Source organism: Marinomonas sp. KMM3893, assembly GCF_004352855.1.
In the GTDB taxonomy this organism is placed as follows: Bacteria; Pseudomonadota; Gammaproteobacteria; order Pseudomonadales; family Marinomonadaceae; genus Marinomonas; species Marinomonas arenicola.
In genome coordinates, this window is the sequence record NZ_SJSC01000004.1 from 173,015 (window position 1) to 349,569 (window position 176,555).

168 protein-coding genes, 2 tRNA genes and 1 pseudogene (1 of these 171 cut by a window edge) are annotated in these 176,555 nt (G+C 46.4%); 115 read left to right on the plus strand and 56 right to left on the minus strand.

The features are described from left to right. The 6 genes and pseudogenes from E0D71_RS11660 to E0D71_RS11685 form a co-directional block, all read right to left on the minus strand. Window positions 1-219: the beginning of a TrkA C-terminal domain-containing protein gene (locus tag E0D71_RS11660; RefSeq protein ID WP_243712027.1), read on the minus strand. Its footprint begins 1,539 nt before the window's first position; only the first 219 of its 1,758 coding nucleotides appear in the window; its start codon is at window positions 217-219; its stop codon lies off the left edge, out of view. Further along, window positions 212-1,594, minus strand: coding sequence for a glutamate decarboxylase (locus E0D71_RS11665; RefSeq protein ID WP_133003483.1), 1,383 nt, complete (start codon window positions 1,592-1,594; stop codon window positions 212-214). Before E0D71_RS11665 ends, E0D71_RS11660 begins: the two co-directional genes overlap by 8 nt. Before the next feature lie 147 nt (window positions 1,595-1,741). Further along, window positions 1,742-2,697, minus strand: a pseudogene (locus E0D71_RS17485) (IS3 family transposase); the annotation flags it as partial. Continuing rightward, the gene (locus E0D71_RS11675; RefSeq protein ID WP_133003485.1) at window positions 2,697-3,725 is read right to left on the minus strand and encodes a LacI family DNA-binding transcriptional regulator; all 1,029 of its coding nucleotides are present in this window, start codon (window positions 3,723-3,725) and stop codon (window positions 2,697-2,699) included. The gene E0D71_RS11675 and the pseudogene E0D71_RS17485, both read right to left, overlap by 1 nt. A gap of 260 nt (window positions 3,726-3,985) precedes the next feature. Next, window positions 3,986-5,125, minus strand: a complete 1,140-nt coding sequence (locus tag E0D71_RS11680) for a hybrid-cluster NAD(P)-dependent oxidoreductase (RefSeq protein WP_243712028.1) — start codon at window positions 5,123-5,125, stop codon at window positions 3,986-3,988. Further along, window positions 5,109-6,416 (minus strand): aromatic ring-hydroxylating dioxygenase subunit alpha, encoded by a 1,308-nt coding sequence (locus E0D71_RS11685; RefSeq protein WP_133003486.1) that lies wholly within the window; start codon window positions 6,414-6,416, stop codon window positions 5,109-5,111. The genes E0D71_RS11680 and E0D71_RS11685 overlap by 17 nt, the downstream gene beginning before the upstream one ends. Window positions 6,417-7,272: 856 nt before the next feature. On the opposite strand from E0D71_RS11685, the gene E0D71_RS11690 reads away from it, so the two are divergent. The 10 genes from E0D71_RS11690 to folD all read left to right on the plus strand — a co-directional run bounded on the left by E0D71_RS11690 (window position 7,273) and on the right by folD (window position 19,892). After that, window positions 7,273-9,696 carry an FAD-dependent oxidoreductase gene (locus tag E0D71_RS11690; RefSeq protein ID WP_133003487.1) on the plus strand — a complete coding sequence of 808 codons (2,424 nt, stop codon included), beginning with the start codon at window positions 7,273-7,275 and terminating at the stop codon, window positions 9,694-9,696. 46 nt (window positions 9,697-9,742) lie between these two features. Continuing rightward, entirely contained in the window at window positions 9,743-10,696 is a 954-nt protein-coding gene (locus tag E0D71_RS11695; RefSeq protein WP_133003488.1) for a glycine betaine ABC transporter substrate-binding protein, read from the plus strand. A 183-nt stretch (window positions 10,697-10,879) separates the two neighbouring features. Then, window positions 10,880-11,833: a glycine betaine ABC transporter substrate-binding protein gene (locus E0D71_RS11700; RefSeq protein ID WP_133003489.1), complete on the plus strand. Its 954-nt coding sequence runs from the start codon at window positions 10,880-10,882 to the stop codon at window positions 11,831-11,833. A 105-nt stretch (window positions 11,834-11,938) separates the two neighbouring features. After that, a complete protein-coding gene (locus E0D71_RS11705; protein ID WP_133003490.1) occupies window positions 11,939-12,991 on the plus strand; it encodes a glycine betaine/L-proline ABC transporter ATP-binding protein in 1,053 nt (350 codons plus the stop codon). Continuing rightward, window positions 12,984-14,525, plus strand: coding sequence for an ABC transporter permease subunit (locus tag E0D71_RS11710; RefSeq protein WP_207923387.1), 1,542 nt, complete (start codon window positions 12,984-12,986; stop codon window positions 14,523-14,525). Before E0D71_RS11705 ends, E0D71_RS11710 begins: the two co-directional genes overlap by 8 nt. Before the next feature lie 56 nt (window positions 14,526-14,581). Continuing rightward, the gene (locus E0D71_RS11715; protein WP_133003491.1) at window positions 14,582-15,331 is read left to right on the plus strand and encodes an electron transfer flavoprotein subunit beta/FixA family protein; all 750 of its coding nucleotides are present in this window, start codon (window positions 14,582-14,584) and stop codon (window positions 15,329-15,331) included. Next, complete coding sequence (locus E0D71_RS11720; protein ID WP_133003492.1) at window positions 15,332-16,258, plus strand: FAD-binding protein; 927 nt, start codon at window positions 15,332-15,334, stop codon at window positions 16,256-16,258. An 80-nt stretch (window positions 16,259-16,338) separates the two neighbouring features. Next, window positions 16,339-17,991: an electron transfer flavoprotein-ubiquinone oxidoreductase gene (locus E0D71_RS11725; RefSeq protein WP_207923388.1), complete on the plus strand. Its 1,653-nt coding sequence runs from the start codon at window positions 16,339-16,341 to the stop codon at window positions 17,989-17,991. 153 nt (window positions 17,992-18,144) lie between these two features. Further along, window positions 18,145-19,017 carry a formyltetrahydrofolate deformylase gene (gene purU / locus E0D71_RS11730; protein ID WP_133003494.1) on the plus strand — a complete coding sequence of 291 codons (873 nt, stop codon included), beginning with the start codon at window positions 18,145-18,147 and terminating at the stop codon, window positions 19,015-19,017. An 11-nt stretch (window positions 19,018-19,028) separates the two neighbouring features. Then, window positions 19,029-19,892: a bifunctional methylenetetrahydrofolate dehydrogenase/methenyltetrahydrofolate cyclohydrolase FolD gene (gene folD, locus E0D71_RS11735; protein ID WP_133003495.1), complete on the plus strand. Its 864-nt coding sequence runs from the start codon at window positions 19,029-19,031 to the stop codon at window positions 19,890-19,892. 127 nt (window positions 19,893-20,019) lie between these two features. On the opposite strand, the gene E0D71_RS11740 is transcribed toward folD, so the two are convergent. The 3 genes from E0D71_RS11740 to E0D71_RS11750 are packed head-to-tail and all read right to left on the minus strand — an operon-like array spanning window position 20,020 to window position 22,730. Further along, window positions 20,020-20,877 (minus strand): ABC transporter permease subunit, encoded by an 858-nt coding sequence (locus E0D71_RS11740; RefSeq protein WP_207923389.1) that lies wholly within the window; start codon window positions 20,875-20,877, stop codon window positions 20,020-20,022. A gap of 2 nt (window positions 20,878-20,879) precedes the next feature. Then, on the minus strand, window positions 20,880-21,689 hold the full coding sequence (locus E0D71_RS11745) for an ABC transporter ATP-binding protein (RefSeq protein WP_133003497.1): 810 nt from the start codon (window positions 21,687-21,689) through the stop codon (window positions 20,880-20,882). 24 nt (window positions 21,690-21,713) lie between these two features. Further along, entirely contained in the window at window positions 21,714-22,730 is a 1,017-nt protein-coding gene (locus E0D71_RS11750; protein ID WP_207923390.1) for an ABC transporter substrate-binding protein, read from the minus strand. 550 nt (window positions 22,731-23,280) lie between these two features. On the opposite strand from E0D71_RS11750, the gene E0D71_RS11755 reads away from it, so the two are divergent. The 7 genes from E0D71_RS11755 to E0D71_RS11785 all read left to right on the plus strand — a co-directional run bounded on the left by E0D71_RS11755 (window position 23,281) and on the right by E0D71_RS11785 (window position 32,131). Then, window positions 23,281-24,933, plus strand: a complete 1,653-nt coding sequence (locus E0D71_RS11755; RefSeq protein ID WP_133003498.1) for an electron transfer flavoprotein-ubiquinone oxidoreductase — start codon at window positions 23,281-23,283, stop codon at window positions 24,931-24,933. A gap of 280 nt (window positions 24,934-25,213) precedes the next feature. Further along, a complete protein-coding gene (locus E0D71_RS11760; protein WP_133003499.1) occupies window positions 25,214-25,960 on the plus strand; it encodes an electron transfer flavoprotein subunit beta/FixA family protein in 747 nt (248 codons plus the stop codon). Further along, window positions 25,960-26,907 carry an FAD-binding protein gene (locus E0D71_RS11765; RefSeq protein WP_133003500.1) on the plus strand — a complete coding sequence of 316 codons (948 nt, stop codon included), beginning with the start codon at window positions 25,960-25,962 and terminating at the stop codon, window positions 26,905-26,907. Before E0D71_RS11760 ends, E0D71_RS11765 begins: the two co-directional genes overlap by 1 nt. Before the next feature lie 58 nt (window positions 26,908-26,965). Further along, complete coding sequence (gene purU, locus E0D71_RS11770; protein ID WP_133003501.1) at window positions 26,966-27,823, plus strand: formyltetrahydrofolate deformylase; 858 nt, start codon at window positions 26,966-26,968, stop codon at window positions 27,821-27,823. 55 nt (window positions 27,824-27,878) lie between these two features. After that, window positions 27,879-30,329, plus strand: a complete 2,451-nt coding sequence (locus E0D71_RS11775; RefSeq protein WP_133003652.1) for an FAD-dependent oxidoreductase — start codon at window positions 27,879-27,881, stop codon at window positions 30,327-30,329. An 83-nt stretch (window positions 30,330-30,412) separates the two neighbouring features. Next, on the plus strand, window positions 30,413-31,255 hold the full coding sequence (locus E0D71_RS11780) for a tetrahydrofolate dehydrogenase/cyclohydrolase catalytic domain-containing protein (protein ID WP_133003502.1): 843 nt from the start codon (window positions 30,413-30,415) through the stop codon (window positions 31,253-31,255). Window positions 31,256-31,540: 285 nt separating this feature from the next. After that, a complete protein-coding gene (locus E0D71_RS11785) occupies window positions 31,541-32,131 on the plus strand; it encodes a helix-turn-helix domain-containing protein (RefSeq protein ID WP_133003503.1) in 591 nt (196 codons plus the stop codon). Window positions 32,132-32,308: 177 nt separating this feature from the next. On the opposite strand, the gene E0D71_RS11790 is transcribed toward E0D71_RS11785, so the two are convergent. Further along, window positions 32,309-34,738, minus strand: coding sequence for an FAD-dependent oxidoreductase (locus E0D71_RS11790; protein WP_165942991.1), 2,430 nt, complete (start codon window positions 34,736-34,738; stop codon window positions 32,309-32,311). 138 nt (window positions 34,739-34,876) lie between these two features. Here E0D71_RS11790 and E0D71_RS11795 point away from each other — a divergent pair, with 138 nt between their 5' ends. The 7 genes from E0D71_RS11795 (at window position 34,877) to E0D71_RS11825 (ending at window position 41,818) form a co-directional block, all read left to right on the plus strand. Beyond that, the gene (locus tag E0D71_RS11795) at window positions 34,877-35,773 is read left to right on the plus strand and encodes a LysR family transcriptional regulator (protein ID WP_133003505.1); all 897 of its coding nucleotides are present in this window, start codon (window positions 34,877-34,879) and stop codon (window positions 35,771-35,773) included. 18 nt (window positions 35,774-35,791) lie between these two features. Then, entirely contained in the window at window positions 35,792-36,709 is a 918-nt protein-coding gene (locus tag E0D71_RS11800) for a LysR substrate-binding domain-containing protein (RefSeq protein WP_133003506.1), read from the plus strand. Window positions 36,710-37,288: 579 nt separating this feature from the next. Next, the gene (locus E0D71_RS11805) at window positions 37,289-38,065 is read left to right on the plus strand and encodes an ETEC_3214 domain-containing protein (protein ID WP_133003507.1); all 777 of its coding nucleotides are present in this window, start codon (window positions 37,289-37,291) and stop codon (window positions 38,063-38,065) included. Beyond that, a complete protein-coding gene (locus tag E0D71_RS11810) occupies window positions 38,062-38,997 on the plus strand; it encodes an LPP20 family lipoprotein (RefSeq protein WP_133003508.1) in 936 nt (311 codons plus the stop codon). Before E0D71_RS11805 ends, E0D71_RS11810 begins: the two co-directional genes overlap by 4 nt. Window positions 38,998-39,012: 15 nt before the next feature. Next, window positions 39,013-40,053, plus strand: coding sequence for a hypothetical protein (locus E0D71_RS11815; protein ID WP_133003509.1), 1,041 nt, complete (start codon window positions 39,013-39,015; stop codon window positions 40,051-40,053). A gap of 14 nt (window positions 40,054-40,067) precedes the next feature. Further along, on the plus strand, window positions 40,068-40,643 hold the full coding sequence (locus tag E0D71_RS11820; protein ID WP_133003510.1) for an LPP20 family lipoprotein: 576 nt from the start codon (window positions 40,068-40,070) through the stop codon (window positions 40,641-40,643). Window positions 40,644-40,720: 77 nt separating this feature from the next. Beyond that, window positions 40,721-41,818: a transglycosylase SLT domain-containing protein gene (locus E0D71_RS11825; RefSeq protein WP_133003511.1), complete on the plus strand. Its 1,098-nt coding sequence runs from the start codon at window positions 40,721-40,723 to the stop codon at window positions 41,816-41,818. Window positions 41,819-42,102: 284 nt separating this feature from the next. Here E0D71_RS11825 and E0D71_RS11830 read toward each other — a convergent pair whose 3' ends face one another. From E0D71_RS11830 to E0D71_RS11840, 3 genes are all read right to left on the minus strand, one after another. After that, window positions 42,103-42,735 carry an OmpA family protein gene (locus E0D71_RS11830; protein ID WP_133003512.1) on the minus strand — a complete coding sequence of 211 codons (633 nt, stop codon included), beginning with the start codon at window positions 42,733-42,735 and terminating at the stop codon, window positions 42,103-42,105. 103 nt (window positions 42,736-42,838) lie between these two features. Beyond that, window positions 42,839-43,261, minus strand: coding sequence for a VOC family protein (locus E0D71_RS11835; RefSeq protein WP_133003513.1), 423 nt, complete (start codon window positions 43,259-43,261; stop codon window positions 42,839-42,841). Between the two features lie 89 nt (window positions 43,262-43,350). Next, the gene (locus E0D71_RS11840; RefSeq protein ID WP_243712029.1) at window positions 43,351-43,719 is read right to left on the minus strand and encodes a hypothetical protein; all 369 of its coding nucleotides are present in this window, start codon (window positions 43,717-43,719) and stop codon (window positions 43,351-43,353) included. A 32-nt stretch (window positions 43,720-43,751) separates the two neighbouring features. Here E0D71_RS11840 and E0D71_RS11845 point away from each other — a divergent pair, with 32 nt between their 5' ends. Further along, window positions 43,752-44,774: a nucleoid-associated protein gene (locus tag E0D71_RS11845; protein ID WP_133003514.1), complete on the plus strand. Its 1,023-nt coding sequence runs from the start codon at window positions 43,752-43,754 to the stop codon at window positions 44,772-44,774. A gap of 58 nt (window positions 44,775-44,832) precedes the next feature. Here E0D71_RS11845 and E0D71_RS11850 read toward each other — a convergent pair whose 3' ends face one another. Both E0D71_RS11850 and E0D71_RS11855 read right to left on the minus strand, forming a co-directional pair. Next, window positions 44,833-45,483 carry an HAD family phosphatase gene (locus tag E0D71_RS11850; protein ID WP_133003515.1) on the minus strand — a complete coding sequence of 217 codons (651 nt, stop codon included), beginning with the start codon at window positions 45,481-45,483 and terminating at the stop codon, window positions 44,833-44,835. Window positions 45,484-45,648: 165 nt separating this feature from the next. Then, complete coding sequence (locus E0D71_RS11855; protein WP_133003516.1) at window positions 45,649-45,828, minus strand: hypothetical protein; 180 nt, start codon at window positions 45,826-45,828, stop codon at window positions 45,649-45,651. Between the two features lie 148 nt (window positions 45,829-45,976). Here E0D71_RS11855 and E0D71_RS11860 point away from each other — a divergent pair, with 148 nt between their 5' ends. After that, the gene (locus E0D71_RS11860) at window positions 45,977-46,447 is read left to right on the plus strand and encodes a DUF2947 family protein (RefSeq protein ID WP_133003517.1); all 471 of its coding nucleotides are present in this window, start codon (window positions 45,977-45,979) and stop codon (window positions 46,445-46,447) included. Between the two features lie 92 nt (window positions 46,448-46,539). Here the strand turns inward: E0D71_RS11860 and E0D71_RS11865 are convergent, their stop codons facing one another. Continuing rightward, entirely contained in the window at window positions 46,540-47,247 is a 708-nt protein-coding gene (locus tag E0D71_RS11865) for a DTW domain-containing protein (RefSeq protein ID WP_133003518.1), read from the minus strand. Window positions 47,248-47,519: 272 nt separating this feature from the next. On the opposite strand from E0D71_RS11865, the gene E0D71_RS11870 reads away from it, so the two are divergent. Both E0D71_RS11870 and E0D71_RS11875 read left to right on the plus strand, forming a co-directional pair. After that, the gene (locus E0D71_RS11870) at window positions 47,520-48,281 is read left to right on the plus strand and encodes a DUF1499 domain-containing protein (RefSeq protein ID WP_133003519.1); all 762 of its coding nucleotides are present in this window, start codon (window positions 47,520-47,522) and stop codon (window positions 48,279-48,281) included. A gap of 63 nt (window positions 48,282-48,344) precedes the next feature. Continuing rightward, window positions 48,345-48,932, plus strand: a complete 588-nt coding sequence (locus E0D71_RS11875; protein ID WP_133003520.1) for a TetR/AcrR family transcriptional regulator — start codon at window positions 48,345-48,347, stop codon at window positions 48,930-48,932. A gap of 35 nt (window positions 48,933-48,967) precedes the next feature. Here the strand turns inward: E0D71_RS11875 and E0D71_RS11880 are convergent, their stop codons facing one another. Continuing rightward, window positions 48,968-50,725, minus strand: a complete 1,758-nt coding sequence (locus tag E0D71_RS11880) for a DEAD/DEAH box helicase (protein ID WP_133003521.1) — start codon at window positions 50,723-50,725, stop codon at window positions 48,968-48,970. A 104-nt stretch (window positions 50,726-50,829) separates the two neighbouring features. Here E0D71_RS11880 and E0D71_RS11885 point away from each other — a divergent pair, with 104 nt between their 5' ends. The 10 genes from E0D71_RS11885 (at window position 50,830) to E0D71_RS11930 (ending at window position 60,657) form a co-directional block, all read left to right on the plus strand. Next, a complete protein-coding gene (locus E0D71_RS11885) occupies window positions 50,830-51,531 on the plus strand; it encodes a 2OG-Fe(II) oxygenase (protein ID WP_133003654.1) in 702 nt (233 codons plus the stop codon). Between the two features lie 115 nt (window positions 51,532-51,646). After that, window positions 51,647-52,645 (plus strand): rhodanese-related sulfurtransferase, encoded by a 999-nt coding sequence (locus E0D71_RS11890; protein WP_133003522.1) that lies wholly within the window; start codon window positions 51,647-51,649, stop codon window positions 52,643-52,645. 172 nt (window positions 52,646-52,817) lie between these two features. Continuing rightward, entirely contained in the window at window positions 52,818-55,049 is a 2,232-nt protein-coding gene (gene dnaX, locus E0D71_RS11895) for a DNA polymerase III subunit gamma/tau (protein ID WP_133003523.1), read from the plus strand. A 12-nt stretch (window positions 55,050-55,061) separates the two neighbouring features. Then, window positions 55,062-55,388, plus strand: coding sequence for a YbaB/EbfC family nucleoid-associated protein (locus E0D71_RS11900; RefSeq protein ID WP_133003524.1), 327 nt, complete (start codon window positions 55,062-55,064; stop codon window positions 55,386-55,388). A 9-nt stretch (window positions 55,389-55,397) separates the two neighbouring features. Continuing rightward, window positions 55,398-55,991 (plus strand): recombination mediator RecR, encoded by a 594-nt coding sequence (gene recR / locus E0D71_RS11905; RefSeq protein WP_133003525.1) that lies wholly within the window; start codon window positions 55,398-55,400, stop codon window positions 55,989-55,991. Between the two features lies 1 nt (window position 55,992). After that, window positions 55,993-57,147, plus strand: coding sequence for a ribonuclease D (rnd, locus tag E0D71_RS11910; protein WP_133003526.1), 1,155 nt, complete (start codon window positions 55,993-55,995; stop codon window positions 57,145-57,147). Window positions 57,148-57,170: 23 nt separating this feature from the next. Then, entirely contained in the window at window positions 57,171-57,464 is a 294-nt protein-coding gene (locus E0D71_RS11915) for a YcgL domain-containing protein (RefSeq protein ID WP_133003527.1), read from the plus strand. A gap of 2 nt (window positions 57,465-57,466) precedes the next feature. After that, a complete protein-coding gene (locus E0D71_RS11920; RefSeq protein WP_133003528.1) occupies window positions 57,467-57,946 on the plus strand; it encodes a YcgN family cysteine cluster protein in 480 nt (159 codons plus the stop codon). Between the two features lie 52 nt (window positions 57,947-57,998). Further along, window positions 57,999-59,879, plus strand: coding sequence for a vWA domain-containing protein (locus tag E0D71_RS11925; protein WP_133003529.1), 1,881 nt, complete (start codon window positions 57,999-58,001; stop codon window positions 59,877-59,879). Further along, window positions 59,872-60,657, plus strand: a complete 786-nt coding sequence (locus tag E0D71_RS11930; RefSeq protein ID WP_133003530.1) for a class II glutamine amidotransferase — start codon at window positions 59,872-59,874, stop codon at window positions 60,655-60,657. Before E0D71_RS11925 ends, E0D71_RS11930 begins: the two co-directional genes overlap by 8 nt. Window positions 60,658-60,765: 108 nt before the next feature. On the opposite strand, the gene cysK is transcribed toward E0D71_RS11930, so the two are convergent. Beyond that, window positions 60,766-61,731 (minus strand): cysteine synthase A, encoded by a 966-nt coding sequence (cysK, locus tag E0D71_RS11935; RefSeq protein ID WP_133003531.1) that lies wholly within the window; start codon window positions 61,729-61,731, stop codon window positions 60,766-60,768. Between the two features lie 195 nt (window positions 61,732-61,926). Between cysK and hrpA the strand changes: the two genes are divergently transcribed. The 3 genes from hrpA to E0D71_RS17560 all read left to right on the plus strand — a co-directional run bounded on the left by hrpA (window position 61,927) and on the right by E0D71_RS17560 (window position 67,258). Then, window positions 61,927-65,802 carry an ATP-dependent RNA helicase HrpA gene (gene hrpA, locus E0D71_RS11940; RefSeq protein ID WP_133003532.1) on the plus strand — a complete coding sequence of 1,292 codons (3,876 nt, stop codon included), beginning with the start codon at window positions 61,927-61,929 and terminating at the stop codon, window positions 65,800-65,802. Window positions 65,803-65,829: 27 nt separating this feature from the next. Then, a complete protein-coding gene (locus E0D71_RS11945; protein ID WP_133003533.1) occupies window positions 65,830-66,969 on the plus strand; it encodes a VacJ family lipoprotein in 1,140 nt (379 codons plus the stop codon). Between the two features lie 163 nt (window positions 66,970-67,132). Further along, complete coding sequence (locus tag E0D71_RS17560) at window positions 67,133-67,258, plus strand: hypothetical protein (RefSeq protein ID WP_279433444.1); 126 nt, start codon at window positions 67,133-67,135, stop codon at window positions 67,256-67,258. Window positions 67,259-67,271: 13 nt separating this feature from the next. Here E0D71_RS17560 and E0D71_RS11955 read toward each other — a convergent pair whose 3' ends face one another. The 7 genes from E0D71_RS11955 to E0D71_RS11985 all read right to left on the minus strand — a co-directional run bounded on the left by E0D71_RS11955 (window position 67,272) and on the right by E0D71_RS11985 (window position 72,763). Then, window positions 67,272-67,829: a sugar O-acetyltransferase gene (locus E0D71_RS11955; RefSeq protein WP_133003534.1), complete on the minus strand. Its 558-nt coding sequence runs from the start codon at window positions 67,827-67,829 to the stop codon at window positions 67,272-67,274. A gap of 62 nt (window positions 67,830-67,891) precedes the next feature. Next, on the minus strand, window positions 67,892-68,842 hold the full coding sequence (gene tal, locus E0D71_RS11960) for a transaldolase (RefSeq protein ID WP_133003535.1): 951 nt from the start codon (window positions 68,840-68,842) through the stop codon (window positions 67,892-67,894). Between the two features lie 5 nt (window positions 68,843-68,847). Then, a complete protein-coding gene (dusA, locus tag E0D71_RS11965; RefSeq protein ID WP_133003536.1) occupies window positions 68,848-69,885 on the minus strand; it encodes a tRNA dihydrouridine(20/20a) synthase DusA in 1,038 nt (345 codons plus the stop codon). A 635-nt stretch (window positions 69,886-70,520) separates the two neighbouring features. Then, a complete protein-coding gene (locus E0D71_RS17565; RefSeq protein WP_261599308.1) occupies window positions 70,521-70,649 on the minus strand; it encodes a hypothetical protein in 129 nt (42 codons plus the stop codon). Further along, window positions 70,630-71,574 carry a hypothetical protein gene (locus E0D71_RS11970; protein WP_133003537.1) on the minus strand — a complete coding sequence of 315 codons (945 nt, stop codon included), beginning with the start codon at window positions 71,572-71,574 and terminating at the stop codon, window positions 70,630-70,632. The genes E0D71_RS17565 and E0D71_RS11970 overlap by 20 nt, the downstream gene beginning before the upstream one ends. Window positions 71,575-72,062: 488 nt before the next feature. Further along, window positions 72,063-72,320 (minus strand): hypothetical protein, encoded by a 258-nt coding sequence (locus E0D71_RS11980; RefSeq protein ID WP_133003538.1) that lies wholly within the window; start codon window positions 72,318-72,320, stop codon window positions 72,063-72,065. Between the two features lie 68 nt (window positions 72,321-72,388). Then, window positions 72,389-72,763 (minus strand): hypothetical protein, encoded by a 375-nt coding sequence (locus E0D71_RS11985; protein WP_133003539.1) that lies wholly within the window; start codon window positions 72,761-72,763, stop codon window positions 72,389-72,391. A gap of 178 nt (window positions 72,764-72,941) precedes the next feature. On the opposite strand from E0D71_RS11985, the gene umuD (E0D71_RS11990) reads away from it, so the two are divergent. From umuD (E0D71_RS11990) to umuD (E0D71_RS12010), 5 genes are all read left to right on the plus strand, one after another. Further along, on the plus strand, window positions 72,942-73,388 hold the full coding sequence (umuD, locus tag E0D71_RS11990; protein ID WP_133003540.1) for a translesion error-prone DNA polymerase V autoproteolytic subunit: 447 nt from the start codon (window positions 72,942-72,944) through the stop codon (window positions 73,386-73,388). Then, window positions 73,388-74,659 carry a translesion error-prone DNA polymerase V subunit UmuC gene (gene umuC, locus E0D71_RS11995; RefSeq protein ID WP_133003541.1) on the plus strand — a complete coding sequence of 424 codons (1,272 nt, stop codon included), beginning with the start codon at window positions 73,388-73,390 and terminating at the stop codon, window positions 74,657-74,659. The genes umuD (E0D71_RS11990) and umuC overlap by 1 nt, the downstream gene beginning before the upstream one ends. 917 nt (window positions 74,660-75,576) lie before the next feature. Continuing rightward, a complete protein-coding gene (locus E0D71_RS17410; RefSeq protein ID WP_165942992.1) occupies window positions 75,577-75,735 on the plus strand; it encodes a hypothetical protein in 159 nt (52 codons plus the stop codon). A gap of 104 nt (window positions 75,736-75,839) precedes the next feature. Further along, the gene (locus tag E0D71_RS12005; RefSeq protein WP_133003542.1) at window positions 75,840-76,256 is read left to right on the plus strand and encodes a hypothetical protein; all 417 of its coding nucleotides are present in this window, start codon (window positions 75,840-75,842) and stop codon (window positions 76,254-76,256) included. A gap of 157 nt (window positions 76,257-76,413) precedes the next feature. After that, window positions 76,414-76,863, plus strand: a complete 450-nt coding sequence (gene umuD / locus E0D71_RS12010; protein ID WP_133003543.1) for a translesion error-prone DNA polymerase V autoproteolytic subunit — start codon at window positions 76,414-76,416, stop codon at window positions 76,861-76,863. Window positions 76,864-76,978: 115 nt separating this feature from the next. Here umuD (E0D71_RS12010) and E0D71_RS12015 read toward each other — a convergent pair whose 3' ends face one another. The 4 genes from E0D71_RS12015 to E0D71_RS12030 form a co-directional block, all read right to left on the minus strand. Next, entirely contained in the window at window positions 76,979-77,239 is a 261-nt protein-coding gene (locus E0D71_RS12015) for a hypothetical protein (protein WP_133003544.1), read from the minus strand. A gap of 180 nt (window positions 77,240-77,419) precedes the next feature. Next, a complete protein-coding gene (trmJ, locus tag E0D71_RS12020; RefSeq protein WP_133003545.1) occupies window positions 77,420-78,190 on the minus strand; it encodes a tRNA (cytosine(32)/uridine(32)-2'-O)-methyltransferase TrmJ in 771 nt (256 codons plus the stop codon). Between the two features lie 6 nt (window positions 78,191-78,196). Further along, window positions 78,197-79,507 carry a J domain-containing protein gene (locus E0D71_RS12025; protein ID WP_133003546.1) on the minus strand — a complete coding sequence of 437 codons (1,311 nt, stop codon included), beginning with the start codon at window positions 79,505-79,507 and terminating at the stop codon, window positions 78,197-78,199. An 86-nt stretch (window positions 79,508-79,593) separates the two neighbouring features. Further along, window positions 79,594-82,032 (minus strand): EAL domain-containing protein, encoded by a 2,439-nt coding sequence (locus tag E0D71_RS12030; RefSeq protein ID WP_133003547.1) that lies wholly within the window; start codon window positions 82,030-82,032, stop codon window positions 79,594-79,596. A 162-nt stretch (window positions 82,033-82,194) separates the two neighbouring features. Between E0D71_RS12030 and moaC the strand changes: the two genes are divergently transcribed. From moaC to E0D71_RS12045, 3 genes are read left to right on the plus strand one after another with little or no spacing between them, the layout of a single operon-like run. Then, a complete protein-coding gene (moaC, locus tag E0D71_RS12035) occupies window positions 82,195-82,677 on the plus strand; it encodes a cyclic pyranopterin monophosphate synthase MoaC (RefSeq protein WP_133003548.1) in 483 nt (160 codons plus the stop codon). Beyond that, window positions 82,670-82,924, plus strand: a complete 255-nt coding sequence (locus tag E0D71_RS12040) for a MoaD/ThiS family protein (RefSeq protein ID WP_133003549.1) — start codon at window positions 82,670-82,672, stop codon at window positions 82,922-82,924. The genes moaC and E0D71_RS12040 overlap by 8 nt, the downstream gene beginning before the upstream one ends. A 1-nt stretch (window position 82,925) precedes the next feature. Then, the gene (locus tag E0D71_RS12045; protein ID WP_133003550.1) at window positions 82,926-83,372 is read left to right on the plus strand and encodes a molybdenum cofactor biosynthesis protein MoaE; all 447 of its coding nucleotides are present in this window, start codon (window positions 82,926-82,928) and stop codon (window positions 83,370-83,372) included. A gap of 25 nt (window positions 83,373-83,397) precedes the next feature. Here E0D71_RS12045 and E0D71_RS12050 read toward each other — a convergent pair whose 3' ends face one another. Continuing rightward, complete coding sequence (locus E0D71_RS12050) at window positions 83,398-84,645, minus strand: site-specific integrase (RefSeq protein WP_133003551.1); 1,248 nt, start codon at window positions 84,643-84,645, stop codon at window positions 83,398-83,400. 694 nt (window positions 84,646-85,339) lie between these two features. Between E0D71_RS12050 and E0D71_RS12055 the strand changes: the two genes are divergently transcribed. The 3 genes from E0D71_RS12055 (at window position 85,340) to E0D71_RS12065 (ending at window position 86,704) form a co-directional block, all read left to right on the plus strand. Then, window positions 85,340-85,588, plus strand: coding sequence for a hypothetical protein (locus E0D71_RS12055; RefSeq protein WP_133003552.1), 249 nt, complete (start codon window positions 85,340-85,342; stop codon window positions 85,586-85,588). A 462-nt stretch (window positions 85,589-86,050) separates the two neighbouring features. Beyond that, a complete protein-coding gene (locus E0D71_RS12060) occupies window positions 86,051-86,332 on the plus strand; it encodes a hypothetical protein (protein WP_133003553.1) in 282 nt (93 codons plus the stop codon). 51 nt (window positions 86,333-86,383) lie between these two features. Further along, entirely contained in the window at window positions 86,384-86,704 is a 321-nt protein-coding gene (locus E0D71_RS12065) for a hypothetical protein (protein WP_133003554.1), read from the plus strand. Window positions 86,705-86,713: 9 nt separating this feature from the next. On the opposite strand, the gene E0D71_RS12070 is transcribed toward E0D71_RS12065, so the two are convergent. Continuing rightward, complete coding sequence (locus E0D71_RS12070; protein ID WP_133003555.1) at window positions 86,714-88,129, minus strand: M48 family metalloprotease; 1,416 nt, start codon at window positions 88,127-88,129, stop codon at window positions 86,714-86,716. A gap of 33 nt (window positions 88,130-88,162) precedes the next feature. Here E0D71_RS12070 and E0D71_RS12075 point away from each other — a divergent pair, with 33 nt between their 5' ends. Together E0D71_RS12075 and E0D71_RS12080 are read left to right on the plus strand one after the other, a co-directional pair. Further along, window positions 88,163-88,408, plus strand: coding sequence for a sulfurtransferase TusA family protein (locus E0D71_RS12075; protein ID WP_133003556.1), 246 nt, complete (start codon window positions 88,163-88,165; stop codon window positions 88,406-88,408). A gap of 10 nt (window positions 88,409-88,418) precedes the next feature. Next, window positions 88,419-89,486 (plus strand): AI-2E family transporter, encoded by a 1,068-nt coding sequence (locus E0D71_RS12080; RefSeq protein WP_133003557.1) that lies wholly within the window; start codon window positions 88,419-88,421, stop codon window positions 89,484-89,486. A 92-nt stretch (window positions 89,487-89,578) separates the two neighbouring features. Here E0D71_RS12080 and E0D71_RS12085 read toward each other — a convergent pair whose 3' ends face one another. Continuing rightward, the gene (locus E0D71_RS12085) at window positions 89,579-91,204 is read right to left on the minus strand and encodes an alpha-glucosidase (RefSeq protein WP_133003558.1); all 1,626 of its coding nucleotides are present in this window, start codon (window positions 91,202-91,204) and stop codon (window positions 89,579-89,581) included. Window positions 91,205-91,373: 169 nt separating this feature from the next. On the opposite strand from E0D71_RS12085, the gene E0D71_RS12090 reads away from it, so the two are divergent. Then, window positions 91,374-92,528 (plus strand): MFS transporter, encoded by a 1,155-nt coding sequence (locus E0D71_RS12090; protein WP_133003559.1) that lies wholly within the window; start codon window positions 91,374-91,376, stop codon window positions 92,526-92,528. On the opposite strand, the gene E0D71_RS12095 is transcribed toward E0D71_RS12090, so the two are convergent. Then, a complete protein-coding gene (locus E0D71_RS12095) occupies window positions 92,497-93,399 on the minus strand; it encodes a LysR family transcriptional regulator (RefSeq protein ID WP_133003560.1) in 903 nt (300 codons plus the stop codon). The genes E0D71_RS12090 and E0D71_RS12095 overlap by 32 nt on opposite strands. A 93-nt stretch (window positions 93,400-93,492) precedes the next feature. Between E0D71_RS12095 and leuC the strand changes: the two genes are divergently transcribed. The 5 genes from leuC to raiA all read left to right on the plus strand — a co-directional run bounded on the left by leuC (window position 93,493) and on the right by raiA (window position 99,080). Continuing rightward, complete coding sequence (leuC, locus tag E0D71_RS12100) at window positions 93,493-94,920, plus strand: 3-isopropylmalate dehydratase large subunit (protein ID WP_133003561.1); 1,428 nt, start codon at window positions 93,493-93,495, stop codon at window positions 94,918-94,920. Between the two features lie 31 nt (window positions 94,921-94,951). After that, window positions 94,952-95,602: a 3-isopropylmalate dehydratase small subunit gene (leuD, locus tag E0D71_RS12105; RefSeq protein ID WP_133003562.1), complete on the plus strand. Its 651-nt coding sequence runs from the start codon at window positions 94,952-94,954 to the stop codon at window positions 95,600-95,602. Window positions 95,603-95,713: 111 nt separating this feature from the next. Next, window positions 95,714-96,805, plus strand: coding sequence for a 3-isopropylmalate dehydrogenase (leuB, locus tag E0D71_RS12110; protein ID WP_133003563.1), 1,092 nt, complete (start codon window positions 95,714-95,716; stop codon window positions 96,803-96,805). A 75-nt stretch (window positions 96,806-96,880) separates the two neighbouring features. Next, window positions 96,881-97,999: an aspartate-semialdehyde dehydrogenase gene (gene asd / locus E0D71_RS12115; RefSeq protein WP_133003564.1), complete on the plus strand. Its 1,119-nt coding sequence runs from the start codon at window positions 96,881-96,883 to the stop codon at window positions 97,997-97,999. Between the two features lie 688 nt (window positions 98,000-98,687). Beyond that, entirely contained in the window at window positions 98,688-99,080 is a 393-nt protein-coding gene (raiA, locus tag E0D71_RS12120) for a ribosome-associated translation inhibitor RaiA (RefSeq protein WP_133003565.1), read from the plus strand. 351 nt (window positions 99,081-99,431) lie between these two features. Here raiA and acnB read toward each other — a convergent pair whose 3' ends face one another. Continuing rightward, complete coding sequence (gene acnB / locus E0D71_RS12125; RefSeq protein ID WP_133003566.1) at window positions 99,432-102,032, minus strand: bifunctional aconitate hydratase 2/2-methylisocitrate dehydratase; 2,601 nt, start codon at window positions 102,030-102,032, stop codon at window positions 99,432-99,434. Between the two features lie 262 nt (window positions 102,033-102,294). Then, complete coding sequence (locus E0D71_RS12130; protein WP_133003567.1) at window positions 102,295-104,037, minus strand: formylglycine-generating enzyme family protein; 1,743 nt, start codon at window positions 104,035-104,037, stop codon at window positions 102,295-102,297. Between the two features lie 88 nt (window positions 104,038-104,125). Here E0D71_RS12130 and E0D71_RS12135 point away from each other — a divergent pair, with 88 nt between their 5' ends. Together E0D71_RS12135 and E0D71_RS12140 are read left to right on the plus strand one after the other, a co-directional pair. Next, window positions 104,126-104,740, plus strand: coding sequence for a tRNA-(ms[2]io[6]A)-hydroxylase (locus tag E0D71_RS12135; RefSeq protein WP_133003568.1), 615 nt, complete (start codon window positions 104,126-104,128; stop codon window positions 104,738-104,740). A gap of 105 nt (window positions 104,741-104,845) precedes the next feature. After that, window positions 104,846-105,157, plus strand: a complete 312-nt coding sequence (locus tag E0D71_RS12140; protein WP_133003569.1) for a hypothetical protein — start codon at window positions 104,846-104,848, stop codon at window positions 105,155-105,157. 88 nt (window positions 105,158-105,245) lie between these two features. On the opposite strand, the gene E0D71_RS12145 is transcribed toward E0D71_RS12140, so the two are convergent. The 4 genes from E0D71_RS12145 to queC all read right to left on the minus strand — a co-directional run bounded on the left by E0D71_RS12145 (window position 105,246) and on the right by queC (window position 108,014). Beyond that, window positions 105,246-106,025 carry a UDP-2,3-diacylglucosamine diphosphatase gene (locus E0D71_RS12145; protein ID WP_133003570.1) on the minus strand — a complete coding sequence of 260 codons (780 nt, stop codon included), beginning with the start codon at window positions 106,023-106,025 and terminating at the stop codon, window positions 105,246-105,248. Beyond that, entirely contained in the window at window positions 106,025-106,528 is a 504-nt protein-coding gene (locus E0D71_RS12150) for a peptidylprolyl isomerase (protein ID WP_133003571.1), read from the minus strand. Before E0D71_RS12150 ends, E0D71_RS12145 begins: the two co-directional genes overlap by 1 nt. A gap of 49 nt (window positions 106,529-106,577) precedes the next feature. Beyond that, window positions 106,578-107,228 carry a 7-carboxy-7-deazaguanine synthase gene (gene queE / locus E0D71_RS12155; protein ID WP_133003572.1) on the minus strand — a complete coding sequence of 217 codons (651 nt, stop codon included), beginning with the start codon at window positions 107,226-107,228 and terminating at the stop codon, window positions 106,578-106,580. A gap of 126 nt (window positions 107,229-107,354) precedes the next feature. After that, on the minus strand, window positions 107,355-108,014 hold the full coding sequence (gene queC / locus E0D71_RS12160) for a 7-cyano-7-deazaguanine synthase QueC (RefSeq protein ID WP_133003573.1): 660 nt from the start codon (window positions 108,012-108,014) through the stop codon (window positions 107,355-107,357). Between the two features lie 244 nt (window positions 108,015-108,258). Here queC and E0D71_RS12165 point away from each other — a divergent pair, with 244 nt between their 5' ends. From E0D71_RS12165 to cysS, 4 genes are all read left to right on the plus strand, one after another. Further along, entirely contained in the window at window positions 108,259-108,993 is a 735-nt protein-coding gene (locus tag E0D71_RS12165; protein WP_133003574.1) for an AzlC family ABC transporter permease, read from the plus strand. Then, window positions 108,990-109,316 (plus strand): AzlD domain-containing protein, encoded by a 327-nt coding sequence (locus tag E0D71_RS12170; RefSeq protein WP_133003575.1) that lies wholly within the window; start codon window positions 108,990-108,992, stop codon window positions 109,314-109,316. The genes E0D71_RS12165 and E0D71_RS12170 overlap by 4 nt, the downstream gene beginning before the upstream one ends. 106 nt (window positions 109,317-109,422) lie before the next feature. Next, the gene (locus tag E0D71_RS12175) at window positions 109,423-111,096 is read left to right on the plus strand and encodes a glutamine--tRNA ligase/YqeY domain fusion protein (protein ID WP_133003576.1); all 1,674 of its coding nucleotides are present in this window, start codon (window positions 109,423-109,425) and stop codon (window positions 111,094-111,096) included. A gap of 5 nt (window positions 111,097-111,101) precedes the next feature. Beyond that, window positions 111,102-112,484, plus strand: a complete 1,383-nt coding sequence (gene cysS / locus E0D71_RS12180) for a cysteine--tRNA ligase (RefSeq protein ID WP_133003577.1) — start codon at window positions 111,102-111,104, stop codon at window positions 112,482-112,484. A 51-nt stretch (window positions 112,485-112,535) separates the two neighbouring features. Here cysS and E0D71_RS12185 read toward each other — a convergent pair whose 3' ends face one another. Further along, a complete protein-coding gene (locus E0D71_RS12185) occupies window positions 112,536-112,973 on the minus strand; it encodes a universal stress protein (protein WP_133003578.1) in 438 nt (145 codons plus the stop codon). Between the two features lie 60 nt (window positions 112,974-113,033). Between E0D71_RS12185 and E0D71_RS12190 the strand changes: the two genes are divergently transcribed. Further along, the gene (locus E0D71_RS12190) at window positions 113,034-113,516 is read left to right on the plus strand and encodes a hypothetical protein (protein WP_133003579.1); all 483 of its coding nucleotides are present in this window, start codon (window positions 113,034-113,036) and stop codon (window positions 113,514-113,516) included. 1 nt (window position 113,517) lies between these two features. Here E0D71_RS12190 and E0D71_RS12195 read toward each other — a convergent pair whose 3' ends face one another. Further along, the gene (locus tag E0D71_RS12195; RefSeq protein WP_133003580.1) at window positions 113,518-114,303 is read right to left on the minus strand and encodes a DNA topoisomerase I; all 786 of its coding nucleotides are present in this window, start codon (window positions 114,301-114,303) and stop codon (window positions 113,518-113,520) included. A 205-nt stretch (window positions 114,304-114,508) separates the two neighbouring features. Between E0D71_RS12195 and topA the strand changes: the two genes are divergently transcribed. The 3 genes from topA to E0D71_RS12210 are packed head-to-tail and all read left to right on the plus strand — an operon-like array spanning window position 114,509 to window position 117,875. After that, on the plus strand, window positions 114,509-117,139 hold the full coding sequence (gene topA / locus E0D71_RS12200; RefSeq protein ID WP_133003581.1) for a type I DNA topoisomerase: 2,631 nt from the start codon (window positions 114,509-114,511) through the stop codon (window positions 117,137-117,139). Beyond that, window positions 117,136-117,606 carry a DUF6586 family protein gene (locus E0D71_RS12205; protein WP_133003582.1) on the plus strand — a complete coding sequence of 157 codons (471 nt, stop codon included), beginning with the start codon at window positions 117,136-117,138 and terminating at the stop codon, window positions 117,604-117,606. The genes topA and E0D71_RS12205 overlap by 4 nt, the downstream gene beginning before the upstream one ends. Window positions 117,607-117,608: 2 nt before the next feature. Next, window positions 117,609-117,875 carry a hypothetical protein gene (locus tag E0D71_RS12210; protein WP_133003583.1) on the plus strand — a complete coding sequence of 89 codons (267 nt, stop codon included), beginning with the start codon at window positions 117,609-117,611 and terminating at the stop codon, window positions 117,873-117,875. A 47-nt stretch (window positions 117,876-117,922) separates the two neighbouring features. Here E0D71_RS12210 and lexA read toward each other — a convergent pair whose 3' ends face one another. Further along, window positions 117,923-118,543, minus strand: coding sequence for a transcriptional repressor LexA (gene lexA, locus E0D71_RS12215; RefSeq protein WP_133003584.1), 621 nt, complete (start codon window positions 118,541-118,543; stop codon window positions 117,923-117,925). Between the two features lie 70 nt (window positions 118,544-118,613). On the opposite strand from lexA, the gene dinG reads away from it, so the two are divergent. The 9 genes from dinG (at window position 118,614) to E0D71_RS12260 (ending at window position 128,139) form a co-directional block, all read left to right on the plus strand. After that, on the plus strand, window positions 118,614-120,737 hold the full coding sequence (gene dinG, locus E0D71_RS12220; RefSeq protein ID WP_133003585.1) for an ATP-dependent DNA helicase DinG: 2,124 nt from the start codon (window positions 118,614-118,616) through the stop codon (window positions 120,735-120,737). 98 nt (window positions 120,738-120,835) lie between these two features. Further along, the gene (locus E0D71_RS12225) at window positions 120,836-122,197 is read left to right on the plus strand and encodes a DEAD/DEAH box helicase (RefSeq protein ID WP_133003586.1); all 1,362 of its coding nucleotides are present in this window, start codon (window positions 120,836-120,838) and stop codon (window positions 122,195-122,197) included. A gap of 24 nt (window positions 122,198-122,221) precedes the next feature. After that, on the plus strand, window positions 122,222-123,643 hold the full coding sequence (locus tag E0D71_RS12230; protein WP_133003587.1) for a protein adenylyltransferase SelO: 1,422 nt from the start codon (window positions 122,222-122,224) through the stop codon (window positions 123,641-123,643). Window positions 123,644-123,679: 36 nt separating this feature from the next. After that, on the plus strand, window positions 123,680-124,711 hold the full coding sequence (locus tag E0D71_RS12235) for an NAD(P)H-dependent glycerol-3-phosphate dehydrogenase (RefSeq protein WP_133003588.1): 1,032 nt from the start codon (window positions 123,680-123,682) through the stop codon (window positions 124,709-124,711). Beyond that, complete coding sequence (locus E0D71_RS12240) at window positions 124,704-124,985, plus strand: DUF4389 domain-containing protein (RefSeq protein WP_133003589.1); 282 nt, start codon at window positions 124,704-124,706, stop codon at window positions 124,983-124,985. The genes E0D71_RS12235 and E0D71_RS12240 overlap by 8 nt, the downstream gene beginning before the upstream one ends. Next, window positions 124,975-125,454, plus strand: a complete 480-nt coding sequence (gene sixA, locus E0D71_RS12245; protein ID WP_133003590.1) for a phosphohistidine phosphatase SixA — start codon at window positions 124,975-124,977, stop codon at window positions 125,452-125,454. The genes E0D71_RS12240 and sixA overlap by 11 nt, the downstream gene beginning before the upstream one ends. Window positions 125,455-125,505: 51 nt before the next feature. After that, window positions 125,506-126,366, plus strand: coding sequence for an alpha/beta hydrolase (locus tag E0D71_RS12250; RefSeq protein WP_133003591.1), 861 nt, complete (start codon window positions 125,506-125,508; stop codon window positions 126,364-126,366). 34 nt (window positions 126,367-126,400) lie between these two features. Next, on the plus strand, window positions 126,401-127,207 hold the full coding sequence (locus E0D71_RS12255; RefSeq protein WP_133003592.1) for a DUF4892 domain-containing protein: 807 nt from the start codon (window positions 126,401-126,403) through the stop codon (window positions 127,205-127,207). A gap of 2 nt (window positions 127,208-127,209) precedes the next feature. Continuing rightward, window positions 127,210-128,139 (plus strand): patatin-like phospholipase family protein, encoded by a 930-nt coding sequence (locus E0D71_RS12260; protein WP_133003593.1) that lies wholly within the window; start codon window positions 127,210-127,212, stop codon window positions 128,137-128,139. A 60-nt stretch (window positions 128,140-128,199) separates the two neighbouring features. Here the strand turns inward: E0D71_RS12260 and E0D71_RS12265 are convergent, their stop codons facing one another. Next, window positions 128,200-128,796: a Maf family protein gene (locus E0D71_RS12265; RefSeq protein ID WP_133003594.1), complete on the minus strand. Its 597-nt coding sequence runs from the start codon at window positions 128,794-128,796 to the stop codon at window positions 128,200-128,202. Window positions 128,797-129,044: 248 nt separating this feature from the next. Between E0D71_RS12265 and E0D71_RS12270 the strand changes: the two genes are divergently transcribed. The 7 genes from E0D71_RS12270 (at window position 129,045) to fabF (ending at window position 134,036) form a co-directional block, all read left to right on the plus strand. After that, window positions 129,045-129,458: a YceD family protein gene (locus E0D71_RS12270; RefSeq protein WP_243712030.1), complete on the plus strand. Its 414-nt coding sequence runs from the start codon at window positions 129,045-129,047 to the stop codon at window positions 129,456-129,458. A 20-nt stretch (window positions 129,459-129,478) separates the two neighbouring features. After that, complete coding sequence (gene rpmF / locus E0D71_RS12275) at window positions 129,479-129,658, plus strand: 50S ribosomal protein L32 (protein ID WP_013661159.1); 180 nt, start codon at window positions 129,479-129,481, stop codon at window positions 129,656-129,658. Between the two features lie 11 nt (window positions 129,659-129,669). Further along, a complete protein-coding gene (locus tag E0D71_RS12280) occupies window positions 129,670-130,623 on the plus strand; it encodes a fatty acid synthesis protein (RefSeq protein WP_133003596.1) in 954 nt (317 codons plus the stop codon). Then, window positions 130,620-131,543: an ACP S-malonyltransferase gene (fabD, locus tag E0D71_RS12285; RefSeq protein ID WP_133003597.1), complete on the plus strand. Its 924-nt coding sequence runs from the start codon at window positions 130,620-130,622 to the stop codon at window positions 131,541-131,543. Before E0D71_RS12280 ends, fabD begins: the two co-directional genes overlap by 4 nt. A gap of 42 nt (window positions 131,544-131,585) precedes the next feature. Continuing rightward, a complete protein-coding gene (fabG, locus tag E0D71_RS12290; protein ID WP_133003655.1) occupies window positions 131,586-132,320 on the plus strand; it encodes a 3-oxoacyl-ACP reductase FabG in 735 nt (244 codons plus the stop codon). A 136-nt stretch (window positions 132,321-132,456) separates the two neighbouring features. Continuing rightward, window positions 132,457-132,690, plus strand: a complete 234-nt coding sequence (acpP, locus tag E0D71_RS12295; RefSeq protein ID WP_115896560.1) for an acyl carrier protein — start codon at window positions 132,457-132,459, stop codon at window positions 132,688-132,690. Window positions 132,691-132,794: 104 nt separating this feature from the next. Then, entirely contained in the window at window positions 132,795-134,036 is a 1,242-nt protein-coding gene (fabF, locus tag E0D71_RS12300) for a beta-ketoacyl-ACP synthase II (RefSeq protein WP_133003598.1), read from the plus strand. A gap of 37 nt (window positions 134,037-134,073) precedes the next feature. On the opposite strand, the gene E0D71_RS12305 is transcribed toward fabF, so the two are convergent. Continuing rightward, window positions 134,074-134,481, minus strand: a complete 408-nt coding sequence (locus tag E0D71_RS12305; RefSeq protein WP_133003599.1) for a PA2817 family protein — start codon at window positions 134,479-134,481, stop codon at window positions 134,074-134,076. A 61-nt stretch (window positions 134,482-134,542) separates the two neighbouring features. On the opposite strand from E0D71_RS12305, the gene E0D71_RS12310 reads away from it, so the two are divergent. From E0D71_RS12310 to queF, 3 genes are read left to right on the plus strand one after another with little or no spacing between them, the layout of a single operon-like run. Continuing rightward, entirely contained in the window at window positions 134,543-135,457 is a 915-nt protein-coding gene (locus E0D71_RS12310; protein WP_133003600.1) for an ABC transporter ATP-binding protein, read from the plus strand. A 5-nt stretch (window positions 135,458-135,462) separates the two neighbouring features. Beyond that, window positions 135,463-136,236, plus strand: a complete 774-nt coding sequence (locus E0D71_RS12315) for an ABC transporter permease (protein ID WP_133003601.1) — start codon at window positions 135,463-135,465, stop codon at window positions 136,234-136,236. Window positions 136,237-136,246: 10 nt separating this feature from the next. Continuing rightward, a complete protein-coding gene (queF, locus tag E0D71_RS12320) occupies window positions 136,247-137,062 on the plus strand; it encodes an NADPH-dependent 7-cyano-7-deazaguanine reductase QueF (protein ID WP_133003602.1) in 816 nt (271 codons plus the stop codon). Between the two features lie 92 nt (window positions 137,063-137,154). Here queF and E0D71_RS12325 read toward each other — a convergent pair whose 3' ends face one another. Then, window positions 137,155-138,045: a LysR family transcriptional regulator gene (locus E0D71_RS12325; RefSeq protein WP_133003603.1), complete on the minus strand. Its 891-nt coding sequence runs from the start codon at window positions 138,043-138,045 to the stop codon at window positions 137,155-137,157. A 105-nt stretch (window positions 138,046-138,150) separates the two neighbouring features. On the opposite strand from E0D71_RS12325, the gene E0D71_RS12330 reads away from it, so the two are divergent. Beyond that, window positions 138,151-139,131 carry an aldo/keto reductase gene (locus E0D71_RS12330; protein ID WP_133003604.1) on the plus strand — a complete coding sequence of 327 codons (981 nt, stop codon included), beginning with the start codon at window positions 138,151-138,153 and terminating at the stop codon, window positions 139,129-139,131. Between the two features lie 91 nt (window positions 139,132-139,222). Here the strand turns inward: E0D71_RS12330 and bcp are convergent, their stop codons facing one another. Continuing rightward, entirely contained in the window at window positions 139,223-139,669 is a 447-nt protein-coding gene (gene bcp / locus E0D71_RS12335) for a thioredoxin-dependent thiol peroxidase (protein ID WP_133003605.1), read from the minus strand. Between the two features lie 195 nt (window positions 139,670-139,864). Between bcp and dapA the strand changes: the two genes are divergently transcribed. The 5 genes from dapA (at window position 139,865) to E0D71_RS12360 (ending at window position 144,535) form a co-directional block, all read left to right on the plus strand. Beyond that, complete coding sequence (gene dapA, locus E0D71_RS12340; RefSeq protein WP_133003606.1) at window positions 139,865-140,746, plus strand: 4-hydroxy-tetrahydrodipicolinate synthase; 882 nt, start codon at window positions 139,865-139,867, stop codon at window positions 140,744-140,746. Further along, window positions 140,743-141,768, plus strand: coding sequence for a hypothetical protein (locus E0D71_RS12345; protein WP_133003607.1), 1,026 nt, complete (start codon window positions 140,743-140,745; stop codon window positions 141,766-141,768). Before dapA ends, E0D71_RS12345 begins: the two co-directional genes overlap by 4 nt. A 38-nt stretch (window positions 141,769-141,806) precedes the next feature. Then, window positions 141,807-142,523 carry a phosphoribosylaminoimidazolesuccinocarboxamide synthase gene (gene purC, locus E0D71_RS12350; protein WP_133003608.1) on the plus strand — a complete coding sequence of 239 codons (717 nt, stop codon included), beginning with the start codon at window positions 141,807-141,809 and terminating at the stop codon, window positions 142,521-142,523. A gap of 70 nt (window positions 142,524-142,593) precedes the next feature. Beyond that, a complete protein-coding gene (locus tag E0D71_RS12355) occupies window positions 142,594-143,838 on the plus strand; it encodes a lipoprotein-releasing ABC transporter permease subunit (protein WP_133003609.1) in 1,245 nt (414 codons plus the stop codon). Continuing rightward, window positions 143,831-144,535, plus strand: coding sequence for an ATP-binding cassette domain-containing protein (locus E0D71_RS12360; RefSeq protein WP_133003610.1), 705 nt, complete (start codon window positions 143,831-143,833; stop codon window positions 144,533-144,535). The genes E0D71_RS12355 and E0D71_RS12360 overlap by 8 nt, the downstream gene beginning before the upstream one ends. Window positions 144,536-144,617: 82 nt before the next feature. Here E0D71_RS12360 and E0D71_RS12365 read toward each other — a convergent pair whose 3' ends face one another. Then, a complete protein-coding gene (locus tag E0D71_RS12365) occupies window positions 144,618-145,130 on the minus strand; it encodes a DUF2062 domain-containing protein (protein WP_133003611.1) in 513 nt (170 codons plus the stop codon). 44 nt (window positions 145,131-145,174) lie between these two features. On the opposite strand from E0D71_RS12365, the gene E0D71_RS12370 reads away from it, so the two are divergent. Genes E0D71_RS12370 through murI form a run of 8 tightly spaced genes read left to right on the plus strand, consistent with a single transcriptional unit; the run spans window position 145,175 to window position 151,772 of the window. Then, the gene (locus tag E0D71_RS12370; RefSeq protein WP_165942993.1) at window positions 145,175-147,064 is read left to right on the plus strand and encodes a ComEC/Rec2 family competence protein; all 1,890 of its coding nucleotides are present in this window, start codon (window positions 145,175-145,177) and stop codon (window positions 147,062-147,064) included. Between the two features lie 25 nt (window positions 147,065-147,089). Further along, a complete protein-coding gene (locus tag E0D71_RS12375; protein WP_133003613.1) occupies window positions 147,090-147,719 on the plus strand; it encodes a MotA/TolQ/ExbB proton channel family protein in 630 nt (209 codons plus the stop codon). Next, complete coding sequence (locus E0D71_RS12380; RefSeq protein ID WP_133003614.1) at window positions 147,716-148,138, plus strand: biopolymer transporter ExbD; 423 nt, start codon at window positions 147,716-147,718, stop codon at window positions 148,136-148,138. The genes E0D71_RS12375 and E0D71_RS12380 overlap by 4 nt, the downstream gene beginning before the upstream one ends. Further along, window positions 148,135-149,181 (plus strand): tetraacyldisaccharide 4'-kinase, encoded by a 1,047-nt coding sequence (lpxK, locus tag E0D71_RS12385; protein ID WP_133003615.1) that lies wholly within the window; start codon window positions 148,135-148,137, stop codon window positions 149,179-149,181. Before E0D71_RS12380 ends, lpxK begins: the two co-directional genes overlap by 4 nt. Continuing rightward, window positions 149,178-149,375: a Trm112 family protein gene (locus E0D71_RS12390; protein WP_133003616.1), complete on the plus strand. Its 198-nt coding sequence runs from the start codon at window positions 149,178-149,180 to the stop codon at window positions 149,373-149,375. Before lpxK ends, E0D71_RS12390 begins: the two co-directional genes overlap by 4 nt. Next, window positions 149,372-149,863 (plus strand): low molecular weight protein-tyrosine-phosphatase, encoded by a 492-nt coding sequence (locus tag E0D71_RS12395; RefSeq protein ID WP_133003617.1) that lies wholly within the window; start codon window positions 149,372-149,374, stop codon window positions 149,861-149,863. Before E0D71_RS12390 ends, E0D71_RS12395 begins: the two co-directional genes overlap by 4 nt. Then, window positions 149,860-150,945, plus strand: a complete 1,086-nt coding sequence (gene murB / locus E0D71_RS12400) for a UDP-N-acetylmuramate dehydrogenase (protein ID WP_243712031.1) — start codon at window positions 149,860-149,862, stop codon at window positions 150,943-150,945. Before E0D71_RS12395 ends, murB begins: the two co-directional genes overlap by 4 nt. Beyond that, window positions 150,942-151,772, plus strand: coding sequence for a glutamate racemase (murI, locus tag E0D71_RS12405; protein WP_133003618.1), 831 nt, complete (start codon window positions 150,942-150,944; stop codon window positions 151,770-151,772). The genes murB and murI overlap by 4 nt, the downstream gene beginning before the upstream one ends. A 107-nt stretch (window positions 151,773-151,879) precedes the next feature. Here murI and rne read toward each other — a convergent pair whose 3' ends face one another. Beyond that, window positions 151,880-155,137 carry a ribonuclease E gene (rne, locus tag E0D71_RS12410; protein WP_343772930.1) on the minus strand — a complete coding sequence of 1,086 codons (3,258 nt, stop codon included), beginning with the start codon at window positions 155,135-155,137 and terminating at the stop codon, window positions 151,880-151,882. A gap of 473 nt (window positions 155,138-155,610) precedes the next feature. Here rne and rluC point away from each other — a divergent pair, with 473 nt between their 5' ends. Next, window positions 155,611-156,582, plus strand: a complete 972-nt coding sequence (gene rluC, locus E0D71_RS12415; RefSeq protein ID WP_133003620.1) for a 23S rRNA pseudouridine(955/2504/2580) synthase RluC — start codon at window positions 155,611-155,613, stop codon at window positions 156,580-156,582. Window positions 156,583-156,752: 170 nt separating this feature from the next. Continuing rightward, entirely contained in the window at window positions 156,753-158,219 is a 1,467-nt protein-coding gene (locus E0D71_RS12420) for an anion permease (protein WP_133003621.1), read from the plus strand. A 130-nt stretch (window positions 158,220-158,349) separates the two neighbouring features. Here the strand turns inward: E0D71_RS12420 and E0D71_RS12425 are convergent, their stop codons facing one another. Beyond that, on the minus strand, window positions 158,350-160,251 hold the full coding sequence (locus tag E0D71_RS12425) for an alkaline phosphatase PhoX (RefSeq protein ID WP_133003622.1): 1,902 nt from the start codon (window positions 160,249-160,251) through the stop codon (window positions 158,350-158,352). 230 nt (window positions 160,252-160,481) lie between these two features. On the opposite strand from E0D71_RS12425, the gene E0D71_RS12430 reads away from it, so the two are divergent. Continuing rightward, on the plus strand, window positions 160,482-161,228 hold the full coding sequence (locus E0D71_RS12430; RefSeq protein ID WP_133003623.1) for a CLCA_X family protein: 747 nt from the start codon (window positions 160,482-160,484) through the stop codon (window positions 161,226-161,228). Window positions 161,229-161,381: 153 nt separating this feature from the next. On the opposite strand, the gene E0D71_RS12435 is transcribed toward E0D71_RS12430, so the two are convergent. Continuing rightward, a complete protein-coding gene (locus E0D71_RS12435; RefSeq protein ID WP_133003624.1) occupies window positions 161,382-162,257 on the minus strand; it encodes a LysR substrate-binding domain-containing protein in 876 nt (291 codons plus the stop codon). A gap of 157 nt (window positions 162,258-162,414) precedes the next feature. On the opposite strand from E0D71_RS12435, the gene E0D71_RS12440 reads away from it, so the two are divergent. Continuing rightward, entirely contained in the window at window positions 162,415-163,188 is a 774-nt protein-coding gene (locus tag E0D71_RS12440; protein ID WP_133003625.1) for a sulfite exporter TauE/SafE family protein, read from the plus strand. Window positions 163,189-163,247: 59 nt separating this feature from the next. Then, complete coding sequence (locus E0D71_RS12445) at window positions 163,248-163,871, plus strand: methyl-accepting chemotaxis protein (protein ID WP_279433445.1); 624 nt, start codon at window positions 163,248-163,250, stop codon at window positions 163,869-163,871. Window positions 163,872-163,992: 121 nt separating this feature from the next. Here the strand turns inward: E0D71_RS12445 and gcvP are convergent, their stop codons facing one another. The 3 genes from gcvP to glyA form a co-directional block, all read right to left on the minus strand. After that, window positions 163,993-166,857 (minus strand): aminomethyl-transferring glycine dehydrogenase, encoded by a 2,865-nt coding sequence (gene gcvP / locus E0D71_RS12450; protein ID WP_133003627.1) that lies wholly within the window; start codon window positions 166,855-166,857, stop codon window positions 163,993-163,995. Window positions 166,858-166,941: 84 nt separating this feature from the next. Beyond that, window positions 166,942-167,325 (minus strand): glycine cleavage system protein GcvH, encoded by a 384-nt coding sequence (gcvH, locus tag E0D71_RS12455; RefSeq protein WP_207923391.1) that lies wholly within the window; start codon window positions 167,323-167,325, stop codon window positions 166,942-166,944. Window positions 167,326-167,382: 57 nt separating this feature from the next. Further along, on the minus strand, window positions 167,383-168,660 hold the full coding sequence (gene glyA / locus E0D71_RS12460; RefSeq protein WP_133003628.1) for a serine hydroxymethyltransferase: 1,278 nt from the start codon (window positions 168,658-168,660) through the stop codon (window positions 167,383-167,385). Window positions 168,661-169,038: 378 nt separating this feature from the next. Here glyA and gcvT point away from each other — a divergent pair, with 378 nt between their 5' ends. The 4 genes from gcvT to E0D71_RS12480 all read left to right on the plus strand — a co-directional run bounded on the left by gcvT (window position 169,039) and on the right by E0D71_RS12480 (window position 172,704). After that, window positions 169,039-170,139, plus strand: a complete 1,101-nt coding sequence (gcvT, locus tag E0D71_RS12465) for a glycine cleavage system aminomethyltransferase GcvT (protein WP_133003629.1) — start codon at window positions 169,039-169,041, stop codon at window positions 170,137-170,139. 152 nt (window positions 170,140-170,291) lie between these two features. Continuing rightward, complete coding sequence (locus E0D71_RS12470) at window positions 170,292-170,834, plus strand: elongation factor P hydroxylase (protein WP_133003630.1); 543 nt, start codon at window positions 170,292-170,294, stop codon at window positions 170,832-170,834. Then, the gene (locus E0D71_RS12475) at window positions 170,815-171,954 is read left to right on the plus strand and encodes a 4-phosphoerythronate dehydrogenase (protein ID WP_133003631.1); all 1,140 of its coding nucleotides are present in this window, start codon (window positions 170,815-170,817) and stop codon (window positions 171,952-171,954) included. The genes E0D71_RS12470 and E0D71_RS12475 overlap by 20 nt, the downstream gene beginning before the upstream one ends. A gap of 27 nt (window positions 171,955-171,981) precedes the next feature. Then, window positions 171,982-172,704: a flagellar brake protein gene (locus E0D71_RS12480; protein ID WP_133003632.1), complete on the plus strand. Its 723-nt coding sequence runs from the start codon at window positions 171,982-171,984 to the stop codon at window positions 172,702-172,704. Window positions 172,705-172,825: 121 nt separating this feature from the next. Here E0D71_RS12480 and htpX read toward each other — a convergent pair whose 3' ends face one another. Continuing rightward, entirely contained in the window at window positions 172,826-173,704 is an 879-nt protein-coding gene (gene htpX, locus E0D71_RS12485; protein WP_133003633.1) for a protease HtpX, read from the minus strand. Window positions 173,705-173,791: 87 nt separating this feature from the next. Continuing rightward, window positions 173,792-175,009 (minus strand): pyridoxal phosphate-dependent aminotransferase, encoded by a 1,218-nt coding sequence (locus tag E0D71_RS12490; RefSeq protein WP_133003634.1) that lies wholly within the window; start codon window positions 175,007-175,009, stop codon window positions 173,792-173,794. Between the two features lie 70 nt (window positions 175,010-175,079). Here E0D71_RS12490 and msrB point away from each other — a divergent pair, with 70 nt between their 5' ends. After that, window positions 175,080-175,490 (plus strand): peptide-methionine (R)-S-oxide reductase MsrB, encoded by a 411-nt coding sequence (msrB, locus tag E0D71_RS12495; RefSeq protein ID WP_133003635.1) that lies wholly within the window; start codon window positions 175,080-175,082, stop codon window positions 175,488-175,490. Window positions 175,491-175,590: 100 nt separating this feature from the next. Here the strand turns inward: msrB and E0D71_RS12500 are convergent, their stop codons facing one another. Then, a complete protein-coding gene (locus tag E0D71_RS12500) occupies window positions 175,591-176,163 on the minus strand; it encodes a YajG family lipoprotein (RefSeq protein WP_133003636.1) in 573 nt (190 codons plus the stop codon). A gap of 140 nt (window positions 176,164-176,303) precedes the next feature. Here E0D71_RS12500 and E0D71_RS12505 point away from each other — a divergent pair. Further along, window positions 176,304-176,379: transfer RNA gene (locus E0D71_RS12505), tRNA-Glu, on the plus strand. Between the two features lie 56 nt (window positions 176,380-176,435). Beyond that, window positions 176,436-176,510: transfer RNA gene (locus E0D71_RS12510), tRNA-Gly, on the plus strand. Window positions 176,511-176,555 lie beyond the last annotated feature (45 nt).

The following is a 176,555-nucleotide window of genomic DNA, read 5'->3' on the forward strand; positions in this document are numbered from 1 at the left end:
CGTATAGGTAATGCCATACAGCGCTTCGGCCATCATGGATAAAATGACTCCGACAAGTAAGGTTCCAGCAGTGGAGCCAAGTGAAATACCTTTGAACGTCCATTTCCCTATCAAGGTACCTAATGTCAGAGCTAAAAGAATAAATGCAATCGGTTGGTTCCCCAGTAGTTCAAAAAAACTTTGGAACCCCATTCCGGTGATGGATTCAATATTATCCATGGTTGAATCCAGGTTTTGCTGTGGAGTTCGGGATCGGATTGTGTGATAAATGATCAATGGCACGTTTGATTTCTTCAAGCAGAAGCTGAACAAGATCACGGCTGACGCCATGGCGTATCAATATACGCTGTACGACGGTCTCTTGGCGATTTTGAGGAAGCGGGTAAGATGCAATTTGCCATCCACGCATACGCACTCTTTCTGAGAGATCATACAGTGTAAACCCATGATCTTTATCGGTTAACTTGTAGGCAACGGCAGGTAGTCCGCCATGTCCATCGTAAACCATCTCGAATTGTTCTATTTTTGCAAGCTCTGCTCCTAACCATTGCGCTGTATCAGAGCAAGTTTGTTGAATAGCGGTATATCCTTCTCGTCCAAGTCGTAGAAAGTTATAGTACTGCGCGATAATTTCGCCGCCAGGTCGAGAGAAATTAAGAGCGAAGGTTGGCATGTTGCCACCTAAATAATCCACATTAAATATAAGTTCTTCTGGTAGGTCGGCTTTTGATGCCCAAATCGCCCAACCAACGCCAAGTGGGGCAAGACCGTATTTGTGCCCTGATGCATTGATTGATCGAACTCTTTCTATTTGGAAATCCCATATAATGTCTTGCTGTATGAAAGGGGCAACGAATCCCCCAGATGCGGCGTCAACATGAATAGGAATGTTTAACCCTAAATCACGCTCAATGGCATCCAATTCATGTGCTAAGGCTTCAACAGGTTCATAGATCCCGGTGAACGTTACACCTAAGGTTGCGACTACACCAATGGTGTTTTCGTCGCAGTATTTACGAAGGTCTTTGGGCTGTATTCCTAGCGCATCATCCTCTAGGGGAACCTCACGAATTTCCACGTCAAAATAGCGAGCAAATTTTTTCCAGCAAATCTGAACCGGACCGGTGACTATATTGGGTTTGCTGGTATCTTTACCTTCGGCTTCGCGGCGATTGCGCCATTTCCATTTAAGGGCAAGACCACCAAGCATAGCGGCTTCGCTTGATCCTGTTGTCGAACAACCAATGGTCTCCCAGGACTTTTGTGCATTCCACAATTCTGCAAGGATGTGCACGCATCTGTTTTCTATTTCAGCTGTTTGTGGGTATTCGTCTTTGTCTATCATGTTTTTATCGATGGCGTCAGTCATCAGCTGCTTAACTTCATCTTCTACCCAGGTGGTACAAAATGTCGCTAGATTTTGTCTTGCATTGCCATCGAGCAGTAATTCATCGCGCACCAAAGAGTAGGCGGCATGAGGCTCTGTTCCTTCATCTGGCATACGATATTTAGGAAGATGTCGTGTCGAGGCAGGCGTGGCGTATATGTCTTTTAGAGTGGATTGTTCGTCTAGTTTAACGTGATGAATGGGCATGATTCTTCCTTAAAGGAGTGAGAAAACTAAAATGTAATCTCTATTACTGCTCTCTTAGCTTTCGTTGTTTGCTTGTGATTAGAAATCCATAATATGCCCTTATAAGCCGGAAAGTTATGATCTAGGTCATGTTGATTTGAATCGCTACTAGTTCAGTAGACACTTCTCAGTCATCTTTTTGAACCGTTTTTCATACTCAACAGGTGGCAACATATCATTAGCACTATGGCGTTTAGCTGGGTGATAAAACATTTCGATATAATTAAAAATGTCTTGTTTTGCTTCGCCCCTTGTCGAGTAAATTTTTCGTTTCACTCGCTCTTGCTTTAAAAGCTGGAAAAAGCTTTCTGCTACAGTATTATCGTGACAGTTTTCACGTCGACTCATGTTGACTTGTAAATTGTGATCATCTAAAAAATTATGCCAATCATAGCTGGTGAACTGACTGCCTTGGTCTGAGTGAATCGTCACCCTTTGCTTTGGCTTTCTTCTCCATATCGCCATCATCAGAGCATCAAGAATAAGTTCCTTCACCATTCTTGGCCCTATCCCCCAGCCTACTATTTGACGCGAATAGAGATCGAGTACCATGGATAAGTACAGCCAGTCTTCATGTGTTCGAATATACGTAATATCTGTAACCCACCTGGGCTTTGAGGCCTGCTCTTCGCATCAGGTAGTGCACTCGATTAATGCCCAAAAATTCATTTAAGGATCTCAGGTCTTAATAGATTTTTCGATAACCGTAGACATAACCCGATTCCAGCCATAGTTGTTTGACAAGACCTGTTAGCCATTCATTTTCCTTAGCGAGTTTTGAGTTCGGCTTTTTCAGCCAAGCGTAATAGTCATTAGGGGGAACATCGAAGAGATTACACCGTCGCCTTACAGGAAAGTCGGCACTGTGATCCCGGATAAAGGCGTATCTTAGTCTGGGTGGCTTGAGAAGTATGCTGCGGCTTTTTTTACAGATCGCACTCTTCCGTCACTCGCTTGAGTTCTTTTCGAAGACGAAGAATCTCGCTCGACACAGCAGAGGAGTCTGCAAACGATTTCACCTCTGGGCCGTATCGTTTAATCCAAGCGTATAAACTGTGGGTGGTTAACGTGGCGGTGCGCAGGATTCCCGTACAACGATTTCAATGTCCAGTGGGTTGGGGACCAGTACGTTTTCCCCATTGAGTTTGGCGATGAGGTATTTGGCGGCGAGCATCCCAATTTGTTGTTGTGGGGTTCTCACTGTGGTCAATCGTGGGGTGATGTTTGAGGCCAACCACATGTCGTCGAACCCTGTGACGGAAACGTCGTTGGGGATGTCGATGCCCATTGTTTTGCTTTCAAAAATCGCACCGTAGGCAAAAGGCTCTGAGCCACAGATGATCGCGGTGGGTTTTTGCTGGCGTGACATTAATAGACGAAAGGCGTCTCGTCCGGCGTCTACACCGAATTGTCGTTCAATGACGTTGTCATCGTCTAGGCTGAGTCCGCGTTGGGCCAGTGCGTGGCGTACACCTTGTAGGCGGTCATGGGCCCTGTCGTTGTTTTTGACAAAACCGGAGATCATCGCAAATTTGGTGTGCCCAAGGTCCATCAGGTAGTTGGCAATGCTGCTGGCGGCGTTGTGGTTGTCAAAGCCAACACAAGGGTGGGCTTGTTTTGAGTCGATCGTCCAGGTGAGCACATAAGGGATTTTTTTGGCATTAAGCAGTTGGTAGATGCTTTCATCACGGGCGTTGCCGATCAGTAAGAGGGCATCCACACCATGCGAGATCATCTGAAGTATGTGCTCTCGTTCTTTTTCTGGATTGTAATTGTGCGACGCCAATATCAGGTTGTAGCCTGAGGTGGAAATATGATTCTGAAAGACTTCGATGGCGCGACCAAATAGGCTGCTGTCTAAGGATGGCATGATGGAGCCAATCATTCGCGAGCGTTTGGATGCCAGAGTACGCGCGGCGGCCGAAGGAACGTAATTGAGCGCTTTAATGGCAGCAGACACTTTCTGTTTGCTGCGCTCACTGACTAATTCTGGGTCATTGAGGTAGCGTGACACAGTAACAGGGGCCACGCCGGCGGCACGCGCGACATCGCCCATGGTGATACTATCAGTGACAATATTGTTGGCTTTCATATACTTCTCAAATTCTTTCTCTCAGAATATCAAAACATAGGTTTAAAGTAGAGCTATCTTAATCTTATACCTAGGTAAAAGTGTAATTTAGTTACAAAAATCAGACAAAATGCAGGGGGTTACGCCCTAAAACTCCGTAATTTAATGACGAATGATATTCCAATGGTCATACGCCTAAACACAGTGCGCTTTTTTTTGCGCGTTATTGCATACCGCTCTTTACGGTATTTTATCTGCCTGAGAACACTCAGGCAGAGTGTTTACACATCGATAGACACATTGCCAATCGGCCGTGAGCAACAAGCAAGAATATACCCCGCGTCTATGTCGGCTTGAGAGATCCCTCCGTTGTGGTTCATCGCGACTTCTCCACTGAGTTTTTTCACTTTACAGGTGCCGCAAACGCCAAAGGTGCAACCCGATGGAATGTTCAGCCCAGCGGCTTTCGATGCCAGCAAGATGGTTTGCTCTGGTGTGGCACTGTGGTGGTGATCTGTCTGAGCGAAGTAAATGTCGGCCTCGCTGGTTGCGTTGTCTTCGTCATGGTGTAAAGCGGCGCTTTGCTCAGATGTGCTGTCTTCTTCTGGTGCCTGAAAGCTCTCTTCATAGTAGTGGCTCATGTCGAAGCCCAGTGCCTGCAACATGTTACGCACAGATTCCATAAAAGGTTGAGGGCCGCAACAGTAAACATCGCGCTGTATAAAGTCTGGCGCCATTAGTCCTAGCATGAGCGAGTTAAAGCGGCCTTGGTAGCCCGTCCATGGGGTGTTTGCATCCGGTTCGCTGACGACAAACTTTAGGTTCAGGCCAGGCTCGCGACTTGCCATGTCTTCTAATCGTTTACGAAACAAAATCTCCGATGGTCGACGTGCGCACTGGATAAAAGCGACATCGAGTGGCTGGCCTTTGTCCCACATGTCGGTGGTCATCGACATCATGGGCGTCACGCCAGACCCAGCCGATACAAATAAAAATTTGCTGGCGCTGGGTTCGGCTTCGCTTCTTATATTGGTGAAGTTTCCCGCTGGCCCAATGGCGTGGATGCGCATACCGGGCGTTAAATTGTCGAGCATCCAACGAGTGCCTATGCTGTCTGCTTGGGCTTTCACGGTGAGCGTGATTAAGTTCGGTCGGGTTGGCGACGAAGAAATGGTGTAGGTTCGGTACACCAGTTCTTCTTGCAATGGTGTGCTTGTGCCAGCCGACTTGTTTGAAACAGGCAGCGCCAGAGTTAAAAACTGACCCGGCAAGAAATCAAACAAGGCCCCCGAAGGGGCGCGAAATGAAAAGCTTGCACAGTTTGAGGTCTCTGCTACTACTGAGACGCATTCTAATGGCTCTTTGTCTGTCCAATATTGGTGGGCAGCGACGTCTGTCATTGTGTTAGCGAGGTGGCTCATTGATCACCTCCGGTTCTGAATGAGCGTCGGCAGACGTGGCAATCATGTCTGGCTGGTGCGCGTTATGGCTTTTAGGGTGCAGTTCGGGTAAACGCGCGTCTAGCTTATCGCAATACCAATCAACAAAAGCGTTTACGCTGATTTCATGGAGCGGCGAATAGGGGCCGGGTTTAAACGCAGGGGAGTTAACGCCTAGCTGATTGTCTTCCACGACGCGTCTGTCTTCGTCGTTGGTGGCAATCCAGACTTCGGTGAGCTGTTTAAGGTCATAATCCACCCCTTCTTGGGCGTCTTTATTGACCAACCATTGGGTCACCAGTTCGGTTTCTGTTGGGCTAATGGGCGTCACTCTGAAAGTTAAGCAATAGTCCGGTAGAAAATACGCCCAGGTACTTGGGTAGTGAAACTTGTTGCACACGCCTGCGGTTTCGAACGTGATGTTGCCAAGTCGTTTTTGTGGAACGGCGAATTCACCGTTCATGGTGAAGCTTTTCGCGCCTTTCACCAAAGGCATGCGCGAGAGGCGATATTGGCCGTCTTCGGCCACCATGAATTGCGCGGTGAGTCCGGCGGCTTCACAGGCGGCGAAATGTTCTGCGATGTAATCTGGGATGTTGTCTTTGCCTAAAAAGGAGACTCGTGGGTCTTCAGGAAAGGTGCGTGTGAGGCTAGGGTGATTGGCCGAGCAGTGGTAGCACTCGCGGTTGTTTTCCCAGACCAGTTTCCAGTTGCCTTTTTCTATAATGCGCGACTCGTACGCTACCTTGGCATTTTTAAGATCGTGAGAGGCAAGGTAGGGCGTGGTCACAGCGGCGAAGTCGTCAAAGTTTGGGGCCTCGTCGGCCAGACAAATGTAGATCAAGCCAGCAAGGTTGCGACAATGCACCGTGGTTAAGCCGTGTTCTTTCGGGTCAAAGTCTGCGCCCATGTCGCGCGCCCATAATAAAGAACCATCCAGTTCGTACGTCCACTGATGATAAGGGCACACCAGTTTGGGCATGGTGCCTTTTTCTTTTTTGCAGATAACAGAACCGCGGTGTCGGCAGGTATTGTGAAAAGCGCGCACTTCATGATCCGCGCCACGCACCACCATAATGTTGTAATCGCCAACCGTATAGGTGATGTAGTCACCAGGCTTCGGCAGTTCGCATTCCGGTGTAACAAACAACCACTCTTTAAAATAAAACGCCTCAAGATCCTGCTTAAAAATGTCTACATCCGTGTAGAACGTTCTTTGTAGAGCGTGTTCTGGTATGCGTTGAGCGAGTAATTTTTTCGTTGTTTGGTACATGAGACTGCTTCTCCTGGCTTATGGGGTTGTGGTGTGGCGGCACTCTCCTTGGGGTGTGACGTCGTTATCTTTCTTTGTCGTTGTCTTTCTTTAAAGTACGTTTGTTTAGAGATAAATGGCGTTGGTGGCAAACGTCAATAGAGATGAAAGCGCAACCATTTAACTGCTTTTCGCACTCTATTTTAGCGTCTTCCATACTGTCAAGCGGTTTCACTTTACGCTAAATCCTTATCGGTAATATTGTCGTTTTTAGAACATTTTTACTGTTTATTGGTCTTTTTTATAATATTGACCGTTCGTTAAGTTTTAATGTTTTGATTTAGTTTTTATAAAATGGAATAAAAATTGCAAATGATAAAATAATTCAATATTAATCAGCATTTAAATGTGATGGTGAATATTGAGTGGCTGCCTAGCCGCTGTTTATGCGCCTGTTATTGGTGCGTAATGCATGCAGATGGTGCGCTGATGATTTGGCTTTTTTCCTCTAGAGGCCTATATATAAAGGACTCTAGAGGAAAAATTAGATATTTCAGTTAGTTATATATTTTTTAAATTTATGCTTGTCATCATTTGTTATCTTGTGTAGTTTTTAATTAACAACTGAAAGCGCTTCCATAAAAAGTAAATGGAAAATGCCTTTCAGTTAATAAAGCGAGAGTTAAAAACAGGACGTTTTTAAAATAGCCTGATAGGTGCCGGCAATAAAAACTATATTGCAGCACTTTCAGTGCTAGAAGTTAGCTTCTTTTTTATTTTTTATGAAATGGAAGCGCTTTCATTTTATAGGCACTAACACTAAGTTATATCTAATTAATATGTAACCAACGTTGTTGATAGGAATCAGGAGAGTTATATGAAATCGCATTGTAAAGTCGTTGTAATCGGTGGTGGTATCGGAGGCTGTAGTACTCTTTATCATTTGACCAAAGAGGGCTGGACGGATGTTGTTCTGGTTGAGCGTAATGAATTGACGTCTGGTACAACTTGGCACTCGGCGGCACAGGTCACTAACTTTGGTGCGGTGCAAACCATGGTTGGTTTGAAAAGCCACAGTATCAAGCTTTACAAAGAACTCGCGGCGGACCCTGAAAACCCTATCAACTACCACCACGCGTCTGGTGGTATTCGTTTGGCGTCGACTCAAGAGCATCTAGACGGTTACAACCACTTTATCTCTCTTGCTAAAGGCATGGGCGTTGATTTCGAATTGATCGATGCGGCGGAATGTGCGAAACGCCATCCACTGATCGAAACACACGAATTATTAGGCGGCCTTTGGGACCCATTAGATGGCGACATTGACCCCGCTCAGTTGACTCAAGCATTGGCCCGTGCAGCACGTAAAGCCGGCGCTGAAATTTACCGTCACAACCCAGTAGAAAACATTTACCAAAAACCAAACGGTGAGTGGGTTGTGCAAACGAAAAATGGCGACATTACTTGTGAAAAAGTCGTTAACGCGGGCGGTTATCGAGTTAACGAAATCGGCGACATGATTGGTGTTAAGTACCCAGTTATTTCCATGGAACACATGTATTTCTTAACCGAAGCGATTCCTGAAATCGCAGACTTTGGCAAACGAGTTCCATTGTTGCGTGACCCTCTGGACGATTTTTATAGCCGCCAAGAAAAAGACGGTTTGTTGGTGGGTATCTATGAGCAACGTTGTAAAACATGGGGTATGGACGGCATCGACCCTAACTTTGTCAACGCCCTTTGCCCTGATGACCTGGACCGCTGTCTAGACAATATGGAACGCGTCTTCAAACGCATGCCTTGCCTAGAAAGAACGGGCATTCGCAGCATCATCAACGGCCCAATTACGTATTCTGCCGATGGTAATCCGTTGGTGGGTAAAACCCCAGGCTTTGATAACCTTTATTCTATTATCGGCCTTCGTGCTGGTTTGGGTGAGGGTGGTGGTCACGGTAAGATTCTGGCTGAAATCATCGTTCATGGTGAGTCCGAGTGGGATACATGGGCCATTGACCCAGCGCGTTTCACTCGTCATGCCAACACTGAGTTTACCGCTCGTAAAGCCGTTGAAGATTACCAAAACGAATTCCGTTTCCATATGCCTCACGAGTTCCGCCCAGCAGGCCGTTTAGCGAAAACAACCCCAATCTACCCTGTTCTTAAAGCGCAAAATGCCGAATTTGGGGTGGTGAATGGGTGGGAACGCGCCATGTTCTTCAAGCCAGATGCGGATTTCGAATTCAAGCACAGCTTCCGCTTCACTGACACTGAGAAAGTGGTCGCCGCCGAAATCAAAGCGGTTCATGAAGGCGTTGGCATGATGGAAGTAAGCGGCTTTAACCGTTACGAAATCAAGGGGCCGAAAGCCGCTGAATGGTTAGACAGCTTAATGTGTTCTAACGTGCCGAAGAAAGTGGGCCGCGTTGGCTTGTGTTACTTCCTAACAGGAAAAGGCAATGTGGCGGGCGAAGCGACATTGGCGAAATTGGCGGACGACACCTTCTGGTACGGTTCTGCCGCAGCGTCTGAATACCACGATATGGATTGGTTGCGCACTCGTTTGCCAAAAGACGGTGGTGTGGTGATTACGCCAATGACCAATACTCATACTATTTTGGTGGTTTCAGGTCCTAAGTCTCGCGATTTGCTGGCGTCTTTGTCGCCTCGTACCGATTGGTCAAACAAAGCTTTCCCTTGGCTTACTGCGAAACCTGTCTTTATTGAGCATGCCGAAGTATTGGCGATGCGCGTGAGTTTTAACGGTGAGCTTGGTTGGGAGTTGCATGTTCCAAATGAGCAACTTTTCCTTGTTCACTCCTTGTTAGATGAGGCTGGTAAAGGGTTCGGTCTAGTGCCGTTCGGTATGCTGGCAACAGAATCCATGCGTTTAGAGAAGAGCTACCGTCATTGGAAAGCCGACTTGATCACTGAATTCGACCCCTTTGAAAGCTCACTAGACCGCTTTATCAACATGGATAAAGAAAGCTTCCCTGGTAAAGAAGCGCTACTGGCCAAAGCAGGTCAGCCCGCACGTAAGAAGTTTGTCACCATGACGGTAGATTGCGAGATTGCACCGGCTCACCCAGGAGACTCTATTTGTTTTGAGGGTAAAGTGATCGGTACTGTGACGTCTGCAGGCTACGGTCATCGTGTCAATAAGAACATTGTGATGGGCTTTATTGATCCTGCTTACGCCACAGAAGGATGTGAGTTCGATGTGGAGATCATCGGAAAACCCTATCCTGCGACCGTGGTTTCTGATTCGTTATTCGACCCAGAGAACGTGTGCGTGAGATCGTAAAGATAAGTTGTATTCAATAAACAACAGATATCCAAAAGGAAAGACGATGAAGACGATTAAAACAATGACCGTTGCGGCGGTGCTGAGCTTTAACGGCGTCGTAGCACAGGCTGCCGATTTAACCATCGGCGTGCCAAGCTGGCCTTCGGCTGCAGCAACCGCTTACATTTTGAAAACAGTCATGGAAGAGAACCTAGGGTTAGACGTCGCGATGCAAAGCGGCTCTAACGCGGTTATTTTCGAAGCGATGGATCGCGGTTCTATGGATGTTCACCCAGAAGTTTGGCTGCCAAATCAGCAAAACCTGTATCAAAAATACGTTGTTGAGCGTGGCACAGTGCTGCAAAACAAGCACGGTGTAGAAGCGATACAAGGGGCGTGTGTTACTAAGGAAACGTCTGAGAAATACAACATCAAATCTATCTACGATCTAACCGATCCCGATAAGTCTGTGTTGTTCGACAGCGACGGTGATGGCATAGGCAATATGTGGGCCGGTCAACCTGGTGCGGCGTCTACCATTATTGAGAAGATCCGTGCGAAGAGTTACGGCTACGATCAAACCATGGAATTGGACGAAAGTGATCTGCCGATCAACTGGGCGGCTTTGGACGCGTCAGTGAAAGCCCATAAGCCGTATGTTTTTGCGTGTTATACCCCGCATTACGTCTTTTCTTTGTATGACTTGGTGTTCTTAACAGAGCCCGCTCATAACGACAAAACCTGGAACATTCTGCAACCAACAGACGATCCAGATTGGTTGGCTAAGTCAAACGCAGACAGCGCTTGGCCGGTTGCTAATTTCTATGTGGATTACGCGAAATCTCTGCAAACTCGACACCCAGAAGCGGCTTCTTTGCTTAAGAACTTTAGGTTGAACGCTGACATCGTTAGTGGTTTGAGCTACGCGATGGTGGTTGAGAAAAAATCAGCGGATGTTGTCGCTCACGAGTGGGTTAAGTCCCATAGCAAATTGGTGGAATCTTGGTTAGGCCAGTAATAGACGTTTGGTTTGGTTGTCGCTGATCGAGCCATGAATTTGGTTTGATTAAGCCCCGACACTCTTAGTTACCGCGTGTTAAGAGTGTCGGTTATACCGAACTGGGTGCTGACCCAACGGCAGACGTATTTGAAATGTTGGTGATGTGGGCTCCAAACAATAGTGAACAAAGAAGGAAAGCAAATGAAAGCGATTAAAGCGATGACCATTGCGGCAGCAATTGGCGTCAATGGAGCGACAGCCTACGCCGCAGACATGACAATAGGTGTTCCTGGTTGGCCTTCTGGTGCGGCAACAGCCTACATCATAAAGACGGTAATGGAAGACAATCTTGGGCTTGAGGTGGCCATGCAAAGTGGTACTAATGCGGTGATTTTTGAAGCCATGGATCGTGGTTCCATCGATGTTCACCCACAAGTTTGGTTACCAAATCAGAATAACCTCTATCAAAAGTACGTCAAAGAAAGAGGCACTGTGTTGCAGAACGACCATGGTGTTGTGGCGAAACAAGGGATTTGTGTCACCAAAGAAACTTCTGAAAAATACAATATCAAATCGATTTACGATCTTACCGACCCCGATAAATCTGTTGTTTTTGACACTAATGGCAATGGGCTTGGCGAAATGTGGATCGGTGAACCTGGTGCGGCGTCGACTGTGGTAGAGCGTGTGAGAGCCAAGAGTTACGGCTACAACCAGACGATGGAGTTGGTCTCGACTGATACGCCAATTAATTGGGCGGCTTTAGAAGTGGCAGTAAAAGCCCATAAGCCATATGCCTTCTTTTGTTACACCCCGCATTATGTCTTTTCGCTTTATGACCTTGTCTTTCTAGAAGAGCCAGAACACAACAAAAACACTTGGAAAACATTACAGCCAACCGATGATCCAGATTGGATGGCGAAATCCAACGCCGACAGTGCTTGGCCAGAAGCGCGCTTGTACGTTGATTACTCGAAGTCATTGCAAGAAAGACACCCAGAGGCGGGCATGGTGCTTAAAAACTTTAAGATCAACGCCAAGATCGTCAGTGATTTGAGTTACGCCATGGTGGTCGATAAGAAAGACCCTGAAACGCTTGCCCGTGAATGGGTGGATGAGCACAGCGACTTAGTGGAGTCCTGGTTAGGTTTATAAAGAAACAGTGGCTAATTGATGACCACTAGTCAGCAGCAGTCGCTGGTTATTGGTGGTACCACAAGCAGATTAGATTCCTGAAACAATGGGAGTGGAGAATTCAGCATGACGACGGATGTAATTCAGCTAGAGAATGTTTGGAAAATCTTCGGAGACGACTCCGAACAGGCGATGAAGGCGATTAGCGAAGAAGGGTTGGACAAAGCAGCGGTACTTGAGCGCTTTGGCTGTGTCGTAGGAATTGCTGATGTTTCTTTTACCGTACCAAGAGGGGAGATTTTTTGCATCATGGGACTTTCGGGCAGTGGAAAGTCGACCTTGATCCGCCACCTTAATCGCTTGATTGAGCCCACCGCAGGCAAGATCAAAGTATTAGACCGTGACATGTCCGCGCTCAACAATAAAGAGCTCCGTGGTGTGCGCGCCAAACACATTGGTATGGTGTTTCAGCACATGGCATTGCTGCCTCATCGCACGGTATTGGATAACGTAGCGTTTCCGTTAGAAGTGCAAAATGTCCCTAAGTTTAAACGTTGGGAAATTTCTCAGCATGCCTTGTCATTAGTGAATCTAGATGGCTTTGAATATCGCTTACCGCACCAGTTATCTGGCGGTATGCAGCAACGAGTGGGCTTGGCGCGAGCGCTGGCCAGTGACCCTGAAGTATTGCTGATGGACGAGCCTTTTAGTGCGCTTGACCCTTTGATCCGTCATGAGTTACAGAACCAGTTTGTGTCTTTAACGAAAACGCTGCAAAAAACCACCGTGTTTATTACCCACGATCTGGATGAGGCCATTCGCATTGGTGATCGCATCGCCATTATGAAAGACGGACGCTTGATTCAGACCGGGACGCCAGAAGAGATTGTTATGCACCCAGCTGACGATTATGTGGCCGATTTCGTTAAGGGTATCTCTAATCTAAAACTGGTGAGTGCGCATTCAATCATGTTGGACATCAATAGCGTCACAGCAGAGGAAAAAGTCGCTTTTGCCGACGCGCCACGCACCGATGAAAACACCAGTCTTGCTGATCTTATCGATCTTTCTGTTACATCACACTTGCCTATCATCATTACCGATGCTCAAGGCGCAGACGTTGGCATTGTCAGTAAAGACACTTTATTAACCGGGATTAAGGGGAAGGGTGATGAATAATAGCAACTCGAACGGCGATACCTCTCTTATGCAGAAGGAGCAATCTGAGTCGGTTCATCGATTTACCGAACGCAGTGGCGACTATTACAGTGCTGAGTTTGAAAAAATTCAATCGAGTACTCGCTTAACCTTATCTTTCAATGTTGCGGCGGCCTTGTTTGGTCCTTTTTGGGGGGCGGCTCGAAATATTTGGGGCTTCTTTTGGTTAAGTACCATCGCCATGCTGTTTGCCTTGGTGCAATTAGGTCGTGGTTTATGGGGTGAGTTGGGCGCCGATAAATTAGCACAAGCGGCGCGCTTGGGAAGTAAATCTCAAGAGATGGCCGCCAAAGCACAAGTGGCCTTAGAGGCTGGCGCTGCCAACGCTCAGGCGCTACTGCGTAACTCTGATAACTTACAACGAGCCGCAGACAAAGCCACGGCTGCCGCGAACGAAGCGGCGAAAGGGGCTGAGCAATTGGTGATCTGGGGCGCTGTGTTTTTAATCGTGGTGATGATTTTTCAAGGGCTGATTGCCAATCTTGTCTACGAGAAAAAATACTGTCGCTGGCGTGCCGATTACAGCGAGAAAAATGGCTTTAGCATGATGAACCTACTGCTTGGCAGCGCCATGTTAGCCATCATGCTGCCACTGATGTTGTATCGCTTCACGGCGACCAAACCAGTGGCTTGGCTGATCGAGTTTCCAGCGGACAAAACCGTTTTTAATTCAGCGTCCAGCTGGTTGGACTCGGCGTTTGACGCGGTGGCTATTCACGGTTCTGGTTTCTTTGATGGCATTACTTCTGGCATTCGGGTCTTGCTGGACGGGTTAGAAGTGGTGCTGGTGGATACGCCTTGGCCGGTGATTACCTTGGTGATCTTGTTTATGGCATGGCGCTTGGCTGGGCCTCGCGTGGCGATCTTTACCGTGGCGGCTTTGGCTTACCTCGCCTTCTTAGGTTATTGGGAAAAAAGCATGGCGACGATCGCCTTGCTGGGTGCGGCGGCCACCTTGTGTGTTGTGGTTGGAGTACCGTTTGGCATCTTGTGTGCGAAAAACCGCACCGTGGATTCGATCGCTCGACCGGTTCTCGATTTCATGCAGACCATGCCCGCGTTTGTCTACTTGATTCCTATTATTGCCTTCTTCGGTACTGGTAAGCCGCCAGGTATATTGGCCACGCTGATCTTTGGTATGCCGCCAGTGGTTCGTTTGACGGCGTTGGGCATCAAGCAAGTACCACCTTCTATTGTGGAAGGGGCCTTAGCGTTTGGTTGCTCACGTCGCAAGTTGTTGCTGGATGTTGAGATCCCTTTGGCGATGACCAGCATTTTAGCGGGCATTAACCAAACCATTTTGATGTGTCTTTCTATGGTGGTGATTGCCTCTTTGATTGGGGCAGAAGGCTTGGGTACAGACGTCTTGATGGCACTGCAATTTGCCGCGAAAGGACAAGGCTTGTTGGCTGGTTTGGCGATCTTGTTCTGCGCCATGATCATCGACCGAATTGTACAAGGGTGCTTTAAACCAGCAGGAAGACCCGCGGACTAATAAACAATTTTAAACAACTCGTTAACGTAAACAATGACAAAGTAGAGATATGACATATGAAAATATTAGTGATGGTAAAGCGAGTATCTGATCCAAACGTAATGATTCGAGTCAGTGCGGATAACAGTAGTGTGGATCTTAATAATGTCAAAATGGCGATCAACCCTTTTTGTGAAATCGCAGTAGAAGAAGCGGTACGCCTAAAAGAAGCGGGCATTGCGACTGAAGTCGTGGCCTTGTCGATCGGTGGTACGCAATCCCAGGAGCAAATACGTACGGCCCTGGCGATGGGAGCGGATCGTGGCATCTTGATCGAATCTGAGGGGCCATTGGAATCTTTGACTGTGGCCAAACTAACGCAAAAGATCATCGAAGAAGAGCAACCAGGCTTGGTGATCTTAGGTAAGCAGTCTACCGATACGGACAACAGTCAAACGGGTCAAATGCTGGCCTCTTTGATGGGCTGGGCGCAGGGTACGTTCGCATCTAAGTTGGAAATCAGTGGCGAAAAAATCAATCTAACTCGTGAAGTGGACAGCGGCTTACAAACATTGAGTTTGAGCATGCCTGCGGTGGTGACTTGTGATTTGCGTCTTAATGAGCCGCGTTTTGCGTCTTTACCGAACATCATGAAAGCGAAACGTAAGCCTTTGGATGTGAAGGCCGCTGGGGATCTTGGTGTTGATCTTACGCCGCGCATTAAAACCTTAATGGTAGAAACGCCGAATGAGCGTCAAGGCGGTACGGTATTGGGTTCAGTCGCTGAATTAGTAGAAAAATTGAAAACAGAAAAAGGGGTGATTTAAATGACGATTTTAATGATTGCAGAGCATGACAACAAAAGCTTAAAAGAAATCACCTTAAATGCGATTACCGCCGCGACTCAAATTGGTGGTGACATTGATGTGCTGGTGGTCGGTGAGAATTGCGGCAGTGCGGCAGAAGCAGCGGCAACCATTAGTGGCATTCGTCGTGTACGAGTAGCAGACCATGCTTGTTACAACGGCCAGTTGGCTGAAAACGTTGCAGCCTTGATTCAAACGCTGGCGGGCGATTACAGCCATATCATGGCGCCAACCACCACCAGTGGTAAAAATATTTTGCCGCGCTTAGCTGCGGCTCTCGATACCAGCTATTTCTCAGACATTATCAGTGTAGAAAGTGCCGATACGTTTAAACGTACTATTTATGCGGGTAATGCCATCGAAACGGTTCAAACCGCCGACAGCATTAAAGTGATGACGGTTCGCGGTACTGCGTTTGAACTGGCAGCTCAAGATGGCAATGCGCCAGTTGAAGTGGTTTCAGAAGTAACCGATCTAGGGCTGTCTTCGTTTGTGAGTGAAGATTTGGCTGTTTCTGAACGCCCTGAATTGACCTCGGCCAGCATCGTTATTTCTGGTGGTCGTGGCATGCAAAATGGCGAGAACTTCTCGATCCTTGAAAAAGTGGCGGATAAGTTGGGCGCTGCGGTGGGGGCATCTCGTGCGGCCGTAGACGCAGGCTTTGTGCCTAACGATATGCAAGTAGGTCAGACCGGTAAAATTGTCGCTCCAGACTTGTACATTGCCGTGGGTATTTCGGGCGCGATCCAGCATCTTGCTGGTATGAAAGACTCGAAAGTGATTGTGGCCATTAACAAAGACCCTGACGCGCCGATTTTCCAAGTGGCGGATTACGGTTTGGTGGCGGATCTGTTTGATGCGGTTCCTGAATTGGAACAAGCGCTTTAATAGGTGCGTATAACGAATCTGTGCCGCTGAGGTCAGCGGCACTTATTTAGTAGAACAAGCGATTGAGAAGGAAATAACTGATGCGGGAATCGATGGAGTTTGATGTCGTTATTGTAGGTGCTGGCCCAGCGGGTCTGTCTACGGCCTGTCGACTTATGCAGCAGGCACAACAAGCTGAACGTGATATGAGTGTTTGTGTGGTGGAAAAAGGCTCCGAAGTCGGGGCGCATATTTTTTCCGGTGCGGTATTAGAGCCTCGTGCCCTGACTGAATTATTTCCCGATTGGGAGGATCGCGGCGCGCCCTTGAATACGCCTGTCATTGGCGATGAAATTTATTTGTTTCAAGACGCCGAACGGGCGAAGCGCATTCCGAATAGTTTTGTACCAAAGAGTATGCATAACGAAGGCAATTACGTTATCAGCTTGGGCAATTTGACCCGCTGGTTGGCAGAACAGGCAGAAGGCTTAGGCGTGGAGATTTTTCCAGGCTTTGCGGCCGCCGAAATCCTGTATCACGAGAATGGTGCGGTAAAAGGCATCGCCACCGGTGATATGGGCGTGAGCGCGGATGGCAGCCAGAAAGGCAGCTATATGGAAGGCATGGAGCTGCATGCAAAATACACTGTGTTTTCAGAAGGCTGCCGTGGCCATTTAGGGAAACAATTGCTGGCGAAATACGCGTTAGACGATGGTGTCGATGTTCAACATTACGGCATTGGTATTAAAGAGTTATGGGACATAGATCCTGCGAAACATAAGCCTGGTTTGGTGGTGCATGGTGCGGGGTGGCCATTGGACAAAGACACCAACGGTGGCTCTTTCTTGTATCACGGTGAGAACAACCAAGTGGTCGTGGGTTTAGTGGTGGATTTAAGTTATTCGAATCCCTATTTAGGGCCATTTGATGAGTTTCAGCGAATGAAACAGCATCCTGTGTTTAAAAACACTTTAGAAGGCGGCAAGCGTGTGTCTTATGGCGCTCGGGCGATGACAAAAGGTGGGCTGAATGCTTTGCCTAAAATGTGTTTCCCAGGCGGCTTGCTGGTGGGCTGTGATGCCGGAACCTTGAATTTTGCAAAAATCAAAGGCACTCACACCGCGATGAAGAGCGGCATGGTCGCTGCTGAGACTATTTTTGCCGCTTTACAGACAGACGATGAAGGCGGGAAAGAGTTGAATGCTTTCACTGAGGCGTTGAATGCTTCTTGGCTGTATGACGAGCTGCATCGTTCGCGAAACTTTGGGCCGGCGATGCATAAGTTCGGTACCTTCTGGGGGGGCGCGTTTAACTATGTGGATCAGAATTGGTTTAAAGGCAAATTGCCGTTCACCTTGCATGACAACACGCCGGATTATGCCCAGTTAAAAGAAGCGTCTGAATGTACGCCGATCGAGTATCCGAAGCCGGATGGCAAGATCAGTTTTGATAAATTGTCTTCCGTGTTTTTGTCCAATACAAATCATGAAGAAGATCAGCCCTGTCACCTCACGTTAAAAGACGAAAGTGTGCCGGTGAAAAGGAACTGGGGATTGTTTTCAGGGCCAGAAGCGCGTTTTTGTCCGGCTGGGGTTTACGAGTTTGTCGAAGACCCAGAGAAACACGACATGCGCTTGCAGATTAACGCTCAAAACTGCTTGCACTGTAAAACCTGTGACATAAAAGATCCGTCTCAGAATATTACTTGGGTCGTGCCTGAAGGAACCGGTGGACCGAACTACCCGAACATGTGATAGCCAAATATGTGGCCGTTAATCTATGGAGTGACAGTGCGCATGTTGTGATAAATGCGTGCTGGCTTGTTTTATAAAAACGAATCGCGTCTGCGCTATGCAGGCTCAACCAATGACTTTTATCGACTCTAGGAAGCTAAGTAGGCAATTATTATGACAACGAAAAAAACGCAAGAAAATCAGTTTATTTTTAACATTACGTGTAACGCAAGCAGTGGCATAGTGTCATCTGTTACCACGTTTTTGTCTGAACGAGGTTGTTATATTAGCGAACTGTCACAGTTTGATGATCCAGATACGAACCACTTTTTTATGCGTGCTGTAGGCTACATAGAAAGCGGGGATAAAACACTGGATGATCTTAACTTAGAGTTTCCTTTTGTCGCAGAACAGTTTGATATGAAGTGGACCTTGGTGCCTGCATCACAACCTTGTAAGGCGCTGATCATGGTGAGTAAATTCGACCATTGTTTGGACGATTTGCTGTACCGCTTGCGTAAAGGCGAGCTTAATATGGAGGTCACGGCCATTGTTTCTAACCATTTGGATTTGCGTCCGATGGCTGAACGAGAAGGGATTCGATTTGTTTACCTTCCGGTTAATAAAGAAAACAAACGTGAGCAAGAGCAAGCCTTGTTGAGCATAGTCGAAGAGACCGGTACTGAGCTGGTGATTCTCGCGCGCTATATGCAAATCTTGTCTGACAACTTGTGTACTGAGTTGAAAGGCCGTGCGATCAATATTCACCACTCTTTCTTGCCCGGCTTTAAAGGCGCGAAACCTTACCATCAAGCCCATGCACGTGGCGTTAAATTGATCGGAGCAACCGCGCATTACATTACGTCTGATTTGGACGAAGGCCCGATTATTGAGCAGTCAGTGCAGATTGTGAACCACGCCTTTTCTCCAGAAGCGCTTGTGGCCGCCGGTCGTGATACGGAAACCGTAGCATTGGCTCGTGCGGTGAAATTACACATAGAACACCGTGTGTTTATGGATGACAACAAGACCGTAGTGTTTCGCTAAGGGGAGGCGTTATGACAACCATCATTGACGGAAAAGTCATTTCCGCACAATTGCTTGAGCAGGTAACGGGTGATGTCATTGAGTTCAAAGCAAAGCACGGCATTACGCCGGGCCTTGCTGTGGTGTTAGTTGGGGATGACCCAGCAAGCCAAGTCTATGTGCGCAATAAAGTGCAGCGTGCGGAGCAAGTGGGCATTCGTTCTATCAAACACCGCCTTGACGCCAATGTGTCTCAAGAAACCTTGAATGATTTGGTGGCAGAACTGAATGCGGACCCTGAGATTCACGGCATCTTGGTGCAATTGCCATTGCCTAAGCATTTAGACGAAGACGAGATTGTGGATGCGATCGCGCCGAGTAAAGACGTTGACGGCTTTCATTCTCTGAATGTGGCGGCGCTTGCAACGGGCAAACCGGGCTTGGTGCCTTGTACGCCACAGGGCAGCATGACCATGTTAAGGCAAACCCTTGGTGATTTAACGGGTTTGCACGCGGTAGTAATAGGGCGCTCCAACATTGTTGGTAAGCCAATGGCAGCCTTGTTATTGCAGGCCAATTGCACAGTGACCATGGTGCATTCGCGTACCCGAGACATTGCTTCTGTGTGTCGTCAGGCAGATATATTAGTGGCTGCAGTTGGCTCGCCAAAGTTGGTTAACGCCGATTGGGTCAAGCCAGGCGCGACCGTGATTGACGTGGGCATCAATGTAGAAATGCTGGATGGCGTGCGTAAGTTATGTGGCGATGTGGATTTTGAGAGCGTGAGCAAGGTGGCTGGCGCGATCACTCCTGTACCTGGTGGCGTTGGCCCAATGACAATTGCCAATCTATTGGCCAATACCCTGCAAGCGGCGCAAGCACAAATATCGGCTTGATTGACCGTGCGTCATTGATCGATGTCACTGATCAATTCGCTAAACGCTTTTTCTGCAAAAACGAAAAAGGAGAAGACTGAATAGCCTTCTCCTTTTTTTGTGTCAGCTAATACTTAATCAGTAGAGATTAGGACTTGCCTTTCCAAGGGATTAATTTGGCTTCGATTTTACGCATGATGATGTCGATGCTGTAACCAATCAAGCCGACAATAATAACGCCCAATACGACAATGTCGGTGGCTAAAAATTTACTCGCCACCATGATCATATAACCTACCCCTGAATTCGCGGCTACCAGCTCAGCGGCCACTACGGTTCCCCAACAAACCCCCATGGCAACGCGCATACCTGTAAAGATCTCCGGCAAAGAGTTAGGTAGGATAACGTGCTGTAAGATTTGTCTTTTGTTAGCGCCTAACGAGTGGGCCGCATGGATCTTATTCAATTTGATGCTACTCACCCCAGCTCGTGCCGCGATGACCATGATCCAAAGGGCTGCAAAGAAAATTAGCAAAATCTTTGAGCGCTCACCAATACCAGACCAAATGATGACCAACGGGATAAACGCAAGCGGGGGAATAGGGCGGAAAAATTCGACAATGGGGTCAAACCAGCCACGCACTTTTTCAGATAAACCCATGGCAAAGCCTAGGGGAATACCCACAAGACACCCTAGGCTAAAGCCAACTAGGATGCGATAAAGGCTCGCCCAAATATGCTCCCATAAGGTAAAACCGCGGTAGCCGTCTTGGGAAATGGTGATGAATTGTTGCCATACGGTACTCGGTGCAGGCCAAAAAATCGGATTGATAAAGCCTAATGTGCTACCAAAGTGCCACACAACGGCGAGGCTAAAAACAGAAATGATGCTCCAGAAACGGCCTTTTCCGATGGCTTCGGTATCGCCAAAGGTCGTGGTTTTTTGCTTGTTAATACCTGATTTACTCATGCCTGAGTAGTGTTTGAATGATTCAAGTAAGGACATGTTCATATTCCAACCGCCTGATTATTTCCCATAATTTCTTCTTCCATTCCCCATATCATCGATAAGACTTCTTCTCGCTTGGCGATGAATTCCGCCGAGGTTTTGACCTCTCTAGGGTCTTTTGTGAGGCCCTCTTCGGCAAAGGGCAAACGGTACTCTTGTTTGATTCGTCCAGGTCTTGGTGCCATAACAAATAGACGTTCACCTAAGAACAAGGCTTCTTCGACGCTGTGGGTGATCAAAATAATGGTTTTACCGGTGTCTTTCCAAAGCTTAAGAACCAAGCTTTGCATCTTCTCTCGGGTTAATGCGTCCAGCGCCCCAAGGGGTTCGTCCATTAAGATGATGTCAGGGTTGTTGGCTAGGCATCTGGCGAGTGCAACCCGCTGTTGCATCCCCCCAGAAAGCTCATAAATGGCCTTGTCGCCAAAGTCTTGTAAGCCTACCGTGTCTAATAAATCGTCGACGATTTTACTGGTTTCTTCACTTGAGACTCCTGCCATTTTGGGACCAAAGGCAATGTTTTCAGCGACATTCATCCATTCGAATAATGCCCCTTGTTGAAATACCATGCCGCGATCAGGGCCAGAGTGCGTCAGTTTGGTAGTGCCATTTATGACCGCCCCAGAAGTGGGTGCTAAAAAGCCCGCGATGATATTTAACAGCGTACTTTTACCGCACCCCGAAGGCCCTAGAATGGCGAGCAGCTCGCCTTGCTTAAGGTTAAAGCTTACGTCTTGTAAGGCTTCAACCCGATTGCCATTGGGCTCATCGAAGGTCATCGAAATGTGGTTTGCGTTCAATGCAGACATTATGAATACCTTATGTTGATTGGATTAATTGACGTTTTTGAAGTAGCTGGCATCGATCGTGGCGCTGTAGTCATCCAAAGCGCTGGGGATTTGCTTTTGCTGGACAAAAAAGTCGGCAACTTCTTTAGTGAAGGTCTGCACACCGCCACCCATCCAATAGGGAGAAATTTGCTGCTCTTTAAGTGGGAAGGTGAAGAGATCGAGGATTTGATTCGAGTCTTGTAGTGATAAACCAGAGGCTTTCGCAATAATAGGCTGTTGCGCTTTCGGATCGTTTTTATAGGCGGTGTTGGCGTCGTTGGTGACTTTTAAAAACTCGGTGACTAAAGCGGGGTGTTGTTTGGCGAATTTATTGTTGGCAGAAATGACATCAAAGGATCGAATGCCAAAAGATTCTTGTTGTTGTGCGGTCATTAATACTTGGCCGTATTGCTTCATACGACGTAGAGCGCCGCCCCAACCACAAGCCATGGAAACATCGCCACGAGCCAGCGCGGCAGCGCCATCGGCTGGTGCCATGTCTAATAGATGAACCTTGTTACTGTCGACGTCTAACTGTTTCAGAGTTTTGAGCATTTTGTAATGGGAGACGGTGCCAAAGGGAACCGCGATGTTTTTGCCTTCCAGTTGTTTGGCATTGGCGGTGGTAATGTGGGCTTGTTTTCTGACCACGCAATTATCATTTTCAGCGTAAGAGACGGCGATTCCCACCATGGTAATAGGTAAGCCTTTGGAGACCGCAATGGTAAAAGGCACCAAACCTTGAGAGTAGGCTATGTCGACTCCCCCAGAGGCCATTGCAGCAGACATAGCAGTACCAGAATCAAAGGCGTGCCATTCGACTTTTACCCCCATTTCTTTGCTGTAGGTATCATTCACTTGAGCAACTTGATTGGCCGTTGGCCATTCTAAAAAATACCCAATGGAAACGGTGCTCGGCTTATCGTCGGCCAACGCTAGGCTAGCAGAAGTGGCGATGGTGCCCATTGCCAGAGACCCTATCAGTGTTGAAACCATCTTTGTCATAACAACCTTTTTCATAACAACCTCATTAAAACTGTCTGTCTGTTTGTGTGAGCGTTGAATCAACGCGGCAATTATTCGCTTTGTGTTTTTGAATCATTTTGTGGCGACTGAAACAGGGCCATAAAAATGACTTAAATCGATACTGCCGTGTAAAAAATATCCCTACAAATGATTAAAACTGCGTATCCGTTAGAAAAACTAACACTAGAGCTGCGTGCTTTTTGTGCAGGTTTGGTGTCTTGCTGCCACATCCTTGCGCATGGGTTAGCTAGAGGGGGTGGAAGCCCTAGGTTGAGTATTTTTTGTTGGATTAAGTGTCAATTAATGGCTTTGTTTTGGTGCAAGCAATAACACTCAGCTCTGTCTGCTTGATTGGCAAAAAGAGGAAATTAGCGTAAAAAAAACAGAATAAAGTGCGTTAATGTTCCTTTGCCAAGGTTCATAAGCTAGATGAGAGGGAAGTATAATTTCGTACAAATGAAATTTTGTGTTGTATTTTCATTTTCTGTGTGTAATTTTCCTGTTAACTTTTTCTATATGTGCAGTTTGATGATTAGGGGTAAATATGACACGCGAAAGTATGGAGTTTGATGTCGTTATTGTCGGGGCAGGACCGGCTGGATTATCGACGGCTTGTCGTTTAATGCAACAAGCGAATAACGCAGGCGAAGAGTTAATGGTGTGCGTGGTTGAAAAGGGTGCGGAAGTGGGGGCGCACATTTTATCTGGCGCGGTCGTTGAGCCAAGAGCGCTGGATGAATTGTTTCCAGACTGGCAAGCGTTAGGTGCGCCATTGACCGTTCCTGTGGTGGAGGACCAAATTTATTATCTAAACAGTGCTAAGAAATCGATCAAAATCCCCAATGCCTTAGCGCCTAAGCCGATGCATAACCATGGTAACTATGTTGCCAGTGTGGGTAACCTTTGTCGTTGGTTGGCAGAGCAAGCGGAGCAATTGGGGGTGGAGATATTTCCAGGCTTTGCGGCGGCGCATATTATCTATGATGAAGAAAGCGGTCGTGTGGCGGGGATTGGCACCGGCGATATGGGGGTTGATGCGGATGGAAACGCAAAGGATAACTACATGGCGGGCATGGATTTGCTGGCCAAATACACGGTATTTACAGAAGGGTGCCGTGGGCATCTGGGCAAAGAGCTGATTAATAAGTTTGCGTTAGATGAAGGTAAAGACCCTCAGCATTATGGTCTCGGCATTAAAGAATTATGGGAAATCGATGAGAGTTTGCATCAGCCTGGATTGGTGTTACATGGGGCCGGCTGGCCGCTGAGTGAATCGAACTCCACAGGCGGTTTCTTTTTATATCATGGGGATAATAACCAAGTAGTGGTTGGTTTGATTACCGATTTAAATTACAGCAACCCGAATTTAAGCCCTTACGATGAATTTCAGCGTATGAAACATCATCCTTTGATTGCTCAGTATTTATCGGGAGCCAAACGCTTGTCTTACGGGGCGAGAGCCATTGCCAAAGGAGGCTTGAACTCCTTGCCTAACATGACCATGCCGGGGGCTTTGTTACTGGGGTGTGATGCAGGAACCTTGAATTTCTCTAAAATTAAAGGCACTCACACTGCCATGAAATCCGGCATGTTGGCCGCAGAAGTGCTGTTTCCTGAGCTGATGAAAAAAGACCAAGGAGGGCATGATCTTGTTCAGTACCATGAGCATTTCAAACAGTCTTGGTTATACGATGAACTGTATAAAGGGCGGAACTTTGGTTCTGCGTTACACAAATACGGCACCTTTGTCGGCGGTATGCTGAACGTCATTGACCAAAACATCATGCGCTTGCCGTTTACTTTGCGCGATCAAAAGCCCGATTATTTGTGTCTAAAGCCCGCCAGTGAATGCGCGGATATTCAGTATCCTAAACCGGATGGCAGACTGAGCTTTGATAAAAGTTCGTCGGTCTTCTTGTCGAATACCAATCATGAAGAGAACCAACCTTGCCACTTACATTTAAAAGATCTGTCGGTGCCTGTGCTGCATAACTTGCCGACCTTTAATGAGCCAGCTCAACGCTTTTGTCCTGCCGGTGTTTATGAGGTGCTGGAGAACGAGGACGGTAGCCCACGTTTCCAAATCAATGCGCAGAATTGTGTGCATTGCAAAACCTGCGACATTAAAGATCCGGCGCAGAACATTACCTGGCGAGTGCCTGAAGGGGGTGGTGGACCGAATTATCCGAACATGTAATTGCGTGCGATAAGACAACTTATATCACGGATGAAATCTGCTCTTTGCTTTCATTGGCTGGCGTTTCTTGCGAGCCAATGAAGGTGCCACCTTGTTTGCCTTCCTTTTTACACCGCTTTAATGCGGCTGTTACTCCCTGTTTTTCAGTATTTTTGCCTTGCCTAAGATTTATTCAATAAAACTATTGACATAAAAAATGAGATAAACAATCATATAAATGAAATTATTAAAGTAAATTTCATTTATATGATTTTTGTTTTCTTCTTTGTTGGAGCGAAAAATGAAAGTGCTAGTCGCCGTTAAACGAGTTGTGGATGCCAATGTTCAAATTCGAGTGAAGTCAGATAATTCTGGCGTTGATGTGTCGAATGTCAAAATGTCGATTAACCCTTTCTGCGAAATCGCGGTGGAAGAGGCGGTTCGATTAAAAGAATCTGGCGTGGCTGAAGAAGTGATTGTGGTAAGCGTGGGAGATGATGCTTGCCAAGAGCAATTGAGAACCGCGCTTGCGCTAGGGGCTGATCGCGCTATTCAAGTGAAAGCAGAGTCGGAGCTTCAGCCTTTGGCCATCGCGAAGTTACTCAGCAAGATTGTCGAGCGTGAAGAGGTTTCTCTCGCTATTTTAGGTAAGCAATCTATCGATGGGGATAACAATCAGACGGGCCAGATGTTGGCGGCGTTGGCAGGTATGTCCCAAGGTACCTTTGCGTCTAGCTTAGAGATCAAAGACGGCGAGGCGATTGTGACTCGTGAAATCGATGGCGGGCTGCAAAAAGTTGCGTTGAAATTACCAAGCTTGATCACCACGGATTTGCGCCTCAATGAGCCACGTTTTGCCTCATTGCCTAACATTATGAAAGCCAAACGTAAGCCACTGGTACAGATCACGCCAGAAGAGTTGGCTGTGGATATTTCCCCAAGACTGACCACCTTAGAAATCAATACTCCAGCTGCCCGCGCGGTAGGCGAACGAGTGGCAAATGTGGCTGAGCTTGTCGAGAAGTTAAAAGTGGAAGGAGTATTGTAATGACTATTTTAGTAATCGCAGAACACAACAATCAAACATTGGCACTAGCAACAGGCAATACTCTAGCGGCAGCGCAAGCACTGGCTAGTAAAACCGGTAGCGAAGTGGCTTTGCTGGTGGCGGGAGAAGATTGCCAAAGTGTCGTTGAAGAAGCGGCGAGCACGCAAGGGGTTGCCAAAGTATGGGTGGCCAATTGCGCGGCGTTAAAACAACAGCTTGCTGAAAATCTAGCGCCTCTCGTGGTTGATCTAGTGGCCGAAAAGGGCATCAGTCATGTGCTAGTTTCTTCCACCGCAGCGGGTAAGAACATTGCACCACGCCTTGCAGCACTGCTCGATGTTGCGCAAATTTCCGACCTAATAGAAGTGATTGATGCTGATACCTTTGTGCGTCCAATTTACGCAGGCAATGCCTTAGCTACGATCAAAAGTAGCGATGCGGTAAAAGTTCTGACGGTACGCAGTACGGCGTTTGAGGCCATTGAATTTAGTGGAGGCGATGCGCTTATAGAGTCTCTGTCAGACGCGGTTGACCAAGGGTTGTCGCGTTTTATTAGTGAAGAGGTGGTGGCGTCAGATCGACCTGAATTGACCTCTGCTAAGGTGATTATTTCAGGCGGTCGAGGCATGAAAAATGGCGACAACTTTGTGCTGCTGGAAAAGGTGGCTGACAAAATTGGCGCGGCCGTTGGGGCATCCCGTGCGGCGGTAGACGCAGGTTTTGTCTCGAATGACATGCAGGTGGGTCAAACGGGCAAAATTGTCGCACCGGATTTGTACATTGCGGTGGGCATTTCAGGCGCGATCCAGCATCTGGCCGGTATGAAAGATTCTAAAATCATTGTGGCCATCAATACAGATGAAGAAGCGCCTATTTTTAATGTTGCTGATTACGGCTTGCAAGCGGACCTTTTTGACGTATTGCCAGAATTGGAAGCCGCCCTTTAATTACTTAACTTATTAGCAATAAGGGCATTTTAAAAATGCCCGATTCGGAGAGCATGAAATGTCGGACCGCACCTATCGTATTGTTTTAGATTGTCCTGATCGTATTGGTATTGTTACGCGCGTTGGTGAGGTGATTACCAACAATGGCGGCTGGATTAATGAGTCTTCTCATTATTCAGATGAAGAAAACAATTGGTTTTTTTCTCGTTTTGAAATTAGAGCAGAATCGTTGTCATTTAGCCCAGAAGTGCTAGCGCAAAAGTTTGCTGAGTTGAAAGAAGAGTTCAGCATGAATTTGCAAGTACTTGATACCAGCCGACCTAAGAAAGTGGTGCTGATGGCGAGTAAAGGCAGCCATTGTTTGTCCGATTTGCTAGATCGCTGGAAAAGTGGTGATTTGGAATGTGATATTCCTTGTGTGATATCCAATCACGAAGACATGCGTAGCATGGTTGAGTGGTACGGCATTCCGTATTTTTGTGTGCCGATTGACCCTAGCAATAAATCCGTTGGGTTTGCTGAAGTGGAGCGTTTGGTGGCCGAACAGGAAGCCGATTGTGTGGTGCTGGCGCGTTACATGCAAATTCTGCCGCCTTCCTTATGTCAGACTTTGAAGCACAAGGTGATCAATATTCATCACAGCTTCCTGCCTTCTTTTATTGGTGCTAAGCCCTACCATCAAGCCGCTGAACGTGGCGTGAAGTTGATTGGGGCTACCTGCCATTATGTGACAGAAGACCTTGATGAAGGGCCGATTATTGACCAGGACGTGGTTCGTGTGAAGCACAGTGACAAGGTTGAAGAACTAGTGCGACGGGGTAAAGACGTTGAGAAAGTTGTCTTGGCGCGGGGTTTGCGTGCGCATTTAGAAGATCGAGTGTTAGTGCGTGGTAACAAGACCGTAGTATTCAACTAAGTGAATGGATTTATGAAGCGCTTTATCGACAGGGTAAGGCGCTTGGAGAAAGATGATGACAAAAACACTACCTAGTTCAGCTCAAGTTGTGATCGTTGGCGGCGGCGTTATCGGTTGCAGCGTGGCATACCATTTAACCAAGCTGGGTTTTACCGATGTGGTACTGCTCGAAAGAAGGCAACTTACCTGTGGCACTACTTGGCATGCGGCGGGCTTGGTGCCGACGTTACGTGCCACATACAATATGTCGATGCTGGCGAATTACAGCGCGACCTTGTATGAACAGTTACAAGCGGAAACAGGCCAAGGAACTGGGTTTGTTCGTAATGGCTCTTTGACGATTGCGACCAATAAAGAGCGCCTTGCAGAACTGAAGCGCGGCGCTTCTATGGCTAAGGTTGCAGGCTTTCCGTGTGATGTGATTTCTCCAGATGAAGCCAAAGCGCTATGGCCACTGATGAATGTGGACGATGTGATTGGTGCAATTCATTTACCTATGGATGGTATGGCAAGCCCTGTTGATGTTACGCAAGCATTGGCCAAAGGCGCGCGCCAAGGTGGTGCCAAGATTATTGAAGGCGTTAAAGTCTTAGATATGAAGGTCAAAGACGGTAAAGCGGTGGGTGTGATTACCGAACAAGGCGATATAGACGCAGAATATGTCGTGAATTGTTCAGGCATGTGGGCTCGAGAATTTGGTAAGAAAGCCGGTGTTAATGTGCCACTGCATGCGGCAGAACACTTTTATGTGGTCACAGAAAACATGCCTGATTTGCAGCGTGGCTTGCCGACGATGCGAGACATGGATGGCTATTGCTATTACAAAGAAGACGCAGGCAAGTTATTGGTGGGCATGTTTGAGCCAAATGCGAAGCCTTGGGGAATGGAAGGCATTCCAGAAAACTTTTTCTTTGATCAATTGCCAGAAGATTTTGATCATTTAGAACCCTATTTAGAAGCGGCCATGCACCGTTTACCCATTCTTGAAAAAACCGGTTTGCAGGTGTTTTTTAATGGCCCTGAATCCTTCACGCCAGACGATCGTTATCATCTTGGTGAGGCGCCAGAGGTGCGTAACTATTTCGTCGCCGCTGGGTTCAACTCGGTGGGCATTCAGTCCGCCGGTGGTGCGGGTAAAATGTTGGCAGAATGGATTCATAAAGGGCATGCGCCACAAGATTTATGGGACGTGGACATTCGTCGAAACATGCCTTTTCAAGGCACTCAGAAGTACTTACAAGAGCGTACCACAGAGTCTTTGGGGCTCTTGTATGAAACCCATTATCCCTTCAAACAGTTTAAAACGGCACGTGGTGTTAGACGCTCAGTGTTGCATGAGCAACTAAAAGCACAGGGTGCGGTATTTGGCAGTGAAAATGGCTGGGAGCGCGCTAACTGGTTTGCCAAAGAAGGCCAAAAAGCCGAGTACGAATACTCTTTTGGTCGTCAGAACTGGTTTGATAACAACAAAGAAGAGCATCATGCCGTCAGAACGTCAGTGGGGGTTATTGATCAGAGTTCTTTTTGTAAATATAAGATTGAAGGCCCGGACGCTGAGGCGTTTCTCAACCGTATTTGTTGCAACAATGTGTCGGTTGCCGTGGGCAAAATGGTTTACACCCAATGGCTAAATGAGCGTGGTGGGATTGAAGCGGATGTGACGGTAACTCGCTTAGCCGATGATCAGTATTTGGTGGTCTCTGGAGTCGCTTGTCAAACCCGTGATTTGGATTGGCTACGCCGTCATAAACAGGCCGATACCGCGGTGGTTATCACAGATATGACCTCAGCGTATGCGGTAGTCACTGTAATGGGGCCTAAGTCCCGTGACACTCTTGCTAAATTGACCAAGGCCGATTTATCCCATGAAGGTTTCCCATTTGCCACGTCGCGGGAGATTGAGTTGGGTTATGCGATTGTGCGAGCGTCGCGTATTACGTATGTGGGTGAGCTGGGTTGGGAGTTGTATATTCCAACGGAGTTTGCGCCAAGCGTGTACGAGTTAGTGTTTGAAGCGGGTGTTGAGTTTGATATTCGTCCTTATGGCTACCATACGATGAACTCGTTGCGGATGGAAAAATGCTACCGCCATTGGGGCCACGATATCACAGACGAAGACACTGTGCTGGAAGCTGGCTTGGGCTTTACCTGTGATTTTGAAAAAGCGGGAGGCTTTATTGGCAAGGAAGCGGTGCTTGCGCAAAAAGCGCAGGGTCCTCTGAAAAAACGTTTTGTTGCCTTCTTATTTGATGATGCAGAGCCGCTTTGTTACCACGAAGAGCCGATTTATGCCGATGGTGTCATTGTTGGTCGGACCACGGCTGGTATGTTTGGTCATACGCTTGGGGCGACGGTAGCCATGGGCTATATCGAGTCAGAAGCGGGCGTGACAAAAGATTGGTTAGAAGCAACCAAGTTTGAAATTGAAGTGGAGTGTGTGCGTTATCAAGTGACACCTTCGCTGCGTTCTTTCTATGACCCAGCCATGGAAAATATTAAGCGCTAATGGTTGGCGCTTCTGAGAGCTGCTTGCAGCTCTTTGTTTTTTCTTTGATCGATAGAAGATCACTTAATAGACAGGAATAAATGATGGCGGCACTTATATTAGATGGTAAAGCATTAGCAAAGTACAGAGAGTCTCAATTGAAAAACGCGGTAAAGGCGCTCACCAAGGCCGGGGCGGAAGTGCCGACCTTAGCGACTATTTTAGTGGGGGGAGATCCAGCCTCTGCGACCTATGTTCAGATGAAGCAAAATGCTTGTCAGCGTGTGGGTATGGACTCGGTTAAAATTGAGATGCCAGAAGAGACTTCGACAGAGCAATTACTGGCGCAAATCCAGATATTAAACAAAGACCCTAAAATTTGCGGGATTCTATTGCAGCACCCGGTGCCAGCACAGATCGATGAAAGGGCCTGTTTTGATTCCATTGCCATTGAAAAAGATGTGGATGGCGTGACCACTCAAGGTTTTGGCTTGATGTCGATGGGCGAGTTGGCGTTTGGCTCAGCTACTCCTGCCGGTATTATGACCTTGTTGCATCATTACGATGTGCCTTTAGCTGGTAAACATGCGGTGGTAGTAGGGCGCAGTCCTATTTTAGGTAAGCCGATGGCAGCCATGCTGTTAAATGCCAATGCGACCGTCACTGTGTGTCATTCACGCACTGAAAATTTAGCGGCTCTGGTGGCTCAAGCAGACATTGTGATCGGAGCTGTGGGCCAGCCAGAATTGATTAAAGCTGAGTGGATTAAAGATGGCGCTGTGGTGGTGGACGCGGGTTATCACCCTGGTGGTATTGGTGACATAGATAAAACGGGTTTGGACGAGCGAGCGATGGCGGTAACGCCGGTGCCAGGTGGTGTGGGTCCAATGACGATTAATGCCTTGATTAGTCAAACCCTAGAGTCTGCAAGGATAGCGGCACAATAGGGTGTAACCCATTGTACTTTATCCTTCTCAGTTATTTATAGTTCTCAGCACTTTTGTGCCGAGAATCGAGCCGCTATCGCAAGATAAGCGGCTTTGTTGTTGGTTAATAAACGATTGGAAAGGCATGTGCCTTACGTTTTTGAATGTTATCGGTTACTCTTATCTGCCTTTTATAAAGGTGGTTTTTTGTTTCGCTTTGTTCCGATTTGGCGAATGATCTTAGCCGCTTGAATACGTTGCTTTGATTAGGAAAATGACTTTAAACACGGGCTAGTATGGGCTGTTATGACGAATAAAATACGCAATGATGCAGACGCTGAAAACCTAAGAATTGGCCGTCAAATACGTGATTTACGTAAAGCCAAGGGCATCACCTTGGTTGAAATGGCGGAGCGGATTCAGCGCTCTGTTGGCTATGTTAGCCAAGTTGAGCGGGGAGTGTCCGCGTTGCCAATCCCGATCCTACAGGCAATTTGCAAGGTACTGGATGTGCAAATGAGTTGGTTTTTCCATACGGATTTGGAGGCGCCTATCGAAGAAGTGAATCACATTGTGCGTGGTGACGCTCGACGTGGTTTGAACTTTGCAGGAACAGGCATTAGGGAAGAGCTGTTGTCGCCACGTCTATCAGGCCAATTACAGATGATTTTGACAACCTTTTCACCGGGCTCAGAAACGCAAGCACGGGAAAGAAAAGGTGAAGAAGGCGGTTTGTTACAAGCTGGCACGATCGAGCTTGGTATTGGCGAAAAGCGCTTCTTATTAAGTGCAGGGGACAGTTTTATTCTTACCGGAGACGAACCCCATTGGGTACGTAATCCATCAGACAGTGAAGACGCTGTGGTGGTATGGACCCTTACCGGTGGTGGTTATTAACGCCGGTTTGCTGGCTTTTTTGTCTCGCTAAGTTTTTCTTTGCGCTAAGTGTTAATAACACAAAAATAAAAGGGTCATAAACTGTGTTTATGACCCTTTTATTTAGCGAATTTTATCTATCAGCAAGGGCTTGTTCTAATTACAGCCCTTGCAGATAGCCTTTACTGATAGAAGAGATCAGTCGTCTGATTTTAAACGCTCTGAATTGGCATCGTAAGGCGGCTTACTTAGGCAGCTGATCGGGTAGTGATCACCAAGGATTTTTACCGTTAAGGATTTATCTAGGTAGTCGCTTTGGATATAGGCAAGGGCTAGGCTCTTTTGGCAGCGATGGCCGTATCCACCTGAGCTGACTTGGCCTACGGCTTTGCCATCATGGTAAATAGGTTCCATGCCATTGGCGGCATCAAGGTCTGTTGAATGGACTTCAATCAGCATCATTTTTTGTTTAATACCGGCTTCTTTTTCAATGCTAAGGGCAGCTTTACCTTCGAATTCCCCTTTGCCCATTTTTACAAAGAAACTTAAGTTGGACTCGAGAATACTAAATTCACTGTTGAGGTCGTGGCCCCACATTGAGTAGCCTTTTTCAAGGCGCATGGAGTCCATGGCTCTAAGGCCAAAGTTACCAATATTGAACGCTTTACCTGCCGCCATTAAAGCATCATAGAGGGCTGCTTGATGCTCAATAGGGTGATGCAACTCCCAGCCTAGTTCGCCGACAAAATTCATTCTGAGTGCTCTGGTGGGCACGCCTGCGACTAGAATTTCTTGTCCAGTGAACCAAGGGAAAGCGGCATTGCTCAGGTCTGTCTCGGTCAATTGTTGCAATACTTTTCGTGCGTCTGGCCCAGCTAAAACCAAAGTGCCGTATTCACGTGTGATATTGTTGAGGCCAACAGAGCCATCTTTCGGTAAGCGAGTACGCAACCAATCTTCAATAAGCAGCTCGCCAGCAGCAGGCGCCATCATGTAATAGTGCCCATTCTCTAACTTGGTAATGGAGAACTCCCAAGCAATCCCGCCATCGTTAGTTAATGGGTGCGCGAGGGCAATATTGCCTGTTTGAGTTGGGATTCGGTTAGGAGAGAACGACTCTAACCAGGCATGAGCCCCGGATCCTGAAATTTCAAATTTTGTGAATGGCGACAGATCTAATACGCCAACATGTTGCTGCACTAATTGGCACTCTGCAGCAACGGGCTCGAACCAATTGCCGCGGCGAAAACTGTGTTGTTCTTCTGCTTTACTGCCTTTAGGGGCAAACCAACTGGCACGCTCCCAGCCGAAATAGGCACCAAAGACGGCATTTTGCTCCGCTTGGCGCTGGTAGATTGGCGCTTGTTTTTGGCCGCGTTTTGCTGGACGCATGGCATATTCATTGGGAAAGCCTAACTGATATTCGTTGGCGTACACTTCGGTTCCTTTCGCCACAGTGTATTCGTGGGTTGCGTAGTCGCCAAAGCGACGGGGATCCAGCTCGAAAAGGTCCAGTTCTGGGTAGCCATCAACAATCCATTGCGCCATAAAGTGACCCGCGCCACCGCCTTGTACGATGCCGAAGTTAAAGCCGGTACAGACAAAATAATTGTCATAGCCGTGTACTGGGCCAATCAAAGGGTGACCGTCTGGTGTGTAGGTAATAGGACCATTAACGGTGGTTTTAATACCCGCATTAGCAACAATGCCAACTTGTTCCATGGCAGTACACATAATGTCTTCAATACGGTCTAGGGAAGGTTGTAATAGCTCTTGACCAAAGGCTGTTGGTACGCCGTCCACCGCCCATGGAATGCCGTCTTTTTCATACGGACCTAAGATGAAGCCTTTGCCTTCTTGGCGTAAATAATAGGACACATCTGGGTCGCGAAGCATGGGTAACATGGTGTCACGGGCTTCTAATTCTGGCACATTGTCGGTCACAACAAATTGGTGTTCCATGGAGCAAACTGGCAGTCGATGACCAATCATTTCCGCGACTTCGTTACAGCGGAAGCCGGCTGCGTTGACGATTTTACCTGCGTCAATCACACCTTTTTCTGTGGTCACTGTCCAGCGACCATTGGCCTGTTGCTCGATCGATTTTACTGGGTTATTACGCACAATAGTGGCACCCGCGGCTCGAGCGCCAGCCGCCATGGCGTTGGTGACGCTGGTTGGGTCTATGTGACCATCAGCAGGGTCCCATAGGCCGCCGACCAATCCAGTGGTATCTAGAAAAGGGAAAAGTTCTTGTAAGCGCTGATTGTCTACGATTTCTAGATCCAAGCCTGCAAGGTCAGACATGGCTGCAACTCGTTGGAATTCATCCATGCGATCTTGAGTGTGAGCGAGACGAATGGCTCCCGTTTGGTGATGGTCAACTTGCTGGCCAGTTTCTTCTTGCAAACGACTATAAAGATCAATGCTGTATTGCTGTAATTTCATGATGTTGTAGCTGTTACTGAAATGCGGCAAGTTACCCGCAGCGTGCCAGGTCGACCCTGATGTAAGCTCTAGTTTTTCCGTCAGCATAACATCGCTTAACCCCATTTTTGTTAGATGGTATAGGGTGCTTACGCCCGCAATACCACCGCCAATAATAAGAACGTCAGTTGTACTTTTCATAGTCTCTATTCTCATGTTGAGGCTCACAAATTGGAGCTTGTGTGTTGGGATAGACTGATGCTATAAAACGGTTAGCATTACTACAAACGATAAAATTTGTAATTTTAGATAAGCTAAGCTTATTTGAAGTGAGGGATTATGCAGAAAGGGTTAACCAACAATATACAGTTGAATTGGCTGCGAACATTTGAGGCAGCAGCACGCCAGTTAAGTTTCACCTTGGCGGCGGAAGAGTTGAATATGAGCCAGTCTGCTGTGAGCCAACAGATTCAACTGTTGGAGCATCATTTGGCACAAAAATTGTTTGTAAGGGCAAATCGTGCAATACAGCTGTCGGATGCTGGGCGGGCTTTTTTGCCTTTGGTGCAGGATTCCATGAGCCTATTAAATACTGGGGCCGCTCAGATTTTTAGCCCTGTTAATGCTTCTATGGTGGAAGTCAACGTTAATGAGTCTTTTGGTGTACTGTGGTTGGCCACGCACATGGCCAAATTTCATGCGATATACCCCCAAGTGACGGTTCGACAGCTAGGAACCAACTGGGAAAGTGATTTTGAGCGATCCACCACCGAGCTAGAAATTCGTTATGGCTCTGGGGATTGGTCTGGGTTCGACGCTTACCCTTTGATTACCCCCAATTTGCGCCCCTATTGCAGTACTGAAAGTGCCAAGCGCCTCCGTAACCCTGAGGACTTGGCCTGTCTACCCTTGTTGGAAGTGATTGGCGCTAAGCAAGGTTGGGACAGTTGGTTAAGTCACGTGGGGTTATCCGCTTTGCTGGATTTACCGCGGCACTATACGGACAGCCATGCTTCTGCAGTCAGTATGGCAGCAAATGGATTTGGTATTTGCTTAATGTATGACGAAATGATGCAAGAGGGGGTCTTGGCACAACAGCTGGTAGCCCCTTTTATGGACAGTATTGAGACCAAAGGCAACTACTATTTGTGCTATCGAAAAGGCTTGCCGTTATCTACGGCGTCAACTGTGTTTTGTGATTGGTTACTCAGTGAATCTTGTTTTAGCCCTCAATAGAGCTTGGATATAGTCGATATGAAAAGACGATTACCTTCGTTAAATGCATTGCGTGCTTTTGAAGTTACCGCGCGTTTGTTGAGCTTTCAGCAGGCGGCCAATGAGCTGAATGTTACTCACTCGGCGATCAGTCATCAGATAAAGAAGCTGGAACAAGACTTAGGGGCGGAGCTTTTTGTACGCATGGGGCGGCGGGTGGCGTTAACAAACCTCGGTCAGCGTTATTATCAAGATGTGCACGATGCGTTACAAATCATAGAGCACAGTACGGAGGAAAATTTTGGTGAGCCTGATCAGGGTAAATTGGTTGTGCAGTTTTATATGGGGATTGCATCAAGATGGCTGGTGCCGCGCTTGGGCTTTTTCCGACAGCAATACCCAAGCTTGAACGTTGAATTGTTTAGCACCTATTTTAGTTGGGAATTTGAAAAAAGTACCGCCGATTTAGGTGTTATTTATAGTGAAGAAAAAGATCATAATTTATCGTATCAGTATTTATTTAAAGGCAGTTTGGTACCGGTATGCAGTCCGACTTTGTTTACTAAGCAAGCTTGTTCTTCGTTAACTGAGCTATTAACTAAGCCATTGCTGCATGTTTCTGAATCCCCCAAAAATTTATCCTATTGGCTGCAGCAGCAAGGTGTGATGTCTCTCGACCAATTGGAGGTCAAAGAGGGGTATGATAACTATCAGTTGGTGTTAGAAGCCGCTATTGCTGGTCAGGGCATTGCTTTTGTCCCCGCCTTCTTCTGCTGTGGTGACATTGCAAGCGGCAAATTGGTCGTGCCATTGGAGCAGACCGTCCCCGAGATAGGATGTTGGTATCTTGTTTGTTCGGCCACCTCTAGAATCAATTCCAGAGCAAATTATTTTATAAGTTGGTTAAGTAAAATGATTGATCAAGATGTCGTATTGCAAAAATACCTGCAAGAGTAAATGCAATATATTGATGTTTTGATAAGCGTTTTATTCTGATTGTTAATGTTTTTATTTTCATTTTTAAAAGTGGTTGTTTGCTTTTCACTATGATCAAGCAGTCTTTTTTTGTTCGGCGATTTCTTTGTGTATTATGAGTTTTCATTAAAATCTATTTGTATTTTTGAAAATGACGCTTATAAAATTTGATTTATATCAATAAAAGAGACGGTTTTCTTTTTTTGCTTGTTGTTTTTTTAATCATTATTTTTCGAATTATGACGTTAAGTCATTTTTAAAATATTTGTTTTCTATTTTTTTCAAATCTTACCAATCGGTTATATTTCTCAATTTGATCAAGTGTTTATCTTGGTGCATGTGTCTTTTTTTCTTTAGTGAGACGGACTTTTTCATGAATTTCCATGCTTATTTTCTGGATGAAAAACGTACGATTTTTGTTTTCAAAGAAACTATGTAGTTTTTTGTTAGTAAAGAAAGTGTCATTCCTTCTGGATTTTTTCTACTTATTTGTTGATCTGTATGGCTTTTTTGTAGTTAAATGGCCTTTCTTTACAAAAGTAAACGGAATTTTTACAAAAGATGGACCAGCCAGTAGCTCAAAAGACGCCTATTTATAAGCGTATACAAGCCATTACCGTTTTAATTGCCTCTGTGATGATTTCTTTTGGATCATGGGGCGATACCAAAGAACTTCTTATTGAAATTTACGATAGCAGCATTAGTCACTTTACAAATAATGTAGAGTTTTCTCATCTTGAGAACGTTAAAGTCGGTGGTAATCTTGATTTTATCGAACAAACGTTTGGCATTGCGAAAGTCATAAAGTCTTCCAAAACAGTTAAAGATCTTGAATATCGTTATTACACAGATCGTAAATATTTATTGGCTGTTGCCACACAAAAATCACGTATTGTTGCTTATCAAGTTGTCAGTTTACGTCGCTCTTTTGACCCTTCGTTGCCGTTTTCTGATTTCCAATTAGGTTCTTTTTTCTACTCTGATTATTCAAATGGTTTTGACGACTCTCGATTGGATAACGCCAACATAACTTACTACATGGAAGCGCATTCCTTAGGGCGTGCAGGGTTGTTTTTGAATCAATATTTCGCCTATGTGGGGTACGGTGCCGATTATTCTGAATTGGCGGACGCGGGCGTCGCGAGCAAAAAGGCCATCGCGGCATTGGATCAGGCCATTTTAGAGTCCAATGAAAAACAGATTAAGACAAGGCTGCAAGCGCTCAGACGTGAAGTGCGCCCTAATGTTTTTGTCGTAGGAGACATTGATGCATCTACCGCTGCCGACATGCTACTCACTCGTTATGAATACGCGGTTTATTTTAAGGATCAATTATGAGAGTTTTTGTCTTTTTCGCGCTCGGTTTATTGCTAACCGCTTGTCAGAGTATTAAGGAAACTACGCCGGATTGGTGGACCTCTCCAGTAGCGGACAGTGAGCAATGGATTTACGGCGCAGGGGAAGGGTATAACCTGACTCAAGCCAATCAACAGGCGTTAGCCAATGTCGCCGGAAAATTAAAAACTGAAATCAGTTCCTCTCTTTCTCATAGAACACAAGAAACCACGCAAGCGCTGGATGAATACGCTGACCGTCAGCTTAACTCCACCGTTGCAACGGTATCGCTTAGTCATTATGAAACGATCAAAACCGCCGTGCTAGACACCAAAACCCTGACCCTTGTTCGGGTGAATCGTGCGGCTTTGGCCAAAGAGTGGTTGCGCCAGTATAACGCCACGGCCAGTGATGTTCATGCGGTGATGGCCGACACTCGAGAAAATCGATTCCAGTGGTGGTTAAAAGCCAAAGCGCTGATTCCTGATGCTCGTTCTGCTGATCAGCTGGCTGTTTTATGGTCCGGCTTGATGAATCAAGAAAAAGCATCCCATCTTGAAGATCAGCTTAGTGCGGTGATCGATAAAAGAAAGCCAAGCGTAGAGCTTAAAGGCCCTGAATCCAGCATTAATCAGGCGATTAGAGCGAGCTTGTTGGATGACGGCTTGCGTCTAGGTCGATGCCGAGTTTGTGATGTCACCATTCGCTACAGCACTCAGTTCAGTAGTGACACCTTGTTTGGGCAAAGTGTGGTCAATATGACGTTTTTAGGATCGTTAACAGATCGTGACGGCGAGGTGTCTTCAGCTCGTTGGCAGGTAAGAGCTTCTTCTGCTTCAGGTGCATCAGTGGGGAAAAAAGCCACGCTGGTGTTGGCTGTACAGAAGCTAAAAAGAGAAGGTCTATGGAAGGCCTTCGGTATGGAAACTAACTAGGTAGAGTCCTTAACTATGTTCAAGAAAAAACTTTTTGTAATGGCCAGTGTAGTAGGCGCAATGGCGCTTGCAGGTTGTACTCCAGAATTGGCGAAAACTCAATTAACATCAGCCCCTATGGCTGAGCTTGCTCCAACCAAACAGCAATTAGCGGAACAGCTCAAAGGGCAAGGCAGCAAAATTATTGTAGCGCCTGTTGAGTACAGTACGCCTGATGGTAAGTTTTTTATTGGTGAAGTCTACGATGACCTTACTCAGCGTGTGATGAAATCAGGTAACACGGTAGTTGATCGCAAGTTGGCGCTAAAACTGAAAGACGAGCTTATTGCTGCTGAGAAATCTGGCAAGTTCCGTACTAGCGGACCGTCTGTTGCTGACGTTGCTCTGATGAGCAAAATTGTTACGCTGAACAGTAGTAAAAGTTTCCATAAAGCGCGCTCTTGGGTAGATGATAAGGGTGAACGTCATCGTGTTGAAGCTTACTGCAGCTTCTCTGCGAAAGCGAAAATGTACGTTCGTGCTTATAAAATGCCTTCCATGGAGTTGATTAATACGTACGAATACGATGGTTCAGAAAGCTTCAGTTCTGAAACTAATAATTCACGTTGCCCAGTGAGCGATTCTCAACTGCGCGGTTTATACAGCGAAACATTGGCTGAAGCGGTGAAATCTGGTTCTTTTCAAACTTTGAATGACCTGGCGCCAGAAGCGTATGTTATTGAGCGTCGCGATGAAGTGGGCAAGCCAGGCGAGAGCTCTTTGTTCCGCGTGACCATCAGTAAAAAACAAGGTGCAATAGAAGGCGCAACGGTTAACTTCTACCACAAAGAAAAACAAGTGACTCCTATCACTAATGAAACCCGCATCCAAGAAGTATTAATTGGTGAAGGTGAAGTGACGAAAAACGTTGATGCGACTGGTGCTTATGTTTACGTAGGCGATGAAGAAGTCATTAATAAAATCAAGATCGGTGATGTTGCTAAATTGTCTCATGGCAAATGTGACGTGAATGAAACAGAAGTTCTTGGTTCTTGTATTAAAATTCCTGGCTTATAAGTAGGTAGAGTTAAATGAAATTATTTAAAGTTGCGTTCATTGCGGCGTCTGTCAGTGCTATGGCCGGTTGCAGCATGATTCCTGATACGTTTTCAGATTGTTCATACCCAGACTCTCCGGGTGAATCTGCACCTTCATGGATTTGCAGTCAGCCTGTTGAAGGTCTTGAGCTTCAAGCTGTAGGTTATTCTAAGAAAATGGCATCAGGCCCAGGCATGATGCGTGATGTTGCTGCGACAGAAGGTCGTGCTCGTCTAGCGGGTGAGTTCTCTACCGATGTTGCTAGTCGTATGGCTCGTGTTACCAAAGACAGTACGGTCAACGGTGAAAACACAAACTCTGACGTGTCAGAGCGAGTTCAAAAAACCTTGGCGGCGATGACATTGCAACGCGCTCGCGTTTATCGCACACAGTTTAGCCCTGCGGGTAACTTGTACTTGCTTGTTGGTCTAGATAAAGACGCTTACAACATGAATGTTGAATCTGTGGCTAAGTCGGCCATTGGTGAAGATTCTCCTGCGTTATACCAGAAGTTTTTAGCCGATGAAGCGGATAAGTCACTTGATGGCATCCAGAAAAATATGAACTGATCATCAGTTGATAAAAAAGGGGCTTCGGCCCCTTTTTTTAGGCTTGGGTTTTAGGTTTACATTTTAAGGTGTAAAAAATGAAAAAAATTTATCTTATATTACTTATGTTCGCAACCGCTTCTGCTCAGGCGCAAAGCTATGCAGAATGGAAGCAGAGTCGTCAAGAAGGCTATCAAGCCTATGCGCAAAGCTATCTGGCTCGCTATAAAGCCTATCAAGAAGAAGTGGTTAAGCAGTGGGGGGACTATGCCAAGTTGTCTAGTGCTCATGACTATATTTTGTATAAAAAAGACCTGCATCAGCGCGTGATTCTGGATTATCAGAACAATCAGATTCTGATTGAATCGTTGAATGGCAAAGATCTGGATGTAAAGCAGGTGTTGTCAGAGTTGGCTGGCACATCAGTAGGTGGTGCTTTGTCTAAGGACCCAGTGTTGCCAAACGTTAAGGTTCAGTCTGAAGCAGAAAGCTTATTGAAGACCATTGCAGGCTCCGATGATGTGGTGTCTGTGATGGCGAAGGCAAGCATAGTGCAAGGTGATGGCGACGCCACCAGTAAGCGCATTCAGCAAGTACGAATCAGTTTGCCGGCGCAAAGTGTGGTGGATCGTGCTAAGCCGTTTTTCCCAGCGGCGACCAAAATGTCAGCGGAGTTTGATGTGGATCGCAGTTTGATCTTGGCGGTAACACAAACAGAGTCTAGCTTTAATCCGTTGGCTCAGTCGCCTATTCCAGCGTTTGGTTTAATGCAGATTGTGCCGGATTCAGCGGGCAAAGATGTCAATGTGCATATCAATAAAAAGGACAAAAGTCCGGACGTAGACACCTTGTTTAAGCCGGATGAAAACATTCGTTTTGGTGCGGCGTATTTGCATATATTAGATAGTCGTTACTTGAAAGACATCAAGGATGAGAGAAGTCGTTTGTATTGCACTATCGCAGCTTATAATACAGGTGCGGGCAACGTTGCGAGTGTTTTTCACCCAGATAACAAGCGTTCGTTGAGCGCTGCTGTTGAGGTGATTAATCAGCTTTCGCCTGATGAAGTGTACCAGCAGCTGATTGCAAAACTGCCGTACCAAGAAACCAGAACCTATTTAAAAAAGGTCAGTACTGCGCTGCAACAATATCAGCAGCTTGAGTCGGCGGAAGTGGCTAAGGCGCAATCGCTTTAACCAGTGCGCCTGCGATGGCGCAGGCGTGTTGCAAAAGCAGAATACGGTATAGAGCGAAAGCCTTTCTTAAATAAGAAAGCGTGGCAGCTTATACAGTGTTCTGCTTTTTTTGTTCTGAGTGCTTTGATTTATAGCGTAAGGAAGGTGTTAGCTTGCTGGTATAGGTGAATGATGCGGCATGGCTTTGGTTCTGTGTTGTGTTATGGGTTGTGTTCTAAAGAGAGGGGTAAAAAGAATGCTCTGCTACCAAGAGGTGGTAGCAGAGTAGGTTGTTACGAGTGGTGTTATTTGCGCAGTGTATAAAGGGCTGTGTTGTATTTTGTGTCCACGCTGTAGATTGTCCAGCGTTTTACATCTGCTGTCTGTTGGGCAAATACATTCGCCAGTACGCGTCGGTTGTTGGCGCGGCCTTGTTCGGTGTCGTTTGTCGCAATTGGGTTGCTTTCGCCGTAGCCAATCGCTTTAACGCGTTTTGGCGATACTCTAAAGCTGTCGATTAACACATCGGCGATGGCTGTTGCGCGTTTTTGTGACAAGGCTTTGTTGATTGTTTCTGCACCGACGTTGTCAGTGTACCCTTCGATAATTACCTTGCTGCTTGGGTGATCTTTCAAGAAAGTAGCCAGTTTCATTACTTCTGGGTAAAACTTAGGTTTTACCACGGCTTTTCCTGAGTCGAATAAGATATTTAGATCAACGGTTAATACTTTCGATGACACTTTTGGGCAGCCATTGGTGTCAACTGCGTCCCCTAGTGGGGTGTTAGCGCAGTGGTCTCGAGCGTCGATTACGCCATCTTTATCGTGGTCGGAAAGTCCGGCTTTAATGTTGCTGTCGAAAAGGCTTTCCGCATGACTGGCACTGCTCAATAGCAATAGAAGGCTAACGGTGCATAGTGTTTTAAATGCTTTAATCATGATGAACTCCATGTAGTTCGTGTATGCGTTTAATATAACGTTGCCTCTTCCTTGAGACTATGGAAGTTATGTAGCGTTTAGTGAGATTGTAATTTTTTGTAATTTACCAGCTACCAGTATTTTCCATTGATGCCCACGGCTCAGCTTGTTCGAGGGACTCGCCTTTTTGTAGTAGTTCAATGGATATATTGTTTGGGTCCTTGACGAAAGCCATGTGTCCGTCGCGAGGTGGACGAAGAATGGTTACGCCAATGGATTGCAGTTTTTCGCAGACTTGATAAATGTTGTCGACTTCGTACGCTAGGTGGCCAAATTGGTCGCCCCCTGTATAAGTGCGATCATCCCAGTTATGGGTTAGCTCAACTTCAGGCTCTCCCGGTGCGGTTGCGTAGTAAATAAGAGAGAATTTGCCTTTTTCGCTGTCGTGTCTACGCGTCTGTACTAGACCCAATCCTTCGGTGTAAAAGGTGTGGCTTTCTTCAGGCTTGTCGGTTCTTATCATGGCGTGAAGGTAACGAATTGACATGGAAACTCCTTTAGATAATTTGTCTAACATCATGTTTCATATCTTAAATGGATCGAATGTAGATGCATACCGATACGACGAAATTTACATTATTCTTCCCAAACCCAGCGTAAAGGCTCACCAAAGTCATCGTAAATAATCTTCTTTTTCGGTTTTTTATGGGATTTAACAGGGTAAGGGGAGGCGGGTTTACTGCCTTTGCGCTGCTGAATAGCCGCTACCACATGATTAAGTGGTGTGCGTTCTTTTCTTGGCTCGCTAAAGCCCATGTGTGCCGTGTTATACTTGCCGTCAACAAGACCGGATTCACCCATATTTACTTGCTGGATTTTTCCGTTGGCCTTGATGAATTCCTCTACTAAAGAATCTATTTCGTTTCGAGTGTCTTTTTTTGTGGTCTTTGGTTTGGTCATGGCGTAACTATAAGGTGTTGAATTGCCTCTCAAGAGGTTGGTCATAATTCATTCATACTAAACGTAAGAGGTTGCTGGTGTCTATTACCAACTTGATTGTGCATGAAATACAAAAGCATGAAGGCGAACGTAAGGCGATCCTTATTGCCCGCCCGAATGAGAACCCGATTGATGGGCAAGCTGAAGCGCTATCGGAGCAAGTAACCAATTTATTCAATCGATCTGGCATGACGACAGGGCGCTTTTCAAACCCTGAAGGGAGTGAAGAAGGTTCACAATTGCCTGCGTTGCTAACTAAGCATTTTAAAGACGATGCATTCGAAGATTTTGAGGGCTTCTCAAAAAATTGTGCGGCGGAATATCTTAAATACCTTGAACCTGTTGAAGAGGCGCAAGGCGGGTTGTTGTGGTTTAACCATTATGAGCTTCATGATACGCACTTTTTATACATTGTGATGTTGAAGCGTAAGCAGGGTATTGGCTTGGGGGCGGATCTTAGTCTTTCTCAAGTTGAGCAGATTGAGATGGAAAAGCTGCACATGGCGCTGCGAATCAATCTTAATGCTTGGCGTGCTGGTGATGAAGGGCGTTATATCGCGTTTCGTTTTGGTCGTGCGCCTAAGCCAGAAAGTGAGTACTTTACTCAGTTTATTGGTTGTGATGAGCCAAAAGTGGCGGCAAAAGAGACTCGTAAGCTAGTAGATTTGACCTCCGCGTTTTGTCAATCAGAGGGGATTTCGACTAAGCAAGCGAACGAGTTTAAGAAAGTGGTATCTGAGCATTGCCAGTCTAAGGCGGAAGAGCGTGAGCCGCTTGAGATAAAGCAAATTGCCAATGAAGTTGAGTCGCGTTTCTCTGTGGAGCAAGCGAATAAATTTCTGGAAATCGCCGAATCTGACAGCTTTCAGATGGAGAAAGAGATTTTTGTAGAAAAGGCGGCGTTGAAGAAGCTGACGCGCCTTTCTGGGAGTTCTCGTGCGCTAACGCTAAGTTTTAACAGCGATTTGTTGGGTGAGTCGATTGTGTTTAATGCTGATACTGGCACTTTGACGATCAGCGATTTGCCAAAAAGCCTGCTTAAACAGTTGCAGGCGCTTTAACGTCAGGAACTTGTATGACAAGGCCTTTATTTTTAAAGGCCTTGGTTGTCTAGCGCTTTTATTCGCTAAGTCCTAGCAAGGTTTCGAGCTCCTGCATGGTCTTAAAGCAAGCGTCAGCACCAGCATTGCGTTGCAGTTGTGCGTCGAGTGTTTCGCTAAAGGCGAGTACCCGCATGCCGGCGGCTTTGCCTGCAGTAATCCCTGCAACCGAGTCTTCAATCACTAAGCAGTCTTCTGGGGCGATATTTAATGCGGCAGCCGCTTTGAGGTAAAGGTCTGGTGCTGGTTTCCCGTTGGCCACATCTTCTACGCAAAAACGAACCGAAAACCTTTCTTCGAGCTGAATCTTGTTAAGCTTAAAGTTCATTTCTTTACGGCGTGCATTCGTTGCCATCGCAATAGGGACTGTGATCTTACTAAGCAGCTCGCGCACCCCTTTGATCGGTTCTAAATGTTCGTCTATCGTGGCGTGAAATAGCGTTCGATAATCCGCGTCAAAGCTCTCGGGTAAGGCTTTGCCTAATAAAGCTTCTGCGGTTTTTAGGTTTTCTTTGTTGGTAAAGCCGGTAAAACGCTCGTGTAGTAATTTATCGTCAATGTGCAAGCCTTGTTGCTGCAGCATGGAGCGCATGATCTCGTTAGAAATATTTTCTGTGTCGACAATGACACCATCGCAATCGAAGAGTATTGCTTTGTAAGAGTAAGACATAGAGAAAGTACTTCGTTATGAGTGAGTCACGATAATAACGAATTTAGAGGGGGAAACGGAAGGGAGGGATTTATTGTTTTTCTCCCCTTTCAAAAGTTCAATTGCGCTATACTATGTCTCGATAACGCAAGGCATAGGCAAGAGTTGTGTGATTGCTTCTTTCTATTAATGCGTTGCTGGAGTGTGTGAAACGGCTTTGCGAGTAGGCGCTAGCATTTTCTTAACATAGGTCGCAGCGGCTTTGGCGTGGCGAACCCACTTTTCACGACGGGCACGGCGTTCAGCGCTTCGATCTTCTAGGCCCCAGCGTTTTAATAATGCATCATATTGTTCTTGAGAGTCCATAGTGTTCTCCTTGGTGTTACAGTGAATTTTTAAAAATGTTGTTTTATTACAACATTTTCAATATTAGATACGATGCGTTGCCAATACAAACGATCGTTTTTCATGAATTAGGTTATTTTTTTTCACCTTTTTCGTTATGTAGGAAATCATGGCATATCAGTTACTAGAGAGTTTTTCAAAAAGTTGGATTTTTAAGCGAGAAGATCCAAAAGTAGAACCAGAAGATCTGACGCAAATTCATTTGTTGGATGAGGCGCGAGCGGCCAGTGTGTGGCGAGATTATATTAGTGAAGCGCACATTCACCCAGACCACTTTGATGATAATGATTGGGCTAAGAAAAGTGCCGTGGCTCAGATTAAATGGGAGCCTATTTGGGAATCTGATGATCCGGCGTTGCCTGAATTACTGCTCGACCATGTGGCGCCGTGGGGAGAGGATACGTTAGTTTTCTTCTGTTGCCATAATGAACTGGTTTTTGAAATGACTTGGTCTGTGTTTAAGCGCACCTGGAAGGCGTTTTTGTTTCTTGATAACGGCCCTGTGCTGGTGGCTAAGAAGAAAAAACAAGCGGTGCAGTTTCATTCAAGTGGTATGGCTTCTTTGCTGAATCGCGGGTAATTTCGTTTCGTCTATAAAGACAAATCTTCAAGAGTAAAGCCCATGATGCTTGAATTTGAAGGTTTGTCTTTTTTTATGGCTGCTGCTTTGTTTTAGGCATCAGTATTGCCGCGTTTTCGACTGGCAAGGCAGTGTTGATTGAAGCGCTGATAATAGTGAAGCAGGTGTTTGCTTTGTTTTTCATGACCGAGGGTGTCGAGCAATAAGGCAACCACTTCAGCGGTGGCAAATTGCATGTCGTGGCCTGAATGTCGAACTAAAAATGAGCGCTGCGCCTGACTGTTGATTTCGAAGTGAGGGATGTCTTTAAGCCATTCGCTTTGGTGAAACATCTTGCTGGCCTGTTTCCAAGTTCCATCGAGAATAATAAAGGTGTGATTGTGTTGATTCTCTGAGGTTGGCAGTGGCAGTGTTCTGGTGGTTCTGCCTTGCTGTTGGGCGGTTTCGGTATTGGGGAAAAGTAACGTGCATTGCCCCTTTTTTGCTTCTAGCAGCTTGCTGAGTTCTTCGTCTGGCTGCGTTCTGTCCCATAAAAAAGCGCGCGTGTTCTCGGGATAGAGGTCAGCGATCAGGCGACCGCTATTGGTCGGTTTGTATATCTCATCGCGATGGAATAGCAAGATGAAATCGACAGCGGCTTGGCGTGGCTCGCGGTAGGCGCAAAAACAAGCAAATTCAGCCATCATGCAAGAAGGGCAGCGCACAGCATTGGCACCACGAGCGATAAAAGGTCGTTGGGCCCTTGAGCGGCATTTGGTGCGCAGCAGATCGACACTGTGGAGTGGGTGTTTGTGGTCCATAAAAACCAAGTAGATCAAGTTTTTGGAAGCGAACGCACATTGGTTGGTTTTTGTCCGCCCAGGTGTCGCTGATATTAGGGGGTCGTATCATACCTGAGGTGTGATTCTTTACCACTTTTAAACGGCGAAAAAACCATTTTTTCGGTGTCTTTTTGAAACTCTGACTAAAACTATGCAAATATCAAGGAATCAAAGCTAAAGCGCTTCTGGGCTTCTGTTCGTGAGCATCTTTGCAGGCTAAGGTTGGCATATCAATATGGCATGAGTAATCTATGAGTCGTTATATCTCTCCTGTGCTTTATATCCTATTAATGTTAGTTGGGTGCGCAGCGTTTATTTCTATTGCAGGTGTTAGGGTTGGGTTGTTTGAACCTCTGACTGGTTTTTCCCTGCTAAGGCAGAGTGTATTTGCCGCATTAATCTTATCTGCGTTAGCGGCGCTTTCTATGTTCGCTTGCCGTAAAGAATGCAATGTCTCTAGCCAACGTTTTTTTGGTTTGGTGTTGATTGTCTCTCTCGTTTACAGCTTTATGTGGATTGTTTTTTATGCCGAACGTTGCAACTTACCTGATATTAATGACATCACCACGGACACTGTGACACCGCCTGCGTTTTTGAATGTGAACTTTCTTCGCAAGTCGAATGAGAATGGTCTGAGTTACAACCCTAAATGGGGGCCTATTCAAAAGGCGCATTATCCTGGGGTTAAGCCGATTACAACGACAAAAAGTATTGATGTGGCGTATCAAAAAGCGCTGGACTTGGTAAAAGAAAGAGGGTGGCAGCTTAATGCTTTTTATCCTGAAGTCGGCATCATAGAGGCGACCGCCAGAACGCCAATTTTTGGTTTCAGAGACGATGTGGTTATTCGTGTTGCAGAAGTCGATGGTGAGGTTCGTGTTGATATGCGTTCTTGCTCTCGAGTAGGGTCAGGCGATTTTGGTATGAATGCACGCCGTATCGAGCATTACATGGCGGATCTGAATGCCAACCTTAATGGCAGACCTATGGATAGAGTGCATTACCTAAAATAGCGCTCGTCTTAAAAATCAGGACGCGATAAACTCGATGTACCTTTCTTGTACAGAGGACGTCTTGTGAGCCTGCGCCAAACTCAAAAAGCCAATACCCGTTCTGCCATAAAGCGGGTCGCGAAACATGCCTTTTTAACCAAAGGCATTGAGGCAACAAGCACACGCTTCCTTAGTGAGCAGGCTGGCATTGCAGTCGGAACCCTCTTTGTTCATTTCCCCGATAAACTTTCCCTTGTAAAAGACATCTTCTTTGATGAGATGGACGCGGCGCTTAGAGAAGCCGCCGACGCTCAAAGCGCATGCCAATCTCCTTCTGATTACTTGCTTCAAATGGCCGATGTGCTGTTTTCTTTTTATGATAAATACGCCGAGTTTGCGCGCCTTGTGCTGTTTGACAGTCTTGCTCATGGTGGTTTTCATGCAAAACAGATGGACGTTATTGTAGAAGGGGTGGCAGGTCGCTTTAAACAGGTGGGTGTGGACGACAATACCGCGGCGATTTTTGCTGAAAACATGGCGGCAAATTACTTCATGGTATTGTTAAAAGGCATTCCTAGTGGTGTTCTTGGGCGAGCGGCCATCGATCATTTGGGTAAGCTCAATTTGCCTTTTGATGTTTCTTATAAAAATGCCTTGAAGAAAGGCCATTAACCAAGCTTGCCATTAAATTGTGATTGCATGCGACTTTATGTGAGGTCATTGGCCTTGCGATAAGGTCCTTGGTAATCAAATAGTCTCTCGGTAATTTGCCAGTGGTGCTTTTGTTTTTTGGCAATGACAAAATCGGGCGTCGGCAAATAGGGTTCGAATTTTAACGCGTCATTGGCGTGCTCAAACTCAATAGGGTGCGTGCTGTTGGCGACGCGGCGTCCAAACTCTTGGTTAAATTTCTGTTTTGACTTTTTCTGTTTGAAATAAAAACTTTCGCTTAGCGTTGTGCCGTCTTCGTCATGGTAAGTGACCTTGATGCTGTCATCATCTGGTTGGCTTGCTAAGGTGATGCCGGAGCAACGAAGAACCTTGTTGTTTTTCAGGTTCAGCGCATTTCTCAGTTGATCATCGGGGTCAATCAGTTTCTCTGTACAATGTTGGCATTGGCGTGCCGCAATGTCGTTTTCTTCGTTGCAATGTGGGCAACGCTTGAAGCAAAAACGGTAGTCGCATTGTTCTTCGCCATGGGGTGTTTCCATAAGGCCGTGGCAGCGTCGCCCAAAATGCTCAATAACGTTTCCTTCGCTGTCTTTTCTTCCCCAAAAAGTATTGGCAAAGTCGCATTCAGGGCAATGTACTAGTACGGGAACAGAATCTTTTGTGGGCTTTTTCTCACCCACTTCGGGTTGAAAAATGTCGTAACCATTGTTGGTGTAGTCGAGCACTAAACAATCTTTTTTGCCTGGGCTTAGGCGCAGTCCGCGGCCCACAATTTGTTGAAACAAACTGATTGACTGGGTGGGGCGAAGGATGGCAATAACGTCCACGTGCGGGGCGTCAAACCCTGTAGTTAATACTGATACATTGACCAGGTATTTGAGCTTTTTGTCTTTAAATGTCTGAATGAGCCGATCGCGTTCTTTGTTGTGCGTTTGACCTGTAATGAGCGCAGATTCAGAGTCGGGTAAATAAGAGATGATCTCTTTTGCGTGATCAATGGTGGACGCAAAGATCATCACGCCTTGGCGTTGCTCGCTCAGCTGAATGATTTGTTCTGTCACTGCGCGGGTAACTCTGGGGTGTTTATGGATCAGCTCATTGAGTGCGATTGCATCCGTGTCTTGCTCGCCATCTAGGCTTTCTGTTAGTTGGCTGAAATCATAATGAGCAACGGCCGCATCATAATGTATGGGTGGGGTAAGGTAGCCGTTTTTTACCATGTGTCTTAGCGGCAATTCAAAAATGCATTTTTTGAAAAAACACGCATTGCTAGGGCGTGCAAAGCCATAATAATGGTGTTGGTAAATCCAGCCGCTGCCAAGGCGATAAGGCGTTGCGGTGAGGCCAAGGATTTTGGTGTTTGGATTGAGTGACAAAAAATGTTGGATGGTTTTTTGATATTGACTGCCGGGCGTCATATCGATGCGGTGGCATTCGTCGATGATGATTAAGCTGGCTGCTTGTGTGAAATCGTCTAGGTTGGCGGCGAGTGACTGGATGCTGGCGAAAGTGGTTTTTTCGCCGCTGTTTTTTTGATTTAAACCAGCCGAATACAAACCTGCTTGGTGGCCGGTGGCTAAGAATTTTCCATGATTCTGTTCGACGAGTTCTTTGACATGCGCTAGGCAGATTACGTGCCCTTTTGCTAGGCGACTAAGCTCTGCGATGACCAGACTTTTGCCTGCGCCTGTGGGGAGCACAACCACGGCTGGGTCATTGCTTTGGCGAAAGTGGTTTAGAGTCGCCTCGACGGCTTGGGTTTGGTAGTCGCGTAAGACAAAAGCTTGGGTCATTATTGAACGCTGCATGCAAAGATAAAATTAGTGTGTCGTTTCGCACGCTACAGTATCATAAACGGCTTGGCAATAATGCCGCTTAGGACGTGAACTTTCCCTCTATGATCTTTGATGATGTGATAAATAACCCTTTACCTGATGATTTGCCAGAAGCGCTTCTGCCTGCGTTTAGTCGCCTCGAACCCTTTGCTTTATTGTTGAAAGATTTGCATACCAAAGGGTGGAGTATTCAGGACGATTTTTTCTCCGACGCGTTTACCGATAAATTGATGGAAGAGGTCCGAGGTATTCAAAATGAGTCCATGTTGCAGGCCGGTGTTGGTCGAAAGCAGGACCATCAGGTGGTGCTGGATGCGCGGCGAGATTACATCAAGTGGATTGATCCGATTAACGAAACACGTAAGACGTTTTTGGATGAAATGGAAGCGCTGAGAGTGGTGTTAAATCGACAGTTTTTCTTGGGTTTGTTTGATTTTGAAGCTCACTTTGCGCGTTATGAGGAAGGGGCGTTTTATGAAAAACATATGGACGCTTTTAAAGGTCAAAGTAATCGCATTCTTTCGACTGTGCTGTACTTAAACGAGGATTGGCAGGAAGACGATGGTGGCGAGTTGGTTATATACGATGAGCATGATGTTGACCGTGAACTGGGGTGTTTTTTGCCTAAAAAAGGCCGTTTGGCGGTGTTTTTAAGCGAAGATTTTTATCATGAAGTGAAAGTGGCAAAGCGCACGCGTCACAGTATTGCCGGTTGGTTTCGAGTGAATAACACCACAGCCAAAACGCTGGACCCTGATCAGTAACTATGGAGTTGATTTAACTGCCTCACAGGCTCGAAATTTTGTCAGAAAATCTCTATAATGCGCGCCTTGTTTAATTGCTCTGGTTTTACGTTCCAGACCGCATAGGAGATAGAAAGTGTCTAAAGTTGTTGTTTGTGCCCTTTATAAGTTTGTTGAGCTTCCTCAGTTTGAATCCCTGCGTGAGCCGTTGCAGTCTGTTTTAGAAGAAAATGGCATTCGCGGAACCTTGTTGCTGGCAAGTGAAGGAATAAACGGTACTGTGGCTGGGTCTCGAGAAGGCATTGATACCATGTTGGCGTGGTTGGATCAGCAGCCAGGTTTGGACAATATCGTGAGCAAAGAGTCTTATGACGAAGACATGCCTTTCTATCGAACTAAGGTAAAATTGAAAAAAGAAATCGTCACCATGGGGGTAGAAGGAATCGACCCGAAACGTGTGGTGGGGAGCTATGTAAAACCAAGCGAATGGAATGCATTGATTTCTGATCCAGACGTGGTCTTAGTGGACACTCGTAATGATTACGAAGTGCAGATCGGTACATTTAAGAACGCAGTTAACCCAAAAACAGAGACTTTCCGTGAATTTCCTGAGTACGTGAAAGAAAACATGGACCCGAAGAAGCAGAAAAAAGTGGCGATGTTTTGTACTGGCGGAATTCGTTGTGAAAAATCCACCGCTTACATGTTAGAGCAAGGCTTCGAAGAGGTGTATCACCTTGAAGGTGGCATCTTAAAATACTTGGAAGAAGTGCCAAAAGAAGAAACCATGTGGGAAGGCGAGTGCTTTGTTTTCGATAATCGTGTTTCTGTTAATCACGACCTTGAAAAAGGCGACTATGATCAATGCCATGCTTGTCGTATGCCGATCACCGAAGAAGAGAAACAAGATGAGCGCTATCAGCAAGGCGTGAGTTGTGTGCATTGCTTTGATAAATTCACCGATGAGCAGCGCCAGCGTTTTGTAGAGCGTGAGCGTCAGGTGCAATTGGCGCGATCTCGCGGCGAAGAGCATATTGGGGCGGAGGTTTCGGAGGCGGTTGAAAAGCATCGCTTAGAAAAAGCCCTGGAAAAAGAGCGCCAGCGTAAGATTCGCGAACAAAGAAGCCAGTCGTAAGCCGCTATGAATTTCGCTCAGCCAGCCTGAGCGAAATATAAACTATTGATCTAAATCGCGATTTTTTCGCTTTCTCGTGTCCTTCTCGGCGCCATCCTTTGCGATGAATGGTTCCGAAATGCGTCGGACTGCCGTACAATGAAAAATCGCTTTTTATTAGCCAGTATCTATCATGAGTTATCAAGTTTTAGCACGCAAATGGCGGCCACAAACATTCCTTGAAATGGCAGGGCAAGACCATGTATTACAAGCCTTGGTCAATGCGCTTCGCCAGCAACGTTTGCATCATGCTTATTTGTTCAGTGGTACGCGTGGGGTGGGGAAAACAACCATCGCCCGTATCTTTGCAAAATGCCTAAACTGCGAAACCAATGGCATCTCTCCTGAACCTTGCGGGCATTGCGACAGCTGTGTCGAAATCGCCGAAGGTCGCTTTATCGATTTGATTGAGGTCGATGCGGCTTCTCGAACGAAAGTGGAAGATACCCGAGAATTACTAGAAAACGTTCAATATGCGCCCACTCGCGGACGTTTTAAAGTCTATCTAATAGACGAAGTTCATATGCTATCGACGCACTCTTTCAACGCATTATTGAAAACATTGGAAGAGCCTCCAGCACACGTGAAATTTTTGCTCGCAACGACGGACCCGCAGAAATTGCCGGTGACCATTTTGTCTCGTTGTTTGCAGTTCAATCTTAAAAACATGACACCCCAGCGCGTGGTGGGCTATTTACAAACCGTCTTGACGACCGAGCAGGTGTCTTATGATCAACCTGCATTGTGGCAAATAGGTCAAGCCGCCAATGGCAGTATGCGTGATGCGTTAAGTCTGACGGATCAAGCCATCGCGTTTGGTAATGGCACTATCTCTGAGACGGGCGTCACCGCCATGTTGGGCTTAGTAAATCAAGCGCAAATTCTGGATCTATTAGAGAGTGTGGCGAGTAAAAACGCCGCACAAGTGTTGCAAAAAATAGACGCTCTAGCGGACTATCAGCCAGACTTTACCGCCATCTGTGGCAGTTTATTAGACACCTTGCATCGTGTTGCTGTGGAGCAGCAAGTGCCGGGGGCATTGCTGGACCAGCTAGGCGACTTGGCGCGTATTCAGCAGATTGCCGCAACAGTAAGCTCTGAAGAAATTCAGTTGATGTATCAAAGTTTGTTGATTGGTCGCCGAGATTTGCATTTATCTCATACGGCGCGTTCCGGCTTTGAAATGCTGATGTTGCGACTGATTGCCTTTCGTCCTGCACCGCCGATGACGGTGTCTTATGAGGCGCCGCCACGGCCTGTTGCACCATCGGGCGGTCAGCCTGAAACGCCAGCGTTAGCGCCTCATCCTGCAAAGCCCCATCCTGTAGAGCCTGCGCCTTCTGATTCGTCGTCTGTAAAGATGCCCCAAGAGGATGTGTCAGTAACCTCATCAGAAGAAGCGGAGTCGGCATCATTAAACACGGCGTCGGACATTGCTGAGGCGGTTGTGAATGACGTGGTCGGCAGTGCGGCTGAGCCTTTGCCTGAAGCAGAGCGCCCGCCGTGGGAAGAAGCACCGGCTCAGCCTGAAGTAGCAGACGCCGCGGCCGAAGAGCCGCCATTAGAAGCCTCTTCTGTGAGCGCAGAAAACACTGCTGAAGTGCCTGCTGCTGTTGAAAACAGTCCAGTGACACCACATAAAGAACCTAAAGCACTAAGTTCTGTTGATGAGGCACCTCAAATAGCAGAGGTTGAGCCTGTTGTGGCTAAGGCCGCTCCTGTGTATTCGCCTTCTGTGGAAGAGTACGCAGAAGATGAAGACGAGGAAGAGGACGAAGAAGAAGCGGAAGAGCGTGCCATTGCGGATGTTTCTGACCCCTTCAATCCGGCCGCCGACCTGGTTCAGGCGCTCGGCGCAGATTCTGTTGCCGTAGAAGCAGAACCTGTAGTCGAAGAAGCTAATACGCCAAAAGCAGCCGATACGGTGGCTCAGCCGGCGTTAGGTATGCCATTGCCAGAGATGCATCATTTTAGTGAGCTAACCATGAAACTTTGGTGGTTGGTTGCGCCAAGGTTGCCGTTAACGGGCTTGGTACAGAACATTTTGATGAACTCCAGTTTGATTTCTGCCACTGAGCAGGGGGTTAAGCTGGAAGTGCCTTTAGAATATGGGCACATGTTAAACCAAACGCGATACGAGCAAATTCAAGGTGCGCTAAGCGACTTTTTTGGGCAAAGCGTGCCCTTGATTATTGATACGGTTGAAGACACCAGTGGTGTTACTGCGGAAGAATTTGCCGCCAGCAAGCGAGCTGAAGCGCTGCAAGTCGCAATCGATCATTTGAATTCACACCCAGTGGTTCAAGCCCTCGCCAGTACGATGGGTGCGCAACTGGTTTATGATACTGTTAAAGTTAAAGCTTAATTGGAGAGAGTTATGTTTAAAGGTGGAATGGGCAACATGATGCGCCAAGCGCAGAAAATGCAGGAAAACGTGCAGAAAGCGCAAGAAGAAGTGGCGAATATGGAAGTAGAAGGCCAGTCTGGTGCAGGCCTTGTTAAAATCGTCATGACAGGTCGTCATGATGTAAAACGTGTTTCTATCGATGACTCTTTGTTTGAAGACGATAAAGACATGCTTGAAGATCTTATTGCTGCGGCGGTAAACGACGCGGTGCGCAATATTGAAGTAAGCCAGAAAGAAAAAATGGATGCGGCAACTGCAGGCATGTCTCTACCACCTGGTTTTAAAATGCCTTTCTAGGAGCCCGGCTTGTTTAGTCCCTTAATTAAAGAGCTTATCGAGTCATTACGTTGCCTTCCTGGTGTTGGCCCAAAGTCAGCACAGAAGATGGCGCTGTATCTTCTGGAGCGAGAGCATAAAGGGGCGGACAGACTGGCAAATGCACTGCGTGAAGCGTTGGATAAGGTCGGCCGCTGTTCTAGTTGCCGAACCTTAACGGAAGAAACGGAGTGCAGCATCTGCGCGGACACAGAACGTGATCCTACGCATTTATGCATTGTTGAAACCCCAGCAGACGTGCTTGCCATTGAATCGGCAGGGACGTTTGATGGGCGTTATTTTGTACTATTAGGTCACCTTTCCCCGATTGATGGTATTGGCCCAGAAGAATTAGGCTTAGATCATTTAGAAAATTTAGTGGTTCATAATCGAGTCGAAGAAGCGATTATTGCAACAAACTCAACGGTTGAAGGCGAAGCGACGTGTCATTATATCGCTGAGAAATTAAAATCCAAAAACATCAACGTCAGTCGTATTGCTCATGGTGTTCCCATGGGTGGTGAGCTGGAATACGTAGATGGCAACACTCTGGCGTTAGCGCTAGAGGGTCGGAAAACACTCTAGAATGGAAAACCAAGATCAAGCTCTGAATATTGTATGGGTAGCGGACAATGACTCGTTAGCAAGTTGGTGTGAATACTGGGCTGAATTGCCCGTCATCGCGGTTGATACTGAGTTTATTCGTCGTACAACGTACTTTCCTATTACTGGTTTGATCCAAATCAGCGAAGGGGAAAAAGCGGTGTTGATTGACCCGCTGGCGATTGATCAATGGGAACCTTTGCGTGCCTTGCTAGTCAACCCGTCTGTGATGAAGGTGTTTCATGCTTGTTCAGAAGACTTGGATGTATTTGAGCGTTTATTGGGTGTGTTGCCGACGCCATTCTACGACACGCAAATCGGCGAAGCGTATGCCGGTGCGCAGTGGTCATTAAGCTATGTGAAGCTGGTGGCAACCTATTTAAATATCGAAGTCGCGAAAGACGAAACGCGTTCTGATTGGACACAGCGTCCATTGACCGACGCGCAAAAACGTTACGCGGCATTGGATGTGGTGTACCTTGCTCAGCTTTACCCAATGCAAGTGGCGAAGCTTGAAGAGAAAAACATGCTTAGCTGGGCATTAGAAGATTGCGAATCTCTAACCTGGCAGCATCAAATGAACGCCGACCCAGAACAAAACTGGGCGGGGATTAAAACGGCGTGGCGTTTGTCGCCTGCTGGGTTGACCTTGTTGCGTTTGTTGTTTATTTGGCGTGATGAGCAAGCGCGCAAAGAGAACGTGCCTAAAGGTCAGGTGTTAAAAGACAGAACCTTATGGGCGCTGGGAAAAACATTGCCTGATTACCACAAGGCGATTGCAGAAACAGAAGAGCTCACGGGTAAGCAGCATCGATTGTACGGTGATGAAATTTTAAAAACCGTTGCTTTGGTGAAAGGACTTTCTAAAGACGAATTGCAGTTGCCTTTACCGGCGCCTTTGCCATCGCAGGCAGGGGAGCTGACAAAGGCGATAAAAGCCTATATTCGTGAGCGCGCTCAAGAATTAGACATAGCGCCAGAAGCTATGTTGAAACGTAAATTGTTGGAACCATTGGTGCAGCATTTGTACGATGGCTCTACGATTGACTGGCAAAATCCAGCGATGACTGGGTGGCGTCGTGACACCATTATTGAGCCCGTGCTTGAGCGTTTTAAAAAAGACGCGACCGAGCAATAAGAAAATAGAGCATTGAGAATAGTATGAAACAGCATTTAATTGTCGAAGTTTTTCGCTCGTCTAAGCATGATGGGATGTACTTGTACGTGAAAAAAAGCGTGGGTTTGAAGGACATTCCAGAAGCGTTAATGACGCGCTTTGGTTCCGGTGTTAGTGCCATGACTATGTTGTTAACAAAAGATCAAAAATTGGCTCGTGCGGACACGGACAAAGTCATTCAAGGCATTCAGGAAAAGGGATTTTACCTACAACTTCCTCCGGCGAAAGATGAGTATTTATTAGATCTTTATAAAACGCCAACCGAGGCCGTTTACTGATTATGATTGCTAAGCGTTACGAACCGTTTTGGAAAACCACCGCGATGAAGCAATTGAGCGCCCCTGAGTGGGAGTCCATTTGTGATGGTTGTGGAAAGTGTTGCCTGCAAAAGTTAGAAGATGAAGAAACAGATAACGTCTTTTATACCAATCTTGCGTGTGAGCAACTTAACATTGGCGCGTGCCAGTGTAAGGTGTATGAAACGCGCCAAGATAAGGTGGCTTCTTGCATCACGTTAACGGCGGACCAAGTAGAAACGTTTGATTGGTTGCCAGATACCTGCAGTTATCGAGTGTTGCATGAAACTGGCGATTTGCCCAATTGGCACCCCTTGGTGACCGGCAGTAATAAAGAAATGCTGCGCCAAGGATTAAGTGTTCGACATTATGCGGTGAGTGAAAACAGCGTCGCAGAAGAAGATTGGGAGACACATATCATCAAGTGGGTGCATGGCATGCCAGAACCCTATGACTTCGGCTGATGTAGCATGGACAGCATGACTCAGCCTTTATAATCTTAAGAGGTGATCGCAAGTGAAACAGTTAAAGATAAGTGCCGTACTTTGTTTTGTTTTTCTTTCCTTGTGGTCATCATTGGGTCAAGCTGATACCCAGTTTCGTATTATCGTTGATGCGTCTGGCAGCATGCAAAGCAATGACCCAGACCATATTACTTCAGAGGCCTTGCGCCTTCTTGCTGACTTATCCCCTGAGAATAAAGCCACATTAGGGGTTTGGTTGTTTGGCGAGCAGCCCAGAGTGCTTTTCCCAGAAACGTTAGTGAACAGTGCTTCGAAAGCAAAGCTTGCAAGCTATGTGACGAATTACCCCACCCAAGACGTCAAAACAGATTTAGAATCTATTCTTGCTATGTTGCTTAAAACCCCTGATGTCGCAGGCTTGTCGCCTGGTTATCGCCGTGATTGGATTTTAGTGACCGATGGCATGGTGGACATCAGTCGTGACGAGTCGGTGAATGACGCTTCTCGACAACGCATCTGGCAAGACCTCACGCAACAGTTAGAAGCGAAGGGGATTCACCTCCACACCATTTCTTTAACGGATTATACAGACAAGGCGCTACTCGACCATTTGTCATATCGAACCAACGCCACCCATACCGATGTGGCCGTGCCAGAAGATCTATTAGACACCTTTGATCAGATTTTCAGTCAGGCGGCTCCGGCAGAAGAGTTGCCATTAACGCAAGGCGGCTTTGATGTGGATGCAAGTGTCAAAGAAATGACCATTGAAGTGCTTCATGAAACCGGTAGATTGCCCAAATTGGTACAGCCTAATGGGGCGACTATGCCGTTATTGAGCCGTCCGGGCGTGTATGTATCGGATGCGCCGCACTACACCGTCTTCACCGTGACAAACCCGAGTGTGGGGCATTGGCAGTTAGACAATGTTAACCCTGAGCGCAGCCATGTGCGCGTGGTTTCTGATTGGGTTGCTAAAGCCACGACGATTCCTGCTTTGGTGTTTACCCAAGAAGCCATTGATTCGAGTGTGGCACTTTTTCAATATGGACAAGCGCTAACCACGCCTGATCAATTATCGAATATTAAGGTCAAGCAGACGCTCACACGAGTGGCTGGCGGACGTAAAATGTCGGTATTAAGTTGGGAAATGACTCCAGTTGGCGCTGAGTTCAAAAGTCGTATCGATGGCATAGTGCAGCCAGGACTTTATGAATTAACCAGCGTAATTCAAGGCGAATCAGCGGCCCGAGAAATTCGCCAATACATCACGGTGCAACCGGCGGTGAGTTTTCAGGCTAAGAATGATGGGGCGAATCTGGTGACGTTTTCCGCCAGTGCGAGCAACGCCAAACTGGACGCCTCACAGTCGAGTATGACGCTGCAGTTAACCTATGCAGATGGTGCTCAGCAGCGAGAGCAAATGCCGTTTATTAGTGAAGGGTACTGGGAAAAAATCGTGCCTATTGGCGCAGACAGTTTTGCTAAGGTAAAAGCCACCTTGGTGGGCGTGACTGACGCTGGTCGCCCGTTGCAATACACGACACCGACTTGGACGATCGAACGCCAAGGCGATGGGGATGTGATGATCCAAAAAGGGGATTTGACGGCGACACAGGTTCAGCAAGACGACGATTCAAGTTTGTCCAGCAGTCAGCAAGTGGCCGCATTGGCGGTGCCGCCGAGTATTGATGTGGTGGGAGGTGGTTCGTTCGATGAAAGCGCGGCGCCTGCTGCGACGGTCGTTCCTAAAGCGAATCAAAGTGTGGTGGCGCAAGTCTCGCAAGAAATGAAGTCGGTGACGCAGGCCAGTTGGTTTATTTATGCGCTGATTGCGGCGGTGGCTTTTGTTCTTATTGTATTGGTGTTTGTGTTTTCTCGGTCTTCGAAGTCCAAAGGCCGTTATCAGAGTGAAGAATCAGACGATGTGTGAGTTATTAGGTATGAGTGCCAATGTCCCGACGGACATTTGTTTTAGTTTTTCAGGGTTGCGAGCGCGTGGCGGTCGTACTGGTCCCCATCGAGATGGTTGGGGGATGGCGATGTATCGCGATGGTCATGTGTGGGCGATGCACGATCCGCGCCCGAGCAGCGATTCAGATTTGGCCGAAGTGATGAGCAAAACCTCGTTAAAATGTGACATTGTGATCAGTCATATTCGTCAAGCCAATGTGGGGGCTGTGAGTCTGCCGAACACTCATCCGTTTAGTCGTATTCTCTGGGGCAAAACCTGGACCTATGCGCACAATGGTCAGCTTGAAGGGTCTGAGAAATTGCCGGTTGGCATTCATCAGCCGCTGGGTAATACCGATTCAGAACGTGCTTTTTGTTGGATTATAGAGCAGTTGTCGGTGCGTTTTGGAGAGCAAGAGCCTGCGTTGCCTATTTTGGCGGATGCCATCACTGAGCTGGCGCTGCAGATGAAGGAAAAAGGCGTCTTTAATATGATGCTGTCCGATGGCGCTGTGCTGTTTTGCTTTTGTACGACTAAGTTGCATTGGATCGTGAGACGCGCGCCCTTTAAAAAAGCCACCTTGTCAGACGAAGATGTCAGCGTGAACTTTCAAGAAGTGACGACGGACAAAGATGTGGTGACTGTGATCGCGACACAACCTCTCACCCATGATGAAGAGTGGGCGCAAATGGTGCCTGGGGAGTTGTGTGCTTTCCAAGGTGGGGAAGTGGTTTTTCAGAAAAAACCTAATCTATAAGGGCATTTGCTCAAGCTCTGCCGACAGGCCTTCTTTGAATAAAAAAACCAGACTGGCGCAGGTCGCTGCCAGTCTGGTTTTTATTTGTGTAGCCGGTTGTTCTTTGTGTTATTGAACCAGTTCGTTGTCGCTGAACTCGCCTTCAAATAAAGCGGTGGATAAATAGCGCTCGCCAGAGTCAGGTAAAATCACGACGATTTTCTTGTCTTGGAATTCCGCCATTTGGTTTAGCTTTTCTGCTGCAACCACGGCCGCACCACAAGAAATACCACACAAAATACCTTCTTCGCGCATGAGGCGCTTCGCCATTGCGATGGCGTCTTCGTTGGTGACTTGCTCAACGCGGTCCAGCATAGAAAGGTCTAAGTTCTTAGGAATGAAGCCCGCGCCTATGCCTTGGATTTTATGGGGGGCCGGCGTTGGTGTTTCGCCGTTTAGCGTTTGTGTGATAACAGGCGAGCTGCTTGGCTCTACAGCAACGCTCAAAATCGCTTTTTCTTGGGTGTTTTTGATGTAACGGCTAATGCCAGTAATAGTGCCGCCAGTGCCTACGCCGGAGACAAGAATGTCGATTTCGCCATTGGTGTCTTTCCAGATTTCAGGTCCTGTGGTTTGTTCGTGTATTTCAGGGTTGGCAGGATTATCGAACTGTTGCAATAAGACCACGTTGTCGTCTTGAGCGATTTCTTGTGCTTTCTCAATGGCGCCTTTCATGCCTTTTGCTGGTTCCGTTAATACTATGGTCGCGCCCAATGCTTTCATGACTTGGCGGCGTTCGACACTCATGCTGGATGGCATGGTAATGGTAATAGGGTAGCCGCGAGACGCCGCAACAAAACACAGTGCAATGCCGGTGTTGCCGCTTGACGCTTCAACGATGGATTTGCCTTTTTTTAAGATGCCTTTTTTCTCAGCGTCCCACACCATGTTGGCGCCGATTCGACATTTTACTGAGAAAGCAGGGTTGCGAGATTCCACTTTTGCCCAAATATTTCCGTTGCCAATTTTGTTTAGGCGTACAAGCGGCGTATTGCCAATGGTCAAAGAGTTATCTTCGAATACTTGCTGAGACATATCATTTCCTTATTCGTTGATCTATTGAGGGGCGCTACACGTTAAAACTCGCACAGCAGATTGCGTTCACTATAACCCCTTGATAGGGATTAATGTTAGAATTTCCAACTATATAGATAGAAACGGTGCGCCTTTTTCTCAGTTTTTACATACCTCTTATTAGCACCAATTGACTAGGATATTAGTTTACTTACTATGCCAATTACCGATGTGATGACGCGAGACCGTCATGTTATAGCTCGCAAACAAGAGCAATTAGCCAAACGTAAGAAAGACGGTTTGCCGTTTGATCGCATGGCCTCTGAGCTTGAGGCCATGGTGGAAAAATCTGCGGCCTTGTATCAGGCTCGATTAGGTCGCTTACCCAAGATCACCTATGATGAAAGCTTGCCTGTTGCGGCGCGATCTGAAGAAATTATCAAGGCGATACAAGACAACCAAGTCGTGATCATCGCGGGGGAAACCGGCTCGGGTAAAACCACACAGCTGCCTAAAATGTGTCTTGAGGCGGGGCGTGGTATTGCAGGGCTGATTGGTCATACCCAGCCGCGTCGTATTGCGGCGCGCAGCGTGGCCGATCGTATCAGTGATGAGATGCAAGTTAAGCTTGGTGAACAGGTTGGTTTTCAGGTTCGATTTAGCGATGAGAGCAATGAAGAAACGCTGATTAAGTTGATGACAGACGGTATTTTGTTGGCGGAAATTCAGCAAGACAAATTGCTGTATAAGTACGACACCATCATCATCGATGAAGCCCATGAGCGTAGCCTAAACATTGATTTCTTATTGGGTTATTTAAAGCGCGTGTTGGCTGCAAGGCCCGATTTGAAGGTCATAGTGACCTCTGCCACCATTGATGTTGAGCGTTTTTCTGCGCACTTTAACAACGCACCCATTATTGAAGTATCGGGTCGAACTTACCCTGTTGAAGTACGTTATCAGCCTTTGTTGAGCAAATCTGACTCCGAAGCGCTGGACGAAGATCAAAGTATGGAGCAAGGCATCTTGGATGCCGTCGAGCTACTGATTCAAGAAGAAAAGCAATCGGGCTATCGCGGTGCAGGCGACATTTTGGTGTTTTTGGCAGGAGAGCGAGAAATTCGTGAAACCGCTGAGATTCTTCGTCGTGCTGAACTGAGAAACACCGAAGTCTTGCCCTTATATGCGCGCCTCAGCACCAGTGAGCAGCAGCGGATTTTTAAGTCTCATTCTGGGCGTCGCATTGTGCTGTCGACCAACGTGGCTGAAACCTCGTTAACAGTGCCAGGCATTCGTTATGTGATTGACCCAGGGTTGGCGCGAATGAGTCGCTACAGTGTGCGCTCTAAAGTGCAGCAGTTACCGATAGAGAAAATCAGTCAGGCGAGTGCCAATCAGCGTGCTGGGCGTTGTGGTCGAGTGGCGGAAGGGGTCTGTATTCGTTTGTACGATGAGGCCGATTTTGCGGCTCGATCTGAGTTCACCGATCCGGAAATATTTCGTACTAACCTAGCGTCGGTTATTTTGCAGATGGCCAATCTACGCTTAGGCCCGGTTGAGAAGTTTCCGTTTGTAGAAATGCCAGAACGTCGCATGATCAACGACGGTTATCGTGCGTTGACAGAGCTTGGGGCATTAAAAGGTGAGCAGCTAACGCCGATTGGCCGTCAGTTGGCTAAGTTACCGATCGACCCTAAATTGGGGCGTATTCTGATCGCGGCTGAAAAGCAATCCGTGTTGAAAGAAGTGGCGGTGATTGTCAGTGCCTTGTCTGTTCCTGATCCACGTGAACGCCCTCAGGATAAGAAAACCCAGTCAGATCAAGCTCACGCTCAAGACAAGGACGAAGATTCTGACTTTGTGGTGTTCCTCAATTTGTGGGAGCGTTTCGAAGAACAACGCCAAGCCTTGTCACAAAACCAGTTGCGCCAATATTGTCGTAAGCAATTTTTGAATTTTATGCGGATGCGAGAATGGCGTGATATTCACCGTCAAATCTTGATCGCCTGCAAGCAGTTGGGCTTTAAAGAAGTCGACCATGAGAATCGTAATTACGAAGCGATTCACCGTTCCTTGTTGGCTGGCTTGTTTACCCAAGTTGCGAACAAAATGGAAGACAGCAAAGAGATGCTGGGCTGCCGCTCTCGTAAAGTGTCTATTTTCCCAGGCTCCATGTTGTTTAAAAAGCCACCGCAATGGGTGATGGCGGCCGAGTTGGTGGAAACCAGCAAGCTTTATGCGCGTGTTGTGGCGCGTATTGATCCTGAATGGATTGAAGAGTTTGCCGAGCCATTTGTGAAAAGACAGTATTTTGATCCGCACTTTGAGCGCAATCAAGGTCGTGTCATGGCTCAGGAACAAGTCTCTCTGTATGGGTTGATTATTGTTGCCAAACGACGCGTAGATTATGGTTTGATTGAGCCTGAAGAGGCGCGTGAAATATTGATCCGCAGTGGTTTGGTTGAAGGGCAGATGCGTACCAAGCAGGCTTTCTATCGTAAAAATAAAGCCTTAGTAGAGACCCTTGAAACCCAAGAAGCCAAATTGCGAAAGCGTGATATTTTGGTCGACGACGAGGCGGTCTTTGCCTTCTACCATCAGCGAATTCCGCAAGATGTTCGTAATCAAAAAAGTCTTGAGTACTTTGCTAAAAAATCCCCCGATGCTTTGTTGATGACCCGTGATGATTTGATTAATCAAGACATCACTGTGGACGACATGGCGTTTCCAGATTCTTATGGTTTGAACGGTGTGGCGTTACCGATAGATTACCGTTTTGAGCCGGGCAAAGCGACGGACGGCGCCACACTGAAAGTCCCCGTTGGCTTGTTGCGTCAGCTCAGTCTTGAGGATTTAGGGTGGGCGGTTCCAGGCTTTATCAAAGAGCGTTGTGAAGCTTTGTTACGGGCTTTACCGAAAGCGTTGCGCCGTCGTTTTGTGCCCATTCCTCAGTTCGTCGATCGTGTTTACCCAAATCTCTCCAAAGAGAAAGGGGACTTACTTGAGCAGTTAAGTTTGCAGATTAAGCGCGAAACCTTGATTGAAATCCCGCTGAATGAATGGACGCCAGAGCGTTTAGAAACCCATCTGACTCTGACGTTAGAGGTGGTGGATGAACGCGGCAAAGTATTGGGCACAGGCAAAGACCTTGCTCAGCTTCAAACCCAGTTTAGTGACATGGTGGAAGAAAGCTTCGCTAAATTTGGCACCAAAGAACACGAGCAAGACGATTTAAGTCAGTGGCCAGATCAAGACATTCCAGAGCGCCAAGAAATCCAGCAGGCGGGCATTAAAGTCACTGCGTTTCCTGCTTTGGTGGCGGTGGGTGAGTCTGTGTCATTGAAGATGTTCGATGACCAAAATACGGCCTTAGAGTCACATCGTAAAGGGGTGATTGCGCTGCTAAAAATGGCGTTGCAAAAAGACATTCGTTATTTGCAGAAGAATTTACCGCACCTGAAAGAGTCCATGTTGATTTTTTCTCCGCTTGGACAAAAAGAAGTGCTGCTCAATGATTTGCTTAATGCGATTTTAGATAAGGTCTTTCTCGATGGCCGTGATCTACCGCGCAGTAAAGCAGACTTTGAACACTGCATAGTGACGCACAAGCCTCAACTGGTGACGGTGGCCAACGAGATGGCGAACCAACTGTATCGTGTATTGTCTTCTTATCAGGGTGTGGCCAAAAAAATGAAAGGCAGTATACCTTTGCCTTGGACACGGGTTTATGGGGATATTAAACTCCAATTAGAAAATCTAATTTATCCTGGCTTTATTGGCAGTACGCCGCTCTTCTGGTTAGGGCAATTACCGCGTTACTTTAAAGGCATTGAAGTGCGCTTAGAGCGTTTTCAAAACCATTTAAATAAAGAAAACAGCTATGTGACGCAATTAGAAGGTCTTTGGCAGACGTATTTAAAGCAGAAAAAAGCCCATGATGATAAATCTCTTTATGATCCTGAGCTGATAAAATACCGCTGGATGCTAGAAGAGTATCGAATTTCACTGTTTGCGCAATCTGTTGGCACGTTAGAGCCTATCTCAGACAAACGACTGAGCAAACAATGGCAAGGCGTCAAAAAACTTGTTTAGGAAACATAATTAATGAAGGCAATGTTTATGAATAGGTCGACGACCTGGTTAGTGGCTGCGTTACTCAGTGTCACCTTGAGCGCTTGTGCGAGTAAGTCCCCTGATGGGGCTCAATCGTCAGAAGTCGCTGCACCGGTAGCGGAAGTGCCCAGCGAAAAAGTGAATGGACAGGATCATCAAGCAAAGGATGTTGCAAGCGACACCGCCAAAGGCGCGGCAGACGATGAAGGGTCATGGGACGATGATTCGACCGACGATAGTGTGGTAACAGACCCAGCAGATCCATGGGAGGGTTTTAACCGCGCTATGTTCTCCTTTAATGATACCTTGGATGTGTATTTTTTGAAGCCGATTGCGAAAGGCTATAAAAATGTTACCCCGGAATTTATGCAAACAGGCGTGAGTAATTTCTTCTCTAATATAGGCGAGATCTCGAACCTGACTAACAGTGGTTTACAAGGTAAGAAGAATGCTTTTGTGGCTTCCACATGGCGCTTTGTTATCAACTCAACCGTCGGTATTTTTGGCTTATTTGACGTGGCTTCCTCGTTAGGGGTGCGCAAATACGATGAAGATTTCGGTCAGACGTTGGGCTATTGGGGCGTTTCTTCCGGGCCTTATTTGGTGTTGCCTTTCTTAGGCCCCTCTACGGTTCGTGATGCGGGCGGTACGGCTGTCGACTTCTTCAATTATGACCCTGTGGATGAATTGGACCTTAATCGGGATCAAAATATCGGTCGTTGGTCTTTGTACGTGGTGCAAAAACGCGCCAGCTTCCTTTCTGCTGAATCGCTTATTATTGGCGATCGTTACAGTTTCATTCGTGATGTGTATTTGCAAAATCGAGAGAATGAAGTGTATGACGGGCATCCACCCTCTAAAGCGGCGAAAAAAGCGCACGCCGACAGCGGCGATAGCTGGGGGGATGACACAGGAGCTGACAGCTGGGGAGACGATGATAATACCGACAGTTGGGGCGATGACACAGGTACAGACAGCTGGGGGGATCCAAGCGATGACGCGCCCGCGGTTGAGGCTAGTGTTAAGGCCGCGCCTGCTGATACTCAGCTCGAGGCCAACAGCACAGGAACCAAGGTGGTGCAAAAAACCGATGACTCGGTGACGGACGACGCACTTGAGAGCGGCGAGAATAAGACGCAAGATTAATCTTTTCGATTCAGCCAAATGAACCTAATACGAAGCCTGACGAGTGACCCTCGGCAGGCTTTTTTATGCTTGTTGATGCTGTCTTCTGTGCTTTGCTGTGTGGCATCGGCCGCTAGAATTGAGTTACAGTGATTCGTCTAAATATGGTGAACAAGGAACGGGTATGAAGACGATTGGTGTGATTGGTGGGATGAGTTGGGAGTCAACCGCAAGCTATTATTCTGCGTTGAATCAAAGCGTGGCTCAGTCGCATTGTGATGCGGCGGTAAAATGGGCGCTGCAAGACTGACAGTGCGAATCAATCAGCCAAGATAGCGCTCGTCTTTTGCCACATTTCGCGTCACAACAGCGTTGGCGCCGATAATAGCGTTGTCGCCAATGCTGATGCCGGGGAGGATTTTTGCTCCGCCGCCAATCCAAACCTTGTTGCCGATGGAAATAGGCTTGGCGTGGCATTCGCCTAAGGCTCTGGCTTCGGCTTCCCGTGGGTGATCCACCGTATAGAGATGCACGCCAGGTCCTAGTAAGACATCGTCACCAATGGTGATGCTGGCGCTGTCTAAGAAAACGCAGTTAAAGTTAATGTAGCAGCGCTCACCGATGTGAATTTGCGTGCCGTAATCGCATTGGAAGCCAGGTTCTATGACTAGGCTGCCAAATGCTGCAAAGAGTCGTGTTATATGGCGTAGGTTGCCTTTGCTTGGGTGGGCGTTGTATTTGGCGCACGCCAAGCGCGCGGCTTCACGTCTTAGGCGTAAATCGGTATCTATGCCATTGAAGGCGTGTCCTTGGCGCATTTTGTCGAATTCGGTGATGTTATCGCTCAATGGGGTTCTCTCAATCGCTTGCTTTGAAGGCATAAAAAACGCGACCTAGGCCGCGTTTTTATCGTGATTATCTGTTCGCTAAGCGTGTTAGCCTATTACAGCATCGCCACTAACGTTGTTTCTAGTTTACGTTGGTCAGCGGCAAAGTTGCGAATGCCTTCAGCAAGTTTCTCAGTGGCCATTGCGTCTTCGTTCATTGCCCAACGGAAAGCTTGTTCTGTGATCGCTTCTGGAGCAGGTTTCACCTCAGTAGCAGGGATCAGTTTACGCTCTAGTGGGCTTTCGTCTTTTTTCAGTTCTTCAAGCAGTGCAGGGCTGATTGTTAGGCGGTCACAGCCAGCAAGTTGCTCGATTTCACCGATGTTACGGAAGCTTGCACCCATTACCACAGTGTTGTAACCGTGCTCTTTGTAGTAGTTGTAGATTTCAGTAACAGACACAACGCCTGGATCAGTTTCTGCTGTGTAGTCTTCGCCTGTTGATTTTTTGTACCAATCAAGAATACGACCAACGAATGGAGAGATCAGGAACACACCCGCTTCGGCACAGGCTTGCGCTTGAGCGAAAGAGAAAAGCAGTGTTAGGTTACAGTTGATGCCATCTTTTTCTAGTTGCTCTGCAGCCTTGATGCCTTCCCATGTAGAAGCAGCTTTGATCAAGATGCGGTCACGAGAAACGCCAGCTTCTTCGTAAAGCTTGATTAAACGGTGGGCTTTTTCGATCGTACCTTGAGTGTCGTATGACAAACGTGCGTCTACTTCAGTAGAGATGCGGCCTGGAACGTATTTAAGAATTTCAGTGCCGACGATTACCGCTAGTTTGTCACTTGCGTCAATCAGTTGCTGGTCTTTGTCGTTGCTCTGTTCTTTGGCCCAAGCAACCGCTTGATCTAGGAAAGGAGCGTATTCAGGGATTTGTGAAGCTTTAAGCATCAAAGAAGGGTTTGTGGTCGCATCTTCTGGCAAGAACGCTTTGATTGCCGTGATATCGCCGGTGTCAGCCACAATGGTAGTGAACTCTTTTAATTGAGATAACTTGTTGCTCATTGCTCTTATCCTTTACGTTGATGATTTTTGACCAATTCAATGGCCTCTAATAATACGTCTATCTTAGCGTCAATTTTATGACCTTTTTCTGAAAGATAGCGTCGGAATTGTTTGCCGCCAGGCTCGCCTTGGAAAATACCCAAAATATGGCGAGTAAGGTGAGACAGTCGGGCGCCTTCTGCCATTCTGCCTTCCATGTGTAAGACAAATTTTTCGAGTGCCTCAAAACGGTTGGCAACCAAGGGGTGTCCGCCAAAAATTTGCGCGTCTATTTGGCTTAAAATCCAAGGGTTGTGATAGGCCTCACGACCAACCATAACACCGTCAACATGAGTGAGTTGCTCTTGGCACTCCGCTATTGTCTTAATGCCACCGTTTATAATGATTTCAAGGTCTGGAAAGTCTCGCTTTAACTGATGTACATAATCGTATTTCAGTGGCGGTACTTCGCGGTTTTCTTTCGGGCTCAAACCTTGAAGAATGGCTTTTCGAGCGTGCACAATAAAGGTGTTGGTGCCAGTGGTAGCTATGTCACCAACAAAGTCTCGAACAACACTGTATTCCTCTTGGTCGTCAATGCCAATACGATGCTTGATGGTCACAGGAATACTGCAAGCGTCCTGCATCGCGCGCATGGCGTCTTTGACTTTGTCTGGGTGTTCCATCAAACAAGCGCCAATCATGCTGTTTTGTACGCGGTCGCTTGGGCAACCTACATTTAGGTTGACTTCATCAAAGCCTGCTTGCTCCGCCAATTTTGCGCATTTACTCAAATCGACCGGATTAGAGCCACCAAGCTGCAAGGCAATAGGGTGCTCGCATTCGTCATAATGTAAGAAACGTTCAGGATTGTTGCCATACAACAAGGCGCCTGTTGTCACCATCTCGGTATAAAGCAAGGTGTTTTTGCTTAACGTGCGAGCGAAGACCCGGTAATCACTTGTCGTCCAATCTAGCATGGGTGCTACTGAGAAGCGTCGATCGAGCTTAGTGCTTGATGTTAAAGGTGTTTCGCTATGATTGATGGTATCTGTTGCTGTCATTAATTTAGTCTTTCGTGATCGAATATGGGGGTTGTTGGCATGAAAATAGAACAATGCCGAGTAACAAAATGGCAGCAATTGCCTAGTTGCGTTACTTCGGTGACGCCACGAACCTTAAACACTGATTATGTCATAAAATTACAGGATTGTGGTATGGCTACCTGCACTATAGAGTAAAAGAACACTTGAACTCCGCTATTGCTGCGCAATGTTGGATGAGAGTGGTAGGAGGGGGAAATGTTTGTTTTCTTCATGACTTTATATAAATTACTAAGCGAAAGTTAGGAGTAAGAGAGCGGTAGATTATTTTGATCTCTCTATCACTTTTGATTATCGCGTTCATAATCTCTATCTGGCAACGAGTGATTCGCTAAGTCGTTAGCACCTACGGATTCAGTTCACGGGTGGCCAAAGAGTTTGAACGCAGCTAGATCGACGAAACCGAAAGCGCCTTTTTAACCTGACTCCCATGAGGCGGTGGGAAAGCAGGGTGTCCGTGTGCTGGCGAGTGAGGAGGTTTTATATGAAAATGGTTTGCGGTGAAAATGAAGGTTCTCAGGACTGGGTATTAAGTGCAGGAAAGGGAAATTATAGGCATTAAAAAAGCCACCATGTGGCAGCTTTAATGAAATCGATTATTTTGCGGAAAGAGGCGTTTTGGGTTTCAATGTGCCTTCTTTTACTGCTTTGGCGTATGCCTCTCCTAAGCGCTTAAGGTTTTTTGCTTTTAATGCAGAAACCTGTTCAATGCGTTTTGATGACATAGTATATCTCCTCGTTGAGATTAATTTCTAACCAGTGGCCGTACTTTAACGTATTGCAATATTGTTTAGCAAGCTTATTGTAGAAGCGTACTAGGCGTGAGTGCGCCGCCGATGCGGTATAAAACTCGCCACCATATTGATTCTTATGAATATTTATTAATGAGCATAGCGTATGTCCTAAAACATTCAAATTTAGTAAAGATAATGGAGGCCCTACAGGTGCCTTGAATTGGGTTTCTACACCACCCTCAATGTTCGGTTCATAGTCAAACTTAACTTCAAATGAAGAGTGAGTCAGCTGATGGCCTATAAAGGTTTGAATGTCTTCTAAAAGCTCCATTTCATTATAAAAGTGGATTGATGGCGAAAAATACACAACATAATTAAGGCCATTGATGTTTATACCGTAGGTGTCAACTTTGTACGTTCCGAGGTCCAGTTCTTTAAATACCAGGGGGAGTTTAGAGGTTACTTCGATACTTTTTAAAGTATCTGTCATGCTACCAATTATCTGTTCACAGAATAGATTGCTATTATGTTCAATGTTGTAGTTGATTACCTGGCCACCCGCTTGCCGTACTTTGGCCTCAAGTATTCCGATAGGATGGCCGTTATCACTTACGCCAAGAATGACTAGAATGTCATCTTGCGACCATAACAAATCATCAACAATACTGGCTTCTGAAAACCGACTATTCACCACTGTAATTGGGTCATCGACACAACCATAAATGTGAGTGGTTGTTCCATTTGCCTTTTCAATAAGTGAATCTACATTAAGTGTGAAATGTTGGAATTCAATATCAGCAGCACGACAGAATTCTTCAATTTTCTTGCATTCATGGTGAGCGCTGTTAGGTGTTGCGTCATCAAAAATATGTTTGTGGCTTTTGAAGTATCTGCAATGCTTGAGTCTCTGAGGCACTAAAAAAGTATTTAAACTCTTCTGACATTGTTCTTTCTTGATACGTTGGAATTCCAGATCCTGCGGATAGCCCAGCGCCAGACAGTAAGACTAATTTCATGTTGCCTCAGTAGTAAAATACAGATACAGCCTAGTGCTATATCATCCTTGATTATCGTTATTTGGGATTCTAACGTAACAGCCCCACTAAGGTCACTTTTAATACATTTATCCGTTAAGCATGAGCGAAATTTGGACTTCCCTAAGTTCAACCTGCAAGTGATTCGCGCCTTCTAGTACGCTCAACAACAGCAGGAACCGTTTCAATAATCCGTACCTGCGCCCATCAACGGCGTTGCCAAATTCTTAGGTATAACAGAAAGCATCGCCGTCGTATTAGCCACTGACATCATAGCCATGATTCAAACCATCGAATGCGTCAAAAACGCCACAGGCCGGCACTTCAGAGAAGGTTAAAGCAGGGAAGAGCAAGGGGGGAAACCCCTTGGTTAAGTTCTCATGTCATTTTTTATTGATTCAAAAGCTTTGTTTATGAGTGCTTCTTTTAATTTTTTAGTATTTTTTAAGTTACTATAGAAGTGCTTTATATCAAATTTATCTTTTATTACTTCTTTCGCTAACATATCAATTTCTGTATCGATTTTTGATGTGTTTCCAATGTAAAAATCAAATTGGGTTAACGCAAAATGATATTGTTGCTGCTTATTTAGGATAGCTGATGTTGATTTTACAATTTCGAAATTCAATTCAGTTTTTTTAGAATTAATAATATTTGATAGGTAAGTATACTTTGTTGATGAAACCTCATTATTATTTATTTTTTATTTAATATTATTAATTTCTGATCTTTTTTCCAAAAATTGTCTTTTAGACCGCATAAATGTTGCATGGCGTATAAGTAATCATCATGCTTTTCTTGAAATTCGTTAATGGCTCGAATTGTATTTTCTATTTTCAGTTGATTTTTCCATTCTTTTCCCGCGTTAAATGCTAGTAATAATAGGCCAATGGTTCCAGTGCCCGCTAGCATTCCACCTATATCAGCAAAGGTTACTTCTCCTTGTTCCCAAAATTTAATGTAGACCAAGGTAAAAATCGATCCTACGAAGACGCCTGTGAGCAACGCTAGGAAAAACTCGACTTGGTCTCTAGCTGCATTCTTTATTGTGTTCTTGGCTGTCTTGAACATGGCGTCTTCCGTGTGTAAATAGTTGATCTCGCTACTTTACCCTAACGTTAGCTATTCCTGAAATCCCGCCTCATTTCTGGTCACAAAACCAGAAATCCTACTCATGACAAAATTTCACTTGGTCATTCATGATGGTTAAAACTATACTGTATGAATGTACAGTATTTTGGGTGTGGCTATGCGAGTGACTTATCTTGGGGTGTCTCAGTCCCAATCTTTTATTGATGCGAACAGTGTGCGGATTCCGCTTTATGTGGAGTCTGTGTCGGCGGGCTTTCCTTCGCCTGCTCAGGATTTTGTTGAAAAATCCTTAGACTTAAATGAGTTCTGTGTGGCGCATCCGATGGCGACCTTTTACGTGCGCGCTCAGGGGGATTCGATGATCGATGCGGGCATTCATTCGGGCGATGTCTTGGTCGTTGATCGATCATTAACGGCGCGCCATGGGGACATTGTGATCGCCTGCATTCATGGGGAAATGACGGTGAAGATGCTGGAACTTAACCCCAATGTGCTGCTTCGCCCAAAGAACAAAGCTTATAAAGCGATTCATATCACCGAAGAGTCTGAGTTGGAAATCTTTGGTGTGGTCGTGGGGGTTGTCCGTAGGTACGAGCGCGGTTGATGAAGACAGCATTTGCCTTGGTCGATTGCAATAATTTCTATGCGAGTTGCGAAAAGTTGTTCCGACCAGATTTAAAACACACGCCTGTTGTGGTGTTATCGAATAACGATGGCTGTATTGTCGCGCGTTCCAAAGAGGTAAAGGCGCTGGGTATTAAGATGGGCGTACCGATGTTTCAGGTTCAGGACGAGATAAGACAGCACGGTATTGTGTGCTTCTCGTCCAATTATGCGCTGTATGCGGATATGTCGAATCGGGTGATGACGATTCTTGAAGAGGAAGCCCCCCGGCTTGAGGTGTATTCCATCGATGAAGCCTTTATGGATTTATCCGGTGTTGATCATGTAGTGGGTTTGCTGGAATTTGGTAAGCAAGTAAAAGCCAAGGTTGATCAATGGACGGGCATTACGGTAGGAGTAGGTATTGCCCCCACCAAAACGTTGGCGAAGTTGGCAAATCATGCGGCGAAGAAATACCCAGCAACCGGCTCGTTGGTGGATTTGATGGACCCAGAAAGACAAAAACGTTTATTGGCACTTGTTGAAGTAAGCGATGTTTGGGGCGTTGGCCGTCGTACCACGGCAAAACTAAAAGCCAGAGGCGTTCATACGGCGTTAGATCTTGCCAATGCAGACCCGAAAACCATCCGAAGTGAGTTTTCTGTGGTATTGGAGCGGACCATTCGAGAGTTGAATGGGGTGTCATGTTTGGATTTGGAATTGGTCAGGCCAACAAAGCAGCAAATCATTTGCAGTCGGTCGTTTGGTCATAAAGTGACAGACAAGCGAGAGCTGCGGGAAGCGGTCGCCAAATACACAACCAGAGCCGCCGAGAAACTACGCGGAGAAAAGCGACTTTGCCGTGTGGTGAGTGTGTTCGTTCGTACCAGCCCTTTTATTCCAAACGAACCGCAATACTCGAAAACACTCTCTGCAGAGCTGCCCAACCCAACCGACGACACGCGAGACTTATTAGAAGTAGCAAATGAGTTGTTTAAGCGAATTTATCGTGCTGGTTTCCGCTACGCCAAAGGCGGCGTAATGCTCGCTGACTTCTACGAACAGGGCGCCTTCCAACAAGATTTATTTCGAGCAGACAATCCAAAAATCAACTCTAAAGCCTTAATGAGTGTCGTGGACAAAATCAACCACAGCGGTCTCGGCAACGTCTTCTTCGCCTCGCAAGGTGTGTCACCACAATGGGCAATGAAACGAGAACACCTATCGCCAGGGTACACGACCAGGTGGGATGAGCTGCCCAAGGTTTGGTGAGATCTTAATCTTCTTTTTTAGTGGCGCTTCCAAGCTGTGTTCCAGCCCATAAGCCTAATTCTAAAATGCCTAAACCAACATTCCATTTAGGTTTTTCTGATATTAATAAATAAGTTGCAGTCAGAGCTGTTCGTGTTGTGATGTGGCATTTTGATTGGCTACCCAATTAGAAAAATGTTCGCAATTATTACTTATAACCGAGTAGCCCCATTTGCCTATTTGAGGTCTTGCCCTTTTAAGTAGTTCCGTTACAGGTACCGTGTGTTCAGTAACAACACCCCCTGTTTTTTCCCGCCAACATGCGCCAGCGGGTTTGCTTAGGCTCGTTGCTCTAGCTCAAGAAATACAAGCCTTTAACTATAAAATATCGCTTTCATAAGAAGAGAACGACGTTTGTTAATCTCGCGTGTAGGGCTTGCGAGTCTGGGCGATGGTCGTTAAGGTTTATTCAGGTCATTAGCGTTATGGTTGTCGGCTACACGAGTCATTGAAGCTTCGCCAAGTCAGGGACTTTGTCGGTTCTAGGCCTTACTAAAACGGCGCTTGTTTGTTTTTAGGGTGGGGGGCTTATGAAGCCCCTGTCAGATGAAATGCTATAAATGGCTTGGCTTGGCTTGGCTTGGTTTGAGTTGGTCGGTGTTGGGTTTGGTGGCTGAGGATTTTTCAAGCTTTATCATGAACTTGGCGCTGATACCGGAAGATTACAGGGTGTTGGTATGGTGTTCAAAAAAACGTTTAATCACCTTTGGCTCATCTTTAGAGATGTGTCATGTCTGCTTTAGAGAGGGTTTCTGTGGTTAGGGGGTCAAGATCATCCTTTTGAAAGTATTGATCACAGATAAAGCGCACTGATAATCTAGTTTCTAGAAATGAAGCTGATTAGAATGATTTATGACAATACGTTCATGGAGGAGTATATGGAGCAATTTAGACAACTACTCACGGATCTCGAGTGTATTTCTCTTCAGGATATTTCAGAGATACCTGAAGACCTACAGCACGAGATTGCTGAGCAGATAGAGCAGTTGCAAGACAAACTCAAGCGCTTAAATGAAAGCAGCTGTTCCGTTAAATGACCTGTGATGATAAGGCGGCCTCTTTTTGCGTTTATGAGTGCGATAAAATTCGAGCTTGCTAAGGCATCAATCAAGTCGGTTATTTCAAATGCTGGGGTGTCGGCATGAGTTATCCTATTAAGGCGTTGATGTGTTGTTTGGTGGCGCTCTTGTTATCGGGTTGCGCTGCTGACTCAGAGCGAATGCTTGGTAAAGCGCGTACGCCAGTTGCGGTGTCTGAGGTTCAGGTTTTGATGCAGCCGCCCAGTGTTGCCTATGAAGCAATTGCGCAAATAAAGGTAAGAGTGCAAGAAGGGTTTGATCAGCAGGCTCGTTTGAAAAATACCATAGCTGTGTTGGTCGCCAAAGCGGCTAAGTTGGGGGCGAATGGCGTGATAGTGGCGGATACCAAAGAGTTTAATGCGGCTTACAATCGCATCAGCACAGGCACGGCTTTTACTGAGGGTGCTTCATTTACTTTGTCGCCAAGCGCTTTTAGTCGGGTAAAGCTAAGTGCCACCGCCATTTACTTGGCTCCGTAGACATCTGGTTAAGCTTGCCAGTGTTATTTTAAATATTAAATAAAATAATTATTTTAATTATCTAATACGATTATTTCCTCTATTTATCGCTATATTTTGTTAGGTGATAATGGGCTTCCGCTCTATACTGTATACATATACAGTCAGGAATGTTTTTATGCGAGTTTCCTATCTCGGCGTTGCCAAATCGGCTTCTTTTATTGCTGCCAACAGCGTTCAAATCCCTCTTTATGAAGCGTCAGAGTCTACTGTGCTGCCTTCCTCTGATCAGGATGCGAAGCAACCGGCGTTTGATTTGAATACGCTTTCTATCCAGCACCCAGCCGCGACCTTTTTTGTCAGAGCGCATGGTGATTCCATGGTTGAGGCGGGCATTTATGCGGGCGATGTATTGGTAGCGGATAAGTCGCTCAATGCTCGTCACGGCGATGTTGTGATAACGTACATTGATGGCGAAATGACGGTGAAAATATTGGAATTAAAGCCTGATGTCGTGCTTCGCCCTAAAAATAAAGCCTATGCGGCGATGCCAGTAACAACAGAGCCTAATGTGGAGATTTTTGGGGTGGTTATTAGTGTTATCCGTCAATTAGCGCGAGCCGAATAAAAGACTCAAAAAAGCGCCTTGTCATCCATAAAGGCGCTGATTATCCAATGCTGTTTCTCAGTGTTGCTTCTTACCTTAATGATATTCTCTCGTACTACAGCAAAGTAAAACTCGCTTACTGGCATACCGTCTCGGTTTGGCTTAACAGTGTCGCTGTGTAATGGCATTGATACGTTTTATCTAACACGGACGCGGTAAATTGTACTCGTTCACCGTCGGCTTTTTTATTGCTGATCACAATGTTGTCAGGGTTGGCATGAATTGCCGCGCTGGCTTTATTTTGCAGTGTTTGTTCAGTTGTGAGTGTGTTGTTCATAGAAACGCAGCCAGTTAATGCGCTCGCTGTGATTAGAGTAGCGATGGTTAAGGTCTTCATCAGTCTATTGCTCCTTGCTGTGAATGTGCCAAATGTGGGGCGATTATAGTCATTTTGAGCCGTGTTTTGCGCGAGTTTACGAGGACTTTACTTAGTGTCACTAAGGTTTGTAGGGCAATAAAAAACACAACCTAGGTTGTGTTTTTTTGTTTAAAGCGAGTGTAGTGTTTCTAACGAGAACTACTCTTGCTCGGGTGTTTTTTTGGCTTTTTTCTCAGGGTGATTGTTGGCATCTGTTAGCCCAGCTTCACGCTGAACCGCCGCCAGTACGCCGCGTAAGATGCCCAGCTCTTGTTTTTCAGGGCGAGAGCGGTTGAAGAATCTATGGAGTTTATCAAGTACTTTGCCTGGGTGGTTGCGAACAATGAAGTTGATCCCATAGAGAGTATCTTCTAGGTGTTCGTAGAATAAATCCATGTCTTTTTTACGTGGGTATTCTGCCACTGTCTTGTCATACGTAGTCTGGTCTTGATTGGCCATCCAGATTTCATATGCCACGATTTGAACCGCTTGAGAGATGTTAAGTACTGGGTATTCATCATTGGCATCGATGTAAACTTGACGATGGCATTGCGCAATTTCTTCGTTTAATAGCCCTGTGGTTTCTCTGCCAAAAACAATGGCTACATCGTGTTCTTTTGATTCAGGAATGACCGTTTGAGCGCATTCACGAGCGTTCATTATTGGCAACTGAAAGGTGCGATGACGTGCGCTGGTGCCAATCACGAGACTGCAATCGCTGATGGCTTCTTCTAGTGTGCTCACAATAGTGGCGTTTTCCAACAAATCGACAGCACCGGCGGCACGGCTGGTGGCTTCCTCTGAAGGGTAGTCGTTTGGGTCTACCAAATACAAATTGGTGAGTCCCATATTTTTCATGGCACGGGCAATGGCGCCCACATTTCCAGGGTGAAACGTGTTGATTAAAACAATTCGAATGTTACTCAGCATGGGCAATTAATTACTCAGTGTTTGATCGTCTTGGCGTCTGGTTTTTAGCGTGAGCGATTGCTCTGTGCTGGCAAACTCTACATCGTTCAAGACGACTTGGTTGGTGTCGTTGAATAGGAATTGGTTACAGCCCTGATGATACAGGGAACCGGTCTCTAACACCAATCGATAGCGACCTCTAGGGATGAAGTTAGCGGCGTAGGCTTGACCTGCTTTTAGGTAAATAGCGAAAGGGGCTAAGCCGTCATAAGACTGAAAGCTGAGCACGCTGGCTTGTTGAAGGTGGTTGAGAATGCGCAGTCGACTTTGGCCGTCTGCGTTCCCAATTAACTGGCCGTGTCTTGGCGCCAGACCAGGTTGGCCAACACAGCCGGTTTCGAGCGCATTTTGAGCGCTGCCAAAACCGATGTCTTTGGCTTGTACCCACCCATTAACACCTTGATATCGAACGGTAAGCCAATCGCCTTGTGCTTTAATGCTTTGTATATCGGTGAGCGCAGGAAGACTCATCAATTGTTGGGTGTGGGTGTCGGGCTCTGCAAACAGTTTGGTGGTCACTAGCGTGTAGTTGGTGCCAATTCGATATTGTGGATACAGACCTGAAATATAACTGCTAGCGTGCGGTTCAACGGCTTTTGTATGCGAATCTTGCCAATATAAGGTGGCGTATATGCCAGCGGCAAAACACGCTAAATAAGTTGCTGTTCGAAACGCGGCTTTGGCAGCGTACAGACGAATCGGAGTGCCGGCTCGGTGTTCTTTGGGAGCGTCTGGTTCATCGACAAAGGTTTGATAAGGTGGAATATCAAACTCAGTGAAACGAGGAGGTTCTTCAGTATCGGATGTTTTGTAACCTTGAGAGGTAAAGCCCTTGGAAGCTTTGAAGGCTTCTTCGTATATGGCTTTTACACGTTTTTCATTAAAGGTATTTCTTGCGGACTTGATGGCGTCATTGCGCGTTTTTTCTTGCTGGGCGCTATTGCGCTTCATTTCTTCGTAAGCCCGCTGTCGCTCTTTGATAAAAGCGGCTTGTTCTTTGTCTGATGTGGATGAGTAATTACGATAGCGAGGGTCAGCGGTCTGAGTCGCTTGAGTGAATTCGTAAGGTTTCCAGTGGGTTTCTGATGTGCCTTGTTTGATGGCATCTAGTACATTTTGGTAAGCGGCCTGAAGTCGTTGAAAGAGCTCAGTGGTATCAACACCTGGATTTTTGTCAGGATGATAGAGTCTTGCCAAGCGACGAAAAGCGGTTTTAGCTTCATGAGCGCTGGCATTGGTAGGGATCTCTAACAGTCGATAATCGTCTATAAGGCTCATGCTATCCTAGAAAATAAGCGTTTAGGCAAAAAAGAGGCGGCCGCTTAGCATTATGCATGATTTGTAAGTTTCGACAAAGCGGCAATTTAGGACCCTAATAAGGAAAGGTAATCCTCACACGGCATCGGTCTATAAAGGTGATAACCTTGCCCAATTAAGCAATGCCATTGCTCAAGCTGTAAGGCAACTTCTTCGCTTTCGATGCCTTCGGCGACGCTGATAATGCCCATTTCTGAGCTGAGCTGAATCATATTTCGGCAAAGAATGGCGCTGCTTTTGTCGGTCAAACTTTGGGCGACAAAAAAACGATCCACTTTCAGTTCGTTAGTCTGCAAAGCGATGAGGTTTTGCATGGAGCTGTAACCCACGCCAAAATCGTCGATGGAGAGTTTGAATCCGGCTTTATGAAAGCGATTGACGTTGTCAAACATCACCTGACTGTTTTCAAAAATACTGGTTTCGGTGATTTCAATGACCAGTTGTGACGCAGGCAGTTGATAGTATTGCTGTAAGGAAATCACGCGGGCGGCAAAGCCTTCATAGAGCATGTCCAGTGCAGAGATGTTTAAAGAGAGCGTTCTATTCTCAAGCAATTTTGGGTGCTGGGCAGCCCATTTAAACACTTTAAAAATTACAAAATCCGTCAGTTTACAAATTAGTCCAGCTTGTTCCGCTAAGGGAATAAATTCACCAGGGGAGACTTGGCCTAGTTGTTTGTTGTTCCATCGTAAAAGGACTTCTCCTCCAGTGATCTCCCGTGTGGCTAAGTTTACTTGAGGTTGGATTTCAAAATACAGGCAGCCATTTTTTAGATCCTGAGTTAAGAGTGTGAGTAGGTGCAATTGATGGGCGTAATTTTGCTTAAGTGTTTGGTTAAAAGGTTGCCAGGTGCCTATGTCCACTCGACTGTGATTGCAGGCGATGAGTGCGTTTTGATACAGGGAGTCAAGTGTGTTGCTTTGCGATGGATAAAGTGCGCTGCCGATGTTGTATTGGTAATGAAAATCCAGATGACCGATTAAAATAGGGGTGTCTAAAAAACGTTGAACGGACTCAACCTGATAGCCCAGCTCCTGCTTGGATACGCAGATAAACGCCACCTTGTTGGTGGAGATGCGAACCAGCTTTCTTGTGGTGTTATTTGGCAGTGACAAAGACAGCACAGAGTCCATCTCGGCTAGGCTGTTATCCAAATTTTGTATCAAGGTTGATGTGGCTTGTTCGGCCTGATTGGGGCCGTAAGCTTGGCTGAGTTGCGAGTGGCTGGTGATTTCTATCATGACGAGGGCGATGTCGGGGTGACTCATCGACGCGAGTTTGGCTTGCAGCACTTCAAAATAATAGTAGCGATTGGGCAGGCCTGTGCTGCCATCCGTTTGAATCTTTAGTGTGGTGTTGAGCTCTATTTGTTTGGCCTTATCGGTAAAAGCGATAGCAAAACCAAGTAACTCCAGGAAGTTGCAAAATGGGAGCGCGGCCTTGGTGATGTCATTAAAGGGGACGATATTCCAGTACATCATGGAGTTGATGGAGCTGCCAATGCTGACCATTATGATAGCGAAAAGGTAAAAGCGCGCCGCAATGAAGCCTTCTCGGTAAGATTTTAGACCATATTGCAGGCAGAAAATGATCATTGAAATCTGCATGATAATGAACAAAATGGCGGATATTTTTTCTGAAAAAAACACGCTTATAAGCAGGTAGGCGAAAAAGATGCAGTCGACCCAATAACGCCTACGGGTAGGCGTCTTCACCCTCGAAGTAGGCAAGAAGCCAATCGTAAAACGATACAAGCTCCAAGCGGCGAGCACAAACAGTGTGACCTTGCTCTCTATTAACCAGTGATGTACGAATTCAGGGAAAAACCAACGACTCGCGCCCATCATCATCGCCAGCGACAATAAAATAAAGCAGTGAAAAGCCAGATAATAGCCAAACGCCGCATAACGAAACTGCAAAAAGATGATGAAGTTAAACGCAAGCAAAACCAATACGCTGGTAAGGGCGATGGTCCAAAATAACGTCGTTGATAGTTTCGTGATGGCAGTGTCTGCGTTTTGATGGAGCTGCAATGGTGTTAAAAGTGGGCCACGGCTTTGCTTGCGAATATACAAGGTGTTGTCTTGTTCGGGTTGCAGGGTGAGTTGTATCCATATGCCGTTGTAATAGGCGACTTGATTTTGCCAGGTTTGGTTCGCACCGCGACGCCAATGTTGGGTTTGTTTGCCATTCTGAAGAAAATAGAAGTCTAGGTCATCGATCAAATAATTGTTCATTTGAAGGTCAACCGTGACGGCTTTATTGGGGGTAGGGAAGTGTATTTTGTGCCATATGACATGGTCAGAAAAGCGTTGCGACGCCTTGTAATTGGCTTTATCAAAGGGGGCTTTGCTAAAAATAAAGGGCAGTGAATCCTTGTCTTTCTGCACATAAGTGGGCAGGGAAGACAAAACCACTTTGTCTACATCATAGGCTTGTGCGTACGAGCCAAAAAGCAACGCAAATAAAAAGAGAAAAAACTTCATCCAATTGGGTCCCAAAGATCCTTATGCTGTGAAATACGTGGTTCTTATCGCAAAACCCTTTACCGATTATTCTATTTCGAGAAATGAATCTTCTTGCATTCCAATCCTGTTTCTTAAACCATAGTAGATATATCGCTATTTGCTTTAAAAATTGGACAAATTATGAACGACACACTTACTCATTTAGATCAACAGGGCAATGCCCATATGGTTGATGTGTCTGAGAAAAACATCACTAAACGTACAGCAACAGCGCAAGCTATTGTCACCATGAAACCAGAAACCCTGACTAAAATTGTGGAGGGGGGGTTGCCCAAAGGCGATGTGATCGCTACGGCGCGCATTGCAGGTATTCAGGCTGCGAAAAAAACCTCGGATTTGATTCCTTTGTGTCACCCTTTGATGTTGAGCAAAGTCAGTGTAGACATCGCTATTTTGAATGACACCGACATTCAGATCTTGTGTACTTGCGCACTGAGTGGCAAAACCGGCGTTGAGATGGAAGCCTTAACAGGCGCCAGTGTAACAGCATTGACCCTGTACGACATGTGTAAAGCGGTCGACAAAGGCATCGTAGTGAAAGAAATCTGCTTGCTTGAAAAGCACGGTGGTAAAAGTGGCGACTGGAGCAAAAGTAATGACTAAGCTGACCGTGGTCTTTTTTGCGTCTCTAAAAGAGTCGTTGGCAATCGGTCAGTATCAGGTGGTTGGTGACTTTCCTATGTCAGTAAAGGCGCTTAAGCAAATGTTAGCGTCTGAACTTGAAAATGGCGACGCGCTGCTGGCTGCCGGTATTCAGTCGTCTGTCGATTATGAATTTGCTCGTGATACTGACATGATTTCAAACACCGCAAAAGAAGTGGCTTTTTTCCCACCTGTTACGGGAGGATAAAATGATTTCTGTTCAAGAAGAAGATTTTAACGTCGCTGAACTGTATCAAGCACTCCTGGTGGCAAATAAAACCGGCGCTGTCGCCATGTTTGTGGGTTTGGTGAGGGAGTTTTCAGATCTTGCTCCTGAGGACTGTGCCTTTGAGCTAGAGCATTATCCAGGCATGACAGAACACAATTTGCAAAGCATAGTGGATGACGCTAAGTCACGCTGGGCATTGCAAGAGGTTCGCGTGGTGCATCGTGTTGGACGCTTGTCGGTGAATGATCAAATTGTGTTTGTTGGGGTGAGTTCATCCCATCGTGCTGAAGCCTTTCAAGCGTGTGACTTTATTATGGATTATTTAAAGAGTCGTGCCGCTTTCTGGAAGAAAGAAACCCAAGGTGATCATGCTCAGTGGGTTGAAGCCAATGAAAAGGACAGTGCAAGCCTAGATCGTTGGTCATGATCTAGGCGGACACTCACTGATTAGCCTAGTGTGGTCGCAATGTTTTCTTGCGGCCACTGGCGTGTCTTTCTCGATACTCTGTGTCTATGTAGCGGTCGGTTGTCGCCATGCTGGCGTGCCCCGCATCTTCTCGAACGTGTTCCTTCGGTCGTGTTTTTACATCTTCTGAGATGCCTGTGTGACGCAACCAGTGAACCGTTGCAACGCGAAGGTCATCGGCGTCTGTGCGCATGCCATCTTCACACATTCTTTCATAGGCTTGATCGAAGCAGAACTGAACAATGTTTCTGACTTGCCGTGAGCTGGTCATTGGGCCTTGTCCGCGGTTTTTAGGGATCAGAGGGGTGTTTTCGGCAATCGTCGGCATGTCAGGCAAATCTCGAAAACGACGGTAACGAACCAGTGCCGTTAACATGTCGTCGGAGACGGCAATGAGCCTTTCTTTGTTGCCTTTAGAAAGGACTTTAAACCACCAATGACCGTCTGTGTCCTTGGTGAAGTCTCCCATGATGGGCGCTGAGCGTTCATCGGCCACCAACTCAGAAATTCGCAGATACATGCCCAAGAGCGCGTTCATAATGAACAGGGTGCGTTCATGCATGTTGGGGTCTTCTTCTGCGAGCAATTCCGCGGTTTCAATCACATAGTCCCACTGCAAATTCGAAATGCGGCGCACTTGACGGCGTGTCACTTCTTTTTTGACGAATTTACTTTTCTGGCGGATCAAGGCCACTGGGTTTTGTTGTACGGCTTCTTCTTGCATAAGAAAGCCATAGTACGAGGATAAAATGGAAAAGGTTGCTCGTATCGCCGCCTGAGAGAGGGAGTGCTGTTTTGTTACCGGTACTTCGCCATTCTTAAACTCAAGCTTGCTGATGTGGCTAACAAAGGGTCTCCATTGCTTGTTTGGCACTCGTGTTCCCATGTGTAATTTAAAGCGAGCGACGTTTTTGGTGCCAATCCACTCTTCAGGAGGGGAGATACAAAAATGAATAAATTCTTCTATTTGATCGCGACGCAAATGCGTAGTCGGTGAAGATTGAACGTACCATGACCAGAGTAAAAGGCGTTCTACTTCTCTACGGTAAGCGTTAAACGTCGCCTGTGAGCCGTTGTAGCTGTAGATAAAGCAAAGGGCGAGTTGTAAGTCTCGCTTAAAGTCGGGGTTTTTAAGTAGCGGTGTCCCAGCTGTCATCTCAGCCGCAATGCTATCGAACTGTGTGAATGGGTTGGGAAGGTGTTCTAAATTGTCTATTAAAGCAGCTGGCGTCATGATTTTACTTTATATGAAAGTTGTCGTAAGCGTAGCAAAAAAGTTCTTCTTACCATCATAAATGACTCTCTTTTTGATTCCTATACTATTTCCAACAATTACTTTATAGATGGGCTGGCTGATGGCGATGCTTGCACAGACCGCTGTTTTATTAAGCAGGGTTTGTGTAGAAAGTCTAAAAAGGAGAGGGGGTTTTTAGCGGGTGTGTTTTATTTTTTATATTGTGCAATAACGATGACAAATAAGGATGAAGTTTTTAAAAAAGATGATCTCGTTTTCTTTTTTTCCTGCCTGTACTTAAGGGGCATTTTTGTCAGTGTTAAGGCGTTCTTATGTGCCTAATAATGTGCCCAGATCGGTATTTCTAGGGAAATGGTCATGAATGTTGCGTTTCTGTCTTGCGCGCGCGTTTCTTTTATGGGTACGAAAGAGTGAGTTGGCTTCAATAGATTCTCAATGGGCGGCAAGAGCGCACCATTTATCAAATGGTCCATCTGCTTTTTCTTTTTGTGTGTGTCTGCGGCGGTCTTTGCTGATCTTATTTTGCACAATCTTGCACGTTAATGTGAATAGTTGAATGTAAAAAGAAACCCACTGTCGCGACCTATTTATTTCTTTTGGTGATGGTATTATCTCGCTTATAGAAATTAGGCATTCAGATATGCCGCATTGAAGAATATCGAAGGAGAGACAAGTGACTACTTTTACTAAAAGCGCATTCGCTTTTTTGGCGGCCTCAGCAATGGCGTCAGCCGCTTTGGCATCCACTGGTGATGTAGGTTACGGCAGTGTCCACCGTGCACAAGCAGACATTGGCTCTTTAGAAGCAAAAATTTCCAACATTGAAGTCAGCGTAGACACCAATGCTGCTTTTACTTTAAGAGACGATATGCCTTTGCATATGAATGGCAACATTCAATTTGTTCAGAACCAGCTGAACTAATACCGCCGTTTAGAAAAAAGTGTTTATTTTAAAAAGGTTTGATCTTGAAAAGGATTGAGCCTTTTTTTATGTTCGCTTCCCCTCTATTTCACATCGCTCTGAATGTTTAACTTGTTTTAGATTTATTATTTATTCTGCTGATGCGGTTTTTATAAATCTTGCGAATTTAAATGTGCCTTTGATTTTTTGTAAAAATACCCTCCTTTCAAAATGTGTCATAAATGATGCAAGAGATTGCATTGTTTATTGTTTTCTTACTTTTCGTGTGCACTTTTTTATATTGTAAGAAGCTAGATCAAAAAGTGCTCATTTCTATAGAAATTTCAGATTAGTTTGAATAGTTGAATGTAAAGTGACACCGTTCTTTCGTCTCTATTTATTTTTTTATTTGATGATATTATTTACCACATCGAAACACAGTGAATATTAATCACTTAATAGAATGTATCAAAGGAGATATATATGAACACTTTTACGAAAAGCGCACTGACTGTTCTTGCTGCCGCTTCCATTGCTTCTGTTGCTGTCGCAGCACCAGGTGATAGTACTTATGGCAACATCACTAAAGCACAAGCGCAAATCAACTCTCTTGAGTCTCAGCTAAGCAGTGAAGGCGTTGCTGTCGAAATGAATGCAGATACTAACGCTGCGATTTCTCCTACTGAGAAAGCCGCTGACTTGAATAAACAAGTGAGAAGCCTACAGCATCAACTAGATGCGTTGAAAACTCAGCGTTCTGAATAATAGCGTTTAGAGTAAGGGGTCAGGAAAGAGCGAGATGTAGGTTCTTTCCTGATGTCATTCACGGCATATATTATGGGGCTTTTAATGCAGATGAAAAAACTATTATTACCAATGCTAGCATTAGTGTTGAGTACTAATTTATATGCATCAAACAGCGCGCAATATAATGATCGCCTTATTCAGGATCGTGCGCAGCTTAAACAGCTTGTTATGCAATTAAAGCAGTTGGGTGTTCATGTTGAATCAACGGTTCAACCTGGTGCATTGACGTCAAAAATGGAAGAGCATGCTGTGCTACAAGCCAAAATCGTACATTTCCAAAAAAAACTTAGAGAGGTAATGAACGCACCTCATATCGCTTGTATTGAGTGATCTTCGTTATCAATCATTAATGTCCGCGTTTTTTTCCACCTCTTTAATTCGATCAAAATATTCTTGAGTGTTTTTCAGTATCTCTTTGTCTTGTAACGAGATATCCTTTTCTGCGCGTTTTAATAATCGCTCTGCTTGTTTGTCTTTCCCTTGGCTAAATTCAAATTGCGCCTTGTAATTGAGCGCCATTGGTATGTTGTTAATGCCTTGGTAATAATTCATATAGGCTTGCCACATCAGCTTACGTTGATACAAATAAGGCGTTTTTCTCTCTTGTGGTTTGCTGTGCGTCAGTTCGGCATACAGGGTTGAGAACAAAATATCTTTCGGCGCTAAATTAAGTTGTGCGCGTGTTAGTGCTAGCGCCTTGTCATCCTGGTTGTCTGCCTTTAGCGCACTGACTAATAAATATTGGGTGAAGCGATTGTGCGTGCTTAGCTTTGTTAAATACGTCAGCGCTTTTTTAGGGGATTGATCCAAGTAATTCAATAACGCAAAAGCAAAGTTAGCGATGTCTGAGCCAGCATCAGGAACAGAGTGAGCCAAATACTGATAAGGGTCGTCTGCTAGGGTGGCTCGATAGGTTAGTAGTGTGGCTCGAAAGTAATTAAAGTCATCATCATGAGTGTTTTCAAGAATGCTTTTAGGGGACTCCATTGATAAAGAATCGGCCATTCGAGTCTGTGGCAAAGGATGGCTTGAGAGAAACTCTAACTCTGGTCGCCCGATAGACGCTTTTGCTAATCCGTTAAAGAGTTCATTCATGCCTTGAGGGTTCAAACCTGCTTCCACTAAATACTGTCGTCCATGGCGATCTGCTTCCTGCTCTTGGGCACGACTGTAGGTGAGGAGACCATCCGCTTGGTTGGCCATACCGCCGATCCAGAGTGCCGCGCTGGCATCGGGGTCAGCACCCGCCAGTGCGGCCGCAAAGCCTGCACCAATCAGTAGTAAGTTTTTATTGAATTCTTCGCTAGAGTGCTGCGTTTGTCTTTCGTAATGATTTAAATCTAAGTGAGCCACCTCGTGAGCCAGCAAGCCATAGAGCATGTCTTCATTCGTAATCATTTCCATGATGTCTGAATAAATGAATAAATGGTTCCCTGGAATGACGAATGCGTTGGTTTGCGTGCTGTTGAGTAATGTCATTTCAACCATTTTATTGTATAGGCTGGTTTGGGGCAGGATATGAGATAATGCCTCTTTTAAATAATCATAGGCAGGGGGGAAATTGATAACAGAAGCGCTGCCGTTTAGTTTCCTAAACCAATGCTGTCCAACCACGTAACTTGGGTTGGCTAATGAACGTTCATCTTTGGTGGCCGTTAAGTCTGGTAAGACTGAGTAGGCTGGATTTGAAAAAGTAATAGAAAAAACAACAAACAAGATACTGAACTTAGTTGTAACGTTAGAAAATAGTCTCATAATATGGCACATATACTCATCGTGGAGATGCGAATGGTTGTCAAGAGTTGTTACGAGTATGACGTAATATTAGATGCAAGAGAAGATCGTTGCCCAATGCCGTTGCTAAAGACCAAAATGGCATTGAATAAAATGGCATCAGGTGACTGTTTATGTGTCATGACCGAAGACGCTGGGTCACTAAAAGATATTCCGCATTATTTTACGATTGTTGGGCATACTCTGCTCAATCAAGAAGAGAAAAACGGCGTATTTACCTTTATTGTTCAAAAAAAATAAGACGGACTCTATGTTTAAAATAGTCGACACCTTAATAAAACGTTATTTGTCAAATGAAGAAGTGGTGGTGTTTTTATTGCTGCTTGCTGGCACTTTGGTTGTCTTGGCTTTTTGGGGTGGGATCTTAGCGCCTGTGTTGATTGCGGTTGTGCTTGCGTTTCTACTGCAAGGCTTGGTGGACCGTCTGCAAAAAATAGGCATAGGTCACACCACGTCTGTGTTGTTTGTTTTTCTCACCTTTTTAGCGTGTTGCGCGGCCTTTATCGGCATCATGGTGCCTATTATTTGGCAGCAAGCGGTGCGTTTCATTAATGACTTGCCTCGAATGATTACCGGGATTCAAGGAGGGATTGAGCATTTCGCCCAAGGCCACTCTGAATTGGTAAGTCAAAGCGCGGTAGACGAAGTGGTGAATACCCTGGCGACCGAGTTTACGAACCTTGGTCAATGGCTGGTTTCTTATTCCATTGCCAGCATACCCTCGATCTTTTCTTTGATGATTTATTTGGTGTTGGTGCCTTTAGTGATGTTTTTCTTACTGAAGGATCAAAAAAGCATTTTGGCGTATCTGACGTCCTGGTTGCCGCAAGAACGCATGATGATGCGTAATATTGCCCATGAAATGAATGAGCAGATTGCCAATTATATCCGTGGTAAAGTCATTGAGATGCTGGTTGTCGGCATTGTTTCTTATATTGTGTTTGCGGTAATGGGCTTGCGATATGCGGAGTTGTTAGCGCTATTGGTAGGCTTATCTGTGCTGATTCCCTATATTGGTGCCGCCGCAGTGACTATCCCTGTGGTATTGGTGGCGTTTTATCAATACGGCACTGGCAGTGATTTCATTTACCTTGTAGTGGCGTATTTGGTGGTTCAGGGGCTAGACGGTAATGTGTTGGTTCCTTTGTTATTCTCTGAAGCGGTAAATTTGCACCCTGTGGCGATTATCGTTGCCGTGTTATTTTTTGGCGGCATCTGGGGTTTTTGGGGAATATTTTTTGCCATTCCTTTGGCCACATTGGTGAAAGCCATTATTAATGCATGGCCACGACAGGATCGTTTGCCGACCCTTGAATAGATCAATATTGCCATTCAAGAAAATACGGCGAGTAATAAGAAAAGGCCCTAATCACACAGATTAGGGCCTTTTTTTGGGTCTTCTATTGAGACTTATTTTATAACGCGTGCTAGCAATACACTGAAAGGTGGCAAAATGACCTGTTGATTTTTTAGGTAACCTGCAGGCAGTGCTTCCGCCAAAACAAGTGGGCTAAGCGTGAGTTCAGGGACAAGGATTTTGGTTTGCTCTGAGGTATTGATCGCAATATAAAGCGAGTCGTCTTGATAGGTGCGGGTGAAGGCGAGGGTGGTTTCATCATCATACAAAAAGGCGATGTCGCCATGAATCAACTCAGGATGGGCGTGCCGTAAGTGCAAAAAGTCTCGGTAAGCATGCAGCACCGAAGAGCGGTCGCCTTCTTGCTCAGCGACGGCCAATGGCAAGTGACGAGAGTCGATGGGCAGCCAAGTCTGTGTGGATTGAGAAAAGCCACCATCTTGTGTGTTTTCCCAAGGCATTGGGGTTCGACAGCCGTCTCGCCCCTTGAATTCTGGCCAAAAGTTAATGCCATAAGGGTCAACCAGTTGGTCGTATTCTAGCTCGGCTTCGGGCAACCCAAGTTCTTCACCTTGATACAAGCAAATACTGCCGCGCAATGACAGCAGCATCACCATAAAAGCTTTGCTTTTGTTGGCGCAACTGTGATCTCCGCCCCAGCGAGTGGCAACGCGCTCTACGTCGTGATTGCCGATTGACCAGCATGGCCAGCCATCGCCAAGGCCAGCTTCTATGCTTTCCATGGTGTGTCGGATGTGACGCATTGAGGCGTCGTGAGTCAATAGGTCAAAGGAATAACACATATGAAGCTTGTCATTGCCTTGGGTGTATTGCGCCATGGTTTCTAACGAGAAATCACAACCCACTTCGCCTACGGTCGTGGTATTGGGGTATTTGTCCAATAGGGCGCGCAGTTGTTGCAAAAAGGCAATGTTTTCAGGTTGTGACTTATCATACAGGTGTTGTTGATAGGCGTAGGGGTTGTCGAGGCGAACACCAATGCCGCCTTCTACAACGTGTTCTTTTGCTGGGTTGTCTTTAAGCTCAACATCATGGAAAAAGTAGTTTGAGGTATCAAGACGGAAGCCATCGACGCCACGCTGTAGCCAAAAATCGACGGTATCTAATAACGTGCTAACAACGTCTGGGTTGTGGAAGTTGAGATCGGGCTGACTGTCTAAGAAGTTGTGCAAATAGTATTGCTTACGGCGACTGTCCCACTGCCAAGCCGGCCCCCCAAAGACAGATAACCAGTTGTTAGGCACTGTGCCATCTGGTTTGGCGTCTGCCCAAATATACCAATCTGATTTGTCGTTATCGTGGCTTTGACGGGACTCTTCAAACCAAGGGTGTTTGTCAGACGTATGATTAAGGACTTGGTCGATAATGACTTTCAAACCGTGTTGATGAGCGGCACCAATAAGAGAGTCAAAATCCGCGAGGGTGCCAAAAATAGGATCAACATCGCAATAATTCGAAACGTCGTAGCCAAAGTCTTTCATTGGAGAGGTGAAGAAGGGCGACAGCCAAATAGCGTCGACTCCCAGAGAGGCGATGTAGCCCATTTTTTCGGTAACCCCAGGCAAATCCCCAATGCCATCATTATTGGCATCATAAAAACTACGAGGATACACTTGATAAATGACGGCGCCGCGCCACCAATCCAAATTGTTTTTCATATTGACCTCATTTAAAGTAAAGCTAGCTAAATAATATGATGGTACATTCTTACTTTGATGCAAGGTTTTATGCACGACCAGTGCCTAAACCGAATAATTCTATGGTCTTTTTTAATACGCTTTTTCTGTTGCCTTGCTAGAGCAGAGTAAGCGGTTCACTGGAATGATTATGTTCGCTGCTAACGCCCGCTCAATTGCGTGGCCATTGTTTGGTTTCTACTTCTTTTTTTGTTGTCTTATTGGCGTCATGATGCCCTATATTTCGATTTACTATAAGTCGATTGGGCTCAGTGCCTCAGAAATAGGCCGATTAATGTCGACATTTACATTGTCTGGCATCTTGGTTCCACATTTTTGGGGGTGGTTGACGGCCAAAGTCGGCCTGCCTAAAAAAGTACTGCAACTGGCGGTATTGGGTTGTTTCCTTTGTCTTATTCCTTTTAATTGGAGCAATCAATTTGAGTCGTTGTGGTTATTAACGTGTGCCATGGCGTTATTTTATTCCGCTTTGATTCCGATGACAGACGCATTGGCGGTGCGCAGTATTCGCAATTTAAATGTGCCTTATACGCGATTGCGGGTCGGCGGTTCTATTGGTTATGTTATCGCGGTCGCCAGTACGGGTTTTTTGATCGGGCATTTCGGCCCCTCTATTGTCATTCCGGTTATGTGCAGTTATTTGCTGCTGGCCTTACTCACCACCTTTTTTATTAAAGAACAGGCGTATGACGTCAGCCCGCAAAAAGAAAGTGCGTCTTTTGTGTCTTTATTGCGGGCGAAAGAATCTATTTTGTTTTTTGTGTTGGCGTTTTTGTCTTTTATGTCTCACGCGCCTTTTAATGTGTTTTTTGCGGTTCACCTAGAAAGTGTGGGTTACACCGGACAGCAAATTGGTTTGTTGATTGCTTTGGGCGTCATCATGGAGATTGTGCTGTTTTTGTTTGGTGGCAACCTGGTGAGGAAGTTTCACTTATTTCACATCATGCTGTTGTGTTTTGTGTGTGGTGCGATTCGTTGGTTTTTGGTGGGGTGGTTTGCTGAGATACTTTGGGTTCTGGTACTGACGCAAATGCTTCATTGCATCACTTTTGCGTTGTTTCATATGGTGTCTATTGAACGTGTACGACGACTTTTCCCTGAACGTTATGCCAGTCAAGGCCAAGCCATGTACAGTGCGTTTGCGATTGGTCTTGGTGGCGGGCTTGGTATGGTTGGGGCTGGCTATTTATGGGAATGGGTAGGGGATGCTTGGGTCTTTACGATAGCCGCAAGCATCAGTGTGCTGGCGTTGGTTATTCTGTGGGGGAGTCAGCATCTACGTTGAGGCTTTCGTGTTGCAGTAACTCAATAAACGCCAGTGCAGCGCGGCTTAATGTTCTTTGTTTGTGATGGATGATCCCCAGCCGTCTTTCCACGTTCAGGTCAGGGTGGTTGAGCACAATTAGCTTGTCGTCTACTAAGGTAGAAGGCAGTAATGACCACCCCCAGCCGATGCTAACCAGCATGGCTAAGGTTTCTAGGTGGTTGGTGTTCATTCTGACTTGCGGTTTAAGGCCTTGCTTACCAAAGACTTGCTCGGCAATTTGTCGCGTGAAGGTGTTTTCATTGGGCAATACGCAAGGGTGGTTTGCGAGCTCGGCCAAATCTAGGTTCTTCACTTTTGCTAAAGGATGGTCGCGGCTGACGACGCACGTTAATGGGTCAGACCAAATTGGAATGGACTCCATTAAATGGTCGTCTTTATTCGACAAGGTAATAATGCCAATTTCCACCTCCCCCCTTAATACCTGCTGATACGCTTCTTCAGATTGCGTAAAGTCAATGTCGAGCTTTGCTTGTGGGTAGCGCACCTGAAATTTCTTCAAAATGGTTGGCAATCGTCTTAGCCCAATATGGTGGCTGGTGGCCAATCTCAATTCACCACTTACGTCGTCCATTTGCAGCGTCATGCTGTGCTGGATGTCTTTCAAATCGTCGGCGATTTTTTTGGCTTTAGGCAATAGGCGAGTGCCGGCTTCGGTTAAGATAATTTGTCGGCCAATACGATCAAACAGTTTAACCCCAAGGGTGCTTTCTAACGCCGCTATCCGTTTGCTAATCGCAGGTTGTGTAACAAAAAGGCGCAATGCCGCTTCTGAAAATGATTTCGTTTCAGCCACTTTTATAAAGGTGAGTAGTTCTGCAATGTCCATCATTCCAAAAAATTATCCAAAACATGAAAAATATGAATTTGAGTAATTTAAGCGAAAGTTTTAGGATAGCGCAATAGGTTATTTAGGAGAGAAGCTATGTCAGGTAAAACCCTTTACGACAAGTTGTGGGACAGCCACCTTGTTCAGCAACGCGATGATGGTAGTGCATTGATTTATATCGATTTGCAATTGCTTCACGAAGTTACTTCACCACAAGCGTTTGAAGGCCTAAGACTAGCTGGTCGCAAGCCTTGGCGAGTGTCGTCAAGCCTTGCTACACCAGACCATAACGTACCGACAACGCAAAAAGAACGTGTTGACGGCGTGAATGGCATTGAAGACCCAGTGTCTAAAATCCAAGTAACGACTTTGGATGATAACTGCAATGAATTTGGTATCACCGAATTCAATATGAAAGACATTCGCCAAGGAATCGTGCACGTTGTTGGGCCAGAGCAAGGTGCAACGCTTCCTGGAATGACGGTAGTGTGTGGGGATTCTCACACCTCAACGCACGGTGCTTTTGGTGCGTTAGCTCACGGTATTGGTACTTCTGAGGTTGAGCATGTATTGGCCACTCAGTGTTTGGTACAAAAGAAAAGCCGCAACATGTTGGTGCGAGTCGATGGTGAATTGTCACCTTGGGTATCCGCAAAAGACGTAGTGTTGGCCATCATCGGAGCAATTGGTACCGCTGGCGGCACCGGTTATGCCATTGAGTTTGGCGGCACGGGCATTCAGTCTTTGTCGATGGAAGGTCGTATGACCGTCTGTAATATGGCGATTGAAGCGGGTGCACGAGTGGGCTTGATCGCCGTGGATGACACAACGATCGACTACGTTAAAGGCCGTCCTTACGCACCAAAAGGCGCGCATTGGGACATGGCGGTAGAAGCTTGGCGTGACTTGGTGTCCGATAAAGACGCTCAGTTTGATGAAGTAGTGGTATTAAAGTCAGAAGACATCAAACCACAAGTCACTTGGGGAACCTCGCCTGAGATGGTGATTGCGATTGATGAACCGATTCCTCGCGCGGAAGATCAAACGGACCCTGTGAAAAAAGAAGGCTACGCTCGTGCTTGGAAATACATGGGGCTTGAAGGCAAAACGACCTTGGCCGATGTGACTCTGGATCGTGTTTTTATTGGCTCTTGTACGAACTCGCGAATTGAAGATCTACGCATTGCAGCAGACGTAGTGAAAGGTCGTAAAGTAGCGTCTAGCTTGAAGCAGGCGATCGTAGTACCGGGTTCTGGCTTGGTAAAAGCGCAAGCAGAAAAAGAAGGCTTACATACTATTTTTGAAGCCGCTGGCTTGGAATGGCGTGAGCCAGGTTGTTCTATGTGTTTGGCAATGAACGCGGATAAATTAGGCGCAGGTGAACATTGTGCGTCTACCTCAAACCGTAACTTCGAAGGACGTCAAGGTTTTGGCGGACGTACTCACTTGGTGAGCCCTGCAATGGCAGCGGCGGCGGCAATTGCCGGTCACTTTGTTGATGTAAGCGAGTTTGTTAAACACTAGGATTTCTCTCTAGAAGAGAAGGAGAATGTATATGCGTCCTTTTACGAAACACACAGGGTTAGCCGCGCCTTTGGATTTGGCCAACGTTGACACTGACATGATCATTCCAAAGCAGTTCTTGAAATCCATCAAGCGTACTGGTTTTGGCAAAAATTTATTTGATGAACTTCGCTATGAAGACGAAGGTCAGCCTGACCAAGAATGCACTGGTCGCCCTGTTCGTGAAGATTTTGTGTTGAATATGCCACGTTACCAAGGGGCGAGTGTGTTGTTAGCACGCCAAAACTTTGGTTGTGGCTCGAGCCGAGAACACGCGCCTTGGGCATTAGACGATTACGGTTTTCGTTCTGTGATCGCGCCAAGTTTTGCGGATATTTTTTACAATAACTGTTTTAAAAATGGCTTGTTGCCCATTGTCTTGGCGCCAGAAGAAGTGGATCAACTTTTTGCTGAAGTGGCTGCAAAAGAAGGCGCTGAAGTGGTTGTTGACCTTGAGGCTCAAACGGTAACATCGCCATCGGGTGAGGTGTTTGAGTTTTTGGTTGATACCTTCCGTAAGCATTGCTTATTGAATGGTTTGGACGATATCGGCCTGACGCTTCAGCAAGAAGACAGCATCCATCGTTTTGAAGAGAAACGCATGGCGGCAGCGCCTTGGTTGTTTTTGTCTCGCGAACAATAGTATTTATGCGCCGAGTATTTATCGGCAAGCGTTATCGACATCAATTTACGCCACAGAGTTTAGTGTTACCTAGCCTGTGGCGTTACTGTAAAAAGAATGAAGGATTAAGTAATGTCTAAAAATGTATTGGTATTGCCAGGTGACGGTATTGGTCCTGAAATCGTAGCCCAGGCGGTGCGTGTTCTTGATTTGGTAAACACTCAATTTAATTTGGGCATCACTCACGAGAGTGCTTTAGTGGGTGGTTCTGCATACGACGAGACAGGTTCACCTTTGCCTGAAGCGACATTGACGAAAGCCAAAGCCGCGGATGCGATTTTGCTGGGTGCTGTTGGTGGTCCAAAATGGGACGGCCTAGACATGTCTGTTCGCCCAGAGAAAGGCTTGTTGGGCTTGCGCTCTAACTTAGCGCTTTTTGCTAACTTGCGTCCTGCGATCCTTTACCCACAATTGGCGGATGCGTCTAGTTTGAAGCCGGAAATTGTGGCGGGTTTAGACATCCTTATTGTTCGTGAGTTAACGGGCGGTATTTACTTCGGGCAGCCTCGTGGTATTCGTACGCTAGAAAATGGTGAGCGCCAAGGTTTCAATACTTATGTTTACAGTGAATCGGAAATTCGCCGTATCGCTCGCTCAGCGTTTGAAGCCGCTCGTCAACGTGGCAAACGCGTGTGTTCTATCGATAAATCCAATGTGCTTGAAGTGACAGTGCTTTGGAAAGAAGTTATGGAAGAAGTTGCGAAAGAGTATCCTGATGTCGAATTGACGCACATGCTAGTGGATAATGCTGCAATGCAACTGGTTCGTGCACCAAAACAGTTTGATGTAATGGTTACTGGCAACATGTTTGGTGATATTCTATCTGACGCAGCGGCAATGCTAACAGGCTCCATTGGTATGCTTCCGTCGGCTTCTTTGAACGCTGAAGGTCGTGGTATGTATGAGCCTTGTCATGGTTCTGCTCCAGATATTGCAGGACAAGGCATTGCCAATCCTCTTGCGACGATTTTATCCGTGGCAATGATGTTGCGTTATTCTTTAGACGCTAAAGAAGCCGCAGATGCGATTGAAGCCGCTGTTAGTCGTGTTCTTGATCAAGGGTTAAGAACCGCTGATATCGCTTCTCAAGATTGTGAAACAGTCACTACGCAAGCCATGGGCGACGCGGTATTGACTGCATTAGAAGCAGTACTTAAAGCCTAACCATAATGAGTAGGCGTTAACTCGGGATATTGCTCTTGGTATGAGCGACCCCACAAAAAAAAGGTAGAGATAACCATGTCAAAACACACTGTAGGTTTAGTCGGCTGGCGCGGAATGGTTGGTTCCGTGTTGATGCAACGTATGCGAGAAGAAAAAGATTTTGATCACATTGATCCGATTTTTTTCACCACCTCTCAAACGGGGCAAAAAGGGCCAGAAATTGGTAAAGACATTCCATTGCTTCAAGACGCGAATGATATTGAAGCGCTGAAGAAGATGGACATTATAATTACCTGCCAAGGCGGGGATTATACCAAGGCTATTTACCCTCAGTTGCGTAATGCCGGTTGGAAGGGTTACTGGATCGATGCGGCGTCTTCTTTGCGCATGGATAAAGACGCGATTATCGTGTTGGACCCAGTGAACCAAAATGTCATCAAGCAAGGCTTGAAAGATGGCGTGAAGACCTTTGTGGGCGGTAACTGTACCGTTAGCTTGATGTTGCTGGCATTGGGTGGATTGTTTGAAAAAGGTCACATTGAGTGGATGACTTCCATGACGTACCAAGCGGCTTCTGGCGGCGGTGCGCGTCATATGCGTGAGTTGATCAATCAAATGGGCTTGTTGCACAGTTCTGTTGCGTCTGAATTGGCGGATCCTGCTAGTGCTATTTTAGACATCGATCGTAAAGTGGCTGAGCAAATGCGCTCCAACACTATGCCAGTGGATCAGTTTGGCGTGCCTTTGGCTGGGTCATTGATTCCTTACATTGATTCTCAGCTTGATAATGGTCAAAGCCGTGAAGAATGGAAGGCTCAAGCGGAAACGAATAAAATCCTTGGTAATACCGGGTCTATTATTCCTGTTGATGGTTTGTGTGTGCGTATCGGCGCGATGCGTTGCCATAGCCAAGCCTTCACTATCAAGCTAAATAAAGACATTCCAGTCGCGGACATCGAAGGTTTGTTGGCTGAGCATAACGATTGGGTAAATGTTGTGCCAAATGACAAAGAAGCGACCATGGCTGGATTGACGCCGACGGTAGCGACTGGCACCTTGAATGTGCCGGTCGGTCGTATCCGTAAACTGAACATGGGGCCTGAGTACATCAGTGCGTTCTCAGTTGGCGATCAACTTTTGTGGGGTGCTGCTGAACCACTACGCCGCATGCTACGCATTCTTCTTGAGGCTTAATTGCTCTAGAAAGAGTGTTTGATGATAAAACGCTGCCTAAGGGTGGCGTTTTTTTTGCCTGCTATTTTTTCACAGTGATTTTTCTGGCTGCTAAATGACTAGTAAGTGGCGCGAACTTTATGGGATGAGACCTTTTGGGTTGCACTCTCGTATCCTCGTGACTGGTTTGGGATTTGAGTGGGTTCTTGCTTCTTGGTTCTGCTTCTTTCTTTTTAGTAAGCGTCTTGAGCGTTTGTGAGGGCGTTTTCTGGTCGTGGTGTGTCATCCGCTAGGGTTGGATCAGGCATGACCTAGGGCGTCGCCTGAGCGATCTGACGGTGGTGGGAGTCATCGCTGACCGAGTTGGTTGTCTGAATGTATCCCAATGTAGGGTGGTGATCGTTGGCGGCTAAGAAAAAAGAGCCTTTATTTATGTCTTCCCTAGACTAAAGTAAGAGTGTGACTGTGTTTTATTTGATCAAATTGGTGCCTTTATAAATTGTTTAGATGTTTATACTTGTTTGTTTTTTAAACGATTATTGGGTTTTTCGGATGATTTAGGTGATTTTTAACAAACTTATGAAAGTATTTACATTTTAAGGATTGAAATTAGATCGATTAGTCCATAGGTTATTAGTATGTTCAAAACGAGGAGGGAATAGAAAATACGTTTATAAAATAATTTTCCAAAAACGAAAGGAAATTCTCTATGTATACATTGAATATTAGTGGTCATCACGTTCAGTCTGGTGAAGAAGTACAAGAGCTAGTTAAAGAAAGAATGGATCGTCTGACTCGTCTGAACGATCAAATCACCAGTATTAAGGTGATTCTAAATACAGAGAAACATGAGATTCATGAATTAATTGTTGAAGCCAGTGTTCATATTCCTGGTCATGATCTATTCGCTACCGTTAAAACAGACAAACAATTGAAACCAGCTGTGGATTTGTTGGTAGGTAAATTGGAAAAACAACTCGTTAAACATAAGGCAAAACACACCGGCCGTCAGCATCAGATTAATGCTCAAGACGTAGAGAGTAGTGTAGAGCGAGAAGAGCAAGCCGAATTCAATGAACTGGTAGAGCGTGAAGTTCTATAGGTAATCACCCTTAGGGAGTGAAAATAAAGAGTAGCCTCGCAGTCGCGGGGCTTTTTTGTGCCTGCGTTTTTTAACGTGGGCAGATGAATGTACTGGTTTATAAGGTGCTCGCTTAATAAGGAGCAAGCTTGAAGAGGCATTGGCTTAATGGGGCGCTGGCTTGTTCTTGGTGTGGAGGGTGTTGCTGTGGAGGGTGTTGCTGTGGAGGGTGTTGCTGTGGAGGGTGTTGCTGTGGAGATTGTTGTCATGGGTGACCCACTCTAAGATTGAGCGACGCAAATAAAAAAGGCCTCATATAAATGAGGCCTTTTTACTATGCTACGGTTAGTGCATCAGTCGCTGGGGCAAAGATTATGCCGTTGCGTCAGTGGCAATAACAGTATTGGCTTTCTTAACGTACTCACCCATCTTGTCGAAGTTTAGGTATTTGTAAACTTCAGAAGACATGCTGTTGATCTTGTTTGCGTACTCAAGGTACTCAGCAGGTGTAGGTAGTTTGCCAAGCAATGCCGCAACAGCAGCAAGTTCAGCAGAGGCCAAGAATACGTTAGCGCCATTACCTAGACGGTTCGGGAAGTTACGAGTTGAAGTGGAAACAACGGTAGACTTCTCAGCAACGCGTGCTTGGTTACCCATACATAGAGAACAACCAGGCATTTCCATACGAGCGCCAGCTTTACCGAAGATGCTGTAGTAGCCTTCTGCGGTTAGTTGCTCAGCGTCCATTTTGGTTGGTGGCGCAACCCAAAGGCGGGTAGGAACCACTTTGCCAGCTGCGTCTAGTAATTTACCAGCAGCACGGAAGTGACCGATGTTTGTCATACAAGAACCGATGAAGACTTCATCGATGTGCTCGCCTTGAACATCAGAAAGTAGACGTGCATCATCTGGATCGTTTGGCGCACAAAGAACAGGTTCTTTGATTGTTTCAAGGTCGATCTCAATGATTGTGTGGTATTCAGCGTCTGCATCAGCGCGCATTAGACTAGGGTTTGCTAACCACTCTTCCATTGCGTTAGCGCGGCGCTCAAGTGTACGAGGGTCACCGTAACCTTCAGAAATCATCCAACGTAGCATAACGATGTTGGATTTTAGGTATTCAGCCACAGACTCTTCAGACAAGTTGATGGTACAACCCGCAGCAGAACGTTCTGCAGAAGCGTCGGATAATTCGAACGCTTGCTCAGCGGTTAAGTGCTCAAGACCTTCGATTTCTAGGATGCGACCAGAGAAAACGTTTTTCTTACCTTTTTTCTCAACCGTCAAGTGACCTTCTTTGATTGCTTGGTAAGGGATTGCATGAACAAGGTCACGTAGTGTGATACCTGGTTGCATTTTACCTTTAAAGCGAACCAAAACAGACTCAGGCATATCAAGAGGCATGACACCTGTTGCTGCTGCGAATGCAACCAAACCAGAACCCGCAGGGAAAGAGATGCCTAGAGGGAAGCGGGTGTGAGAGTCACCACCAGTACCTACCGTGTCAGGTAGTAGCATACGGTTCAACCAAGAGTGGATGATGCCGTCACCTGGGCGAAGAGAAACACCGCCACGGTTCATGATGAAATCAGGAAGAGTGTGGTGAGTCGTTACGTCAACTGGTTTAGGGTAAGCCGCTGTGTGACAGAAAGATTGCATTACTAGATCGGACGTAAAGCCAAGGCAAGCCAAGTCTTTTAGTTCGTCACGTGTCATTGGACCCGTAGTGTCTTGAGAACCAACGGTTGTCATTTTTGGTTCACAGTAAGTGTTCGGGCGAATGCCTGGAAGACCACATGCCTTACCAACCATTTTCTGAGCCAGTGTGAAGCCTTTAGTGGATTCAGCAATCGCACCAGGAACGGTGAATAAGTCTGTTGCGCCAAGGCCTAGAGATTCACGAGCTTTCGCGGTTAAACCACGACCGATGATCAAAGGAATACGACCGCCAGCACGTACTTCGTCTAGAAGTACTTGAGTTTTTAGAGAGAAAGTACTGATGACTTCTTCTGTGCCGTGTTTTTTAACAACGCCTTCGTATGGGAAAATGTCGATTACATCGCCCATTTCCATTTTATCAACGTCCATTTCGATTGGCAGTGCACCAGCGTCTTCCATTGTGTTGAAGAAGATAGGGGCAATTTTATTACCAATACAGATACCGCCAGCGCGTTTGTTAGGGATGAACGGAATGTCATCGCCCATGTGCCATAGCACAGAGTTCGTCGCTGATTTACGGCTTGAACCCGTACCAACAACATCACCCACGTACGCTAAAGGAAAGCCTTTTTCTTTTAGGGAGATGATTTTGCTGATTGGTCCGATTTCGCCATCTAGATCTGGTGTGATGCCATCACGAGCCATTTTAAGCATTGCGTTGGCATGTAATGGGATATCAGGACGAGACCATGCGTCTGGCGCAGGAGATAGATCGTCGGTGTTTGTTTCGCCCGTTACTTTAAAGACAGTAAGGGAGATTTTTTCAGCCAATTTGTTTTTCGCTGTGAACCATTCGCCATCCGCCCAAGATTGGATGATTTGTTTCGCGAATGGGTTACCTGCTTTGGATTTTTCTTCAACGTCATGGAAGGCGTCGAAAATAAGCAGTGTATGAGACAGTGCTTTGGCTGCAATAGGAGCAAGCTCTTCAATGTCTAGGCAAGCGATCAATGGCTGAATGTTGTAACCACCAAGCATGGTGCCAAGCAGTTCAGTTGCCAATTCTTTGGTGATTAGTGGTGATGCTGCTTCGCCTTGGGTGATGGCAGCAAGAAAGCCTGCTTTAACGTAAGCGGCTTCATCAACACCCGCTGGGATGCGATTTTTTAGAAGGTCAAGAATAAACTCTTCTTCACCTGCTGGTGGGTTTTTAAGAAGTTCAACCAAGGCAGAAACTTGTTCTGCATTAAGTGGTGTAGGAGGTATGCTCTGTTCTGCACGTTCCTCGACATGTTTACGGTATGCTTCTAACACAATAGTTCCCCTTAGTTTTCGACATCAACCCTGTGTGTTGATGTGTTGAAGCGGAGGCTTAACCACCCTTAATGAGTGTTCAACGTTAAGCCAAACGATAATCACTGCTTTATTATTGAATTATTTTATATAAAAAACGGGCGAAAGACTCAATTAACCCCATAACAATTTAGAATAGGGGACATTTAGCGGAATTATTCTGATTTAGAATCGCCTTCTCCGCTTGCTGCCTTTGCTTGCGTTTGGTGTGTTTTCTTGCCCTCTATTGTGGTGACTTTGCTGCTGGCTGAATGATGCGAACCACTCTAAAGCCCCAGTTGCTGGCCTTTAGGTTCGGTTCAGCGCGATAACGAGTAGAGCTTCGTCCTACTCTTGGAATGTCAAACCAAGACCCGCCGCGAATCACTCGACTGCTGCATTGGTCTGATAACCATATCTGATTTTTACTTGGCGCGCCCTTGTAAGAATCGTGATAACAGTCTTCAACCCACTCTGCTACGTTGCCGTGCATGTCATACAAGCCTAATGGATTGCTGGCCTGACTGCCAACCGGTGCGCTTGACACCCCATCCCATTGGCTGCCGCAACTGTCACAAACACTGTAACCTGGTTTAACAGAGTTGCCATACCAAAAGGCGCTGTTGCCATTGCCCCGTGCGGAATATTCCCATTCTACTTCCGTCGGTAGTCGATACTCTTGGTTGGTTTGCTCAGATAGCCAAGCGGTATAGGCTTTGGCGTCGTACCAGCTGACGTTAATAACAGGGCGTTTTTGTCGTCCCCAGCCATTATCGGCCGGCAGTTTTCGCCCCGTTGCTTTGGCAAAACGGTCGTATTGATCGAAGGTGACTTCGTATTTACTGATATAGAAGCCGTGGGGAATATCGACCTCATGAACCGGTTTCTCATTGTCGTCGCCTAGATTGTGTAGGTCGCCCATTTGAAATTTTGCAGGGGCAATTTTCTCTACTTTCGGGGCTTTTCCGCCTGAAGCCAAGGGTTCTTCAAGAACTTGAGGGAGCGCTTCAAAGTGTTCTTTTTCAATCTGCTTAGGAGTTTTTTTCACTGCGAGAGCGACGGCTGGTTTAGGGGCGTCTTCTGGCCATAATGAGACAGCAGCAATTGCTGAGCCTGCGACCACCAGGCCAAGCGCGATATAAAGAGTGCGCCTTGGGTGCGAAGAAAGTCGCTTAGGGCTTGCTTTGGCTTTGGGTTGTTCTGGTTTATAAAGATTGGCACGCAGTGTTCGCATGACTTCTTGTAAGGACTTTGGTCTATATCGATCGTGTTTTCTGCTCCATTTTTGAAGCTTCTTCCAGGTGGCATCGCTCAAATAAGGGTGAGCGCTGGGTAACGCCCCAGGAAGGTCCTTGTCTAAAATGGATTCACCAAGCAGCGCCGCCATAAGAATGCGCATAAAGTTAAAGCGATCTGATGCTGGGGTTCTTTTTTGTGCTTTGCGTTGGTATTCAGGAGGAAAGAGTCTAGGGTCTAGCTCTTTGTCTGTGATCCTGTCCATCCAATGGTGGGCACCCAAGCCAGTCATAATGCCAAGGCCGTTCACAACATGAATCGCGCTTAAGTCAAGGTGACCGTGAAATAGGCCTTTTTGATGAATCTGATCCAGCGCTTTGGCAATGTTATCAAATAAACTGACGACCACATTAAGCGGCGCGCCATCTGGGTATTTGCCTAAAAAGCTATAGAGATTTTCACCGCCACACACAGCAGAACAAGAAAACACCCATAATTTAGAGTAGAAGGGTGGGTAATTCGGCGTGATGGCCTGGTGTTTAATGCCAGCGTATTTGCGTGAATTTTGTAGGAAGTCTTCTACTTTTCCTCGTCCAGGTTCGTAAAAGCGTACGACAAACGATCTGCCTCCATGGTCGGCCACCCAGGCGGATTTGTGCTGGGAAGCGGGGTAGTTCAGCACGTAAGGGTCTAACTCAACGCCAACGTGCTGGCCTATTTTTAATTTATTAATGTCGTAGAATTCATTCATTACGAATTTGATATCCAAATCAAGACGTTGCTGCCTAAGTGCTTAATAGAGAGTATAATCTCGTTTTTTAAGATGAAAAGGTAGAGTAATGTTATCAGCGTATCCAGAGCTTGTTGATTTTCTTCCCTGCCAGTCGCCTGAAGCATGGGTGAACTGGGCGATTGAGAATCAAACTTTGCTGTTAAATGACCATGCCCATTGTGAAAAAAAGGCCGCGTCAACGGCGATGAGTTTGATGTATCGTTATGTGGATCGTGATAATTTGCTTCATAAAATGTCCCGTTTGGCCCGTGAAGAGCTGCTTCACTTTGAGCAAGTTCATAAGATCATGCGCAAACGCGGCGTGGCTTATGATCATCTGACGGCATCACGCTATGCAGATGGCTTGCGTAAACACATTCGTACCCATGAGCCAGCGCGTCTGGTTGATACCATGATTGTAGGGGCGTTTGTTGAGGCGAGATCCTGTGAGCGTTTTGCTGCTCTTGCTCCGCATCTGGATGAGGAGTTGTCTAAATTTTACATCTCATTGCTAAAATCCGAAGCCAGACACTTTGAAGATTACCTTGCGCTGGCAAAAGAATACGCCGGCGAGCCAATTGATGAGCGCATTGCGTTTTTCCGTGACTTAGAAGAAAAGCTTATTCTTGAGCCAGATACGGATTTTCGCATGCACAGTGGCCCACCTCGTTTAGAGGCCTAGTTCGTTTGCTTACGAAATAAAACGAGCAGGTTACGTTTTTGTAAGGTAACTTCTTGATTAGCTGCTAATATCATTAGTATCAACTCAACAATGGAGGGGGTCGACATGGGCGCGCAGATGAACGATAAGTTGCCAGACGTTACTTACTGGCTGGCGTTACAAATAGCGAAACATGAACATGTTATCGATCTAGACAGTGCTTATCAGGGATCCGCTGAGCTGGATGTTTTGTATCAATTACTGACCAGTAAAGCGCAGCTTTATTGGTGGCGTAATTATGGCATTGAGTTGAGCCCTGTGATGGTTAACAATGCTTTTTTTCGCGCGGTGGCCATGCTTCATGAGCGGCGTTTAGAGTTCAGTCGTTCGCGGCACAGTGCTGATACCGGATGGGTAAAAGAGTTATTGCACCTGTAGCATTCACTTAGAATGACGCTTTACGGGTTTCGTTATTAAAAAAAACCATTGCATGTGTATGTAATGGTTTTTTTGTGGCTGGCATGTCTTAAAGCGTAAGGTGATGGACAGGTTGTAACCCATTCAGCCCCTTGGTTAAGAAGGTGTCTACCTCGCAGCTCAATTGACAAACTTGTGTGTCATCAAGGTAAGCAAGCCAGATTTGATCGTCCCAATCTCCCAGTACGCAGCGAGCGTAATGCTCATTAATATGAAACGCCGGTCTGTGAGTGTGACCATGAATGACGACGTTGGTGTGATTCCTAGTCAGAGATTCTTGTACGCTGCTTGGTGTCACATCCATGATGTATTGAGACTTTTCCGCCGACATGCTTTTGCTGTCATTGCGCAACTGTGCTGCCAATGCCATTCTTTTTTCAAGGGGCATTGAAAGTATTTGTTGCTGCCATTCTGGCGTTCTTACCATGGTGCGGAACGTTTGATACTCAGTGTCTTCCTGACAATATTCATCGCCATGAGTGAGTAGGATTGGGTGAGTTGGAGAGTGAATAAGCGTTTGCTCAGTCAGCAAGGTTGCGCCCACTCGCTGGCACCACTCGTTACCAATCAAAAAGTCTCGATTGCCGTGGATGAAAAAGAGTGCGATGCCAGCATCAGACAGCTGACGAAGGCTGGCTTCGATAGGTTGGTTCCAATCAGGCTGGTAATCGTCCCCAATCCAGGCTTCATAAAAGTCGCCAATGATATACAGCTCAGCGTCATTGTCTGGGTGCTTGTTTGTTAGCTCACCCATCATTTGAACAAACGCCCGGATCAAGTCCGGGCGTTTGTCACTAAGATGCAAATCCGAGATTAAATAACGAATCATTAGTCTTCGTTTTTAACCAATTCAGCGCTTTCGATAATCACGTCGTCAGCAGGAACGTCTTGGTGGCCTGCTTTTGTGGTGGTTTTCACTTCTTTGATTTTGTTTACCACGTCCATGCCTGCGGTTACTTTACCAAATACCGCGTAGCCCCAGCCGTCTGGTGTTTTGCTGCGGTGGTTAAGGAAGGCGTTGTCGGCAACGTTAATGAAGAATTGAGCAGACGCGGAATGTGGGTCCATAGTACGAGCCATGGCCAGTGTGCCTACTTCGTTCTTCAAGCCGTTATCTGCTTCGTTTTCGATTTGAGTGCGTGTTTCTTTTTGTGTCATGCCTGGCTCAAAACCACCGCCTTGAACCATGAAACCATTGATCACACGGTGAAAAATAACGCCGTCATAAAAACCTGAAGTAACGTATTCTTCAAAGTTTTTCGCTGTTTTAGGGGCTTTTTCGTAATTAAGCTCGACGTGAACATCACCGTAGTTAGTGTGTAGGATGATCATTTTATATTCCTTAAAAGTTATGAATGGCTAAAAGATGGCGTAAGTACGCCTAGTCGATGTTGAGCATTTTATGTGTTTGTAAGCTAAGACGCCACTGTGGATGTGATAAACAAAAATTTAGTGTGGCTTCTTGGGTGTTAACCAAGGGGATTTGTGACTCGCTAAGATGGCTTTGATCCATGGGTTGTAGGTAAAAATGATCAAACGCCAATGCCTCAAATAAAGAAGGGGCAAGGTGGTCTTGGGGGAACACCAACTTAAGCTCATTGCCTTGAGTGACCTTGAGAGGTTTTGTGGTTTTAGGGCTGACACAAATCCAGTCGATACCATGAGGCAGTGGCAGAGTGCCATTGGTTTCTATGGCGATGGTGTAACCGTGGGCTTTCATTTCTTCTATTAGCGCGTCGTCTAGCTGCAAGGCTGGCTCGCCGCCGGTAAATACCACGTATTTATGATGTTGTCCCGCTGGCCACAATGCGTCTATGTGTTCGCATAATTCGTGTGCCGTGGTGAACTTGCCACCATGTTGGCCATCGGTGCCGATAAAGTCGGTGTCGCAAAATTGGCAATCAGACGTTGCTCGTGTTTTTTCTTGGCCTGACCATAAGTTGCAGCCAGTGAAGCGGCAGAATAAAGCTGGACGGCCTGCGTGGGCGCCTTCTCCCTGTAAAGAGTAGAAAGCTTCTTTTATTGAATACATGTGTTGCGCCTATTACATCTCGAAAAACAGTTCGAGGTAAGGGTGATCGCTTTAGTTGTCCATTGGGGATCTGTGGAACAGAAGCCAATAAAGACTAAATTGAATGAATGTTTGTGCTTGGTAAATCTATGCTTCGTAAGCGAGTGGGTCGGTTTGACCTTGCTCAGCAAAGGCTTCCAATCTTTCGTTGCACGCGCCGCATTTGCCGCATGATTTTTCACGGCCGTTGTAACAAGTCCACGTTTTGCCGTAATCGAGATTCATCGCCAACCCCGCTTTTAAAATCTCGCCTTTTGAGTTGTTCAAAAATGGCGTAACGATTTCAACAGATTGGTAGTTCGCAATCTTAGATACCGCGTTCATGGCGTCGACAAATTCTGGTCGACAGTCAGGGTAAATGTGGTGATCGCCTGAGTGGGCGCCATAGTAAACTTTCCCCGCTTCTAATGACACGGCATACGCAATCGCCATAGACAATAGAACCATGTTGCGATTCGGTACCACGGTGGATTTCATGCTCTCGCTTTCGTAATCGCCTTCGGGAATCTCGCTGTCACCGGTCAGTGAGGAACCTGCCATCAGGCTATTGATCGCGGTGATGTCGACGACTTTATGAGGAATGTTTAATTGCTTGCATACCTCAGCAGCAACAATAAGTTCCTTACTGTGTTTTTGTCCGTAATTAAAGGACAAGGCGTACACGTCCAATCCTTGTTTGATGGCGGTGTTCAGAACGGTGAATGAATCCATTCCCCCTGAATACACCACAACGGCTTTTTCTGGCATCTTGTGTTCCTTAATGTAGGTCGTTGGGCTGAATAAGGCGGCGGATTATAGCAGATGGGGAAGTGGCTTAACTAGGATGATAGAGATTGATTTTGAAGAGGAAAGCCGATAGTTTGAGCGCCACATCTAAGAATGAAAGCGCATAAGAGTATCACCAGTTTTACTTTTATGCGCAGGCGGTTGCTGCATTCATCGCCTGCAGTGCAGCAAAGCTAACGTGTATAACGAGCAAAAAAGGAAAGGCATGAGCACATTAAAGGAAATGCGACGCGGTGCCGTTGCATCGGTCCCCATGATTATCGGTGGTATTCCGTTTGGATTGTTGTTTGGCTCATTGGCCTCTAGTTATGGTTTGAGTCCTTGGTTTGCGATAGCCATGTCTTCTATGGTGTTTGCAGGGTCTGCTCAGTTTGTTGCCATTGGTTTGATCTCTATTCATGCGCCTTTGTGGGTCATTGTGTCAACTACCTTTATTGTCAATTTAAGACACCTGCTGTACGCCGCTGACATGGTGAAATATGTGAAGCATTTGCCGATGAGGCTGCGCATTATTATGGGGTTTGGCTTGATCGATGAGACCTACGCGGCGGTGCGCCCACTTTACGGCATGGGGATCGTTGATGAAAAAACAGGCCATAAGGCGTATTTAGGGTCGTTTTTATCGTTTTATGTGATGTGGAATGTCACCACGATTTTGGGTGTTGTCTCGGGAGAGTTGATCCCCGGGATGAGCGAATGGGGGCTTGAGTTCGCTATGGTGGCGACCTTTATTAGTATTATTACGCCTTATTTAAAAGCCGCGCCTTTTTGGTTTGCTATGGTGAGTGCGGGGATCGCTTCTGTGTTGCTGGTGGATTTGCCTAACAATTTGGGGTTGCTTGTGTCGGCGGTGATCGCTGTGTCGGTCGGCTATTTTAGCGACGCTGCCCTCAACAAAAACAAGCCATCTTTGGTTGGAACCTCTGGGGGTGAGTCATGACATTGATGGATTCGGTGTTGGTCATTGCGGGGATGTTTGTGGTGACATTTGGTGTGCGCTTTATGCTTTTTGCGCGCGCTCACAAGGTGTCCATGCCGGCGTTCCTTGATCGTGCTTTAAAGTTTGTGCCAGTGGCGGTGTTGACGTCCATTATTACGCCTATGATCTTTGTTTCTGAGCATAGAATGAATGTCTCATTTGAAAACCCTTGGTTATTAGGCGCTTTGGCCGCATTTTTCGTCGGTTTATGGAAACAGCAGCAACTGCTTACGATTGTGGTTGGTGTTGTGGTGTTTTTTGCAGCGAAATATGCTTTTTCATAGAGGATTTTTATGCTCTCTAATATCACTATGAAAGCGAAATCGGATATACTTGCTCGTCAAAGTAACAATACTGTTATAAGAAAATTTATCGGGACTTACATCAACCATGTCAGAAACGTCAAAACCAGGTAATTTCATTACCCAAATCATTGATAAAGATAACGAATCAGGTAAACACAATGGCGTTGTTATGACGCGCTTTCCACCTGAACCGAATGGCTATCTACATATTGGCCATGCAAAATCTATTTGCCTAAATTTCGGTATAGCGCAGCGCTACAATGGTCAGTGTAATCTTCGTTTTGACGACACCAATCCTGAGAAGGAAAGTGTTGAGTACATTGAGTCCATTAAACGCGATGTGGAATGGCTAGGGTTTGAGTGGAAAGATGAGCCAAAGTTTGCGTCTGATTATTTTCAGGCGCTTTATGACTTTGCTGTTCAGCTTATTGAAATGGGCAAAGCGTATGTTTGTGAGCTAAATGGCGAACAAATGCGTGAGTACCGTGGCACATTAAAAGAGCCAGGCAAAAACAGCCCTTATCGCGATCGCTCTGTAGAAGAGAACCTTGCTTTGTTTGCTGATATGAAAAACGGCAAGTACAAAGATGGCGAAGTGGTGTTGCGCGCTAAGATCGATATGGCCAGCCCAAATATGAACCTGCGCGATCCTATTATCTACCGCGTTCGTCATGTTCATCACCATCAAACGGGTGATCAGTGGTGTGTCTACCCTATGTACGACTTTACCCATTGCTTGTCTGATGCATTGGAAAACATTACGCACTCTATTTGTACCTTAGAGTTTCAAGACCACCGTCCATTGTACGACTGGGTATTGGACACATTAGGCACTGCGCATCCGCAACAAATTGAGTTTGCGCGTTTAAACCTAAACTACACGGTGACCAGTAAGCGTAAGCTGAAACAGTTGGTCGACGAAAAGCATGTATTTGGCTGGGACGATCCTCGTATGCCAACCATTTCAGGTTTGCGTCGTCGCGGTTACACAGCACAGTCCATTCGTAATTTCTGTGAGCGAATTGGTGTGACTCGCTCTGACGGTATTGTCGATGTGGGCATGTTAGAGCACGCTATCCGTGAAGACTTGGATGCGAATGCAAACCGCGCCATGGCGGTGTTAAACCCGATCAAGGTGACGCTAACCAACTACCCAGAAGACAAAGAAGAAATCTTCACGGTGAACAATCACCCGAAAAATGAAGACGCGGGACAGCGTGAAGTGCCTTTTAGTAAGACACTTTACATTGACGCGGCTGACTTTGCCGAAGAGCCACCACGTAAATGGAAGCGTTTGACGCTTGATGGCGCCGTTCGTCTGCGTGGCGGTTATGTGATTACCTGTGACCAAGCCATTAAAAATGAGGCGGGTGAGGTGGTTGAGCTTCTTTGTCGCTACGACGAAAACACCTTGGGCGTAAACCCTGAAGGCTATAAGCCAAAAGGGGTGATCCATTGGGTGAGCGCGAAACACGCGGTTGATGCAAGGGTTAACTTGTACGATCGATTGTTTAATAACGATGCGCCTGATGCGAACTACGAAGATAAAACCTTCTTAGATTTCATTAATGAAGATTCCTTGACGGTGTTAACGAACGCCAAAGTGGAGCCGTCGTTGTTGGCGTCTGAAAAAGGCCAAGGCTTCCAATTTGAACGCGAAGGTTACTTCTGTCGTGACCTAAAAGAAGACGGCATTGTGTTCAACCGTACTGTTACGCTGCGCGATTCTTGGGCAAAAATTGAAGCAAAAGGGAAATAATTGAGATGTTGAAGATTTACAACACCCTAAGTGGGAAGAAAGAAATTTTCAAGCCAGTTGAAGAAGGCAAAGTCGGCATGTATGTCTGTGGTAACACTGTCTACGACTATTGCCATATTGGTCACGCTCGAGCGATGATTTCCTTTGATGTAATTTCTCGTTTTATTCGTCACCTCGGTTACGAGTTGAACTATGTGCGCAACATCACGGATGTGGATGATAAAATCATCAAGCGCGCAGAAGAAAACAACGAATCGACTCAGGCGCTGACTGAGCGAATGATTGCGGCGCAGCGTGAAGACGAATTGCGTCTTGGAAACAAAATGCCAGACCGCGAGCCGAAAGCCACTGAGTTCATGCAAGAAATCATCGACATGATTCAAGTGCTTATTGATAAAGGGTTTGCCTACCATGGGGCGTCAGGGGATGTGTATTACCGCACTGAAGCCTTCAAAGAGTATGGCAAGCTAAATAATCGTAAGCTTGAAGACATGTTGGCGGGGGCGCGTATTGATGTTGAAGTGGCAAAAGAGCATCCGGCCGATTTCGTTTTGTGGAAGCAAGCGAAAGAAGGCGAAGTGTCTTGGCCATCTCCTTGGGGGATAGGTCGCCCAGGTTGGCACATCGAGTGTTCTGCCATGTCGACAAATTGCCTAGGCAGTCATTTTGATATTCATGGTGGCGGCCCCGATCTTAAGTTTCCGCATCATGAGAACGAAATTGCTCAGTCTGAAGCGGCAACGGGCAAGGATTACGTTAATTACTGGGTACATTGTGGCGCGGTTCGTGTTAACAATGAGAAAATGTCAAAATCGCTGGGTAACTTCTTTACCGTGCGCGATGTGTTGGCAAAGTACAACCCTGAAGTGGTTCGTTATTTGATGGTGTCTAGCCAATATCGAAGCGCGATTGATTATTCTGATCAAAGCCTCAATGAGGCAAAAGTTGCATTAGAGCGCCTTTACACCGCATTGCGAGGTCAAGCGGCCTCTGCTGAGTATGTTCCTACGGAATTTACTGAGCGCTTTGAAACGGCGATGAAGGACGACTTTAATACGGCGGTTGCTGTGTCTGTGTTGTTTGAATTGGTTCGTGAGCTGAATAAAGCGAAAACGGACAATGTTGCTCAGGCGGAATTGTTGGCGGCAGAGTTGTTGGCATTGGCCGATTTGCTTGGTTTGCTTAAGCAAGATCCAGAGTACTTCTTACAGAACAGTACGGTTTCTGAAGGATTGGACGAAGCGGGCATTCAAGCCTTGATTGATGAGCGTACTCAAGCTCGTAAAGATAAAAACTTTGCGCGCAGTGATGAAATTCGTGATGAATTAGCGGATCAAGGTATTGAGTTGCTGGACAGCCGAGAAGGGACTTCCTGGACTCGACGCTAACGTTAGTAGAATAAAAGGCGATACCTGCACATATCAGGTATCGCCTTTTTTTTATTGCTCTTTTTGCACTCGTACTGCCAGCACGTCGCAAGGCGCGCCATGCAGAACGCCATTGGCAGTGGAACCAAGAAGCAATGCGAGGCCATGTCGTCCGTGGCTACCGACAGTGATAAGGTCTACGTGTTTTTCTTCCGCAATGCGGTGAATTTCACTTTCAATACCACCTTGTGTGACGCATGTTTCAGCCACTGTGATGTCAAGTTGCTCTTGTAGCATGGACATGCGCTCTTTAGCGGTGTCTTGTAGCTGTTTTTGAATGTCGGTTATGTCAATGGGTACGTCACCGCCATAGGCGTAGTTTAATGACTCTATGACGTGTACGATGATCAACTCTGCTCCTAGTGAAGAACATAGGGACGCGGCTTTGTTGGCCACCTTGATGCTTTCATCAGTGAGATCGACTGCAAGTAAAACTCGTTTGTACAACATAAAAACCTCCAAATTCAACGGTATAATTAATTTTAGTCCAAAAATATAAAGAGACGCTTAATGACTGCGCTAATTGTTGTGCTTATTACACTATCCCTTATGGGTTCCGCGTTGTGGATCATGCCTCCGAAGCAAGAGCGACGTCGGATGGCACTAAGGATGCTTGCAAGACAGCATAATCTTATTGTGCAGCTTACATCAATCGGGCTGCCAGACAAGTGGGATAAATCAAAGGAAGCGCATAAAGTGTGTGGTTATGCGCATTATCGCGCCAAACCCCTGGAGCAGATGACCGATAAAGTGCTCTTGCTTACCTACGATGTGTGGAAATATCAAGAAGTTACTGCTGGCTGGTGGTCTAACCAAATACTGCCGTTAAGTGGCCAAGATAAGGCCAATTTGGCGTTATTGTTGAGCTCGGTAATGGCGATAGAAATTTCGCGTGAATCTGTCGTCGCCTATTGGCAAGAGGCGGGAGGAGAGGAAATGGTCGACGTGATGGCGAAATTACTGCCTTCCTTAGCAGAAATGCCATTGAAATAAATCAGTGGCGCTCAGGTTTATCGTTGATCAAATCGGAAGCGCCTTCGTTGCTGTTCAGATTTTGAAGGAGTTGGCTTAAGGCTTCTTCTTGGTTTTCTGTGTCCTGTATGGCTTCAATTTTAGGGGCGATGATTTGTTTCATCTTGTCGGTGACAAAGGTCTGTAAAGCTTTCTTTTCCGGCCTTTCGATGGGGTCGGATTTAAGGTGAGACAAAATCACACCATACAAGGTCTGCGCGACACGAACATCGCCACTTTCGAAGTTTTTATTGGCTTGCACAATTTGGCGATTGAGTTGCACCCACAAGTTTAACCAGCGCAAATAGTCGTAACATGCCTTATAGTGTGCGTTGCTAAGGCGGCCTCGACGTCTTAAGAAAAGCAACATTTTGGCTACTTTTGTTAGGCGCTCTTTGTAATTGGCTTTTTGCTGAAAGCTCAGAGGGCTAGGTGTTGGGTTGAATTCAATGGGTTCTGCATTGCGATCGTCTTCTGCTTTGGCAATGCGAACTTCTGTGCGTTCAACGTCGTCTGTGTATTGTAATAATTCGCGCAAGGTATCAATGTAATAATCGTACAGGGCGTCACTGGCAATGGTGTCCGTATCAATGTCTTTTAGACTTTGTAAATGGTACTCCACGCGATCCGCACGATTGGATAACTGAAGTTGCCTAAAACGACGTTCGGTCTGTTCTTTTTCTTTTTGGTGCGCGCGTGAACCAATGACGACGGAAAGCACCACAATAATCATTAAAATAGCAATTGTAAGAATTTGTAGGAGTGCCATGATTGTCCTTAAGCAATGAATTCAGTATGTTAAATAAGAAATACTGGATTCAGCAAGCGATAATGTGAGAAACAATACAGTGATCGCTTGTCATATAAAAGGTGTTTGCTTAATATCAGCGCCCCGAAAGGCTAAACTACACTCACGTAGATTTGCAGACGTACATACATTTTGCAGACGGACTTAATAAGGCTTATACAGTTCAATGGGAAAATCACTGGTTATCGTGGAATCGCCCGCTAAGGCGAAAACCATCAATAAATACCTAGGCAACGATTATGTTGTTAAATCGAGTGTGGGACACATTCGAGACTTACCTTCGGGTACAACAGCAAAATCAACTCCGCAGGAGCGCGCAAAACAAGCGGCCCTGACGCGAAAGATGAGCCCGGAAGAAAAGGTTGAGCACAAGCGTCGCAAATCTCGTCAGCAGTTGATTTCGCGCATGGGTGTCGACCCTGAAAATAACTGGGAAGCGCATTACGAAGTGCTTCCAGGTAAAGAAAAGGTGGTGGATGAATTACGCCGACTTGCTAAAAATGCTGACACTATTTATCTCGCAACCGATTTGGATAGAGAGGGTGAGGCCATTGCATGGCACCTTCGTGAAGCCATCGGTGGCGACGACAGTCGCTATAAACGCGTGGTGTTTAACGAGATTACTAAAAAAGCCATTCAAGCGGCGTTTGAAACCCCATCCGAACTGGATATGAACCGTGTAAATGCACAGCAAGCGCGTCGTTTCTTAGACCGCGTTGTTGGCTTCATGGTCTCGCCTTTATTGTGGGCGAAAGTGGCTCGTGGCTTGTCCGCGGGTCGCGTTCAGTCGGTTGCGGTGCGCTTGATCGTAGAGCGAGAAAAAGAAATTCGTGCTTTTGTTCCTGATGAATTTTGGGAATTAGACGCAGAGCTCACCACGCCAGCCAAAGACACAATCAAATTTGCCGCGGTAAAATATCAGGGCAAAGAATACCGTCCTGAAAGCCAGGCGCAATCTGATGAGCATGTCGCGCGTTTGAACGGCGCTCAGTATCTGGTCAGCAATCGCGAAGACAAGCCCACTAGCAGCAAGCCTTCCGCTCCGTTTATTACCTCGACGTTGCAGCAAGCTGCCAGCACTCGTCTTGGTTATGGCGTGAAGAAAACCATGATGTTGGCTCAGCGTTTGTACGAAGCGGGTTACATCACTTACATGCGTACCGACTCGACCAATTTGAGTTTGGAAGCGGTTGATGCCTTGCGTGGTTACATTGTTGAGAAGTTCGGCAAAGACTATTTGCCAGAAGAACCGATTCGATACAGCAGCAAAGAAGGCGCTCAAGAGGCCCACGAGGCGATTCGTCCTTCTGATGTCAGTGTGCGTCAAGAAGACCTGCTAAGCATGGAGAAAGACGCTCACCGCCTGTATGAGTTGATTCGTGCACAGTTTATGGCGTGTCAGATGACACCAGCGCTTTACACGTCCACCACGGTGACGGTAACCGCCGGCGATTATGAGTTTAAGGCCAAAGGGCGTATTTTACGTTTTGATGGTTACACTCGAGCGATGCAGGGTGTTGTGAAAAAAGGCGATGACAATATTCTGCCTGATGTATCAAAAGGCGAGACCTTGTCTCTTGAGTCCTTGTTGCCAGAACAGCACTTTACTAAGCCGTCAGCGCGCTTTAGTGAAGCGAGTTTGGTAAAAGAGCTTGAAAAGCGTGGCATCGGCCGACCATCTACCTACGCCTCGATTATTTCTACCATCCAAGATCGTGGTTATGTTCGCGTTGAAAATCGTCGTTTTTACGCCGAAAAAATGGGCGACATTGTCACCGAGAGGCTGGTAGGGAGTTTCCACTCCTTAATGAATTACAGTTTTACCGCGCAAATGGAAGAGCAGCTTGATGAAGTCGCAGAAGGTCGCGAGAACTGGATTGAAGCGCTGAATGCCTTTTATCAAGGATTTAGCAGTGTGTTGGCGAAAGCAGAAGACCCAGAAGAGGGGATGCTGCTGAATGCACCAACACCAACGGACATCGAATGTCCGACTTGTTCACGCCCAATGCAGATTCGTACCGCGAGTACGGGTGTGTTTATGTCGTGTTCTGGTTACGCATTACCACCGAAAGAGCGTTGTAAAGCAACGATCAATCTAACCCGTGGTGAAGAAGCCGTGGCCGTTGATGACGACGAAGCGGAATCTAAAGCACTGATTAACAAGCGCCGTTGTAGTATCTGTAGTTCTGCAATGGACAGCTACTTGATGGACGAACATCGTAAGCTGCATGTCTGTGGTAATAACCCGACTTGCCCAGGCTACGAAGTGGAAGAAGGTACCTTTAAAATTAAAGGCTACGATGGTCCTGTGCTTGAGTGCGACAAGTGTGGCTCAGAGATGCAGCTTAAAACTGGACGATTTGGTAAGTATTTTGGCTGTACCAGCGAAGATTGTAAAAACACGCGTAAGTTGCTGAAAAGCGGCGAAGCAGCGCCACCGAAAATGGACCCTGTGCCTATGCCTGACCTTGCTTGTCAGAAAGTAGAAGACCATTATGTGCTGCGCGATGGGGCAACTGGTCTGTTCTTGGCGGCGAGCCAATTTCCACGTAAGCGAGAAACTCGAGCACCCTTGGTGAAAGAGTTGTTGCCTTACATGGAACAAATTGACCCTAAATATCACTTTTTCTCTACTGCGCCAGTGATGGATGCAGAAGGGCGCCCGACCATTGTTCGTTACAGTCGTAAAACCAAAGAACAATACGTGATGACCGAAGAAGAAGGCAAACCAACGGGCTGGAAAGCATTTTATGTTGGTAAGCAGTGGGTGATCGAAGAAGGGAAGAAAAAGAAATGAGTGCGGCGACTCCGGCGAGTCTCACCAACCAAAAATTAGATTCGGCGCGTCGCTTCCTACGCCAAAGCCAAGACGGAAATGAGTCTTGGCTGAGCGTAGGGCTAGAAAGCGCGGCCATCTTTCATTTGCGAAGTGCGCTGAATGGTCTGTTGCAAGAGGTGAGTCTGGCGTACCAGCTCGCCTCTGGCTTGCAGCTAGAGAGTTTACTAAGAGAAGCGCAAGCTAACGGTGTTGTGGTGCCTGTATTAGCAGAATTGCAAGACTTGTCGTCACAGCCAAATTCTTGGTTAAATCAATTGGAGCAAGCTTACTTGGTTCAATTCGAATGTCGTTCATCGATGTTTGCGAAAACCAGTGAGGCAAATTTGATTGGTCGTGGTGGAGATGACGGCGCATCGATTAATTTGTTTTTATCAAAGCTGACGGAGTTGGTGTTGCGTTTTAGAGAAGAGTCCTCAGAGTATTAAATATGAAAGAATCTTATCTCGAAATAGTTGAGCTGGATAACGGTGATATTGTGTTACGTCCGGTGGGCGACGAAGGCGAGACGACCGAGCCTTTGGCCACATTGAGCATTTCGGACGATACTAAAGATTATCTTAAAGAACGTTATTTTGAATTGGCTAAATGTATGTTTCATGCCGGCATTGATTTTGTTTATTCAGAAGAGCCAACGTTTGGCGATGAAACAGAGCATCTAGACGATATGGATCTAAGGCCAAAAATTCTCCATTAAAAAAGGCGAAGTGTTTGCTTCGCCTTTTTTGTGTTTTGCTGGCTTAGTTAGATGGTTTGGCGAATGACGCCAACGGAGAGTCCTTCAATGGCAAACTCTTCGCTTTCTAAGTCCACAATGATGTCGTCAAAATCTTCATTCTCTGGTGCTAAGCGGATAATGCTGCCTTTTTGAAAGAAGCGTTTTACAGTGACTTCTTCTCCAATGCGCGCAACAACGATTTGCCCGTCTCGTATGGCGGTTGTTTTGTGCACGGCAAGTAAGTCGCCTTCCATAATGCCAATATTTTTCATACTGGTGCCTGAGACAGACAGAAGATAGTCTGCTTTAGGGGAGAACATGGCGGCAGGAACATTGACGTGAGACGCAATGTTTTCTTGGGCAAGAATCGGGAAGCCGGCGGCGACTTTACCAATAACAGGCAGCCCAGGCTCGATGTTTTCGGCGGGGGCTGGCTCTTCAAGTAAGCGGATGCCGCGTGATGCCCCAGAAAGCATTTCGATTGCGCCTTTCTTGGCAAGAGCCTTCAGGTGTTCTTCAGCGGCATTAGGGGATTTGAATCCTAGGCGGCTGGCGATTTCTGCGCGTGTCGGAGGAAAGCCAGTCTCGCTAATAAATTCGCGAATGGTTTCTAGTACGTCAGATTGTCTGTTGGTTAATTTAATCATAGCGCCATCTGGTTGTTTATACAGTAACTGTTATTATATACAGCATTATTCAAGATACTCAATAATTTAAATGCTTTCAGACGAACTAAAAACACAAATTCATCTTGCTTACCGTGCCTCACTGGAAGCAAAGTCCCATAAACCTAGGGTTGGTCAGCGTCAGATGATCGGCGCGATCGCTCGCACCTTGGGGAATATTAAACAAGACAGCGAAGGTGAACGCTTAGGTGAAAAGCACGTGGCTGTGGTTGAGGCCGGTACGGGTACGGGTAAAACTTTATCCTATTGCCTTGCGGCGATTCCGATTGCGAAGGCGCGTGGCCTCAAGTTGATTATTTCGACGGCTACCGTGGCGTTGCAAGAGCAGATTTTGCATAAGGAATTGCCTAATTTACTGGAACACACGGCTTTAAGCTTTAAGTACACCTTGGCAAAAGGGCGTGGGCGCTATCTTTGTTTGAATAATCTTGAAGGGTTTTTGAGCACAGAAGAGCAGGGCATGGAAGACATGTTTGCCGGTTTGTTTGAGCAGCATTTGCAAGTTGATGATGTGAATACACCGCTTTACCAAGAGATGGACCTTGCCTTGTCTAAAGGTGAGTGGGATGGCGACAAAGACAACTGGGAAGGCATTATCCGCGATCAGGATTGGCGCCGTCTGACCACGGATCATCAGCAGTGTACCAATCGCAATTGTGCGAATTATTCTGCTTGCCCATTTTTCAAAGCCCGCGGTGAGATTGAAGATGCCGACGTGATTGTTGCTAACCATGATTTGGTGTTGGCGGATCTTTCCCTTGGTGGCGGTGCTATTCTAACGCCGCCTAAAGAAACGATTTATGTTTTTGATGAAGGACATCACCTACCAGATAAAGCCATTGGTCATTTCCGTCATGAAGTGCGCTTGCAGCAAAGTATTACTTGGTTACGACAGTTAGAAAAAAATCTGGTGAACTTAAAGCAAGAGTTGACCGACGATGTCAGTTTGACCGGGCAGTTGTTGCTTAAAATTCCTCAGCAAATCCAAGCCATTGTGAATTTTATTCAGTATGCACAACAAGGTTTAGCGCCTTATATTCAAGGTTTAGGCTTGGATCAGGATAACAATCAGCATCGCTTTGAATTTGGGGTTATTCCTGATGAGTTGCGCCAGCTGGCGTATAGTTTGCAGACCTCATACCAAAAACTCTTCAATAATATTGAAAGTATTCAGGATGAGTGCAAAAAGACCAAACAAAATGAAGGGATGGGAGTGACGCCCGAGACGGCCGAAACTTGGCAGCCGATTCTGGGGGTGATTTTAGGCCGACTGGAGCAGTGTGTTGAGTTGTGGCGACTTTATTCTGCCGTGGATGATCAGAAATACCCGCCTAATGCGCGTTGGTTAGTGGTCACAGGACAAGGCATGGAACAGGATATTGAGCTGGGTGGTTCGCCAATCTTGGCGGCGCACACCTTGCGTCAGCAGCTTTGGGATAAGTGTTTTGGCGCCGTTGTGACCTCGGCCACACTGACAGCGCTGAATCAATTTCATCGCTTCAATATGCGTTCTGGGGTGCCTCAAGAAAGCGAATACCTGCGCGTATTGAGCCCTTTTGACTTTCAAAAGCACGGTTTGTTGGTGATTCCAGACATGGAAAACGAACCAAATCGTGTAGAGCAGCACACCAAAGAAATTGTCCAGTATCTTGATAAGCAAGTGGATAAGGAAAAAGGCAGTTTGGTATTGTTTTCTTCGCGTCGTCAAATGGAAGAAGTTGCGCAGTCTTTGGCACCAGGTTTGCAAGAGGTGTTGCTGATGCAAGGAGAGCAATCGAAACGGGTGATTTTAGATTCCCACCGTGCGCGCATTGATGCTGGTAAAGGTAGCCTGCTGTTTGGTTTGGCCAGTTTTGCGGAGGGGGTGGATTTACCAGGGAATTATTTGACCTGTGTTTACATCGCCAAGATTCCTTTTGCAGTACCGGATGACCCTGTTGAGGCGACGCTTGCCGAGTGGATTCAAAAACGTGGTGGTAACCCCTTTATGGAAATCACCATTCCGGATGCGTCATTGCGATTGGTGCAGGCGACAGGGCGCTTATTGCGCAGTGAGACCGACTCCGGTGAAATTCATATTTTAGACAAACGATTACGAACAAAACGCTATGGACAGCAGCTAATAAATAGTCTGCCACCTTATCGACAACAATAACTTACGAAAAGCAAGGGGTGATAAAGGCCTGTCATTTAGGTACACTCCACGCAAAGATACATAAACGTAAAATACATAAGAAGCATATAGATTCCAATATGGAAAACCAAAAGACAGAAACTACATCAGAGCAAAAACCAAAAGCCAAACGCCCACGTCGTTCTAATAAGCGTTTTAAGACAGGAAATCCTGCTGCCGCAGAGAAATCAGTAAACGAAACATCTGATTCACCGGCTGTTGAAGCGCCACCGCGTAGTGGTAATAAAGCCTGGTCTATTGATGACTTCAAGGTCCCTGAAGTTGAAGGTAAAACACGTTTTCATGATTTAAATTTACCTGATCGTGTTTTGAAGTCGATTGAAGAAATGGGCTTTGAATATTGCAGTGAAATACAGGCTGAAACCTTGCCAATGACCTTGCAAGGTTATGATTTGATTGGTCAGGCGCAAACAGGAACCGGTAAAACAGCGGCCTTTTTGATTGCCATGATCAGTGACTTTTTGGATTACCCACTGGTTGAAAAGCGAGCCAATAACTTGGCCCGTGGCTTGATCATAGCGCCGACACGAGAGCTTGCTCTACAGATCGCTGAAGAAGCGGTTAAATTGACTGACAACAGTCATTTGAACGTCGTTGCCTTGGTTGGTGGCATGAGTTATGAAAAGCAGAAGCGCCAGCTGGAAACTGAAAATGTCGATATCTTGGTGGCAACACCAGGTCGATTGTTGGACTTTGCTCGTCATAAGAAAGTGTTGCTGAGCCATGTTGAGTGTTTGGTTTTAGACGAAGCGGACCGCATGTTATCCATGGGCTTTATTCCCGATGTGAAAAGCATCATTCGTATGACGCCGCATAAAGAAAAGCGTCAAACTATGCTGTTTAGTGCGACTTTTCCGAAAGACATTCAAGCCTTGGCGACACAGTGGACCTACTTTCCAAAAGAAGTGTCTGTGGTGCCTAAAGAAGCGACCAATCAGAATATTGATCAGGTTATTTATACGGTTGAAGCCGATCAAAAATGGCCGGTGCTTAAGCAACTAATTGAAGGAAACGGCAATCAAAGAACCATTATCTTTGCTAATCGCCGTGATGAAACACGCGACCTTTATGAGAAGCTGAGAAAAGCGAACATTAACTGCGCTATCTTGTCTGGCGAAGTGGCTCAAGATAAACGAGTGAAGACCTTGAAAGGCTTTAAAGATGGCACTATTCAAGTATTAGTAGCAACCGATGTTGCTGGGCGTGGTATCCACGTTGATAATATTGAATTGGTGGTTAACTATGCCTTGCCGGAAGACCCAGAAGATTATGTGCACCGTATAGGTCGTACTGGTCGTGGCGGTGAAATGGGCAAATCGGTGAGTTTTGCCAGTGAAGACGATGCGTTTCTTATTCCAGAGATCGAAAAGGTCGTTGGCGAAAGTATTCGTTGTGAATACATGGTTAATACCTCGCTATAACATACACCACCTAAGTGAGTGCCTATGAAATTAGAACATCACTTTGCCGGATTAGGAGAGGCGTTTTACGCAAAAACGTCGATCCAGCCACTTCTCAAGCAGCGTTTGGTTGAATTTAACCAAGCGCTCGCTCATTCTTTGTCTATTGATATCAAGTCCCCTCAAACGAAGCGTATTTTGCATGGTGAAGAGCCATTGGAAAACGCGTTAAGTATGGTTTATGCCGGTCATCAATTTGGTGGTTTCTCCCCACAATTGGGTGACGGTCGCGGTGTTTTATTGGGTGAAGTTCTTGATGATCAAGGTGTACTGCGTGATCTGCATATGAAAGGCGCTGGCCCCACGCCTTTTTCGCGTCGTGGTGATGGGCGAGCGGTTTTGCGCTCGTGCATAAGAGAATACCTTGCCAGCGAGTTTATGCACGCCATGGGGATTCCTACGTCACGCGCTTTGGCGCTTTATACCAGTGCTCAAGCAGTGTATCGAGAGCAGCCAGAACCTGGTGCTATGTTATTGCGTACCGCGCAAGGGCATATTCGTTTTGGGCACTTTGAGTACTTTTTCTATCAAGGGAAAGAGGCCGAACTTAATCAGTTGATTGATTATTGTTTGCAGCACTATTACCCAGATAGCTTGGCAACTGAGTCGCCCCTAGAGAGCATGTTGGTGGAAGTGGTTGAGCGTACCGCAAGAATGATTGCTAAGTGGCAGGCCGTTGGTTTTCAGCACGGCGTGATGAACACTGACAATTTTTCGTTTACTGGCGAAACCATTGATTATGGCCCTTATGGCTTTATGGAAGATTATCAGCCCGATTGGGTGTGTAATCATTCGGATCATGAAGGGCGTTATGCCTTCTCGCGTCAGCCGGGGATTGGTTTGTGGAACTTAAATTGCCTGATGCGATGTTTTTCAAAGCATCTTGAGCGGGATCAATTGATCGCCATTTTGCAGCATTATGAAGTGACCTTACAGGCGGAATATGAGACCTTGATGGCCGCTAAACTCGGCCTTCCTGTCGGTGAGGTTGTGACTAAACTCTTGTCCTCTTTGTTTGTTGTCTTGGCAGCGGAGAAAATGGACTACAGTCTTTTCTTCCGCTTATTGAGTCAATTACAGCCTAATGAATTTGATCTTATCCTAGATGAAGTCGTGGATAGGGAGCGCATGCGTGCTTGGTTGCTTGATTATCAGCAAGCAAGGCTGGCGTTGGGCCAAGCGTGGGAGCAGGGTAGTGCGCCTATGTTGCAGGTGAATCCTAAATTTGTGCTAAGGAATTATCTTGCGCATGAGGCGATTGAAGCGGCTGAGCAAGGTGACTTCTTGCCATTTCGTCGTTTACTTTCAGTGTTAAATGCGCCTTTTGATGAGCATGAATCATCAGACCAGTTGGCGCAACGCTCTCCGGAATGGGGGCGATCGTTAGAAGTGAGTTGTTCATCCTAATGACAATTAGGTGTTATTTTTTGAAGAGAAGGGATGATGAAAAAACAATCAGTTTGTGTGTTAGGTGGTGGTAGTTTTGGTACCGCGTTGGCCAATATAATGGCGAATAATGGGCATCAAGTAAGCCAATGGATGCGCAACGAACAGCAGGTTGAAGAGATTAATTTAACGGGGCTAAATAGCCGTTACCTGCCGAATGCGCCCTTGCATCAAGAATTGTTGGCCACCAGTAATTTAGAGCAAGCGATAAAGGAAAGTGACACTATTTTTGTCTCTATTCCATCTAAATCTTTTGCGCAAGTCGTGGATCGCATTGAGCCGCTACTGACAGCCGATAAAATGCTTATCAGTACCACGAAAGGCTTTAATCCAAATCATTTTGAACTTATGAGTGATATTTTGCGTCGTAACACAGTGACGCAAAAAATTGGCGTTCTCAGCGGCCCTAATTTGGCGAAAGAGATTGCTGCAGGGCAAATGACAGGTTCGGTCATAGCGAGCCATGATGAACAGGTCAGAGAGCGTGTTATCGAGCTGTTGAAGTCGCCTACTTTTCGGGTCTATGAAAATACCGATAGTACGGGCGTTGAGTTAGCAGGCGCGCTAAAAAATATTTATGCCATTGTGTGTGGTTTGGCAAAAGCCCTGCAAGTGGGTGAAAATACGATGGCGATGATTATGACGCGAAGTTTGGCGGAGATGAGTCGATTTGCGGTGCATTTTGGCGCAAATCCGATGACGTTTCTGGGGTTGGCGGGAATGGGCGATTTGATCGCAACCTGCACCTCTCCTTTGAGTCGAAATTATCGTGTGGGTTATGCGATTGGCTCAGGAAAAGACTTACAAGCGGCCATCGAGGACATTGGCGAAGTGGCTGAAGGGGTGAATACCTTACGAATGGTGGTAGAGGAAGCAAAGAAACACGACCTTTACATGCCTTTAGCGGAAGGTTTATCGAAGCTGCTTTTTGATCAAGCAAAATTAGAAACGCTAATCGGATCTATGATGACTGGCGAACAAAAATGGGACGTCGAATTTGCGACGTACGAGGAGAATAAACATGGCTAAACCAGGTTACGCAAACCAAGGATTTTGGTTTCGATTGATTTTTATGTTGTTTTACTGGTGTGTGCTTAATGTGGCCATCACTGTTTTTGGCATTTTGGTGATTGTGGTGAGCGTGGTCAGACTGTGCTCGCGTGCTGAGCCTGTGACTGTTTCTGGTTGGTTGCGCAGTGTGGGTGTGTTTGTGCGCCAAATTATTGATTTTCTTGCTTACAACGAGGAAGAAAAGCCTTTTCCATTCCAGCCTTGGCCTAAGGGTGTAAAGGATGAGCAGTAAGAAGCAACTTTACGTTTTGCGCCATGGCAATGCCTTTGCTCATGGCTATGAACGAGATGATCTTCGTGAATTGACGCCAGAAGGCGTCGAGGAAGTGAAGCAAACTGCCCGTGCTTTTAATGAGCAAGGGGAGCGTCTTGATGCGGTATTTGTGAGTCCTTATGTGCGAGCGCAACAGACGGCAAAGTATTTTTTGGCGGAACTGGATCAAACTGACGTTGAGGTGCAATCGTGCCCGCTGATTACGCCAAGTGGTAAAGAGTTGGACGTTGCTTTGTGGTTAAACGATCAAAAAGCCAAGTCTATTTTGCTCATCACGCACCAACCTTTTGCCCATCAGTTGGTTGAGCTGTTGTCTGATGAGCCCTTGCCGGCGTGTTTTGCAATGACGACAGCCGCATTGGCTGCGCTTGAGGGCGAGTTGTTTGCGACGGCGTGTTGCCAATATCGTTGGATCATTGCCCAGTAATTGGGTCGTTGTGTGATGAATGCTGTTTGGTGGTAGAAAAAGGAAGTGACTATGGGGCGTGATGTTGTTTTTAATTTGGCGCATACCAAGATTGCAGGGATTCAGTGGCTGTCGCAGAATTCCTCAGCGTTAAAAATCTTGTCTTTGCATGGTTGGCTCGACAATGCCGCCAGCTTTCGAACTCTTTCTCCTTATTTTTCAGATTTCAACTTCACGGCATTGGATTTTGCCGGACATGGCTTATCTGATCATCGTCCGCTGGGCAGCTTTTATCATCTTTGGGATTATGTTTTAGACACGGTCAGTGTGCTGAATCTTTCTAATCAAAGTAGTTGGTTGGTGGGGCACAGTATGGGTGGGGCCGTGGCCATGATGGTGGCGGCTGTTGCGCCGGAAAAAGTTCGTGGCCTAATTATCTTGGATAATATGGGGCCGCTGACCAATCAGCCAGAAGAGCGTGTTGTGACCTTGCAAAAAGCGATTCGAAAAATGTCGAAGCATCGACAGGATCGATTTTCTCAATATCAAACAAAAGCAGACATGGTGCTGGCGCGGATGAATGGCTTTACCTCCTTGTCCCAGGAAGCGGCGTCTTTGTTGGTTGAGCGAGGTGCTGAACAGCGGGGCGGAATCTGGTCGTGGCGGCACGATGGCAAGCTGACTTTTCCTTCCCCATATCGTATGGATGAGGCCGGTGTTGAGGCCTTTATTTCAGAGATTAAATGCCCGACGCTGGCGTTAGTGGCTGAGCAGGGTATTTATAAAGATTCTATTTCTTTGGTTGAAAAACGTGCTAGTCAATTTCCGTGGCTTACACTTAAGTGGGTGGCGGGAAATCATCATTTTCATTTAGAGCCAGAAACGGCTGCTTCGGTTGCTGATGAGATACAGACATTTATTGATCTTAATTAGCGACAACATACTAATAAAAAAAGGAAGGTATAAAATGATCAGACTTAAGCAGGTGATTGTGGCTTGTTCTGCGTTAATTGCTACTTATGCCTTTGCCGATATCTCTCATATTGAGGCCTATCGTGGCGCTCAGTTGGTGAAGAGCGATACGCAAGAGAATCAGTCAGTAGAAATTCCTCTTGGCAAAATTCAGCGTTCTGGACGAGGCTGGGAGCCGGAGTCTGTGTTACGGGTAAAGGGCTCTGTGTTTCGTTCGCTTTATAAAATAGAGCGTAATGAGCCACTAGAATCGGTGTTTGCTTACTACAAAGATGTGTTGCTGGCGCACGGTCAGAAAGTGATTTTTCAGTGTGAAAGCCGCAGTTGTGGAAGCAGCAATGCGTGGGCCAATAACTTTTTTAAGAATTATTTGTTGTACGGAGCAGACGACAGTCAGCTGCTGATGGTAGTGCAGGATAATCACGATGATTATCAGGTGATCTACATTAATCGTCGCGGCGCAGGCGATATTATGGTGCGTCTGGACAGTATCGCATTACTGGCCTCGCAAGACTCTGAGTTTGAGGTGGTGGCGCAGATGGCGGTAGACGATTTTCCTCGCATTCGTCGTTTCCTTCGAGATCTGCCAGATGGCCAGCAAGTTGTTGGTTTTGTGAGTAGCCAGAAAGTCGGCTCTGTTTCTTCTATAGAGCAAGGTGATCGTTATATTAAGGCGCTCATGTCTGGGATTGGTCAGCAATTAAGTGAACAGGTGCGTTTTATTAATGTGGCGGATATGGGGCGTGATGTGTTGGGGCATCATCGTGTGTCATTTGTGTATGTTGCCCCTCAATTGGACTGACGATGAAAAAAACCGTATCCCTTGTTCTAGGTAGTGGTGCTGCCCGTGGTAATGCGCATATTGGAGTTATTCAGGCGATAGAAGATCAAGGTTACGACATCGTAAGCATCTCAGGGTGCTCGATTGGCTCTATTGTTGGTGGTGTATTTGCGGCGGGTAAAATCAATGACTATAGCGAGTGGGCGCGCTCGCTAGACAAAGTAAGTGTGTTGCGCATGCTGGATATGTCCTTTCGTCATGGGGCTTATATTAAAGGGGATCGCTTTTTTCAGGTGGTGGAAGACATCATTGGTGAGGCGCCGGCGATAGAGTCCCTTGCTATTCCTTATACCGCGGTCGCGGTGGATTTGCTTAATCAAAAAGAGTTTTGGTTTCAAAAAGGCAATTTGATTGACGCCATGCGGGCCTCTTCTGCTATTCCGTCCGTGGTGGCTCCCGTGCAATTGGACAATCGTATTTATGTTGACGGTGGTGTGCTGAACCCTCTGCCGATTATTCCAACGGTGTCGGCTGGTGCGGATTATATTATCGCGGTGGATTTAAATGGACCGGCGCAAGAGCTCACCACAGAGACACTGGTGGAAAAAAACAATGAACCTGAGTGGTGGTCAGGCTTTAAAGGCTTTTTTGTAAAAAGTCGCACGGACGAAGAAATTGAAGCGCGAAACATCAGTAAAAATGGGCCTGAAAGTTGGGGGCGCTTGCAAACCATTAATATGATGTTTGAAACCATGCAGGAATCATTGACCCAATATAAATTGGCGGGATATCCGCCTGATTTGCTGATTTCTATTCCTAAAGACTTTACCTCTTTTTATGAATTCTGGCGGGCCGATGAGCTGATTGATTTCGGCTATGAAGTGGCCATAAAAGCGTTGGAAGAGCTGGCTTCACCTAAACAAACCTACCACTCCTTTCCAAAGGGCTATTAGTGCTATTGCCTAATGACCCTTTCTAACCTTGATTGACAGCTCTCTTTGCTCTGTCAGGCGCTAGGACGCCAATAGCGGATTAATGCCGTGCTCGCGTAGCATATTGCACAGAGCGATGAGAGGGAGTCCAATAAGGCCGTTTGGGTCGTCACCTTCCATTTTGCTGAACAGCGCCACGCCTAACCCTTCGCATTTGAAGCTGCCGGCACAATCCAGTGGTTGTTCAAGGTCCACGTAGCTTTCTATTTCAGGCTGACTGAGTTGCCTAAAGAAAACATGATACTCGCTGAGTTGGTATTGGTACTCGCCATTTGAGCTGTCGAGAATACAGAGGCCGGTTAAAAAAGTGACTTTGCGTTGACTGAAGCGAGTGAGTTGCTCGATGGCCTTGTCTCTGGTGTGAGGTTTGCCGAGCACTTCTTGGTCTAATACCGCGACTTGATCAGACGCAATGATCAGGTTGTTTTGTTCGTTTCGATCCGCTCGCACTTGTTGGGCTTTTGAAATGGAGAGTCGTTTTACTAAATCAATCGCATTTTCGTTGGCTAATGGGGTTTCGTTAATGTCGGGCGATTGACACTCAAAAGTGAGATTCAGGCGTTCAAGGAGGCTTCTACGGTAGGGGGAGGAAGAGCCCAAAATCAATTTTCTTGTCATGCTTAACTCGCTGATTAATGAGATAAAGTCGTTATTTTACGTTTTTTTCTCTTGGAAAGTGAAAAACAGTGAAAAAAAAGGCTTTGAGAGCACTTAGACTTTGACAAGAAGGGCAACTGGCCATATTATTTGCCGCCATGTTGAATGACTCATTACCTAAATATTTTGACCCTCGTAAATACGCTAACCACGAGTCAGCGATTGAAGGGTACTTGCCCCTTAACCAGCTTAAGGAGCTTTGTGCTGTCTTGGCGTCGGATGAGGGTGATGCTTTTATTCATCTAGACTTTAGAGTTGATGAGGATAGGCGCTACATTGCTACTGGCTCTCTGAAGGCGACGGTGCAGGTTGTTTGTCAACGCTGTATGGAAGCTGTACCTCAGGAGTTGTCGGTCGATTTATCCTTGGCTTTCGTTTATGACGAAGACCATGCGAAAAATATACCGAGTGATTATGACCCTGTTGTCATGACCGATGGTGACGTAATCCTAGCAGATATGGTTGAGCAAGAAATTATACTTGCTTTGCCTATTGTCGCTTATCACGAAGAAAGTGGTTGCAACCCAACAGCTGTAAAGTATGCATCGTCTACCGATGACGCACCGGATGACGAAAAAAAACCGAATCCATTTAGTATATTGGCTGACTTAAAGGCCAAGTAAAAAGTTAGGAGCTCCAAGAAATGGCAGTACAAAAAAGTAAAGTGACTCGTTCACGTCGCGGCCAACGCCGTTCACACGATGCATTGACTAGCGCAACGCTTTCTGTAGAACAGACTACTGGTGAACTTCACCGTCGTCACCACGTTTCTGCAGATGGCTTTTACCGTGGTCGTCAAGTTATCACCCCTAAAGGTGAGTAACTAATTTACCCATGATCAGGGTAGCATTAGACGCGATGGGCGGGGACTTAGGTCCCCGCATTGCATTTGAAGGAGCGCTTCAAGTTCTTTCCCAGCATGATGATGTAGAGATTGTTCTTTACTATTCCCCCAGCTCAAGCTCAGATTTCGAGCTTCCTCCTCTTTGTGATCGTTTGTCTTTGGTTATTTGCCGTGATGTGATTGACGTGGATGAGGAAATCGTTCTTTCGCTTTTTCGTCGCTACGAAAGCACGCTGTATAAAGCGCTGAAAAGTTTGAGTGTTAACGCGGCGGATGTCGTTGTTACCTTGGGGAATACGGGTGCTATGGTTGCGTTGGCCAGACATATATTGGGGGTTATTCGCCCTAAATTGTATCCTGCGCTGATTCGAGAATTGCATTCAAATCCATTACGCTGCCTGGTTGATCTGGGTGCTAATGTTCATTGTCCGCCTTCTATGTTGGAGGGGTTCGCTGAATTGGGCGCGGCGTATGTGGAAGCGTTAAGCGATGAGAAGCCAAAAGTAGGCTTGCTTAATGTTGGAGTGGAAAGCTCAAAAGGCAGTTCTGTTATTCGTGAAACGGATGCACTGCTAGCGGCTAAATCATGGCCTGATTATTTGGGGTATGCAGAAGGCACTGAGCTGTTTCATGGTGAAAAAAATGTCATTGTTTGTGATGGCATGGTGGGTAATGCGGTGCTAAAAGCATCAGAGGGTTTGTTGTCTTATTTGGTTGGGCAACTGAAAGCGCAAGGTGGCGATGAGTCACTGTTCGAGACTTTTTACCAAACAAAACACCGTCATGGGGCGTGCCTTGTGGGTGTGAATGGCAATTTGGTAAAAGGTCATGGCCGATCAGATTTTCAGGCGATGGTCGGTGCGATTGAGTATGGAATTGATATTGCGCGAGTGGATTTATCTACAGTGGTTCGTGAGCGCCTAGATAACGAGGAATTTAAATGAATAATGAATTGGCTTTTGTTTTTCCAGGGCAAGGCTCTCAACAGTTAGGTATGCTAGCTGATTTGGCTGAGAAGCATGACATTATTGAGCAGACTTTTGCTGAAGCGTCTGACGTTCTTGGTTACGATTTGTGGGCGTTGGTACAAAATGACGCTGAGCAATTGGGTCAAACAGATAAAACACAGCCTGCGCTTTTGACTGCCAGTGTCGCTTTATGGCGTCTTTGGGAGCAACAAGGCGGGCAAAAGCCAGCGTATGTTGCTGGTCACAGCTTGGGTGAGTATTCTGCGTTGGTGTGTGCTGGTGTGATTGCATTTACGGATGCGGTTGAGCTGGTTAAACTGCGTGGCGAATACATGATGCAAGCGGTTCCAGCAGGTGAAGGCGCGATGGCCGCCATCATAGGTTTGGACGATGCGAAAGTGATCGCAGCTTGTGAAGCAGCGCCAGGCGTTGTCAGTGCAGTGAATTTTAACTCCCCAGGTCAAGTGGTTATTGCTGGGCATGTGGCGGCGGTTGAAGCGGCGATGAGCAATGCGAAAGAAGCGGGTGCGAAAAGAGCCTTGCCACTTCCTGTTAGCGTGCCTTCTCATTGTGAGTTGATGATACCGGCTGGCGAGAAGCTGGCGGTAAAATTGGACTCTATAGAATTTAAATCACCGACTTGTACGCTAGTGCAAAATGTGACGGCTCAAGCGGTGTCCGATGCGCAAACCATTAAAGGCAACTTGGTCTCTCAGTTGAGTGAGCCAGTGTTGTGGACTCAGTCTATTGAATTGTTGTCTGGCTTGGGCGTTACTGGGACGCTAGAATGTGGGCCTGGTAAAGTGCTAAGTGGCTTGAATAAGCGTATTGTGAAAGGATTGTCAGTGTCTTCGTTAGGAGATGTGAGTGGTTTTGAAGCGGCGTTGTCTGCTTAATTAATATTTGTATACGTTTAGGTCGAAAAATTGGAGACAATGATGAGTCTGGAAGGCAAAATAGCCCTAGTGACTGGTGCGACTCGTGGTATTGGTAAAGCGATTGCTTCTGCTCTTGTTGAGCAGGGTGCAACGGTTATTGGTACGGCAACGAGCGAATCTGGTGCGCAAAGTATCAGCGAGTATTTGGGTGAGAACGGCAAAGGATGGGTGCTGGATGTATCATCAGCTGACTCTGTCGATGCGGTAATCAAAGAAATTAATGCTGAATATGGTGCGCCAACTATTTTGGTTAACAATGCAGGCATTACTCGTGATAATCTAATGATGCGAATGAAAGAAGATGAGTGGGATCAAGTAATTAACACCAATCTTTCTTCAGTTTTTCGTGTTACAAAGGCTTGTTTACGTGGCATGACCAAGGCAAAATTCGGTCGTGTCATAAGCATCAGTTCTGTTGTGGGTTCTATGGGGAATGGTGGTCAAACAAACTATTCCGCAGCCAAAGCAGGGTTGGAAGGATTTAGTCGCTCATTGGCGGCTGAAATTGGATCTCGTGGCATCACTGTAAACTGTGTTGCTCCAGGATTCATTGAAACGGACATGACCAAGGTGCTTCCTGAAGAGCACAAAGCGAAATTGGTAGAAAAAGTACCAGCTTCACGTCTTGGTCAACCAGAAGAAATTGCGGCAGCTGTTGCATTTTTAGCGTCAAATGGCGCAGGTTACATCACTGGAGAAACATTACATGTCAATGGTGGCATGTATATGTCGTAATTTGAGTTGAATTTTATATTTAATTCAACGAAAATACGTCTCCGGTTCATGTTGAGAATCACGCCTTTTAGTTTAGGTAGTCGAACATTACAATACGCTCAAAATGAGCTATTAACGAGTAGAGTAGGAACTTCTAATGAGTAGCATTGAAGAACGCGTTAAAAAAATCGTTTGCGAACAGCTTGGTGTTAAAGAGGAAGAAGTTGTATCTTCAGCATCTTTCGTAGATGACTTGGGTGCAGATTCCCTAGACACTGTTGAGTTGGTTATGGCTCTTGAAGAGGAATTTGATACTGAAATTCCTGATGAAGAAGCTGAAAAAATCACTACAGTACAAGCAGCGAACGACTACATCAACGCTAACTTGTAATTCCTTGGTGAATTGAGTTTCCCGAAAAGCCGCTTGTATTCGTTACAGCGGCTTTTCTTATTATTAAGTCCCTGTATAGCAGGGCGGTTTTCTGGAGGAATCCTATGTCTCGTCGTCGGGTTGTAGTCACAGGAATGGGAATGGTGACACCCCTTGGCAACAATGTGAAAGATACGTGGGATAACGTATTGGAAGGCAAAAGTGGTGTTTCTGATATCACTTCGTTCGATGCCAGCCAATTTTCCACCCGTTTTGCGGCGCAGGTTGAAGGCTTTGATGCCACTCAATATATGAGTGTTAAAGAAGCTCGCAAGATGGATCTCTTCATTCAATATGGTATTGCTGCAGCAGTACAGGCATTAGAAGATGCAAATCTCAATGGGCAAACGGCCGATTTAACTCGGGTAGGTTGTGCGATTGGTTCGGGCATTGGTGGTTTGCCAATGATCGAAAAAAATCTTCACTTACTTAATGAGTCTGGTCCTAAGCGCATTTCACCTTTTTTTGTACCTGGTGCGATCATTAATATGATTTCTGGTCATGTCGCGATACGTTTTGGCTTTAAAGGGCCGAATATTTCGATCGTAACCGCTTGTACAACAGGTACGCATAATATTGGTATGGCTGGTCGCATGATTGCCTATGGTGACGCTGATGTCATGATAGCCGGCGGTGCTGAAATGGCGATCACTCCACTTGGTATTGGTGGTTTTGGCGCAGCAAGAGCCTTGTCTACGCGCAATGATGACCCTAAAACAGCCAGTCGACCATGGGACAAAGACCGTGATGGTTTTGTGATGGGAGACGGTGCGGGCATTCTAGTGCTAGAAGAATATGAGCATGCGGTAGCCCGTGGTGCGACTATTTACGCTGAGTTGGCAGGTTTTGGTATGAGTGATGATGCCCATCACATGACGGCGCCTCCGGCGACGGGTGAAGGCGCTTTGTCAGCCATGTCTGCGGCATTGAAAGATGCAAAAATTGCTCCCCAGGACATTGATTATATCAATGCTCACGGGACTTCTACGTCAGTAGGGGATTTGGCAGAGAGCCAAGCGGTTAAATCATTGATGGGAGCGGACGCGTCTGATGTGGCGATGAGTTCAACGAAATCGATGATTGGTCATTTATTAGGAGCGTCAGGGGCGGTTGAATCTATCTTCTCTGTGCTGGCTATTCGTGATCAAGTGGCGCCGCCGACGATTAATTTGGAAGAGGCTAGTGAGGGTTGTGACCTTAACTATGTGCCTTCTACACCGCAGAAACGTAAAATTGATGTGGTGTTGAATAACTCTTTTGGATTTGGTGGCACCAACGGAACCTTGGTTTTTAAGAAAATGCCATAATGGTTTTAGGGCAGAGTTATCTGCCCTGATTAGGCCATTAATGTATTTGTGTTGAGTCGCCTCTCAATAGGCTGATTTGTTCCGCGATATTGTACTCTTTTTCTTGATTGTCTAACTCGTAGAGGTGTTCTTCTAGTTGTTGGTATAGTGCAATTTCTTCATCGCCTAAGAAATGTAGGCATTCACCGCCTATAAACCACAATAGCTCTCGCTTAATAAGTGGTACTAAATTAGCGTAACAGCGAATGAAGCGAGCAAGCAGCTCTTGGCCATCAAATACGTACTGAGTGTCGTTGGCCTGAATGTTTAGAACAAGTTGATCCCACTTTTCCAGAAAATCGATTTCTTCTTCCGCCAAGTCGGCCTGATCAAATGGAAAGTGTTCTGAAATGCGCTGACGTAACTCTGTGCATGCATTAAAAATATATTGATTGCGTGATTCCACAAAAAAACCTATTCAAATAAATAACGATTAAGTTGGCGATAGCCTAACGAGACTCATAATTATGACATATGCAATCGAAATAAGTGACCTAAAAAAACGCTACGATGGTGGTTTTGAGGCGCTTAAAGGTATCGATTTAAAAGTAGAAAAAGGCGACTTCTTTGCATTGCTTGGCCCAAATGGTGCCGGCAAGTCGACCACTATTGGTATTTTGTGTTCCTTGGTTAACAAAACGTCAGGTCGTGTGTCTATTTTTGGTGCAGACATTGATGATGACTTTGCCAAAGCGAAAAAATATTTAGGCGTTGTACCACAAGAATTTAATTTCAATGTCTTTGAATCGGTTTTCAATGTGGTTGTTACCCAAGCGGGCTTTTATGGCATCAGTAAAAGTGTGGCTGAACAGCGAGCTGAAAAATATCTGAAACAACTGGGTTTATGGGACAAAAAAGACGTCCAATCTCGTATGTTGTCAGGTGGTATGAAGCGCCGTTTGATGATCGCACGCGCTTTGATTCATGAGCCTGAAGTGTTGATCCTAGATGAGCCAACCGCAGGGGTTGATATCGAATTGCGCCGCTCTATGTGGGAGTTTATTAAGGCGTTAAATGAGCAGGGCACAACGATTATTTTGACCACGCATTACTTAGAAGAAGCGGAGCAGCTTTGTCGCAACATTGCGATTATTAATAGCGGTGAAATTGTTGAAAACACCAGTGTAAAGGCTCTATTAAAAACGCTTAATCAAGAAACCTTCATCCTAGATTTGGATAAAAGTGTGGCACAAGACTGGCGTGTTCCAGGTTACGCCATCGAGGTGGTAAACGATGCGACTACCATTGAAGTTGAGGTGATTAAAGGGCGGCCATTAAATGTGGTGTTTAAAGCGCTCGATGAAGACGGGATTAATGTGTTGAGCATGCGCAATAAATCGAACCGACTTGAAGAGCTCTTCGTCAAACTTATTAAGGGTTAAGCTGAATGAAAAATTCTGAAATATTTATCGCGTTTTATACGATACTTCGTCGTGAAATTCGCCGTTTTATGCGCATTTGGCCGCAAACCTTACTGCCGCCAGCGATTACTATGTCTTTGTATTTTGCTATCTTTGGGCACTTTATTGGTAGCCGAATTGGTGAAATGGATGGCTTCAGTTATATGCAGTACATTGTGCCAGGCTTGATCATGATGTCGGTGATAACTAACTCTTACTCTAATGTGTCCTCTTCCTTTTTCTCGGCTAAGTTTCAGCACAGTATTCAGGAACTGTTGGTATCGCCAACCCCGAACTGGGTGATCTTGTTGGGGTATGTGCTGGGTGGTGTTGCGCGCGGTTTATTTGTTGGTCTGATCGTGACTGTGTTGTCGCTGTTTTTCACTCATTTGACCCTGCATAATGTGTTCTTGACCGTAATCGTTGTGCTGTTAACTGCAATCATGTTTTCGTTAGGCGGTTTTGTGAATGCTATCTACGCGCGCAGTTTTGATGATGTGTCTATTGTGCCGACCTTTATTTTGACACCATTAACCTATCTAGGCGGTGTCTTTTATTCTATTCATTTGTTGCCCGAGTTTTGGCAGAACTTGTCATTGCTCAACCCTGTTTTATACATGGTGAATGCGTTCCGCTTCGGGATTCTTGGTGTATCGGATATCAATGTATATTGGGCTCTGGTTATTGTTTGTGTGTTTATCGTCGTACTGTTCTCATTTGGCTTGCATTTGCTGAATAAGGGCAGAGGCATTCGTAACTGAGGAATTGAATATGGGTTTTTTACCCTTGGGTCAGCAAACAGACTATGTGTCTGAATACGATGCTGACTTGCTTTACCCTATCGCTAGGGTTGATAAATGGGCTGAAATGAATATCGAGGCGCAGCGTCTGCCTTTTTTTGGCGAAGACATTTGGAATGCGTATGAAGTGTCTTGGCTAAATTTAAAAGGGAAGCCCATTGTGGCTTTGGCGGAGTTTCGTTTGCCTTATAACTCGCCAAATATTATTGAATCCAAGTCGTTTAAACTCTATTTGAATTCATTAAATCAAATGCGTTATGAGTCATTGGCGGATGTGCAATCCTTACTAGAAAAGGATTTATCAAACGCCGCTGGAGCGCCGGTGACCGTGATGTTACGGGATGTTGACTCCATGTCTGCGCTTGTGGTTTTAACGCCGGATTATTGCATTGATGAGCTGGATGTCGAGGTGGAAGAATACCACCCTAACGCTGACTTGTTGGCCGTTGATGAATCCCTTGGCGTGGTTGAAGAAAGATTGGTTAGCCACCTGTTAAAATCAAATTGCCCAGTGACCAATCAGCCTGATTGGGGCTCTGTGTTTATTGATTATAAAGGGCCTAAAATTGATCACGAACAGCTGTTGAAATACGTTATCTCATTTCGTGAGCACACGGACTTTCATGAGCAATGTGTTGAGCGTATTTACATTGATATTATGCGCCAATGCAAACCAGAAAGTTTGATTGTCTACGCTCGTTATGTGCGTCGCGGTGGTTTGGATATTAATCCGTACCGAGCGTCTACGCCGATCGTGTTGGGCAATGATAGATTGACGCGTCAGTAGTTTTTGCCATCGCGCATTGAGTGCTCTGGATGCTAACAAGCCCGTCTCATTTTGAATGAGGCGGGCTTTTTTGTTGCTAGAGAGTCAGAGGCTTAATGGTTCTTAAAAGCGTCGATTAGATAATTCACCAGCGCTTTCACTCTTAAGCTGGTGTTGCTTGATTGCGGATACAGCACGGTGACGTCGGATGAGGGAAGTTGCCAATCAGGCATGGGCTCAATAAGCTGACCTGAGGCGAGTTCCTGCTCGACATAATAGGAGGGTTGTCGGCTTAGTCCTGCACTCGCGAGTACGGCCAGCTTAGCGACATGGCCATTAGCGCATTTTAATTTGCCTTGTACCGGCAACTCGTATTTTTCTTTGCTTATCTTGTGTGTAAATGACCAGCGTTTAACAGAGCCATTGATGAGCGGCTGATCAAGTAAGGCTCTGGGGTGGGTTAGCTTGCCTATGCTGTTGAGAAAATCAGGCGTTGCCACCAAATGGTTGCTGTAATTCGTCAGTTTGCGGCCGATTAAATTCGAGTTTTCCAGTGTGCCCATGCGAATCACCAAGTCGTATTGTGCTTCGATCAAATCCACTCTGGGGCTGGAAAAGCTAAGGTCAATTTCAATGTGCGGGTTTTCTTGCATAAAGCGCAAAAGTAGAGGGGAGAGTATCTTTTCGCCAAACAACCCTCCCACGGCATTAATGCGTATGTTGCCGCTGAGGCTGGTGTTGGCATTTTGCGCAGATTGAACGGCGTGCTCAAGTTGGTCAATGCCTTGCCTTGAAAGCTGATAAAAAGTCTCTCCGGCCGGAGAGAGGGACAGCGAGCGGGTGGAGCGATAGAGTAATTGAACCCCCATGTCTTTTTCTAAGCGGCTGATGATTTGCGACACTCGTGCACGGGATAAACCGAGTTGTTCGGCGGCTTTGGAAAAGCTTTGCTCCTCGACGACGGCAAGAAACTCACGGATGCCATCTGGAAAACCTGACGTCATATTGTTAAGCCTTAATAAACAAACCGTTAATTGAATTGATAATTATAAACATTAACAAGGCTCGTATAGTAGAGGAATTCATCATAACGAGACATTGGAGTGAGTGTGAAAACAAGAGTATTGGGAAAGACAGGCTATCAAGTGTCGGAAATTGGTTTGGGGTGTTGGCAATTGGGCAATGATTTTGGCCCAGTGGAAGACGCAGAAGCGCGTGCTATTTTGCAAGCGGGATTGGACTCTGGTGTGCGTTTTTTTGACACCGCGGATGTGTATGGTTCTGGCTTGAGTGAGTCCAGAATTGGTGCTTGGTGTCGTTCGTTAGCAACGCCGCCGATTGTCGCCACTAAAGTCGGCCGCAGTGCTGAGCTTTACCCGAATGGTTACAGCAAAGTGGCGGTGAAGCGGAGTTTACAAGTCTCTGCTCAGCGTTTGGGTGTAGACACGATTGATTTGGCGCAGTTGCACTGTGTGCCGCGAGATGTTCTGTTTTCTGGTGATATGCTGGCCTGGATGGAAGATTTTAAAAAAGAGGGGATTATCAAGCATTTCGGTGCCAGTGTAGAGCTCCTGGATGAAGCGCAGTTTTGCTGCACAAACCCTGAATTGGCCAGTCTGCAGATCTTATTCAATGTGTTCCGACAGGACGCGGTTGATGCGTTGTTTGCACAAGTTGAAGAAAATAACATTGGTGTTATCGTGCGCTTGCCTTTGGCCAGTGGTTTGTTGGCGGGGAAAATGACCGTCAATGACCAATTCGATAAACAAGATCATCGTTCTTATAACCAAGACGGTGCGGCGTTTCATGTTGGCGAGACCTTCAATGGGTTGCCGTTTGCAAAAGGGGTGGCCTTGGTGGATGAGCTGAAAAATAGACTGCCTGCAGGGCACAATATTCTAGACGTGTCCTTGCGTTGGATTTTAGATCATCCTCAAGTGTCGAGTGTGATTGCTGGAGCAAGTCGTGCGTCTCAGGTGATGCGCAATGCGTCTGCATCAGATTTAGCGCCGTTAAGTGATGACGTGCATGCGCTCTTGAAAGCTTATTACTACGATGAGGTAAAAGGCTCTATTCGTGGTGGTGTTTAAGGCGAAGTCGGGGCGAAAAAAAAGCATGCCAAAGGGCATGCTTTTTTAGGATCAAACATCAGGAAAAAGGCTCTGTTTTCAGCCTGCGTTCTTAAATGATCTGTGCGGTATGATCCTTGGTTTTTACTTTTTCAATAATGTTGCTGATCACGCCGTCTTCATCAATCACAAAGGTCGTTCTGACCGTGCCCATGTATTCTTTGCCCATGAATTTCTTTAATCGCCAAGTGTCATAAAGGTCGTGTACTAGGTGTTCAGGGTCTGAAATTAGGCTAAATGGCAGTTCATTTTTAGCAATAAAGTTCTGGTGGCGTTTTTCTGAGTCGGTGCTGATGCCCAAAACGACAAAGCCCTTTTCAAGTAAGGTTTCGTAGTTGTCTCTCAAATTACACGCTTGTGCGGTACAGCCAGGCGTAGAATCTTTCGGGTAAAAATACAGAATGACTTTCTTGCCACGGAACTGGCTTAAGGTGATATTTTCACCGTGTTGGTCTTTGGCTAAAAAGTCTGGCGCGCTTTGGCCTATTTTTGGTGTCATGTTTTGCTCTCCGATATGGCACTGTTTAGTCATGAAAAAAGCTTCAATATTATTAGCTTATCAAGAGATGTGGGAAAAATCCTCACGAAACAAGGCTTCCTTGTAATTTACTCGCGCTTTACAGGTCTGCAATATTGTTAAACTAGAGCCTGAACGGTACTATATGTTCGCTTATTATTTTATTGGAGGCTCGAAATGATCACAGGTAGTTTAGTCGCTCTCATTACCCCTATGACATCGAATGGAGCGGTGGACTCAAAGAAGTTAGATGATCTTATAGAGTTTCATATTGCACAAGGAACCCACGGCATTGTTGCAGTGGGTACGACAGGCGAGTCATCCACGTTAACGCCTGAAGAACACTCCAATGTCATCCGACAAGTCATTAAAACCGTTAACGGTCGAGTGCCCGTCATTGCCGGTACCGGTGCCAATGCCACCCATGAGGCCATTGATCTTACTCAGGCGGCGAAAGACGCTGGAGCGGACGCTTGTTTGTTGGTGACACCTTATTACAACAAACCCACTCAGGAAGGGCTTTACCAGCATTTTAAAGCGATCGCTGAAGCGGTAGAAATTCCTCAAATTTTGTACAACGTTCCCGGTCGAACCGCTTGCGATATGCAAAATGAAACCGTTGTGCGTCTTGCCTCTGTGAAAAATATTGTGGGCATTAAAGACGCGACCGGTAACCTAGAACGCGGCGAAGCCTTAATTAAATCACTTCCAGAGGAATTCGCGGTTTATTCTGGCGATGATCCAACCGCAGTGGCCTTGATGTTATTAGGCGCTAAAGGGAACATTTCCGTGACGGCAAACGTTGCCCCTAAAGCCGTATCGCAAGCGGCAGAGTTTGCGCTAGCAGGTGATGCGGAATCCGCTTATGCAATGGATCAGAGTATTGCGCCACTGCATATGAATCTGTTTGTTGAGTCTAACCCTATTCCGGTTAAATGGGCGTGTGCTCAGCTTGGTCTTTGTGAAAACAGCATTCGTCTGCCGTTGACGGTGCTTTCAGAAGCGCACCACGAAGCGGTGAAACAAGCGATGGTGCAAGCAGGAATCCTTTCTCTATGAATAAAACAACGATCAAGTTAGCGGGTATAGGCGCACTGGTCTCTGTGTTATCTGGTTGTAGCATAGGCTTAAAAGACAACTCGGATGATTACCGTAATGACACGGTCAATTCGGTGGTGTTACAGGCGCCTGCGGGCTCTTTGAGCAGTCGTGATGATTTGGTCATTCCGCATGAAAATCAGATAGCAAGTGTTGAGCCGGGTTCTAAATTCACAGTACCTAGAGCCACCTTTGTCTTTTATCCAATGGCAAAAATTGATGTCATAATGAAAGCAAACCGTGTGGTGCTTGATGTGCCGGCGAACCTTGTGCAATCGAAGAAAATGGTAAAAGATTTTCTTATGGCCTTGCACGGTGATGGTGAATCCATTGCCAGCGACACTGACAAGCAAATTGTCAGTGTGCCGTTTCAATTTATTAAGCAGGGATGGTGGGCTTCAATGTGGAGTCATGTATCGCGTGACTTCCCTGAGCAAATCGTCTTCTCATTCTCTTTCTCCAGTTCTGAAAAGGGCACCCTTGTTGCTGTGCAATACCGTGTAGAAGATCGCGGTGAAGCCGTCACGGATTGGTTAAGCCCGACGACCCGAAATGACATGTATGCTGACACGCTGCGGTTATGGGGTGATATGGCAAGACAGCTTAATAAACAGTCTGTTTCCCTGTCAGAGCAAGGCAGTAAAGCCCCATTCCATGTGTGGATCGACCACCGTGGCTTATTGGCGATTCACTTAAAGCCAAAAACCAATGTTCAAGATGCGTTAGTAACGCAGTTGGCAGACGCTGGCTTGACGCAAGTCGCTGGCAAAGAAAACACCTTAGCGGTGTTGCCTTTGGCGAGTGATAAAACAGATGGCTTTGCACCGAACGCCACAGAGAGTGACGCCGTATCTTGGGATAAACGCGAATATAAGTATTCGATTATTCATCAAAAAGCAGGTGATTTTTTGATGATTGACGTATCGACTTCGCCGACGCCTGAAATAACCTCGTTTCTTTTAGCACAGCGTTTTGTAAAATAAAAGATTAACCCTCACAGCAAAAAATCGGAGATTCTCCAATGGAAAAACGACAAGAGCTATATGCAGGTAAGGCAAAATCTGTATTTAAAACAGATGATCCTGACAAAATGGTTCTAGTGTTTCGTGACGACACATCGGCATTTGATGGAAAAAAAGTCGAACAGTTAGATCGCAAAGGTATGGTGAACAATAAATTCAATGCGTTCATTATGACTAAGCTTCAAGAAGCGGGTATTCCGACGCATTTTGAAAAGCTATTAAGCGATACTGAGTGTCTTGTTAAGTGCTTGGATATGATGCCGATTGAGTGCGTTGTACGTAACGTAGCCGCTGGCAGTCTTTGCCGCCGTTTAGGTGTCGAAGAAGGACTTGCTCTTAACCCGCCAACGTTCGAATTGTTCTTAAAGAACGACGCGTTAGGTGACCCTATGATCAACGAATCACATGTTGAATCATTTGGTTGGGCAAAAGCGGAAGATCTTGCGAAAGCGAAAGTGCTAACTTACAAAGTGAACGATGTGCTGAAAGCCTTGTTTGCTGAAGGTGGCATGACATTGGTTGACTACAAACTTGAGTTTGGTCTGTACAAGGGTGAAGTTGTTTTAGGCGACGAATTCTCTCCTGATGGCTGTCGTTTGTGGGACTCTGCAACCAATGAAAAACTAGACAAAGACCGTTTTCGTCAAGGTTTAGGTGGTGTTATTGAAGCGTACGAAGATGTAGGTCGTCGTATCGGTATTGATTTCGACGCTTAAGACCGGGTGACGCCATTGTCAATGAAGGGGCTGTTTTGCCCCTTCATTTTTTGCAAATAAGGGTTCACTTTTGATTAATTTTCTTCCTATCCGTATTGGTCTGCGTTACGCCAGAGCCAAACGTTCTAATCATTTTATTTCCTTCATTAGTTTCTCTTCCATTGCTGGCTTAGCCTTGGGTGTGGCTGTTTTGATTACGGTATTGTCCGTGATGAATGGCTTTGACCGTGAGTTGCAGCAACGAATTTTAGGCATGGTGCCACATGCCACCCTGTGGGGCGATCCGGTTTTAAAGGATTGGCGTAAAGACATGAAAGCCATCGAAAAAATGCCCCATGTAGTGGGTGTTGCGCCGCATACGCAAGCGCAAGTGATGTTTCAGTCTGGCGCGAGCGTTCACGGGGCACTATTAAATGGCATCAATCCAGAGATGGAGAAAAAAGTCTCCATCATTAATGATCACATGGTTTCAGGTTCTCTCGATGCGTTAAATAGTACACCTTTTGGCATCGTATTAGGCTCCCAGTTAGCGAAAATGCTAGGGGTCAACATTGGGGATAAAGTCACGGCCATTTTGCCACAGGCCAGCGTGTCAATTGTCGGCGTTACGCCAGTATTAAAGCGTTTTACACTTGTGGGCGTGTTTGAAGTAGGGGCTGAGTTAGACAGCAGCCTTGCCTATATTAATGTGAAAGACGCGGCGCTATTAAAGCGCTATAAGAAAGACGATGTAGAGGCGCTACGTATCAGTTTTGACAACCTATTTGTCGCCCCCACTGAAATTTGGGATATTGCCCGCGCTATTCCAGGATTAAATAAAGTCAGTGATTGGACGCGCACCCATGGCAATCTTTTCCATGCGATCAAAATGGAAAAGACCATGATTGGTCTGTTGTTGTTGCTGATCGTGGCGGTTGCTGCGTTCAATATTGTCTCCACCTTGGTGATGGTGGTGACCGATAAACGTAATGACATTGCGATATTGAGAACCATGGGCTTAACGTCGCGACAAGTGATGGCGGTGTTTATTGTTCAAGGTATGTTCATTGGTTTATTGGGGACCTTAATTGGTTTGGCGTTGGGCATTACCTTAGCGCTAAATGTGAGCAGCATAGTGAGTTGGTTACAGCATCTGCTTAATGTGCAGTTCTTGAGTGCAGATGTTTATTTCATTAACTATTTGCCTTCTGAGCTTGAATGGTCTGATGTAAAAATGATTGTGAGCTGTGCTTTTATTATGACGGTGGCAGCGACCATCTATCCTGCGTGGCGAGCGTCGAAAGTAGAACCGGCTGAGGCTTTACGTTATGAGTAAGGAAGTAGTACTAGAGTGTCAGGCACTGTCTAAGCAATATCTAGACGGCAAGCAAACGGTTGATGTGTTTCGTTCTATTGATTTTTCTCTCCATAAAGGGGAGGCCTGTGCAATTGTTGGGGCGTCTGGATCAGGCAAAACGACCTTGCTTAATTTGCTTGCCGGCTTGGATTTGGCCAGCAGCGGTGAAGTGAAGTTGGCCAATGTTTCTTGGTCGAGCATCAAGGACGCTAAGCGCGCCAAAATGCGCAATAAAGAAATGGGCTTTGTGTATCAATTCCATCATTTATTGCCCGAATTTTCGGCGCTGGAAAACGTCATGATGCCCATGTGGATTGCCGGCACCTCTAAAGCAGAGTCTAGGCGACAAGGGGAAATCCTCTTGTCTCAAGTTGGTTTGGGTGAGCGTTTGAATCACAAACCCTCTCAGCTTTCAGGGGGCGAGCGTCAGCGTGTTGCCATTGCTCGTGCATTGGCGAATAAACCCGCTTGTGTGCTGATGGATGAGCCAACGGGAAACCTAGACGAATCGACATCCCAAGACATACAGGCGCTGATTAATGAATTAAAAGTCTCCCACGATATGGCTTTTTTGATTGTGACCCACGATGAGAAAATGCTTGGCTGGATGGACTCGGCCTATCGATTATCGCAAGGTGATTTGCTGCCTATTGAACGTGCTGGCGAAGCCGAATAGTTAACGCGGTATCGTAACCAAAAAAACCACTCAACTGAGTGGTTTTTTTGGTTCTGAAGAAGAGGAAGTTTCTATGTTTGTATTAGATTCTTCTTTTTTTACGCTCTTTCCAGCGCTTTATGACGTGAATCCGCCATACTAATAAAATAGTGACATAGGCAAGGATGCCAAAAAATAGGCCGGACACGACTGAGCCCAAATATAGCGGGAGCCAGATGTGTTCCAGTTTTGCCCAAATCCATTCGACAGAAAGGTGAAAATCTTTGCCGTCATCGCCACCCATAATCAAGCTGCCCACTTTGTAGTTAAAGTAGAAAACAAAGGGCATGGTAAGCGGGTTAGTGATCCAAACAAGGGCAATAGAAAGTGGAATGTTGGCACGTAACGGGATGGCAAGCAGGGCAGAGACTACCATTTGAAATGGCATTGGGATAAAGGCCCAAAATAGTCCGTTTAAAAAAGCTCTAGCAACCGAGCGCCTGTTTAGGTGCCATAAATCAGCTTCATAGATTTGTTTTCCCAACAAACTTAAGGCTTTGTTTTCTTTTAGCTTTTCTGGATTTGGGATAAATTTTTTTAAGTAACGCTTCGGCATAAGCAGGTATGAGTCAGGTTAGCAATTTAAGACATGGAGGTCTTATGTTACTAAGTGTTTTAATCTTGATCGGCGCCATTTTGGTGCCAAGCGAATATCAGTGGCTGTATTCTACTCATATCATTCTGGTGTGTCTCTATTTAATCGGCACTCATCGTTTTTGGCTGTTGTTTTTGACCTTTCTTTCCCTGATTAGTTGGCAGTTAAGCGAAACAAACGACGTGCCTGCATTTTCTTTGCTTAAATCCCAAGCTTTGTTCTTTAGTCCTCAATCCAAGCGTCTGTACAGTGAAGGGGATGTTGGGTGGCAAATGGCAGGCGCTAAGTCCTTGTCTGTTAGACTAAAAGACGCTCATGGTGTGCGATATTTTTATCAAGATGTTCAGTTCGAACCTTTCTCATCGCGGCCAGAGCGCGCATTGCGTGTCACGCTTAAAGAGGTTGTTGCCCCCGCAAAGAACGAAAGCTGGATGTCGAGGCGACTTTATACAGAGCGCCAACTTGCTTTGTTGGACGTGACTAGTGATGAGCGGCTTATCACTACTGAGCATAGAGCGCCTACTCTGAGGCGAACGATCAATGGGCGTTTGCAAGGCGTCTTTGCCCATTATCCGAGTTGGCGATTTTCAAAAGCGCTGTTGCTGGGCGATGACAAAGACTGGGACGAGCGAGATAAATGGATGGTCAGGGCCTTGGGGCTTGCGCATTTGTTTGTAGTCTCTGGTTTGCATACAGGGTTTGTGTTTGTTTTTGGTCGCATATTGAGTCGAGTGTGTTGGCGTTTAGCGCCAAATCGCTGGGTGTTATCAGGCGTGAACTGCTGGTTAGTGGATGCGGTTATTATCATTCCTATTTTGATTTTTTATGCCTATCTCACTGGTTGGGGAGCGCCTGTGGTGAGGGCGGCGATCATGTTAAGTCTCTATCTGGTGTCCAAAGTGCTTTTTACTCAGCAATCGCCTTATAAAGTGGTGATGTTCGCTTTGTGGGGCATTTTGTTGTTCGACCCAAGGGCCGTGTTGCAGCCAGGGTTATGGTTGTCATTTAGTTTGGTGTCTTGCTTGATTGCTTTTAGTCAGAGTACTCAGCATTGGACACGCATTTTCCTCTTGCAGTGTATGTTGTCGACCGCTTCTATGGTGCTTATTTGGGGGTGGCAGGCGTCTGTTTCTGTTGTGTCTGTGCCGCTTAACTTGTTCATGGTGCCGTTGGCGGCTTTTCTCTGGTTTCCGTTAGGCGTGATGGCAAGTGTGGAAGGGCTATTTAATCAAACCTCGTACTTGTATGGAGTCATAGACTTTGGCTTGCTGCATATTCTTCGTGGCTTGGAGGCATTGGCGTTTCAATTGCCCATGTTGGATTTCGACACTTTTTTGAATGCTTTCTCAAAGTCGCTATTGTTGCTCTTGGTGGTATTTTGGATTTGGCAATGGCCGTTAAGGCGTGGCTGGTTGTGCTTACTGTTGATTTGGTGCGTATTGTTGATTCCAAGAGACAAGCTGTCAGGCGTTCAGTATCAGGTGGTGAATAGAGCGGGGGAGCTGGCATTTGAAAAAGAGTCTGAAATTCGTTTAAGCAGTCGCTGGCATAGGGAAGATGTGGCCCAGCGATTGCTGATTTTATTTGATGAGCAAAGTCAGTGGAATTCGCTGGCGTTATTGCTGGCGGCCAATGATGAGGAGCTGGAGCCTGCTGTGTTGCTAAAGGAGAAGATTGATTGGGTTTTGTTCAAAAAGACACCTTCTGAGGCAATGCAATCGAGATTGCGTGGCTTGCAGATAGATTGGTTGTCTATTGAGCCTGGCGAAGCCTTGTTATTTCGCCGTGAGAAAGGGCTTGTCTCAGTTCGACATTTAACCTGTTCCTTTTCAATTTTTCTCTTTAAATCTGACACTTGCAGGCGTGTTGAAAAGTTAGAGTTTATGTTAAATTAACATCAAATTTTAATGGGAGTTCGCGGTGTTAACCTTTATCCAAACTGGCGGTTTTTTCATGTGGCCTCTATTGGCCTGTTCTATCCTGACAATGGCGATCATTATTGAGCGCTTTTGGGTGCTGCGAAAATCTCGGGTTGCTCCGAAAAACTTGTTATTGGATGTGATGTCACGTTTACGCGATGACAGAATGTCATTGGACTACATTCGTTCTATGCAAAATACCGCAGGCCTCTCTTCTATTTTTGCGGCCGGTTTGATGAATTCTAAATATGGCCGTAACAGCATGAAAGAAAGCATGCAGGAAGCGGCAGGTCATGTGATTCATGATCTTGAAAAATTCATGAGCAGTTTGGGCACCATTGCTGCAATTTCACCCTTGCTAGGTCTGTTGGGCACAGTGGTCGGTATGATCAAGGTATTTTCTGTGTTGATGGAACAGGGGGCTGGCAACACCGCCTTGTTGGCTGGCGGTATTTCTGAGGCTTTATTGACCACCGCGGCAGGATTAGGGGTTGCGATCCCTGCGCTTGTGTTTCATCGTTATTTCAGCCGAAAAATAGATGAAGTGGTGGTGAGCATGGAACAGCAATCCACTAAATTGGTTGATGCCCTGCACAATGATAGGGAGTCAAAAGCAGGAGTGAGTCAGTGAAGTTTCGACGTCAAAAAATCGATGACGTACAAATCAATCTTACTCCCCTGATTGATGTGGTTTTTCTGTTATTGATCTTTTTCATGGTCAGTACCACATTCAACCACAGCTCGGAATTAACCATTGATTTGCCATCGGCGACCACTGGAGAAGCGATAACAGATCGCAGTCAAGATGTTGAAATTGTCATTACCAGTGATGGACAATATGTGATCAATGGGCGCACCTTGGTGAATGAGAAAGTGGCGACGCTGGTCAAGGGTATTGAAGAGGTGTCACAAGGTGACAACAAGCGGCCACTAATTATTACTGCTGACGCCAAAGCCCCTTATGAAATGGTGCTCAATGTCTATGATGCTGCCGCGCAGTTAGGAATCTCCAAAATAGCCCATACGGCACAAAGAGAGCAAAGCGAGTGAATCTAGAGTCATTGTTGGCCCGATCTTGGTATGGATCTTGTCCTTGGACGAAGGTATTTACCCCATTAATGCCGTTCGTCAAAAAGGTGGTGTATAAAAAACGCGCGGCCTTCCTAGCCAATCCTAGCCAATCCTATCGCGCGCCTGTTCCTGTTATTGTTGTTGGCAATATCAGTGTGGGTGGTACCGGAAAGTCACCTATGGTGGTTGCGCTGTGTGAATGGTTGCGAGACAGTGGTTTTCACCCTGGTATTGTGTCCCGTGGTCATGGGGTGACATTGACCTCACCTGTGTTGGTTGACGAACACAGCTTGGCCTCTCAAGTAGGCGATGAGCCCGTTATGTTGGCGCGCCGTACCCAATGTCCTATTGTGGTTTATCCGAAACGAGCAGACGCGGTTAAGCATCTGCTGAACGTGGCAAAGGTGGACGTGCTTGTGTGCGATGATGGCATGCAACATTATGCGCTCAATCGCGACATAGAAATTGCAATGGTGGACGCTCAACGTGGTATCGGAAATGGGTGTTTGTTGCCCGTCGGACCGCTTCGCGAGCCGGTTGAACGCTTAGATAGTGTCGATTATATCGTCAGCATAGCCAACGAAATAACCCCCACGCTGGCGGCCTTGAATCACACCCTAGAGCATGGCTCCGTGATCACAGCGACATTGTCTACTCCACAATTAATGTCACTGGACGGCGCGCGCCAATTGGCGTTTTCAGAGGCTTTTGCAGGGGACAAGCAGTGGCATGTCATGGCGGGAATCGGTAATCCCGAACGTTTCCTAAATACGTTACACGCATCAGGGTTAACAAAGCCTGAATCCGTTACTTGGTTTAGTGATCATCATGACTATCATAAAGACGATATTCCTTTGCAGGGTAACGTCATAATGACGGAAAAAGACGCGGTAAAGTGCCAAAATTTAGCCTTAACAAACCAGAATGTGTGGTATTTGCCGGTTTCCCTTACCTTGCCAGAAACACTTAAAACAACGTTAATCAACAAGTTACAACATATAAAAGATGAGAAGATGTCATGAATAAAGTTTTATTGGATATTCTAGTTTGCCCTGTTACCAAAGCGCCACTAACCCTAAGCGAAGATGGCACTGAGTTGATCAGCAAGGTGGGCGGCATGGCTTACCCTGTGCGCGATGGTATTCCGGTTCTGTTGGAAACCGAAGCACGTACCTTGAACTCAGAAGAAAGATTGGATTCAGGCTCAGTAAAGTGAAGACGATCAAGGTGCTGACGGTGTGTCTGGGGAACATTTGTCGTTCCCCAGCGGCGCAAGGTATTTTGCAAGCGGCCGCAACGCAACACAAAGGTTTGGATCTGCAGGTGGATTCGGCGGGAACCGCCGCTTACCACATTGGCAAATCACCAGACCCGCGTTCTATTCGAGCTTTGTCTGATGTAGGGGTGAATATTTCAGCGCAACAGGCCAGACAAGTGAAGGTCGAAGATTTCGACTACTTTGATTGGATTGTAGCCATGGATGCGGACAATTTAGCTAACTTAAAAGCCATTCAGCCAGCAAACAGCCACGCCAAATTGGTGATGTTTGGTGCCTACCACACCAGTGCGGCGCTCGGTGAGGTGCAAGACCCTTATTATGGTGAGTATGATGGTTTTGTGGTGATGCGAGAGCATCTGCAAAGGATTTCAGAGCGCTTTGTTGCTCATCTTATGTCGGTTGATCAGGAATCATCTTGCTTATGATGGATGTCTTAGAACACATGCTCTCGGACGCGCCTTCTGTGGTGCAAAGAGACGTTTCCCTCGCTTCTTTTAATACCTTTCGCTTTGATTATCAGGCGCAGTTTTTGGCGTTAGTGGATGACCTAGAGACGCTCAAACGAGTGGCTCATTGGGCGCATTCTCACCAACTGCCGATTACCGTGTTAGGCGGTGGTAGTAATTTACTTATCCGTGACCATGTTTCTGGTTTGGTGATTGTTAATCAATTGCGTGGTAAGCGTCTTGTGTCTGAGGACGCTGAGACGCTTAGGCTAAGCGTGGCCGGAGGAGAGAACTGGCATGATTTAGTGGCACATTGCGTGCAGCAAGGTTGGTCTGGTATAGAAAACCTTGCACTTATTCCGGGTACGGTTGGTGCAGCGCCGGTGCAAAATATTGGCGCTTACGGCGTCGAAGTCAAAGACGTAATTGCCCGAGTGCAAGTGTTAGAGATTGATAGCGGGCAGCTCTATTGGTTGAGGGCCGAAGAGTGTGGTTTTTCTTATCGAGACAGTCACTTCAAAGGGAAATGGAAGGGGCGTTATATCATTACCGAAACGGAGCTTTGTTTGTTTAAACAGCCTCGTTTGGTATTGGATTATGGCGGTTTAAAAAGTCAAATTCATGGTGAGGCTAATTTGCTCACTGTGTTTGACGCGGTTTGTGCCGTTCGACGCAGTAAGCTGCCGGATCCTAATGAAATTGCCAATGCAGGGAGTTTTTTTAAGAACCCGGTTGTTTCGGTCGAAGAGCACGCAGTATTAAAGCAGCGTTTTCCAGATTTGGTGTCTTTTGTCTTTGCGGATGGTTATAAATTGGCGGCAGGTTGGATGATAGATCAAGCTGGCTGGAAGGGGCGTCAACACAAAGGGGTTGGCGTGTATGAGAAGCAGGCTTTAGTGCTGGTGAATCATTCTGAACAGCAAGCCGCCTCTTTGCTTGAGCTAGAATCGCTTATCAAGGAATCTGTTTTCGAGCGTTACTGCGTGCAGTTGGAAAGAGAACCGGTTGAATTGCCTTCTGTGGTAACAGCGAAATCCCATGCGAAGGAGAGCGTCTGTTGAAAATAGGCATAATGGACTCAGGGGCGGGCGGATTAACCATCCTTAATGCTATTCGCCAAAAAATCCCTGCGCTTGATCTTATCTACCTTGCTGATGAGGCGTTTGCACCTTATGGCGAGAAGAAACCTGAAGACATTCAATCGCGAATTATCAACATTGGGCAATTTTTTGAAAGCCAGCAAGTCGATGCGATTGTTGTGGCATGCAATACAGCCACCGTTTGTGCGATTGATTGTTTGCGTGGCGCCACGCATTTGCCGGTGATAGGCGTTGAGCCTGCTGTTAAACCGGCGTTTCGCATCAGTAAAAAGCGTCATGTGGCGGTGCTTGCCACGCCACTGACGGCCAACAGTCAACGTCTTGGTGAGTTGATTGATTTGTGGCGAGAAGACAGCAAGGTACACATAATGTCGAGCGCTTCGTTGGCGTTTGCGATTGATGCTTGGCCACAATCCGGTGCGCAAGTCGAAGAGGTTGTAAGGGCGTTGTGTGATGAGATGATCGCATCAGAGGTGGATACCTTGGTGTTGGCCTGTACTCATTATCCCTTGGTAAAAAGTTTGTTTGCAGCGGCGCTTGGTGCGCACTGTGACATTATTGAGCCGAGTGAGGGCGTTACCGCTCAGCTGATACGTCGTTTAAAGCAGGCTTATCCTGCGCAAGCTTTGTCATGGTCGTCTCCAGAGCAAAGTGGCAGTATTGAGATTGTCAGTACCAAAGGCCTTGAAAACATGGGGCGTTTGTTGGGTTGGGTAGACGATAAGGCGGCGGTTGCTAATCAGCGCAGCATTGATCTTTCATTGTTTGATAAAGTACTTGATGCATAAAGCATGATACTGGATAGGTCATCGCCTAGTATTAATCAATAAAGCAGAGCATTAAAAAAGCCCGCATTCAATTGAATGCGGGCTTTTTTGTGTGCCGAGTGAGCTATCTATTCAGTTTCAGATGTCTCAGCAGTGGCTTGTGGTGCGTTGTTTTCTTCACGTGCGATACGTGGGTCATTTTTAACGCGACCAGTAGAAGCGCTGCGGCGACGTGACGACGCGGCTTGGCGTTTTTCAGCCAATTCTTGCTTCATTTTTTCTTGTTGAGCCAAAATAGCTTCTGGTAATTCAACAGACTCTTTTTTCTCTACAGAGGCTTTAACGGCTGGTTTACCACGACCACGGCGAGGTGCTCGAGTTGGGCGAGCCGCTGGCTTCTTAGTCGCTTCTTCAGCTTCAGGGACGGCTTCTTCAGCGTGTTCTGCTGTGTTAGCCGCTGTTTCCTGTTGTGGTGTTTCAGCTTTTGCTTTTGCTTCTGCTTTTGGCGCATCCGTTACAACGGCTTCAGCGTTAGGCGTTGCTTCGGCAGCCGCTGGCGCTTCTGTTAATTGCGCCTTTACCGCTACTTTAGGTTTTTCGCTTTGTGCAGGTTTCGCCGGAGCGTCTTTTACTGTTTCCACTGCTTGCTCTGCTACGTCAGAGGCTGTCTCAGCTTGTTCTGCTGGCGCTTCAGGTGCTTTTGCTTCAGCTTCAGTTGCTGTGTCAGTCTGTACCGTTTCAGGTGTCGCTGTTTCAGGGGCATTGTTTGTTGCTTCAGCGGGTTTTGCTTCAGCCGCAGGTTCTGCGTCAACAGTAGGGGCTGTCGCCTCTTCAGTGTCAGCTTCTACTGATGCTTCTACTGATACTTCTGCTTTCTTCGGTGCGTCAATTGAGGTCTCTGCCGTTTCTGCTGTCGGAGTTTCAAGCGTTGGTGCGGCGTCGGTTGTCTCAGCTGGTGCGATTTGCGCACTTTCTGTTGTTACTTCTGCAGCAACTTTGACGGCTTTGGTCTCGTTTGCATCCGCGTTTTCTGCGTTCTCAGTGTTTGACTCTTGGTTCGCGTCTTCTGCTTTTTGAGGGCGTTGACGTGAACGGCGAGAGCGACGAGAGCGGCGTTGTTCGCGAGGCGCATCATCAGAATCTGTGCCGTCATTATTGCGAGCTTCTTCCGCGCTTAAGATGGCGGCTTCCGCTGCGGCAGTTTCTTCTTGTTCGCGTAATTTTTCAGACGCTTGTACGTCTTCTTTCAGCTTGCCGTTACGACGACGATTGTCGTTACGATCGCGTTTGCGTTCAGTGACTTCAGGAACGACTTTTTCTTTCGCAACGGTTTTTGGTGCGCTTTCTTTTTTGTCGGCCTTATTGTCCTGAGTGTCTTGCTTGTGCTCAGGTTTATTGTTGTTGCGTGAACGATTGTTGCGGTTGTTGGTTTTTTCACCATTGGCTTCCGCTTGTTCGCGGCGAGATTGGCGAGTAGAGCGAGTGTTTTCTTTGTTGCCGTCTGCCGCAGCTGTATCGCGATCCGCATTTTGATGCTTGGTGCGCTTGTTACGGTTATTGCGGTTGCCGCCTTTGTTAGCCGGCGTGCGTTGCTCGCTGGTACTGCGCTCAGTGCGAGGAGCAGAATGGCTGCTGGTTGTGTTTTTCTTCGCTGGTGCAGGAGCGGCTTCCGCGGCTGGTGCTTCACCGAAAAGGGCTGTCAAAAAGCGTTTTAGTAAGCCTGGTTTGGCTTTCTTTGCAGTCGCTGGCGCTTTTGCTGCAGCGGGCGTTGCAACGGCGTGAGCCGGTGCTGGTGCTTTAGGTGCAATACTGGTTACCGCCGCTTGTGGGCGCGCACTCTCATTTACCTGGCGAGGCTCGTAAGGTGGTTGCTCTGGCGTCTCAACGATGGAGTAGCTGTTTTCGTTTTGAGAGACAACAGAGCTGTCATCACGAATGCGTTCTACTTCAAAATGAGGCGTTTCCATGTGCGGATTTGGTACCAAAATAATATGAACGTTGTTACGTTTTTCTATTTTAGCAATGTTAGTGCGTTTCTCGTTTAGCAAGAAAGTGGCAACAGAAACAGGCAGTACTGCGCGAATTTGCGCGGTACGCTCTTTAGAGCATTCTTCTTCGATAAGGCGAAGTACAGAAAGCGCTAATGACTCAACGTCACGGATGAATCCTTGGCCGTTACAGCGAGGACAAACGATACCGCTGGTTTCGCCAAGGGAAGGGCGTAAACGCTGACGGGACATTTCCAACAAACCAAAGCGTGAAATGCGACCAATTTGCACACGTGCGCGGTCAGCTTCAAGCGCATTTTTCATGCGATTTTCCACTTCTTTTTGGTTGCGTACTGGTGTCATGTCGATGAAATCGATCACCACTAGGCCACCAATATCACGTAGGCGTAATTGGCGTGCAATTTCGTCTGCTGCTTCTACGTTCGTTTGCAGTGCCGTTTCTTCGATGTCGCCGCCTTTGGTTGCGCGAGCGGAGTTAATGTCGATAGAAACCAAGGCTTCTGTCGGGTCGATGACAATAGAACCGCCTGAAGGTAGACGAACTTCGCGCTGGAATGCGGTTTCGATCTGAGTTTCAATTTGGAAGCGGTTAAACAGTGGCGTCGAGTCGGTGTACAGCTTGATGCGTGATTTGAAATGCGGCATAACCTGCATCACAAAGTTAATGGCGTCTTGGTAAGCGCCTTTTTCATCAATTAGAACTTCGCCGATGTCTTCGCGTAAGTAGTCGCGAATGGCACGAATAACAATGTTACTTTCTTGGTAAATCAAGAAAGGCGCCGGTTTTTCAGAAGCGGCTTTCGTGATGGATGTCCACAGTGTGTCTAGGTAATCCAAATCCCACTGCAGTTCTTCAGTAGAACGACCTACACCCGCAGTACGAACAATTAAGCCGCCATTTTCTGGGGTTTTAAGGCCTGACATCGCTTCTTTAAGTTGTGAACGATCGTCACCGTCGATGCGGCGAGAAATACCACCAGCACGAGGGTTGTTTGGCATCAGTACCAAGTAGCGACCGGCTAGGCTTACAAACGTGGTGAGTGCCGCACCCTTGTTGCCGCGCTCTTCTTTGTCTACTTGAACGATGACTTCCTGACCTTCGCTTAATACATCTTTAATATTAATGCGGCCGTCATGGTTGGATTTTTTGGAGAAATAGGTTTTAGAAATCTCTTTAAGAGGAAGGAAACCATGGCGTTCAGCGCCATAATCAACAAAAGCGGCTTCTAGACTCGGTTCGATACGAGTAATACGGCCTTTGTAGATGTTTGCTTTCTTCTGTTCTCTAGAACCAGATTCGATATCAAGATCGTATAGACGTTGGCCATCGACAAGGGCGACCCGCAACTCTTCTTGTTGAGTTGCATTTATTAGCATTCTAATCATTATAAGTGTGAACTCTGTTGGCTGACGCGAACAAATGTATAGGAGAAGGGGCCGATGTAGGTTCTAGCCCAGAATAGAGATAGCAATTCGTAGTGCTCAGGCAGATGGAGTACGCGATGCGTTTATAAAAATAAAACGATTTTATGCGGTCGTCGCCAAATCAATAACAAAAAGTCCTATACCGATCTCGTTTTTTGCTTTTTTTACGATACAACGCGAACGCGCGGTCGAGCAATTAATGAGATTTCCTTCTACTGACACAGAATTATCCGAATCATGCGGTTTATTATTTAAGCTTAACTGTTACAGAGGTAAGATAGAGGGCCGAAGTGTCGCTTCGGCTAAATTTGTTCAGTTCTCAGTGTCTTACCTTCGAGGCGTTCTGTTGCCTCTTACCCTCTGTGAATGTGAATATAACAGTAAAAACTAAGTGCTTCAATTATAAAGGAAACCAATCTTTGGTTATGTCGGACTCAGATCTAAATTCCGCAGAGCGGCCAGCGGTACGCTACGTGACGATTGACGAGAATAATTCTGGTCAACGGATCGATAACTTCCTTGTGACCCTGCTAAAAGGTGTGCCGAAAGGCAAGTTGTATAACCTTTTGCGCAAAGGGGAAATTCGGGTAAATAAGAAGCGCACCAAACCAGATTATCGTTTGCAGCACGATGATATTGTGCGCATTGCGCCCATTGTTGTTGCGCCTGCACCAGACAAGCCGATGTTGTCAGACAAACTCAAAGACAGCATTGAATCGCGCATTGTCTATGAAGACAAAGGCCTGATTGTGGTGAACAAGCCGTCTGGGTTGGCTGTGCACGGTGGCAGTGGCTTGAGTTTTGGTCTTGTGGAAGTGATTCGCCAGATGCGCCCGCAAGAAAAATTCATTGAGCTTGTTCATCGACTTGACCGAGACACCTCTGGTTTGATCATGGTGGCAAAAAAGCGCAGTGTCTTGAAAGAGCTGCATACGGCACTTCGAGAAAAAGAAGGGGTGCAAAAAACCTATTTGGCATTGGTTTACGGAAGCTGGCCAAAGCGTAAGTTGCAAGTGAATGCGCCTTTACTGAAAAATGAACTTAAATCAGGTGAAAGAGTGGTAAAAGTTCATACGGACGGCAAAGAGAGCCTTACGCGTTTCAAATTGGCTCGTCAATTTAACGGATACAGCTTGGTTGAGTGTGAACCCGTCACTGGGCGTACTCACCAAATTCGTGTGCACGCTTTGCACGCAGGTTACCCAATTGTTGGCGATGATAAATATTCGCCGGTGGAATTGTTGAAAGAAACCAAGGCGCTTGGCTTTAAGCGCTTGTGTTTACACGCAACACGTTTGGATATTATGCTAAACGGCGAGCGTATGTTGTTTGAAGCGCCATTGGATAAAGAATGGCAGACACTGATGAATGAATCATTAGAGTCCGTGTTTCCATAACGCTGACAACAACGCGAACAGACTGAAAGGAGTGGATGTGTATCTGCTCCTTTTTTTTGCGTTGCGTTCGCTGCCGGTCTGACTTATGTCAGCGCAGAGGGGCTCGGCAAGGCGTAAAATTCCTCGACGGTTCTGTCGTTTTTTACGGCAGCCTTGATAAAGGAGTATGTATGAAGGTAGGTGGTGTAAAACTTGTCCCTGGTATTTTTTCCATTGGCTTGGCGGCCAGTATTTGGTTTGTGGTCCCCGTCCCTGAGGGCGTGTCGGTAAATGCCTGGCATTTGTTGGCTTTGTTTGTTGGAACCGTGGTCGCCATTATTGGGAAGGTGATGCCGATCGGCGCGTTAGCAATTTTGGCAATCACCTTGGTTGCCATCACAGGCGTCACCAATGACAGTCCATCGGGTGCGATTAAGGACGCTCTAAGTGGCTTTTCTAATTCGCTTATTTGGCTTATCGGTATTGCCATTGTGATTTCTAGAGGGTTGGCCAAAACAGGTCTTGGTAATCGCATTGGCTATTATTTTATTTCTTTGTTCGGCAAGAAAACCATTGGCATTGGTTATGCGCTGGCGTTGTCTGAATTGGTGATCGCTCCGGTAACACCAAGTAACACGGCGCGCGGGGGTGGTATTATCCACCCAATCATGAAATCCATTGCCAGCAGCTTCGGTTCTTCTCCAGAAGAAGGCACTTCGCGTAAGATAGGTCATTATCTTGCGTTGGTGAATTATCATATCAATCCGATTACCTCGGCCATGTTCATTACCGCGACGGCGCCGAACCCTCTTATCGTTAAGCTTATTGCTGATGCGACCGGAGCAAACATTAGTATTTCTTGGGGAACTTGGGCATTGGCCGCTTTGTTGCCAGGCTTGGTATGTATTGCCTTGGTGCCCTTAGTGATTTACGCGATTTATCCGCCTGAAATTAAAAGTACTCCAGATGCCAGTGGTTACGCAAAATCCAAGTTGGCAGACATGGGGGTCATGAGTTATGGCGAAAAAGTCATGGTGGCGGTGTTTGCTCTGTTGCTTTTGCTGTGGGCAGGGGTGCCGGCGATGCTTTTTGGTGCTGAGTTTGCGGTGAACACTACCGCGGTGGCGTTTTTGGGCTTGTCAGTGTTGTTGGTCACCGGTGTGTTGAGCTGGGAAGACGTACTCAAAGAAAAATCCGCATGGGACACTGTGGTGTGGTTTTCGGCCTTGGTGATGATGGCAACGTTCTTAAACAAGCTTGGTTTAGTGCATTGGTTCTCGACCGTGGTGCAAAGCAATATTGAGCAGTTTCATTTAAGTTGGGGCGTGTCAGTGGTCATCTTGGTTGCCGTCTACTTTTATGTGCATTACTTTTTTGCGAGTACCACGGCGCACATTACCGCCATGTTTGCGGCCTTTTACGCGGCCGGTTTAGCCTTAGGGGCGCCGCCTTTGTATCTGGGTTTATTACTCGCTGGCGCCTCGTCTTTGATGATGTCGTTAACCCATTACGCAACAGGTACTTCGCCGATTATTTTTGGCTCTGGTTATGTGTCTATGGAAGATTGGTGGATCATGGGCTTTATTATGAGTCTTGTGAACTTAGCCGTTTGGGGAATTGTCGGCGGTCTTTGGTGGAAAGTGTTGGGCTATTGGTAAGTCGTCGCGTTATTAGCACAGAGTGAGAGTTTTAGCATGGAATGAGAGTTTTAGCATGGAATGAGAGTCTGGTGATTTTCAATTATAAAAAAGGCGACCGTATGGCCGCCTTTTTTTTGTTTGGTATGGCTTACGACAATTTAGGAATGCCGGTTAGGTAGCCAACCGCGGCGCCGTAACGATCCTTGTAATTTGCCCGGATGTACGGGTCCAGAGTGTCTTTCACTTTATCATGCAATGGGCTTACCCAATCACCTGGGTGTTGCCAGTTACTCATGATGTAGGTCCAGCCATTTAATTCATCGACTGCGTGTAAACCGGTTGATTCTGCCCCTGCTGGCGTCGATAGAATGCGCGCCAGTTCACCGCTGTCGACGTTATACGCCCATAAGAAGTTGTTCACATGGTTGCCGCTGTCTTCACCAATAAATAAGGTGCGTAGTTTTTCAGAAAACTTAAGGTTGTCAGGGTTAGAGATGCGATCGGCGTGCGCTGTGTTGCCAAGTTCGTCCGGCACAGCAAGGTCTTCGCCGATAAGATTCGCCGGCGCTTCCATACGAACTGACACCCATTCACTGTCGATGGTGTGGCCGTGGTTGTCTTTTTGCCCACCTTTAAGGGTGTGCTCGTAAACCGCGCCCGCTTTAGGACCTTCAACGTGGATGTCGGTACTGCCATCGGTCATGGTTTTATAGATGTAAGACATGGCGGAGTAGGCTTTTTTGTCTTTGATGTTGACTGTGGTGCCTTCCATTTTTGTGAAACCTAAAGACGCTCCGATTAAGGCTGCGTAACGGTGAGTTTCCAAAAAGGCGGCTTCTTTTTCCATTCCAGGCTTCAATTTCACCCAGTTCGTTTTGCCACTGTAGCCGATTTTGGTGAAGCTTGGGTCTTTCGGGTCTTTGGTGTGGATTTCCATGATATCGGTTGATTTGATGCCAGCATCAACAAGGCGCTGAATTTCGTCGCTGTTTGCTTCGCCTAGCTTGATCCAAGTTAGGTTGCCAGCGCCCGGTCCTTTGCCTGATGTTTGGTGCCATTTTGCCGCGTACAATTTACCAGACGAAAGGTCGCGGGGCTTGTCAGCAATGAACATAAATAAGCCACTGTTGGTAAAATCGTCGCCCATTAAGACGGTGCGCTCATCTGGCATAACTTGTACAAGCTCGTGGGAAAGGCGACCCATGCAGTAATGTTTTACTATGGAGCCAGTACCGTCTTTATGAACCGTGACTTCAGGAAGATGGCCGTAGTTGTAAGGTTTGGCTTTGTTCTCATCGCCAAATAAGTTCTTACTGTAGGCTTTAAACTGCTCGTTATCTAAATCTGACGCATCGGGTTGATATTCTTCACTGGAAAGGTGGGTTCCCCAAGGAGACAAGCTGGCGCCACAGGTGATCCATAGACCGCCCACATTGGATGTGTCCACGTTGTGGTATTTTACCAATTTTAGTTCGCCCGTTTCTGGGTTTTGGTCCAGCGTCAAAACAGCGATAGGCGAAGGTAGGCGACCGTACATATCGTTGTCCGCGCCATCACGGCTGGTGTACTCAAATTGAACAACGGCGAAAACGTGGTTGCCGTACACGCCAGCGACGTTGGCGTCTTTGACCGTCAATAGGCTAGAGCCATCGGGACAGTCGGAGAAGAACTGACGGTTATTTAAAGTAGGATCGGTAATTGGTTTATTATTAATATCATAATAACCGCCCGCGACTAAAGTATTGCCCTTGCCATCTGGCACGCGATCGCCTGAAATAAAGAAAGGGTGGTAATCCAGCTTCACTAGACGACTAGAGCCATCTTCAAATTTTAACTGCATGGCGGCGTTTGTGTATGCGGTCGCCATGGCGGCAGGGTTACTAAGAGAAGGCGCTGTCATTGGTACAAAGCTGACGGAAGATAAAGGCGCCTCTGTCATATTTTCTGCAAAGGCTTTGGCGCTAAACATGCCCCCAGCAAGTGGTAATAATGGTGCCCCGGCCATAAAGCTAAGCATGCGGCGGCGGGTGTTATCGATTGACTGACTCATGGTTATTATTCCTTTCTATCTTCAGGGATTAGCTGTCGTAAAGTAAAAAGTACAAAGTGGTAGCTTCATTAACTGCCGGGCTAGTAAATCACGTTGGGCATGACGCTTTAGTGACAGCAAAATGATCTTTTTATTTCAAATCAATGAAATGGACAAGGAGTCAGAAGAAGGCAGCGCATGAGGTGTGGTAATCTAGCGCCGTGTATCCATGATGATTTAGGTGCTTGTTAATGAGTTCGGAGTTTGGTCAGCCCAATTTTGTGATGATTCGTCGTCAATTTGACTTTCGCGGCATTGAAATGGGGCGTTGGGTAAAGCCAGAAGAGCGCGACCGCGCGGCAGTGAATTTTTACCAAGCGCTGTGTGACCTAATGGACGTGCTGCAGGGGCCTGAAACGCTGATTTCTTTGCGTGGTAGCCTAGGGCTTCAGTTTGGTAAAGGCGGACGGCCAGGTGTGGCGGCGCATTATATGCCAGCGACGCGCCAACTGGCGTTAGCGAAAAACGCCGGTGCCGGCAGTCTTGCTCACGAGTGGTATCATGCTTTCGATCATTACATGGGAGACAAAATGTTTCCCATCCTAGGGGCTCAATCGTTTGCGTCCTCTAATTGGTTAACGTCCACCAGGATGCAACCACACCCTCTGAATACGTTATTAGAAAACTGCTTCAAAGCCATTATGCTCAATACCGATGGCAGCGCCCCCAGCGCGATGTTTGATGCCTCTAAGCGCACGGATGAAGCGTTAAATATGGTTTATTACGCCAAGCCGGAAGAGTTGTGTGCCAGAGCATTTGAAGCTTTTGTAGAAGACGAAAAACCCAAAAGTCGCTTTCTTGTGAAAGGCAGTCGCTATTCAGATGAAGCCAAAGCAGGGCTGTATCCACAAGGCGCGCAGCGTCAGCAAATTAACGCGGCGTTTAAAGCCTATTTTTCAAGGCTTGGCGCCGCGCTGTATCGACAGCAATCTGAATGATACCTTTCTAAAGGGCATTTGGGGTGTTGGTCATCCTAGCTAAGGCCTTCTTTTCTTGAGACGAGGTTGGCTTTTTATAGGGGGAAATAAAAAGCTGTATATCTATACAGTATTTGGTTTATCCCCACAAAAACCGCGATTTCCGCTTCTCTGTCATGGCCTTTTTGGACTCAATTCGCTTTGCACCAGTGTTAAAAAAGCGTCTTTGGCCTTGTGAAAGCCGGTGTTTTTATTCCAGAGAAAGTAGTTTTTGATGGGGTTGAGTTGCTCAAATGTATAGCCTTTGATGCCGCCAATAAGTTTAAACTGCTCGTATATGCCTCTTGGTACCAATGAAATGCCAGCGCCTGAGCTGACGCAGCCAAGGATGGTGCCATAGCTTGCAATGCTGGTGATCTCGGCGGAAACCTGATTGATCTCAAGCCAGTTCTCTAGCGCTTTTCGATATGGGCAGCCTTCTGGCCACATGTAGACATTCTTGCCAACTAAGTCGGCCGGAGAGCGCACTGTGTCAAACGTGGCAGGGGCGATTAATACAATTTCTTCTTGATAGATTTCAACGCATTCAATGTCTGGGTGTACGCTTTTGCCCGCGATGATGGCGCTGTCTAGTTCATGTTTGACCACCGCGGTTTCTAAGGCTTTCCATTTCCCCGTGGTAAATTCAATGTGCACGTTTGAGTAATATTTGTGGTATTTGGACAATACCTTTGGTAACCGGCTGGTGGCAGCGGATTCAATCGCGCCTAGGCGCAGTGTCCCCATAGGTTCTCCTTCGCTGCTAATGGCGCGCTTTGCTTCTTGGCACATGGACAAAATTTTATTGACGTACTCAAGGAATATATCGCCGGCTGGACTCAATGTTAAGCCGCGTCCTTTGCGTATCAATAAGGCTTCCCCTAATTCCTCTTCTAAATTCTTGATTCGTGTCGTGATGTTCGAAGGCACGCAATGCAGTTGTTCAGCGGCTTTCGCGATGCTGCCAAGATCCGCAATGGTTTTAAACATACGCAATTGAGAGAGTTCCATCTGATCGCTCATTAAAAGTGAATGATCTGCTTAATATAAGTTACTTTTTTTTAGTTATCCAGTTGATTAGGTTAGCAAGGTGTTGATCAGGCGCCGCCTTGCTTTAGGTCGGTGTGGTTGCTTTTTAATGACTGCTTTTATCGTATAGGAACGGATTATGATTACCAGCGTCACTGACGTGATCGCGTTAGGTGTGTTTGCTTTTTGTGGTGGATTAATTGATGCGGCTGTGGGGGGAGGCGGTTTGATCCTCTTGCCTGCGTTGATGCATGCGCTGCCCGAATACGCATTATCAATGGTGTTTGGTACCAATAAAGTGGCGGTTTGGATGGCCGCAATTAGCTCTATTGGCACTTATCTTAAAAGGGTAAACATGGTTTGGAGAGTGCTGTTGCCTACGGCTCTGTCGGCGTTTGTGTTTGCCTATTTTGGGGCCATGTCTGTGGCTAGCATCCCCAAAGACAGCATGCAGATCGTTGTTTTCGTCCTCTTGATTACGATGGCTATTTACACGTTTCACAAGAAAGACTTGGGGTTGAGTCATACCAAGGTGGAGGGCAGCGTGAGAAACATGGCGAAAGGGGTCGTGTTTGGTGGTCTGATTGGTTTTTATGACGGACTGTTTGGTCCTGGGAGTGGTAGTTTTCTGATTTTTCTTTTTATCAGAGGGTTTGGGTTTGATTTCTTAAATGCCTCAGCCTCTGCAAAGCTGGTGAATCTGGGGGCGTTTACGGCGGCGCTGCTGTTCTTTATACCGTCGGGAAATGTGTTGTGGAAAGTGAGCGCGCTCATCGCGGTTTGTAATGTGTTAGGGGCATTTGCCGGCGTTTATCTGGCTCTAAGGTTAGGCAGCCGCTTTATCAGGGTGTTGTTTTTGGCCTTGTTGCTCTTTTTGATCAGCCGAATGGGGTTCACCATGTTGGTCGTGTGATTTTAAGCCTAGTAACGATGTTTAACGACTCGTACCTAGTTGGTGGTATGGCGTTAATAATGACAATGAGAGTAGTCAACAAAGACATGGTAGAAAGCCTTGCTGTTGAATTAAATAAAGCCGGCAGTCAGGTGGATCAAGTCTCGCAACGAGGCAATGCTATTTATGGCATATTGGATACGATTCGAGCGGTGTCAGAGCAAACCAATCTACTGGCATTAAATGCCGCCATTGAGGCAGCGCGTGCGGGAGAGCAAGGTCGTGGTTTTGCGGTTGTGGCTGATGAAGTGCGCAGTTTAGCCGCAAGAACACAAGCCTCAACAGAAGAGGTGGACATTTTAATTAAGGGGCTGCAAGAAGATGTTCGTTCGGCGGTTAGCTTGATCGCTCATAGCCAAGAGGAAGCGAAGAAAACCGTTTCTTCTTCCATAGAAAGTGCTGAAAAACTGGGTTTTGTTAATGAACGCGTTTCTATGGTGTCTGAAAACACCATTCAAGTTGCCTCGGCGGCGACCGAGCAATCCAATGTTGCGGAGGCGATTAATAAAAACCTTGTGGTAATCAGTGACTCAACGCAATCGTTAAGGGACATTGTTGCGAATCTGGAATCAGGGCATGTGGACAGCGCGGAGGCCGTTGATAAACTCACGGAGATTTTGTCTAAATTCAAAGTCGAGCGTTAATGGCTGTTTGAGCTGGGGTTTTCTAGGCTGTTTTATGAAGCAGTGGTTAATAAAAAAGGGCGAATCATGGCTGATTCGCCCTTTTTTGCTTTGCGCCGCTTAGTGTTTTACGCCGCCAAGCTTAGTCTTCGTAGCTGTCGATTGGTGGGCATTCGCAGAACAAGTTACGATCGCCGTAAACGTTATCGATGCGTCCCACTGGTGGCCAGTACTTACGAGCTTTGATCCAAGGAAGTGGGTACGCCGCGTCTTTACGAGAGTAAGCGTGGGTCCATTCCATGTCTAATAAGCTATCGGCAGTGTGCGGTGCGTTAACCAATGGGTTGTCTTCCAGTGGCCATTCGCCGTCTTGCACGCGGCTGATTTCGTTGCGGATTTGAATCATCGAATCGCAGAAGCGGTCTAACTCTTCTAGGTTTTCCGATTCTGTTGGTTCAATCATCAAGGTGCCCGCCACAGGGAAGGACATGGTTGGTGCGTGGAACCCGAAATCCATCAAGCGTTTTGCGATGTCTTCTTCGCTAATGCCTGATTCTGCTTTCAGTGGACGAATATCGATAATGCATTCGTGGGCTACTGTGCCATTTTTGCCTGTGTACAGTACTGGGTAATGTTCACCTAGGCGTTTGGCAATGTAGTTTGCGTTCAAGATGGCGTTAAAGGTGGCATCACGTAGCCCTTGGTCGCCCATCATTTTGATGTACATCCAGGTGATAACAAGAATGCTCGCGCTGCCGTAAGGGGCAGCAGACACCGCGCCGTGTTGTTCTTGCATACCCATTACTGGCGCCACAGAGTGACCCGGTAGGAAAGGCGCCAGGTGAGATTTAACACCAATTGGCCCCATGCCAGGACCGCCACCACCGTGTGGGATACAGAATGTTTTATGTAGATTAAGGTGAGACACATCACCGCCAAACGCACCTGGAGGCGCAATACCGACCAAGGCATTTAAGTTCGCCCCATCGATGTACACCTGACCACCAAATTTATGCACTATGTCACACACTTCGCGAATGTGTTCTTCGAATACACCGTGAGTGGATGGGTAAGTGGCCATGATGCAGCTTAGTTCAGCGGCGTGTTTTTCGGCTTTTGCAGCCAGATCCACAAGGTCAATGTTGCCGTCTTCATCGCATTTTACGATCACGACTTTCATCCCAGCCAATGCGGCAGAAGCTGGGTTGGTGCCGTGGGCAGAACTTGGAATTAGGCAAATGTTGCGGTCATGGTCGCCACGAGATTTGTGGTACTTGTCGATGGCTATAAGACCTGCGTATTCCCCTTGGGCGCCAGAGTTAGGCTGTAGGGACACTGTGTCGTAGCCTGTGGCTTTTGACAGCATAGCGATCAGTTCAGACAATAACGTGTGGTAACCCGCAGCCTGTTCTGTTGGTGCAAATGGGTGGATGCCACCGAATTCAGCCCAAGTCACAGGGATCATTTCAGACGCGGCGTTCAGCTTCATCGTACAAGAACCAAGTGGGATCATGCTCTGGTTAAGGGCGATGTCTTTCACTTCTAGTTGATGCATGTAGCGCATTAACTCTGTTTCACTGTGGTGAGAGTTAAACACAGGGTGCTTCAAAATAGCATCTTGACGTAGTAAAGCACCATCGAATCCGGTGCTGGCTGCGGTAGCGTCTATGTCTTCTTGTGACAAAGAGAAACCGAAACAGTCCGCAAGATCGATTAAGTCTTGGTTGGTGGTCGTTTCGCTAAAGGTAATAGAAAGACGGCTAGCCGACGTCTGGTGTAGGTTGATCAGTTTGGCTTGGGTTGCTGCGACTATGTCTGCTGTTTTGTCGTTGGTGTCAACGACGACCATGTCAAAGTAATTGGCGTTGGTGGTAAAGCCGTTTGCTTTTAGTGCTGTTGCAAAGCAGTTTGCGTACGCCGCCACTCGAGAGGCGATTTTCTTCAAGCCAACAGGGCCGTGATACACAGCATAGAAGCCGGCCATCATGGCAAGCAATGCTTGTGCGGTACAGATGTTTGATGTCGCTTTTTCGCGGCGAATGTGTTGCTCGCGAGTTTGCATCGCCATGCGCAATGCAGGTTTGCCGTGGCTGTCTTTGGAGACGCCAATTACACGACCTGGCATAGAGCGTTTAAAGGCATCTTTTGTTGCCAAGAAGGCCGCGTGTGGACCGCCGAATCCCATTGGGACGCCAAAACGTTGGGCGCTACCAAAGACGATGTCAGCCCCCATGTCGCCAGGGGATTTCAATAGCACAAGCGCCAGTAGATCGACGGCGATGCTGGTTAGAGCGCCTTGCTCGTGGGCTTGTGCCACAAGGTCGGTTAGATCCGTGACTTCGCCGTTGATGCCTGGGTATTGGAAGATGGCACCAAATACATCGTGAGAGGCAAGGTTTTCATTGGCATCAACCACCACGTCGATATCGAGCAATTCCGCTCGCGTTTTTACCACGTCGATGGTTTGCGTTAATAATTGGTCAGACACAAACAGGGTGTTGGATTTCTTGCGGTTAGAGCGCTTCATCAGAGTCATGGCCTCGGCCGCCGCAGTGGCTTCGTCTAATAAAGACGCGTTTGAGATTTCCATGCCCGTTAGGTCAATAATAACTTGTTGGAAGTTAAGCAGTGCTTCCAAGCGACCTTGGGATATCTCTGGCTGATAAGGGGTGTATGCCGTGTACCAACCTGGGTTTTCTAGCAAGTTTCTTAAAATAGGTGAAGGCACTAGGGTGTCGTGGTAGCCCATACCAATGAAAGAGCGCGCTACCTTGTTTTGCTTGGCAATGGCTTTTAATTGGCGTAATGCGTCACTTTCGCTCGATGGCTGAGCAGAAAGGTCAAGGTTGGCTTGGCGAATCGCTTCCGGTATGGTTTTTTCGATCAGAGCGTTTAGTGAGTCAATGCCAATAGTCTTCAGCATGGTAGTGCGTTCTGAATCGTCTGGGCCAATATGGCGCGCGATAAATTCGTCATTGCTTAGCAAATCACGGATACACGAGGTCATGATTTATATCACCTATTAAGAAAACGAGAGAGGAGGCTCTCTTGCTGTCGCCTTGTGGGGTTAGCAAGAGAGTGAATAACTGCCTTATTCGATGGTAGCGGCGTAACCAGCTGCATCAAGTAGTTTGCTTAGGTCTGTGCCTTCAGCAAGTTTGATCTTAGCGATCCAAGCGCCTTCAAAAGGGGCTTCGTTAATAAGCTCTGGTGCGTCATCAAGGTCAGTGTTCACCTCGATTACTTCACCTGATACGGGTGCGTAAATGTCAGAAGCGGCTTTAACCGACTCAACCAATGAGAATTGCTCTGTTGCGGTCACTTCAAGGCCAACTTCAGGCAGTTCTACATAAACTACATCGCCTAACAGGTCTTGTGCGTGGTCAGTGATGCCGACTGTTACAGTGCCGTCGCCATTGTCTAGAACCCACTCATGGGAATCTGCGTATTTTAGATTTTCTGGGATAGTACTCATGAATGATGCCTCTTTTAAAAAAATACCCGAGGGGGTTGCCCTCGGGTAGATGATTTTTTAGCGGTACAGTGGGAAGCGTTTGCACAACTCTTTGACTTCCGCCAAAACGCGTGCTTCAACTTCTGGGTTGCCGTCTGGATTGCCAACTAGGCCGTCCAACACGTCACTGATTAAGTGACCCACTTTGCGGAATTCTTCTTCTCCAAAGCCACGAGATGTTGCCGCTGGTGTACCTAGACGGATACCAGAGGTGACCATTGGTTTTTCAGTGTCGAATGGAATGCCGTTTTTGTTACAAGTAATACCAGCGCGCTCTAGAGCTTGGTCTACAACATTGCCTTTTAAGCCTTTAGGGCGAAGATCCACCAACATTAGGTGAGTATCTGTACCGCCTGTTACCACATCACAACCACGTTCAATCATAACCGCAGCCAACGCTTTAGCGTTTGCAACGACTTGTTTGATGTAGTCAGTGAATTCTGGTTTCAGTGCTTCGCCAAACGCAACCGCTTTACCCGCGATAACGTGCATCAATGGGCCGCCTTGGTAGCCTGGGAAAACAGCAGAGTTGATTTTCTTACCAAGATCAAGATCGTTGGAAAGGATCATGCCGCCACGAGGACCACGAAGTGTTTTGTGTGTCGTTGTTGTCACAATGTGTGCGTGAGGCAGTGGAGATGGGTGAACCCCAGTCGCTACCAAGCCAGCAATGTGAGCCATGTCGACAAATAAGTAAGCGCCGACTTTGTCTGCGATTTCACGGAAACGTTTGAAATCGATTTCACGAGGAATAGCAGAGCCACCCGCGATGATCATTTTAGGTTTGCATTCGATTGCTTGCGCTTCGATAGCATCGTAATCGATCAATAAAGTCTCAGGGTTAACGTCGTATTGAACGGCGTTGAACCATTTGCCTGATTGAGCTGGTGCTGCACCGTGAGTTAAGTGACCACCTGAAGACAAGGTCATGCCCATGATAGTGTCGCCTGGCTGTAGCAATGCAAGCATTACTGCGCCGTTCGCTTGAGCACCAGAATGAGGTTGAACGTTAACAAACTCACAGTTGAACAATTTTTTTGCGCGATCAATGGCAAGTTGTTCTGTTACGTCGACAGCTTCACAACCACCGTAGTAGCGGCGAGTAGGGTAGCCTTCAGCGTATTTATTCGTTAGTACGGAGCCTTGAGCTTCCAAGACAGCTTTGGAAACGATGTTTTCAGAAGCAATCAATTCGATACCAGTTTCTTGACGTTCTTGTTCTTCAACAAGGGTTGCAAAAAGTTCTGAATCGCGATCAGCCAGGGATTGGCTGAAAAAGGCTTCGGTGTTTGCCATGGTGTATTCCTCTTAAATAAACATTAATGCCCAATAAAGACACAGAGTCCTTAATATAATAACACTAGGGCAGTCTAAGATGATGAAAAAAGATCATCTTTCTAAGAGCGTCGATAATTGTCTGCTTCGCGCCAATTTTTCGTATCATATCGAAAAAGTTTCCAATTGGAAACACGTAAGAAAGTGGTATTTTTAAATCTTTTGATAAAATAGGTTGATTTTATCTGACCATTTGTTCAGGTTTTTGCCTGTTTATCGGAATAATTGCCGATTTAGTTGGATTTTAATTGGCTTATGGCTTGTCAACCACATTGAATTTTAGATAATCTGTTTCCAATCGGAAACTTCCTAAACACTGGCCCAATTAAAGGTTTGCTTATGAAACGTACTTCTCTTTATGCACAACACATCGCCGCGGACGCAAGAATGGTTGAATTTGCAGGTTATGAAATGCCTGTACAGTATCCATTAGGGGTTAAAAAGGAACATTTGTGGGTGCGTGAAAAGGCGGGGTTGTTTGACGTTTCTCACATGGGGCAACTTATTCTTAAAGGCAAAGACGTGAAATCTGCCTTTGAAGCCATTGTGCCAGTGGATGTTTTGGATCTACCTAAAGGTATGCAGCGTTACGGTCTTTTCACCACTCAAGACGGTACTATTACAGATGATCTCATGTTTGCAAACTGGGGTGACGATTTATTTGTTGTTGTCAACGCGGCTTGTAAAGAGCAAGACATTGCGCATTTGAAAGCCTCGTTGTCCGATTGTGACGTAGAAGTAATAGAGGATCGTGCGTTATTGGCGATTCAAGGGCCAGCAGCTCGCGCTGTCTTTTCTCGCCTAGTACCAGAAGCGCAAACGATGACATTTATGCAGAGTCTTAAATTTGACTGGCAAGGCGTTGAGTTGTGGGTAAGCTGTTCTGGTTACACAGGAGAGGACGGCTATGAAGTTTCTGTGCCAAATGATCATGCCGAAGCGTTTGCCGCGGCGTTATTAGCATTTGAAGAAGTTGAATGGATTGGTCTGGGGGCGCGTGACTCATTGCGACTAGAGGCGGGCTTGTGCCTTTATGGTCATGATATCGATACCACCACCACACCGATTGAAGCGTCATTAAATTGGGCGATCCAGCCAATACGCCGCTTAGGCGGTGCTCGTGAAGGCGGTTTTCCGGGGGCGGATGTGATTTTGCCTCAGTTCTCAAACAAACCTGCTCGTAAACGAGTTGGCTTTTTAGTCGACGGTAAAGCGCCAGTGCGCGAAGGCGTTCAAATTGTTAACCAAGCTGGGGAAGAGAAAGGCTTGGTCACCAGTGGTGGTTTCTCACCTTCTTTGTCTCAGCCTATTGTGATGGCTTATGTGTCCAGTGAGGCATTGGCAAGTGAAGAACCTTTGTTTGCCCTAGTGCGAGGCAAAAGCATTCCATTATTGTTGACGAAAATGCCATTTGTGCCTGCACGTTATTACCGCGGTTAACCGCCTGCGACGACGCTTTTGAAGAAAACACGTCAGGCAAAGCAACTAAGTTATGTGCTATTGCGTTATGTATGCGCCGCACTGTCGGCGTTTGCATAGCGCGGTTTTGGAAGATATGTAATAATCCTGCCTTTTGTTTGGGGGATTGATCCTTGGTTACTGCTGCTCAGCTGATAGAGGCGTTTGATGCCTGTTTTCTTTCACGCTTTCATACCACTTTGGTTGGTGGTGCGGATGAGCCGCTTTACTTACCGTCAAAAGGCAAAGCTACCCCCGCTATTCTCTACTTTCGATTAGATTACCCCTCTAGTGCATTGCATGAAATCAGTCACTGGTGTCTGGCTGGTCCGCAACGACGTCTATTAGAAGATTATGGTTACTGGTATGAAACCGATTCGCGCACGCAACAGCAACAAGCGCTGTTTGAGCAAGTTGAGGTTAAGCCTCAAGCGATTGAGTGTGTTTTGCATTGGGCGGCGGGATTAGAGTTTCGAGTAAGTGTTGATAACTTAGCCTTGGTTGATTATGACGCGACCCCTTTTCAGCAATCTGTTTATCGCCAAGTGGGCGATTATCTAATTTCTGGCTTACCAGAGAGAGCACTTACATTTGCTAAGTACTTGCTGGCTCGCCGTTTACCTAATATCGATTTTAATGAGTTTATAAAACAGCAGTATGAAAATAATAGCCGATGAGAATATGCCCAATGTGGCGACGCTTTTTTCTCCTTTCGCAGACGTAGAGCTGGTTAACGGTAGGACCCTAAGCAAGGAACAAGTAAAGGATGCCGATGCGCTGCTCGTGCGATCAGTCACCAAGGTGAATAAAGCGCTATTAGAAGGCAGCTCAGTTCGCTTTGTTGGCAGTGCTACCATTGGTGTGGATCACATAGATACCGAGTATTTGGCTGAGCAAGGCATTGCCTTTACCAGTGCGCCTGGTTGCAATGCTGAAGCGGTTGCGGATTATGTGTTCAGTGCGTTGGGCTATTTGTCGCTGAGTAAGAGCTTGTCTTGGTTGGGTAAAAAAATTGGCGTGATTGGATACGGCAACGTCGGCAAAACCGTTTATGATCGCTTTTTAGCCCTCGGCTGCAATGTGTGTGTCTATGACCCTTTTAAAGAACAAGAGATAGCAAGTGGCTCGGTTAATTTTGCCTCGTTAGAAACGGTATTGGGTTGCGCGGTTATTTCTTTGCATGCGCCACTTACGACAACGGGAAAATACCCGACGCAAGGCATGATTGGTGCTGAGCTTTTGTCTGGTGTGCAGGTCGGTACTACGATCATCAGTGCTGGTCGTGGTGGAGTGATTGACGAAGTGGCCTTGCGTGGGCGCCATCACGCATTGCAGGGCGCGTTAAATATTGTCCTAGACGTTTGGCAAGGCGAGCCACTGATTGATGCCTCGACATTGGCCATTGCTGATATTGCGACGCCTCATATTGCGGGGTACAGTAAACAGGGTCGTGAAAAAGGCACTTGGATGGTTTATCAGGCATTTTGTCGTTTTTTTGATATTCCTAACCCTCTTGATCTTGAAAAGGCGATTACGGCTGGAAGAATACGCTCTATTGGTATTGAGAAAGGGCCATTGACGGAAGAAATGCTCGCGCGCTCAATGCACGCTATTTACGATGTGGCTCGAGACGATGCTAGACTGCGTGGAAAATATCGCGCAGGCTCGGATAGGTCGACATTTGATTGGCTAAGAAAGCATTATGTTGAAAGAGATGAGTTTAATACTTGCTTCGTTTCTAATGGTAAGCAAGCGGATCTTAAGGCTTTGCGTGCTATCGGTTTCCGAGTGGAATAATAATATTAATTAGAAAGTGGAATTTTGATGGCTGGGGTTATACAAGTCGACTTAGGTGATTTAGATGTACCTCTAGGTACGTTTGTACAGTTAGAGTTTATTACGCCTCCGGCGAGGCATATGGTGAAGGTGCTGGGTGCCATTCCTGGGCGCTCCTTGATTGTTTCTTGTCCTACGTCCAAAGGCAGAAAGATCTTTGTCCGTGAAGGGCAGGCGATTAATGTTCGGCTTATGCTGGGTACTGCTGTGTGCGCTTTCTCAAGTCGGGTTGCAAAGAGTTATCTTGAACCTGCGGCCCATTTGCACTTAGCCTATCCGTCGTATGTTGAGACCTCTGTGGTTCGTGAGACGGTGCGTGTAGAGACACGACTTATTTGCAGCCTAGAGCCGACAAGCAATGAAAACACCATTCCTGAGGCAACATCGGGGATTGTTGTGGATCTAAGTGCCGGTGGTGCCAAGCTGATTTCTAAAGAAGACTTTGGCGCCGTGAAGCAGCGAATGCGCGTGGCGATGAACATTAAAATCAGCGGCTATAACTTTTTCTTGAAAGTAAATTGCGAAATCCGCTCACAAGAAATTCAAATGCTAGAGCAGTTGCAATCTACCTTGGTGGATAATGACTTTTTATCGAGAATGGACGCTGAGTATTTCTATGTTTATGGTCTTCGTTTTGAGGATCTAACAAAAGAAATTGTCATTCCTTTGACCGCGTATATTTTGGAAAACCAAAAGAAAAAAGCGCGTTAAGCGTTGTGTCTTGTTGAAAATGAGTGGTCGAGAATAAAGTGTTGCGAATCGAAAAAGCAAAAAAAAACCAGCCTAGTCGCTGGTTTTTTTTGGTTGATAAGCTTGTGTTTCTAGCGCTCTGTTACAGAGCCTGTAACGCTTGGATGCGCTTATCGATAGGAGGGTGGCTTGAAAACAATTCCCCTAATGTCGGTGCTTTACCGCGATTAATGCCGAATGCCAACATTGAATCTGGCATGTGGCTGGCTTCGTGCTCCTGTTGTAATCGAGCCAGCGCCGCAATCATAGCGCCTTTGCCTGCCAATCGAGCGCCAGCTTCGTCTGCTCTGAACTCTCGAAAGCGCGAAAACCACATCACAATCATTGACGCAAGAATGCCGAAAAGAATCTCGAACACAAAGGTCGCAATGTAATAGCCCCAACCAACCGAACCTTCGTCGTCATTCTTACGTAGGAACTGGTCCACGGCATAGGCGGCAATACGCGCAAAGAACATCACAAAGGTGTTCACTACGCCTTGAATCAAACTTAGCGTGATCATGTCGCCATTTGCCACGTGACCAATCTCGTGACCCAGCACGGCTTTGATTTCATCCGGCGGGAAGCGATCCATCATGCCGCTGGAGACAGCAACTAACGCATCGTTTTTATTCCAGCCAGTCGCAAAAGCATTGGCGTCATGGGATGGAAAAATGGCCACTTCAGGCATTTTGATGCCCGCGTTACGGGATAGCTCAGCGACCGTGTCGATAAGCCAAGCTTCTTTGTGGTTACTGGGTTGCTTAATGACCACGGCGCCTGTGCCGCGCTTGGCCATAAACTTGGAAAGCAACAAGGAAATGATGCTACCAGTAAAGCCAAAGACACCACAGAAGATAAGCAAGGAGGTGAAATTCAAACCGTTGCTTGTCATGTAACCGTTTACGCCTAAAAGGCTAAGAATAATACCTGCAACCACCATCACGGCGATGTTGGTTAACAAAAACAGAATGATGCGCATGTTCATGCTCCTAGAAAAACTGTTAGGAGCATGATAGGGCCATAAAGTTCAATTTCAAGCAGAGAAGATTCTCTTATGTGAGCTTATTTAGCGTTTTCTTAGTCGCCCTAGAAAAGCCGCGAAACGTTCCATGGCTGGTGTTAGGTCTTCAATGTGCGGAAGGAAGACGAAACGCACGTGGTCAGGTGTTGGCCAATTAAAGCCGGTACCTTGAACAATCAGCACTTTTTCTTCTTGTAAGAAGCGCAAGACTAAATCCATGTCGTCTTGAATGGGGTAAATGCGAGGGTCTAGTTTTGGAAAGAGATATAGCGCGCCTTCGGGTTTATGACAGCTCACCCCAGGGATGGCGTCGAGGGCTTCCCATGCAACGGCTCTTTGTTCATAGAAGCGCCCACCAGGTATGATCAGCTCATTAATGCTCTGATAACCCCCTAGGGCCGTTTGTACAGCGTGTTGCGCAGGCACGTTTGCACACAGACGCATAGAGCTAAGAATGTCTAAGCCATCTATATAGTCGCTTATGCCGCTTTTATCCCCCGTGATGGCCATCCAACCTGAGCGAAAGCCGGCGGTGCGATACACTTTAGACAAGCCACCAAATGTGACGCAAGGCATGCGACCTTCTGTGAGCGTGCTGGTGGGGATGTGAGTCGCGCCGTCATATAAAATTTTGTCGTAGATTTCATCGGAAAAAATCAACAGTTTATGTTCTTCCGCAAGGTCAATAATGGCGTCTAGAATGCCTTTTTCATAAACCGCGCCCGTAGGGTTGTTCGGGTTGATAATGACAATGGCTTTGGTTTTGTTGGAAATCTTAGCGCGTATGTCTTGAATATCAGGTTGCCAACCGGCCCCTTCATCACAAAGGTAGTGTTTTACATAACCGCCAGACAAGGTGGCCGCGGCGGTCCATAAAGGGTAATCAGGCGCAGGGATCAAAATCTCATCGCCATCATTGAGCAGGGCTTGCATGGCCATCACGATGAGCTCGCTGACGCCATTGCCCATCCAGACATTATTTACGTCGGCAGATTTTACCCCCAAGGCTTGGTATTTTTGCATCACCGCCTTACGGGCGGAATAAAGCCCTTTTGATTCACAGTATCCCTGCGCCGTGGGTAGGTTGCGGATAACATCAACTAGGATCTCATCGGGCGCTTTAAAACCAAAGGTCGCTGGGTTGCCGATATTGAGTTTTAGGATTCGTTGGCCTTCTTCTTCCATTCGCATGGCTTCTTTAAGAACTGGGCCGCGGATTTCATAACAGATGTTTGCTAATTTGTTAGATTTGCGAATTTGCACGAGTTTTCCTTGTTAATGCAGGGGGTAGGGCGAATATACTTACTCTATACCTAATTCTGGAGCATTCAAGATGAGTGATAGAGATAGCACTAAAAAAGTCATCAAGTCCGACGAGGAGTGGCGTAAAGAGCTCCCTGAAGACGTTTTCAATATTGTGCGCTTAAAAGGAACTGAGCGTCCTCATACTGGTGAGTACGATAACTTTTATGAAGCCGGTCAGTATCGTTGCCGTTGCTGCAGTAGTTTATTGTTTGATTCCGGCAAAAAATTCAATGCCGGTTGTGGTTGGCCGAGCTTTTATGATGGCCACCAAGAAAACATTGAAGAGCACAGTGATAACTCTTGGCGCATGCAGCGAACAGAAGTAGTGTGCGCGAATTGTGATGCCCACCTTGGGCACGTATTTAATGATGGTCCACCGCCAACAGGGTTACGTTATTGCATTAACTCTGCTTCTTTGTTGTTTGATGAAGAAAAGTAACCAGGCTTTTACGCTAGACAATAAAAAAGGCGCTCCTTAAAGGGCGCCTTTTTTTGTGCTCTGCTTTTGGGTTGTTGGCGAATCCATGTCGCCGCTTAGATTACTCTTTAAGTAGGGTGATGATGTTCTGATCGCTAAGCAAGCGACTGACTGTTTTGCTTGCTAGGTCATTCATGTCTTCTTGTACTGTGCTTTGGTAAGGCAGGGTGCCGTACTCTTCTACTTTCTGAGAGCCAAAGTTGGCTTTATAGGTTTGACCTTTGGCTTTTACCGTTGCCGCAAGCTGAAAGTCGAGAGTCGCTGTGGTTTTCAAATTCTTTGCTTTTGTGGTGTAGCTCATCTTAGTGATAACAACATTAAGTTCAGCTGGTGGGTAAACACCTTGATCTGGCGTGAAGCCTAATTGGGTAAGTCCATTGATGATGCTCTTATTAACGCTTTCTTTTACATCATTAGTCGTAAAGATATCAGCGCGCTCGTTCAGTCCTGTTTTAATGGCGCCAATGTGGTTGCCTAGTTGTGTATTGGTGGTTACTTGTATGGCGCGGTCGTTTTGCAGTTGTTCTTTCTTTATAGAGGCCGTAGGTTCGATCTGTATGTAGTGCGTTGTCGTACAACCAGCCAATAATAGGGTGGCAAAGGATAGGGGTAGTAAAAGGCGTGTTTTCAGCATAAATAGCTCCATTTTTAGACAATGTCTTTGTAAAACAAGTTGTTGTTAGCTTAACTTAATAGAAATTTTAAAAAAACTGTTGATTTTCAGATTATTAACAGTAATATACGCCCCCGCTCACACAGCAAGATTAAAACGTTGTCCCGTTCGTCTAGAGGCCTAGGACACCGCCCTTTCACGGCGGTAACAGGGGTTCGAACCCCCTACGGGACGCCATCCTTTCAAACGGACGGTTAGTTTACTTTGAATGTCTTAACTGTGAAAAGCATTTTGCGGGAATAGCTCAGTGGTAGAGCACAACCTTGCCAAGGTTGGGGTCGCGAGTTCGAGCCTCGTTTCCCGCTCCATCTTCTTACTAGAAGATGTGACTGACAAAGTGTCATTGGAACTGA

Bases quoted from the DNA above. Each gene is read 5' to 3' on its own strand.
- E0D71_RS11665 (WP_133003483.1), bottom strand. From the start codon at position 1,594: ATGCCCATTCATCACGTTAAACTAGACGAACAATCCACTCTAAAAGAC.
- E0D71_RS11675 (WP_133003485.1), bottom strand. From the start codon at position 3,725: ATGAAAGCCAACAATATTGTCACTGATAGTATCACCATGGGCGATGTC.
- E0D71_RS11680 (WP_243712028.1), bottom strand. From the start codon at position 5,125: ATGAGCCACCTCGCTAACACAATGACAGACGTCGCTGCCCACCAATAT.
- E0D71_RS11685 (WP_133003486.1), bottom strand. From the start codon at position 6,416: ATGTACCAAACAACGAAAAAATTACTCGCTCAACGCATACCAGAACAC.
- E0D71_RS11690 (WP_133003487.1), top strand. From the start codon at position 7,273: ATGAAATCGCATTGTAAAGTCGTTGTAATCGGTGGTGGTATCGGAGGC.
- E0D71_RS11695 (WP_133003488.1), top strand. From the start codon at position 9,743: ATGAAGACGATTAAAACAATGACCGTTGCGGCGGTGCTGAGCTTTAAC.
- E0D71_RS11700 (WP_133003489.1), top strand. From the start codon at position 10,880: ATGAAAGCGATTAAAGCGATGACCATTGCGGCAGCAATTGGCGTCAAT.
- E0D71_RS11705 (WP_133003490.1), top strand. From the start codon at position 11,939: ATGACGACGGATGTAATTCAGCTAGAGAATGTTTGGAAAATCTTCGGA.
- E0D71_RS11710 (WP_207923387.1), top strand. From the start codon at position 12,984: ATGAATAATAGCAACTCGAACGGCGATACCTCTCTTATGCAGAAGGAG.
- E0D71_RS11715 (WP_133003491.1), top strand. From the start codon at position 14,582: ATGAAAATATTAGTGATGGTAAAGCGAGTATCTGATCCAAACGTAATG.
- E0D71_RS11720 (WP_133003492.1), top strand. From the start codon at position 15,332: ATGACGATTTTAATGATTGCAGAGCATGACAACAAAAGCTTAAAAGAA.
- E0D71_RS11725 (WP_207923388.1), top strand. From the start codon at position 16,339: ATGCGGGAATCGATGGAGTTTGATGTCGTTATTGTAGGTGCTGGCCCA.
- purU (WP_133003494.1), top strand. From the start codon at position 18,145: ATGACAACGAAAAAAACGCAAGAAAATCAGTTTATTTTTAACATTACG.
- folD (WP_133003495.1), top strand. From the start codon at position 19,029: ATGACAACCATCATTGACGGAAAAGTCATTTCCGCACAATTGCTTGAG.
- E0D71_RS11740 (WP_207923389.1), bottom strand. From the start codon at position 20,877: ATGTCCTTACTTGAATCATTCAAACACTACTCAGGCATGAGTAAATCA.
- E0D71_RS11745 (WP_133003497.1), bottom strand. From the start codon at position 21,689: ATGTCTGCATTGAACGCAAACCACATTTCGATGACCTTCGATGAGCCC.
- E0D71_RS11750 (WP_207923390.1), bottom strand. From the start codon at position 22,730: ATGAAAAAGGTTGTTATGACAAAGATGGTTTCAACACTGATAGGGTCT.
- E0D71_RS11755 (WP_133003498.1), top strand. From the start codon at position 23,281: ATGACACGCGAAAGTATGGAGTTTGATGTCGTTATTGTCGGGGCAGGA.
- E0D71_RS11760 (WP_133003499.1), top strand. From the start codon at position 25,214: ATGAAAGTGCTAGTCGCCGTTAAACGAGTTGTGGATGCCAATGTTCAA.
- E0D71_RS11765 (WP_133003500.1), top strand. From the start codon at position 25,960: ATGACTATTTTAGTAATCGCAGAACACAACAATCAAACATTGGCACTA.
- purU (WP_133003501.1), top strand. From the start codon at position 26,966: ATGTCGGACCGCACCTATCGTATTGTTTTAGATTGTCCTGATCGTATT.
- E0D71_RS11775 (WP_133003652.1), top strand. From the start codon at position 27,879: ATGACAAAAACACTACCTAGTTCAGCTCAAGTTGTGATCGTTGGCGGC.
- E0D71_RS11780 (WP_133003502.1), top strand. From the start codon at position 30,413: ATGGCGGCACTTATATTAGATGGTAAAGCATTAGCAAAGTACAGAGAG.
- E0D71_RS11785 (WP_133003503.1), top strand. From the start codon at position 31,541: ATGACGAATAAAATACGCAATGATGCAGACGCTGAAAACCTAAGAATT.
- E0D71_RS11790 (WP_165942991.1), bottom strand. From the start codon at position 34,738: ATGAAAAGTACAACTGACGTTCTTATTATTGGCGGTGGTATTGCGGGC.
- E0D71_RS11795 (WP_133003505.1), top strand. From the start codon at position 34,877: ATGCAGAAAGGGTTAACCAACAATATACAGTTGAATTGGCTGCGAACA.
- E0D71_RS11800 (WP_133003506.1), top strand. From the start codon at position 35,792: ATGAAAAGACGATTACCTTCGTTAAATGCATTGCGTGCTTTTGAAGTT.
- E0D71_RS11805 (WP_133003507.1), top strand. From the start codon at position 37,289: ATGGACCAGCCAGTAGCTCAAAAGACGCCTATTTATAAGCGTATACAA.
- E0D71_RS11810 (WP_133003508.1), top strand. From the start codon at position 38,062: ATGAGAGTTTTTGTCTTTTTCGCGCTCGGTTTATTGCTAACCGCTTGT.
- E0D71_RS11815 (WP_133003509.1), top strand. From the start codon at position 39,013: ATGTTCAAGAAAAAACTTTTTGTAATGGCCAGTGTAGTAGGCGCAATG.
- E0D71_RS11820 (WP_133003510.1), top strand. From the start codon at position 40,068: ATGAAATTATTTAAAGTTGCGTTCATTGCGGCGTCTGTCAGTGCTATG.
- E0D71_RS11825 (WP_133003511.1), top strand. From the start codon at position 40,721: ATGAAAAAAATTTATCTTATATTACTTATGTTCGCAACCGCTTCTGCT.
- E0D71_RS11830 (WP_133003512.1), bottom strand. From the start codon at position 42,735: ATGATTAAAGCATTTAAAACACTATGCACCGTTAGCCTTCTATTGCTA.
- E0D71_RS11835 (WP_133003513.1), bottom strand. From the start codon at position 43,261: ATGTCAATTCGTTACCTTCACGCCATGATAAGAACCGACAAGCCTGAA.
- E0D71_RS11840 (WP_243712029.1), bottom strand. From the start codon at position 43,719: ATGACCAACCTCTTGAGAGGCAATTCAACACCTTATAGTTACGCCATG.
- E0D71_RS11850 (WP_133003515.1), bottom strand. From the start codon at position 45,483: ATGTCTTACTCTTACAAAGCAATACTCTTCGATTGCGATGGTGTCATT.
- E0D71_RS11855 (WP_133003516.1), bottom strand. From the start codon at position 45,828: ATGGACTCTCAAGAACAATATGATGCATTATTAAAACGCTGGGGCCTA.
- E0D71_RS11860 (WP_133003517.1), top strand. From the start codon at position 45,977: ATGGCATATCAGTTACTAGAGAGTTTTTCAAAAAGTTGGATTTTTAAG.
- E0D71_RS11865 (WP_133003518.1), bottom strand. From the start codon at position 47,247: ATGGACCACAAACACCCACTCCACAGTGTCGATCTGCTGCGCACCAAA.
- E0D71_RS11870 (WP_133003519.1), top strand. From the start codon at position 47,520: ATGAGTCGTTATATCTCTCCTGTGCTTTATATCCTATTAATGTTAGTT.
- E0D71_RS11880 (WP_133003521.1), bottom strand. From the start codon at position 50,725: ATGACCCAAGCTTTTGTCTTACGCGACTACCAAACCCAAGCCGTCGAG.
- E0D71_RS11885 (WP_133003654.1), top strand. From the start codon at position 50,830: ATGATCTTTGATGATGTGATAAATAACCCTTTACCTGATGATTTGCCA.
- dnaX (WP_133003523.1), top strand. From the start codon at position 52,818: ATGAGTTATCAAGTTTTAGCACGCAAATGGCGGCCACAAACATTCCTT.
- E0D71_RS11900 (WP_133003524.1), top strand. From the start codon at position 55,062: ATGTTTAAAGGTGGAATGGGCAACATGATGCGCCAAGCGCAGAAAATG.
- rnd (WP_133003526.1), top strand. From the start codon at position 55,993: ATGGAAAACCAAGATCAAGCTCTGAATATTGTATGGGTAGCGGACAAT.
- E0D71_RS11915 (WP_133003527.1), top strand. From the start codon at position 57,171: ATGAAACAGCATTTAATTGTCGAAGTTTTTCGCTCGTCTAAGCATGAT.
- E0D71_RS11920 (WP_133003528.1), top strand. From the start codon at position 57,467: ATGATTGCTAAGCGTTACGAACCGTTTTGGAAAACCACCGCGATGAAG.
- E0D71_RS11930 (WP_133003530.1), top strand. From the start codon at position 59,872: ATGTGTGAGTTATTAGGTATGAGTGCCAATGTCCCGACGGACATTTGT.
- cysK (WP_133003531.1), bottom strand. From the start codon at position 61,731: ATGTCTCAGCAAGTATTCGAAGATAACTCTTTGACCATTGGCAATACG.
- hrpA (WP_133003532.1), top strand. From the start codon at position 61,927: ATGCCAATTACCGATGTGATGACGCGAGACCGTCATGTTATAGCTCGC.
- E0D71_RS11945 (WP_133003533.1), top strand. From the start codon at position 65,830: ATGAATAGGTCGACGACCTGGTTAGTGGCTGCGTTACTCAGTGTCACC.
- E0D71_RS17560 (WP_279433444.1), top strand. From the start codon at position 67,133: ATGAAGACGATTGGTGTGATTGGTGGGATGAGTTGGGAGTCAACCGCA.
- E0D71_RS11955 (WP_133003534.1), bottom strand. From the start codon at position 67,829: ATGCCTTCAAAGCAAGCGATTGAGAGAACCCCATTGAGCGATAACATC.
- tal (WP_133003535.1), bottom strand. From the start codon at position 68,842: ATGAGCAACAAGTTATCTCAATTAAAAGAGTTCACTACCATTGTGGCT.
- dusA (WP_133003536.1), bottom strand. From the start codon at position 69,885: ATGACAGCAACAGATACCATCAATCATAGCGAAACACCTTTAACATCA.
- E0D71_RS17565 (WP_261599308.1), bottom strand. From the start codon at position 70,649: ATGTCATCAAAACGCATTGAACAGGTTTCTGCATTAAAAGCAAAAAAC.
- E0D71_RS11985 (WP_133003539.1), bottom strand. From the start codon at position 72,763: ATGTTCAAGACAGCCAAGAACACAATAAAGAATGCAGCTAGAGACCAA.
- umuD (WP_133003540.1), top strand. From the start codon at position 72,942: ATGCGAGTGACTTATCTTGGGGTGTCTCAGTCCCAATCTTTTATTGAT.
- umuC (WP_133003541.1), top strand. From the start codon at position 73,388: ATGAAGACAGCATTTGCCTTGGTCGATTGCAATAATTTCTATGCGAGT.
- E0D71_RS17410 (WP_165942992.1), top strand. From the start codon at position 75,577: ATGGAGCAATTTAGACAACTACTCACGGATCTCGAGTGTATTTCTCTT.
- E0D71_RS12005 (WP_133003542.1), top strand. From the start codon at position 75,840: ATGAGTTATCCTATTAAGGCGTTGATGTGTTGTTTGGTGGCGCTCTTG.
- umuD (WP_133003543.1), top strand. From the start codon at position 76,414: ATGCGAGTTTCCTATCTCGGCGTTGCCAAATCGGCTTCTTTTATTGCT.
- E0D71_RS12015 (WP_133003544.1), bottom strand. From the start codon at position 77,239: ATGAAGACCTTAACCATCGCTACTCTAATCACAGCGAGCGCATTAACT.
- trmJ (WP_133003545.1), bottom strand. From the start codon at position 78,190: ATGCTGAGTAACATTCGAATTGTTTTAATCAACACGTTTCACCCTGGA.
- E0D71_RS12025 (WP_133003546.1), bottom strand. From the start codon at position 79,507: ATGAGCCTTATAGACGATTATCGACTGTTAGAGATCCCTACCAATGCC.
- E0D71_RS12030 (WP_133003547.1), bottom strand. From the start codon at position 82,032: ATGAAGTTTTTTCTCTTTTTATTTGCGTTGCTTTTTGGCTCGTACGCA.
- moaC (WP_133003548.1), top strand. From the start codon at position 82,195: ATGAACGACACACTTACTCATTTAGATCAACAGGGCAATGCCCATATG.
- E0D71_RS12040 (WP_133003549.1), top strand. From the start codon at position 82,670: ATGACTAAGCTGACCGTGGTCTTTTTTGCGTCTCTAAAAGAGTCGTTG.
- E0D71_RS12045 (WP_133003550.1), top strand. From the start codon at position 82,926: ATGATTTCTGTTCAAGAAGAAGATTTTAACGTCGCTGAACTGTATCAA.
- E0D71_RS12050 (WP_133003551.1), bottom strand. From the start codon at position 84,645: ATGACGCCAGCTGCTTTAATAGACAATTTAGAACACCTTCCCAACCCA.
- E0D71_RS12060 (WP_133003553.1), top strand. From the start codon at position 86,051: ATGAACACTTTTACGAAAAGCGCACTGACTGTTCTTGCTGCCGCTTCC.
- E0D71_RS12065 (WP_133003554.1), top strand. From the start codon at position 86,384: ATGTCATTCACGGCATATATTATGGGGCTTTTAATGCAGATGAAAAAA.
- E0D71_RS12070 (WP_133003555.1), bottom strand. From the start codon at position 88,129: ATGAGACTATTTTCTAACGTTACAACTAAGTTCAGTATCTTGTTTGTT.
- E0D71_RS12075 (WP_133003556.1), top strand. From the start codon at position 88,163: ATGGTTGTCAAGAGTTGTTACGAGTATGACGTAATATTAGATGCAAGA.
- E0D71_RS12080 (WP_133003557.1), top strand. From the start codon at position 88,419: ATGTTTAAAATAGTCGACACCTTAATAAAACGTTATTTGTCAAATGAA.
- E0D71_RS12085 (WP_133003558.1), bottom strand. From the start codon at position 91,204: ATGAAAAACAATTTGGATTGGTGGCGCGGCGCCGTCATTTATCAAGTG.
- E0D71_RS12090 (WP_133003559.1), top strand. From the start codon at position 91,374: ATGTTCGCTGCTAACGCCCGCTCAATTGCGTGGCCATTGTTTGGTTTC.
- E0D71_RS12095 (WP_133003560.1), bottom strand. From the start codon at position 93,399: ATGATGGACATTGCAGAACTACTCACCTTTATAAAAGTGGCTGAAACG.
- leuC (WP_133003561.1), top strand. From the start codon at position 93,493: ATGTCAGGTAAAACCCTTTACGACAAGTTGTGGGACAGCCACCTTGTT.
- leuD (WP_133003562.1), top strand. From the start codon at position 94,952: ATGCGTCCTTTTACGAAACACACAGGGTTAGCCGCGCCTTTGGATTTG.
- leuB (WP_133003563.1), top strand. From the start codon at position 95,714: ATGTCTAAAAATGTATTGGTATTGCCAGGTGACGGTATTGGTCCTGAA.
- asd (WP_133003564.1), top strand. From the start codon at position 96,881: ATGTCAAAACACACTGTAGGTTTAGTCGGCTGGCGCGGAATGGTTGGT.
- raiA (WP_133003565.1), top strand. From the start codon at position 98,688: ATGTATACATTGAATATTAGTGGTCATCACGTTCAGTCTGGTGAAGAA.
- E0D71_RS12130 (WP_133003567.1), bottom strand. From the start codon at position 104,037: ATGAATGAATTCTACGACATTAATAAATTAAAAATAGGCCAGCACGTT.
- E0D71_RS12135 (WP_133003568.1), top strand. From the start codon at position 104,126: ATGTTATCAGCGTATCCAGAGCTTGTTGATTTTCTTCCCTGCCAGTCG.
- E0D71_RS12140 (WP_133003569.1), top strand. From the start codon at position 104,846: ATGGGCGCGCAGATGAACGATAAGTTGCCAGACGTTACTTACTGGCTG.
- E0D71_RS12145 (WP_133003570.1), bottom strand. From the start codon at position 106,025: ATGATTCGTTATTTAATCTCGGATTTGCATCTTAGTGACAAACGCCCG.
- E0D71_RS12150 (WP_133003571.1), bottom strand. From the start codon at position 106,528: ATGATCATCCTACACACTAACTACGGTGATGTTCACGTCGAGCTTAAT.
- queE (WP_133003572.1), bottom strand. From the start codon at position 107,228: ATGTATTCAATAAAAGAAGCTTTCTACTCTTTACAGGGAGAAGGCGCC.
- queC (WP_133003573.1), bottom strand. From the start codon at position 108,014: ATGCCAGAAAAAGCCGTTGTGGTGTATTCAGGGGGAATGGATTCATTC.
- E0D71_RS12165 (WP_133003574.1), top strand. From the start codon at position 108,259: ATGAGCACATTAAAGGAAATGCGACGCGGTGCCGTTGCATCGGTCCCC.
- E0D71_RS12170 (WP_133003575.1), top strand. From the start codon at position 108,990: ATGACATTGATGGATTCGGTGTTGGTCATTGCGGGGATGTTTGTGGTG.
- E0D71_RS12175 (WP_133003576.1), top strand. From the start codon at position 109,423: ATGTCAGAAACGTCAAAACCAGGTAATTTCATTACCCAAATCATTGAT.
- cysS (WP_133003577.1), top strand. From the start codon at position 111,102: ATGTTGAAGATTTACAACACCCTAAGTGGGAAGAAAGAAATTTTCAAG.
- E0D71_RS12185 (WP_133003578.1), bottom strand. From the start codon at position 112,973: ATGTTGTACAAACGAGTTTTACTTGCAGTCGATCTCACTGATGAAAGC.
- E0D71_RS12190 (WP_133003579.1), top strand. From the start codon at position 113,034: ATGACTGCGCTAATTGTTGTGCTTATTACACTATCCCTTATGGGTTCC.
- E0D71_RS12195 (WP_133003580.1), bottom strand. From the start codon at position 114,303: ATGGCACTCCTACAAATTCTTACAATTGCTATTTTAATGATTATTGTG.
- topA (WP_133003581.1), top strand. From the start codon at position 114,509: ATGGGAAAATCACTGGTTATCGTGGAATCGCCCGCTAAGGCGAAAACC.
- E0D71_RS12205 (WP_133003582.1), top strand. From the start codon at position 117,136: ATGAGTGCGGCGACTCCGGCGAGTCTCACCAACCAAAAATTAGATTCG.
- E0D71_RS12210 (WP_133003583.1), top strand. From the start codon at position 117,609: ATGAAAGAATCTTATCTCGAAATAGTTGAGCTGGATAACGGTGATATT.
- lexA (WP_133003584.1), bottom strand. From the start codon at position 118,543: ATGATTAAATTAACCAACAGACAATCTGACGTACTAGAAACCATTCGC.
- dinG (WP_133003585.1), top strand. From the start codon at position 118,614: ATGCTTTCAGACGAACTAAAAACACAAATTCATCTTGCTTACCGTGCC.
- E0D71_RS12225 (WP_133003586.1), top strand. From the start codon at position 120,836: ATGGAAAACCAAAAGACAGAAACTACATCAGAGCAAAAACCAAAAGCC.
- E0D71_RS12230 (WP_133003587.1), top strand. From the start codon at position 122,222: ATGAAATTAGAACATCACTTTGCCGGATTAGGAGAGGCGTTTTACGCA.
- E0D71_RS12235 (WP_133003588.1), top strand. From the start codon at position 123,680: ATGAAAAAACAATCAGTTTGTGTGTTAGGTGGTGGTAGTTTTGGTACC.
- E0D71_RS12240 (WP_133003589.1), top strand. From the start codon at position 124,704: ATGGCTAAACCAGGTTACGCAAACCAAGGATTTTGGTTTCGATTGATT.
- sixA (WP_133003590.1), top strand. From the start codon at position 124,975: ATGAGCAGTAAGAAGCAACTTTACGTTTTGCGCCATGGCAATGCCTTT.
- E0D71_RS12250 (WP_133003591.1), top strand. From the start codon at position 125,506: ATGGGGCGTGATGTTGTTTTTAATTTGGCGCATACCAAGATTGCAGGG.
- E0D71_RS12255 (WP_133003592.1), top strand. From the start codon at position 126,401: ATGATCAGACTTAAGCAGGTGATTGTGGCTTGTTCTGCGTTAATTGCT.
- E0D71_RS12260 (WP_133003593.1), top strand. From the start codon at position 127,210: ATGAAAAAAACCGTATCCCTTGTTCTAGGTAGTGGTGCTGCCCGTGGT.
- E0D71_RS12265 (WP_133003594.1), bottom strand. From the start codon at position 128,796: ATGACAAGAAAATTGATTTTGGGCTCTTCCTCCCCCTACCGTAGAAGC.
- rpmF (WP_013661159.1), top strand. From the start codon at position 129,479: ATGGCAGTACAAAAAAGTAAAGTGACTCGTTCACGTCGCGGCCAACGC.
- E0D71_RS12280 (WP_133003596.1), top strand. From the start codon at position 129,670: ATGATCAGGGTAGCATTAGACGCGATGGGCGGGGACTTAGGTCCCCGC.
- fabD (WP_133003597.1), top strand. From the start codon at position 130,620: ATGAATAATGAATTGGCTTTTGTTTTTCCAGGGCAAGGCTCTCAACAG.
- fabG (WP_133003655.1), top strand. From the start codon at position 131,586: ATGAGTCTGGAAGGCAAAATAGCCCTAGTGACTGGTGCGACTCGTGGT.
- acpP (WP_115896560.1), top strand. From the start codon at position 132,457: ATGAGTAGCATTGAAGAACGCGTTAAAAAAATCGTTTGCGAACAGCTT.
- fabF (WP_133003598.1), top strand. From the start codon at position 132,795: ATGTCTCGTCGTCGGGTTGTAGTCACAGGAATGGGAATGGTGACACCC.
- E0D71_RS12310 (WP_133003600.1), top strand. From the start codon at position 134,543: ATGACATATGCAATCGAAATAAGTGACCTAAAAAAACGCTACGATGGT.
- E0D71_RS12315 (WP_133003601.1), top strand. From the start codon at position 135,463: ATGAAAAATTCTGAAATATTTATCGCGTTTTATACGATACTTCGTCGT.
- queF (WP_133003602.1), top strand. From the start codon at position 136,247: ATGGGTTTTTTACCCTTGGGTCAGCAAACAGACTATGTGTCTGAATAC.
- E0D71_RS12325 (WP_133003603.1), bottom strand. From the start codon at position 138,045: ATGACGTCAGGTTTTCCAGATGGCATCCGTGAGTTTCTTGCCGTCGTC.
- bcp (WP_133003605.1), bottom strand. From the start codon at position 139,669: ATGACACCAAAAATAGGCCAAAGCGCGCCAGACTTTTTAGCCAAAGAC.
- dapA (WP_133003606.1), top strand. From the start codon at position 139,865: ATGATCACAGGTAGTTTAGTCGCTCTCATTACCCCTATGACATCGAAT.
- E0D71_RS12345 (WP_133003607.1), top strand. From the start codon at position 140,743: ATGAATAAAACAACGATCAAGTTAGCGGGTATAGGCGCACTGGTCTCT.
- purC (WP_133003608.1), top strand. From the start codon at position 141,807: ATGGAAAAACGACAAGAGCTATATGCAGGTAAGGCAAAATCTGTATTT.
- E0D71_RS12360 (WP_133003610.1), top strand. From the start codon at position 143,831: ATGAGTAAGGAAGTAGTACTAGAGTGTCAGGCACTGTCTAAGCAATAT.
- E0D71_RS12365 (WP_133003611.1), bottom strand. From the start codon at position 145,130: ATGCCGAAGCGTTACTTAAAAAAATTTATCCCAAATCCAGAAAAGCTA.
- E0D71_RS12370 (WP_165942993.1), top strand. From the start codon at position 145,175: ATGTTACTAAGTGTTTTAATCTTGATCGGCGCCATTTTGGTGCCAAGC.
- E0D71_RS12390 (WP_133003616.1), top strand. From the start codon at position 149,178: ATGAATAAAGTTTTATTGGATATTCTAGTTTGCCCTGTTACCAAAGCG.
- murB (WP_243712031.1), top strand. From the start codon at position 149,860: ATGATGGATGTCTTAGAACACATGCTCTCGGACGCGCCTTCTGTGGTG.
- rne (WP_343772930.1), bottom strand. From the start codon at position 155,137: ATGCTAATAAATGCAACTCAACAAGAAGAGTTGCGGGTCGCCCTTGTC.
- rluC (WP_133003620.1), top strand. From the start codon at position 155,611: ATGTCGGACTCAGATCTAAATTCCGCAGAGCGGCCAGCGGTACGCTAC.
- E0D71_RS12420 (WP_133003621.1), top strand. From the start codon at position 156,753: ATGAAGGTAGGTGGTGTAAAACTTGTCCCTGGTATTTTTTCCATTGGC.
- E0D71_RS12425 (WP_133003622.1), bottom strand. From the start codon at position 160,251: ATGAGTCAGTCAATCGATAACACCCGCCGCCGCATGCTTAGCTTTATG.
- E0D71_RS12430 (WP_133003623.1), top strand. From the start codon at position 160,482: ATGAGTTCGGAGTTTGGTCAGCCCAATTTTGTGATGATTCGTCGTCAA.
- E0D71_RS12435 (WP_133003624.1), bottom strand. From the start codon at position 162,257: ATGGAACTCTCTCAATTGCGTATGTTTAAAACCATTGCGGATCTTGGC.
- E0D71_RS12440 (WP_133003625.1), top strand. From the start codon at position 162,415: ATGATTACCAGCGTCACTGACGTGATCGCGTTAGGTGTGTTTGCTTTT.
- E0D71_RS12445 (WP_279433445.1), top strand. From the start codon at position 163,248: ATGACAATGAGAGTAGTCAACAAAGACATGGTAGAAAGCCTTGCTGTT.
- gcvP (WP_133003627.1), bottom strand. From the start codon at position 166,857: ATGACCTCGTGTATCCGTGATTTGCTAAGCAATGACGAATTTATCGCG.
- gcvH (WP_207923391.1), bottom strand. From the start codon at position 167,325: ATGAGTACTATCCCAGAAAATCTAAAATACGCAGATTCCCATGAGTGG.
- glyA (WP_133003628.1), bottom strand. From the start codon at position 168,660: ATGGCAAACACCGAAGCCTTTTTCAGCCAATCCCTGGCTGATCGCGAT.
- gcvT (WP_133003629.1), top strand. From the start codon at position 169,039: ATGAAACGTACTTCTCTTTATGCACAACACATCGCCGCGGACGCAAGA.
- E0D71_RS12475 (WP_133003631.1), top strand. From the start codon at position 170,815: ATGAAAATAATAGCCGATGAGAATATGCCCAATGTGGCGACGCTTTTT.
- E0D71_RS12480 (WP_133003632.1), top strand. From the start codon at position 171,982: ATGGCTGGGGTTATACAAGTCGACTTAGGTGATTTAGATGTACCTCTA.
- htpX (WP_133003633.1), bottom strand. From the start codon at position 173,704: ATGCGCATCATTCTGTTTTTGTTAACCAACATCGCCGTGATGGTGGTT.
- msrB (WP_133003635.1), top strand. From the start codon at position 175,080: ATGAGTGATAGAGATAGCACTAAAAAAGTCATCAAGTCCGACGAGGAG.
- E0D71_RS12500 (WP_133003636.1), bottom strand. From the start codon at position 176,163: ATGCTGAAAACACGCCTTTTACTACCCCTATCCTTTGCCACCCTATTA.